Below are 230,686 nucleotides of genomic sequence, written 5' to 3'. Positions count from 1 at the left end.
CGGCATGGAACAGGACATGGACCGCATACGGGTCAGCAGGGTCGTAACGCAGACTGGCACGCACCGGCAAGGCGGTGGCGTCAGGTGCGACGAGCCTTAGCGACGTCTCGACCTCTACGGTCGTCGGTCGGATGACACTCATGGACGTTCTCCCCCCGGCACCGCTGCGGAACGCGCGTGTCCCGCTTTTCCCATACTCAGGTGCTACTCCTGGCTACGCTCCGCCATACGCTGACTTCACCCAGTGGTGGGAAGGGGGACGGAAAGGCCGCGTGAATGTGAGCATTCATGTAGGATTTCCGGTTCTGCCCAGTGCGTGATCCCGCCCGGTATCGGGTGGCTCAGTCGTCGACTTACTCCGGTAACGTCCAGTCGGCCGTTGCAGTGACGGGCCCGAGCGACACTGGGGGGTGAAATGGTGACGAAGCAATCCTCAGTGGATCCGGCGGCGGCGCCCGGCCCGCCGAACGTCGCGGTCCGAGCAGCCGAAAAGCGGGGGTACGGAGTGCCGATGGAGCAGCCCGAACGGGCCGGTCGGCCGGCGTCCGACGCCGGTCGTCCAGGTGGTGGTGGCGCCGGTCGTGGTGGCGACGCCGCCGTTGGTCGTGGCGGCGGCGCCGGTGTTGGTGGCGGCGGCGCCGGTGTTGGTGGCGGCGGCACCGGCGTTGGTGGCGGCGGCGACGCCGACGCCGGCCGTGGTGGCGGAACCGCCGTGCAGGAGCGGCCGCGCCGGCCCCGCTGGCGTGAGCGGATCTCGCTGACCCTCGACCTCATCCGCGCCAACCCCACCGGCCGGATCGCACTCAAGATCTTCATCGCGATCGCCGGAGCCCTGGTGGTGACCATCGGCATCGCCCTCATCCCGCTTCCCGGGCCCGGCTGGCTGCTGGTGATCGCCGGCCTGGGCATCTGGGCCGTCGAATACCACTGGGCGCGCCGGCTGCTCGGCTTTACCCGCCGCCACGTCCACGGATGGACACGCTGGGTAACCAGGCAGTCGCTGCTGGTACGAATCGTGCTCGGCTCCGTCGGCCTGGTCTTCGTGGCCACGGTGGTCTGGCTGTCCCTCAAGTACAGCCTCGGCATCGACGTGGTGGCCGAGGCGATGCACTACCTCGCGACGCACTGACCCCGGATTTCCGGTCCGGTTCCACGATCGGGTAGAGTCAGTGGCGCTGAGGGCGATTAGCTCAGTGGGAGAGCGCTTCGTTCACACCGAAGAGGTCGCTGGTTCGATACCAGCATCGCCCACTCTCAGTCATCGCAGGTCAAAGGCCACTTCCCGAGTTCGGGAGGTGGCCTTTCTGCTGTCGTGCAGCAGCTAAGTACAGCAACGGCGTGATTGGCCTAGTGAATCGCCAAGGCGTTTGAGGGCGTCTCTGGTCGCTTTGTTGGATACCTGGGTATAGATCTCCATCGTCACGGCGAAGCGGGCGTGCCTCAGCACCTGCATGGCGACTCTGCGGTGGACGTCGAGGTCAGCGGGCGCAGTCCGGCGTAGGCGTTCGGTTGGCCGTCAAGGCTGCCTTGACGGTGGTCGGCCGTCGTGGCGCCGCTGGCGGTGTCGGTGGTCATGGGCCTGCCGAGGTGCCAGCAGGCGTCGATGAGGCGTCACGTCGATTCCAAGCCAGCGTCGCCCTAGCTTTTCGGCGGCGTCGACAGTGGTCCCGCAGCCAAACCCGTGGCGTTCCTACTCGCCGACCTCGGCGTGACCAAGAGCCACTCGCGGCCGCACACCAGCAACGACAACCCGTACGGCGAAGCGCACTTCAAGACACTGGAGTACCGGCCCGGCTTCCCCGACCGCTTCGACAACATCGAACAGGCCCGAACCCCCTGCTGGTCGACACGGTGCAGGGTTCGAGGGGCCCGATCTACGCTTCGGCCGTCAGTCCGAGGTCCGGATCTGCTCCAGGCGCGTCAGAGGCTCCCGGCGGAACTCCATGAGCTCCCGCAGCGCGTCCTTCTCCGCCGTGGTGATCACGACGTCCTCCTTCAACAGGGCGCCGACGAGCGTCGGGATCGCCAGGTCCCAGGCCCCGGCGCCTCCGGCGGTCAGGACGATCGGCCGGTACTCCGGGCTGATCCTGGGTGCGAGCTGGTCGGTGATCCGGCGGCTGCGCCGGTAGAAATCGATGACTTCCATGGGTCTCCCGTGGGTTCGGTGGCTAGGCCAGCGGGTTGGTGGTGACGCCCTCGCCGCTGACGGGGTAGCCGCCGGCGATGCTGCCGTCCTTGTCCAGGATAACGACGCAGGTGATGCCGTCGCGGGTGCCGGTGACGAGCCAACCGTCGCCGTCGAGACGTGCCTTAGGGCGGCTGTCGGGGTTGGCGGCGATGCTCTTGAACCAGCCCTCGACCTGTTCCTTGGTGGTGCCGGGCGGGAAGCGCGTCTTGCCGGGCTCGGTGGACGAGGGCTTGTGGTCGCCACTGCCCATGCCGTCGCCGTCCCAGATCTTGTCCATCGCCCCGTCGCCCATCTGACCGAAGCGGTCCATGTCGTACTTGGCGTCGGTGAACTCGGGGTCGTCCCAGGGGTTGGTCCTCTTGGGCGCCTCCGGCTCGGATGTGTCGGCGCCCTTCGGGCGGCCCTCCTCGGCGCGCTTGATGCCGTGCTGCTGGGCTGGTCCCACGCGCTTGGGCATCATTGCGGGGTTGAACTTGGGACGCTTGGGGCCATCGCCGCCACCGCCGTGCGGTGGGGTGGGGCCTGGGGGGCGCTTGTGGAGACCCGCCACAGCGAACAGGACCACCAGGACGGCGGTGGTCCGCAGAGCCGCCATGAGTTGTCGCATCGAGGGCCGCCTAGACGTCGAGGAGTGCGCGGAGGGCGGAGAGGCTGGCGATCAGGCCCATCAGCCAGCCGAAGATGCGGCCGGTCCAGCGGACGACGGCGACCGCGAGCTGGGAGGCGACAAGCGGTGTGGCGAAGCCGAGAGAGAAGACCACCTCGGCCAGCCACACCACGACCTTGGCGATGCAGTCGGCGATGAAGGCGCGCACGACCTCCCGCACTATCTGCACCACGGTTCCCGCGCCACGGGTCGCGGCACCCATGCCGGCGGCCGTGCCCGCGAAGATCCCGGCGACGTCGATGTTGATGGTGAGGATGTCGCGGTAGGCGGCGGCGGCGGCGCCCTGCCATCCGTCGAGGTCGCCGACCAGCCGCGCCTTGAGGTCCTCGGCGATGGAGAACAGCTCACTGGCCATGTTGTCCCAGGTCATGGCGTGCGTCTCGATGGTCTCGGGATCACCGGCGAGCCAGTCGAGTGCCTGCTTCAGTGGCTCGACCTGCTCGATGGCCCACTCGATGCCCATCGACAGGAGCGTGCTGAACGGGTCGATGGCGATGGCCGCCCCGTCGAGAGCGGCGCCCAAGCCCGCGATTGAGCCGTCGATCCAGCTGCCGGAGTCGATGGCGTTCTTGATGCCCATGTAGTCGTCGGCAAGCGGCAGGCCGGTCCAGCCGTCGCGGTGCGCGGCGCTGGTCGAAGGGATGTCGGAGGTCGTGGCGACCAGTGGGTTGCTCATGAGAGGACGCCGGGCCGGCTCAGGTCGCGGAGTGGAAGGAGTTGAAGCCGTCGGTGGTCGACTCCTCGGTCCGCTCGTAGGCGTCGGCGGTTTTCTTGATTCCTGCGGCGAGCAGCGCGATGTTCTCGGCGAGCATGTCCACGCCCTTGTCCTGGTCCCGGTGGCGTCCCTCCAGGATGGGCGGTAAGAACTGGCAGAGCTGCCCGTACGCATCGTCGGCCTGGAAGATGGTGCCGCTCGCGGCCTTGACGGCGGCGAAGCGGTCGTGAATGGCCAACATGGCCGTGGCGTGCGCGCGCAGGGCCTCGACGTCGACCTCGAATCCCCCGTGCATCAGTAACGCCCCTCTTCGTCCTCGGTGTCGGCGGTCCGGAATCCGGCCAGCAGGGCCCGGCCGGTCGCCGAGTCGGCGCCGACCGTCTCCCGCACGACCTCGGCGGCGGCCTCGGCGAGCTTGACCCGCGCGTTGCGATAGGCGCCCATGATCGCCTGCTGCGTCTGCTCCAGACTCACGCGCTGCACACGCGCGGAGAGCCGGACGTCGGCCATCGCCCCCGTGGAGTCGACGGTGACCTCGACGATCCCGTGGGCGTCGCTGGCCGTGACCCGCAGCGCGCGCAAGCCGGCAGCGGCGGCCTGCGTGTCGGCGGCCCGGCGCGAGGCATTGGCCTGCCATGCCTCAAGGCGTTCCCGCGCATCCTCGGCGTCCAACAGCGGATTACCCATCGCGCCTCCGTTTCGGTTGCCGAGCAGGGGATTCAGGGGCGCCAGTGTAGCCGCGGCCCGCCACACCAAGATTGCCGAGCGAATGCGGCGTGATCGGGTCAATCTGGATCTCGGCGACGAGGCGCCTAGATGGTTCGGGGGGCACGTCACTGTCGGTAGTTGTTCCCGCCGGCCTGAGGGAGGCCGTGATGCCGCTGGGTTCTGGCTCGGTCGGTTACGGGGTGGCGTAGCGACTTGCAGCGCTGGTTCGCCGTCGGGACGTAGGCTCCCGGCGTGACCGTGTACGACATCGCCGAGCGGCTGCCTTCCATCGACGTGTTGCGCGAGCGCTGCAAAGCCCTGGCGATGCTCGATGCGGTCGTCGGGGGCGACTACTACTCCTACGACCGCGAATGGGGCGAGGACGAGGCGGCGTCGATGCGTAACGGCAGCGGCGAGGAGTACGACATCGTCTTCACCGCCGACGGCGTATTCGTCCGGGGTATCTACCACGAGTCGTCGATGTTCAACTACACCGACGGTCGGCTGTGGCCGGGCCTCCTCGACGGAATGCCTGAGCAGTTCCAGACGCAGGTACACGAGCCTGCGTTCTGCCGGCAGGACGGCACCCTTGACGCCACCTTCGTCCTCTGGCGGCGCACCAACGACGAGCGGTGGCATGCCGGCAACCACATCGACTTCTCACCTGCCGACGACGATGAGGTCGATCCAGACGGCTCATGGCTGCTCGACATCCTCTGCGACGACATCGTCTCGGAGTACATCGAGCACGCCAAGGATGTCTACGAAATCGACTTGGATCGCGCTGTGGTTGAACACGTCGTTGCGCTCCGTCCACTGACCGACGCAGCCGCCAGCGCGCTCAACCCGGAAGTTGAACTGGCCGACCTGCGCGGGAAGGCAAAGGAGTACGGCTACCCGACCACGGCGGCGTAGGCCCCCGGGTCAACCCGCACGAACCTGCCGCAATTGCGGTCCTGTCACCGTAGGTGAGGGCTGCGGCCTGCTCGGAGGCCGCGCATGACCACGCACGGCCCGGTGCTGCCGATCTGGAGTTGCCGCGGCTGCGATGCGCCCTGGCCCTGCCGCACACGGCAGCGCGAGCTACGCGCCGAGTTCGACGACGCTCCGATCTCCCTGGCTCTCTACCTAGGTGCCCAACTGGTGCGGGCCTCCGAGGACCTGACCTGGGTGCCGGCGGGTGCGCTGCACAGACGCTTCCTCGGCTGGCTGCGGTGAGCATCCTGCGGCGTGGCGACGAGAAGTTCCACTACAACGACGGCTCGCACAAGTGGATCCCACCGGACCCGGACTACGACCAGGAGGTCTGGGACGAGCAGGTCCGCCAGCACAAGCACGGCCACCTCAGGAACGAGCGCCCAAAGGTCCGCATCCAGCGCCTGATTTGAGGCCAAGCAGTACAGCAGCGAAGTACAGCAACTGTCCCAGCCCAACCGAGCCGATACGCGCGTCAGCAGACTGCCTGACCTCGCATCAAGCCCGACCCGACCGGCTTGCCGGTCAGCGGCGGGTGACGACTAGGCGAGGAGTTGTCCGCCTGTGCTGTTACCTTGCCGGCCGTGAATGATCAGCTGACGTGGATCGACCGGATCATCGACGTGACCGGGTGGCGCCATGAGCCTGAGGGCGGTGCCGGCTGGGAGCAGGTGGAGGCCGAGCTCGGCGTCACGCTGCCTAGCGACTTCAAGGAGTTGTGCCGGCGGTTCGTGCCAGGCCTGTTCATGGGTGTCGTTGACCTATTGCGACCGAACGACGATCACGATTCGACTTCGCTGCTCGGGTGGTGGAACTCCAGCCGGCGTTGGATGAGCGAGGACGACGATCCCGCCGCGCACCTGTACGCCCCGCACGGCCTGTACGGGCCCGAGAAGGGATCCGGGCTGATCGAATGGGGTCACGACTCGTCCGGGGGTCAGTACTTCTGGCTGGCGGACCGCTCGGTGGAGTCTGATCGGTGGCCCGTGATCGCTCGGCACGACCCACCCCACCCGTGGCACCGGTTCGACATGTCCGTGACGGAGTTCGTCTACCGCATGCTCGCGGACCCGGAGCTGGAGTCGTTTTCGATGGTCACTCCGACGTGGCGGCCGTTCTATCTGCCGTACTGGCAACCATTTCCCGGTACACCTGAGGAGTGGGAGGCTCTCGGCGACCCGAACCGCGAGAACTGAACCAGTACCAGTCTCTGCCCATGTGGGTCACATGCCGAGCGAGTCGCCGAGGCGCTTGAGGGCTTCGGACGTCGCCTTTGATGAGACCTGCGGTTAGATCTCCATCGTCACGGAGAAGCGGGCGTGCCTCAGCACCTGCATGGCGACTCTGGGATGGACGTCGCTGCGGCAACATTCGCTTCTGACCGGTGAGCGAGCGGCGATCGAATTCCTCCTGGTGGCCGACGAAATTAGGGCACCGCAACTCGCTTGACTGGTGCGGTCCGCCCGCGATTGGGTGGCGCCGTGAGCAAACTGTGGACCGCCCCCGGGGGCGACCCCAGGACCTTCGGTCAGCCCGTCGGCGAAAAGGCGACCTACCGGGAGTACCTCGGCAACTACCGTCTGACCATAGAGATGAAGTGCGACGGGCTGGACGCCGAGCAGCTCGGCCGACGCTCGGTACCGCCCAGCACCCTGAGCTTGCTCGGCCTGGTCCGCCATTTGGCTCAGATGGAGAACCAATGGTTCCAGCGTGTGCTGCAAGGGCGGACCGGCGCACCGGGCCTTTACAAGCACGAGGACGACAGGGATTGGGACTTCGGGGGCGCGGTCCCCGACCCGGCGGTGGTGAAGGACGCCTTCGCAACCTGGAAGGCCGAGATCGCCAAGGCGGACGAATGGCTCGACGCCCTTGAGGAGGCCGACCTGGGCCGCGAGGTGCCGGTCGACGGTCGCAGCCACTCCATGCGCGACGTGCTTGTCCACGTGATCGAGGAGTATGCGCGGCACGCTGGCCACGCCGACCTCCTGCGTGAGTGCATCGACGGGCGAACCGGCCTCTGACCCACCGGGGCGGTGGGTCAGCATGCGCGCTAGCCACGCTTCAGTCATCTCCGTATTCGTCCACGTCCAGCTCGGCCCCGGTCTGGTGAAGGAACTCCAGGGCTCGGCGATCGAGGTGCCAGCCGAGTCGTCGATGCTGGTCGCCATCTTCGTCATTGAAGTAGCGCACCACCTGGAGTGTCGAGGTGAGGCCCTCCCCCTCCGACTCGTCGATCACTCTCACGAGGGCCGCGATCCGATCAGCGATAGGCTCAAGGCGGTCGAGGATGCGGTCGACCTGCTCATCGACCGTCAAGCCGCTGTCACGACACACAACCCTCCACGAGTGGACAGCCGGCACCGGAGGGCTCTCCCTCTTGCTTCCCTTGACGCTGCTCTCGTCTGGCTCCATGCCTAACCGCGCCGCCATCTCGCGTGCAGGGAGATGATCCGAACGCAACAAGAAGTACACATACTGATGTATCCGCATGGCCCGATCATGGCAGCGCACCAGCGCAACGAACCAGCTTCACCCCCGCGATGCACCTAGGAGGAATGGTGCCGAACGCGTTGGACTTTCTGGCGGGCCCGACCTGCCTCCTACTTGGCGTGGTGTTCGCGCTGCAAGCAGTTCGGCGCTTGCGGGCAGAAAGACGGCAGGGCCAGCGGCCGCCTCGCAGAGAGCTTCTCAGTGGACGCGAGTTGCTATGGGACGGTCTCGCGGTCGCCCTGCTTGGGACCGCCAACCTGCTCGGTAGGCCGTGGACTCTTATGGCCATTCCAGCCGTGGTCGTGCTCGCGGTGCTCGGGGTGCGCATCTTCTTGCGCTTGATCCGGGAACATCGGTCATAGCGCTCGAAGCGGCGTTCGCCCACGGCCGGGACTCTACATCGGCGCACGTGGCGACTGCAGTCGGCGCAACCGAGCAGTGGGCGCCGGGGACTGTCAGAATCGTGTCGACGGAACCGGTGCGCGGACGCGGGGAGAAGCATGAGCGACTTCAACGACAAGATCATCGCGGAGTTTCGCGACAACGGTGGGCAGGTCGGCGGTCAGTTCGCTGGTGCCCCGCTGCTGCTGTTGCACACGGTCGGTGCCAAGAGCGGCCAGCCTCGCGTCAACCCGATGATGTACCAGAAGGTGGACGGCGGCTATGCCGTGTTCGCGTCCAAGGGCGGGGCGCCCACCAACCCCGACTGGTACTACAACCTGCTCGCTAACCCGAAGGTCCAAGCGGAGATCGGTACGGACAAGGTCGAGTTGGTCGCGAGAGTTGCCGTCGGTGACGAGCGGGAACGGATCTGGAGCCCGTTGAAGGCCGCGTATCCAGGCTTCGCCGACTACGAGCGGAAGACCACCCGCCAGATCCCAGTCGTCGTACTGGAACCCGCGCCGTAGGCAGAGACGGTACGACCCCGGTTCAGATCTGACACGTGGATCCGTCGGCGGGGCGCGCCCCGCCGACGGATCTCACCCGGAGACGGCGCCTACGGTTTGCGGGCGAGGAGCCCGACGAAGGTGTGATAGGTGTCGGTCTGCACCCCAGCCGGTGCGTCCGGCTCTGGACGCCACTCGGCCAGCGGCACCAGCCCCGGCTCCAGCACCGTCAGCCCGTCGGCGAACGAGAGGATCTCCTCGTCCGTACGCCAGCGGCCGGTGCCCAACGATTCGTTGAAGATCCGCTCGACCTCGCGGGCCTTGCGGGAGCCCTCCGGGTCTCGCTCGCCCGGGTCGCGGAAGTGCGAAATCGCCACGTAGCTGCCGGAGGGCAGTGCGTCGATCAACGCGGCCGCCACCGCCTTCGGGTCCTCGTCGTCACCGAGGTGGTGCAGGATCGCGAAGAGCAGCAAACCGATCGGCCGGTCGAAGTCGAGGAACCGGCGTACGTCCGGGTGGTTGAGGATCTCCTGCGGCTCGCGGATGTCCGCCTGGATCACCGTCGCGGTGCCCTCCGCGGCGAGCAGGGCCCGCCCGTGCGACAGCACTATTGGGTCATTGTCCACATAGACCACCTGAGCTTTTGGGTTCTGCTCGGTGGCGACCTCGTGCACGTTGCCCTGGGTGGGCAGCCCCGATCCGATGTCGAGGAACTGGTCGATGCCGGCCTCGCTGACGAGGAAGCGAATCACTCGACGCAGAAAGGCCCGGTTGGCCTGGCCAGCCGCCGGCCCGTCCGGTGTGATCCGCAGGGCGTGCTCGGCGACCTTTCGGTCGGCCTCGAAGTTGTCCTTGCCGCCCAGGAAGAAGTCATAGACCCGGGCCACGCTGGGAATGTTGGGGTCGATACCGGGGGGTGCCGCCTTGTCGCGGGTCACAGGCGTCTCCATTCGATGGGGATTGGCGCAGGTCGAGGTCTGCGGCGGTGCCGGCGTTCCGGCGAGTGTAGCGATCGGGAGGGTTGAACTTTGTCCCGCTGGTATCGCTCCCAGTGAATCGTCGCCTCACCAGCACACATGTGTTGATCGACGGCCTCGCCGGACATCCCGACCTGCATCGACCGGTACGGCAGTGCCTTGAAATGCAGTGATCAATCCGGATCCCACTGCGCCGAGATGGCTACGTCCTGGCTGGGTGCCTGCTCGGGCGACGGCTCGACGCTGTGACGGATGGCCGACACTGGCAGCAGTGACGGCGTGGTCCGGAGGCGGAAAGCCTGCTACCCGTCTGAATGTCCTTCGAGTACGCCATGCCAATCTGCCCGCACGGCCGCGGCAATCGGCTCGGAGCCTCGGGCTGCGTCTCGACAAGGACGGGCCAGCCCTTGTGCTGACGCTGCGGCCTATGCCACGGCAACCTACTGTCATGACAACCAGCGGCGGGGAGCGGTCCCGTGGTTGCGTAGCGGCGGAATAGCCGCTGAACCACACTCCATTCGTAGGTGGTTGCATGTGGACACTGAACGTAACGTGAAGGGGTGAGGATGTCGGAACTGGTGTTGGTTGTCGAACCTGAGCGACCGATCGGCGGCGAGCGACTGGACGCCCTTACTCAGGGTCTCGGTGACGACCTGCGGATGGTGCCCCGGGTACAGGTCACGTCGGTCGCTGCTGCGGGCGTGGGGCAGGGGAGCAAGTCTGCGCAGGCATGGGAGCTCGGCATGCTGGCAGTGGGCGGTTTCTTTTCGGCCACCACTATGCGGGCCATCGCCCAGATCGCCATCGCCTACGCCGAGCGGACCGCGGCACGGTCCATCCGCATCCGCTGCGGCGACACCGAGGTGGTCGTCACCGGTAGCACCCGGACCGACGATCCCACGCTCGTCGCCGGGTTGGCGCGGCTAATCGAGGCGTCCAGTCCGCCCGGGCCGGCCCTCCCGTCGTCCTCAGGGGACTCACCGGCCACCCCGCCTGTGACTCCCCGGCCACGTTCTGGCGGCACGGGGGCGTGAGCGGTGGGACAGCGACTGGCCCTGCTCATCGCCAACGACCGCTACATCGACGAATCGCTGGCTGACCTCTACGCTCCGCGTGAGGAGGCCCGTGACCTGCAGAGCCTGCTCGCCAACAAGGACATTGGGGCGTTCGACCAGACAGTTCTGCTGGAGAACGAGTCGAAGAGCTCGGTAGAGCGCACCATGGAGACGATCCTGCGCGGTGCCGGCCCGGATGACCTGATCCTGCTCTACTTTTCCGGCCACGGGATCCGCCAGGGCCCCAAAGGTCGGTTTTACCTGGCCGTTGCAAACACCGAGGCCCGGCACCTGTCGTCGACGGCGATCTCGGCGTCGTTCGTCCACGAGCTGCTCGACGAGTCACCGGCGGCGAGCTCGATCATTCTGCTGGACTGCTGCTACAGCGGCGCGTTCGAGCGGTCCAAGTCGCCGGCGGAGCTCAACCTGGACGGGGAGCTGAAGGCCGGCGACGGTCGGTACGTCATCACCGCCACCAACTCGGTAGAGCGGGCCGGTGACGGTCAGCCGGCAACTGCGGCCACGCCGCGGCAGCGGTCCGCTTTCACTGACACGGTCATTCAGGGCCTGAGCACCGGGGCGGCAGATCTGACCGGGCGAGGCTGGATTACGCCGGAGGACCTGTGGCGGTACGTGCAGAGCGAGTTGCCGAAGCGCACCACAGAGCAGTCGCCGTGCCAGTTCGGTCGGGCGAGCCGTGAGGTGCACATCGCGCTGTCCCGGGAGACGCACCACCGGCCCCGTGGGCAACGGGATCAGCGAGACCCCCGGCTGGGTGACCTGCTCGGTCCGTTGGAGACCGCGGACGACGTGAGGCTGTGCGCGGTCAAATGGCGGCAGCAGGGCCTACTCAAGGTGCCGGTCGGCCGCAGTAAGCGCATCGATCGGCCCTCCGGCGAAGTGGTATCGCTGGATCTGGCGTCCTCGGACGGGCACCTTCTCATCATTGGAGGGGCCGGGATGGGCAAGACGACCCTGATGCGCACGATCATCGGTGGTCTCGCGCTCACTCACTCCACCGACGAGGTGGTGTTTCACTACTTGGAATCGGGTGGAAACTGGTTGTGGCCGATGCGGCGGCTGCCGCACGTGCAGACGGTTTTGGGCGACGACGAGGTCGAAGAGCTGGAGAAGCTGCTGACCCGGCTCGAGGACGACGTGCTGCGGCGCAAGCGGCTGTTCCGGGACCACGAGCTGGAGTCACCGGCCAGTTTGCGCTCGCGGCGGCGCATGCTGCCGGACGGGCCGTATCCGGACGTGTTTCTGGTGGTGGACCGCTGGATGGACTTCGCCCCGCTGCTGGACGACTTCACCAGCCGGGTCGTCGAGCTGGCGAACCGGGGATTGGGCTACGGCTTCCACCTCGCTGTGCTCAACCGGAGCTGGCGGCGGATCCCCGACGAGCTGACCGAGCTACCCCATCTGCGGATTGAGACCAGGCTGCTGCGGCCTGCGGACTCCATGGTTGATCCGGACCTTGCGGCTCGGCTGCCGCTGTCTGCGCCTGGCTGGGCGATCCAGGGCCGGCGGATGTTCCAGATTGCGTTGCCGGAGTTGTCGTTGAGCGACGTCGACTCCGATCCCGAGTCTGAGTTCGGCGAGATGGTGCCCGACGGGGCGACCGCGATGATCTCGAGGATCGCGGGGGCGTACGGCTTGCCGACGCCGCATTCGAGGGCCGGTGCCGCGCATCTGGCCGGCGCGACCAGGGATGTTGCGTTGGAGGTACTCGGCTTCGCCGATCACCAGGCGCTGATGAACTTCGCGGGGACCGCGACGCCGCTGGGCGTCGATCACCTGCGGGTACCCATCGGGTTCGAGTTGAGTGGCCAGCCAGTCCTGCTCGATTTGAAGGAGGCGGCCCGGGGTGGCGTGGGCCCACACGGTCTGGTCATCGGTGCCACCGGTTCGGGCAAGAGCGAGCTGCTGCGTACGGTGATTGCCGCGCTCGCGGCGCGGCATTCGTCCGAGGAGTTGAACTTCGTCCTAGTGGACTTCAAGGGTGGGGCGACGTTCGCGTCGTTGGACGCATTGCCGCACACCAGTGCTGTGATCACGAACCTGTCGGAAGAGTTGCCGCTGGTTGACAGGATGCGTGACGCGTTGGCCGGTGAGGTGAACCGGCGGCAGGAGGTGCTGCGGGCGGCGGGGCACTTCGCGTCGCGGTACGACTACGAGCAGGCACGGGCGGCGGGTCAGCCGTTGGAGCCGATGCCGAGCCTGTTGATCATTTGTGACGAGTTCTCGGAATTGTTGGCGGCGAAGCCGGACTTCATCGACCTGTTCGTGATGATCGGCCGGTTGGGCCGGTCGCTGGGAATGCACCTGCTGCTGGCTTCGCAGCGGCTGGAGGAGGGCAAGCTGCGGGGGCTCGACACGCACCTGTCGTACCGGATAGGTCTGCGGACCTTCTCGCAGGTGGAGAGCCGGATCGTGCTTGGCGTTCCGTATGCGTACGACCTGCCCAACGCGCCGGGGCACGGTTACCTGAAGGTCGGCAGCTCGGCGATGACCCGGTTCGAGGCTGCCCACGTGTCCCGACGGCCCGTGCAAGACGACGCTGTGTCGGACGCCCGGGGGGACGCGTGGGCCGGCGGTACGATCCTGGATGTCCTGGTGGACCGGCTCAAGGGTCGGGGCCGGCCGGCGCATCAGGTGTGGTTGCCGCCGTTGGCCGATCCGCCGGGTCTGGGTGAGCTGTTCGGTCCGCTGGCGGTGGATCCGACCTATGGGTTGTGCACTGCCTCCTGGCCTGGGCGTGGGCGACTGACAGTGCCGGTCGGTGTGGTGGACCGCCCCTACGAGCAGCGCCGGGACCCGATGATGGTCGAGCTGGCCGGCGCGGGCGGCAACGTGGTGATCGTCGGTCGGTCGTTGAGTGGCAAGAGCACGATGTTGCGTACGTTGCTGGCTTCGCTGGCGCTGACGCACACGCCGCGGGAGGTGCAGTTCTTCTGTCTTGACTTCGGCGGGGGCGCGCTGCGCAGTATGGAGCGGTTGCCGCACGTGGCGGGGGTGGCGGGTCGGCGCGACGTTGAGGCGGTTCGTCGGACGGTGGCCGAGGTGGTGGCGGTGCTGGACGAGCGGGAGGCTCGTTTCGCCCAGCATGGCATCGATTCGGTGGCGAGTTATCGCCGTCGCCGTGCCGCCGGTGAGTTCGCCGATGATCCGTTCGGCGACGTGTTCCTGGTGGTGGACGGGTGGAACACCCTGCGTCAGGAGTACGAGGAGCTGGAGCAGACCATCACCACGTTGGCCAACCGGGGCCTCGGCTTCGGTGTGCATGTGGTGCTCACCGCCGTTCGGTGGGCGGAGATCCGGATCAACATGCGGGATCTGCTCGGCACCAAGTTGGAGCTGCGCCTCGGTGACGCGTCGGAGTCCGAGATCGATCGTCGGGCGGCGAACAACGTGCCGGAGAAGTCGCCCGGTCGTGGCCTGACCCGGGACAAGCTGCATTTCCTCACCGCCATCTCGCGGATCGACGGCCATCGTGACATCGACGATCTGGGCGAGGCCTCGTTGTCCCTGGCCGGGCACGTGGCGGCGAACTGGCCGGGTCGTCCGGCGCCGAAGGTGCGGTTGCTGCCGCGCCTGCTGACCGTCAGCGAACTAGCCCAGGTCGTCGACCAGTCGGCGTCGGAGGCGGATCGGTCGGCGGTGCCGGGTCTTCCGATCGGTGTCAACGAGTCGGCACTCGCGCCGGTCTACCTGGATCTGGCCAACGAGCCGCACCTGACGGTCTTCGGCGACGCGGAGTGCGGCAAGACCAACCTGCTGCGCCTGATCGCCCGGGGGATCACCGAGCGGTACACGCCGGCGCAGGCCCGGCTGGTGATCGCTGACTACCGGCGTGGCCTGCTGGGCGCGGTGGAGGGTGACCACCTGCTCGACTACGCCCCGTCGAACCAGGCGTTCGCTCAGGGGCTCGCGTCGATCCGCAGCGCGCTGTCCAACCGTCTGCCCGGCCCGGACGTGACCACCGCCCAGCTGCGTGATCGGAGCTGGTGGAAGGGTCCGGACCTGTACATCCTGGTGGACGACTACGACCTGGTGGCCTCGGGCGGCAGCAACCCGCTGAGCGCCCTGCACGAGCTGTTACCGCAGGCCCGCGACATCGGTCTGCACCTGATCGTCACGCGCCGCGTCGGTGGTGTGTCCAGGGCGCTCTACGAGCCGGTGCTGCAACGGCTTCGCGAGTTGGACTCGCCGGGCCTGCTGATGTCCGGAAACCGGGAGGAGGGCGCGGTCTTCGGCACGCTGCGGCCGAGCCCGCAACCGCCCGGTCGGGGCACCCTGGTTCGCCGCCGCGATGGCCAGCAGCTGATTCAGACCGCCTTGGTCGACCTTGGGTGATTCGCCCCTACCCAGCCGACCACGGAGCCGGCGGCGACAGGACGGCCATTTCCTCGGTCACTCTCCGCTGCGCCGCCGCTGCTTCTGCCAACGCCCCGGCGATCTGGGCCGTCAGCCGTTGCGCGACGGCACGCACTGCCAACGGCATAGGACCCGAGCCGGACGGCCGTTCGACTTCGCCCTCTGGCGTTACTACGAGCCGCACAAGCCGCGCCTCGTCGGTCACTCGCAGAACCAGCTCACGCGCCTGGGCCAGCTCGTGGCTGCGGTTGGCCAGCAGTGCGGCGATTGCCGTGCACGCATCCTGCGCCTCGTTGAGTCGATGGGTCAGACGACGCAACAGCTCATCGACTTGATCCCGGTTGCGTCCGGCGCGCCAGTGCCCGTCGAGAAGCCGGTGCAGCCGGCCCAGCTCGGCAGCGCTGTCCCGCGCCGTGCGAGCTAGCTGCACCCACCACTCGCTGGGGTCCGGACCGGACCCGGACGGATCGGCCACTAGCCGCTTGTACGACACAGGTTCTTCCGTCATACGTCACCCTGTTGGACGAATCGTGCTGCCAACTCCTCGTCAGCCGCCGCTGCCGAGCGGGCGAGCTCCCGGAGGAGCCCTTCGACCTCATGAAGCTCAGTGCCGATTCGAGGCAACTCATCGATCCAGGACATCAGCGCCTCCTCGCCGGGAGGAGCTTCGACCGAGAGTAACCGCTGAGCCAGGTCACCGATGCCGCGCGCGACTTGAAGGAGACCATCCGGGTCCAAGTCCAGCGAGCTGTCGTCCACGAACTGAATCACCTCCGGGCAACGCCGGCCGCGCCATCCGGCCACCGTAGCGCATTCTCGCGGTCGTAGCGTGACGCCAGCTACCACCGGGTCCTGACTGCGAGCCGGTCGCGATGTCTGTCCACAAGTTCGACGGTGACCGGCTTCCACCATGACTCATTGCTCAACATGGTCGACAACATCCGAAACACCGCTCTCCAAGGACAATGCACTTGCTCGGGTCCTTGTCGTGAGCAGACTCCAGCCCGAGGCCGTCAGGAGCAGTTCTTGCCCTTGTTGATGCAGGTGGCGATGCGGTGCATCGTCTGGGCGGAGTTGACGTTGACGAAGTCGTTGTGGTCGGAGAAGGGGTTGTGGTTCTCCTCGGGGAAGGAGTCGAGGGCATACTGGCCTTTGACCTGCACGTCGCGGGCGATGTCGTAAGCCACGGTGATCCGCAGTTGCGGGATCGCCCGGAAGCCCTGTGGGCAGGCGCCGGTGGCCCTGTCGGCGAAAGCGACGTGGTTGCGGTGGTTGTCGCTGTCGATGTTCCTGCCGTCCCAGCAGCCGGGGAAGTCGTGGACGCGCTGCACCTGGCTGCCGGCGGGGCAGATCGGGTACTTGTCGGAGAGCCGGTCGGTGAAGCCCGAGCAGGTCCAGGTGGCACGGGCGTTGGCCGGACCACGGCTGGTGGGCTTGGCGTCGCCGGTGAGGGCCCGGAGGAACTTCGGCATCGGCACCACATTGCTGACGGGGTTGCCGCGGTACTCGATCAGCACCTGCGCCGGGCGGACGATGCCGCCGGTGTTGCCGGGCAGCTCAAGATTGGGCCCCTGCGGGTCGGGTAGCGCGGCGGCGGTGGTGGGCGCGCTGCCCGGTGTCGCCGGGGTGGTCGGGGCCTGGTCCAGCGTGCAGGCGGCGAGCGCTTCGAGACCCTGCGGACGGGAGGCCTGCCGCCCGATCGCGGTGGCGATCCGGTCGAGCGCGGCGACCCGCTTGGCGCGCAGCGGTCCGAGGATGGCGTTGTCGACGAAGGCCGGGCCGCCCTGGCCACGGCTGGTGACCAGGCGTTCGTTGGCCTCGGAGACCTGCCGGTCGAGGTCGTCGAGGTTGCGGTTCACCTCGGCGAGCGCTCGATCGGGTACGCCGCGCAACCGGTCCCGCACGGCGGGGCACTGGATGCGCGGATTCGCGGCCTGGGCCGCCTTGACGCTCGCCCGGTGGGCGCTGCCAGGCATCCGGGCGTGCATGTCGTCGTAGCTGACGTCACAGTCCACAAGCGAGACCAGGCCGGGCTGGTTACCGCCGGCCTTAGTGATCGTGGTGCTGATCCGCTTGATCATCGCGGCACGTCGGGCTCGCAGCGAGTCGATGACCTCCCGGTTGAAGGCGGCGTCGATGCGGCCCCGGCTGGCGGTCATCCGCTGGTTCGCTGCGGCCTCCTGGCGGTCCAGCTCCGCCAACAGGCGGTCGACGGTGGCGCGGGCCCCGGTGGGGACGGCCCGCAGCCGTTTGTCGACCGACGGGCAGACGACCATCGGCTGGGTCTGGGCGAGGGCCTGCTGGACCTGCTTGCCGCTGCGGACAGTTTTGTCGATCCGCACCACCGGCCAGAAGTAGGACGACCTGTCACCGTTGCGGCAGGTGGTGCCGGAGGCGTCCAGATCAGCGTCGGAGGAGTTCGCGGTGATGGCCAGGTTGCCGACGAAGTCGTGGACGTGTTCGGCGCCGTTGCGGATACCGGGCTGGGCCACCGGATTGTCCGGGCTGAACTTGCCGTTGCCGTTCGTGCCGCAGTCGACGGTGAACCGGCCGGTCGACGCACCGGCGGCCGGCCTCGGGTTCCGCACGTTCGGCGGCACATTCTCGATCGACACGAACTGGTCCAGGCTCGTGGCGGCATCCGCGGTGCCCTTACCGCCACCGGAGACGAAGGTGGCGGTGAGCGCGCCGGTGGCCGCCAGCACCAGTGCGGCCATGGCGAGCCGGGCCGGCCGGGTCTGGACCAGTGCGGTCCCGTTCTTTCTGCGGGTCATCGGAATCTCCTCAAGGCCGGAAAACGGCTCCGGTGATGTGCTGTCTCCCCTCGGTACGGGCCGGCGCACGGTCAACGGTCAACGGTCAACGGGCACGTCATGGTTCGGTAAGAAGTCAGGCATGAGCCGCGCCGCTCACTGGCCGAGGCGTGAGACACGTTGGCGATCATCGATCTCCTGCTGCATCGTCGACGTATGACAGGCGTTCGCTCGTCCTCGCTGTTCCGCCGTCTGCGGCCGGGTCTGCTGGCCGCCGTCGTGGTGTCGACGGCGGTGCTCGGCACCGCTCTGAGCGCCGCACCGGCGGCCGACGCCGGCACCGCTGCGCCCGCCGCGTACCCGGGGGTCGCCCCGGCGCCCGCTGGGGCCGCGGTGTCCGTCGCAGCGGCGGCCGGGACCGCCCCGCCAACGCCGACCACGCCGTCCAGTACGCCGAGCACCTCGCCCGTCCCGCCGAGCGCGCCCACCAACCTGACCGCCAGCGAGGTCCGGAGCGCGTCGGTAACCCTCACCTGGACGGCCGCCACGTCCGGCTGCTGCGCCATCACCGGGTACGACATCACGTACTACCAGGAGTTCGGCGACATCGTCTTCAGTGCCAGCGTCGGGGCCGTCACCAGCACCACGATCACCGGCCACCTTGGGTCGGGCCAGCAGTACACGTTCCGATTGATCGCCCGGGACAGCCTCGGGCAACGCTCGAACTGGTCGAACGCGCTGACAGTGGTCACACCGGTGACGGACACCGGCCCGGACACCACCCCGCCGAGCGCGCCACAGAATCTGACCGTCGGCGAGGTGACCGCCTCGACCGGCACGTTGTCCTGGTCGCCGTCGACGGACGACGTCGGCGTGCTCGGGTACAACGTCTACCAGTTCGACGGCTGGTTCACCTCGGTCCTGGTCGCCACCGTGCCGGGTACGACGTACACGGCGGACCTACCTGCGTCGACGCCGCTGCGGAACCAGTACTACGTGCGTGCCCGGGATGCGGTGGGCAACGTGTCGATCGCGTCAAACACTGTCACTCTGCCGACGAGGACCTCCACGCCGACGCCCCCGCCGCCCTCGACCTGCCGGGTGACCTACCGGAACCAGTCCGAGTGGCAGGGCGGTTTCGTGGCCACTGCGACGGTCCACAACGCCGGGGCGGCACCGATCGACGGCTGGGCCGTCACCTTCAGCTTCCCGGGAGACCAGCAGGTCACCTCGGGGTGGAACGCCACGATCGGCCAGACCGGGACCACAGTGACCGCTCGTAACGTCGACTGGAACCGCGTCCTCGCGCCGAACGGATCCGCGACCTTCGGTGTCCAGGGGCGGTGGGGCGTCAGCGACGCGCCGCCGACCGGCTTCTCGCTGAACGGTGCCCCCTGCACGGCGGGCTGAAGGAGCCTCGTGAACACACATTCGGCCACACCCCACCAACGCCGCGCCAGGGCCCTGATTGGGGCTGCCGCGGCTGGCCTCCTCGCCGTCGCCACCACGCTCGCCGGCGCGCCCGATCCCGTCTCCGCCGCGAACGCGCTCACCATGCGGGGAGCCGACGTCTCCTCGTTGCAGCGCAGCCTGGATCTCGGTGCCAGGTACTACGACGCCGGCGGGGTCGCCCGCGACCCGCTGGACATCTTGAAGTCCGTCGGCGTCAACTACGTCCGACTACGCGTCTGGAACAACCCGATCAGCGGCTACAACAACAAGAGCGCGGTGTTGGGTCAGGCGAGGGCGGCCAGGGCGAAGGGCCTCAAGGTGCTCATCGACTTCCACTACTCCGACACCTGGGCCGACCCTGGCAAGCAGTACAAGCCGGCCGCCTGGGCCGGCCACAGCCTGAGCCAACTGCGTACCGACGTCTACACCTTCACCTACGACGTCTGCTCCAGCCTTCGCGGGCAGGGCACCCCACCGGACAGTGTGCAGATCGGCAACGAGATCAACGTCGGGATGCTGTGGAACGAGGGCAAGGTCGTCAACAACGACTTCGCCCCGCTGGCCGGTCTGCTGAAGCAGGGCTACAACGCGACCAAGGCGTGCGGCAGCGGCATCCCGGTGATGATCCATACCGCCAACGCCGACAGCAACGCCAACGCCCGATGGTTCTACGACGGCATCCGCGCCCAGGGTGTGCAGTGGGACATCACCGCCCAGTCGTACTACTGCATGTGGCACGGCAGCTTGGCGAACCTCTACAACAACATCGTCGACCTGCGCGGGCGCTACGGCAAACCGGTGGTGATCGTGGAGACCGCGTACCCCTTCACCCGGAACAACGCCGACAGCGAGCCGAACGCCATCGGCGACGCGACCTGTGACGGCATCAGCGCGACCTGGGCCGGGCAGGCCCAGGAGTTCGACTGGGTGCAGAACACCGCCCGTAACGCGGGCGCCATCGGCGTCTTCTACTGGGAACCGACCTGGTACGCCGTCCGCGGCAACGGCTGGGACCCGGCCGACATCAACGACACCGGAAATCAGTGGGACAACATGGCCGTCTTCGACTGGTCCGGGCGGGTGAACCCGGGCGTGCGGTGGGCGCCCTGACGCCTTCTGCGTGCTACAGCAGCTGACCGCGACAACGCTCAGCAAGCGGCTGACGTCCAGACGAGGGGGTGTCCGCCCGTGCTGTTACCTTGCCGGCCGTGAATGATCAGCAGACGTGGATCGACCGAATCATCGAGGTGACCGGATGGTGCCACGATCCTGAGGGTGATGCCGGCTGGGAGCAGGTGGAGGGCGAGCTGGGGGTCGTGCTGCCGTCGGACTTCAAAGAGCTGTGCCGGCGGTTCGTGCCGGGGGCGTTCTGCGCGTACCTGGACCTTCTCCGGGCGACCGACGACCACGCGCAGCCGTTGCTTCGGACCTGGGCATCTTGTCGCCAGTGGGCAGCCGGGCAAGAGTCCGCGCAGCTGTGGGCCCCCTACGACCTGTACGAGCCCGACAGGGGGCCGGGGCTGATCCAGTGGGGCAGCGATCAGACCGAAGGGGAGTACTACTGGCTGGCGGACCGCGCAGTGGAGCCCGATCGGTGGCCTGTGGTCGCGCGGTGGGACGGCATCGAACCGTGGCACCAACTCGACATGTCGACGGCCGAGTTCGTCTACCGGGTGATCGCAGATCCCGCGTTCAAACCCTTCACGGTGGCCGACCCACCGCGGCGGCCCTTCTATCTGCCGCACTGGGGGCCGTTTCCGACGAGCGCCGAGGACTGGAACGCTCTCACCGACCCGAATCGCGGAAGCTGAACCACGTTCTGGGAGGGCTGTTGGTCAAGGACACTCGGCTGGACGTCGAGGTCGGCGAGAAGCGTTTCAGGGGTCCAACGGGGCGTCGTGGACGGCGATCGTCGCCACGATCGGGCGGCGGGCGAGGATCAGCAGGTGCGCGGCTGCCAGCTCACCTTCGTCACGAACATGGGCACATACAGGTCCCCGCCGCCGGGGCGAGCGCAGATCGCGCCGGAAAGCTGCGTCCCGAGGTAGTTGTAGGACCAGGTGATCTCGGCGTTGCGGGAGGTGCGGTTGTAGAAGTTGAAGGCCGGGACGTTGCCGGACCACTCGGTAGTGGTCACCAGAGACGGAGTCGCGGTCGGACCCTCTGCCGGGTGATCCCAGTTGGGCCAGATGCAGAACGTGCCCTGCGGACAGTTCCCGGGTAGCCAGGCTTCGTTTGATGCTTGGGAGCTTGCCGCCGAGGCGGCGGGCGCGGTGGCCAGCACGCCGGCGACGGACGCGGCGAGGGCGAGGGATTTCAGCAGCACAGTTCACCTACTTAAATAGACATCCATGGATGGATGTCAAAAGGCTACCGGTGGAAATTTGAAGGGTCAAGCACTTGGGGTGGGGTGCGGCAGACGCTACGGCGGTGAGTGAGCCCTCCTCGACAGCCAACTGCCGATGCTCGACCTGGTCGACATGCTGGCCCGGGAGTATGAAGCGATGGACCCCGGCGACGAGCGTTTCGCTGGTCTCCCGGTGAGGCTGGTCGAGACGCGCGAGGTGCGTCTCCTGCTGGGTGACAAGGGGTACGCCCGGAAGCCGGTCGGAACGGACGGTTGCCGTGGGTTTGGTTCGTCGCTCTCTGGCTATTTCGATCGAGCTGACGCGATCCACGGATGCCCGGGGACGATGGCGCTGTCCAGCGTCCGTGGGTCGATACTCCAATGACCAGCGAGCGTCAGCACGGTTTCCTCGTCTGGCCACGGCGAAGTCTCGTCATCGTCGTCCCACGGTTCGTCCTCGTCGGAGACGGTCCCGACTCCGAGCGCCTGCTCCTCCAGCGTGCGTTCGCCGACGTCGAACAGCACCTCGCCGCGCTCGCCGAGGTAGCCGAATGCTCGCTCCACCACGCCGCCCCGGGCACGCCCCCACCCGTGGTATTCCACGACGCGATGAGTACCGAAGTACTGCACCTCACCGAGCAGCTGGCTGAGCGCCGCCAGCCAAGCGGCGAATCGGTCGTCTTCGGGTGCGGGAACGTCTCTCGAAGCGGCGAGCGTCCACCGGTCAAGCGGCGGCGTTAGCAGCCACTGGCCTTGGCCGTCATACGCAGCGGTGATCGCATCACGCCAGTTGGCGGGAGTGGGACGGCTGAGGTTCAGCGCGGCCGCGACGGCATCGGCGTCCCGGTCACGTATGGCGAGCCACTCAAGCTTGTACCCGAAGCCGAGCGCGGCATCGGGAGCCATCAGCGGTTGAGGTAGGCGGTCAGGCCGCCGAGTTCCTCGCTGGCGATGAACACCGACCGCACGTTGAGGATGGCCTCCTCGACGTGGTCAGGGCAGCCCCACGCCGCGTCGCCCCACGAATCGGCGATCTTGACCTCGGCCGGCGCGGTGCATCCGGCGGCGCCGCCGAGCTGGCAGTACTCGGGGTGCGGCGTGGCGGCCTGGGCGGCCGCAGCGGCACGCATCTGGGTGGCGAGTTCCGCGGCGGCGGCGGCGCGCTGCTCAGCCTCGGCGCGCAGTTCCCGCTCCACGCCCAGCACCTTGGCCAGTTCGTCATTGGCCGACTTGGCGCGTGCCTCGGCGGCGAGTTTCGCCTCCTCGATGTGGTGGCGTTCGATGGCCAGGGCTGCGGTGCCGGCGAAGAGGCGGGTGAGGGCGAGGTCGGTGTCCTGCGGGATGCGCGGGGTGCGGTGATACATCGCGAAGGTGCCCAACAGGCCGCCGTCGCGAGCCAGGATCGGCGTGGACCAGCAGGCCGCCAGTCCAGCCTGGTCGGCCAGGTCCCGGAAGTCGTCCCAGAACGGATCGGTGGCGATGTCGGTGACGATGACTGGTTCCCGCCGGTGGGCGGCGGTGCCGCACGAGCCGACACCTTCGCCGGTCGCGATGCCGTCGATGGCCTGGTTGTAGAAGTCGGGCAGGCTCGGCGCGGCGCCGTGGCGCAGGTGCCGGGCGTCGGGATCGGCGAGCAGGACGGAGACGAGCACCTCCTGCGGTGCGAGGTTCTCGATACAGCGGGCCATCCCGTCGAGCACCTCGGCCAGGGGTGCCTGACGGGCGATCTGCTCCAGCAGGGCACGGTGTTTGGCCATCAGCCGTTGGGCATGCTTGACCTGCGTGGTCTCCACGCCGAGCACACGGATCCCGGTCACGTTGCCGTCGGCGTCCCGACGCGGCTCGTAGGTGAAGTCGAAGAATGCCTCCCGCGCCTGCGGGCCGCTGCCCAGCACGACCCGGACGTCACGGCCGGTGTGGGGCTCACCCGTGCGGAAGACCTGGTCCAGGAGCGCGATGAATCCCTGACCGGCCAGTTCGGGCATCAGCTCGGCGATCGCCACCCCGACCCTGGCACGCCCTTCGCCGATGGTGGCGAAGAACGCCGGGTTCGCCGTCTCCACCAGGTGCGATGGCCCCGCCAGAGACGCGAAGACGGCGATGGACTGCCCGAACAACGCCCGCAGGTCCTCCTCCGCTGCTTGCTCGGCCACCGCCGAACCCGCAGCAGCAGTAGACCGTTGGCCTGGTACTGCGGTCATGGTGTGGGCTCGCCTCTCGTCTGCGGATACGGGCAACGACCGACGGTGCCACCCGTCGGTGCGGGTGGCCGCGGCGCGGCGGGAGTTGGTTGAGGCCACCGCCGGTGCAGCGTACCCATGTGCCCGACATTCAGGTCCTACCCACCAACCAGGCACCGCAACCCGACGCCCTAACGGTTATGAGCGCCAACGATCCCAGTCCGGCCAGCGGTGTTCGTCAGCCCAGCTGATGGGTGTGTTCTGTCGGGGCGGGCTGCGGTTGCTGTTGCCAGGGATCACCGGAGGCACCGGCGGCGAGGTGCTTTTCGTAGCTGGCCACTTTGACGTTGATGAGGTCGAGGCAGTCGTGCAGCTGCGTGAGCTGATCGGTGATGTAGCGCTGGTGTTCGCGGAGCAACTTGAGCCGCTCGGCTTCGTTGCCGCTGCCCTCGCGAACGAGCTGGGCCAGGCGGCTGATCGTGGTGAGTGGCATCCCGGAGGCACGGAACTTCACGCAGTTCGCCAGCCACTCGACGTCCCAGGCGCTGTAGACGCGCCTGCCGGACCCGTCGCGCCGCACCTCGCTGGCTAACAAGCCCTCACGCTCGTAGAGCCGTAGCGTGTGCACGCTCAACCCGGTGCGCTGCGCCACCTGCCCGATGCTCAGGCCGCCGTCCGCCATGGCGTCGACGGTAGTCATTGACCTAGACCTCGGTCTAGCACCTAGCGTCCGCGGCATGACCAGCGACACGACCCACACCAGGTTCGGTGCCCACAGTACGGCCGGAGACGTCCTCGCCGGGATCGACCTCACCGGAAAGACCGCCCTCGTCACGGGCGGCTACTCCGGCCTCGGTCTCGCCACGACCCGCGCGCTCACCCGAGCTGGGGCTCGGGTGGTCGTCCCAGCTTTCCGGCCGGACGCAGCCCAGCAGGCACTCGCCGAAGTACCCGGGGTCGAGGTCGACCAGCTCGATCTCGCCGACCCTGCCTCCGTCCGCGCCTTCGCCGTACGGTTCCTCCGCAGCCATCCCGCCCTCGACATCCTGATCGCGAGCGCCGGCATCATGGCCTGCCCGGAAACCCGAGTTGGACCCGGCTGGGAAGGGCACTTCGCGACCAACCACCTCGGCCACTACGCGCTGACGAACCTGCTGTGGCCCGCGCTCACCGCCCCCGACACGGCTCGTGTCGTCTCGGTGGCCTCCGGTCGCAACCCGACGTGGCGTATCCGATGGGACGACGTGCAGTTCGAGCGCGGGTACGACAAGTGGGAGGCATACACCAAGTCGAAGCTCGCGAACATCCTGTTCGCCCGCCACCTCGACCTGCTCGGCAGGCCGCACCGCGTCCGCGCCTTCTCCGTCAACCCCGGCTGGATCCTCACTCCCCTGCAACGGCACCTCGCAGTCGAGGAGATGGTCGCCGCCGGCTGGATCGACGCCGACGGCACTCCCGCGCCGGGCCTGTTCAAGACCGTCGAGCAAGGCTCAGCGACCCAGGTCTGGGCCGCCACGTCACCCCACCTCGACGCGAACGGCGGCGACTACTGCGTGGACTGCCACATCACCGACGACAGCCCGCTGGACAGCAGCGAGGCAGCCCGCCTCTGGGCGCTGTCGGCGGAGCTGACCGGCCTCGATCTCATCGGGCGAGCCTGAACGGTGTCGCGGCCACCAACCTCAACCCTGAAGCGCCGCAGTCAGCAGTTCGCCCCCGCCTGAGCCAGACGCGGCCCCGCCGCACCATGAATCGCGGTGCTGCGGGTTTCGGAAGTCAGATCAGGGCTGCGGCGAGGGCGCGGAACGCGTCGGCGGGGAACGTCGTGTCGTCGCCGCCGTTGAGCACCTGGATCGCCACCTCGTCCGCGCCGGCCTGGTAGTGCCTCTCCAACCCGGCCACCACCTTCTCGACGCTGCCCCACGGGATCAGGGCGTCGACGAGGCGGTCACTGCCGCCGCCGGCGAAGTCCTCGTCGGTCCAGCCGAATCGCCGCAGGTTGTTGGTGTAGTTCGGCAGTGCGAGGTACCCGCTCGTGTACTGGCGGGCGGTGGCGCGCGCGGTGGTGGCATCTGCGTCGAGGACCACCGCGACCTCGGGGGCGAGCAGCCGGTCGGGTCCGATTGCCGCCCGGGCTTCGGCAGTGTGCTCGGCAGGGACGAAGTACGGGTGCGCCCCGGTTGAGCGGTCGCGGGAGAGTTCGAGCATCCGCGGGCCCAGTGCCGCCAGGATGCGCCGCTCGGGTGGAAGCCCGGCCGCGTCGAGGCCGTCGAGGTACTGCACCATTCGTGAGTACGGCTTGCGATAGTCGGTGCCGCCGCTTTCCACCACCACCGCGTGGCTGGCGCCGAGACCGAGCAGGAACCGGCCGGGATGGGTCTGCTCCGCGTCGTCGGCGAACGCCGCCGCCTCGGGTGGCGACGAGTGCCAGATGCTCAGGATTCCGGTCGCGACCCCGATGCGCGTGGTCCCGTCCAGGATCTCCCGGAAGCGGGGGGCGACGTTCTCGCCGAAACCACCGGAGAACCAGATTCGTGAGTAGCCCAGGTCCTCCAATTCTGTCGCGGCGTCGATGGCCGCGCCCTGACTCTCGCTAGCAAGGAAGAATGGTTGCCATACGCTGACGAGTCGTTGTGCCATACCGCAACCCTACGACCGATCGGCCGCTGACCGCGTCAGCTTGCGCTCCCCAAGCCCGACGTGAACAAGCCGCCGGCAGAGTCGGTGGTGCCAGAACCGAACCGATCCACGGTAGCCTCGCGGCGTGGTTTCAACCTGGTCGATGACTCTGCGGCTCAGCCTGATGTGGATATCGACTGTGCTCCTGCTTGTGCTGTTTGCGCACGGACTGCGTGTCGAGTACCTGCCGATCGAGGCGCTCACCGGCAGCGTCTGGGCGGCGCTCCTCGGCACGGGGGCAATCCTGTCGAGCAGGTTGGCCAGGTGGGGGCACGGCAAGAGTGCCATTGTGCTGCTGTGCGTGGCGGCCCTGGTTGCCTGCGATGTGGCGGTCGTCGTCGATAGTGCGTTGATCTACGACGTGGCCGGTTATTGGACGCTCAACGGTGGTGTCGGCCTGCCGTACTCATACGCGCCGTTGTGGTATCCGGCCTCGCTGCTGCCGTGGTTCGATGTCTTCGGCATCGACCAGACGGCCATCACAGCGGGCGATGTCGAGTGGCAGGCGGAGCACGTCGCTCCTGTGGCCGTGGTGTTGACCATCGCGTCGGCCCTCTTCATCGCCGTCGTGGCGAGGGCGCTGTTCGGGGGTTGGCAGGCCAGCCCGCAGCGTCGGCTGGTACGCACCGATCCCTAATTCAGGGCGTCAGGCCGGCCTGGATCGCCAGGATGGCGGCCCGTACGCGATCGCGGCTGCCGGTCTTGGCCAGCACGTTGGTCACGTGGGTCTTGACGGTGCTCATGGACAGGTAGAGACGTTCGGCGATCTCGTTGTTGTTGAGTCCGGCGCCGATCAGGGCGAGCACGTCGGTCTCCCGAGCGGTCAGCTGGTAGGCCGCCAACTCCACGCGGGTGGCCGGGCCGGTCGCACGGACCCGGTCGAGTACGGCGCCGGTGACCTCGGCGGAGAGGACCGCCTCGCCGGCCGCGACGGTGCGCACCGCGGCGATCAGGTCACGGGCGCTGGAACGCTTGAGCAGGAACCCGCGCGCGCCGGCGGCGATGGCGTCCAGGACGTAGGCGTCGTCGTCGAAGGTGGTGACGACGATGACGGCCGGGGCGTGCGGGATCGTGGCCAGCTCGCGGGTGGCTTGCAGGCCGTCGAGCACCGGCATGCGGATGTCGACGAGGGCGACGTCGATGCGGGAGTCTCGACGTACGGCGTCGAGGAACTGCCGGCCGTCCGCCGCCTCGGCCGCGACCTGGATGTCGGGTTGGGACCGCAGGATCAGGCTGAAGCCGTCCCGGACCAGCTCCTGGTCGTCGGCGATCGCGACGCGGATCACGTGTTCACCACCGGCAGGTTGACCTGCACCACGGTGCCGCCGCCGGGGCGCTGGCCCAGCTCCCAGCTGCCGCCGCGCGCGGAAACGCGTTCCCCGATGCCGAGCAGGCCCGAGCCGCTCGTGGGTACGCGGGGCGGCCCGATGCCGTCGTCGCTGATCCGCAGGCGGACGTGGTCGCCGACGCGGACCAGTTCGACCCAGGCCGACGTGGCTTTCGCGTGGCGGGCGATGTTGGTGAGGGCCTCCTGGGCGATGCGGTAGGCGGTCAATACTCCGATCTCGTCCAGGCCCGGCTCGGGGTCCAGCTGGACCCGCACCGTCACGCCCTGCTGGCGCAGCGGCTGGGCGAGCAGCTCGTCGATGTCGGACAGGCGCGGCGGCGCGCTCACCGCGATCGACGCGTCCGGATCGCGCAGGTGTACGACGAGCGTGTCCAGCTCGCTCAGTGCGGTGCGGCCACTGCCCGCGATCGCCCGCAGGGCCGCCCCCGGGTCGTCACTGAGCTGGCCCGCCTCGGCCTGCACCACCATCGCGGTGACGTGGTGGCCGACCACGTCATGCAGCTCGCGGGCCAGGTTGGTGCGCTGTTCGAGCCAGGCGGCCTGGCCGCGCAGGTCGTCTGTCTCCCGGGTCAGGGCGTGGCCGCGTGACCACGATCGCAACAGGATCGCCAGGAGATAGCCGGCCGTCACGAAGAAGAATGGCTGCTCGTACAGACCTCGCCCGTTGTACAGCGCGGTGGTGAGGGCGCCGGCCGCGCCGACCAAGCCACCCACCCACCCCAGCCACGGGTGTCGGGCCGGGTCCTCGCAGACCGAGACGAACACCAGGCCGGCGGCCGCAAGGCCCAACTGCACCGACTCGCCGGTGCTCACGATCACCACGAACCCAGCGCAGACCGCGAAGACCAGGGTTCGGTAGCGGGGGCGCAGCGCCGTGGCCCCGAGGCCGACCGGCAGCACCAGCCACGCCCAGCCCGACGGCACGGACACGCCGTCCTCGACGGTGGTGACCACCGCGGCGATGATCAGAACCACCGCAGCGTACGCGAGCCGTCGCACTCGCTCGGGGTCGCGCAACCGTTCGCGGATTCCAGTCATCACCCGCACAGTCTCCGCGACCAGCCGGAAGACCGGCCAGTACCCAGGTACCGGATCGGCCGGCACCCCGGTACCGCCCTCGGAACCAGATCGGCACCCCGGCACGTTCCGCGAAAACGCCAGCCGGACGACTCTGCAGAGGTGACTCTCGTCGACTCCCGCGCCGCCATCACCGTCGGCCCGCTTCGTACGGTTCCCAACTACATCACCGCCGTTCGCACGGTAGCCGCTGTCACCGTCGGTATCGTGGCCCTCGTCTCCGGGTCGGTGGCATTGATGGCGGTATCGTACGGTATCTACTGGATCGGCGACGTGCTCGACGGCTGGGCCGCCCGCCGGCTCGGACAGGAGACCCGGGCCGGGGCCGTCTTCGACATCGTGAGCGACCGCGCGTGCACCGCCGTACTCTGCGTGGGCCTGGTCTCCCTCGTGCCGGACGTCGCGGTCGTGGCTCTGGTCTTCCTGCTCTCGTTCCTGGTGCTGGACACCATGCTGTCGCTGGCGTTCCTGTGCTGGCCGGTGCTGAGCCCCAACTACTTCCACCTGATCGACCGGCGGGTGTGGGCGTTGAACTGGTCGCCAGCGGCCAAGGTCGCCAACACCGCCGGCGTCATCGGCGCCATCGCGTTCGGGCAGTACCTGCTCGCGCTGGCCGTCGCCGTCGCCGTCGTCGCGGTCAAGCTGTGGTCGGTCGCAGCGGTGGTCCGGCTGCTCGAACGGGACGGACGGGCATGAGCAGCCTCGCCGAGGCCGTGGTGGCGCTCGGCTACGGTGTCGCCTCGGCGCTCGTCCCGATCGTCAACGCCGAGGCCTACGCCGTGGTCGCCGGGCAACGCGGCGGCCACGCTCTCGTCGCCGTGGTCGCCCTGGCGCTCGGGCAGACCGTCGGCAAGCTGCTGTTGTTCGAGTCGGCGCGTCGCGGGTCGGGGCGACTGGCCCACAAGGTCGCGAAGCGGGGAAAGTCAGGTCGGGCGGCGGCTCGGGCCGCCCGGTGGACCGAACCGATCCGGCGCTGGCTCTCCCGCCGCCGCACCGCCCTACCGACAGTGCTGGCCTCGGCCGCGGTCGGGGTTCCACCGCTGGCCGTCGTGAGCCTCGCCGCCGGCACCGGGGGCCTTCGACGCTGGGAGTTCGCCGTCGCGTGCCTTTCCGGGCGGGTGATCCGTTTCGCAGTGCTCGTCCTGCCAGCGCTGCTGGCCTGACCCCGGCGTCAGAGGAGCCGACCGTCGTGGGCGAGCAGGGCGATCTGGGTGCGGTTGTCGAGATCCAGCTTGGTCAGGATGTGCGAGACGTGGGCCTTCACCGTCGTCACGCTCATCAGCAGCTCGCTGGCGATCTCGGCATTGGAGCGACCCTGCGCGATGGCCAGCACCACGTCGCGTTCCCGGTGTGTGAGCACTGCCAGCCGCTCGTGCGCCTGCTCGTAGGACTCGGCCCCCGACGCGACCCGCTGCATGAGGCGGCGCGTCACGCCCGGAGACAGCATCGGGTTGCCGGCCGCCACCGCTCGGACCGCCTGACTGATCTGCTCGGGCGGGGTGTCCTTGAGCAGGAAGCCGCTCGCGCCGGCTCGGAGGGCTCGCACCACGTGCTCGTCGGTGTCGAACGTGGTGAGCACGATGATCTCGGGTGGCCGGTGGCGGCGGCGCAGGCGCTCGGTGGCGGTGATGCCGTTGACGCCGGGCATCCTGATGTCCATCAGCACCACGTCGGGCAGGTGCCGGTCCACCGCCGTGATCGCCGCGGCGCCGTCGGCGGCCTCGCCCACCACGACGATCCCGTCGGCGCCGTCGAGCATCAGCGTGAGCATTCCCCGGACGAGGGGATCGTCGTCGACGATGACGACCCGGATCGGACCCGTCACGTCGGCCACGGCAGCCACGCGGTGAGGTGGAACCGGCCCGCGGCGTCGACGTGGTGGGCGACCCGACCGCCGGTGAGCGCAGCTCGTTCGGCGAGGCCGATCAGGCCGGTACCGGCGCTGTCGGCGGCACCGCTGTCGGGCGTGGTCGGGTTGCTCACCGCGATGCTCAGGCCGGAGCCGGGCGCGCCGCCGAGCACCAGCCGGACCGGTTGGCCGGCGGCGTGCTTGCGGGCGTTGGTCAGCGCCTCCTGCGCGATCCGGTACGCGGTGCGGCCGACCGTCGGGGGGATCTCGACCGGCGGGCCGAGCGGGTCGTCGACCTCGATCTGCTGCCCGGCGGCCCGCGCCTCGTCGACCAGGCGCGGCAGGTCGGCGAGGGTCTGCCCGGGTGGTGTGTCGGTCGGCGACTCGGTGTCGTCGCTGCGTAGCAGGGTGATGACCTCGCGCAGCTCGTCGAGGGCGTGGTGTGCGCTGGCCCGGATCACCCCGGCCGCGGCGCTGAGCCGCTCGGGCGGCGCGTCCGGCCGGTACTCCATCGCGCCGGCGGCCGCCGCCAGCAGGGAGAGCCGATGGGCCAGCACGTCGTGCATCTCCCGCGCGATCCGGCTGCGCTCCGCCGCCCGCGCCTCGCCGACCCGTCGTTCCTGCTCCTGCTCGGCGCGCCGGGCCCGGTCCCGCAGTGCCGCCAGCAGGGCGTTGCGGGCCTGCGCCCAGGTGCCCCAGCCGAGCAGGGCAGCGTAGGCGATCGTCATCAGCACCAACCGCCACCCGTACGGCAGGCTGGGCACCGGCCGCCAGAGCGCCTGCACCGCCTCGCCCGCCACGCCGACCGCCGCCACCGCCGCCGCCTGCCGAAACGGCCGGTTGCGGGCGATGAACAGCACCGCGAAGCTGGCCACCGGCGTGGCCACCGGAGACAGCGCGACGAGCAGGCCGGCCAGCACGCCACCGATCAACGGTCGGCGGAGGACCACCGGAACGAGGGCCAGGGCGGCCACCGCCAGCGCGACGTCGACGCCGACCAGGCCGGCGGAGCTGGACCGGGTGGCGGACCACAGCATGGTCGCGACGAGGACGCCGACCGCCACGGTCGTCACGACCACCGGGACGGAACGCCACGCCCGCGGCGGCTTGACCTCGCACGTCGCCGCATCCACACCGCGCACGCTACTGGGCTGGCGGCGGGCCGGACCACCTCCTTTGGTAGTACCCCCAGCCGCCAGCGGACGTACCCGCTGCGGCTTCTGGACCGACGCGTCCGACCCGGCCCGGTCCACAGACTCAGACCATGACGAACAACCTTCTCCTGGGACGGGCCGCTGTGGCGGCCGGCGCGATCGTGGTGGCGGTGGTCGAGTTCGCGCTTCTGCACTCGGCGGCCGGTGTCGACCTGGCGGTCAGGTCCGCTAACTCGACCCGGCAGATCACGGTGACCGCGGTCATCGTGGCCGCAGCGGTCGCGGCACTGGCCGGCTGGGCGCTGATCGCGGTGCTGGAACGCCGCACCAACCGCTCTCGCGTCTGGTGGACCTCGATCGCGGGCGCCGTCCTGCTGCTGTCGCTCGTGGTCGGGCCACCGAGTGGCGTCGGCGGGGGAGCGAAGGCCACCCTCGTTCTGCTGCACCTGAGCGTCGGCGTCATCCTCATCCTCGGCCTGCCCCGGCCTCGTCCGAAAGGGGCGAACCGATGACCACGCTGACCGTACGCAAACAGGACGGGGCCTTCGTCCTCGACTCCGGGGCGCGCGCCTCGCTGCGTACCGGCTGGACCTGGCGGTGCGGCGAGATCCGCACCAGCACCGGCCGCTGGACTGTCGCACCGACCGACCGCCGACGCATCGGGTTCGCCTCCCAGGGCGAGCACGGCGTGCCGGTACGGCTCGACCCGCGCCGGTCGCACGTGCCGGGGCCCGGCGGGACGGCCCGCTGGGCGCCCGGTCGCTGCGGCGGTGAGCTGGTACGCGACGGGCACCGCCTCGCGGTACGCCTCCCCGGCCGACGCGGCGGGCCGATCCGCGTCGACGTCACCGGCGAGTGGGCCGAGCTGGAGCTGGTGGTGCTCACCGCCTGTTTCGCGCTGATGAGTCAGCGGCGGCGACGCACCCTGATCGTGATGGCGGTCGTCAGCGCGGGGAGTGGGTGACCGCCCGCCGCCAGGTGGTCCCGCGTCGCTCTAACTCCTCGGCGTCACGCCGGCGCGTACCGGAAGATTTTCCGACCGCAGGCGAGTCGGACCGGCGCGTAGCCGGGGGACTGGTTGGTGGAGGGGCGACGACGTGGCCGCGACGCGTGTCCACGGCGAGCAGCGTGAGGGCGGCCAGCGTCAGCAGCCCGCCGGCGAGCGCCAGCGGGCGTGCCCCCGAGGTGGGCAGGAGGGCGCCGCCGAGCAGTGATCCACCGGCGATGCCGGCGTTGAAGGCGGTGCTGACCCCGGCCGACGCGATGTCGGTGCTGCCCGGGGCCAGTTGCAGCATCCGGTTCTGCACGGCGGAGCCGAACGCCGCGTACGCGAGGCCGATCCCGGCGAGAAGCGCGACCACGCCCGGCTTGAGCGCGCCGAGCGCGTAGAGCCCGAGCAGCGAGGCCGTGCCGATGGCCAGCGGCGTCAGCAGCGAAGCGATCGGTCGGCTGTCCAGGGTCCGGGCCGCGACCAGGGTGCCGACGACGCCTGCCGCGCCGGAGACGAACAGCAGCGGCGCCAGCACCGCGTCGGCGAAGCCGCTGACGTCGAGCAGGAACGGTGTCACGTAGGTCTGCAGCGTCATGAAGCCGCCGATGCCGAGGGCGGTGGCGATCAGCAGGACGGCGAAGCGCCGGCCGTCCGGTGCGGTGCCCCGGGCGGCGCCGCCGGCGGCCGGGGGATAGGAGGGGAGAAGGAGCAGCACCGCGGCGGCGATCGCCACACCGATCCCGGCCAGCACCGCGAACGCCGCGCGCCAGCCGGCTTGCTGCCCGAGCCAGGTGCCGAGGGGTACGCCGAGCACCGGGGCGAGCGTCGCCCCGGTCGCGAACAGCGCCACCGCCCGACCGCGCACCGCGACCGGGAACGGCCCGATCACTGTCGCCGTGGCGACGGACCAGAACAGCGCCTGGGCGAGGGCGGTCACCAGGCGGGAGCCGGCCAGCACGGCGTACGTCGGCGCGAGCGCGGCGGCGGCGTTCGCGGCGGCGAACAGGAGCATCGTGACGCCGAGCAGGTGCCGGCGGGGGACGCGCTGAGTCAGTCGGGTCAGCGGCACGGACGCCAGCACCACCACCACGGCGTACCCACTGACCAGCAGACCCACCTGTGAGCGGGACCGGTCCAGATCGGGTGCCATGCGGGTCAGCAGACCGACGGGCAGCAGCTCGGTCGTGATGAACGCGAACGCGGCGAGGGAGAGCGTGACCAGCACGGCCCTGGCCCTTCGCGGCGACACCTCCGGTGCCATGGCCCACCCCCCATTCCAGTGGGTCACCGTAATCGAGGGCCCGACCCCCGCTCCGCGCGCGGGTCTCTGCTGCCGTCGAACCGGTCGGCTGGCCGGGCCGGTCGCGGCGGTCGGCGACCGGCCCTGTGGTCAGGATCGCGTGCGGAACGGGGCCAGGACGGCGCGGATCTGATCGGCCGCACCCCAGTCGTCGTCGAACTGGGCCAGCACGGCGAGGTGTTGTCGCAGCTGGATGACCGGCATTCGGGCCTCCCAGCCGGCGTCGAGCGAGGTCAGCTCGGCGTAGACCTCGAACATCCGTCGCGCCTCCGGCGGGGGCGAGGTGGACCACACGTGCGCGAGGTCGACCTCGGCCCACACGTACGACACGGCCGGGTCGATCAGCGCCGGCTCTCCGTCCGCGGTGGCCAGGACGTTCTGTGCCCACAGGTCGCCGTGCGTCAGACACGCCGGACGCTCCGGCAGCAGGTCGGGCAGGCGGTCGCAGAGCCGTTCCAGCGCCGAACGGTCCTGGGCGTCGAGCGCCGCCTCGACGCGGGGCTCGTCGAGCCAACGCAGCAGCCGGTGCTCTGCGAAGAAGGCGAAGCCGTCGTCGTTCCACGTGTTGACCTGGCGGCGACGGCCCAGCCAGTTGTCGTGGTGCCAGCCGAAACGGGGATGGGTCGTATTCAGGTGCAGGCGGGCGAGCAGGTGTGCGAACTGTTCCCAGAAGGCCTCGCTGCGCGGCCTCTCGCTCAACACCGACAACACCAGGACGTCCCGATCCGCCAGGATCACCTCGGGTGTTGCCACACCGCCCAGCTCGCGCAGGGCGGCCAGCCCTTCGGCCTCGGCGGCGAAGACGTCGCCGGCCGGCGGGTCGGCGAATGCCTTGACGAACACCGGCGGGGCATCCCGGCGGCTGGCGATGCCCGCGAGAGCCGCGAGCCCGCCGGTCACCGGCTGCACCGCGACGACGTCGCGCATACCGGCCAGGTGCAGACGCTCCAGCAGGGTCACGGGGGGACACTCCTCAGGTCCGGCGTACGGGGTCGTCCGATCCTATGTGGCTAGTCACGATGCGCCCTGGCGGTAGCGGGGGTGTTGGACACTGCGGGGCATGGGTCACGTGTCGGTGGATCAGCAGCAGCTGGAGCGGACCGTCCGGGAGTTCGGCGCTCGGTGGACCAGAGACGCCGCCGACATCGAGGCCTACCTGGCCGCACAGGTCTCCGACGCCAGCCATCGTGAGGTCGTCGGCCCGCTGCGTGCCGCCAGTGGAGCCAGTGGTGTTGTCCGGGTGGGCGGTCGGGAGGTCGCAGCCTGGGGCGACCCGGACGTCCCGGAGATGGCGTTCAGCGTCACCAAGTCGGTCGTGTCGGTGGTGGCCGGCCTGGCCTTCGACGACGGGCTGTTGGTGCCGGACCAGCCGGTGCACCAGGTCGTCGACGTTCCCGAGTTCCGGGGGCCGCACAACGAGCAGATCACCTGGCGTCATCTGCTGCAGCAGTCGAGCCAGTGGGAGGGCGAGCTGTGGGGCAAGCCGACGAGCGTCGACGCGCAGAGTTTCCGCGAGCGGACCGAGGTGCACGGCACACCCCCGGGCCAGGGGTGGGCGTACAACGACGTGCGGATGAACCTGCTCGCGTATGCCCTGACGCTGCTGTTTCGCAGATCGTTGCCGGAGGTGCTGCGGGAGCGGGTCATGGACCCGCTGGGTGCCTCCGACCGGTGGTCGTGGCACGGGTACCGGACGAGCGTCGTCGACCTCGACGGACGCCCGGTCGAGGTGGTCTCCGGTGGCGCGCACTGGGGCGGGGGCCTGATCGTCCCGGCCCGGGACCTGGCCCTGATCGGGCAGCTCTTGCTGGACCGGGGAACCCATGCCGGGACCCGGCTGCTCAGCGCCGAGTGGGTCGACCAGTCCTGGGCTCCGTGCCCGGTCAAACGGGAGTACGGCTATCTGTGGTGGCTGAACGATGAGCAGGTGCCGTGGCCCGGAGCCCCGGCGACCGGCCGCAGCGCCCGGGGCAACGGCGGACGACACCTGCTGTGGGTCGACCCGGCCCGGGAACTCGTCCTCGCCTCCCACTGGACCGAAGAACCGCTCGATCTGATCCGGGAGGCCTCTCGTACCGTCACGAGCCCCACCGGTTGACGGGTCTTGATCCACCGGTGGGCGCGGTCGAGAATCGACGTCGTGGATTTGCCTCAGGACTGGGTTTCGCTGCTGGGCGAGCTCGACCGGCAGGTGTCGTCCGGGCTGCGCTCACCGGACACGGCGGCGTTGCCCGAGCTGATGAGCAGCTATGACGTGCCGGGAGTCAGCATCTCCGTCGGCCACGTGAGCGGGCCGGTGTGGGCGGCAGGGTTTGGCGTCATGGCGGCCGGGACGTCGAGTCCGGTGACCGCGAGCACCGCCTTCGCGGCCTGTTCGATCAGTAAGCATGTCGCGGCGTTCGGCGCACTGCGACTGGTCCAGGCCGGTGTCCTGGACCTCGACGCCGACATCGGCGAGTACCTCACCACGTGGCACCTGCCCGGCCGTGACGACCAGCAGGGAATCACGGTACGACAGCTGCTGGCGCACACCGCCGGGCTGTCCGACACCTGGTACCGCGGCTACGCCGCAGATCGCGCCCCGTCGCTGTTGCAGGTCCTGGAAGGCGGCGGCGCGACGACGACCGCACCGGTTCGGCCGACCCTGTTGCCGGGTAGCCGCTTCCGGTATTCGGGCAGCCACTACTCGGTGCTCCAGCAGCTGATGGTGGACGCGACCGGAACCCCGTTCGAGGACCTCCTGCGTACTCTGGTGCTGGAACCGCTGGCTATGGCCGACAGCAGCTTCGACCAGCAGTTTCCGCACCAGCGACCGGATCAGGTGGCGCATGGTCACCACGGCGGCGGCACCAGGATTCCTGGCGGCTGGCGAACGCAACCGGAGCTGGCCGCGGCCGGGCTGTGGAGCACCCCGACCGACCTGCTCCGGCTCGACCTCGAAATCGCCCGAGCCGTCTCGGGAGGTTCGAAGCTGCTCGACCGGGACCTGGCCACCCAGATGTGGACGCCGCAGATTTCTGGCGGCACCTACGGCCTCGGTACCGAACTCGACGACCGCGCCGAGCGTCGGCGTTTCGGACACACCGGGTTGAACGTCGGCTATACCTGCTTCTCCTACGTGTGGCCGGAGAGCGGCACCGCGGTCGCGGCGATGACCAACTCCGAGGATGGCTGGGAGCTGCTGGTCAGCATCCGCGCCGCAGCAGACCGTCGCTACGCCACCACCAGAATCACCGCCGCGCCGCCTGCCGATGTCACGGGCCGCTACGTGCTGCGGGACGACTACCCGATCGACATCGCGCTCGCCGACGGCCAGCTGACCTTCGCCGCCGCGACCCAGCAACCGGTTGTCCTCCTGATGGACCCGGACGGTCACTACCGACACCCGGACCTCGATCTGGAGATCCGGTTCGTCCGGACCGACGACCAGCCGTACGTCCTCGAACTGCGCCAGGAAGGGGTCACGCAGACCGCGAGGCCAGCAACCCAGCAACCGGAGTAGCCAAGTCTGTCAGGGCCGGTTGTGGACGAACCAGGCGTCACCGGCCGGTAGGGCGACGGCGACCTCCCATCGGCTCAGTTCGAGGTTCGGAGCGAGCGCCTTGAGCTGACCGGCGGCATCCCACGCCTCGTCGCCCGGCGTCGGGCGACGACCCACCTGAAACTGGAGCATGGTGCCCCACGATGCGACCAGGCGGGCGTCCCACCGGTGTCGCCACTGCTCCAGCACCTCGCCGAGCCTCTGCTGATCCTCCAAGTCGAGGGCACCGTAGAAGTCCACCCAGTACGCCGAGCCGCGGACGTCGTTGGTGGGCAGCAACATGAGCAGAACGCTGTCCGGCGTATACCAGTAGTCGGTCTGCGTCACGAGCCGCACGTTGCCGAGCACCTGGGCGTGCAGGTCGGCGTCGGCGAGCAGCCGGTCGTACAGCACCCGCTCCAGCACCGGCAGTGGTGCCGGCAGCACCACATCCGGCACCAGGTCGTTCAGGTCGACGCGGGTCGTGCCACGCGTGTAGAACTCGATCTCGTCCTCGTCGACCTGTTGGTCCTCGCTGTAGTGGCGGTAGGTCAGCCAGGGTTCGGAAGACGCCGCCGCCTCGACGAACGTGCGCAGCTCCGACTCCGACGGACCCTGTTCGGGCTCGGACCGGATCGTCAGTGCGTCGTCGAAGTCGTCGGTGACCATGACGGGCCGGCGTCCGATGACCGGCACCAGCGCCTCGGCGGCCTGCCAGACCTCGTGCAGACGGTCGGGGTCGACGTCGGCGACGAGGATGGTGCCCGACGGGCCGTGCCCGATCGGCAGGCCGGCCAGTGGTGTGCCCAGGAAAGCCGCTTCGATCTGGTTCAGGTCGTCTCGCACGTCCGCAGCTTTCCCGCTCACCCGAAGTGGTCGGCCAGCTTCGTCAGCTTGCTGACGTACGCCGGCCAGTCGTAGTCGTCGGGGATGTTGCTGTTGTTCCGCCCGAGGCCGACCGTCGTGTCGTGTTGTTCGCGCATGATGTCGGCGTGCCCGGCGTGCCGGGCGAGATCGCAGGCCACGTGGATGATGATCCGCTGCAGCGTCACGTCCTGCCGACCTGGCAGCCACCACGGCACCTGCCCCGGAGCGTCGAGCGGTAGCTGGTCGATCGTCTGGTCGGCGAACGCGCCGACCCGGCGATACAGGTCGATCAGCCCGTCCTTCGTCTCGTCCTCACGGGCGTACCAGTCTGCCTGCGGGTCCTCGTCGAATGCCGTCAGGGGGACCAGCTCGTCGGGCGTCGGGAATTCGCGACCGAAGGTGGGCCCGAAGTAGCCGGCTTCGACATTGAGGCAATGCTTGACCAAGCCCAGCAGGTTGTTGCCAGTCGCCGTGCGGGGCAGCCGGACCTCCCGTTCGCTGAGCCCGTCGAGTTTCCAGATGAGGTCTTCGCGGTTCCCCCGGAGGTAGTCGTGCAGCGCGGCCTTCGCATCGCTCAGATCAGACATGCGCGCCAGTCTTCCCTATCCGCCGGGCCCTCGGCGGGCCGGTGCCGGGCATCAGACTGCCGCGCCCGGATGCCCTGCGGCTTGTCAGGTGGGGCGGGGCAAGGCGCCTTCCGGGGCGGGTGGAGGCACTATCGTTCTGGCGTGCACATCCGTTTTGACGTCCCCGCCGATCCCGCCTACCCGAGCCGGGTGGCCGCCGCGCTCGGCAACGTCCGGCTACGCAGATTCGGCTACATCGGAGCGGTTCTGACGGCGGTCGGGGTCATCGGTCTCGTTGTCTCGCGGGGGGTCGGGTGGGGCGAGCGGAGTTCGCCGCTGTGGACCGCGCTGGTCGTGGCCGGCGTGCTGTCGATGCTGTACCGGCCGTGGGTGCTGGCGCGCGCCCGACGCCGTTCCGGTAGCTACGCCGTCGACGGCGCCTACGACATCACCGAAGACAACATCATGATGCGCAGCGGCTCGGAGTCCGGCGGCATCGCCTGGGACGGGGTCGCCCAGGTGCGGGACGCCGGAGATTTCTGGGTCGTGTACGTCGGCCGAATGCCGGCGACCGTGATCCCCCGCTGGCTGATGTCCGCCGAGGATGCCGAGACGTTGCGCGCCCACATGACCGAACGAGGGCTGCTGCCCAGTCGCTGAACTCGGCTGCCGCAGGCCGTCGGGGGATCGGACTACCGCCTCCGAGTCGGTCGCGAGGGGGCACCGAGGAGCACCTCGTACTGGCAGAGAGCATCGTTGGTGCCGGTGTGCCGGAAGCCGGCCCTTTCGAGGGTCCGCCGGGAGGCGACGTTGTCGCCGGTGGTCTCGGCGACGACGCAGGACAGTCCGTGTGCGGTCGCGAGGTCGAGCAGGGCGGCGAGCGCCTCCGCCGCGTAGCCGTTTCCCCGGGCTGACGGGGCGAGGCCGTAACCGACCTCGATGCGTCCGTTCTCCGGCCGACCCTTGAAACCGATTCCACCGATGGCCTTTCCGTCGGCGGTGCGGGTGATCCGGTAGTGCCCGAGCGGACGTCGATCGCCGTAGGCGGCGGTGGCGGCGAGAAAGCCCCGCACGCCGAGGACGTCGCCGTCGAAAGGGAAGTCCTCGGCCCAGTCGTCCCCGGCCCCGGCACGCCGCCCGACGATGCGTTCACCCTCTGCGGTGTCGATGGGGTGCAGGCGCAGTCGCGGCGTACGAAGTTCGGTCACGGGCAACAGAGAAGCAGCCCTCAGAAAACAGCACAAGCCGATTTACGCGCCGGCACAGGCCCGCTTCGCGGAATCGAACCTCCGTGTCCGCATCCCCGCCCCTGATCGTCTGCGGCTACCTATCCTCGACTGGGATGCACCAAGCCGAGTAATGGCCGTCGGCCCGACGGCTCACAGGAGGCCGTCATGAGCACCAAGGATCGACCTCAGGGGATCAGCCCCACAGCGGTGGAGTCAGCACCAGGGCTGTGGCGGATCGATCTGCAACGGCACGACCTGAGCATCCCCGGGCGAGAGGTCATTCAGACTCGGGTGGAGTTCACTCCGGATTCGCCACCGTTCAAGCATTTTCACCCCGGCGAGGAAATCATCTGCGTTCTGCAGGGAACGCTCGAATATCGGCTGGAGGGGCAGCCGCCCATGGTGTGCAATCCCGGCGACGCGCTCACCGTCCCATACGGTGTGCACCACCAGGCCCGCAACGTTGGCGACGGCATCGCTGTCGAACTGGCCACGTACGTCGTCGAGAAGGGGAAACCACTCCTCATCAAGGTGGAGTGAGATCTCCACGGCCGGCCGTTGATCACCGCCGACGGGGCTGAAGCGGCGGCCGGGTCCACGCCGCACCGTTTACGCGATTGGCGCCTCGGGCAGAAGGCACACCATGACGAATGAACGGGTCAGGTCTGTCGGTGGCTACACCATGCGGATTCTCGGCGTCGTCTTCATCGTCGGCGGGGCGTTCCTGCTCAAGCGCTCGGGCGCAGCGGGCCAGCGCGTCACCCCTACCGTCTAGCGCCAGGACCAGGGGTACGGAAACAGCGGCGGCGGCACGAACCCTAAAGTGAACGGATGTCAGTCAAGCAGGTGCAAGTGACTTTCGACTGCGCCGAGCCTGTGCGCGTCGGTCGTTTCTGGTGTGAGATGTTGGGGTACGTCCCGCCGCCACCCCCGGAGGGGTGCGCCACCTGGGACGACGTCAGTTCCGAGCAGGGTTCGTGGTTCGCGTGCAGTGACCCTACGGGGGTGGGTCCGCGGCTGTACTTCCAGCGGGTGCCCGAGGGCAAGGTCGTCAAGAACCGGGTACACCTCGACGTGCGGGTCGGCACCGGGCTCGTGGGCGAAGAGCGGCTGGCCGCCCTTGAGGCCGAATGCGCGCGGCTGGTCCCGCTCGGCGCTGTACGCGGGCAGTTGTTGCTCGCCGACGGCGAGAACGAGTCGTGCCTCAACATGCAGGACGTCGAGGGCAACGAGTTCTGTCTCGACTAGTGCTGCCTGCCGCGCGTCTCCTGAGTGCGGCCGAGGCTGATGGGGGCCGGGCGAGCGTCGCCCGGCCCCCATCATTCGAGCTCGCTCAGCCCAGGTACTTCTCCCACGGGCCGGTGATGGCCAGGGTGAGGCCCGGGTCCTGCATGTTGACGAAGAGCACCTTGCCGTCCGCGCTGAAGGTCGGCCCGCAGAACTCCGAGTCGTTGAGCTGGTTGCGGGCGATCGCGTAGGTGGGCCCGCCCGGGATCGTGCTGAGCACGTGCGAGGCGCCCGAGCCGTCCTCGGCGAGCACGAGGCTTCCCCACGGGGTGACGGTCACGTTGTCCGGGCCGTCGAAGGTGAGGTCGGTGTACTTGACCGGCGCACCCTCCTCGGAGGCGGTCTGGTGCGGGAAGTACGTCACCAGCTGGATGGTCTGGTTCCGGTAGTTGTAGAACCAGACCATTCCGTCGTGCGGCGCCGCGTCCGCCGGCAGGTCACCCTCGTCCCAGGCGTACGAGTTGACCACGTACACGCCCTCGTCGGTGGCCCACACGCCCTCGAACTTGCGTCCGCGGGTGACCTGGCCGTCGGCGAACTGCTCGCGTACCGACCTGGTGCGCGCGTCGCGGTCCGGCACCTCGATCCAGCGGACCGGGAAGGGGCGGCCCAGCTGGGCGGAGGTCAGGTAGGCGACGTCCGGCAGCACCGAACCGTCATCCATGATGATCTGCATCGCGGCGAGGACGCCGGCGTTCGGTGCGAGGCGGGTGAGCACGCCCGGGCCCAGCTTGACGCCGTGTGGCGCCGTCCAGCGGTAGAAGAGGCCGTTGGGCTCGTCGGCGTCCTCCGAGAGGTAGATCCGGGTGCGGTCCTTGTCGACGGCCAGGGCCTCGTGGGAGTAGCGGCCCAGGCACTTGATCGGCTTCGGGTCGGCGCTGCCGTCGGCCCACACCTCGAAGACGTAGCCGTGGTCCTTCTGGTAGACGCCGGACCGGTCGCCCTCTTCCCACTTGTCGCCGGCCCGGTCCTCGGTCTCCTCGCAGGTGAGCCAGGTGCCCCAGGGGGTCGGTCCGCCGGCGCAGTTGGAGATAGTGCCGGAGAGCGCCACGAACTCACCCAGGTTGCGGCCCGAGAGGTCGGTCTTGATCACGGTGCAACCGCCGGCGTCAACGGCGCCCGCGTCGTAGACCGTTCCCTTGACGTGCGGCACGCCGAACTCGGCGCCCGGGTCGATCTCGTGGTTCTGGATCAGGGTGTACCGGCCGTGGCCGGCGTCGTAGACGGCCATGCCGTCGTGGTCCGACGGGGTGGTGCCCTGGCCGCGGTCGAGCCGGGTGACGCCGGTCCGGGTGATCACGGTGTAGCTGAAGCCCTTGGGCAGGGCCAGGATTCCCTTGGGGTCGTCCACGAGCGGCGGGAAGGGCACGTTACCGGGCTTCACCGGCGGGTGCGGCCGGGCCGGGCTGGCCTGGGCCAGGGACGGCAGGCCGCCCGCGACGGCAAGGCCGACGCCGGCGGCGGCGCCACTGGCGAGGAAGGTACGACGAGAGGAAGGCACGTGGATCAACTCCTGGTCAAGACGTAGTGCGACGACTGGCAGCCAACTCCTTCGGGCGGACAGCGACACGTCACCCGTGGGAGCGGGCGGTGACATCGGAGTGAAGAGTCAGGGTCGCGCACGCGTCGCCGAGCCGGTCGGCTTGACCTTGACGCTGCGTCAACCCTCCATGCTGCCGCCATGAGCAATTCGCACCCAACAGCTCAGGCCGAGCAACCCGCGATCCGCATGCACGGCCTGGAGAAGTCGTTCAAGCAGCTGAAGGTGCTGCGCGGCGTCGACATCGACGTCGCGCGGGGCAGCATCTTCGCCCTGCTCGGCTCCAACGGTGCCGGCAAGACCACGGTGGTGAGGATCCTGGCCACGCTCCTCAGGGCCGACGGCGGGACGGCCCGGGTCGCCGGCTTCGACGTGGCGACCCAGGCCGCCGACGTACGGCAGTCGATCAGTCTCACCGGGCAGTTCGCGGCGGTCGACGAGATCCTCACCGGGCGGGAGAATCTGGTCCTGGTCGCCCGGCTGCGGCACCTCAGGGAGCCTGGTGCGATCGCGGACGACCTGCTGAGGCGCTTCTCCCTGACCGAGGCGGGCGCTCGGAGGGTGCGGACGTACTCCGGCGGCATGCGTCGCCGTCTCGACATCGCGATGAGCCTGATCGGGGACCCGCCGGTCATCTTCCTCGACGAGCCGACGACCGGGCTGGACCCGGAGGCGCGCATCGAGGTGTGGCAGGCGATCAGGGAACTCGCCCGTGGCGGCACGACGGTGCTGCTCACCACCCAGTACCTCGACGAGGCCGAACAACTCGCCGACCGGATCGCGATCCTCCATGAGGGACGGATCATCGTGAACGGCACCCTCGACGAGCTCAAGCAGCTCCTGCCACCCGCCGAGATCGAGTACGTCGAGAAGCAGCCAACCCTCGAGGACGTCTTCCTCACCCTCGTTGGCGCCAAGACCGAGAAGGAACAACGATGAACAAGCATTTCCTCGGCGACACCACAGTTCTGCTGGGACGCTCACTGCGCCACATCGCCCGCAGCCCGGACACCATCATCACGACCGCCGTCATGCCGATCGCCTTCATGCTGCTGTTCGTCTACGTCTTCGGCGGCGCGATCGAGACCGGCTCCGACTCGTACGTGAACTATCTGCTCCCCGGCATCCTGCTCATCACGATCGCCTCGGGCATCTCGTACACCGCCTTCCGGCTCTTCCTGGACATGCAGGGCGGCATCTTCGAACGGTTCCAGTCCATGCCGATCGCACGATCCTCGGTGCTCTGGGCGCACGTGCTGACCTCGCTGGTCGCCAACCTGGTCTCGTTGGTCGTCGTCGTCCTCGTCGCCCTGCTCATGGGCTTCCGCACCGGCACGAGCGTGCTGGGGTGGCTCGCCGTCGCTGCCATCCTGGTGCTGTTCACCCTGGCGCTGACCTGGATCGCCATCATCCCCGGCCTCACCGCTCAGTCCGTGGACGGCGCGAGCGCCTTCTCGTACCCCCTGGTCTTCCTGCCGTTCGTCAGCTCGGCTTTCGTGCCCACCGCGTCGATGCCCGGCCCGGTGCGCGCCTTCGCCGAACACCAGCCGGTGACCGCCATCGTCAACGCGATCCGAGACCTCTTCGCGCAGGAGCCGGTCGGATCGGGCATCTGGACCGCCCTCGCCTGGTGCGTCGGCATCCTCGTGGTGGCCTACCTCTTCGCCAACCTGACCTACCGCCGCAAGATCTCCTGAGCTGGATTCGAGTGGGGCCGAGCGACGTGAGGGGCAGGATCAGGGCATGCTGACGATCAGCCAACTCGCGGCGTACGCCGGCGTCACCGTGCGGGCGGTGCGGCACTACCACCAGATCGGCCTGCTGCCGGAGCCTGAGCGGGACGCCTCGGGCTACCGGCGGTACAGCGCGGGGGCGGTGGTGTCTCTCGTCAGGATCCGGATTCTCGCCAACGCCGGCGTGCCGCTGTCCCAGATCGGTCAGATGCTGGAGGCCGACGCGTCGACCTTCGCGGCAGCGGTCGAGGAGATTGACAGGCAACTGGGCGACGAGATCGCACGACTGGAGGCCAGCCGGAGGCAGATCGCGCAACTCGCCGCCGGGGATCGGCTGGCGCTCGCACCAGAGGTGATCACCTACCTCGATCGGCTCCGGGACATCGGCGTCTCCGAGCGGGTGGTGGCGGGTGAGCGGGATAGCTGGATCCTGATGTCGGCTCGCTGGCCCGATCGCGTCCGCGAATGGATGCCCGGCAAGACCGCGCAGCTCGACGACCCGCAGCTCATTCGGCTCTACCGGATCCTGTCGGAGATCTTCGAGAGCGACACCGGCGACGACGCGCGTCTGGTGGAGGCCGCCGACATTCTGGCCAGCCTCGCCGAGCAGGCATACCGCTCTGGCGAGATCGACCTCGGTGAGGTGGCGCAGGACGATCTACCGTTCGACCTGCTGGACGCGCTGGCCGTCGAGGCGGACCCGCGGGTGCAGCGACTACTGAATTTGATGCGCGAGCGTGGCTGGGATGGTCTGGCCCGGCTGGAGCGGCTGGCAGAGCCACCCACCTGATCGACTGTCAGCTCTGTTGGTAGTTGACCGCGGCGCTCAGCGTCCCGCTGCCGGGGCCGGCTGAGGTCGGCGATCCGCGGAGGTGTCGGGTGTGTCGCGCCACCAGTGGCGGGACGCCAGCGCCGCCAGCCCGGCGCCGACGGCGTTGAGCAGGACGTCGTCCACCGACGACACCCGGTCCAGCCGCAGGACGTACTGCGCGGTCTCGACCAGGACCGAGCAGCCGGCCGCGAGGACCAGAATCCGCGGCACCGATGCCAGCGCCGGGAACCGCAGCGGGGCGAAGAACCCCAAGGCCGCGAAGACCAGCAGGTTGCCGACGACCTGGACCGTCGCCGTCAGCGGCCCTCCGTCAGAGAAGATCGTGAGCAGGTCACGCAGCGGCACCACTGTCACCCGACCGGAGACGGCGCCGGCCTGGTCACCCGGCAACATGATCATCCACACCCACGGCACGGTGCCGTAGACGATGCCGACGTCGGCCAGCGACGTCCGCCACGCCGACGTGGTGCCGGCGGCACGTCGGCGGCGTGCCAGGGCCCATACCGCCAGCGCGGCCAGCGGCAGGACGACCACCGTGATGAGGACGACGCCGTTGAACGTACCGAGCCAGCCGTGCCAACCCTTGACCATGCGACCCCCGCTGTTCGCCGAGCCCCGAAACCTACAGGGCCGGGGTCGCGGGCGATCGCCCGTTCGTGACACCCGCACCCACTCGCTCGCCGGGCGGCCACCGGAGCGGGCGCTCGGGGCGATCGTGCTGATCGCCGCCCCGTTCATCGGTGCTGGCGGCTGGGCCGGTGACCGCCGGTCATCCAGGTCAGGGCGGATGCGGTTTTGAGCGGTATACCTCAGAGGCATAATTATGCCTCTGAGGTATACCGCTCCTTGGCGGATCGACAGGGCGGGCCAGCCGAGCGCACGGTGCAGGCTGCCAGGCAACTCACTGTCGTGCCGCGCCCGGCGGCGCTGCGGGGGGCGGTACGACGGACCGATCGGGCGGTGGGTCAACTGCGGGTGGACCACCGCTGGTTGGTGCCACCGTTGCAGGCCCAGAGGATGAGCTTGGTGCCGTTGGCGGTGGCGGCGCCGTTGGCGTCGAGGCAGAGCCCGGACTGGACGCCGGTGATGGTGCCGTTGGAGTTGAGGTTCCACTGTTGGTTGGTGCCGCCGTGGCAGTCCCAGATGATGGCCTGGGTGCCGTTGGTGGCGCCCTGGCCGGAGGCGTCGAGGCACTTGTTGCCGTACACCTGGAGTTGTTTGCCGGCCGTGTAGGTCCAGCGCTGCGCGGTGTTGCCGGTGCAGTCCCAGAGTTGGACCTGGGTGCCGTTGGTGGTGCTGCCGTTCGGTACGTCGATGCAGCGGCTGGACTGGGCACCCACGACCTGGACGTTCTGTTGCGGGTTGCCGCCGCCGGCCGGCGCGTAGGCGGCGGCGTTGATGTTGGCCTGGACGGCGTTCTCGGTGGCCGCCGTCGGGTAGCCGGACGTCAACACACCCTCGAAGAAGGTGCCGCGACCGGTGATGCTGTTGTCACCGCCGATGCCGAGCAGGATGGCGCCTTCCTTCTTCATCGGGTGGTAGCCGTTGGGGCGTGGCCCGTCGAAGTAGGTCGTCAGGCTGCCCGACTGGGCGTTGCCGCCCCGGATCGCCCAGTGGTTCGGTTCGCCCTTGACCATGGCGGTGACGAAGCGGTGGTTGATCGACGCGATGTTGTTGTAGCCCGCGTTGACTCCGGAGAACAGCCCCCACTCCAGATCGGCCATGATCCAGGGGCCGGCTCCCGCCCCGTAGCCCCACTGCTTGTTGGCGCCGAAGTAGACGGTCTCCATGATGGCGCGTTCGTCGGCGAGGTTGTTGGTCTGCGCGTTGCCGTAGTCGAAGCAGCACCACTGGTTGTAGTGCGTGCCGTCGACGACCGCGTAGATGCCCTCGGGCTGGTCGCCGGTCGCGACACCGTTGGTGTTGTTGTTGCGGTAGCCGGTGCCGGGGGCGATGTAGACGCCGTACGCCTTCTGGCCGCCGACGGTGACCGGTGCCGCCTTCGCGTCGGCGAGGTTGTCGAATCCGCCGGGAGCGGGGCCGACGAAGTAGCCGGGGGGCGCCTGGGTGAGGCGGTTGTTGCGGCCGGACTGGTCGTAGATGATCGTGATGACGCAGTTGGTGTTCGCGCAGAACGTGTCCTGGGTGGCGGCGTTGGCGTAGCCGCCCTCGCTGAGCACACCGACGTCGCGGGTGGTGTTGTCCGACGATCGTCGGACCTGGTAGAGCGGGCCGTTGTACGCGCCGTACAGCGCGCGGGTGGTGCTGTGGGCAGCCACGCACGGCGTGCCGCCGGAGGCGTAGATGTCACACGGACCCGTGCCGGCGGCGTGGGCGACGCCCGGCGCGTCCGAGACCACATAGGCGCCAGCGCCGACGACGAGGACGAACAGGGTCCCGGCGGCGGCCGTCAGGCGACCCAGTTTTCTCTTCACGTTCATCGGATCCTTTCGGTGCGATGGTGGGGGCGGGGAATTGACGTCACACGTCATACCTGTGACATTAATGGTCGTCCATCTATTGGCGCTAGTTGGAACGCGTTGGTCATCGATCGATGAGCCTGAGGACGGATATGCTGGTCGGCGGAGCAAGGTGCGTCCCCGTGTCGGGGCAAAAATCGATTCGAGGGCGATTGATGAACATCGGGGAAATCGCTCGCCGGGCGGGGGTGTCCCGCAGCACCGTCTCCTACGTGCTCAGCGGAAAACGCAGCGTGTCGGAGGCGACCCGGCAACGGATCCAGTCGGTCATCGACGAGTTGGACTACCGGCCGAACGCCAGCGCCCGTGCTCTCAAGGAGGGGCGTACCCGCACCCTCGGGCTGGTCATCCCGCCCGCGAGCCAGCGGTTGACCGACATGCAGCTGGGCTTCGTCGCCAGCGTCGTCGAGGCCGCCGCCCGCCACGACCTCGACGTGCTGCTGTCCCCCTCCGGTGGCGACCATGACCGGTCGTTCGAGCGGATCGTCACCGGGCGTCGGGTGGACGGCGTGGTCCTCATGGAGATCCGGTTGGCGGACGACCGGGTGACCCGGCTGACCAAGGCCGGGCTGCCGTTCGTCACCATCGGCCGGACCGCCGAGCCGCACGGGATGAGCTGGATCGACATCGACTACGCCGGGCTGATCGCCCGGTGCGTGCAGCACCTGGCCGACCTGGGGCACCGGCACGTGGCACTCGTGAACCGGTCCGCCGAGTTGGTGGCCGCCGGGTACGGCCCCAGCCATCGCGCGCTGACCGGCTTTCGTGCGGCGGCGGCGGAACGGGGGTTGACCGGCGTGGAGGTCTGCAGCGGCGACGACACCGCCTCCGGCGAGGCGTGTATGGAGCAGCTGCTCGCGACGCACCCGGAGGTCACGGCGGTGGCCACCATCAACGAGGCCGCACTGCCCGGAATGCAGCGCGCGTTGACCGGCGCCGGGCTGTCAGTGCCACGCGACTTCTCCGTCACCGGAGTCGCCGCGCAGCACTGGGCGGAGGATTTCCGCCCGCCGCTGACCGCCGCCGACGTGCCGATGGTCGAGATGGGCGCCGAGGCGGTGTCGCTGCTTCTGGAGATCATCGCGGCTCCCGGCGCCGTGCCACGACACCGCCTGTACAGCCCGCCCATCTCGTTGCGTTCCAGCACCGGCCCGGTCCGGGGCCGCTGATCCGACAGGACTACCCGCCCCAGACCCGCCGTTCCTCCTGGGCGGCGGCGAGGATGAGGTAGCTGCTGGCGGTCCAGGTGTAGGCGCGGTCCCGCAGCCCGGTGCCGGTCTCGGCGTCGAAGTTCTCCGCGAAGCCGGACTTCTCGCACAGCGCGAGGAACCGCCGACTGATGTCGTCGGCGATCCTGGTCTGCCCGGCCCGGCGGAGGCCGTCCTCGACCAGGACGGTGGAGGGCGCCCAGATCGGGCCACGCCAGTAGCCGTCGGCGAGGTAGTGGGCCGAGTCCGTCGGCTCGGTGGCCAGCCCGTGCGTGGTCAGGTGGCTTTCGACGCCGCGCGCCAGCGCGGCGGCGACCGGGGCCGGCAGGTCGGCCCCGAGCGCGACGGGCATCAGGTCGAGCAGGCTGCGGCTGGCTCGCCGGTGCCCGGTGTGGGGGTCCCGGGCGCAGAAGCGTTCACCGTCCCACAGGTCGCGCAGCATGGCCCGATGGATCCGGTCGGCCTCCCGGAACCAGCGGGTGGCGGGCTCACCCAGCTCGGTGGCGAGGTCGGCGAGGCAGCGAAGCTGCGAGACCAGGAACGCGGCGAGGTCAGCCGTCTCGAGGACCCGGTTCTCGTCGAAGGTGGTGGCGTTGTCCCAGCCGCTGTCGTTGCCGTGCTGGTAGTGCGGCAGGTCGTGGCCGGGGGCGCGTCGCGCGTCGAGCCAGAACCCGGTCCAGCGGGTGAGCCGGTCGTACGTCTGCGCCAGCGCCGCCCGATCCGGCGGCTGGGGAAGGCGTCGGCGCAGGTGCCGGAGGGCCCATCCGTGGATGGGGGGCTTGACGTAGTTGTGCAGCACCTCGGAGTGGGTGACCGAGTCGGGGAGGGCGCCGGCCTCGTCCTGGTGGTCGAAGGGCAACTGGAACTGGTGCCAGGCCAGCTCCGGCTCGCCGGCCGCCAGGGCGATCGCGTTGAAGCAGTGGTCCCAGCTCCATACCTTGTCCATCCAGTGCTTGGACATCAGGACGGCCGGCCGGGTGACGAAGCCCGCCGGGGCGACAGTGGCCGACCACAGGACGTAGGCGGCCAGCTCGGCGGCCGGGGTCTCCGGGCCGCGCCAGGGCGCGATCGCGTCGACGAACGCGGTGAACTCCGCGAACCGGTCGCGGCACAACTGCTCGAAGGTGACGGCTCCGACGTACGGGCGGCGGGCGGTGGCGTACTCCTCGATCGCGATCTCCCAGGGCTGGTCGCCGCGAAGGTCCAGGGACCGGTCGGCGGTGCCGAGCGCCTGCGCGCCGTCGGTCCGCAGCAGGGCGCCGGAGAGCACCGTGATCCGGTAGCGGCGACCGGTCTCGTACGAGGTGAACACGTGTGATCCGTCGACCGGATCGGCGTACAGGTAGGTCCCGCTGAACGGGGTGAGGGTGTGCGCGGCCGCTGCCACCCGCAGGCCGAGCCGGTGGCCTCGGATCCGCAGGGTGTCCGGCCCGTCGTAGACGGCCTCGATCCGGTCGGCTCCGTTGCGCCAGGTCAGCAGCGCGGGCGTGGCGACGACTGTGGTGCCGGCAACGGTGGGGGTGAGCCGCAGTACGGGGTGCAGCCCGGTCTGGTGGGAGACCAGGTGCAGATCGTCGGCGTACGTCTTCTCGGCTACCACCGGGGAGATGTTGAACCAGGATCCGCGGTAGCTGAAGGGGATGTCCTGGATTCCGAACTCCGGACCGGACGGGGCGGCGGTCATGGGTGGCGGGTGCCTTTCTGTGGTGCGGGTGGTCAGTCCTCGACCGCCGCGGATGGTCAGTCCTTGACGGCGCCGGCGGTCACGCCCATCGAGACGTACCGCTGGGCCAGGATCAGCAGCACGGCGGCGGGGATCGAGGCGACGACGGCGGTGGCCATGATGGCGTTCCACTGCTGGTTGTTGTTGCCGATGTAGTGGTAGATGCCGAGGGTGATCGGCTGGTGGTCGCCGCCGCCGGCCAGGGTCGAGGCGAAGATGAAGTCCGACCAGGACCACAGGAACGCGAAGAGCGACACCGTGACGATCGAGTTGCGGCTGACCGGCAGCACGACCGACCAGAAGGTCCGCAGCCGACCGGCGCCGTCGACCACGGCGGCCTGGAGCAGCTCGTCGGGGATGCCGGACATGAACGCCGTGAAGATCAGGACAGCGAACGGCACCGCGAGCGTCGTGTCGGCCAGGATCAGGCCGGGCAGCGTGTTGAGGACGCCGAGGGTGAGGTAGATGGCGTAGAAGCCCATCGCCATGATGATCCCCGGGATCATCTGCGCGATCAGCAGCAGGAAACTCAGCGCCGGCCCGCCGGGTGGCCGGAGCTTCGCCAGCGCGTAACCGGCGGGCGCGGCAAGCGCCACGGTCAGCGCCACAGTGCCGAGGCCGACCAGGAAGCTGGTGCCGAGGTACGGCAGTTGCTGGTCGAGCACCGCCCGGTAGCCGTCCAGGGTGCCGTTGGTGGGGAAGAGGTGCGGGGGACTGGCCCGCATGTCCTGGTCCCGGGTGAAGGACACATTGATCATCCAGTAGACGGGGAAGAGCATCAGCCCGGTCAGCACCAGGCCGACGCCGGTCTTCCACCAGGCCCGAGGCGTCGAGGTGGTCATCGCAGCTGCTGCCTCCGCTCGATCCGGATGTAGACGAGGCCGGCGATCAGAGCCAGCACGATGAGCAGGTTCCCGATGGCCGCGCCCGGGCCGAACTCGGGCAGCAGGTTGCCGAAGCCGAGCCGGTACGACCAGGTGGCGAGCGTTGCCGAGGAGCCGGTCGGGCCGCCCTTCGTCATGATCCAGATGATGTCGAAGACCTTCAGCGTGTAGATCAGCCCCAGCAGCAGCGTGATCAGGGAGACGGGACGCAGCAACGGGAAGGTGATTCCCCAGAACCGTTGCCACCCCGTCGCGCCGTCGAGCGCGGACGCCTCGTACATCTCGGTCGGGATCGCCTGTAGGCCGCTGTAGAGCACCACCAGGTTGAACGGGATGCCGATCCAGACGTTCGCGATGATCACCGAGGTGAGTGACCAGCCCGGCGAGGTGAGCCAGTTGACCGGGTCGATCCCGACGACGCCGAGCGCCGCGTTGACCAGCCCCGAATCGCTGTTGAGCAGCCACGACCAGGTCGACGCCGAGACGATCAGTGGCAGCAGCCACGGTACGAGGATCAGCGCCCGCAGCGTGCGCGACAGCGGGAAGTGCTGGTGGAAGAAGAGGGCCAGGGCCATGCCGATGGTGAACTGGAAGGTGAGCGAGGCCGCGGTGAAGACCAGTGTGTGCGTCAGCGTCGGCCCGAACGCCGGGTCGGTCAGGACCGTCCGGTAGTTGTCGAGGCCGGCGAAGGGCGCCCCGCCCTGCACGAACGAGCGGACGGTGTACTCGCGCAGACTCAACTCGACGTTGCGGTAGAGCGGGTAGGCGTAGAAGGCAGCCAGGTAGATGGTCACGGGTGCCAGGAAGCCCCACGCCCACCATCGGCTGGGCCGGCGGGCACGGGACGGGGGAGGCCCGGGTGGAGCGGCGCTCGCCGCCCCACCCTGGTCCCGTACGGCGGTGGAGGTCTCTGTCGTGGAGGGCATGGTGTCGGTTCGGATCGCTTACCTGGTCGAGGCGGCGGTCTGCGCGGCGGCCAGTGCCTCCTGTGGCGACTTTCCGCCGCTGAGGGCCGACTGCACAGCGGTCCACAGCGCTTCGGAGATCTTCGGGTACTTCGTGCCGAGGTTGTCACCGGTGCGACCCTTGGCTGCCCGGACCGCCTCCACCCAGACCTTGAGCTTGGGGTCCGCGGTGGCCTGTCGCTCCTGTACGGCGGCGACGGGCGCGACGTAGGAGAGGGTGGTGTCCGTGGTGAGGAGGTTGTCGGCGTTGGTCAGGCAGGTGACGAGCTTCTGCGACGTCTCGTACCGGCCGGTCTTCTTCTGCACCGGAATGGAGACGAACTCACCGCCGGTGGGCGCCGGGGCCGGGCCGCCCGCGCTGGCCGGGATCGCGATCGTCCCGTACGAGAAGCCGAGCTTCTCCGCGTTGGCCAGTTGCCAGGTGCCGTTCTCGGCGAACGCGTAGTCGCCGGTGGCGAACTCCTGCCAGCTCGTGGTCTGGGTGTTGTTGATGACGGAGTTCGGGGCGTGGCCCTGCTTGAGCCAGTCGGTCCAGAGGGTCAGCGCGGACACCGCCTGCGGCGAGTCCAGACTGGTCAGTTGGGCGCCCGATCCCCAGAACCAGGGCAGGAACTGGAAGCTGCCCTCCTCGGTGCCGATCGCGGAGAAGGTGATGCCCTTCTTCCCCTTGGCCTTGACTTTGGTCAGTGCCGCGGTCAGTGAGGTCCAGTCCTTGACGGCGGCGGGATCGACGCCGGCGGCGGTGAGCAGATCCTTGTTGTAGTAGAGGGCGAGGGTGTTCGCCCCGATCGGCACCCCGTAGGTCTTGCCGTCGCTCTGGCCGGCGCCGAGCAGGTTCTTCTCCATGGCCGAGACGTCCAGCTTGTTGTCGTCGGTGGTGGTGAGCGCGCCGGCTTCGGCCAGAGTGGAGATGACCGGGTTGTCCACGATCAGCACGTCCGGTGAGTTTCCCTGTTGGGCGGCGAGCAGCGCCTTGTTGGTCAGGTCGGTGGTGTCGTAGCCGGTCCGCTCGACAGTCACCCCCGCGGAGGTGCCGCACTTCTTGAGCAGCGCTACCCATTCGGAGTCGTCGGCGAACTGCGGATACGGGTCCCAGACGAGGTACGCGCCACCGTCGGCGCCACTGTCGGCGGACGACGAGCAGGCGCTGCCGGTCACTGCGGCGAGAGCTATCACGGCGACGGCGGCCAGGCGCCGCCGACGACTGAGTCCGGTCATGTGGTGCCTCACTTCAAATCGATCGTCAGGTGGGGTGTGTCGGTTGATCGTCGCGGGTTGGACCAGTCCAACTATGAGGCGAATCGATTCGACGAATCGGTTCGCCCGAAGATAGGTCTGGCCATACCCGGGGGTCAAGGGTCAGTTGGCCGCGCCGGGAGGTTCGCTGGGCAACATGGGCGTCACCGCGCCGTCATTTCATTGACATGGTTCAGTTCCCGGTCCTACGATCCGTGCGAATCGATTCGCAAGTGCTGCCCTCCGGAGAGCGTCCCCCGCGCCCCACCAAGGAGCCGCCCGTGAAAACCCCGTCCCGCAGCAGGTCAGGACGAGCCCGCGTGTTCGTGGCCCGACTCGTCGTCGGCCTGCTCGCCGCCGCTGCCGCCGTCACCGTCGTCCCGTCCCCCGCCCAGGCCGCCGACGAGTCGATCAGCGTCAACTTCGCCACCACCAACGGTGCGCCGACCTACCGCGCCTCCGGCTGGATCTACGGCATGACCGAGAACGCCAGCGGCCCGGCCGACCACTTCTACCGGGACGTCAAGTTCCAGTACATGCGCGCCGGCGGCGCGCAGCTCCCGGGCAGTGGCTGGGTCGGCGGAACCTACGACCGCCGCTGGAGCTCCACACTCGCCCAGGCGCGTCGCACCACGACCCTCGGCGGGAAGTTCATCATCCTGCCGCACGACCTCTGGGGTGCCGACGGCGCCGGAATCTCCCGCTTCCCCGGTGACAACGGAAACTGGACCGACTACGACAACTTCCTGACCCGCCTGATCAGCGACGTCCGGGCGTCCGGGCTGTCGGTGCAGTGGGACATCTGGAACGAGCCCAACATCACCATCTTCTGGAACCGGCCGATCTCCCAGTACCTCGAACTGTGGCGGCGGACCTACCAGCGCATCCGGACGGAGTTCCCCAGCCAGCTCATCGTCGGGCCGAGCTGCGCCTGCGTACCGTCGACGAACCACGCCTTCTGGAACCAGTACCTGGACTTCGTCCGCTCGACCAACACGGTTCCGGACATCATCAGCTGGCACTCGCTGCCCGGTGACCCGGTCGCGAACGTCGCCGCCGCCAACGCCACCCTCGACCCGCGCGGCATCGCCCACCCGCGTCCGTACCAGATCAACGAGTACGGCGCGCCCGACGAGCAGAACCCGGCCGACGGCGCCTGGTACATCGCGCGCCTGGAGCGGGCCCGGGCCGACGGCCTGCGGGCGAACTGGGCCAGCGGCGGCAGCCTGCACAACGACCTCGGCAACCTGTTGATCCGTAACTCGGCCGGACAGCACCAACCCAAGGGGGAGTGGTGGAACTACCGCTACTACGCCTCCCAGGTCGGGGAGATCGTCGCGGTGACCCCGAGTCAGTCGTACGACGCGTACGCCACGAAGGCGGCCGGGGTGGCGAAGGTGCTCATCGGCGCTGGTCGTACCACCGGGAACCTGACCGTCAACCTGCAACGCCTGGACACCACCAGCGGCATCGTGCAGAACAACCAGGTCCGGGTCCTCACCCAACGCATCCCGCACAACGGTGGCGGCGCGGTGGCGGGGCCGGTCACGGTCTCGAACAGCGTGGTCGGGGTGTCCAACAACAACGCCACGGTGACAGTGCCGTACACCAACCAGAACGACACGTACACCGTCACGCTGCTGCCCCCCTCGGACGGTGGCTTCCAGTCGGTGGCGGTGGCCCAACACTCCCAGCAGTGCCTGAACAACGCCGGCCTGAGCACCGCCGACGGCAACGTCCAACAGCAGAACTACTGCGACGGCGGTGACCAGCAGCTCTGGAACTTCCGCCCGGTCGCCGGCGTGGCCAACACCTACACGGTGGTCAACCAGCAGAGCGGCAAGTGCCTCGACGTCAGCGGCGTCTCCACCGCCGATGGCGCGGCCGTGCACCAGTGGACCTGCCTGAACAGCCTCAACCAGCAGTTCACGCTGCGCAAGGTGACCTACTCGGGCAACGACTCGCACGACTACCAGCTCGTCGCCCGGCACAGTGGCAAGTGCGTCGATGTCAACGCGGTCTCCACGGCGGCCGGTGCGCTGGTGCACCAGTGGACCTGCCGGGCGGTCAACCAGGGCAGCCCGTTGAACCAGACGTGGCGGCTCCTGGGGCGGTAGGCCTCTCGGGGGAGGTGGTGCGCTGGCGGTCCGCCCAACGGCCAGCGCACCACCCCGCCACCGCATTCATTGACATGAATTAAACAAAGGTCATACGATTCGCTGCGAATCGATTCGCCATCGCCACCACCCCCGTGGCGCGTCGACACCCCCACCGCGCTTCCACGACTCCGAGGAGCCACCTCGTGCGAACCCCGTCCCCCACCGGGCCAGGAAAAGCCCGTGAACTCATCCCGAGACGTCATCGCGCCCGACGTCTGACCGCCCTGGCAGCCGCGCTGGTCGGAGTGCTCGTCGGCATCGGCGCCGCCCCCGGTGCCCCGTCGCCGATCGCCGAGGCCGCCGCCCCGATGGCCGCCGTCGCCATCGTGCCGGGGCAGAGCACAGCGATCGTCGGTACGCCGTCCGGCCGCTGCCTCGAAGTGCCCAACTCCAGCACCACGAACGGCACCCAGACACAGCTCTGGGACTGCAACGGCAGCGCCGGCCAGACCTGGACGTGGACGTCCACCAAGCAAATCCAGGCGTACGGCAACAAGTGCCTGGACGCCTCCGGCCGTGGCACCGCCAACGGCACCCAGGTGATCATCTGGGACTGCAACGGCCAGAACAACCAACAGTGGAACGTCAACAGCAACGGCACCATCACCGGCGTGCAGTCCGGGCTGTGCCTCGACGCCAACGCCGCGGCCACCGCGAACGGCACCAAGATCATCCTCTGGGCCTGTAACGGCGGGGCCAACCAGCAGTGGGCCTCGCCGACCACCACCCCGCCGCCGACCAACCCGCCGACCGGCGCGCGTCCGTGCGACATCTACGCCTCCGGCGGCACCCCGTGCATCGCGGCGCACAGCACCACGCGGGCGCTCTACGAGGCGTACGCCGGCAACCTCTACCAGGTTCGACGCTCGTCGGACAACACGACCCGCAACATCGGGCTCACCGGAACCGGCGGCACCGCCAACGCGGCGACCCAGGACTCGTTCTGCTCCGGCACGACCTGCGTGATCACTGTCGTCTTCGACCAGTCCGGGCGCGGCAACGACCTCTGGTACCAGGGTTCGAGCGTCGTGCCGGGCTCCCCGCAGAGCAGGCCGGCGACAGCGACCACGGAGTCGCTGACAGTGGGCGGCGCGAAGGCGTACTCGCTCTACATCAACCCCGGTAACAGCTACTGGCGCGACGGACACCTCACCGGTGTGCCGACCGGCGCGGCACCCGAGGGCATGTACATGGTGACCAGCGGGACCCACGTCAACAGCGGCTGCTGCTTCGACTACGGCAACAGCGAGACGACCAGGAAGGCCGACGCCGCCGGGGCGATGGACGCCATCAACTTCAGCAAGCAGTGCTGGTTCGGCGGCTGCTCCGGCAGCGGACCCTGGGTGCAGGCCGACCTCGAATGGGGTCTCTTCCCGGGCGGCAGCAGCTCCTGGAACCCGAACCAACGCGCGTTCACCAGCAAGTTCGTCACCGCGACGCTGAAGAACAACGGCACGACCCGGTTCGCCATCAAGGGCAGCGACGCGCAGGCCGGCAGCCTCTACACGCTGTACGACGGCTCGCTCCCGCCGGGATACAGCCCGATGAAGAAGCAGGGCGCGATCATCCTGGGCAGTGGCGGTGACTGCTGCAAGCCCGACGGCGGCGCGAACCTGAGCGCCGGCACCTTCTACGAGGGGGCGATGGTCGCCGGCTATCCGTCCGACGCGACCGAGAACGCCGTGCAGGCCAGCGTGGTGACCGCCGGTTACCGCTGATCCTGGCGCCGTCCGAACGAGTCGTGCGCCGGTCACCACCTCGGGGTGACCGGCGCACGCTCGCGGGCACGTCGACCCGGTTTCAGGCGACCGTGCAGGACGCGCCGTTGAGGGTGAACGAGGACGGTCGGGCGTTGTTACCGGTGTGGGTGGCCTGGAAGCCGAAGCTCACCGAGCCGTTGGCGGGGATGCCGCCGTTGTAGGCGACGTTGCGGGCCGTCACCTGCCCCGAGCTTGGCGAGTAGGTGGCGTTCCAGCCCGAGGTGATGGTCTGCCCACCGGGCAGGGCGAAGACCAGGGACCAGCCGTTGACGGCGCTGGTGCCGGTGTTCGTGACGGTGATGTTCTCGGTCAGCCCGGTGTTCCAGGCGTTGACGTCGACCGTCACCCGGCAGGCGCCGGACGCCGGCGGCGGGGTGGTCGGCGGCGGCGTGGTGGGGGGTGGTGTGGTCGGCGGCGGCGTGGTCGGGGGCGGCGTCGTGGGGTCGGTCAGCCCGAAGAACGCGATGGCGGACGCGGCCATGCCGCCGGAGGGCAGGCTGTGTCCTGCCCCCTGGATGCTGTACGCCTCGACCTGGACGGTGCCGCCGCTGTCGGCGTACCGGCGCCGGTTCCAGTTGGCCTGGGGTGTGTCGGTGGAGGTGGGTGTCTGGCTCAGCCCGAACACGTTGGTCCACTGCTCGATCGCCTCCTGCAACAGCGAGTACGGCACGAGCGTGTCGTTGGTGCCGTGCCACAGCTGCACGCGCGGGCGGGGCCCGGAGTGGCCGGGGTACGCCTGGCGGACCGCGTCGCCCCACTGCTGCGGGGTCCGGTTCATGTTTCCGCCGGTGCACTGGCTGCTGGTGGGCGGGAAGTCCGCCGCGTTGGCGAAGCAGTTGAACGGCACGCCCATGAACGCGGCGCCGGCCTTGAACAAGTCGGGATAGAGGGCGAGCATGTGGTTGGTCATCATGCCGCCGGACGAACTGCCGGTGGCGTAGACCCGCTCCGGATCGGCCGCGTACTGCTGCTGCACGTACCGGACCATCGAGACGATCGACACCGGGTCGCTGCCGCCGCCACGTCGCTTCGCGGCGTCCGACCAGACGTCGAAGCAGTTGCCGAACCCGGCCTGCTGGGTGGCGGACGGGTAGATCACGATGTACCCGTAGCGGTCGGCGAGGCTGGCGAACTCGCTCCCGGAGTAGAAGCCGGGGCCGGACCCGCCGCATCCGTGCATTGCCACCACGACCGCCGGCCGGGTCGGGCGGTTGTCCGGCACGTACACGTGCATGCGCATCCGGCCCGGGTTGTCACCGAAGCTGGTCACCTCGGTCAGTGACGCCGCGTACGCGGGCCCGACCGTGGGGGCCACCAGGCCGGCCGCCACCAGTGACGCGGCCAGGACGAGTAGCAGTTTCCTTCTGATTCTCAACGGACGACTCCTTCGATTTCCTGTGCAGGCTGGATTGACCGTGCGATCCCGTCGCGGTGTGCCCGACTCCCGCGGTGATCGCACGATGCCCGCTACCTGTGGCTCGCCCAGCCCGGCTTCGAATGGCGTCGCGTGGCAGTTAGTGTTCCCTCCGGGCGAGGAAGTGTCAATCGAGGAGGGTCGATTTATAGGTCGTCCGTCTACAGTCGTCTTGCCGTCCCCGAGGAGCGCGGAGCGCCTGTGGCAAGCCCTTTCGACATCGACGAGATCTATCCGGACGACGGAGACCAGCCACTCCGGCTGCCCCGCCGGCAGGTCGGCAACTCGCCCCAGGGTGTCGCGGTGACGCTGTTGGCGGACTACACGCTGCGGACCCGGGTCGCCCTCCCGTCGGCGGCCATCGTCGCGCTGCTCGGGGAGACCGGCGTGACGACGGCCGGAGCGCGGACCGCGATCAGTCGGTTGGCCCGCCGTGGCGTGTTGGAGGGCAGCCGACTGGGGCGGCGCAGCTCATACCGGCTCAGCCGCGCCGCCGCCGCCAACCTCTCCGCCGGCGGGCAGTGGATTCTCGCCTCCACCACCTCGACGGCGCGGTGGGACGGGTGTTGGACGATCGTCGCCTTCTCGCTGCCGCAGGATCGCAGTACGCAGCGCCGGGCCCTGCGGGCGCAACTCCGGTGGCTCGGTTACGCGCCGCTGTACGACGGTTTGTGGATCTCGCCGCAGGAGCTGACATTCGCGGCTCGGGCCGAACTCGACCGGCTCACCCTCGGGGCCGTGACGGTGTTTCGCGGGCGGCAGAGCGCGCTCGCCTCGGCCATTCACCGCGCGCCGATCGAGGCCTGGGACATCGAGGCGATCGGTCGGAGCTACGACGGGTTCCTCCGGCGGTGGACGCCGCTGTTGCCCGGAGTGCGGTCCGGGCAGATCGACGGCGCCGCTGCGGTGCGGGCCCGTACCGAGGTGATGGACACCTTCCGGCGTTTTCCCGTCCTCGATCCGCAGTTGCCCGTGGAGCTGCTTCCACGGGACTGGCTCAGGCGCCCGGCACGGGAGTTGTTCGCGGCCGTCTACGACGGCCTCGCCGCACCCGCCGAGCGACACGTCCGAGCGGTCGTCGAGCGGTTCGCCGACGCCGCGCAGCCCGGCATCGCGGCCCACACCACCGCCGACCTGGTCGCCGGAGTGCGCGCCGACGTGGACCCGGCGCAGCCGTCTGCTAGTGGCTCGGCCACCGGGTGCTCGTGAACGGCTGGGAGTCTCGGCCGCGACTGTGAGCGATAACAGCGTTGCCGTCCGGCGTGGCCTGAGCAGTGCGGTGGTACGACTCGCCCGCTGGTCGCGCGGCGGCTGAGCACTGTTGCTCTGGGCGTTTGGTACCGGGCGAAACGCGGCGTTCCGGGAGATCGGCGTGAACGGCCCGTTACGTCTTGACGAACGGCATGTTATCGCTCACTCTCGATATAGAGGAGGATCGTTCCCGTGGCTCACCGGGCGAGCCGCACGGGTCGTACCTCCGATCACGACGTCCGCAAGGGCATGCGGCCGTCACCTCGGGACCGGCAGTTGCCGGCGACAGCCCTCTCGGACCGCGCGTGCTGATGCCGGGTGGCCAGGAAGACCGTCGCGATCGGTCGCCCCGAGTGAAGTGGCACATCACCACCACCGATGCAACCACTGAAAAGGAACGCCATGAAACCCATGAGAACGATGCTGGCGGCTGCGACAATCGCGGTCGCCCTCACCACCGGTATGACGGTGGCGCTGACTCCCGCATCCGGTGCCGGCACGACCCTGAAGGCGGCCGCCGCCGAGAAGGGTCGCTACTTCGGTGCCGCCGTCGCGACCGGCAAGCTCTCCACCGGCGCGTACACGACGATTCTGAACCGTGAGTTCAACAGTGTCGTGGCCGAGAACGAGATGAAGTGGGCATCCAACGAGCCGTCGCAGGGCCAGTTCAACCACTCCGGTGGTGATCGTCTGGTCAGCCATGCGCAGGCCAACGGGATGAGCGTGCGGGGTCATACCCTGCTGTGGCACGCACAGCAGCCGGGTTGGGCGCAGGGCATGTCCGGCACCGCGTTGCGGAACGCGGCGATCAACCACGTCACGCAGGTCGCCACGCACTACCGGGGCAAGATCTATGCCTGGGACGTGGTGAACGAGGCGTTCGCCGATGGCGGCGGTGGTGGGCGTCGGGACTCGAACCTCCAGCGCACCGGTAACGACTGGATCGAGGCGGCGTTCCGGGCGGCGCGGGCCGCGGATCCGGGTGCGAAGTTGTGTTACAACGACTACAACACCGACGGGATCAACGCGAAGTCGACGGGGATCTACAACATGGTGCGGGACTTCAAGTCCCGTGGCGTGCCGATCGACTGCGTGGGCTTCCAGTCGCACCTGGGCACCTCGCTGGCCGGTGACTACCAGGCCAACCTGCAGCGGTTCGCCGATCTCGGTGTGGATGTGCAGATCACCGAGCTGGACGTGATGACCGGCGGCAACCAGGCCAACATCTACGGCGCCGTCACCCGCGCCTGCCTGGCCGTCTCGCGCTGCACCGGCATCACCACCTGGGGTGTGCGGGACTGCGACTCGTGGCGCGGGTCCGACAACGCCCTGCTGTTCGACTGCAACGGCAACAAGAAGGCCGCGTACACCGCCGTCCTGGACGCCCTCAACGGCGGCTCGACCCCGCCCACCACGCCCCCGCCGGGCTCCGGGGTGGACACCAGCGCCTGGTACGTCTTGCTGAACCGCAACAGCGGCAAGGCGCTGGACGTGTACGCCTCGGCCACCAGCGACGGGGCGCGAATCAGCCAGTGGTCGCGCAACAACGGCGTCAACCAGCAGTGGCAGTTCGTCGACTCCGGGGGTGGCTACTACCGGGTGAAGTCCCGCAACTCCAGCAAGGTGCTCGACGTCAGCGGATTCTCCACGGCCGACGGCGGCGCGATCGTGCAGTGGTCAGACCTCAACGGCACGAACCAGCAGTTCCGACTCGCGAATTCGGCCGACGGCTACGTACGCCTGATCAACCGCAACAGCAACAAGGCCGTCGAGGTGCAGGGCGCGTCCACCGCCGACGGTGGAAACGTCGTCCAGTACGCCGACTGGGGCGGCAACAACCAGCAGTGGCAACTGGTCCGAATCGGCTGACGACCGCCGCCATCGAGTGCGGGAGCGGGAGCTGCCGGCCGCTCGGGATCCGGCCGGCGCCCGCCCAGGCGAGGTGTGACCAGTGGCGGCCCGCCCCATCCAGGGGTGGGCCGCCGGGCCGCCACGTCACGGCTGGCTGCGATCGCGCGAATCGATACCAATCGTTTGACGTGTGACGTCTCACCCGCTAATTTTCACCCCGCGGGCCACCCGGCCACCGGGAGTCAGGACGTCGTACCGCGCGGTTCGGCGCGGCCTGCCACGAAGCCCGGATCGTGGCAACGCCATCGACGTACGCCGTTGGCCGCGGGTTGCCCGCACACAACACCCCAGACGTGCTGACCCCACCACCAGGACGCCGGCACGCACGCCAGGGCACGCGCGGGCGCTCCCGCTCGTGGGTGACCCCGATCGAAGGAGTGGACCATGAAAGCCCTCGGTGAGGCTCGTCCCGCCTCTCGACAAAGATCTCGCTGGCGGTCAGGGTTGGCCGCGGCGGCGGCCGCGGTCATGGCAGCCAGCGCAGTCGTCGCGGTCAACGCGGCGCCCGCGGCGGCAGCGACAGTGGACACCAACGCCTCCTATGTGCTGGTGAACCGCAACAGCGGCAAGGCGCTGGACCTGTACGCCTCGGCCACCAACGACGGCGCACGGATCAGCCAGTGGACGCGCAACAACGGCGTCAACCAGCAGTGGCAGTTCGTCGACTCCGGGGGTGGCTACTACCGGATCAAGTCGCGGCACTCGGGCAAGGTGCTCGACGTCAGCGGCTTCTCCACCGCCGACGGCGGCGCGATCGTGCAGTGGTCAGACCTCAACGGGACGAACCAGCAGTTCCGGCTGGCCGACTCGGACGGTGGCTACGTTCGGCTGATCAACCGCAACAGCAACAAGGCCGTCGAGGTGCAGGGCGCGTCCACCGCCGACGGCGGGAACGTCGTGCAGTACGCCGACTGGGGTGGCACCAACCAGCAGTGGCAGCTCGTCCGCGTCGACGGCGGGACCGACCCCACGACGCCACCCCCTACGGGTGGCAGCGGGTGCGGCAAGGCGCCGACGCTGGCCAGCGGCACGCACACCATCCAGAGCAACGGCAAGAGCCGGACCTTCATCCTGCGGGTGCCCGCCAACTACAACAACAGCAACCCCTACCGGCTGATCTTCGCCTTCCACTGGCGGGGCGGCACCATGCAGGAGATCTCCTCCGGCGGCACCAGCGGGACCCCGTGGTCCTACTACGGCCAGCAGGAGCAGTCGAACAACAGCGCGATCCTGGTCGCGCCGCAGGGGTTCGGCAACGGCTGGGGCAACTCCGGCGGTGAGGACATCGTCTTCGTCGACGACATGATCAGCCGGATCGAGAGCAGCCTCTGCGTCAACCCGAGGCAGCGGTTCGCGCTCGGCTTCAGCTGGGGTGGCGGCATGAGCTACGCCGTCGCCTGCGCGCGGGCCAACGTCTTCCGCGCCGTCGCCGTCATCTCCGGTGGGCAGATCAGCGGCTGCAGTGGCGGTACGCAGCCCATCGCGTACTTCGGGCTGCACGGCATCTCGGACAATGTCCTGGGCATCTCGGGTGGCCGGGCGTTGCGCGACACGTTCGTCCGGAACAACGGCTGCACCGCGCAGAGCCCGCGCGAGCCGGCGGCCGGCAGCCGCACGCACGTCACGACCACGTACTCGGGTTGCCGGTCCGGTTACCCGGTGCAGTGGGCAGCGTACGACAACGGCCACATGCCGGGCCCGGTGGACGGCACCTACGCCGAGAGCGGCATCACCACCTGGACCAAGGGTGAGATCTGGAGGTTCTTCGCCCAGTTCTCGTGACTCTTGTCGGCCTCAGCTGGCGGCGCCTGCTCCCGTACCTCGGGGCGGGCGCCGTCCGTTGCCCGTGACCCTCAGCGTTCGAGGCGGACCGGGCTCCCCGAGCCACTGCGACGGACCAGCCAGGCCTCGGTGATGTGGGTGAACATCGCCTCGGCGGCGCCGTTGGGGTCGTGGGCCGCGATGCGTTCGTAGATGCGTCGGTGCCCCTGGTTGGACGCCACGCACAGCGCCCGTTCGGTCCGGCCCATGTACCGGGCGGTGTTGATGACCTGGCTCTCCAGCGCGCGTACGACGCCACGGGCGATCCGGTTCCCGGATGCCTGCATGATCGTGTCGTGGAAGGCCCGGTCGTGGTCGTGGTAGGTGACGTGGTCGTCGACGAGCTCGTCCATCCGGTCGACCATGGCCCGCAGGCGATCGACGGTCTCGCTGTCGGCGAGGCGGGCGGCGACGTTCGCCATGTCGGACTCCAAAACCCGCCGGGTGACGACCAGGTCGTCGAGGATGGCGAGGCTGTCGTCCACCGCGATGGTGGCCGCGAGGACGAGTTCGTCGAGCATGTCCCAGTGTGAGGGTGGGGTGACCATGGTGCCGGCGCCCTGACGGACCTGCACCAGCCCCTTCTCCTGAAGGATCTTCACTGCTTCCCGGACGACGGTCCGGCTCACGCCGAAGGTCTCGCAGAGGATCGGCTCGGGAGGCAGGGACGTCCCGGACGGGTGTACGCCGCGGACGATGCGCTCCACCAGTTCGGCGGTGACCGCCCTGGCGAGGTTGGTCGGCCGACGCACCCACGCCGGGGTCGCCGGACTGTTCAGGGCTGTCTCCTGCGGTGGCGTCATGTCCCCCTCCGAATGGCTCGCCGTGGCACGACGTCTGGGTCAGTGTACGGCCGACTGTTGACGTCACACGTCATACGAGTTACCTTCCGGTCAACATTTGGCTCGCGGGACACCCGCCGGCCACCCCCCATATAGAGGTGACAATCGATGAGACAGCGCGCAATATGGTCGGCCGTCCTCGTTGTGGGCCTGGCCCTGGCCGGTTGTGGAAGTGCTAGCGATTCGGGCAAGTCAACCAGCTCGGACGGCAAGTTGGTCGTGTGGGACTGGAAGTCCGGCGAGCCGTTCGCCAAATCCTATCTGGACAAGGCCAAGGCCGACTTCAAGAAGAAGCACGCCGACGTCGAGGTCGAGTTCGTCGCGCAGCCCTTCGACCAGTACTACACCCTGCTCGGTGCGGCGATCCAGTCCGGCAAGGGCCCGGACGTCATGCTGTTCAACGGTGGCGGCCAGATCCGCGACCGGGTGGACGCGCTGGTGCCCATCGACGACTACGTGGCCGAGGACAGGCAGCGGTTGGCCGGCTGGGAGGCGTTCGCCAAGGACGGCAAGACCTACGCCGCCCCGGTGACGCTCCAGGGCTACCCCATCTACTACAACAAGGAAATCTACCGGAAGGCGAACCTCGACCCGGCGAGCCCGGCCACCACGTGGGACAAGTTCGTCGCCGACTGCGCCGCCATCGCCAAGGCCGGCTCCAAGTGCTTCGCCCTCGGTAACAAGGAGGGCGTCGGCATCCAGTTCTGGCTCTCCAGCCTGGGCTCGACCACCCTCACCGCAGCGGAGTACGACGCCTGGATCGCCGGCAAGCGCGACTGGAACTCGCCCAACGTCAAGCGGATCTTCCAGACCTGGAAGGAGGCCGGCGACAGGAAGATGAACAGCGACGGGGCCAACTCGACCGCCATGTTCAACGACTCCTTCGCGCTCTTCCAGTCCGGCAAGGCCGCCCACGTCATGGGTCTGATGTCGGACGTGGGGCACTGGCAGGACTTCAACGAGTTCCTCACCCCGGAGAAGCTCGGCGTCATGAAGGCCCCGGTCGTCACCGCCGGCACCACCCCGAGCCTCCCGTACGACGGTGGCATCGGGTACGCGGTCGCCAAGTGGACGAAGGACCCGAAGGTGGCCGCCGACCTGGTGCGCTCCCTGAGCTCGGCCGACGCGTTGAAGGCCTTCTACGCCGACGCCGGCGCGATCGCCGCCGACACCACCATCGACGTGTCGCAGGCCGGGCCGGCCGTCGCCACGATCGTCGGCGAGCTGAAGAGTGGCAAGCCCGCTCTGCACGTGGCGCTCTCCTCGAAGACGCTGGACCTGATGGGGCGCCTCTCCCAGCAGCTGCTCAGCGGGTCGATCACCGTCGACGAGGTGGTGAAGCAGTTGGCCGCTTCCGACCAGGCGGGCTGACCTCGTGCCGATGGGAAACACGCAACCGTCGGTCCGTCCGGCTTCGGCCGGACGGGCCGGCGGGGCGGCGGTCACCCCCGCCGCGCATCGGCATGGCACACGACCCCGTCGCACCCGTGGCGGCCTGGGGGCCGAGCGCTACGCCCCCTACATCCTGGTCCTTCCGGCCGTCCTGATCATCGTGCTGCTGCGGCTCTACCCGCTGCTGCTGGGCGTCAACTTCTCCTTCACCGGTGACGGCGCGCAGAACGGGACCGCTGTCGGGTTCGGCAACTACCGCGAGCTGTTCGGAGATCCGCTGTTCCGGACCGCGCTGAGCAACGTCGGGCTGCTGGTGCTGCTGCTACCGGTGGCGGTGGCGATCCCCGGTCTGCTCGCGACGTTCATCTACCTCCGGGTGCCGGGCCACCGCTTCTACCGCAGCGTCTACTTCTTTCCGGCGGTGCTCTCGCCGGTCATCGTCGGTGCGATCTTCAACCTGTTGCTCGCCTTCGACGGCCCCCTCAACGCCGTGCTCGGGTCGTTCGGTGTCGGTCCGGTGGACTGGCTCGGGGACCCGGACATCGCGATGTTCATGGTGGCGGGCGTGCACATCTGGGCCACCTTCGGAATGGCGCTGGTGGTGTTCCTCGCCGGCTTCGCCACGCTGGACGCCGCGCTCCTGGACGCCGCCCGGGTGGACGGGGCGACGCTGCGCCAGGTCGTCTGGCACGTGATCATCCCGGCCCTCTCGCGCACCATCCAGTTCGTCTTCGTGACCACGATGATCGGGATGCTGACCTCGATGTTCGGGCTGCTCTTCGTGATGACCAGCGGCGGACCGGAGGGGTCGACGTACCTGCCGGAGTTCTACATCTGGAAGCAGCAGGGTCAAATGAACCGTCCGGCTCTCGCGTCGGCGGCCTCGACGATCCTCTTCATGATCATGCTCGTCGTGGGGCTGTTGCAGATCAAGCTGCTCGAACGATCCGGAAAGGAGGACTGATGTCTCGCCTCCGCCTGGGACGGTGGTTGGTCGCCATCCCCATGTCGCTGCTCGCACTGGCGACGATCTACCCCCTGCTGTTCACCGCCAACGTCGCGATGAAGACCCGGCGTGACTACATCCTCGACCGGTTCGGTCTGACCGACGCCCTGCGCTTCGAGAACATCAGCACGGCGTGGAACAGCGTCGGCATGGGCCGCTACTTCATCAACTCGCTGTTCGTGGTGACGGTGTCGGTGCTCCTGCTGCTGCTGTTCGGGTCGATGGCCGGCTTCGCCCTGAGCCAACTGCGGTTCCGCGGCTCGTCGGCGTTGTTCCTGGGTTGCCTCGCGGGGCTCTTCATCCCGTTCCAGGTGATCATGGTGCCGCTCGCACGGATCATGGCGGACACCGCGCTCATCGACACGTACCCGGGCCTGATCCTGGTCTACGTGGCCCAGTTCCTGCCCTTCACGGTCTTTCTCATGACGAGCTACTACAAGGGCATTCCGCCGGAGATCGTCGACGCCGCGCGGATCGACGGCAGCACCGTGTACGGCGTGTACCGCCGGATCATGCTGCCGCTGGGCACCCCGGCGCTGCTGTCGGTCGGCATCCTCAACGCCCTGTTCTGCTGGAACGACGTCCTCATGGCGCTGGTGATGATGCCCTCGGCCGATCACCGGACGCTCATGATCGGGGTGACCTCGCTGCGCGGGCAGTACTCCGACAACATCCCCACCTTCGCCTCCGGGGTGCTGATCGCCGCCATACCCGTCCTGTTGGTCTACCTGTTCCTCCAGCGCCAAATTGCCGACGGCGTAGCCGCCGGTTCCACGAAGGGTTGACATGCGGATCACGGGATATCGGACGCTCTCCACGGTCCAGGAATGGGGCCGACCAGTCGGCGACGCCAACGGTGTGTTCGCCGACGGGGTGGTGCCGGTCTCGATCGTCATCGTCGACACCGACGAGGGCATCTCGGGAGTCGGCCTCGGGCCGCACGTCGAGATCGAGCGGATCTTCCCAGCCATCGACGGTGAAGACCCCCGGGCCGTGACGTCCCTGTACGACCGCATGTTGCGGCACACCTTCAAGGCGGGCCACGCTGGGCCGGTGTTCGGCACCATCGGCGCTCTGGACACCGCGCTCTGGGACATCAAGGCGCAGGCCGCCGGCGAACCGCTGTGGCGACTGCTGGGCGGACGGGACCGGCGGGTGACCGCCTACGCGTCCGGGTTGGACATCGGGCTCACCGACGACGAACTCGTCGCGGAGTACGAGGTCTACGCGAGCCACGGCCTGCGAGCGGCCAAGCTCAAGGGCGGCCTCGACATCGAGCGCGATCGGCACCGCCTGAGCCTGGTCAAGGATGTCCTGACCGAGGCCGGGCACGGTCGGCGGCCGGGTCTGATGCTCGACGTCAACGAGGCGTGGACCCGCAAGCAGGCGGTCCGGCATGTCTGCGAACTGGAACGCACCCTGGACCTCATCTGGATCGAGGAGCCGGTCCGGCGCTGGGACGCCGAGGGTCTCGCCGCGGTCAGCCGAGGCGTGTCCGCGTCGGTCGCCACCGGTGAGAACCTCACCGGGCTCGAACAGTACCGTCCGCTGATCGCCGCCGGCGCTGTCGACATCGTCCAGATGGCGGCCGTCTGGGGGGTCACCCACTTCCTGCGGGCGTCCGCCCTGGCCCACGCCCACGACCTGCCGGTCAGCCCGATCGGCAACAGCCCGGTCGGGCTGCTGCACGCTGCGACCTCGGTGCCGAACCACCTGACGAGCGAGTTGCAGGACCTGCACACACCCGTCGGTGTCTCCATCGATCTGCACGTCGAGGATGGCGCCTTCATCCTCGGCGATGCACCAGGGCTCGGGGTCCGGGTGGACGAGGAGCGGATCCGGGCGGTCAACCGCCGCCCGCAGGCGCAGACGGCCGACAGCCCCAACGTCCGGCCGGAGCGGGCCGGACGACGGCTGCTGGCCGGGGTCGACGGGGTGATCCCCACCGGCCAGGTGCCTGTCGTGTCGCTGAACTCCCGCAACGAGGTGGCGCCGACCGTACGGCACTGAGCTGACCACCAACAAGGAAAGGCGTGGGTGCATCGCGACGGCGATGCACCCACGACCATGCCCGGTCGGCACGACCGACGTACCGACCGTCGAGACGGAGGAACGATGAAGGCAGTGGTCTACCGGGGAGCGCGAGACCTCGGAATCGAGAACCGCGACCCGGAGCCACCGGGTCCCGGCCAGGTACGGATCGAGGTGGCGTACACCGGCATCTGCGGTACGGATCTGCACATCTACCACGGGGACATGGATGCCCGGGTTGGCGATTCCGCGATCATCGGGCACGAGATGTCCGGCCGGATCGCGGCCGTCGGCGAGGGTGTGACCGGCTGGAACATCGGTCAGGCCGTCACCGTGATGCCGACCCGGCCCTGCGGACGCTGCGCCGCCTGCCGGCGGGGCAACTCCCACGTCTGCCACGCGATGAACTTCCTCGGCATCGACTCACCAGGTGCCATGCAGTCCTCCTGGACGGTGCCGGTGGAGCTGGTTCTGCCGCTTCCGGAGGAGTTGCCGCTCGACCACGCGGCGCTCGTCGAGCCGGTGGCGGTCGCCGTGCACGACGTACGCCGGGGGAACGTGACCGCCGACGACCAGGTGGTAGTGGTCGGTGGTGGGCCGGTCGGCGTCCTCATCGCCACCGTCGCGCGGGGCCGTGGCGCGCGGGTGCTCCTCGTCGAGCCGGACCCGTTCCGACGCGAGGTGGCGGAGGGGATCGGGATCGAGGCCGTCGACCCGCGAGCGAGCGACGTCGTGGCGCTGGTCAACGACCGTACCGATGGCGCTGGCGCCGACATCGCCTTCGAGGTGTCCGGCTCCCCGGCCGGCGTCACCACGGCGGTCGACGTCCTCACCACCCGCGGGCGGCTGGTCATGGTGGCGATCCATCCTCAGCCCCGCGAGGTCAACCTGCACCGGTTCTTCTGGCGTGAGCTGGAACTCCTGGGTGCGCGGCTGTATCAGCGCGACGACATGGTGGAGGCGATCCGGTTGGTCGCCTCGGGTGCTATCCCGGCACGGCAGCTGATCTCCCGGGTCGAGCCGGTCGAGGCGGCCGGCGCGGCCTTCGAGGCACTGGAGGGTGGCGGCGTCATGAAGGTGCTGCTCGATGTGCGGGAGGGTAACCAGTGACGGCGTTGTTCGACCTGTCCGGCCAGACCGCCGTCGTGACCGGTGCGCGGCGCGGTATCGGCCTCGCCATGGCCGAGGCCCTGGCCCTCGCCGGCGCCGACATCGTGGGGGTCTCCGCCCAGCTCGAAGCGGAGGGCAGCGAGGTCGAACGCCGGGTGCGCGCCACCGGCCGCCGGTTCACCGCGCTGCGTGCGGATCTCGGCGACCGGGCGGCCGTGCACCGGTTGGCCAGCGACATAATCGCTCTCGGGCCGGTCGACATCCTGGTGAACAACGGCGGCACGATCGCCCGGACCCCGGCCGCGGAGCACCCGGACGAGATGTGGGACCACGTGATCGAGGTGAACCTCAGCAGCCAGTTCATCCTCAGCCGGGAGATCGGCCGGACGATGGTCGAGCGCGGCCGAGGGAAGATCATTTTCACAGCGTCGCTGTTGAGTTTCCAGGGCGGCATCACCGTCCCCGGTTACGCGGCGTCGAAGTCGGGCGTGGCCGGTCTCACCAAGGCGTTGGCGAACGAGTGGGCGGCCCGCGGGGTCAACGTCAACGCCATCGCGCCCGGCTACATCGCCACCGACAACACCCAGGCGCTCCGCGAGGACCCCGATCGCAACCAGGCGATCCTCGGCCGGATCCCGGCCGGGCGGTGGGGCCGGGCCGACGATCTCGGCGGCGCCACGGTGTTCCTGGCGTCGACCGCGTCGGACTACGTCAACGGCGTCGTGCTGCCCGTCGACGGCGGCTGGCTGGGCCGATGACTGGCGCACAGGAGCCGGGGCGCACCGGGATCGTCGACGCGCACCACCACCTCTGGGTCCGCGCCCGGCACCCGCAGCCGTGGATCGACCCGGTGACCATGGCGGCCATCGACGCCGACTTCGAACCCGCCGATCTCGCGCCGCTGGCCCGGGCGGCCGGGGTCACCACGACAGTGGTGGTGCAGTCCATCGCCTCCGACACGGAGACCGTCGACCTGCTGGGCGTGGCGGCCGAGGACACAGTGGTCCGTGGGGTCGTCGGTTGGGTGGACCTGACCGCCGACGACGTTGCGGAGCGCCTCGACGGTCTGCGGGCCGCCCGAGGCGGGGAACGCCTCGTCGGCATCCGCCACCTCGTGCAGTCCGAGAGCGACCCGGCGTACCTGGACCGTCCCGACGTCCGTCGCGGGATCGCGGCGGTGGGCGCCGCCGGCCTCGTCTTCGACCTGCTGGTACGCCAACACCAGCTCCCCATGGCCGCGCGTCTCACGCGCGACCTGCCCGAGGTGAGCTTCGTCCTCGACCACCTGGGCAAGCCCGCGCTCGGTAGTCCGGAGATGGCCGAGTGGAGCCGGGACCTGCGGTCGTTGGCGGCCTCGCCCAACACGACGGCGAAGCTCTCCGGGCTGGTGACGGAGGTGCCGCTCCCGCACTGGACGCCGGCTGACCTTCGACAGGCCGTCGACGACGCCCTCGACGCGTTCGGGCCGGACCGGCTGATGTTCGGCTCGGACTGGCCCGTCTGTCTGCTCGCCAGTTCGTACCAGCGGTGGGTCGACACCCTGGCGGAACTGCTGGAGGGCCAGGACGGGACCGGCCGGGCGTCGGTCTGGGGCGGGACGGCACGCCGGATCTACGGGCTGGAGACCTCATGATGTCGCGCGCACTACCGCGCCGCCCGCAGCTACGGCTCACCGAGCTGGGCTTCGGCGCGGCCCAGGGGGGCAACCTCTACCGGACGACGACGGACGAGGAGTTCGCCTCGGCTGTCGACGCCGCGTGGGAGGCGGGCGTCCGGTACTTCGACACCGCGCCGCACTACGGTCTGGGGTTGTCCGAGCGCCGCCTCGGCGCCGCGCTGCGCCAACGCCCGCGCGACGAGTACGTGGTGTCGACGAAGGTCGGGCGACTCCTGGTGCCGTCGCCCCAGGACGCGCACCTGCGGGACTCCGACGGGTTCGATGTGCCGGCGACCCACCGGCGGGTGTGGGACTTCAGCCGCGACGGCGTGCTCCGCTCCATCGAGGCCAGCCTGGACCGGACCGGGCTGGACCGGATCGACATCGTCTACCTGCACGACCCGGACGACCACTGGGAGCAGGCCGCGCACGAGGCCGTACCCGCCCTGATCGACCTGCGGGACCAGGGCGTCGTGGGTGCCATCGGCGCCGGCATGAACCAGTCGGCGATGCTGGCACGGTTCGTCCGGGAGACCGATGTCGACGTGATGATGTGCGCAGGGCGGTACACCCTGCTCGAACAGGGTGCGGCCGCCGACCTGCTGCCGGCCGCCGAGAACCGGGGGGTGGGCGTGGTCATCGCGGGCGTCTACAACTCGGGGCTGCTTTCGCGGGACCGGCCGCCGGCCGATGCCGTCTACAACTACCAGCAGGCCCCGGCGGCGCTGATCGAGCGGGCGCGGCGGATCGCCACTGTCTGCGAGACGTACGGGGTGACCCTGCCGCAGGCGGCCCTCGCCTTCGTCCGCCGGCACCCGGCCGTGGTGTCGACGGTGGTCGGCGTCCGCAACGAGGCGCAGGCGGTCGAGACGGTGCGACGGTCCGGGATCGTCGTGCCGGAGGAGTTGTGGGACGACCTGGCGGCGGCCGGGCTGCTCGCCGCGCCGCCCGGCCGGCCTGCCTGACCGACGACGACGTCCCGGCCGGGACCGGCTCCGTTACTCGGACACCGGTCCCGACCGGGACGTCACCTGTTACCGGGACAGCCGCGGGGTCACACCGCGGTGAACCGCCACTGCTGGTTGGCGGCGCTGTGGCAGGTCCACTGCAACAGTCGGGCGCCGTCGGTGGTGGCGGCACCGTTGACGTCCACGCAGAGGCCGCTCAGCACACTCTTCACCGTGTACACGCCGGAGGTTCCCGTCGCGGTGGCGGTGAACTTCTGCTGGTTGCCGTTGTTGCAGGTGGCCTGCTGGAGGAAGGCACCCGCCGCGGTCGAACTGCCGACCACCTCGACGCACTTGCCGCTGTGCACCGCCTTGAGGTAGAGCGCGCCGTTACCGGCGTCGACTGCCTGCCACCTCTGGTTGTTGGCACCGGTGTTCGCCCACTGGGTGATCTGGGCGCCGTCGGCGGTGGAGACACCGCTGACGTCCATCAGCTTGTTGCTGTGCTGCGCCGTGACCGTGTAGGTCTTCCCCGCCAGGCCACCGCCGTTACCACTGCCGGGTGTCCCGACGCCGTTGCCGCCGAAGGTGTGCGAGTCCAGATCGAACGAGTTGTTGCTGTTCTTGAACACCATGTAGAGCGTCTGTGTCCCGCTGGAGGCGGCGACGTTCACCGGAGTCGTGGACTGGTAGTTGTCCCAGCCGCCCGTACTGGGCACCGTGGTGGTGGCCAGCAGGGTGCCGGTCGGCGAGCCGGCGCGCAGCTCGATCGAACCGCCACCGGAGGGCGACGACACCCGGTAGCTGACCGTCGAGATGCCCGACAGGCTCATCGGGTTGAACGCGATCCAGTCGTTGGTGGAGATGTCACCGACGCGCTTGGTGCTCTCCGCCGCCGCCTGGTCGACGACCCGGATGCCGGACTGGCTGCTGAAGTACTCGGACTGCTTGTGCTTCGGTTGCAGGATCGCCTGCGCGGTGCCGGTGAGCGGGGACCCGCCCCCCGAGCCGCCGTTGTCGGTGTACCGCGCGTTCAGCACGTAGAACAGGTTGGCGCCATCGGGGTGCCCACCGAGCAGGTCGGTGGAGATGGTGCCCGAGCAGCCCGGGTACTCCGTGGTCTCGTGCGCGTGGTCGTCGTGGCCCAGCGCCGGGTTGAGGATGACCTTCGAACAGTCGACGGTGCCGCCGTCCGGATCGGTCACGGTGATCTGGTACGACACCTTGTCGCCGAAGGTCAGCATGCCTCCGTTGCCCGGTGTGGTGATGGTGACCACCGGGGCGCTGTTGCCGACGGTGATCGGGACGTTGGCGAAGCCCGTCTTACCGGTGCTGTCGGTGACCTTCAACTGGGCCGTGTAGTTGCCGTTGGAGGTGTACGTCTTCGACGGGTTGGCCGCCGTCGAGGTGGTGCCGTCGCCGAACGTCCACAGGTAGCTCAGCGTGTTGCCGTCCGGGTCGGACGTGCCCGCGCTGCTGAACTGGACGGTCAGCGGCGAGGAGCCGCTGGTGGGTGTGCCGGTGGCCTTGACGATCGGTGACCGGCCGCCCTGGATGTAGTCGATCCGGTAGAGCCCGGAGTCGCTGTTGCCGCCACCGAAGTTGGTGCCCCACTCCAGCAGGTAGAGCGAGCCGTCCTTGCCGAACTCCATGTCCATCGGCTTGTTGAACCCACCGCTGGGCAGGAACGGGTTGGTGCGGGTCACCGCCGTGGAGGAGTCGAAGTGCACCTCCTTGATGTAGTTGCGCGACCACTCGTAGAAGAAGTGCACCCCGTCGTAGTAGGGCGGGAACTTCGTCGCGGACGGGTTCGACGCGTCGTACCGGTAGACCGGGCCGCCCATCGGCGCGGAGCCGCCGGAGCCCAGCTCCGGGAAGGTCGTCGAGGCGGGGTAGCCATACCAGATGTTCGGCATGACGACCGGCTTCAGGCTGGTCAGGCCGGTGTTGTTCGGTGAGTTGTTGACCGGCGCGGAGCAGTTGAACTTCGCGCCGACGACGCCGGTGTCGGGGTTGTACGGCGCGTAGGGCTGGTTGTTGCCGTGGCAGAACGGCCAGCCGTAGTTGCCGGGCGTCTTGATCACGTTGAGCTCGACCAGGCCCTCCGGGCCCCGGTTGGTGGTGGGCGGGTTGCGGTCCGGCCCGTAGTCGGCCAGGTAGACCCAGCCGGTGGCCGCGTCGATCGAGAAACGGAACGGGTTGCGGAAGCCCATGGCGTAGATTTCCGGCTTGGTCTGCGCCGTGCCCTGGGGGTAGAGGTTGCCGCTCGGAATGGTGTAGCTGCCGCTGGCTCCGGGACGGATGCGCAGCAGCTTGCCGCGCAGGTCGTTGGTGTTGCCCGCGGTCCGGGCGGCGTCCAGGTTGGACTTGCCCGAGCGCCAGTCCAGCGGGGCGTAGCCCTGCCAGTTGGGGTCGAGGTTCGGCGGCGTGTCATCGCCGGTGCCGATGTAGAGGTTGCCGTCCGGCCCGAACTCGATGTAACCGCCGGTGTGGCCGGGCTCCGGGAAGGTCCGGTCCCGGTACGCCGGGATGTCGATGATCGTCACGCCGCTGGACGTGTTCAGCGTGTCGCCGCTCATCGTGAAGCGGGAGACCCGGTTGACGTCGGTCGAGCTGCTCGCCGGCGAGTGGTACAGGTACACGTACCCGTTGGTGGCGAAGTTGGGGTCCAGCGCCATGCCGGTGAGGCCGTCCTCACCGCCGGTGTAGACGCTCAGCGTGCCGGCGGTCACCGTGCTGTTGGTGGAGGGCTTGAAGATCTTCAGCTGCCCGCCGCGCTGGGCGTAGAACACGCGTCCGTCCGGGGCCACCGCCATCGCCATCGGGTCGACGGTGTTGTCGTCCAGGGTGCGCTTCTCGAAGTTGCCCCAGACGGTGCCGCCGCAGTCGCCGGCAGCGTTCCCGGCGGCCCACTTGATGCCACCGAGGACGTGGTTCTGGAAGTTCGTCTCGCTGTAGGAGGCGATCGCGTGGCCCATCGCGGTGGCCCACACCCGCCCGCCGCCGGTGTCGCGACACCAGGAGATCGGGTGGTCCGGGCCCATCGCCCGGGATCCCGGGTTGTAGGTGCGCTCGTCGGCGGTCACCAGGACGTGCACCTTGCCGCGCGGGTTGGTGTCGAAGTTGTACCACTCCTCGCTGCGGTTCCACCGATCCGGCAGAGAGGCCGTCGACGGGTGCTTCTTGTCGGCGACGATCGCGGTGCCGGGCAGCACGCCGGGGGAGTGCTCGGGCATGTGGGCGCCGCCGTTGATGGTCTGGTCCCACCACGGGTACTCGGACTCGATGCCCATGTCGGTGGCGTTGTGGATGGCGACGATGCCCTTGCCGCTGGCGAGGTAGCCCTCCACCGCTTGGCGCTGCGCCGCCGAGGTCCAGACCATGCCGGAGGTCTGGAGCATGACGATCACGTCGAAGGTCGCCAGGTTGGCGGCGGTGAAGACGCTCGAGTCCTCGGTCGCCACCATCTCGAAGTTGTTCGCCGCGGCCTGCTGCTGGAGCATGGAGATCCCGGCGGGGATCGAGTCGTGCCGGTAGCCGGTGGTCTTGCTGAACACCAGGGCGCGGAAGGCCGGGGCGGCCGACGCGGGTGGAGCGAGTCCGAGCGCCAGCAACAGGCCGGCGATCACTGAGATGAGCAATGTGTTACGACGCATGCCGTCTCCTAGTTGGGCGGGCGTAGGGATTGCGACCACGGGTCCCACGACGTGTCAGGTTGACCTGGACACGTGAGGGACACGGGCGCGCTGGTCTGTCCTCATGCCGTTCGCCGCAACGGCAGTCAGACCTGCGGGACGTCACACAGCGTGATGGTGGCAGTGGTTCTCGTCCCGTGGTCCACGAGGTCAGGATGAGCTAGAGATCGAAGACTGTCAATGCACGAAGTAACGTCCGACGTCCTGCCCGGTGGACGGCGGTCGCGCTCGGCCCCCTTGATGCGGCACCGCCTGCCGATCGCAGCCCAGCCTGGCAGTCGGGCTTGATCGAGGATTGCGGACCCGCATCCAAACATCTATCTTCATACGTGTGATGTTTCGCCGGTGTCAAGGAAATGTTTGCACCGCAAGAACGTAAGTCCTCGTTGTTGGCACGAAAGCTTGTTGTTCAGCGCCTAGAAGCCGCCGTAGTGTGGCATTTAATCATGTCGATGACTACTGTCTGTGAGGGCTTTCGGGATGTCAGATCCGCCGCCGACGCCGCTTCTCACCCTTCGGGGCATCGGCAAGTCCTTCCTCGGAGTCCGCGTCCTCGACGGTGTCGACCTCGATGTCGCGCCGGGCGAGGTGCACGCCGTGGTCGGTGAGAACGGTGCCGGGAAGTCGACCCTCATGAAGATCGTCTCGGGCGGGTACGCCCCGGACGGGGGCACTGTCGAGTTCGCCGGTGCGACGCGCACGTTCCGTGGTCCGCGCGACGCGCAGCGGGCCGGCATCGGCATCATCCACCAGGAGTTCAACCTGCTCCCCGAGCGCACCGTCGCGGAGAACGTCTACCTGGGGCACGAGCCGGTCCGACGCGGGCTCGTCGATCGTCGGGGAATGCTCGACCGCACCACGCGGCTGCTCGCCTCGATCGGTGAGACCACGTTGCCGGCCGACGCCCGGGTGGGGCAGCTGGGCGTCGCGCAGCAGCAGGTCGTCGAGATCGCCAAGGCGCTCGCCCTGGACGCGCGGCTGCTCATCATGGACGAGCCGACCGCCGCCCTGGCCGACCACGAGGTCGAGTTGCTCTACGGGCTGGTGCGCCGACTCCAGGAGCGGGGCATCGGGCTGCTGTACGTCTCGCACCGGCTCGCCGAGGTCTTCGACCTGTCCGGTCGGATCACAGTGCTCAAGGACGGCCGGCGGGTCACCACGGTGGACACCGCGGACACCACCGCCGACCAGCTGGTGCGGCACATGGTCGGCCGGGAACTGTCCAGCTACTACCCGGACCGGGCCGCCCCCGAGGACCGGGGCCCGGTGCGGCTCAACCTTCGCGACGCGGGAAACCGGAAGCTGCGGGACGTCAACCTCCAGTTGCGCGCCGGCGAGGTGCTCGGCATCGGCGGCCTCCAGGGCTCCGGGCGCTCGGCGCTGGCCCGCGCGATCTTCGGGGTGTCGCCGTTCACGACCGGCGACGTCACGCTCGACGACCGGCCGGTCCGACTGCGCTCACCCCGCACCGCCATGCGGGCCGGCATCGCCTACGTCACCGAGGACCGCAAGGGCGAGGGGATCGTCCCTCGGCAGTCGGTGCTGGACAACGCGCTGCTCGCCAGCCGGGCCGTCTTCGCCGCCCGGTCCGGCCGGGCCGCGAGGACCGCCCGGGTACGCGAGCTGCTGGCCGCCGTGGAGATCCGCGGCGCCGGCGACGACCAGGAGATCCGCTTTCTGTCCGGCGGTAACCAGCAGAAGGTCGTGCTGGCCCGATGGCTCGCGCTCAATCCGCGGATCCTGCTCTTCGACGAGCCGACCCGGGGCATCGACGTGGGTGCGAAGTCAGCCATTCACGACCTCGTCCGCCGACTCGCCCGTGATGGCGCGGCCGTGCTGATGATCTCGTCCGATCTACCGGAGCTGCTGGGGATGAGTGACCGGATCGTCGTCATGCGGGACGGCCACGTCGCGGGCGAGCTGCCCGCCGGCGCGACCGAGGAGGAGGTCGTCGCGTTGGCGGTCGGCGCCGTGCGGGAGCCGGTCCAGTGAGCGCGAGGAGTGAGCCGGGTTTGCGAGCCCCGCAGTCGCGAACCGAGGTGACCCAGTGAGCGCGAGGAGTGAGCCGGGTTTGCGAGCCCCGCAGTCGCGAACCGAGGTGACCCGGTGAGCGCTCTGTCGCTGTTGCCGGCCCGGCGTTCCGTACCGGGCGTGTTCGTGGCCCTGACCCTGACCCTGACGATCGGCTGGCTGGTCGTCCTGCTCGACGGTGGTCAGCTCTTCAACCAGTCCACGACTGTGAGTCTGCTGCATGTCGCCGCCGGCCTCGGGCTGGTCGCGGTGGGCCAGACCCTGGTCATCCTGGGAGGGTCGCTCGACCTCTCGGTGGCGTACGTGATCAGCCTGAGCACCCTCGTCGCGGCCGAGACGATGAACGGCAGCGACGGCGCGGTGCTGCCGGCGATCGGCCTGGTGCTCGTCGTCAGCGCCGGCGTCGGGCTGCTCAACGGGCTCCTCGTCACCAGGTTCCGGGTCAACGCGTTCATCGCGACCCTCGGCGTCGGGCTGCTGCTCAAGGGTTACCTCGACAACGGCTACGACGGCCCGGCCGGCACCACCGCACCCTCGCTGGTGCAGGCGCTCGGCTACCAGCGCGTCGGTCCGGTGCCGGTGTCGTTCCTGCTGCTGATAGCTGTCACCGCGGCGGCCTGGTTCGCGCTCTCGCGGACCCGCTTCGGCCACCACCTGGTCGCCGTCGGCGGGGATCCGGAGGTGGCCCGGCTCTCCGGCGTCCGCAACGACCGGGTCCTCGTCACCGCTCACGTGCTGTGCTCGATGTGCGCGGGGCTCGCCGGCATCTACCTCGCCAGTCGGCTCGGCTCGGGCGCTCCGCGCGTCGGCACCGAGGGCCTCTACGACCTGGAGTCGATCGCCGCTGTGGTGATCGGCGGTACCGCCCTCGCCGGTGGGCGCGGCGGCGTCATCGGCACGGTCGGCGGGGTGCTGCTGCTGGCCAGCATCGACGCCATCTTCAACCAGCTCGAGGTCGATGCCTTCTTCAAGCAGGTGATCCGGGGCGTCATCATCATCGCCGCGGTCGCCGTCTACGCCCGCCGGGCCATGCGAAAGGCGGCCTAGCCATGCAGACCGTCCAGCCCCGTTCCCTGCCGCTGCGTCTGCCGCGGGTGCGTCCCGGTGGTGTCCTGCCGATCCTCGCGATCCTCGCAGTGCTGTTGGTACTCGTCGGCATCCGGCAGCCCGACTTCCTGGCCCCGCAGTCGCTGATGTCCTTCCTCGGTCGTTCGGCGCCGATCATCCTGCTCGCCGCCGGCCAGTACTTCGTGATCGTGTCCGGCGAGTTCGACCTCTCGGTCGGTTCCCTGGTCACCGCTCAGGTGGTGGTCGCCGCCCGGCTGATCGACAGCGACCCGGCGCGTACCTGGCCGGTGGTGCTGCTCCTGCTCGCCTTCGGCGCACTGGTCGGGCTGGTCAACGGCCTGATCACGACACGCCTGCGGGTGCCGTCGTTCATCACCACCCTCGGCATGTTCCTGATCCTCGTCGGCGCGGTCTACCTCTGGTCCGACGGCGCCCCGAAGGGTGGGCTCTCCGAGGAGTTCCGGCGGTTCGGCCGGCGAGCCTTCGAGGACGTGCCGGTGCTGGGCCGCGTGCCGTACGCGCTGCTGGTCCTGGTCGTCCTGGCGGTGGCGGCCGTGCTGCTGATGCGCTCCGACTTCGGCCGGACGCTGGTCGCCGTCGGCGACAACCCGCGCACCGCCGAGCTGAGCGGCGTACGCGTGTGGCGTACCCGGACCTTCGCCTTCATCCTCAGCGGGCTCGCGGCGGCGGTGGCGGCCATTCTCCTGGGCGGCTACAGCGGCGTGTCGTTCCAGGCCGGCGCCGGCCTGGAGTTCGGTGCGATCACCGCTGTCGTCCTCGGTGGGGTGGCGCTCGGCGGAGGGCGCGGCGCGGTCGTCGGGGCCATGCTCGGCGCGCTGACCCTCGAACTGCTGTTCGCCCTCATGAATTTCTACGGCGTCTCCGGCGCCCTCAGGTCGACCGTCCAGGGCGGGATCATCCTGCTCGCCGTGGCGGTCTCGGCAACGCGTTCTTCGTCGAGATAAAGGGGAAACCATAGTGCGACGTTCCATGGCGGCGATTGCCGCCGTAACCCTGCTGTCCCTCGCCGCCTGTGCCACCGACGAGCCGGCCGCGAGCCCGTCGGGAAGTGCATCCGCCGCCACTGGCTCCGGCACCGGGGACCAGTCGAAGTTCTTCGTGCAGGCCGACTACGACGCCGAGTTGGCGTTGCTCGACGCGGCACCGACAGGCCCGGCCGACAAGCCGTGGGAGCAGGTGCTCAACCCGACGATGGTCGACACCGCCAAGTTCAAGAAGAACGGCCCACACAAGATCTGCTTCTCGAACGCGGCCCTGAACAACCCCTGGCGGCAGGTCGGTTTCAAGACCATGCAGGCCGAGGTCGAGGCGCAGAAGAGCCGCATCAAGGAGTTCGTGCACGTCGACGCCGAGGGTAAGGACCAGAAGCAGATCGCTGACATCAACGATCTGCTCGGCAAGGGCTGCGACGCGCTCATCGTCTCGCCGAACACCACCGCCACGCTCACCCCGGCCGTCGAGGCGGCCTGCAAGGCCGGGCTGCCGGTCGTCGTCTTCGACCGTGGCGTCAACACGAAGTGCCCGGTGACGTTCATCAACCCCATCGGCGGTTACGGGTTCGGCCACGTCGGGGCCGAGTTCGTCAGCCAGAAGATGAAGCCCGGCGGCAAGGTCCTCGCCCTGCGGATCCTGCCCGGCGTCGACGTCCTGGAGACCCGCTGGTCGGCGGCGAAGGTGGCGTTCGACAAGGCGAAGGTCGACGTCGTCGGTGTCGAATTCACCGATGGCGATCCGGCCAAGACCAAGAAGATCGTCGACGACTACATCCAGCGGTACGGCACAATCGACGGGGTCTGGATGGACGCCGGAGCGGTGGCCGTCGCGGCGGTCGAGGCGTTCCAGGACGCGGGCAAGCCCGTTCCGCCGATGAACGGTGAGGACCAGCTCGACTTCCTGAAGATCTGGAAGGACAAGAAGCTCACCGCGATCGCGCCGACCTATCCGACCTACCAGTGGCGTACGCCCATCATCGCGGCGCTGCGGATCCTCGACGGCCAGCAGGTGTCCAACCCGTGGAAGCTGCCGCAGCCGACCGTCACCCAGGACAACCTGGACCAGTACCTCGACGCGGGCATGCCGCCGCTGCACTACGCGATGTGCGGCTGCACCGACCTGCCCGGTTACCCGCAGCGCTGGAAGTAGGGCCCGATGTACGCCATCGGCGTCAACCCCTGGGTCTGGGCCTCGCCAGTCGACGACAAGGCCCTGGCCGAGCTGATCCCGCGGATCGCCGCGTTCGGCTTCGACGCGGTCGAGTTGCCGATCGAGCAGCCCGGCGACTGGGATCCGATCCGTACCCGGGACCTGTTGGCGGCGCACGGCCTCGTCGCCGCCGGCGTCTGCGCGGTCACCCCGCCGGGGCGGGAACTGGTCGACGCCGCGCCAGCGGTCGTCGAGTCGACGGTGGCGTACCTTCTGGGCTGCGTGGCGAGCGCGGCGGCCGTCGGCGCTGGATGCGTCGGCGGTCCCGCGTACGCCTCGGTCGGCCGCACCTGGCGGATGTCGGCAGCGGCTCGCGCGGCCTGCTACGCGGATTTCCGGCGGGCCCTGGCGCCGGTGGCCGAGCAGGCCGGCGAGGTGGGCGTGAGCATCGGTGTCGAGGCGTTGAACCGCTATGAGACGAGCGTCGTCAACACGATCGAGCAGACGGTCGAGTTGATCGACGGGCTACCGCCGAACGTCGGCATCATGATCGATACCTACCACATGAACATCGAGGAGGCCGACCCCTACGCGGCCCTCGCGGTCGCCGGCCGGCACATCAAGCACGTCCAGGTCAGCGGCACCAACCGGGGCGCTCCCGGTGCCGACCACTTCGACTGGCCCCGCTTCTTCACCGTCCTGCGGGACACCGGCTATCAGGGCGCGATCTGCATCGAGTCGTTCACGGCGGAGAACGAGGCCATCGCCACCGCCGCGGCGATCTGGCGTCCACTGGCCCCCTCGCAGGACCGTCTCGCCACGGACGGCCTGCGCTATCTCCGGGAGATCCTCGGATGACCGTCCCGACCCGCCACCCCCGCGCTGGTCGAGGCCGCTCCGCCACCCCCACCCCGTTCTCACGTCAGGAGCACCATCCCGTGTCCTCGTCCCTTTCGCCGCTGCGCCGACTGCTGGCCGGCGCCGCCGCGACAGCGGTGACCGCCCTGGTAGCGGTAACCGCCTCGGCGTCTCCGGCCCTCGCGGCCACCACCACCCTCTACGCGTCGCCCTCCGGCACCGGCACCGCGTGTTCCGCCAGCCAACCGTGTTCGCTGACCGCCGCCCAGACCGCGGTGCGGGCGATCAACAGTGCGATGTCCGGTGACATCGTCGTGGAGTTGGCCAACGGCGCGTACCGGCTCTCGTCGCCGCTGCGGTTCACCGCGGCCGACTCGGGCAACAACGGCTATCAGGTGATCTGGCGGGCGGCCTCCGGCGCACGTCCGACGATCACCGGCGCCCGGGCGGTCACCGGCTGGTCGCTCGTCGACTCCGGGAAGAACATCTGGCGGGCCAACGTCGGCGCTGGGCTCGACTCCCGTCAGCTCTACGTCAACGGGGCCGTGGCCACCCGGGCACGCACCGCCGTGAACCGCTCCGACTTCACCTTCACCACGTCCGGCATGCGGTTCACCAACGGCGCGCTCAGCTACCTCAACAACCTCGGCAACCAGAACCGGGTCGAGGTGGAGAGCGTCGGCTCGTTCACCGACCGGTACTCGCCGGTGCAGAGCATCAGCGGAAACTTCCTGACGATGCAGCAGCCCGCATGGAACAACAACACCTTCGGGTTCGACACCCTCTCCAGCCCGCACCGCGCCGGCCCCTTCTACCTGACCAACGCGTACGAGTTCTTGGACTCGGCGGGGGAGTGGTACCTCAATCCCAGCAACGGCCAGCTCAACTACATCCCGCTCAGCGGACAGAACATGAGCTCGGTCAGCGTGGAGCTGCCGCAGTTGCAGTCCCTGGTGAACGTCGGCGGCACCTACGACGCGCCCGCGCACCACATCTCGTTCAGCGGCATCACCTTCACCGGCACCAGCTGGCTCGGCCCGAGCAGCAGCAACGGTTTCGCCGACCAGCAGACCGGCGCCCACATCACCGGCACCTGGTCCCGTCCGTCCGACGCGCTGACCTCCTGCCAGGCCGGCTGCCCCCAGTTCGAGGCCACCCGGCCGAACTGGAACCAGATGCCCGCCGCCGTGCAGGTCTCCGCGGCCAACACCATCACCTTCAGCGACTCCCAGTTCGTCAACCTCGGGCAGACCGCGATCGGCATCGGCAACGACGCCAACGCCCACGCCAGCGGTGTCGGCCTGGGGGCCAACAACATCACCGTCACCCGCTCCGAGATCGCCCGTAACTCCGCCGGTGGCGTCGTGGTCGGCGGCGTGCGCGCCGACGCCCACCATCCCAGCGACCAGCGGATGGTCAACCGCAACGTCACCATCAGCAACAACAAGGTGCACGATCTCGGTCTGGAGTACCGGGGTGTGGTCTCGATCCTGACCACCTACGTGAACACCTCGCTGGTCTCGCACAACGAGGTCTACAACATGCCGTACACCGGCCTGTCGGTCGGCTACGGCTGGGGCGCCAACGACGCCGGCGGCAGCCAGCACTACGCCAACCGTGGCCTGTACAACTACCAGCCGCGCTACTCCACGGCGACCACCGCGGCCAACAACCAGGTCATCGGCAACTACGTGCACGACGTCATGCAGCAGATGACCGACGGCGGGTGCATCTACTCGCTGTCGGCGAACCCGGGCGGGTTGATCGCCGAGAACTACTGTCTGCGGACCAACGGTTGGTTCGGGCTCTACTTCGACGAGGGCTCCCGCTACTACACCGCCCGCAACAACGTGTTCTCCTCCACCGGCACCTGGGCCACCGCCAACTACTGGTACGCGGAGAACATGGGCAACTTCACCGTCACCAACAACTGGTCGACGAACAACTCCACGAACGTGACCAACGGCGACCGCGGCAACGTCGTCAACGGCAACGTCACGGTCAGCAACGGCAACTGGCCGTCGGGCGCGCAGACCGTGATCAACACGGCCGGCGTGCAGAGCGGTGGCAGCACCAACCCGACGAACGTGCAGATCGTGGGTGCCCAGTCGGGCCGCTGTGCCGAGATCGGTAACTCCAGCACGACCAACGGCACGCAGGCCCAGATCTGGGACTGCATCAGCAACGTCGCCAACCAGCGGTGGACCCACACTGCGAGCCGGCAGCTCATGGTCTACGGCACCAAGTGCCTGGACGCCTCCGGCCAGGGCACCGTCAACGGCACGAAGGTGGTGATCTGGGACTGCAACGGTGGTGTCAACCAGCAGTGGAACATCAACTCCAACGGCACGATCACGGGAGTGCAGTCGGGTCTCTGCCTGGACGCCAACGGCGCCGCGACGGCGAACGGCACGAAGCTGATCCTCTGGTCCTGCAGCGGCGGCACCAACCAGCAGTGGCAGCTGCGCAGCTGATCCAGTAGCTGGACACCGACAGGTCGGGGCCGGGGCGGGACGCCTCGGCCCGGACCTGTCCGGTTACGGGGCTTCGACCACTGTCAGCCCGGTCGCGGCCTGGTAGCGGACCGGGATGGGATCGGTGAGTTCCCCGACGAACGTCTCGTCGACGTGGTCGAGGAAGCCGATGAGGGACCAGTCGTCGGCGGGTCCGGGGACCAGCCGGGGCGCGTACAGGTGCGGGTGGGTGAACGGTTGGGCGGAAGCAATGTCCCACGGCCCGAGGGTGGTCTCGCCGGTCGCCACCCAGATCCGGTGGTCGTCGCGCCGAGCGCTGCCGGTGGCCTCGGTGGAGAAGAGCAGCAGCGGCTGGCCGTCGACGACCGCGACCTGGGGCACCTCCAGGTGACCGAAGCCGGCCGGAGTCGACAGCGGCGGCGCGACGGTCCAGGTGACGAGGTCGGTTGAGGTGGCGTGGCCGACGACGCCACGGGTGCCCGCCGGACCGGTGTTGGCGCGGGCGGTGATGAGCATGTGCCAACCCTCGCCGTCGGGGTCGGGGAACACCCACGGGTCGCGCCACGCCTGCTCGTACCACAGCTCCTTGTCCAGCAGCTCGTACCAGGTGGGGTCGGCCTGGACGATCGGTTCGGTGCCGTGCCGGTGCCAGGTCATGAGGTCGTCGGAGACGGCCAGTCCGATGCGTTGGACGAGCCCGTCCTCCGCACGACCGACCCCGGTGTAGAACAGGTACCACCGTCCGTCCGGCCCGCGGACCGTGCAGCCCGTCCAGGTCGCCAGGTCGTCCCAGCTCGGCGCGTCGGCGGGGACCACGGCGTCGGCGACCAGGCGCCACGAGCGCAGGTCCGCCGAGACGGCGTGGCCGATGGTGGCCCGGCGGTGGCGGCGGTGCGGGTCGTGCAGGGCGCGGGACGCGCGCAGGAAGAACACGTGCCAGAGGCCGTTGTCGTCCCGCGCGTACCAGCTGTCCCACACCCAGTGGTCGGGTAGACGAAGCATGGTCGGAAACCTAGCACTAAACCGTTTTAGCGCCGGTCAACGTCAAACCGTCGGCACGGATGGAGGGTCGGTGGTCAGCCGGCCGGAGGCGCGAGGGACCGGCGTCGGCGCAGCGGCATCGGAACGAGCGAGGGTTCGGCGGCGCCCCCGTCCAGGAGCAGCTCGACCGCTCGTCGCCCCATCTGCTCGTGTGGCAGCGCCGTGGTGGCCAGGCTCGGACGCAACCAGGCCGCGATCGGGTCGTCGTCGAACGAGATCACCGAGATGTCCTCCGGGACGGTCAGCCCCGCCTCGCCGAGTGCCTGGTAGGCCCCGAAGGCCAGCCGGTCGTTCATGCAGATGATCGCGCTGGGTCGCTTCGGCTTGCCCAGCAGGCTACGCATGGCGGCGTACCCGTGCTCGGGCAACCACTCGGTGCAGAAACACTCGGCCAGGAGGCCGACCTCTGCCTCGTCCAGCGTCTGCCGGATGCCGTGCAGGCGGGCGCGGGCGGCGAGCGAGACCTCCGGGTCGTCCTCCTTGAGTCGGTTGCGGCCGATGAGCGCTATCGCGTCGCGGTGGCCAAGCTCCAGCAGGGCGGTGGCGACGGAGCGGCCGGCTCCCTCGTCGTCGGGGACCACGCTGGGCAGGCCGTCGGGGCTGGTGGCGTTGAGCAGCACCACCGGGCCCCCGAGGATGGCCGGGGGCACAGTCAGCCGTCGGGTCGCCATCGCCGCGTAGATCACTCCGTCGACCTGCCGGTCCAGGACGGCCTCGATGGCGTACTGCTCGAAGGTGGCGTCGCCCTGCGTCTCGGTGATGAGCAGGACGTGGTCCCGTTCGCGGGCCGCGTCGAGGGCGCCGCGGATGAGGTCGCCGGCGAACCGGGTGGTGGCCACGATGTCGGAGACGAACGCGATGGTGGCCGTCTTGCGGGTGCGCAGGCTGCGCGCGGCGAGGTTGGGCCGGTAGCCGAGCTCCTCGGCGGCGGCGAACACCCGCTGGTGCGCCTCGGCCGAGAGTCGGGTGCCCTCCCTGCCGTTGAGCACCATCGACGCGGCGGTCTTGGACAGCCCGGCTCTCCGCGCGACGTCGGCGAGTGTTGCTCTGTTGCGGCCCATCAGTCCTCCGAATCAGGCGCGGCGCCACAGGCGCCGCTCCCGCCCATCATGATGCGTCGTCGTCCGGGATCGAGCGCCGGTCACGTCGGCGTGGTGTGAACCCGACGTTTCCGCACCGTTGCCAAGTTGTCCTTGACAGCTCCCCGTGCCGCGCGCATGCTCTGCTAAATCAGTTTAGCGACCACTTCTGGTGCATCCAGAGGCGCCTTCGGTGGCCGTGCCGGGTTCTTTTCTGCTGACGGTACGGGTGCTGCGCCCGGGCGACAGGTCACGGCGTACGTGTCGTGGCGGCCGCACGGTCGCGGTGGTCCCGGTGGAGCCGTCGCGCGGCCATGGGTCGCGGGACGCGTGGAGATGTCAAGGAGTCATGAAATGGCAGAATTGCTGACAAAGTTCCCGCGACGGAGAACGGTGCTCCTCGCGTCGCTGCTGGCGGTCGGGATGACCGCGACGGCCTGCAGCGCGCCGGGCGAGGACCGGTCATCGACGCAGAAGTCCGATGCCGCCGTCAAGACGGAGCTGGGCACCGACCCGATCACCCTCGACATGTACGCGGAGACCGGCTTCCCGCTGGCCAAGGCGTTGGCCGACGAGTTCTCCAAGCAGCACTCGAACGTCAAGTTCAACATCCGCGAGGACCAGTTCACTGTGATCGTGGAGAACGCGCCCCGCGTGATGGCCTCGGACAACTCGCCCGACATCATCCGGCTCCCGACCATGGTCGACCTGGTCAAGGACGACCTGCTCAAGAACCTCGACCCGTACTTCACCGCGTACGGCTGGGACAAGTTCCCCGCCTCGCAGCTCATGCAGCTGCGCGTCGGCGAGAACACCCGGGGCACCGGCTCGCTGTACGGGATGGGGCTCGGCTACAGCGTCACCGGCGTCTTCTACAACAAGAAGCTGGCCAGCCAGATCGGCATGACCCAGCCGCCGGCCACCGTCGCTGAGTTCGAGGAGCTGCTGGCCAAGGCGAAGACCGGCGGGGTCCAGCCGATCATGCAGTTCAACAAGAACACCGCGGGCATCAACTTCCCGCACCAGGCGCTACAGAACCAGTTCGGCGACCCGACCCAGGTCGCCGACTGGATCTTCCAGAAGCCGGGGGCCACGTTCGACACCCCGGCCGCCCTGAAGGCCACCCAGACCATTCAGAAGTGGGCCCAGGCCGGCTACTTCACCAAGGACGCCAACGCCCTGGACTACGCGGGCATGGTGGGGGAGTTCCAGAAGGGCAACGGCCTGTTCATGTTCAACGGCGACTGGGAGTCGGCCAACCTCGACAAGTCGATGCCCGGCAATGTGGGCTTCTTCCTCTTCCCCACCGAGTCTCCCGGTGGAAAGCACGTGGCGATGTCCGCCCCCAACACCTTCGGCGTCTCCGCCAAGGCCAAGAACCCGGACGCCGCCGCGTACTTCCTGAACTGGGTGCACACCAACGCCAAGGCCCGCGAGATCTCGGTGACCGTCGGCGGCTCCAGCCCCGGCGGCCCGAGTGACCTGCCGGTGCCGAGCGCCGCCCCGAACACGGTGCTGGCCGAGACCCTGAAGGCGTCGCAGCAGCTCGGCGCGGAGAACGGCGCCGTGGACTTCACCGCGAACGCGACCGGCGGCATCTTCGCCGCCGCGATCACGCCGGAGATGCAGAAGCTGATCGCCGGCCAGCAGACGCCCGAGGGGTACGTGAAGGCGGTCCAGGCCGAGTATCAGAAGGAACTGTCCCGATGACGTCTGCCCTCGGCAGCGCACCAACCGGGCATGACGATCGTCGCGCCCGCCCCACCCCCACGCGGGCCCACCGATTCCGGTGGGCCCGCGCGGCCGGGACCGGCTGGTTGTACGTCCTGCCCGCCCTGGTGATGTACGCGGTGTTCGTCCTGCGCCCGCTCGTCCTGACGCTCCAGTACTCGCTCTACGACTGGAACGGCATCGGGGTGGCCCGCTGGGTGGGCCTGGACAACTACCTCACCGTCTTCACCGACAGCGACCTGCTGAAAATCATCGGCAACGCGATGGTCCTGATCGTCTTCTTCAGCTTCATCCCCGTCGCGCTGGGGCTGTTGGTGGCGAGCATGGTTCGCCGGATCACCACCGGCGCGTTCGGCACCGTCGTCCGGACCATCCTGTTCCTCCCGCAGGTCATCCCCCTGGTGGCGGCGGGCATCGCGTGGAGCTGGCTGCTCTCGTCGAACGGTCTGGTCAACCAGGCGCTGCGCGCGGTCGGGCTGGGTGGCGTCGCCCGCGCCTGGCTCGGCGACTTCGACACGGCGCTGCCAGCCGTCGGCGTCATCGGGGCCTGGGTGCTGCTCGGCCTCTGCACGATCCTTTTGGTCACCGGCATGAGCAAGATCGATCCGGCGCTGTACGAGGCCGCCCGCCTCGACGGTGCCGGTCCGGTCCGCGAGTTCCTCGCCGTGACCCTGCCCAGCCTGCGCCAGGAGATCGGCGTCTGCCTCACCGTGACGATCATCGCGGCGTTGGCGAGCTTCGACATCGTCTACATCTCCACCAGCGGCGGCCCCGGCCTCCAGACCACAGTGCCGGGCCTGGAGATCTACCGGCTGGCCTTCTCGCAGCGGCAGGTCGGGCTCGCCTCGGCGCTCGCCGTCGTACTCATGCTGCTCGTGCTGGCGTGTGTGCTGCCGATCCAGCGCCTGAGCCGAGGGGAGAAGCAGTGAATTTGAGTCGACGCGAACAGCTGACCGGCCGGGTCTTCCTGATCGCCCTGATCGTCGTCACCCTGCTGCCGTTCGTGAGCATGCTCTCGGCGGCGTTGCAGCCCCGGGGCACAGTGCCCAGCGGGCTCGACTGGCCGTCCGACCCGCAGTGGGGCAACTTCGCCGACGCCTTCACCGCCGCGAACATGGGCGCCCTGCTCCGCTCCAGCCTGCTCATCGTGGCCGGTGTCGTACCGGTGTCGGTGCTCATCGCGACCATGGCCGGCTTCGGGCTCGGTCAGCTGCGGGTGCCCGGTGGCCGACTCGTCTTCGGTCTCTTCCTGCTGGGTCTGACCCTGCCGTTCGAGGCCGTGGTCACGCCGCTCTACTACCAGATGCAGGACCTCGGCCTGCTCAACACCCGCTGGGCCATCATCCTGCCGCTGATCGGGCTGTACATGCCGTTCGCGGTGTTCTGGATGCGGGCACACTTCACCAACGTGCCGGTCGAGTTGTCCGAGGCGGCCCGGGTGGACGGCAGCAGCACGTGGCAGTTGTTCTGGCGGGTCCAGGTGCCGCTCGCCCGGCCGGCGATCGCCTCGCTGACGATCCTGATGTTCCTCTGGACGTGGAACCAGTTCCTGCTCGCCATCGTCCTCGTGGACGACGCCACCAAACGCACCATGGCCGGGGCGCTCGGAGCGTTCCAGGGCCAGTGGGGCACCGACCTGGTGCTGCTGTGTGCCGGGTCGCTGCTGATCCTCACCCCGACCCTCATCGTGTTCCTGATCTTCCAGCGACAGTTCATCAAGGCCCTGATCCAAGGGTCAGTGAAGGGGTAGGCAGTGGTCACACAGCCGCAGATCCACGGCGACGTCGACGATCGCTTCGGGCGCGTCGCCGACGTCTTCCGCGACAACTTCACCTCCCGGGGAGAGGTCGGTGCCGCGGTCACCGTCTACGTGCGGGGCCGCAAGGTCGTCGACCTGTACGGCGGGGTGGCCGACACCCGTACCGGGCGGCCCTGGAGCGCGCACACGCCGGTCGTCGTCTTCTCCTGCACCAAGGGGATCCTGGCGATCTGCGCCTACCTGCTGGCCCAACAGGGCCGGCTCGACCTCGACGCTCCCGTGACGCGCTACTGGCCGGAGTTCGGACAACACGGCAAGGCGGACATCCCGGTGCGCTGGCTGCTCACGCACCAGGCAGGTCTGCCCGCGGTGGACCGCTCCCTGACCCTCGACGAGGTGCTGGCGTGGGATCCGGTCATCAAGGCGATCGAGGCGCAGGCCCCGCTGTGGAAGCCGGGTACGGCGCACGGCTACCACTCGATGACCTACGGCTGGCTGGTCGGAGAGGTGATCCACCGCATCACCGGCCAACTGCCCGGCGCGTTCTTCGCCGACACCGTCGCGGGCCCGCTCGGCCTGCACACCTGGCTGGGGCTCCCGGCCGTCGAGAGCGACACCGTCGCCTGGGGCCTGGCACCGCCCCCGGACCCTGACCCGTTCGTGGACCCGGTAGCCGAACGGGGCATCACCATGGGGGGCGCTTTCGCCTTTCCCGCCGACGCCGACGGCCTGGTCAGCTTCAACGACGACGCCATCCGGGCCGCCGGTGTTCCCGGCGCGGGCGCGGTGAGCACCGCCGAGGGCCTCGCGCGCCTCTACGCCGCCTGTGTGTCGGAACTCCACCGTGGACCGCTGCTCACGGCGGCGTCGGTGGACGACGCGGTAGTGGTCCGCTCGCGTGGTCAGCAGCGGCACGGCCCACCGGACACCGGGCAGCGCTGGGGCACCGGCTTCCTGCTGCACTCACCACCGGCCCGGCCCCTGCTGGGTGAGCGCAGCTTCGGCCACGACGGCGCGGGCGGCAACCTGGCCTTCGCCGACGCCGAGCATCAGGTGGGATTCGGCTACGTGGTCAACCAGATGCGCGGAATGGGCGACGAGCGCGCCAATCTGCTCACCGCCGCCGTCCGCGCCTGCCTCAACGACTGAGGCGACCGGGCCTAGTGCGACCCCGGTGATCATGAAGTTATTGCCTTCGATGACGGCGTGTTGGCGCAACATCATGATCGCCGGGGTCCGACCTGGGAACGGTCTGTCCACTGTGGATGGCCGTCGGTGTTACGGGGATAGTTCGGGCACGTTTCATTGATAGTCTTGACAGGCGTTGTTAGCGATAACACGATGGCCTTCACGCCGCTCTCGCGTTTGGAGCTCGCCTTGGTCGTGCCGGTCCGCTCGCGTGTCCTGAACATCGCCCGCGCATCCGCTGTGAACAGCCTGAACGCCGCCGCTCGCCACGCCGCCAGCACGTTGACCAGACTGGCGTCCACAGTGCTCACGGATCGTCTCCGTTCACTGTGTGCGCTCGCATCGGCGGCCGTTCTCGTCGGTGCGGGCCTGGTGGCCACCCCCGCCGCCGCGCACGCCGCCGACGAATGGTCACCCCGATCGTCGTACACCTCGACCGACACCGGCGCCGGCACCTACTCCGTGCCGCTGCTCAACGCCGACGTGCCGGACATCAGCGTCGAGCGGGTGCCGGCCGCCGACAACGACGAGGGCCGCGACCTCTACTACATGATCAGCACGACCATGCACCTGAGCCCGGGTGCGCCAATCATGAAGTCGTACGACCTCGTCAACTGGGAGATCGTCAACTACGTCTTCGACCGGGCGAGCATCGGCGACTCCTTCTCCCTGCGCAACGGCCAGAACTCGTACGGCCAGGGCCAGTGGGCGTCGTCGCTGCGCTACCACGACGGCACGTTCTACGCCGTCTTCAACACCAACAACCTCAGCGGGGCGTACCTCTACCGCACCAACGACATCGAGAACGGCCCGTGGCAGCGCACCGCCCTCGGCCGTGGCCTGCACGACCCGTCGCTCTTCTTCGACGTCGACGGCACGCCGTACATCTTCTACGGCTCCGGCGGCACCAGCGCCGTACGCCTCAACGCCGACCTGACCGCCATCGCGCAGGACTACCCGAACATCTTCACCGCCAACAACTACGCCGGGCAGCCGTTCATCGGTGGTCTGTTCGAGGGCGCGCAGGTCTATCACATCGACGGCTGGTACTACGCCGTCATCATCACCTGGCCGTCCGGGCAGGGACGCCAGGTGGTGATGTTCCGGTCGAAGGACCTGCTCGGGCGCTACACCTCGGCCGGCGGGGTCAACACCTACGAGGCGCGCGGAGTGCTCAACTCCAACGGCTTCGCGCAGGGCAGCCTGGTGCCGATCAGCCAGGCGGGCGGCGGGACCGACTGGCACGGCATGTTCTTCCGGGACACGTTCCCGATCGGCCGGATCCCGGCGCTCATCCCCGCCACCTGGCAGAACGGGTGGCCGACCTTCGGCACCAACGGGGTCGTGCCGGTCAACGGCCTCTTCGACAAGCCGATCCGGCTCAGCCCGGCCGAGGAGCTGTTCGAGCGGCAGAAGAGCATCGTCGCCTCGGACGACTTCGCCAACGACGCGCCGCACAAGGCGTACCAGGACGAGCAGTGGACGGTCCCCGCACCGCTCGATCCGGCGGAGATCGCCCCCAACGGCTCACGGCTGGACCTGGCGTGGGAGTGGAACCACGCCCCGGACAACCGCTACTGGTCACTGACCGACCGCGACGGCTGGCTGCGGTTGACGGCCGGCACTGTGGTCACCGGCCAGTACGTCTACACGAAGCTGTCCAACCGGGCCGAGCTGGCGTGGTTCGAGGAGGCACGCAACACGCTCTCGCAGCGGACGTTCGGGCCACGACAGTCGGTCCAGACCCGGATGGACGTCTCCGGGATGAAGAACGGCGACGTCGCGGGCCTGGCCGCCTACAACCGCGGATTCTCGTACGTGGCGGTCAAGCGCGTCGGTGACGTCAACACCCTCGGCGTGGTGAACCGGTCGCAGCCGTTCGCTGTCGACCTCGACCAGTCGACGCTGGAGAACTTCGTCGCCGGCACGACGGTGTCGCTGGGCGACGCGACCGAGGTGCACGTGAAGGCGGACCTCGACTTCTCCGCGCCGGTCGGCCAGCTCTGGACGACGTTCTACTACAGCCTGGACGGGGCCCAGTGGACCCGGCTGGGCAACCGCGTGGGCCCGCAGGCGCTCGACGGCAGCCTCGCCCACTTCATGGGTCACCGGGTGGGTCTGTTCAACTACGCGACCCAGGAGACCGGCGGCCACGTCGACTTCGACGACTACCTGCTCAGCGACGTGCTGACCGCGCAGGCCCGGCCACTGGACACCACCGCCCTCGACGCGGCCATCGCCCACGCGCAGACACTCGACCCGCGGCACTACCCGGCCGACGCCTGGGCCACGACGCGGTCCGCGCTCGCGGCGGCGACGTCGGCACGGGCCGGCCAGCTCGGCACGCAGAACCAGATCGACGCACCGGAGCGGGCACTCAGCTACCAGTTGGCCCGACTCGGAGTGCTGGCGGCGCTGCCCGTGACGGCCACCGCCCAGGTGCGCTGCCTGAGCGGCAAGGCGTACCTGGCGGTGCAGGTGCGCAACGACTCGGACGAGCCCGTCGAGATCACCGTCGAGACCCCGTACGGGAACCGGTCGTTCGCCGCCGTCGCGCCGGGGGCGAACGTCTACCAGTCGTTCAACACCCGCGCGTCGTCGGTGGCGGCCGGCTCGGCGACGGTCCGGGCCACCGGGGTGGTCGCCGGCCGGGACGTGACCACCGTCCACGCCACCCAGCACCCCGCCAGCGCCTGCGGCGGATAGCCCCACCACGAGCCCTCGGCCCGCCGACCAGCACCACCGGCGACCGGCCCGGCGGCACGGAACAGCGGACCTGTCCCGTGCCGCCGGCCACTGTCGGACCGGTGGCGGCAGTCGACCCCTGATGTCCGGACCACCACGGAAGCGCACCCACCGATCCCCCGTACACCGATGACCGCACGTCAGAGATGAAGGAGGATGTCTCGTGGAACAACGAATGCGACCGGCGACCCGAGGACGGGTCGCAGCGCTCGCGACAGTCGGTCTGATGCTGGCCACGGGTTTCGTCGCCCCGGCGGCGCCGGTCCAGGCCGCCGACACGAACCTCGTCGTCAACGGCGGGTTCGAGGACGGCCTGGCCAACTGGTTCGTCAACAACGGAAACGCCTCCGACGGCGCCCAGTTGTCGGCCACGTCGGACGCCCACTCCGGCGCGAACGCGGCGCTCGTGACCAGCCGGACGACCACCGGGTCCGGCCCGATGCAGGACCTCAGCGGCAAGGTGCAGGCCGGCCAGGCCTACACCCTCACGGCCCGCATCAAGTACGAGAACGAGAGCGGACCGGCGACGAAGCAGTTCTTCGCCACCATGCACTACGGCGGTGGCACCTACACCAACCTCGTCAGCGTGACGGCGACGAAGGGCCAGTGGGCACAGTTCAACGGAACGTTCACGATCCCGACGACGCAGAGCGTGTCGACGGCCCGCCTGTTCTTCGAGACCCCCTGGACGAGCACGCCGTCCACCGACCCGGCTCTGCACCTGATGGACTTCAAGCTCGACGACGTGTCAGTGGTCGGCGCCGCGCCGCCCGCGCCCGCGTCGAAGACCATCGAGGTGGTCGGCAAGCTGCCCGGGGAGCACAACCCGTTGATCGGGCACAAGTTCGGGGCTGACGGTTTCGGCCTCGTGCACGACGGCCGGGTCTACATGTACATGACCAACGACACCCAGGGCTACGCCCCGAACCCCACCACGGGCGTCTCGCCGGGGATCAACTACGGCGACATCAACCAGATCACGGTGATCTCCTCGGAGGACCTCGTGAACTGGACGGACCACGGTGAGATCCAGGTCGCCGGCCCCAACGGGGTGGCCCCGTTCACCGCCAACTCGTGGGCTCCGGGCATCACCAAGAAGGTGGTGAACGGAGTGGAGAAGTTCTTCCTCTACTACGCCAACGGCGGTGGCTCCAGCAATGTGATCACCGGTGCGTCGCCGCTCGGCCCGTGGACCAGCGAGCGCACGAGCACGCTGATCGACGGCCGTACCCCCGGCGCCGAGGCCGTCGCGTGGAAGTTCGACCCGGCCCCGTTCGTCGACGACGACGGCCAGCCGTACCTCTACTTCGGTGGCGGTCCCGCGTCGACGAGCATGCCGCCGGCCGAACGCTTCAACAACCCGAAGAACATCCGGTCGATCGAACTCGGCGACGACATGGTCTCCACCGAGGGAACGGCCGCGGTGGTCGACGCCCCGGTCGCCTTCGAGGCCGGCCACGTCTTCAAGCGCCAGGGCAAGTACTACTTCTCGTACTCCTCGCACTTCGGCGGGAACGACTTCGGTGGCAACCAGCAGCCGCTCCCCGGTTACCCCGGGGGTGGCCAGATCGGTTACATGATCTCCGACGGGCCGATGTCGTGGCCGAAGGAGACCTACGCCGGGGTGCTCTTCCCGAACCAGTCGCAGTTCTTCGGGGCCGGCACCGGTGGCAACAACCACCAGTCGGTGTTCGAGTTCGGGGGCAGGTACTACTTCACGTACCACGCCCCGACGCTGAACAAGCGCATCAACGGCAACACCACCCAGGGGTACCGCAGCCCGCACATCCAGCAACTGACCTTCAACCCGGACGGCACCATCCAGCAGGTCGTCGGCACCTACGCCGGCGTGGACCAGGTCCGCGACTTCGACCCGTACCGCGTCTTCGAGGCCGAGACCTTCGGCTGGAGCAAGGGCGTCGCGACCACGACTGTCGACGGCAGTTCCGCCCAGTTCGGTGGCGCGGCATCCAACCTCGTGGTGCGCGACATCGACAACGGGGACTGGACGGCGCTGTCCTCGGTGAACTTCGGGGACAACGGCGCGCAGAGCCTGACGGCGCGGGTGCGTGCGCTCGCCGCCGGCGGGCAGATCCAGGTCCGGTTGGACGACGTCAACGGTCCCGTCGTCGGCACGGTCGCTGTCGACACCCCGGTCGGACAGTGGGCCGAGGTGACCGCCGAACTTGACGGCGTCAGCGGCGTGCACGACGTCTACTTCACCTACACCGGCCCGGCCGGCGTCGACCTCTTCGAGATCGACAACTGGGCCTTCGCGGCGGACAGCCTCGACCTGCCCGTCACGCTCACCGCGTCCACGCGGTGCGTGGGCGGCAAGGCGTACGTGGCGGTGCAGGCGCGCAACGACCACGACGCGCCGGTGGGCATCACCCTCGAGACGCCGTACGGCGAGCGGTCCTTCGCGGCCGTCGCGCCGGGCGCGAACGCCTACCAGTCCTTCAACACCCGTGCCGTGTCGGTGCCGGCGGGTTCGGCGACGGCCCGGGTGACCGGGGCGATCGACGGCCACGACGTGACGACCGTCCGCACCGTGCAACACCCCGCCGGCACCTGCGGCGGATAACCCCTCATGGCGGAGAACGGAGATCACATGAACACATACAAACGGCGGCGGACACTCGCGGTCGGCGTCGTCGGCGCTGTGCTGACCGGAGCGGCGGTGCTGCCGTCGCCCGCACTGGCCGAGCCCGGTGACGACGCCAGCGTGCGGGTCACTGTCGACATCGACGAGATCAGGGAACCGGGCGTGCTCGCCCTGTCGATCGCCGGCGACGCCGTCGCGCTCTCCGAGGACGGCTCGACGCTGCTGGTACGCCAGTTCGTCGGCACGCTGCCGACGGTGACTGTCACCGACACCCGCGTCGCCGACGAGGTGCCCGACGGCGCCAACTGGGCGGTGCTCGGCAGCGCGACCGACTTCGCCGGCGCAGCCGGCCAGGCGCCGATCACCGCCGACCACTTCGGCTGGAAGCCGCGCCTGCTCGACGGCGGGGAGACCGGCCTGGTCACCGAGGGCGAGGAGGTGGTGACCAGCCTGGACGAGCCGACTCAGCCGGGCAACAATGTCGGCCTCGTCGACCAGGAGCTGTTGGTCTCGGCCTTCGACTCCGAGGCCGTCGCCAGCGACTCGTACTCGGTCAACGCCGACCTGTACCTGCGGACCCCCGCGGAGGTCGCCGCCGGCGCGTACAGCTCCACACTCACGCTCTCACTGTTCGAGTAGTGGCCTGGGCGGGGGCCCGGATCGGGCCCCCGCCCAGCCCCGTGCCGAAGGGCCGATTCATGACCGTCACCCCGCTGCGCCGGGCGCTCGTCGTCCTCGCCGTCGCGTCCCTCGCGGTTGCGGCCGCGCCGACCGCGGCCGCGGCGGAACCGGACCCGAAGGCCCTGACCTGGACGGTCCAACCGGCCACCGCGACCGGGCCGGACCAACGCCGATGGATCAACGCCAGCCTGGATCCGGGGCAGGTGGTGACCGAGCACCTGGCGGTACGGAACTTCAGCCGCACCGCGGTCGCCTTCTCCCTGAAGGCCGCCGACGGTTACCTCACCGACAAGGGCCGCTTCAACATGCTGTCGTCCGACCGTCCCTCGGTCGACGGCGGCACCTGGATCGACGTGCAGGAGAAGGTCACCGTCGGCCCCAACGAGACACGGGTGGTGCCGTTCACGATCACGGTGCCCCAGGGCGCCACGCCGGGTGACCACCCGGCCGGCATCGCCGCGACCGTCACCAGCACCGGCGGCACGGTCAACGTCGAGAGCCGCATCGGCTTCCGAGTGATGCTGCGGGTGAACGGCTCCGCGCAGGCCGCCCTGGCCGTCGGGGGCCTCGACGTGACGTACTCCCCGTCGTGGAACCCCTTCGCCGGTGGCACGGTGCGGGTCCGCTACACCGTCGAGAACGACGGCAACGTCTGGGCCAGCGGAACGAGTCGGGTGGCGTTGTCCGACCTCCTGGGCCGGACCAGCCACGACGCCACCAGCGCCGTCGAGGAGTTGCTGCCCGGCGGCGCTCGGACGGTGGAGACCCGGGCCGACGGCGTCTGGGCCCTGGGGCGCCTCCGCACGACCGTCAGCACCTCGCCGACGCTGCTCGGCGACGGCCAGGCCGGGGCCGACCTCCGACCGGCCTCGGCCACCGTCACCACCTGGGTCGTACCGTGGGCGCAGCTCGCACTGCTGGGTCTGCTCGCCGGCCTGCTCCTGGGGCTGCGGGCGGCGGCCCGGCACCGGCGGCGTCGGCTGGCCGGGCTGCTGGCCCGCGCGAGGCAGGAGGGCCGGCAGGAGGGTCAGGAGTCGGTGCTCGTCGGGGGCGCGCCCGCTGCTGCCGAGCCCGACGCGGGCGACGCCGGCCGGTAACCCGTCTGCGCGAGGAATCGCGCTGCCGGATCGCGGCGAGGCGTCGCCCGGTCCGCGGCCTCAGGGCTTGGACCGGCCCAGCAGCCAGCGCAGGATGCTGGCGTCCTCGTAGGTCGGCCCGAACGCCGCGTGGTAGTCCGGCAACGAGAACGCGGCGTCGGCGTACTCGGTGTAGCGCACCAGGTCGGCAGCCTGCTCCGGCGTCTTGCCCCGGGCGGCGTACGCCTGCCGCAGCACCGCAGTGGAGTTACGCGCGCCCGAGACGTTGAGCAGGTGGTCGTGCTCGCCGTGGGTGATCCACACCGGCACCTCGGCCGCCGCGATGGCGGTCGCCTGGGTGGCGTTGACCGGGAAACCACCGGTCACCAACCCGCCGGCGAACAGGTCCGGACGCTTGGCGAACGCCTCCCAGAGCAGCTGGGAGCCGTACGACACGGTGGTCGCGTACACCCGACGGGTGTCCACCGCGAACTGGCCGACGAACTGGTCGAGCAGCTTGACCAGCAGGTCCGCCTCGGCGGCCCCACCGACCCGCTGGTGCTGGGGCGCCAGGACGATGACGTCCTCGGCGGTGCCGGTCCACCGCGGTTGGAGCCACGCGGTCGCCGGGATGTCGGCGGCGAGTTGGACGCCGAGGTTGTCACCGTCCCAGCCCATCCCGTGACCGGGCAGGACGACCATCAGCGGGTACTTGCGGCCCGGCTGGTAGTTCTTCGGCAGGTGGTAGTGGTACGGCAGCACCATTCCGCCACTCAGGAACGAGCCGTAGGTGAACTCGTCGACCAGTTGGTTGACCGGCTTCTCGGTGACCGGTCGGGACTCGCGCGGGGTGGCCCGGGCGAGCACCGGCCCCTTGCCGGCCCCGCGGCCGGGCTGGCCGTGCACGTCCTTGCGCTGCACGACCCGGGTCGGCAGCTCGGGGTTGACCTTCACCGTGCAGAGGAAGGTCGGGCACTTGGAGACGATGACCGTCGAGCCGCCGGTGTCGGCGGGGTCGAGTTCGACGATGACGTACCTGCCCGGCGTCGATCGGTGGTCGGCACGGGTGCCCGGTGTCCCGTTGGTGTAGGTGTGGGTGACGGTCCGGTCGGCGAGCTTCGGCAGGTCCTCGATGGGGTTGAAGCGGAAGTTGTAGATGGTGTCGGTCACCGAGAACGTGGCGGTGTCGAGGGTGCGGGGGTTGACCGCGGCCCCGTACTCGATCGCCACCGCCGAGACCTTCTGGCCGTACGTGTAGACGGTGGTGATCGGGGTGATGCTGCGGATTCCGTCCGTGGCGCCCCGGCTGCCGCTCGCGCTGCCGTACGCCGTGCCGGATGCGCCGGCCAGGACGAGGGTGGCAGCGATCGGGATCAGTCCTTGTCGCAGTCTCATGCGGGTCCTTTCTCGGGGGTGGTGCGCTCAGTCAGCGATCCCGCCCGGGGACCAGGAGTGGGACGGGGCGGAGTGAGTCGGTCGCTAAACTGATTTAGCAGAGCATCGATGGCGGGCCCAACGGTGTCAATACCGAGCGCGCAACAAGCCGGGAACCCGCCCCGCCGGCGGGCCGGACCACGCTGGCCCGCGCGCCCGACCCCTCCCGCGAGCACTGCAACAAACCTGCAAGCGCCAGCTATTGCCTTCAGGGAAACCGCTTTCCTACGATTGCGTTGCATCGATGTTTCATTTAACGGTCGGGCGAGCGGTGTTGCCGGGCACACCCCGTTCGCGCGACACATCCCCGCTTCTACCAGGGCGTGAGAGACCTCGATGAAATCCTCGCGATTGACTGTCGCCAATTCTGAATGATGTTCGTCGGCAGGTGCGGTCGCGATGTCCGTCGGGGCGAAGCCTGGAACGAGACGAATGCGAAGGTGAGGCGACATGAGACGACCAGTCGTGTTGCGACGTCAGGCGGTATTGGCCGCGGCGGCTGCGGCGGGCGTGGTGATCGCGGCCGGGGTGGTGCTGCCGACCCCGCAGGCGTCGGCGGCGGTCGGTAACGCCACCGGCTACGCCACCCAGAACGGCGGGACCACCGGCGGCGCGGGCGGGCAGACGGTGCGGGCCAGCACGGGCACGGCGATCCACGCGGCACTGTGCGGACGGACCAGCAGCAGCACCCCGATCACCATCGAGGTGACCGGGACCATCAACCACGGCAACACCAGCAAGGTGTCCGGGTCGAGCTGCAACACCGCCGCGGGCGTGATCGAGCTCAAGCAGATCAGCAACGTCACCATCATCGGGGTCGGTGGCGGCGCCGTCTTCGACCAGCTCGGCATCCACATCCGCGACTCGAGCAACATCATCATCCAGAACGTGACAGTGCGGAACGTCAAGAAGTCGGGCTCGCCCACCTCCAACGGTGGGGACGCCATCGGCATGGAGAGCACGGTCCGCAACGTCTGGGTCGATCACGTCACCCTGGAAGCCTCGGGCGGGGAGTCCGAGGGGTACGACGGCCTCTTCGACATGAAGGACAACACCCAGTACGTGACGCTGTCCTACAGCATCCTGCGCAACTCCGGTCGCGGCGGTCTCGTCGGGTCCAGCGAGAGCGACCTGTCGAACGGCTTCATCACGTACCACCACAACCTCTACGAGAACATCGACTCCCGCACGCCGCTGCTACGCGGCGGCGTTGCCCACATCTACAACAACCACTACGTGAGCCTGCATGAATCCGGGATCAACTCCCGGGCAGGGGCCAGGGCCAAAGTGGAGAACAACTACTTCCGTGACTCCAAGGACGTCCTGGGCACCTTCTACACCAACGAGCGCGGCTACTGGCAGGTCGCCGGCAACGTCTTCGACAACGTGACCTGGTCCAGCGCCGGCAGCGAGAACTACCCCGCCGGCCCCAACCCGACCTCCAACACCACTGTCAGCATCCCGTACCCGTACAGCCTCGACGGGGCGAGCTGCGTGCCGGACATCGTCCGTCAGACGGTCGGTGCCAACACGGGTCTGAAGGTGTCCAACGGCAGTTGCTCGCCGCAGACCCCGCCGCCCACCACCCCGCCGCCCACGACGCCTCCGCCGACCACGCCTCCGCCCACGACGCCTCCGCCCACCGGCGGGACCAACCTCAGCCTGGGCGCCGGCGCCGACGGCTCCAGCAAGGCCAGCGGGACCAGCTACGGCAACGTGCGCGACGGCAACCTGAGCACCTACTGGTCGCCGGCCGGGTCGACCGGCACGATCTCGATCAAGTGGGGCTCCGCGACCCAGGTGTCCCGGGTGGTGATCCGCGAGCCGTCCGGCACCCAGGGCTCCATCGGGTCCTGGCAGCTGATCAACAACGACAACGGAGCCGTCCTGGCCTCCGGTAGCGGGGCCGGTTCGATCACCTTCTCGACCGCCGCGATGAGCAAGATCAACTTCAAGATCAACAGCTCCAGCGGTACGCCACGGGTCGGTGAGTTCGAGACGTACGCCAGCTAGACGAGTGTCGCGCTGCTGATCACCGTCGGCACCTTCGTCGGGGCGGATGCGGTTCTAAGCGGTATACCTCAGAGGCATATTTATACCTCTGAGGTATACCGCTCATCGGCGGATCCACCTGGGCGGGCCAGCCGAGCGGGCCCGTCACGATTCCGTGGACGGCAGGGTGTCCATGAAGGAGCTGACCGAGAAGACCGCTCGCCCGGGCCCGGCGGGGCCGTACCCGGGCGGGCTGGACAGGCCGTGGGCGTCCATGGTCGCCCGATAGGCCTCCAGCAGGCGGACGTGGTATTCGAGCGGCGCGCCCTGCGGGTTCGTCCGGCCCAGCGGTGTGGTGGGCTCCGGGCACCAGGTGGTGAACCGGGGCGTGATCCCCCGCGACATGAAGTAGTCAAGCCCCTCGGTGGTGGAGGCGATCGCCTCGTCGACGCTCGTGAAGCCGTGCGGGGCGGCCATCTCGACGCCCGCCACGAAGTTCGGGATCACGTTGCGCGGGCCGAAAACCTCGGCGGAGTCGAGGATGCGCCGGTGCCACTCCTCCCGGCCGACGTACCGCTCCTTGCCCGGGCAGTACAACTCGAACAGCCGCTTGTCCCACACCTCGTAGTTGGGGTGGTAGATGCGGATTCCGTAGTCGTGGAACCGCTGCACATCGGCTCGGGGCAGCGCCTGGGCCACGACCTTGCCGATCCACCGTCCGGGAAACCGTTCCTCGATCGCCTGCGCGTACTGGCCGTAGAAGTCGGCCTCGGCCAGCCCGTTGACCTGCGAGGTGATGCTGCCACCGGTCAGCGTGTACGCCTGCGACGCGCGGTCGACGTCGTGCCGGTTGATGATCTCCAGGGCCTCGAGGACCTCGTCGACGGGCTTGACCCCGGTGTAGGGCCGGCCGGCCTGCTTGTGCTGCCGCCAGTTGTGGTTGATGTCGCAGTACTGGCACTCCTCCTTGGCGCCGAAGTACTGGCAGACCCGGAACGCGGTGAGGTAGATGAGGTAACCCCACTGGATCGTCGGGGCGACCTCCATCACCGACTTGCCGTTGGCGAGCGTGTGGCGGTAATACGCCGGCATGGGGGGCAGCCCGACATCGGCGATCGGCCGCCCGTCCAGGAACAGGCGCAGTCGACCGTCGCTGTCGGTGCCGACGCGGTACGGCGAGCTGGGGTTGGTGCGGACCGAAACGACGGTACGACGCAGCCCGTACGGACCCCCGGTGAGCACGATCTCCTCCGGTGGCCGGCGCAGCGCCGCCGTCCCCAACTCCGGCAGCGTCCGGTGATCGAAGGAGAAGATGAAGTACGACTTCGGCTTGACGTCGCCGTGCTCGTTGTCGGTCAGTGCCGCGTCGTCGAAGGCGAGCCCGCCCCGCAGCAGATCCTCCTTGAGGACCGCCTCCCGCGGCACGTGTGGAAAACGGCCCATCAACTCTTCGACGAGGTCGGTGCGCGACGTCATGCGGTTCCTCCCGAACGCGGTACGCCGAACCGGGTGCCACCCGGTGCCGGCTGATCAGCCCTGCTTGGTCTCCCAGAAGATCTTCGAGATCTCCTCGATCTTGCCGAGGAGCTGCTCGGCGACCGCCGGGTCCGCGGCGCCCTTCGCGCCGCCGGCACCTGCCAGCTTGGTCGCCTCGTTGAAAAGGCCGTGCAGCTGGGGGTACTTCTCGAAGTGCGGCTGCTTGAAGTAGTCGGTCCACAGGACCCAGAGGTGGTGCTTCACCAGCTCGGCCCGCTGCTCCTTGATGAGCAGCGCGCGGGTGCGAAACTCCGGGTCGTCGCTGGCCTGGTACTTCTCGGAGATCGCCTTGATCGACTCGGCCTCGATGCGGGCCTGCGCGGGGTCGTAGACGCCGCAGGGGAGGTCGCAGTGCGCGCTCGCGACGGTATGCGGGCGGAGAAGGCGGGACAGGAACATCGGAATCCCTTCGACGGTGGTCGTTCAGCTGACGTACGTCCGGGCGCGGCGGCCCCGACGTGATCATTTAGGGACGCTAGAACCTCAACCGCACTTCATGTCAAGGCCGACTCGATCGCGAGCCCTGTTTCCGGATGAGCGTCAGGAGGGCGGCGTGCGTCCGCTCGTCCGCTGCCGCGACGAGACCGTCCCCACCAGCGTGCAGCGGCTGGCCGTCGAGCCCGGTGACCACGCAGCCGGCTGCCTGGCAGAGCGCGATTCCGGCCGCGAAGTGGACGCTGTTGCGCAGGTCCTGGCGGTCCGTCACATAGGCGGCGCGGCGACCGGCGGCGACCCAGGCCACGGCGAGGCTGGTGGAGACCACCCGGGGCCGGAACTGTTCGAGGAAGCCCTCGTCGGCGAGCATGCGGGCGGCCAGGAAGACGTCCCGGTTGGGGAAGGGTGGGTCGAGGTTGAGGTCGACCAGCGTCGACTCGGCCGACGGGAACAGTCGCTCGTCCGTCCCCGCACTCCGGACGTACGCGGCGGTGCCGTCGGTCCAGAACACCTCATCGGCGAACGGGTCCGCCGAGGCCGCCACTGTGACGTCCGACCCGGTGCGCAGGGCGACGTTGACCGAGGCCAGCATGGTCCGCGCGGCAAAGTTCAACGTGCCGCACAGCGGATCGACCAGCCAGGTGCGTCCGTTGTCGCCCGTACCCGTGCGCCCGCTCTCCTCGGCCACCACGGCGTCGTCCGGACGCGCCGTGCGTAGGACGTCAAGGATGGCCTGCTCGGCCGCGACGTCGGCGGCGGTGGCGAAGTCGCCGCCGGTCTTCATGACGCGCGTCAGTGTGGAGCCGTACCGGGAGCGGACAACTGCGGCTCCAGCTTCCGCCGCCTCGACAACCAGCGCATGGTCTGTGATCGACATGCACGAACCATAGGAGCTGTGGGCGACGTCGATGAGGGCACGTACCGGGGCGTGGGCGCCGGGCGGGTCAGTCCGACAGTTCGATGATCGGTGGTTGACTGACAACCACCGTCATGATCATGGGAGCGTCGCCGTCGCACTGGTTGACCGAGACCGCGATCCACCGACCCTCGGCCACCGTCGGCCCCCAGACCGCCAGGTCGCCGTAACAGTCCAGGTCGCAGAGCGACTGGAACAGCGCCGGCATGGGTTCACCGGCCTGATCCCGAAACAGCGGCACCCGCATGGAGACCTTGCGGTGCGCGCCCCACCTCTGGTCCAACTCCGCTACGACCAGGGCAAGGTTCGCCTCGGCGGCATCCTCGGCCTCGTTCCATTCGGGACCGTACACACCCGTCAGGGCTTCGCTCTCCCAGAGCGGGACGATCCGAAAGCCCTCGCCGCGGGTGCCCGTCCACTCACCGGTGACCGGGTCCCCCTCGCTGACCGGCACGCCGCCCGTGGGCAGGTCCGCGGCGAGCAACGACTCGATGTCGGACACCGTCCGACCGGTGTCGAACACCTCACCGGCCCGGCCGGTCATCGGTGGACTCGTCGTACCGCCGGCGGCCCATACCGCATCGTCCGCACCACCTGTCTCCGTCGGCTCCGGCCCTCGATCATCGCACCGGGAGTGAGCCAACGAGGGGGCGGGCGTCGGTCAGGAGACCGCCGTCCGCACCAGCTCGGTGATCTTCTTCTCCACGGCCGGGCTCCACTGCTGCAACGCGTACGCCACCGGCCAGAGGTCCCCGTCGTCAAGGTTGGCCGGGTCCTGGAAGCCCAGTGTCGAGTACCGGTAGTTGAACTTGCCGGAGTCCTGGAAGAAGACGATGATCTTGCCGTCCTCGTTCGCGTAGGCGGGCATCCCGTACCAGGTCTTCGGCGTCAGGCCCGGGGCGGCGGCGCTCACCGTCACGTGCACCCGCTCGGCGAGCGCGCGGTCCTCCGGCTCCATCTGCGCGATCCGGTCGAGGACCGCCTGCAGTCCGTCCGCCTTCTTGGCGCCCTTCTTGCCCTCGGCGCGCAGCTCGTTGGCGCGCTCCTTCATCGCGGCCCGCTCCTCGGGGCTGAAGCCGTCGGACACGGTAGTGGTCTTCGCGGACATTCTCGGGCTCCCTCTTGTCGTCCAGGTCGGCGTGCTGCCGTTCACCTGGGGAAAGGCTAGGCCGCTCGGACTCTCTCGGGCTTCTCGATTCCTGATCGGTTCGAAGCCGGACAGCAGGTGGCGGTCCCCGCGCCCGTGATTTGCTGGTCAGCGTGATCGGTGGCTAGGTTGTCGACCGGAGCAGAACGACCGGTCTAGGGAGTCCCGTCATGAACATCACCGCCGATCGGATGGCGGCGGCGTACTTCGACGCCTTCGAGGCGCTGTGCGGGGTGACTCCGAAGGGCGGGTACGCCGAGCGGGGCACCGCCCGCGCGGGGGTGACGCAGGCCGGTGTCGCGACGCTCAACGCGGCGTACGACAGGTCCACGGAGCCCGACCTCGGGTCGCTCGACGAGATGGCGATCCAGGTCGGCCGGCAGGCCGCGCACTGGTCGATCATCGTGAGGGGCGAGGCGGACGACCAGGTCGCTGACCTCGCGGCCCGGCACGGCCTCCTCGAACGCGCCGAGCTGCCCCTGCTGGCCTGCGCGGCGGACGACCTCACCTTCCGCGCCGGCTCGGCGGAGCGCCCCTCGGTGCGTCAGGTCGGCGCCGCCGAGAACGACCTCTACACCGACGCCCTCACCCGGAGCTTCGAGGTTCCCGAGGGCCTCTTCGGATCGCTGATGGGTGGTGCGGTGCTCGACGCCGACCCCATCACCGGCTACCTGGCCGAGGAGTCCGGCCGGCCCGTCGGCACCGGGCTCGGGATGCGGACCTCCGGGGTGGTCGGCGTGTTCAACATCGCCGTCGTTCCGTCCGCCCGGGGTCGTGGCCTGGGCCGGGTGATCACCGAGACGGTTCTGCGGGACGGCATCGCGGCCGGCGCGGACGCCGCCTACCTGCACACCAGCGTGATGGGTCGGCCACTCTACGAGTCGATGGGCTTCACGCTCGTGGAGACCTGGACCATGTTCCACGCGCGGTGACGGACGATTTCGACCGGGCGGTGTCAGTGATGGGGGAGAAGGCCATGACCTTCAGTGAGAGCGTGCGCTCGGCGTTTCGCCGAGGCGAGACCGACGCCGTGGTGCGGATGAGCGAGGCCGAGATCGAGCGGGCCCAGGCGGCCGGTGACCTGGCTGGCGAGGTGGAGGCCCGGTACAGCCTCGCCCGGGTCGCCATTCGCGGCGGTGACCTGCCGGCGGGAGAGGCACGAGCCCGGGAGGCTCTCGCGGTGGCGCTGCGCTCCGGCGACCGGGCCCTGGAGGAACGACCGAGGCACGTGCTGGCCGGCGTGGCGAGGATGTCCGGTGACCTGCTCCGCGCTCGGGACCTGTACCGGGAGAGCATCGCGCTCAACGAGGCGCTCGGCCAACCCAAGACTGTCAACTCCGAATTCCACAACCTCGCGTTCTGCGAGTTGGGGCTGGGCAACCTGGACGTGGCCCGAACGCTGTTCGCCGAGAACCGCGAGCGGGTGTTCCACAACGGTTGGGCCGACTTCGTGCCGTACGTCTGCGTCGCCGGCGCCGCGCTCGCGACCGCCGAGGGGGACCACTCCCGCGCGGCCAGGATGATCGGTGTCGCCGATGCCGCGTTCGCGGCACTCGGCCAGGTGCCGGACCCGGACGACGCGGCGGACCTCGCCAGGATGCGCGCCGCCGCGACCGAGGCGCTGGGCCCGAGCGACTTCGACGAGCAGTACGCCGTGGGCCAGCACCTCGAACCGCGGACGGCGTTCGACGCCTAGGCCGCGTCGGGCGAGGTCGCGGCTCGGGCAGCGGTGATGATCCGTCCCCGCTCCGACTCCGGGAAGCGGTCGAGCATGGCGCGTACCTCGTCGGCGCTCACGTTGGCGCCGAACAACTCGCTGCCCGGTTCGAGTCGTACCCCCTCGGCCAACGGCCCGGCGACGACCGGATCGAAGCCGAGCGCGTCCACCAGGGCCGCGACCTCGGTGAGGTCGGCGTTGTTGTCGCCGGCGATCGCGATGGCCTTGCGGCCGGTCGCCCCCGCCGGCCGGGCCTCGTCCTCCAGGTCGTGATAGCCCATGTGGTTGAACGCCTTCACGACGCGTGAGCCGGACAGGAACGCCTGGACGGTCTCGCTCGACGAGGTACGCGGGTTGGTGAGGTCGTCGCGGATACCGTCGATCTCCCACCAGTAGTTCATGGCATCGACGACCAGCTTGCCGCGCAACGCCTCGACGGGAACGCTGCGGTACTTGCCCAGGGGCAGGGCGAGGATGACGACGTCGGCGTCGGCCGCCGCGTCGACCGCCGTGGTGGCCTCGGCCCCGGGGGCGAGGACCTCGACGGTGAGGGCGATCTTCGCCGGGTCGCCGGAGCCGGCCACCCGTACCCGGTAGCCGGCGGCGACGGCGAGACGGGCGAGCACCGTGCCCACCTTGCCGGCCCCGAGGATGCCGAGGGTCGCCGGCCGGCTCCGGTCGTTGTCGTTCATGTCGTCCTCTCGCTTGGAAGTGCTGATCAGGCCAGCAGTTCGCGGACCATGGGGATCACCTTCGAGCCGTAGAGTTCCACGGCGCGCATCCGGGCGCTGGCCGGTTGCGCTCCGGCCGAGTAGATGAGGTCGAACCGGCCGACGCCGAGGCTGCGGATCGCACGGGCCATCCGGCGGGCCACCGTTTCGGGTGAACCGATGTAGAGGGAGCCGTTCTCCACCTCGGAGTCGAACTCCTGACGGCGGATCGGGGGCCAACCCCGCAGTTTGCCGATCCGGTCTCGCATGATCCGGTAGTGCGGCCAGTAGATCTCCTTGGCCTGCTCGTCGGTGTCGGCGATGAAGCCCGGCGAGTGCATGCCGACCGGGTGCGCGGTCGTACCGAGCTGATCGGCCGCCCGGCGGTACAGGTCGATGTAGGGCGCGAAGCGCTCGGGGGCGCCGCCGATGATGGCGAGCATGAGTGGCAGCCCGTACTGGGCGGTGCGGACGACCGACTGCGGCGAGCCGCCCACACCGACCCAGGTGTCCAGGTGACCCGATTCGGTTTTCGGGAACACGTCGGCGTTCTCCAGCGGAGCGCGCAGGGTGCCGCTCCAGGTGACCGGCTTCTCGTCCAGCAACTTGACGAACAGTTCGATCTTCTCCTCGAACAGCGTGTCGTAGTCGCGCAGGTCGTAGCCGAAGAGCGGGAACGACTCCGTGAACGAGCCACGACCGAGGATGACCTCGGCGCGGCCGTTCGACAGCGCGTCCACTGTGGCGAAGCGCTGGAACACCCGTACCGGGTCGTCCGAACTCAGCACGGTCACGCCGGAGGCCAACCGGATCCGCGAGGTGCGGGTGGCGATTCCGGCCAGCACCGTCTCCGGCGTGGAGACCGAGTACTCCGGCCGGTGGTGCTCGCCCAGGGCGATGACGTCGACCCCGAGTTGGTCGGCGAGCACGGCCTCGTCGACGACCTGCCGGATCGCCGCCGCGTGGGAGACGAGCTTGCCGGCGTCGTCCTGCGGTACGTCGCCGAAGGTGTCCAGGCCGAACAGCAGATCAGACATGGTTGGGCTCCTTAGCCAGCAGCTCCCGGACCCGCGGCGCGACCTCACTGCCCAGCAGTTGGATGGTGCGCGCGCGTGCCTCGCGGGGCAGGTGCATGATGTCGTACTTCAGGTCGAAGCGGCTCAGTCGCAGGTCGCGAGCGACAGTGGCGATCTTCTGCGCCACCGTCTCGGGCGAACCGACGAAGAGCGCCCCGTGGTCGATCTCGGCCTCGTAGCGCGCACGGTCCGGCTTGTAGAAGCCGCGTTCGGCGGCCAGGGCCGCCACGACCGGCTGCCAGTATCGCCACCACGTCTCCACCGCCTCCTCGTCGGTGTCTGCGACAAGACCGAGTGAGTGCTGCCCGATTGGCTGCAGGGTATGCCCGAATTGTTCGAGCGCCCTGGTGTAGAGGTCGACGTGGCCGGCGAAGCGCTGGGGGCGCCCGCCGATGATCGCGAGCATGAGCGGAAGTCCGTGCCGGGCGGCGCGGATGACCGAATTTGGGCTTCCTCCGACACCGATCCAGGTCGGGATGCCGCCCGGCTGCATCCGTGGGTGCAGCCGCTGCGCTGTCAGTGCGGTTCGTACCGTGCCGGACCAGGTGACCGGTTCGTCCTGCTGAAGCCGCAGGAAGAGGTCGAGCTTCTCCTCGAACAACCGCTCGTAGTCGGCCAGGTCGTAACCGAACAGCGGAAACGACTCGGTAGCGGAGGCGCGGCCGAGGACAATCTGGGCACGGCCGTTGGAGACGGCGTCGAGGGTGGAGAACTCGTGGTAGAGCCGTACCGGGTCGTTGGTGCTGAGCACGGTGACCGAGGTGCCGAGGCGAATTCGCTCGGTTGCCGTCGCGGCCGCGGCCAGCAGCACGGGTGTGGCCGAGTCGTTGTGGCCCTCGCGGTAGTGCTCACCGACGCTGAACACGTCGAGTCCAGTCGACTCGGCAAGCCGTGCCTCGTCCACGAGTAGCCGTACGGTCTCGGCGTCGCTCAGAACCCGGTCGCCGTCGGTGGCCACCTCCCCGAACGAGTTGAGCCCCAGCTCGAAGTCTGCAGCTGCCATCGTCTCCTCCTCGGTGCAATCCGCCGGCGACCCGCGGGAGCGGACCTACCGGTTGACGTGTCAATGATGCTAACTTGGCGATTGACACGTCAATTCCCGGGAGAGTGAGATGACGGAGGCCACACCCGGCCGGCGGGGCGGACGCCAGCTCCCGACCGCCGACGAGCTGCGAATCTGGCGGGACTTCATCGAGACGACGGCAGCGCTCGGCTCCCGGCTCGAGTCCCGACTCCAGGGCGACTCCTCGCTCTCGACCGGGGACTACTCAGTGCTCCTGGCCCTCAGCGAGGCGGAGGGCCAGGCGATGCGCTCGTCCGCACTCGCCTCGCACATCGGGTGGGAGCGGAGCCGGCTCTCCCACCACCTCGGGCGGATGGAGCGGCGCGGCCTGATCCGCCGCCAGGAGTGCGCCACGGTTCCCCGCGGGGCGGAGGTGCTGCTCACGACGGCCGGCGCCGAGGCGTTCAGGGGCGCTACCTTTCCCCACCTGCGCGCCATCCGGGAGCTCTTCGTCGACGCCCTCACGCCGGAGCAGATCGTCGCGGCGGGCGAGATCGCCACGGCGCTGAAAGCGCGCCTCGACGATCTGCGCACGCAGTGACGCACCGGGACGCCGTCCCGGCAATATCGCATCCATAACGGCGAGTGCTCGAGTGATTGCCGAGAGCTATGTTCGGGTGTTCCAATCCTCCAGAAAGCCGCCACCCCGCCAGCCCGGCAGGGAATGGCGACGGCTGCGCCGTCCGGAGGTACGTCCATGAGCGAGACCGCCACCGCAGAGGCCCACCGCTTCAATCCCGGCAAGCCTCACCCTGGGCGCACGGAGTCGGTGCTGCCGGAGCTGCGGGAGATGTGGTGGGAGACGGGGTTCCGGGCGCGCGCGGAGGCCGGCGTCCTGGCCGTCTTCGCGGAGCTGCCCAGGCTCGTCTGGACAGCCGTCGGCATCAGCTGGCGCGCGGATCGGCTCCGTACCGGTGTGGTGGCCGCGGCCACGGTCGGCGCGGGGGTGATGGCCGCCTTCGGCCTGTTGGCCACGCAGCGGGTGTTGGTGGAACTGTTCGCCGGCGGACCGACCGCGGACAAGGTGCGGGCGGCGCTGCCCGCGCTGGCAGTGCTGGCGGCAACGGTCGCGCTCCGCGCCGGGATGGGCATCGCCACCGGGTACGCGCAGAACGGGTTGACGCCTCGGGTGAGTCGTGAGGTGGAGCGGGGCCTGTTCGAGGTGTCCACAGCGGTCCGGTTGGAGGCGTTCGACGCCGACGCGTTCGCCGATGACATGGAACGCGCCTCGCGAGGCACCGAGTCGACTATCGGGCTGGTGCAGGCGTCGATGAACCTGCTCGCCGGGCTGGCCGGGCTGCTCGCCGTGGCGGCCGCCGTCATCGTCATCCATCCGCTGCTGCTGCTGGCGCTGCTGGTCGCGACGGTGCCCAACGCGTGGGCGTCGCTGCGGGCCGGGCATCTGCGCTACCAGACGTACACCGCCGGATCGGTGCGTCGACGTCGACTGTGGCTGCTGCACAAGTTGATGGCCGAACGTGCCTCGGCCCCGGAGTTGCGCACCTACGGGCTGCGCCGGTTCCTGCTCGACCAGTACGACCGGGTGATGCAGGTGGAGACCGACATCCAGCTCGCCCTCGCCCGGCGGGTCACCACGACCACCACTGTCGGAGCCGTCGTCGGCGGTCTCGCGACCGGCACCGTCTACGCCCTGCTCGGCTTGCTGCTCCTCGACGGGCAGATCCCGCTCGCCGCCGCGGCGACCTGCGTCATCGCGGTGCAGTCCGCGCAGCGGTCCCTGGCCATCGCCACCTTTCAGGTCGACCACGTCTACACCGAGGGGCAGCACTTCGGCGACTACACCGGGTTCATGACCCGCGCCGACGCCTACCTACCGACCAGCACCGGGCCAATTGCCGCGGCCGATCCTGAGCGGTTGCGGGAGTTGACCGTCAACGAGGTGAGCCTGCGCTACCCCGATCGGGACGACTCCGCCGTCGACGGCGTGACGTTGACGATCACCGCCGGGCAGACCGTCGCGTTCGTCGGGGAGAACGGCTCGGGCAAGACGACCCTCGCCGCGATGATCGCCGGTCTTCGCGCCCCCAGCGAGGGCAGTATCGAGTGGAACGGCCGCCCGTTGTCGGACTGGAACGTCGACGGGCTGCGCGCCCGGATCGCGGTGGTGACGCAGGAATACCACAAGTGGCCGTTCACCGCGGCCACGAACATCGCCATCGGCGACGTCGACAGCGAGGCCCGGCAGGATCGCATCGAGGCCGCCGCCGGCCGCGCCGTCGCCCACGACATGATCAACGAACTTCCGCACGGGTACGAGACGCTGCTCGACCGGACCTTCGCGCGAGGCCAGGACCTCTCCGGTGGGCAGTGGCAGCGCATCACGGCGGCTCGCGGGTTCCTGCGCGACGCCGAACTGCTGATCATGGATGAGCCGTCCTCCGCGCTCGACCCCCGCGCCGAGGACGCCCTGTTCCAGACCATCCGGGACCGGAAAGGTCGTGCCACCACGATCCTCATCACGCACCGGCTCGCCAACGTCCGGCACGCCGACCGGATCTTCGTCCTGCACCACGGCCGGCTCGTCGAGGCCGGCACACACGCCGACCTCGTCGCCACCGGCGGCCGGTACTCCGAACTGTTCGCCCTCCAGGCCGCCGGCTACGACGCGAACCTGGCCGAGGGCCACCGGCACACCTGAACCGTCCAGTCGGACCTTCTGCCGCTGGATCGCGGGAGGCTAGGCTTCGGCCCATGGCAGGGTGGCGGGGCCGGACGGCGGACGTGGCCCTGGTGCCCGCCGTGGGTCTGGTCGCCGTCACGGGCCTGGTGGTGCAGTCGCGTGGCATCGACACCGCCGCCGAATGGGCGGCGCTGCTGACGGTGCTGCTCTCCACCGGCGCGCTGTACGTCCGCCGCCGCCACCCGGTGCCGGTGGGCGTCGTGGCGCTGGTTGCCATCGGCGCGTACGGAGCGTTGCTGCACCGGCCCGGCCCGATCATGTTGGTGTTCGTCGTGGCGCTCTACACCGTCGTCGACGAGGGATATCTCGCGGTCGCCATCGGGCTCGGCCTCGCCTCGGTGATCGCCTTCGCCGTGGCGGACAGCTACAACCGGTCCCCGAACACCATGAACGGGGCGACGCTGCTGCACGCCGGTTGGCTCGTCGCGGTGATCGTCGGCGTGACCCGCAACCGCCGCGCCTACCTCGCCGAGGCGCAGGCCCGAGCGGTCGTCGCCGAGCAGCGGATGGAGGAGGAGGCCCGGCGACGGGCCACCGAGGAGCGGCTGCGCATTGCCCGGGAGTTGCACGACGTGCTCGGCCACCACCTGTCGTTGATCAACGTGCAGGCCAGCGCCGCGTTGCACCGACCCGACCCGGTCCGGTCCGAGCAGGCCCTCACCGCGATCAAACAGACCAGCAAGGAGACGTTGAGTGAGTTGCGCGCGACCCTGGGCGCACTGCGGCAGGCCCCGACGGTCGTGCCCGCACCCGGTCTGAACCGCCTCGGTGATCTGATCAGGACGGCCGCCGGGCCGGAGTTGAAGATCCGCACCGAGCTGGCCGAGACACGGTCGCTACCGCCGGAGGTCGATCTGGCGGTGTATCGGATCGTCCAGGAGGCGCTCACCAACGTGGCGCGTCACGCGCGTGCCACCACCGCTGTGGTCCGGGTCCGGCCCGATCACGACGACGTGCTCGTGGAGGTCGAGGACGACGGCACCGGCCAGCCGGATTCGCCGGGCAGCGGAATCCTCGGAATGCGGGAGCGGGCACGGGCACTCGGCGGTTCGTTGACCACTGGCGCGCAGCCGGACGGGGGCTTCCGGGTCAGCGCCCGTCTGCCGATGCGAGCCGACCCGGCGCCGGTGGGGGAGCAGATGTGATCCGGCTGCTTCTCGTCGACGACCAGACCCTCGTACGCGCCGGTTTCCGGTCCATTCTCGACGGTGAGGACGGTCTCGAGGTGGTCGGCGAGGCTGCCGACGGATTCGAGGCGGTGCGACTGGCCCGGCAACTGCGACCCGATGTCGTCCTCATGGACATCCGGATGCCCGGGCTCGACGGACTGGCCGCCACTGGTGAGATCGTCGCGAACTCCGATGCTCGCGTCATCATTCTGACCACGTTCGACCTGGACGATTACGTCTACGGCGCGCTGCGGGCCGGTGCCAGTGGCTTCCTGGTCAAGGACACCGAGCCAGCGGAGTTGATCCACGGAGTGCGGGTGGTGGCCCGGGGTGACGCGCTGATCGCGCCGTCGATCACCCGGCGGTTGATCGCCGAGTTCGCGGCCCGGGCCAAGCATCCCGACCCCGGGCCGCGACTGAGCGTGCTCACTGAGCGGGAGCGTGAAGTGCTGACGCTGGTCGCCGCCGGCCTCTCCAACGACGAGATCGCGGCGCGGTTGGTGCTGAGCCCGGCGACCGCCAAGACACATGTCAGCCGGATCATGACCAAGGCCCATGCCCGGGACCGAGCCCAGTTGGTGATCCTCGCCTACGAGTCCGGTCTGACCGTGCCTGGTTGGCTCGCTCGCTCCTGAGCACCACCATCGGCTGGTCGGCCGAAACGATCATGGGCGGTACGAGATCGGCCAGGCGATTTCACGCCGGAACCGGTCACTGTCAGCCCGCCAGGCGGCCGGTGCGGCGCGCGCGAAGCAGGGCCAGCCCGCCGAGCACCACGCCGGCCAGTCCGACAATCAGCGCCACGTAGGCCCCGCCTCGCCCGTTGCCCGTGCCGATGCCACTGTCGGAGGTGGCCACCACCAGCCCACCCAGCGCCATGCCGATCAGCCCTGCCGCCAGGGCCAGGACGGCTCCGAGGCTTCCCGAGCCGGTACCGAGCCGACTGTCGGGGCGCGCCAGGGCCAGTCCTCCGATGATGGTGCCGAACAGCCCCAGCAGGACGGCCGCACTGGCACCGAAACGCCCTGAACTCATGGAGAGAGCAGTGGCAACGGTCGGCTGGGCCGAGACGTGCGCGGCTGCCGGTGCGGCTAGCTCGATCCCTGCGAGCGGGGCGGCTACGGCGGCGGCGAGCAGGTGACGGACAGACATTGTGGATCCCCTCGGTCGCGTGACGGGTACGCGTGGCAGCCTAGGAAGCAAACCGCTGGTGAGTCGTCATGCCGGAGTTGCCGATGGGCCTACCACCCGGGATGTACGCGCGCGGGACGTCGTACCGCCGCAGTTGTCTTCCGACCCTGGCAGCGCCTCATGGCGTCGGGGAGCCGCCACCCGATCTGGGCTCCAGCACCACCACTGTGGTCTCTGACGATCGCCGCGCGGCGTGGGCGTCGAAGTTCTTGTCGGCCTCGCGCCAGCGGGGCCACAGCCGCGACCGCTCGTCGTCGGTGGCGGCCCGGCCGCGGACCAGCCGCCGCCCGTCGGCCAGATCGACCGACGCGTCCGGGTGCGCCTGGAGGTTGAGCCACCAGGCGGGGGCGCCCTCACCCCAGCCGTTCATCGCCACGCCAACCAGGTTTGGACCATCCTCGAAGTACGCGATGATGACGCTGCGCTGCTCACCGGTGCGGCGACCGGTCGTGGTCAGCAGCAGCGTGCCCCACCGGTGCTCGCGGGGTCGCCACAGCCCGACCCGGCTGCCGGTGACCCGGTACAGGCCCCGATGCACCGACCAGGCCAGCCGGATGAACCACCGCGGCGGAAGCCACGGTGCCTTCGTTCCCTGACCGTCCGACATGGCGAACCTCCCGTAGCGACGAGCGATGATGGGTTTGCATCACCTGTGACGTGCGGCGTACGCCGCGAAGTGATCGGCCCAGCGGCGGGTGACGACCTCGGCGGGCTCGAGCCACTGGGTTGGCTGGGCGGGCAGTGGTAAGCCAACCGATTCCAGGAAGCACTCGACCGGGATCATCGAACGGGTTCGCGACGGCAGCCGGCTGAGCTCGTCTCGTAGTCGCTCCAGGCGGTCGCGGTCGCCGACGATCAGTGCCGTGCAGGATTCGGCAAGTCCGTAGCGGTACCCGATATCGCCCATCGACGCCTCGTCCAGGGTTCGTAGCCGGTCGATGGCCAGCACGATGTCCGTCGGGGCCGAGCGCCCCAGCAGGACCGTGGTCAGCAGCGCCGAGCGGGTCGCTACCAGGTGGCCGGACAGGTCGGCCTGCTCGGCGAAGTCGCGCAACTCGTCGACGCTCACATCGCCGCGGAAGAACGCCCGCCGCATCAGCAGTGTGCCGACCTCTTCCAGATACTCCCGCTGGCGGCCGGCGCCGCGAAGCTTTGCCATCTTGTCGGGGACCTCGGCGAAGTAGCGCTCCGGCCGACCATGGGCGTACTCCGCCAGCCTCGTGATGAAGCTCTGCACCGGGAGCCCCTGCGCGGCCTGGTCGGCGTCTGTGAAACGCCGCGCCAGGCTCAGGACCTGTGGACGCTGCCCCAGGTGCAGTGGCGCGGGCTTACATGCGACCAGCTCGTCGAAGACGGCGAGCGCCTCGTCCCAACGCTGGCGCAGCCGCAGGGTGTAGCCCAGATGCCGGCCCGCGGCGGTCCAGAGCGGGTGATCAGAGTCGAAGATCTCGCGGAGCAGACCGAGTCGCTCGTCCACGGGCGTCTCGATGGACTTGGCCGCGATGAAGTTCAGGACCAGGCGACCGTACTCGGTGCGGCTCGCCGCCGGCACCCGGGACCGCAGGCCCTGCACCGAAGGACTGAACACGATCGCACGTGACAACCAGTCCGCGTAGTTCTCGCTCGGAGCTGGCTCCAGCGTCGTGCTCTGCTCGCACACCAGCACGACGGCGACACCGATCAGGTCCAGGACCTCGCGATTGTCCTCACGATCCTTGGCATCGTCATGCAGACGTCGGACTGCCGCGGCGGCCCGGACGGCAGCCAGCTCCCAGTCGCGCTCGGCCCAGCCGCCGGAGATCTGGTGGTCGGACCGGCGGATCGCCTCCCGGACGGCGTCGTGTATCCGGTACGGGAAGCGGTCGCCGTGGTGGTGGTCGATCATCGGACGCCGAACGGCCCGCTCGGCGCACCCGTGGTCGACGTCCGCCGCGGCCGCCATCAGATGCGTGTCGAAGACCCGGAACAGGCACGCGGCCCGGATGGCCCGTTGCTCGTCGGCCGGAACGTCGTCGAGGATGCGCATCACCAGCGAACCGAGGGAACCCGTGACGTCCTGGGTCTTCACCTGGCGTCCGACCCCGGCATCCTTGATCGAGATGGCGACCTGCCGGGCCAGTTCCAGATACTGCGGCAGCCCCGCCGACGATCGGACCAGGTCCTCGACAACCTCGTCGCTCATCGGCAGGTCGAGTTGGGTCCGTCCGCGCAGGATCAGCGCCCGGGTGTCCGACGGGGAGAGGTTGCCCACGAGATGCTGCCGGGGATTGTCCGGGGCACCCGGCACGAGCCCTGGCCAGGTCCACCACCCGCGGTGCGGAAGGTCGACGCGGCTGTCGTCGTACCAGTCCAGCAGATCGCGCCCGGTCAGTACGAACAACACGTTCGGCATGCAGTGGATCAGCCGGTTGAGGTGTCCCTCCGAGACCCGTCGCGGGTCCAGGGCGAGCCGCTCGGTCGTGTCGACGAACACCGCCACCATTGGCGACGGAACGATCTGGGCCAGCTCCCACGACAGAGCCGCGGCGAGCTCGCAGGCCAGGGCCGGTCGAGGCTCGGTGGGGCTCGGCTCGTCGGCGCAACGGAGCAGGAAATCCTCGAAGCCCGCGAACCCGTCGACGGCGAGCCGCAGATCACGTCGGCGCCGGAGTTCGCCGACCACCTTCCGGACACCACGCACCCCGAGCGAGGCGGCCGTGCCACCGGCAAGGTCCGCCAGCGAGCCGAGGTCCTTGAGCACCTCGCCCACCGTCTCCGCCACCGAGTTCTCCAGCTCGTCCCGCCCCCGGAAGCGTGGCAGCGGCTCACCGGGACGTAGGGCCGACCAGTAGGCCGTGAACGCCAGGTCGAAGACCGGCCAACGGCGACGGATGCCGGCCGCACCGGCCCGCAACGCGAGCAGTGCGGCCGGAAGGTCCATGCGACCGGCAGAGCCGTGCAGGTCGATGCGGGCCGTCGTGTCGACGTTGGTGGCCGGAGGCGGCCCCCAGCCGTTGACGAGCGGAAGGTCGTGACGGACCCAGGCCTCCAACCGTTCGGAGAGAGCGGTCTTGCCGATGCCACCCAGGCCGTAGAAGGTCAGCACGTTGTGGCGGGCGACCCCGACCTCGTCGTCACTGTCGAGCAGCTGGCGAAAACGGGTAACTGTCGACTTGAACGCCTGGGACTCGGTCTCCCGGTCGGTGAACAGCTCGCCGGCATGCGGTGGGCCGTCGCGGTGCTCGCCGCTGCCCGGGGGAGAAACCTTCATCAGCCGCCACATCCAGGTCGTCAACTTCACTGTGGACCGAGATCCCCTAGTCTCCGGGCGCGAGCGCGGCCCGGGTCCAGGTGTCCATGATCCGACGGAGAACAGGACCGGTCGGTGGAAGCCGTTGTGGCGGCGACCTCGGGGTTACCGCTGCCAGGTGTCGATGACGCGTACGCCGTCGCGGACGACCCGGTCCAGGATGGCGGGGTTGCCGCTGGTGCCCTCCCACCCCTGGTCGTCGAAGACCGTCACCGCGCTGTCGACACGGGCCACCGCGATCTGGCTGGACGCGGTCTCGCCGGTGCGTTCGCCGTTCAGGCTCGTCTCGGGCCAGGTCCGGGTCAGCAGCAACGCCTCGTCGCCGACCCCGGGCAGTGCGTGACTCTTGACGGTGACGCGGTTTCCGGACTGGTCGTACGAGGGGCACGCCTGCACGGCCGTGCGGAGACGGCTCAGGTAACCCGAGGCGCCGTCGCCGTCGAAGGTGAAGATGGTCTGGTGGATCATCCCCTGCGGCACGTTGCTGGAGGGCTCGCCGGCCTTCTGGTAGGTGACGGTCATCGCGGCGCTCGCGGTTACCTGCCGGCCGCCGGTACCGAACTCGTTGCCGCACAGCTTCGGCAGGGCCTCCTCGACGGGCGTCGTCCGTCGCGGAGACTTCCGCAGCTCGGCGGGCAACTCGACGAAGGCGGAGGTCGGGATGGTCACCGGGGTGCTCGCGCTCGGCGATGGCGGGTCTGTCGGGGGTGCTGACGCCGACGCGGTGGCCGGTGCGGTGGTCGCCGGGGCTGAGCCGGGCGGATCCTCGGTGGTGGTGCAGGCAGCAGCCAGTGCGACGGTGCCGAGCAGCGCGAGCGCGCGTCGCGTACGGGCCATCGGCAGTGGTGTGTATCGGCTCATCATCACCCCTCGTCTGTCCCGAGGCAGTTCCCTGCCCGGTGTCGACCGAAACGACCACCGACCTGGCCGCGCTGCGGCAGCGCGTCGGCGAGCTGGGCGCTACCCGGCTGCTGTACGTCGTCGGCCTACCGCAGCGGCAGCACTTCGCGATGGTGTTCGCCGTCGCTGAGGCGGCCGGCTGGCTCTGCCCGCCGGCCCGGGTCGAGCACCTCGGCTTCGGGTCCATCCTCGGCACCGACAGGCGGATGCTGCGCAGCCGGGCCGGTGAGTCGGTGAAGCTGGTCGGACTGTTGGAGGAGGCGGTCGCCCGTGCCACCGACCTGGCCCGGAGCAGGAACCCGGATCTGGACGTCGGGACCGCCGACGAGATCGGCCGCGCGGTGGGCATCGGTGCCATCAAGTACGCCGACCTGTCCGTCGACCGGACCAAGGACTACGTCCTGGACTGGGAGCGGATGTTGGCGCTGGACGGCAACACCGCGCCCTGCCTCCAGTACGCGTACGCCCGGATCCGGTCCGTGCTGCGGCGGGCCGGAACCGCTGTGCGGCCGGAAGCGCCCATCGTGGTGGCGCAGCCGGCGGAGCGGGCGCTCGCGGTCGAGCTGCTCGGCTCCGCCGGGGTGGTCGGCGAGTTGGAGGGGAGTCTCGAGTTCATCAGCTCGCCGGTTACCTGCACCGACTCGCGACCGCGTTCAACGCGTTCTACGAGCGCTGCCCGGTGTTGCGTGCCACCGATGAGCTGCGGGAGAGCCGCCTGCTGCTGGCCGAGCTGACCGCCCGGACCCTGCGGCAGGGGCTGCACCTGCTCGGCATCCGCACGCTGGAGCGGATGTGACGAGCCGGCCCTCCGGCCCGGTCAGCGGGCCCTCTTCGTCGCCCGCTTCCGGGGCGGCGTCAACAGGTCGGCGATCTGCGCGATCGCGGCGGGCACCAGGCGGTAGTACGCCCAGACCCCGCGCTTGTCGCGTTCAAGGAGGCCGGCCTCGGTGAGGATCCGAAGGTGATGACTCACCGTCGGCTGGGAGAGATTGAGCGCCGCGGTGAGGTCACTCACTGACGCCTCACCTTCCGGCGCGGACTGGATCAGGCTGAGCAACCGGAGTCGCGCCGGATCGGCGAAGGCCTTCAGCACCCCCGCTAGCCGCTCGGCATCGGCCCGCTTGATGGGATCGCCGGTGAGCGGCGAGATCGCAGGCATGGCAGTTTTCGCAGTTCCCACGCCTGCCATAGTGACACCAACACCATCAATAAACCGGCAGATCCGGCACCAGCCCTCCGATGGCGTCCGGATGGCGCAACGGAACCACCGAACGTGAGTCGAACGTCGACGTCCGTGGCGGCACACGGGCCGTGTGGAGCTTCGGGAAGCTCCACACGGCCCTGGGCGTCAGCGGCGGGGTTTGGGTGCGATGCGGGGCAGGACGTACGGCGGCCCTGCGAAGATCAGGTCGGACTTCAACTCCTGGTACGCCCGCTTGGGCTGGTAGTTCTCGTCGTAGATGGTGGCCAGGCCCTCCGGCGGGTCGTCGAACCAGCCCGGCACCCACGAATGTTTGTCACTGAAACCCCAGACGGTGTACGACAGGCAGCTCCGCACGGCGAGGCACGCCTTCATCAGCACGCTGAAGTTCGCGGCCGACGCCTGTAGCCGGGGGTTGATCTCCTCCGAGTTACCGGCCTGGACGCCCTCCGTCAGCTGGCTGCGGACGTCGACCTCGGTGAACGCGGTAGCGACGCCGAGCCCGCTGAACTTCTTCAGCGCGGCGGTCACCTGGAGGGTGTCGAAGTTGCCGTACTGGGTGCCCAGGTGCCCCTGGGAGCCGACACCGTCGATCGGGACGCCCTGGGCCCGCAGGCTCTTGGTCATGTCGTACACGAACTGGGTCTTGTCGTCCGCCGGGTTGCCCGAGCCGAACGCCTCGATGTTGTAGTCGTTGTAGAACAGCAGGGCCCTGGGGTCGGCGGCCCGCGCCCAGCGGAACGCGTCGGCGATGTAGCCGGGCCCGAGGTTCTGCGCCCAGAAGCCCTTGTAGTGCAGGGTCGACGGGGTGTCCCACGGGTCGCTGACCGCCTCGTTGACCACGTCCCACTGCCAGATCTTGCCCTTGTAGCGGTTCACGACGGTGGTGATGTGGTTGCGCAGCAGCTCGCGCAACTCCTGCTTGCTGATGGAGCCGTCGGCGACGCCGCTGGTCAACCAGGCCGGCAGCTGGTTGTGCCAGACCAGCACGTGGCCGCGCACGCTCTGCCGGTTGCGCTTGGCGAAGTCGACGAACTGGTCGGCCGGCCCCCAGTTGTAGGCGCCGCGGGTCGGCTCCAGGCTCTCCCACTTCATCACGTTCTCGGCGGTGACCGAGGCGAACTCTGAGGAGACCAGCTTGCGGTACTGCGGGTCGCTGGCGTCGTTGAGGGCATCCATGCTGACCGCGGTGCCGACGTGCAGGCCGTGGCGCAGGCCGAGGGTGCCGAGGCTCTGCGTCGTGGGGTCGTACGGGCGACTCGCGGTCGCCGGCACCGTGTTCAGCGTGGCGATGGTCGCGACGGCGACCAGGCCGACGGTCGACCACTGTCTTAACTTCATGGGCCTTCCCTTCCAGACGATCAATAGACAAATGTCGATCTAGGAGGTGAGGGTTCGGTGTTGACGGACGGGGAAGCCGATTGGGTCGGGTGACGCCGGTAGTTCCGGCCGGAAACCGGAAACTTGCTCGAAACGTTAAGCCGATCTATGTCTGGGCGTCAACGCTGAAAACTTCCGGAAATTCATCGCATGACCTGCCCAGCGCTGAGTGGCCAGCGTTCGAAACTTTCGGTGGCCGGCGACCGGTGCGGCGCCATGTTCGTGCGGTGGGCCATCGCGGCGCACGCCACCAGGCATCGTCAACCCGGTGGTCGACGATGCCTGGTGGCGCTACGGAAGAGTTGTCAGCGCAGGCCGGCGAAGAGGTCGTCCTCGGGGGTCGGCACGCCGGTCCGGTCCCGGACCCGCAGGAAGGTTTCCACGCCCATCAGCTCGGTGAACCGCTCCTCGCCCAGTTGCAGGAAGAAGATGTTCTCCGTCTGACTGGCGTGGGTGGCCAGCGCGCCGAACTTCTGCGCGCCGTACTTGCTGGTGTCGACCCAGGTGGTGATCTCGTCGTCGGGCAGACCGAGCTGCGGCTCCGTCGCGTCCGGCTCGGCCCACTCGACGCCGAGGTCCTTCATGATCCGGCCGAACTCCGCGAAGGCCGTCCGCGGCACCGTGGTCCAGTAGACCTTCGCCGGGACGTCCGTCTGCTCGACGGCGGCCATGGTGATCCGATGGGCCTGGATGTGGTCCGGGTGGCCGTAGAAACCGTTCTCGTCGTACGTGACGATCACGTCCGGCTGGTACCGCCGAATCAGCTCCGCGAGCCGGTCCGCCGCCTCCGACACCGGTGTCGTCCAGAACGCGCCGGGCAGGTCGTTGGTGGGCCAGCCCATCATCCCGGAGTCGGCGTAGCCGAGCGTCTCCAGGTGGGTGACGTTCAGCGTGGCGCAGCTGGCCTCCAGCTCGGCCTGACGCATCGCCACCACGGCGGCCGGGTCGTGCCCCTCCTCGCCCGGCTTGACCCCACCCGGGCCGTCCCCACATCGCCCGTCGGTGCAGGTAACCAGCACTGTGGTGACCCCCTCGGCGGCATAGCGGGCAAGGACGCCGCCGGTGCTCGTCGCCTCGTCGTCGGGGTGGGCGTGCACCGCCATCAGGGTCAGAGGTCGCTCAGCCATGCCATCACCCTACGGTCACCCGGCTACTCGCCCACGACCTCCACCGGGAAGGTCCGCGGGAGCGGGCATCCTACCCAGTTCGGCATCCGTCGAGCGGTCCTTGTGTGAACGGCGCTCAGACTCCGGGCAGGTCGCTAGATTCGGGCACATCCGAGCAGGTCCGGACGCGGGGAGAAGTCGATGGCAAGGGCCACTGGCGGGTTCACTGACCTGCGGCAGGTCGACGCCGGAGTCCTGAACGTCGGATACGTGGACGCCGGGCCGCCCGACGGAGACGCGGTGATCCTCCTACACGGATGGCCCTACGACATTCACAGCTTCGCCGACGTCGTGCCGCTGCTCACCGCCGCCGGTCAGCGGGTCGTCGTCCCGTACCTGCGGGGCTACGGCACGACCCGGTTCCTGTCCGACGACACCATGCGAAACGGTGAACCGGCCGCCATGGGGCTCGACCTCATCGCCCTGATGGACGCCCTGAACATCGACACCGCCAAGCTCGCCGGGTTCGACTGGGGCGCACGGACCGCCGATGTCGTCGCCGCGCTGTGGCCCGAACGCTGCCGGGGTCTGGTCTCGGTGAGCGGCTACCTGATCGACGGGCAAAAGTCGGGCACGGTCCCGTTGCCGCCGAAGGCGGAGTTCGCGTGGTGGTACCAGTACTACTTCGCCACCGAGCGCGGTCGGGAAGGGTACGACAAGAACCGGCGCGACTTCGCCAAGCTGATCTGGCACACCGCGTCCCCCAGGTGGACGTTCGACGACGCGACGTTCGACCGCAGCGCGGCGGCGTTCGACAACCCCGACCACGTCGACATCGTCATCCACAACTACCGCTGGCGGCTGGCCCTCGCCGACGGCGAGCCGCAGTACGAGGAGATCGAGGAGCGCCTGGCCGCGAAGCCGAAGATCACGGTGCCCAGTATCTCGCTGGAGGGCGATGCCAACGGTGCGCCGCACCTGGAGCCCACCGTCTACGGCAAGCAGTTCGCCGGCCCGTACGAGCACCGGACCGTCGGGGGCGGTGTCGGGCACAACCTGCCGCAGGAGGCGCCGCAGGCATTCGCGGACGCGGTGCTGAAGGTCTGAGTCGCTAGCCTCCCGGTCGCCGGGGTGTCGGGCGTTCCACCCGCACCGGATCGCCGCGGACCAGCTCGTCGTGGATGCGCCACCGGGCGGTGGTGACGGCACGCCGCGCCGCCTCGTCGCCCTGCTCGATGCGTCGGCGCAGCAGGTCCAGGGCGATCCGGCGGTTGAGGCTGAACTGCCGCTCCTCGTCCACCACGACCACCAGGCCCGAGGGGCGGTGCGTTGCGCGTACCGCCGTGCTGGCCTTGTTCCGGTGCTGACCACCCGGCCCGCCGGTGCGGCAGGCGACGATGTCGACGTCCGCCTCGCGAAACGTCGTCGGCGGAGCGTCGCGTTCGGGCGGCTGGGCGGTGACGTACCAGTTCTTCCGGCCCGTGCCCGACCGGTACGGGCTCGGGGCCTGCCAGCACAGCGTCCCGGTCCACGAGGCCGCGAACGCCTCGGCGTCGACGCCGGAGATCCGGATCAGGACCGACCGGTAGGTGCCGGCGCGGTCACCGGGAATCGCCTCGACCTGCTGGATCGTCAGACCTCGGCGGACGCCCTCGCCCCGCAGACGGTGCAGCAGTTGACTCAGTGCCCAGGCGCACTCCTGCGGCCCACGCCCGGCCGACATCAGCAGGAACGTGGTCACGAGCGGCCTCGCCGGCCGCGGTGGCCCCGCCGCTCCGAGCGTGCGGCGGACCCGAGGTCGGGTGTCTTGTAGGTGACCACTGGCGTCGTGCTGACCACCGGTGTGGCCAGCCGGTGCTCGACCAGGTCGGCGATCACCTGCTCGATGCGCTTGTACGCCGTGGGCGCCTCCTCGAAGAGCAGCTGCCGGTCACCGCACACCACCAGCGAACCCACCGGGGTACGGCGTAGCTCTTCGACCGTGTGCTTGGCCCGGCCCCGCCGCAGGGCGTCGGCGCGCGACATCTTGCGGCCGGCGCCGTGTGCCACCGAATGGTTGGCCTCCGGTCCGGCGTGCGCGGCCACCAGGTAGGACGCCGTTCCCCGGGTACCGGCGATCAGAACATCGCGCCCGTCACCCGGCGCCGCTCCCTTGCGGTGCAGGTAGATTCCGTCCCGGACCTCGACCAGGTTGTGGCACTGGTCGACGATCGGCGTGGTGGGCTCGGCCCCCAACGCGTGCGCCACCCGGGCGGCCAGCACCCGGCGGTTGAGCGAACCCCAGCGTACGGCGTCGTCGTGCATGCCCAGGTAGGCGGCGGGGTCGGGTGCCGCCCCGGCGCCGTGGACCTCGGTGTGCGCCCGCAGGATCCGCTCGCCCAGACCACGGGAACCGCTGTGCACGATCAGCACGAGATCGCCCGCGTCGAGCCCGAGCCGGCCTGCGTGTCGTACGTCGAAGACGGTGTCGACGCGGGCCAGCTCCACGAAGTGGTTACCGCGGCCCACCGTTCCGAGGCCGTCCAGGTGACCGGCCGGAACGTCACCGTCGACGGTGGCCCAGGCGGGGTCGTCGGCGTCGCGCACCGGGTCGAGGGCCTGGTCGAGGTCGGGGAACCGGGCGGCGAGCCGTTCCGGTACGGCCCGCTTGAGCTTGATCGGAAACACGGCGATGCCGCAGCCGATGTCGGAGCCCACCAGAAACGGGTACAGCACTGTCGACGCCATGGCCGCGCCGATGGGCGCGCCCTTGCCGGGATGCAGGTCCGGCATCGCGGCGACGTGCCGCATGCCGTCCAGGGCGGCGACCTGTTGGCACTGTGCGAGCGCGTCGGACTCGATCCAGCTCGCGGGAGACGCGAACACCGTGACGGTGGCCGGGGCGGACGGGGGCAGGGGCTCCCGAGGGAGGTGGTGCTGGGACAAGGAGGCTCATCTCTGACTGCGAACGTGAAAGCGGACGGCGTCACGGCCCCCGGGAGGCGTCACCGGTGGCGCGGAGCACTGGGTGGAGTCCGTCAGTACGTCATGGACGTCACTCTGGCCGAGGCACGCCAGGCACGACAACTGATTTTCCTTCACGACGTACGCTGCCGCGATGAGCGCACCGCGTCGCATCCTGGTCTACGGGGTGTACGGCTCCGGCAAGTCCACCCTCGCGGCGCGTTTGGCCGAACACCTCGGACTGCCCTGGTATCCGGTGGACGATCTGCTCTGGCAACCGGGCTGGGTCGAGGTGCCGGTCAACCAGCAACGCAGCCGGATCGAGGAGATCTGCCGACGGGACCGCTGGATCATCGACGGGGCGTACCACGGCTGGCGGGACGTCCCGATGGCCCGCGCCGACCTGGTCGTCGGCCTGGACTATCCACGGTGGCGTTCGTTCGGGCGGTTGCTCCGCCGCACCGTCCGCCGGGTGGTCACCGGCGAGGTGATCTGCAACGGCAACCGTGAGTCGCTGAGCAGTGTGCTGTCCCCGGACTCGATCCTCGTGTGGCACGTCACCGCGTTCGGCCGGGCCCGACGGCGGATGCGGGCCTGGCAGGCCGACCCGTCCGCGCCGCCAGTGGTGTTACTGCGCTCCCCGGCGGAGCTGGACGTCTGGATGGCCGGGTTGCCCCGCCGCTGAGGCCACGCGAGGCGCGGACAGCCGCCGAACTGACCTGGGGTTGATCAGGTCGGCCTGACCGCGCGGCCGAGGACACAGGGGGAGGAGGGGCTGTTGCTGGTGGCCGGGAAACGGAACCTGCGCAGTTCCTCCACCTCGAAGCCGGCCGCGCCGATGGCGGCGACGGTGTCGCGGTTGGTGTGGCAGCCGGCGAACAGCTTCGGCCACAGTGTGGCGTCGAGGAGTCGTTGGGCGCGGTGCAGACCGGTGGCCTCCTCGGCGGCCACGTGCTCGAAGAACCGCACCTGGCCTCCGGGGCGCAGCACCCGGCTTATCTCGGCCAATGCGCTCGCCTGATCGGGCACGGTGCACAGCACCAACGCGACCACCGCCGCGTCGAACTCGCCGTCCCCGGCGGGCAGCGCCTCGGCCAGACCGTCGACGACAGTGACCGGAACCGGTGCGGCAGACGCGGCGCGCTCGGCAGCGGCACGCAGACGCCGCTCCGGTTCGACAGCGAGAACCTGGGTCACCCCCGGCGGGTAGTGGGCGAACATCCGCCCGTTGCCCGCGCCGATCTCGATCACCCGGCCGGAGAGGCCGGCGACCAGGTCCCGCCGGAACGCCGCAGTGCCGGCGCGGTCCATTGCGACGCTGAGCCGCTCGTAGACCCGAGCGAACACCGGGTGGGACACCGTGGCCACGTCGACCTCCTGATCTCCGTCGAACTGTTCTCCGGCGATTGTCCTGCATCCGTGCACGCTTTCCGTCTTACTGGTTGGCAGCACGATTCAAACCAGTGCAGACAGGACGTGGTTCGACCATGAAGATCGTCGTCATCGGAGGCAGCGGCCTCATTGGTTCCAAGCTCGTGGACCGCCTCGGTTCTCAGGGCCACGAGGCGGTGCCGGCATCGCCGAAAACCGGCGTGAACACCCTGACCGGCGAGGGTGTGGCCGATGCGCTCACCGACGCCGAGGTCGTCGTCGACGTGTCGAACTCGCCGTCGTTCGAGGACGCCGCCGTACTGGAGTTCTTCGAGACCTCGACCCGGACGCTCCTCGCCGCCGCGTCGGACGCCGGGGTGAACCACTACGTGGCGCTCTCCATCGTGGGGTGCGACCGGATCCCGGACAGCGGATACATGCGCGCGAAGGTCGCCCAGGAGAAGCTCATCGTCGCGTCCGGACTCCCGTACTCGGTGGTGCACGCCACCCAGTTCTTCGAGTTCCTCCAGGGCATCATCGACACCGCCACGGACGGCGACACCGTGCACCTCGCGCCGGTACTCATTCAGCCCATGGCCGCGGACGACGTCGCGGCCGCGGTCGCCGAGGTCGCGCTCGGCGCGCCGACGAACTCCGTGGTCGAGGTGGCCGGGCCGGAGCAGTTCCGCCTCGACGAACTGGGCCGGTCCCTCCTCGCCGACCAACAGGACCCTCGTTCGGTGGTGGCCGACCCCGACGCCCGCTACTTCGGCGCGAAGCTGGGCGAACGCTCGCTCGTCCCGGCCGATGGCGCCCGCCTCGCCGGCACCGCCCTGGACGACTGGCGTGCACGGGCGGGCCGGGGACGCTGAGCCGGCCCGCTACCTCGGCGTCCCGGGCGTATCTGCCCGCCCACCGAGGCGCTGCACCAACTCCTGTACCGCCTCGGTGAACGGCTCGTCGGACTCGCCCGGCCAGTGCCCGTGGATGGGTGGGGCGACGCTGTCCCCGGGGGGTGTCACCACGTCACGGGGATCACGCTGTCGACGATCCACAGCGGCGGCCGGGTCACCGGCGGTGGCCGGCGCAGGTGCGGGACGCGGTGAGAAGATCCAGCCACCGATGGGGTCGGTGTCGCGCCACAGGTTCACCCAACGCCAACCCACCCGCCGGCCGATCTCGTGCAGTGCCGCGTCGTCGACGTACGCGGGGAAGAGCCGTGCGTAGAGGCGGCGCAGCGGGGATCCGTGGGTGAGCAGGGCGACCCGGTCGCCGACCTGCGGCGGCAGTTGAAGCACCGTGGCGGCGAGCAGAACCGAGCCGTGGCTGTGCCCGGTGAGCAGCACCGCGTCGCCGCGCTCGACCAGATAGGTGATCCGGCGGGCCAACTCCGGCACGGCCCGCTCGGAGTAGCAGGGCGGTGCGAACGGGTGGGCGGCCCGGGGCCAGAAGGTGCCGAGATCCCAGAGGACACCGATGTGCCGCCGGTACGGTTCGGTCCGGTACGCGAAGATGCCGCCGATGATCAGACCGAGGATGATCGCCGCGATCACCCAGCTACCGAACGCGATCGTGAACGTGATCGCGCCCGCCGGCAATCCGATGTTCCGCTCGATGACGTCGCCCGGGACCTGCCCGAGCAGGCCGATGGTGGTGGTGGCCGTGCCGAGTCCGGCGAGGCAACCGTAGAGCACGGCCAGCGGCACCAGCTTCTCGGTGAATCGAGCCCGGGCTATCGCGTCTCGGACCTGCCGCAGTCGGGGCCCTGCCTCGGCCGGCGGGTCCGGGAAGTCGCGCGCGACGATCGCCGCGGCGGCCCGCCGTCGACCGCGACGGGAGATCACTATGACGAGGCCGGCGACGATCGCGGTGAAAAGCACCGCGCGGAAGAAGCCGTAGATCGCCCAGGTGTAGGCGCGGGGTGGGCCGGAGGCGATGCCCGCTCCGGTGGACACGCCGCGGTCCAGGAAGTCCGCCACCCGGTAGACCAGTTCGGCGGAGTACGCCACCGCCATGCTGATCCCGATGGCGGCGACAACGAGAGCGCCGAGCCCGAACAGCGGGGTGGCGCCGTGTTCCCGGCGCCGGTGCCAGAGCAGCACCACGCCCAGCGCGGTCAGCAGCGTCGTCTGAGCCACGAACAGACCAGTCAGCGTCGAGTCGTAGCCGGGGAGTTCCCGCTCCTGAGGCCAGGTTTGCGAACTGGTCAGCACGAGCGCCACGACGACCACGGTCAGGCTGATGGCGGCGGTCCGGAGGGTGCGGGTGACCCGGTCGAGCCGTTTGTCGCCGGGGGCCCGGTCCATCAGCGGCGGTGTGCAGAGCAGTCCCACGCAGCCCGTCAGGATCACCCCCGTGATCGCCGTCAGCGCGATCGTGACCGGCGAGGCGTCACTGGCGCCCCGGGCCAGGAGCAGGACGAGGTCCAGCGCCGCGAAGGCCGCCGCGACGTGGATGGCGCGCAACCGGCCCACCAGTGGTTCGGCGTCCCACTGGCCGACCGTGCCGAGCCGAGACGCGGAGGTGCCCTGCTCGGGTGCCCGGAACGCCTCGAAGGTCCGCCCCGGACGGCAGCTGACCCGCCAGATCAGACCGACCGCGGCGGCCGGGACCAGCGCGAGCACCGCCAGCCGCAGTCCGATCGGGCGTCCACCCAACCAGGACAACCAACTGCGTCCCGCCAGGCAGTCCGGCGAGGCCAGGCACTTCCAACCGACGAGGTCCAGGGCGACCCCGGCGATGGCGAGCACGTACAACACGGTGAGCGTGAGCGCCAGCAACCGGCACAGGGACTTGACCGTCGCCTCGGAACGTGGGTTCGCCGGGCGCATCCAGATCGCGACGTTCACCAGCATGAAGGGGAGCAGGAAGACCACCGCCAGGGTGCGGGCCACGGTCCCGGAGGGCAGGTCACCCCAGCGGTACGCCTCAAGCGTCACCCCGTGCGCGCCGGCGCTGTCCGGGTACCGCGGGCGCGGCCGGTAGAACCCGCCACTGCGGTCGCCGGCGACCTGCCCGGTCTGTTGCAGGTCCAGCACCTGTGCGGCGCTCGCGCCGGAGACTCCGTGCACCCGCAGCTCCACGACGTCACCGGAGTCGTCCGGCCCGCTCAACCGCGCTGATCCATCCGACGTCCCCCCGAGGCGTCTCGCAGCCCTTGTCCCGCGACCCAGCCCGACGTCACGCGCCCGGGCCGCCCGACCGCGGTGACGGCAGAGCCGGGTCTACCCGATCCGGACGCCCTCAATCTCGGCCGGCCGGGCGCTACCGCCCAGGCGGGCCCGACCGGCGGCCACCGGCCGAGCCATGCCGGCGAGGATTGATCCGGTCGTGGCGGGGTAGGTGCCGCCATGGTCGCTGCCGGTCGGCGCGGAGCGGACGCGGGCCCGTCGACCGTCGCCCGGTGGTGGGACCGCTTGGTGGCCGCGTTGCGCGACCGGGTCCGTCGGGTACGAACCATCGGCGGCCTGGCCCTACAGGCCGGCCTGGCAGCGGCGCTGTCCTGGCTGGTGGCGCATTCGCTGCTGCAGGTGTCGCAGCCGGTCTTCGCGCCGATCTCCGCCGTCTCGACGCTCGCCGCGTCAGTCGGCCAGCGGTTGCGTCGCACCGTCGAGCTGATCATCGGCGTCACCGTCGGAGTGCTGATCGGCGACCTGCTCCTCCTGGTGATCGGCACCGGGTGGTGGCAGCTCGCCCTGATCGTCGTGCTGGCGATCGTCGTCGCGCTCTTCCTCGTGGGTAGCGCGGCGGTGGTGATCCAGGCGGGGGCGACGGCGGTGCTCATCGCCACGCTCAGCCCGGCCGTCCGGGATCTGGAGATCCCCCGGTTCGTGGACGCGCTCGTCGGGGGAGGGGTGGCGCTGCTGGTCACCGCCGTGTTGCTGCCGCTGAACCCGCTGCGGGTGCTCAACCGGGCCGCGCGACCGGCGTTGGATCTCCTCGCGACCCAGCTTGACGCCACCGCCGAGGCGCTGGCCGAGCGGGATGCCGCTCTGGCCCGTACCGCCCGGGGTGAGCTGCGGCAGAGCGCGGGCCGGTTGAAGGCGTTCGTCGAGGCGACCCAGGGCGCCCGGGAGGCGAGCACCCTGTCACCGGTGTACTGGCATCAACGGCACGGGCCGGTGGGCCGCTACGCGCAGGCGGCGGAGCCGATCGACCGGGCGATGCGCAACAGCGGCACCCTGATCCGACGATCGGTGACGCTCATCGAGGACGGCGAGCCGGTGCCGAAGTCGCTGCCGACGGCGGTGGCCGACCTCGCCGACGCGGTCCGCCTCCTCAAGCGGCAGTTCGCCGCCGGCGCCGAGCCGAACCGGGCCCGGGAGCAGGCGCTGCGGGCGGTCCGGACCGCCGGGCACGCCTATCGGGACGGCGTTGGCTTCTCCGGTGCGGTGGTGGTGGCACAGGTCCGGACGACAGTCAGTGACCTCCTGGTCGCCTCCGGCCTGAACCAGGAGGACGCGAATCACCTGGTCAGGAGGATTTTCGGCGACCTCTGAGAGCCAGGTGATCCCGGCTGAGCCAAGCGACGGCATCTTTCTGAGCCATCTCTGTTGCACTGTGAGCCAAAGTGGTGCCATGATGGTGCCATGGAGCTGAGGTCATACGTCGAGAACCTGCGTAACGAGTTCGCCGTGGCCGCGGAGGGCGTGGACCCGGAGGCCCGGGCGTTGGCCGAACGACTCTTCGCGCAGTTGGAGGCGGCCACCCGTCTCACGCTGCTCGAAGCGCTGTCCGACGCGGCCGACGAGATCACCCGTGACCTCGCGCCGGGTTCGGTGCACGTTCGGTTGCGCGGGCGCGAGCCCGACTTCGTGGTGACGCCGGCCAGCCCGCCGGTCGAGGTGGCGAGCGAGCCCAGTGGCCCGCCACCGCTGTCGGTGCCGGTGTCCGTGCCCGACGGTGACGAGGGCGGCACCTCGCGGATCAACCTGCGGCTCCCCGACCACCTGAAGGCCAGCGTCGAGGACGCCGCCGGCCGCGCTGGGCTCTCGGTCAACGCCTGGCTGGTGCGCGCCGTCGCCGGTGCCATCGGGGCGGGCGATACGCAGCGTCGTCCACCGCGCCGGGTGGAGCCGACCTCCGGCCAGCACTTCACCGGCTGGGCCCGCTAACTTCCCGTACCCCTTCCACCACCACGCCGCTGACCAGCGGCGACCTCCGCCGACCACAGTTCGGGAGACCACCATGCCTGTTTTCGAGACGCCAGAACCGATTTCCGTCCAGATCGAGCTGCCGATCGGCGATGCCTGGATCGCCGCGAGCGACCGCACCGACACGGTGGTGACGGTGCGGCCCCGCGACCCGTCGAGCAAGGCCGACGTGAGCGCCGCCGAGCAGAGCACCGTCGAGTTCACCGCCGGGCGACTGGTGATCCGCGTACCGAAGAGCTGGCGCCGCTACGGGTTCGGCCCCGGGCCGTCGGTCGACGTCCAGATTGAGGTGCCGACCGGGTCACGGGTGTACGCCGAGGCGGCGTGGGCGGCATTCCGCTGCGAGGGTCGGCTCGGCGAGTGTCGGATCAAGACCGGCAGCGGCATCCGTCTTGACGAGACCGGGCCGTTGGAGATCGACAGCAGCCACGGCGAGGTCGCTGTCGAGCGTGTGCTGGGCTCCGCCCGGGTGAAGGCCTCGTCCGGCAAGGTGCGCATCGGCGCGGTCGACGGCACCGCCGAGATCAAGAACTCGTCCGGCGACTGCTGGATCGGCCACAGCGGTGGCGACGTCCGGATCAACACCGCCTACGGCGACATCACAGTGGACGCCTCGCAGGCCTCGGTGACGGCGCGCACCGCCTACGGCAACCTGCGGCTCGGCGCGGTCACTCGCGGCGCGATCGACGCACAGACCTCCTTCGGCGCGATCGAGGTCGGCATCCGTCGCGGGACCGCCGCCTGGCTCGACGTCAGTTCCAAGCACGGCCGCGTGCACAACGCGCTGGAGTCGACCGACAGCCCGGCGCAGACCGACGAGACGGTCGAGGTCCGGGCGAACACCTCCTACGGCGACATCATGATCCGCCGCGCCTGACCCCACCGCCCCGCCGACCACAAATGAGGAGACCATGACCAGCTCCATGAACCCCGCGATCGTCGCCACCGACCTGCGCAAGTCCTACGGCGACAAGGTCGTGCTGAACGGCATCGACCTGATGATCACCGAGGGCACCATCTTCGCGTTGCTCGGTCCGAACGGCGCCGGCAAGACCACCACCGTGCAGATCCTCTCCACCCTGATCGACGCCGACGGCGGTAACGCCCGCGTCTTCGGCCACGACCTGACCCGGGAACCCGACGCGGTACGCGCGCTGATCGGCGTCACCGGCCAGTTCTCCGCCGTCGACAACCTGCTCACCGGTCGGGAGAACCTGATCCTGATGGCCGACCTGTGCCACCTGGACAGGGCCGCCGGTCGGCGGCGGATCGCCGACCTGCTCGACCAGTTCGACCTGACCGAGGCGGCGGGCAAACCGGTGTCGACGTACTCCGGTGGCATGCGCCGACGCCTCGACCTCGCGATGACCCTGGTCGGCGAGCCCCGGGTCATCTTCCTCGACGAGCCGACCACCGGCCTCGACCCACGCAGCCGCCGGGCCATGTGGCACATCATCCGCGCGCTCGCCGCCGAGGGCGTGACCATCCTGCTCACCACGCAGTACCTGGAGGAGGCCGACCAGCTCGCCGACCGGGTGGCGTTCCTCGACCACGGCCGACTGATCGCCGAGGGCACGCCGCGCGAGCTCAAGCGGCTCATCCCGGGCGGCCACGTCGTGTTGCAGTTCGCCGACCAGGAGGGGCTCGACTCGGCGGCCCGGACGTTCGGCGCCGCCACCCGGGACGACGCGGCGCTCACCCTCCAGGTGCCGAGTGACGGCGGGGTCGGGTCGCTGCGATCCCTGCTCGACCAGCTCGACCGCGCCTCGATCAGCGTGGCGGGGCTCTCCGTCCACACCCCCGACCTCGACGACGTCTTCCTCACCCTCACCGGTCAGCCCGACACGCGGGCCAGCCGACCCGACCACGAAAGGGCTCCCGCGCGATGAGCACCCTCTCCCTCGCCGTCCGCGACTCGAGCACCATGCTGCGGCGAAACCTGCTGCACATGCGGCGGTACCCGTCGATGACGTTCCTGCTCATCGGCATCCCGATCATCATCCTGCTGCTCTTCGTCTACGTCTTCGGCGGCACGCTCGGCGCCGGTCTCGGCCCGTCCGGCGACCGCTCCCAGTACGCCAACTACGTCACCCCCGGCATCCTGCTCATCACTGTGGTCAGCGCCGCGCAGGGCACCGCCATCTCGGTCGCGATGGACATGACCGAGGGGATCATCGCCCGGTTCCGCACGATGTCGATCTTCCGACCGTCGGTCCTCACGGGTCACGTACTGGGCAGCCTGGTGCAGACCATGCTCAGCCTCGCGGCCGTCACCGTCGTGGCGCTGCTGGTCGGGTTCCGGCCCACGGCCAACCCGGTCGAATGGCTCGCCGCGATCGGCGTACTCGCCATGATCACCTTTGCGCTCACCTGGCTGTCCGTCGCCCTCGGCCTGGTCAGTGACAGCGTCGAGACGGCCAGCAACCTGCCCATGCCGCTGATCCTCCTGCCGTTCCTCGGCAGCGGGTTCGTCCCCACCGACTCCATGCCGACCGCCGTGCGGTGGTTCGCGGACTACCAGCCCTTCACGCCCGTCATGGAGACCCTTCGCGGCCTGCTGCTGGGTACCGGGATCGGCGCCAACGGGATCATCGCGATCGTCTGGTGCGCCGTCATCACCGTGGGTTGCTTCCTCTGGGCCAAGGCCCTGTACAACCGCAATCGGACGGCCTGATCCGTCCGGCGCGCTCGGTCCCGCCAACGCAACGGAGAGCCGGCGGCTCGGCCCACAGGGGTCGGGCCGCCGGCTCGTGGCGTAGTACGACCGGTAGGTCGACTGCGCGAGTGCGTGATCGGGCGGTGGGTCGGCGCGCGAGCGCGAAGTGCGACCGGCGGGTCGGCGGCCGGGGCGCGTGATCGGGCGGCGGACCGCCGGCGCGAGTGCGTGATCGACTCGGCTTTCGTGAATTCGGCCGATCACGCCGCCGCGGACCCCGCGACTTCAAGAAGCGCGAGTGGATCTTGCTTTCCGGGGCTGCCCGACGCGCCGTTGGGCGCGGGCGCCGACCGGAGGACGCGGGCACACCAAGACGTTGAATGTTATCGATAACACAGGCATGCCGTCCGGCTTTGCGGTGCGTCGGTCGCCCTCTGGAGCGCTCAGCCATGAGCCCGCATGGTCGTCGATGGCTGTCGGGCGGATCCGGGCACGTGACCGCGACGCCCTGGGAATGTTATCGCTGCCATCACTGGCGGGGGGAGAAGTGGTCGCTATCGGACGGCAACGCCGCGGTGTGCGGCGCACTGGACCTGTCGCGCCGCCTGTCGACGGGTCTCCGGGTGGCACTCGTACCGGACGCGGGCCCCATTCGTCGGATGGCTGTCGCACTTGAGGGTGGAATCTTGGGGTTTGCGCCGGTCCGCTATCTACCCTCCCGAGTCGGTCCGCCTTCCGCGTTCCGTTACGGAGCTGTTGCGGGTAGATGTCTTGACGAGCCTGGATGTGAGCGTTAACACTATCCCCGTTAACGGTGGAGGTGAACATGAACCGTGTGGACGGAGCTGACGACCGCTACGTCGTCGGTGTCGACTACGGCACCCTGTCCGGGCGAGCTCTGGTGGTCCGTGTCGGCGATGGTGCCGAGTTGGGGACCGCGGTGCACGAGTACGGCGATGGCGTGATCAGCACGGCGCTTCCGGGGGGTCGAACGCTGCCCCCGGACTGGGCCCTGCAGAACCCACAGGACTACCGCGACGTTCTGCGGTACGCCGTTCCGGCGGCGGTGTCCGCCGCGGGGGTGGACCCGGCGGCGGTGGTCGGCATCGGCATCGACTTCACCGCCTGCACCGTGCTGCCGACGCTCGCCGACGGCACCCCGCTGTGCGAGACGCCCGAGCTGCGCGACCGACCGCACGCCTGGGTCAAGCTGTGGAAGCACCACGCCGCGCAGCCGCACGCCGACCGGATCAACGCGCTGGCCCATGAGCGGGCCGAGCCGTGGATCGGCCGGTATGGCGGCAAGATCTCCGCTGAGTGGCAGTACGCCAAGGGTCTGCAGATCCTGGAGGAGGACCCGGAGGTCTACGACCGGGCCGAGCGCTTCATCGAGGCGGCCGACTGGATCGTCTGGCAGCTCTGCGGCACCGAGACCCGTAACGTCTGCACGGCCGGCTACAAGGGCATCCTGCAGGACGGTCACTACCCCTCCGAGGGCTTCCTGACCGCGCTCAACCCCAACTTCGGGGACTTCGTGGCCAAGCTGGACGGTCCGTTGCTGCCCCTCGGCGCCCGGGCCGGCGCGCTCACCGCCCAGGCCGCCGCCTGGACCGGCCTGCCGGAGGGGATCGCGGTGGCCGTCGGCAACGTCGACGCGCACGTCACCGCGGCGTCCGCGCAGGCGGTGCAGCCCGGCCGGCTGGTCGCCATCATGGGCACCTCGACCTGCCACGTCGTCAACGGCGCGGAGGTCGCCGAGGTGGCCGGCATGTGCGGTGTGGTGGACGGTGGCATCAGCCCCGGCGCGTGGGGTTACGAGGCCGGGCAGAGCGGTGTCGGCGACATCTTCGGCTGGTTCGTCGACCACGCCGCCCCGGCGGGCGTCGACTCGCACGAGCGCCTCACCGAACTGGCCGCGAGTCAGCCCGTCGGCGGGCACGGCCTGATCGCCCTGGACTGGTGGAACGGCAACCGTTCCCTGCTGGTCAACCACGACCTCAGCGGGATGATCGTCGGCATGACCCTGGCCACCCGGCCGGCGGACATCTACCGGGCCCTGCTGGAGTCCACCGCGTACGGCACCCGGATGATCATCGAGGCGTTCGTCGACGCCGGAGTCCCGGTGAACGACCTGGTGATCGCCGGTGGTCTGACCAACAACGCGCTGCTGATGCAGATCTACGCCGACGTGACCAGGCGACCGCTGAACATCATCGCCTCGGCGCAGGGGCCGGCGCTGGGCTCGGCGATCCACGCCGCCGTCGCCGCCGGTGAGTTCCCCTCGATCCACGAGGCGTCGCAGGCGATGGGTCGGGTGCACGAGGCCGTCTACCGCCCGGACCCCGAGCGGGCCCGCGCCTACGACGCCCTCTACGCCGAGTACCGGGCACTGCACGACCACTTCGGACGTGGCGGCAACGACGTCATGCTCCGTCTGCGGGCGATCCGCAACGCGGCGGTCGAGACCGCCGCGACCACCCACGAGGCCCCGCTGGAGGTGGTGGCGTGAACGCCGAGGTGACCCGACAGATCGCCGAGCTGCGTGAGACCGTCGCCCGCCTGCACGCCGAGTTGACCCGGTACAACCTGGTCGCCTGGACGTCCGGCAACGTCTCCGCGCGGGTCCCCGGCCAGGACCTGATGGTGATCAAGCCGAGTGGGGTGAGCTACGACGACCTCACCGCGGCCACGATGGTGGTGTGCGACCTCGACGGCGTTCTCGTCGAGGGCGACTTCGCCCCGTCCAGCGACACCGCCGCCCACGCCTACGTCTACCGGGCCATGCCCGAGGTCGGCGGCGTCGTGCACACGCACAGCTCGTACGCGACCGCCTGGGCCGCGTGCGGGGAGTCGATCCCCTGCCACCTCACCGCCCAGGCAGACGAGTTCGGTGGGGAGATCCCGATCGGCCCGTTCGCGCTGATCGGCGGTGACGACATCGGCAAGGGCATCGTCGCCACGCTCGCCGGGCACCGCTCGCCCGCGGTGCTGATGCGGAACCACGGCGTGTTCACCATCGGCCGCGACGCCCGCGCGGCGGTCAAGGCGGCGGTCATGTGCGAGGACGTGGCCCGTACCGCGCACCTCGCCCACACCCTTGGGCAGCCGGTCACGATGGCCCAGGCAGACATTGATGCTCTTTATGACCGTTACCAGAACGTCTACGGTCAACAACCAGTCGCACCGGCGGGTTCCTGACCCCTGCACCGATCATCCGGGACCCGTCGGTCTGCACCACGACGCACCAGCACGCACCACCCGCGTACGCCGCTTCTTCGCACCTCGGCGGTTGGCGCGGTTACCCACCACATCCAGCCAAGGAGATTCGATGGGAAAGATGCGAACGCAGTCCGCTCCGTGGCGCGCTGCCGCGGTCCTCGCCAGCGTGCTGCTGGTCGGCGGCGTGGCGGCCTGCGGCAATAGCGACACCGGCGGCGGCGGCACCAAGGACGACGGCAAGATCACGATGGGCTTCTCCCAGGTCGGTGCGGAGAGCGGGTGGCGTACCGCGAACACCATCTCGATCAAGGAGGCCGCCACGGCCGCCGGAATCGAGCTGAAGTTCGACGACGCTCAGCAGAAGCAGGAAAACCAGATCAAGGCGATCCGCAACTACATCCAGCAGAAGGTCGACGTGATCGCCTTCTCGCCGGTGGTGGAGTCCGGGTGGGACACCGTGCTCAAGGAGGCCAAGGACGCCGGCATCCCGGTCATCCTGACCGACCGCTCGGTGGACTCGGCCGACAAGTCGCTGTACAAGACCTTCCTCGGCTCGGACTTTGTCAAGGAGGGCAAGCTCGCCGGTGAGTGGCTGGTCGAGCAGAAGAAGACCGCCTCGGGTCCGGTGAACATCGTCGAGCTGCAGGGCAGCACGGGCGCGGCGCCGGCGAACGACCGCAAGAAGGGCTTCGCCGAGGCGATCGCCGCCAACCCGAACCTGAAGGTCATCGCGTCGCAGACGGGCGACTTCACCCGGGCCGGCGGTAAGCAGGTCATGGAGCAGTTCCTCAAGGCCAACCCGAAGATCGACGTGCTGTTCGCGCACAACGACGACATGGGTCTGGGCGCGCTCGAGGCGATCACCGCCGCGGGCAAGGTGCCGGGCAAGGACATCACCATCATCACGATCGACGCCGTCAAGGACGGCATGCAGGCTCTCGCCGACGGGAAGTTCAACTTCATCGCGGAGTGCAGCCCGCTGCTCGGCCCGCAGCTGATGGACCTGGCCAAGAAGGTCAAGGCCGGCCAGGAGGTGCCGCCTCGGATCGAGACCGAGGAGACCACCTTCACGACCGAGCAGGCCAAGGAAGCTCTGCCCAACCGTAAGTACTGATCGACGACGGGGTCGCCGCGCTCGCGTGGCGGCCCCGCCGCGTCGCTTTCCTACCCGAAACGGACCGGGCTCGGCCCGCGACGACCTCCGAACCGCGCCCGCCCGAGCGGCCCCCCAGGGGACGACCGGGCGGGCGCGGCGGGAGCGTAGCGGCCCTTCCGTGTCGACAACCCAGAAGAGGTCTGATGGGATGACGGATAGCCGTCCGGTCCTGACGATGACCGGGATCAGCAAGTCCTTCCCCGGGGTGCGCGCACTCCACGACGTCAACTTCCGGCTCTTCCCCGGCGAGGTGCACGCCCTGATGGGCGAGAACGGCGCCGGCAAGTCCACCCTCATCAAGGTGCTCACCGGCGTCTACGACACCGACGCCGGCGCGACCACCCTCGACGGTGAGCCCGTGTCGTTCACCGGGCCGATGCAGGCGACCGCCGCCGGTGTGAGCACCGTTTTCCAGGAAGTCAACCTCTGCACCAACCTCTCGGTGGCGGAGAACATCTTCATCGGCCGTGAGCCTCGGGTCTTCGGCGCCGTCCGCTGGGGTGAGGTTCGGCGCCGCGCCCGGGCCCTGCTGGCCCGCCTCGACCTCGACCTCGACGTCAGCGCGCCTCTCGGCTCGTACTCGCTCGCGATCCAGCAGATGGTCGCCATCGCCCGCGCGATCGACATCAAGGCCCGGGTGCTGATCCTGGACGAACCGACGTCCAGCCTCGACGCAAGCGAGGTGGCACAGCTGTTCCGCATCATGCGGCAACTGCGCGACGAGGGCATCGCGATCCTGTTCGTGACCCACTTCCTCGACCAGGTCTACGAGATCTCCGACCGGATCACCGTGCTGCGCAACGGCGGGCTCGTCGGCGAGTACCTCACCACCGAGCTGCCCCAGCTCTCCCTGGTCGAGAAGATGATCGGCAAGGAGCTCGACGTCCTGGAGGGCATCGAGGAGCACTCCCGGCGGGACCTGGCCACGCTGGAGGAGGGCACCCCCCTGGTGGCGGTGTCGGGCTTCGGTCGGGCGGGTGCGGTCGAGCCGTTCAGCCTCACCATCCACGCCGGCGAGGTGGTGGGCCTGGCCGGCCTGCTGGGCTCGGGGCGTACCGAGGTCGCGCGGTTGCTGTTCGGGGCCGATCGGACCGACGGCGGTCAGGTGGCGATCGACGGCGCGGCGAGCAGCCTGCGCACCCCCGCGCAGGCCATCGACCACGGCGTGGGCTTCTGTTCGGAGAACCGCCGGGCCGAGGGGATCGTCGCGGACCTGTCGGTCCGCGAGAACATGATCCTTGCCATGCAGGCGGCACGCGGCTGGCTGCGGCCCATTCCGCGTCGCCGCCAGGACGAGCTGGTCGACAAGTACGTCAAGGCCCTCAACATCCGGCCCGCCGACCCGGAGGTGCCGGTCCGCAACCTCTCCGGCGGCAACCAGCAGAAGGTGCTGCTGGCCCGGTGGCTGATCACCGAGCCGCGACTGCTGATCCTCGACGAGCCGACCCGGGGCATCGACATCGGCGCGAAGACCGAGATCCAGAGGCTCGTGACGCAGCTGTCCGACGGGGGCATGGCGGTGCTGTTCATCTCCGCCGAGCTGGAGGAGGTGCTGCGCCTCAGTCACAAGGTGGCGGTCATGCGGGACCGGCAGATGGTCGCGCAGCTCGCCAACGACGAGAGCCTGGACGCCGACCGCATCATGCAGACCATCGCCAGCGGATCCCACCGGGAGGAGGCAGACCGATGAACGACACCATGAGCCGCTATCGGACGATGACCGGTCACCGGCTGTTCTGGCCCGCCGCCGTGCTGTTCGTCATGCTCGCCGCGAACACGATCTACCGGCCCGGGTTCCTGTCCATCGAGCTCAAGGACGGGCACCTGTACGGCACGCCGATCGACATCCTGCGGCTGAGCGCACCGCTGATCCTCGTCGCGTTGGGCATGACGCTGGTCATCTCCACCGGCGGCATCGACCTGTCGGTGGGTTCGCTCTGCGCGATCAGCGGCGCGATCGCCTGCATGTACATCAGCAAGCAACCCGACCAGAACAGCGTTGGCGTGGTGGTGACCGCCCTCGCGATGGCGCTGGGTGTCTCGCTCGTGCTCGGCGCCTGGAACGGGGTGCTGGTGGCCGTGATCGGTATCCAACCGATCATCGCCACCCTGATCCTGATGGTCGCCGGCCGGGGTCTCGCCCAGCTGATCACCGAGGGCCAGATCATCACCATCAACTCCGAGCCGTACCGGGCGATCGGCCTGGGCCACGCGTTGACCCTGCCGCTGGCCATCTTCATCGCGCTCGCCGCGGCCCTGCTGGTCGCCGCGTTCACCCGTCGCACCGCACTCGGCATGATCATTGAGTCGGTGGGCGGCAACGCCATGGCCAGCCGGCTCGCCGGCATCCGGTCCGGCCGGGTCATCTTCCTGGTGTACGTGATCAGCGCCGCCTGTGCGGCGGTCGCCGGTTTCATGATGACGGCAAACGTCTCCAGCGCCGACGGCAACGCCGCCGGCCTCTGGGTCGAGCTGGACGCGATCCTCGCGGTCGTCATCGGCGGTACGTCGCTCGCGGGTGGCCGGTTCTTCCTCAGCGGCACGATCATCGGCGCACTGATCATTCAGACCCTGACCACCACGGTGTACGCCATGGACATCTCACCGCAGACCTCGCTGCTGTTCAAGGCGGTCGTCGTCATCGCCGTCTGCCTCATCCAGGCGCCGGCCTTCCGGGCCCGGTTCAGCCGACGTAGGCGCAACGCCCCGCCGCCCGCCACCATCGCCGACAAGCCGAAGGAGCAGGTGCCGGCATGACCACTGGAACGCTTACCGCCGGTCGTACCCGGTTCCGGCTGCCGAGGAAGCAGATACCGGTCCTGGCGACGCTCGCCCTGCTGCTGGTGATGTACGGCATCGGCGTCTCGCAGTACACGGCGTTCTCCAACGTCCAGGTCATCTTCAACGTCTTCATCGACAACGGCTTCCTGCTCGTCGTCGCGGTGGGCATGACCTTCGTGATCCTCACCGGTGGCATCGACCTGTCGGTCGGTTCGGTGGTCGCCATGACGGCGATGGTGTCGGCCGCGCTGCTGCAGGACGGCATGCCGGCGGCGCTGGTGCTGGTCATCGCCCTGCTGATCGGGCCGACGCTCGGCCTGTTGATGGGCTGCGTCATCCACTTCTTCGAGATCCAGCCGTTCATCGTCACGCTCGCCGGGATGTTCTTCGCCCGGGGCATGTGCACCTTCATCTCCGGCGCGTCGATCCCGATCACCGACGGGTTCTGGACCTCGATGTCGCAGGAGCGGATCGGTAACCCCCAGGGCAACTTCGTGTCGATCAGCGTGCTGATCGCCTTCGTGGTGGTCGTCATCGCCGCGTACACGCTGGCCTACACCCGGCTGGGGCGCAACGTGTACGCCATCGGCGGCAACCCGCAGTCGGCGCTGCTGATGGGCCTGCCGGTGGGCCGGACCCGGATCGCCGTTTACACGATCAGTGGTCTGTGCTCGGCCATCGGCGGGATCCTGCTGTCCTTCTACACCCTCTCCGGCGCGCCGCTGATCGGCGTGGGGATGGAGCTGGACGTCATCGCCGCCGTCGTCATCGGTGGCACGGTGCTCACCGGCGGCGCTGGTTACGTCTTCGGCACGGTGCTCGGCGTGCTGGTCCTCGGCGTGATCCAGACCCTCATCACCTTCGACGGGAGCCTCAACTCCTGGTGGACCAAGATCGTGATTGGCGGTCTGCTCTTCGCGTTCATCCTCCTCCAGCGCCTCATCGGAATCCGTTACAAGTGACCGCCCCTCTCGCGGAAGGCAACTCCATGGCACCACACACCGAACCCGAGATCTGGTTCCTCACCGGCAGCCAAGGCATGTACGGCGAGGAGACGCTCCGCCAGGTGGCCGAGCAGTCTCGCCAGATCGCGGCCGCACTCGACGACTCGCCGCAGATTCCCGCCCGCGTGGTCTGGAAGCCCGTCCTGACCAACAGCGGTGAGATCCTGCAGGTCTGCCGGGACGCCGCCGCTCAGGGTGCCGTCGGGGTCATCGCCTGGATGCACACGTTCTCACCGGCCAAGATGTGGATCTCCGGTCTGGACGCGTTGCAGACACCGCTGCTGCACCTGCACACCCAGGCCAACGTTCTGCTGCCGTGGAACGACATCGACATGGACTTCATGAACCTGAACCAGGCCGCCCACGGCGACCGCGAGTTCGGGTACATCCAGACGCGTCTCGGTGTGGCCCGTAAGACCGTGGCCGGGCACGTCAGCGACCCGCGGGTGACCACTCGGATCGGGGCCTGGGCCCGCGCCTCGCTGGGCTGGTCGGCGATGCGGTCGCTGCGCCTGGCCCGCTTCGGTGACAACATGCGCGACGTCGCGGTGACCGAGGGCGACAAGGTCGAGGCCGAGCTGCGGTTCGGGGTTTCGGTCAACACCTACGGCGTCAACGACCTGGTCGAGGTGGTCGGCGAGGTCACCGACGCGCAGGTGGACGACCTGGTCAAGGAGTACGAGGACACCTACCACATCGTCGGCGAGCTGCTGCCGGGCGGGGAGCAGCACGACTCACTGCGGTACGCCGCGCGCGTGGAGTTGGGCATGCGCGCCTTCCTGGACGCGGGCGGGTTCCGGGCCTTCACGACGAACTTCGAGGACCTCGGTGGGCTGCGTCAGCTGCCGGGCATCGCCGTGCAGCGGCTGATGGCGGACGGCTACGGCTTCGGCGGTGAGGGCGACTGGAAGACCTCGGTCCTGGTCCGCACCCTCAAGGCGATGTCGGTGGGCGTGAGCGGCGGCACGTCGTTCATGGAGGACTACACCTACGACCTCACCCCGGGCAACGAGTTGGTGCTCGGCGCCCACATGCTGGAGGTCTGCCCGACGATTGCCTCCGACGTGCCCAACGTGGAGATCCATCCGCTGAGCATCGGTGGCCGGGAGGACCCGGTCCGGCTGGTGTTCGACGCCGCGCCCGGTCCGGCCGTGGTGCTCGGGCTGTCCGACATGGGGGAGCGTTTCCGGCTGGTGGCCAACGAGATCGACGTGGTGGCTCCGCCGCAGCCGCTGCGCCGGTTGCCGGTTGCCCGTGCCGTCTGGCGTCCGCGCCCCGACCTGCCGGTCTCGGCCGAGGCGTGGATCACCGCGGGCGCTCCGCACCACACAGTGCTGTCGCAGGCGGTGGGCGTGGAGGAGCTGCAGGACCTGGCGGAGATGAGCCGCACCGAGCTGGTCGTCATCGACGCCGCCACGGAGCCTCGCCGCTTCGCCGACGAGCTGCGCTGGAACCAGGCGTACTACCGGCTGGCCCGCGGCTTCTGATTCGCGCGGTCTGATCGTACGAAGAACGGGTGGTCCACCCCTGCCTGCGGGCGGGGGTGGGCCACCCGTTCGCGTGTGCGCCAGCGGAGGCCACGAGGCGGTTGTGTTACGCCTTGACTAACAGCATGTTATCGCTCACAGTCTATAACCAAGATGGTCGATGTCGTTGGCTGGTCCGGCCGCGCGCGCGTCCTACCCCCGCGGTTTCGGCACCTCGTCACCGCAACGGTCGGACGATCGGTGTTAGCGATCACATGGCCGGGCGTGGTCAGCTCGGTGCCCCGCCCGGTGCCGCGGACGCCGACCCAGACCGCACGGTTCGCGTCAGCAGAGGAGGATCATGCTTTCCATCGGTCGGGTTCCCCGGGGTGCGCCGCGACGGCGCGGGTGGCTGTCGAGACTCGCCGTCGCCGCGATGGTGCTGGTGGTCGGTGGCGCGGCTGCGGCCGTCGCCTCGTCGCCCGCGTCAGCGGCCACCGTCGACACCAGCGCCTGGTACGTGTTGGTGAACCGCAACAGTGGCAAGGCCGTGGACGTGTACAACCTGGCCACGACCGACGGTGCGCGGATCACCCAGTGGACGCGTAACAACGGCAACCAGCAGCAGTGGCAGTTCGTGGACTCCGGAGGCGGCTACTACCGACTCAAGTCGAGGTTGTCGGGCAAGGTGCTGGACGTCTCCGGCCGCTCGACCGCCAACGGCGCCAGCGTCGTGCAGTGGACCGACAACAACGGCACCAACCAGCAGTTCCGGCTGGCCGACTCCGACGGTGGGTACGTCCGGTTGATCAACCGCAACAGCAACAAGGCGATGGAGGTGCAGGGCGCCTCGACCGCCGACGGTGGCAACATCGTGCAGTACGACGACTGGAACGGCACCAACCAGCAGTGGCAGCTCGTCCGCGTCGACGGCGGGACCGACCCCACGACGCCACCCCCGTCGAACGGCACGTACTCGAACCCGGTGGTCTGGCAGGACTTCGCCGACGTCGACATCATCCGGGTGGACAACGCCTACTACATGTCGGCGTCCACCATGCACTACTCGCCTGGCGCGCCGGTCCTGCGCTCGTACGACCTGGTGAACTGGGAGTTCGCCGGTCACTCCGTACCCCGACTCGACTTCGGGTCGAAGTACGACATGAGCGGCGGTAACGCCTACGTTGACGGCATCTGGGCGTCGACGCTGAACTACCGGCCGAGCAACCGGACGTACTACTGGGCCGGGTGCATCGACTTCGCGCAGACCCACATCTACACCGCGTCCGCCGTCGACGGGGCCTGGAGCAAGCACACCACCATCCCCAACTGCTACTACGACGCGGGGATGCTGGTCGACGACAACGACACCATGTACGTGGCGTACGGCAACGGCACGATCAGCGTGGCGCAGCTGTCCGCGGACGGGAAGTCGCAGGTCCGTGCCCAGCAGGTGTACCAGACGCCGTCGAGCATCGGGACGCTGGAAGGCGCCCGCTTCTACAAGCGCAACGGCGCCTACTACATCTGGCTCACCCGCCCGGCCAACGGCCAGTACGTGCTGAAGTCGACGAACGGCCCGTTCGGCCCGTACGAGCAGCGCCAGGTGCTGCTCAACCTGCCCGGCCCGATCTCCGGTGGCGGTGTCCCGCACCAGGGTGGGCTGGTGCAGACCCAGAACGGGGACTGGTACTACATGTCCTTCGTCGACGCGTACCCCGGTGGCCGGATGCCGGCCATGGCTCCGATCACCTGGACCGGCGACGGCTGGCCGGTGCTGCAGACGGTCAACGGCACCTGGGGCAGCTCGTACCCGAAGCCGAACCTGCCCGCGCCGCCCCGGGCGGTCAAGCCGCTCACCGGCACCGACACGTTCGCCGGCACCACGCTCGGCCCGCAGTGGGAGTGGAACCACAACCCGGACAACAGCAAGTGGTCGGTCAACAACGGGCTGAACCTGCAGACCGCCACCGTCACCGGCGACCTGTACAAGGCGCGCAACACGCTGACCCACCGCATCCAGGGCCCCACCTCGACAGCGACGATCGAGTTGGACTACTCCACCATGCGCGACGGTGATCGCACCGGCCTGGCGGTGCTGCGCAACTCGTCGGCGTGGATCGGAGTCCGACGCGACAACGGGACCACCCGACTGGTCATGCAGAACGGCCTGACGATGGACGGCAGTTGGAACACCACAAGCACCGGCAGTGAGGTGGCGAGCACCGCTGTCTCCGGTGGCCGGATCTGGTTGCGCGCCAACGCCGACATCAGACCCGGCTCCGGCCGACAGGCCCGGTTCTCGTACAGCACGGACGGGGTCAACTTCACCTCGTTCGGCAACACCCTGACACTGGCGAACAACTGGCAGTTCTTCATGGGCTACCGATTCGCCATCTTCAACCACGCGACGCAGGCGCTCGGTGGCGCGGTCACCGTGCGGCGCTTCGACCTGACCACCCCGTGACACCGGTCACACGACGATCGCTCTGACCGGTGGCGCTGGCGACGCAGCCCTGGCGGCATGTGAAGTCCGCGCCACCGCGTCAGGTCCTCGCCGGCCTGTTCCACGCTCTGTCCAGGAGCGAGGGCAGGCCGGCGTACCACATCAGGACCGTGTCCCGTACCTGTTGGTCGGGGACTCCGGACGGGCACCGCGTTGTACGGCCTCGGCGCGTCGAGCGGTCCCCACACAGGCGTTCCGTGTTCGGGGCCGTTGCTGGCGTAGACTGTCGGCGATCCAGCGCTGGTCACCTGGGATTCAGCACCGGCGTGGTGACTGAGCGAGGGGGACCGGGCCGGGCCGCTCCAGTCGACGTCGACGGGCCGCGGGCCGGAGATGTAGCGGGGGGAGTGAAATGGCCGTCCACGGTCCCGCGATGACGGACGTTGCTCGTCTCGCCGGTGTCTCCCATCAGACGGTGTCGCGGGTGCTCAACGGGCACCCCAACGTCCGTGAGCAGACCCGGCTTCGGGTACGCGCGGCGATCGCCGAACTCGGCTACCGCCCCAACGGCGCGGCACGCGCCCTGGTGACCGGTCGATCACAGGTCATCGGTGTGGTAGCGCAGAACACGACGCTCTACGGTCCGGCGTCGCTGCTGGCCGCCCTGGAGCAGACCGCCGCCGAAGAGGGCTTCGCGGTCAGCGTCGGCAGCGTGCGTAACCTGGACCACCGCTCCATCTCGGCGGCCGTCGAGCGGCACCTGTCGCACCGGGTGGCCGGCATCGTGGTCATCGCCCCGGTCGAGTCGGCCGGTGAGGCGCTGGAGCGCCTGCCCAAGGATGTCCCGCTGGTCACGGTCGACGGTGACCCGAGCCGGCCGGTGCCGCTGGTGACTGTCGACCAGGTGGCGGGCGCCCGGGCGGCGACGCAACATCTGCTCGACGCCGGGCACCGTACTGTCTGGCACGTCTCCGGGCCGACCGACTGGTTCGACAGCGTGGGTCGGATCGACGGCTGGCGGCAGGCGCTGCTGGCCGCCGGGCTGGATCCGCCGCCGCCGATGCCGGGGGACTGGTCCGCCGCGTCGGGTTACCGGTGCGGGCAGATGTTGGCGCGGATGCCGGAGGTCACCGCCGTCTTCACCGCCAACGACCATCTCGCGCTGGGCGTGCTGCGGGCGCTGCACGAGTTCGGTCGACGGGTGCCGCACGAGATCAGCGTGGTCGGCTTCGACGACGTACCGGAGGCGGCGTACTTCATTCCGCCGCTGACCACCGTCCGACCGGACTTCGACGCGGTGGCGCGAGCGAGCCTGCAGATGCTGCTGTCCCAGATCGAGTCGGGCACCGGTGGGGCGCTGCGGCAGACCATCGCCCCCGCTCTGGTCGTCCGCGAGAGCGTCGCCCCACCTCGTCGCTGATGGTCGCACCAACCGGCGGTCGCCCCCGGTGTGGTGCGGAGAGTGGTCTCGCCGCCGTTCCCCGCCCAGCGGTGCACGCGCGTGTGGGCCCGCGCCAGCGCGCGCCAATTTTCGGCTTCCTCGTTCGATAAGACGCGACTCGATGGGTTGCAGAGTGTGACCAATCGATGCCAAGCGATACGACGCGGTGAAGGTATTGAACCTCGTGAAATGTCGCCGTAATATGATGGGCGTCTCTGTTAACGCTAACAAAAATTGGCACCCAACTATCGGCGTACCGACCAGAGATCGTAATCACGGGCGGGCGTCACCGACAAGGAGGCTCGATGAACCGCAATACCCGAGGTCGTCGCTGGGGGAGCGTACTGGCGGCCGGAATTCTGCTCGCCGGTGGCCTGGTCGGCCTTCGCGCCCCGACGGCGCAGGCGCTGGACAACGGCGTGGCGCGCACTCCCCCCATGGGTTGGAATTCGTGGAACTCGTTCGGCTGCAACATCAACGAGGCGCTGATCCGGCAGACGGCAGATGCGATCGTCAGCAGCGGCATGCGGGACCTGGGCTACAACTACGTCGTGGTCGACGACTGCTGGTTCAACCCCAACCGGGACAGCTCCGGCAACATCCAGGGCGACCCCGGCCGGTTCCCCAGCGGGATGAAGGCGCTCGGCGACTACCTGCACGCCCGGAACCTGAAGTTCGGCCTCTACCAGGTGCCTGTCGACAAGACCTGCGCGCAGTACTTCGGCGCCTACCCCGGCGCGACCGGCAGCCGTGGCCACGAGGTGCAGGACGCGCGCCAGTTCGCCGCCTGGGGTGTCGACTTCCTCAAGTACGACTGGTGCTCGCCGGAGGGCAGCATCAACGACCAGGTGACCACCTTCGCCAAGATGCGTGACGCGCTGGCCGCCACCGGCCGGCCGATCGTCTACAGCATCAACTCCAACAGCATCCACGCCAAGACCGGCCCGCAGCGCAACTGGGGCGACGTGGCGAACATGTGGCGAACCACCGAGGACATCACCAACGCGTGGGACACCGGCCAGAGCAACGGCTACCCGATGGGCATCCAGAACATCATCAACGTCACCGTTCCGCTGGCGTCCTATGCGAGGCCGGGCGGGTTCAACGACCCCGACATGATGGAGGTCGGCCGGGGCGGCATGAACGACACGGAGATGCGCAGCCACTTCGCGATGTGGGCGATCATGGCGTCTCCGCTCATCGCCGGCAACGACGTGCGGAACATGAACGCTGCGACGCAGACGATCCTCAAGAACGCCAACCTGATCGCGATCAACCAGGACTCGCTCGGGTTGCAGGGAACGCAGGTGTCGTTCGACGGCACGCGTCGGGTGCTGGCCAAGCGGCTCGCCAACGGTGACGTGGCCGTCGCCCTGTTCAACCAGGGCGGCTCGACGACGACGATCTCGACCACGGCCGCGGCCATCGGCAAGTCCGGCTCGTCGTTCACACTGGTGGACGCGTGGACCGGCGGCACCAGTTCCAGCAGCGGGACCATCAGCGCCAGCGTCCCCGCGCACGGCACTGTGGTGTACCGGGTCAGCGGTGGCGGGACGACTCCTCCGACGACGCCGCCGCCGACCACGTCGAGCGCGTACGCCAGCGCCGCCTCCGGCCGCTGCCTCGACGTGCCGAACAGCAACACGACCAACGGCACGCAGCCGGTCATCTGGGACTGCAACGGCGCCGCCAACCAGCGCTGGACCAGGAGCGGCCAGACTCTGCAGGCCCTCGGCAAGTGCCTGGACGCGCCGTCGAACGCCGCGGCCGGCGCCAAGGTGCAGATCTGGGACTGCAACGGCGGGACCAACCAGCAGTGGGCGGTCAACGCCAACGGCACGATCAGCAACACGCAGTCGGGGCTCTGCCTGGACGTGAACGCCAACGCCACTGCCAACGGCACCACGGTGATCCTCTGGACGTGCACCGGAGCGGCGAACCAGCGGTGGTCGCAGCGGTAGCCGATCGGGACCGCCGACGGCCGAGGTCGCGGCGACCCACCTGATCCGGCCGATGCTGGTGCCCGCGGACGACAGACGTCGTCCGCGGGCATCGGTCTGTAGAGTGCTGCGGACGACCACGCTGAGTCGCCGCGTCCTGCCCTTCCGGCGGATCGGCCACATGGCTACGCTCGCCTGGATGCTCCGTTACGAGACCGTGACACCGGTATTTCGGATCTGGTGTTGACGCAATCTATGTGAGCGCTAACACTACCCGAAAGATGACAGTTGGCCCCGGCAGTCGGCGGGGGAGTCCAGAGAGGAGAAGCCCGTGGGCAGGAAATTCCTGGTTGCTCTCGGCGGCGCCGCACTGGCGCTGAGTTTGGCGGCGTGCAGCGGCGGGGGTGCGGGCAGCGGTGAGAAGTCCGGCGACGAGAAGCCCAGCGATCTGACCATCGGTGTGTCGATGCCGACGCAGACCTCGGAGCGGTGGATCGCCGACGGCAACGCGGTGAAGTCGAAGCTTGAGGCCAAGGGCTACAAGGTCGACCTCCAGTACGCCGGCGACGACATCCCCACGCAGTCGCAGCAGGTCGACCAGATGATCACCCAGGGTGCCGATGTTCTGGTCCTCGCGGCGATCGACGGCACCGCGCTCAGCAGCCAGCTGCAGGCCGCCGCGGCCGCGAAGATCCCGGTCATCTCCTACGACCGGCTGATCCGTGGCAGCAAGGACGTCGACTTCTACGTCAGCTTCGACAACTACAAGGTTGGCGTCGCCCAGGGCACCGCGCTGCTCGTCGGTCTCGGCCTGCTGAACAAGGACGGCTCGAAGGGCACGGCCAAGGGGCCGCTGAACGTCGAGCTCTTCGCCGGGTCGCTGGATGACAACAACACCCAGTACTTCTTCGGCGGCGCGATGGACACGCTGAAGCCGTTCATCGACAACGGCACGCTGGTCGTCAAGTCCAAGCAGACCACCCCCGAGCAGGTAGCCATCCTGCGGTGGCAGCAGGAGACCGCGCAGAAGCGGATGGAGAACCTGCTCACCTCCAGCTACAACGACGGCTCGAAGGTCGACGGCGTGCTCTCGCCGTACGACGGCATCTCCCGCGGCATCATCACCGCCCTGCAGAACGCCGGCTACGGCAAGGGCGCGAAGAAGCTCCCGGTGGTGACCGGCCAGGACGCGGAGATCGCCTCGATCAAGCTGATCAACGACGGCGTGCAGAGCTCCACGGTCTTCAAGGACACCCGGCTGCTGGCCGAGCAGGCCGTGAACGCGGCCGAGGCGTTCCTGCAGAAGAAGCAGCCGCAGGCCAACGACACCAAGACGTACAACAACGGCGTCAAGGTCGTCCCGGCGTACCTGCTGCCGATCGCGACCGTCTACAAGGACGACATCAAGGCGACGCTGATCGACTCCGGCTACTGGACCGCGGACGAGGTCGCCGCCGGTCAGGCCAAGAAGTAAGCCACTCGTCGGGCCCGGCGGTCACCCGCCGGGCCCGACGCCTGGGCGCGTACCACGTCCAGACCTGACGGAGGACAGTGACAATGGACGACACCATCCTCGAGATGCGTCGCATCACCAAGACCTTCCCCGGCGTGACCGCGCTGGAGGACGTCACCCTCGCAGTGCGCCGCGGGGAGATCCACGCCATCTGTGGTGAGAACGGCGCCGGCAAGTCCACCCTGATGAAGGTGCTGTCCGGCGTCTACCCGTCCGGCTCGTACGACGGCGAGATCCTCTTCGACGGCAAGCCGATGCAGTTCCGTGGCATCCGCGACAGCGAGGCCAACGGCATCGTCATCATCCACCAGGAGCTCGCCCTGGTGCCGTACCTGTCGATCGCGGAGAACATCTTCCTCGGCAACGAGCGGCGCGGCCGCAGCGGGCTCATCGACTGGAACTTCGCCAACGCCGAAGCGGCGAAGCTGCTCGCGTCCGTCGGGCTGCACGAGAACCCGGTCACCCCGGTCATCCAGCTCGGCGTCGGCAAGCAGCAGCTCGTGGAGATCGCCAAGGCGCTGTCGAAGAAGGTGCGCCTGCTCATCCTGGACGAGCCGACGGCCGCGCTCAACGACATCGACTCGGCGCACCTGCTCGACCTGTTGCGGGCCCTCAAGGAGCAGGGCATCACCTGCATCATGATCTCGCACAAGCTCAACGAGATCACCGCCATCGCCGACTCGACCACCGTCATCCGCGACGGGCGCGCCGTGGAGACCCTCGACATGCGGTCGGACGAGGTGACCCAGCAGCGGATCATCCGGGGCATGGTCGGGCGCGACCTGGACAGCTTCTACCCCGACCGCGAGTCGTCCCCCGGTGATGAGGTCCTGCGCATTGAGGACTGGACGGTGCGTCACCCGGTCCAGGACCGGATGGTCGTCGAGGGCGTCGGCCTGTCCGTACGCGCCGGCGAGGTCGTCGGCATCGCGGGCCTCATGGGGGCCGGGCGGACCGAGCTGGCCATGAGCGTGTTCGGTCGGTCCTACGGGCGCGACATCCGGGGCCGACTCTTCGTTCACGGGCGGGAGGTGCAGGCACGCACCGTCGCCGAGGCGATCGACAACGGCATCGCCTACGTCACCGAGGACCGCAAACGCTACGGCCTCAACCTCATCGACGACGTGCGGCGCAACGTGTCCGCCGCCGCGTTGGACCGGCTGTCCCGCCTGGGCTGGGTGAACGGCAACGAGGAGATCAAGGTTGCCGAGGCGAGCCGCAAGGAGATGAACATCCGGACGCCGAGCGTCATGGCGGTGGTCGGCAAGCTCTCCGGCGGCAACCAGCAGAAGGTCGTCCTGTCGAAGTGGCTGTTCACCGACCCGGACGTGCTGATCCTCGACGAGCCCACCCGTGGCATCGACGTCGGCGCCAAGTACGAGATCTACACGATCATCAACCGGCTGGTGGCCGCCGGTAAGGCGGTGATCGTCATCTCCTCCGAGCTGCCGGAGCTGCTCGGAATGTGCGACCGCATCTACACCCTCGCCGCCGGCCGGATCACCGGCGAGATGCCGGTGGCCGAGGCGACTCAGGAGAGCCTCATGGAGCTGATGACCAAGGACAAGGAGCTCGTCGGATGACCAGCATCAAGACCCCTTCGACGGAGCACCCCACGCCCCCGGACAGCCCGCCCGCCGCCGCCCTGCACAGCGGGACGAGCGACCTGCGGGCGCTGGTGTTGAACAACCTGCGGCAGAGCGGGATCTACGTCGCCCTGGTCGTCATCGTCGCGCTCTTCGCGGTCCTGACCGACGGGGTGCTGCTGAGCCCCGGCAACATCACCAACATCGTCCTCCAGTACTCGTACATCCTGGTCCTCGCGATCGGGATGGTCATCCTGATCATCGGCGGGCACATCGACCTGTCGGTCGGATCGGTCGTCGCACTCACCGGCGCGGTCTCCGCCGTCCTGGTGATCCAGCAGGGCCACCCCTGGTGGATCGGCGTCGTGGCCGCGCTGGTCGTCGGTGTCGCGGTCGGGGCGTGGCACGGGTTCTGGGTGGCGTACGCCGGCATTCCGGCCTTCATCGTGACCCTGGCCGGCATGCTGCTGTTCCGGGGTCTGACCCTGCGGGTGCTCGACAACATCTCGCTGTCGCCGTTCCCGTCCGAGTACCAGCAGGTCGCGGCGGGCTTCCTCAACGGCCTGCTCGGTGGGCAGGGCTTCGACGCCTTCACGCTGCTGATCGGTGCCATCGCCGTGGCCGGCTACGCGGTCAGCGGCTTCCGCACCCGCGTGGCGCGGATCCGCTACCAGCAGCCCGTCGAGTCGTTCCCGCTCTTCGTCGCCCGGGTCGTGCTGGTCGGCGCGGTCCTCATGTACTTCGCCTGGCAGCTGGCGCACGCCCGAGGGCTGCCGATCGTGCTGATCATCCTGGCGGTCCTGGTGCTGGTCTACGGCCTGCTCACCCGGCGTACCGTCTTCGGTCGCCAGGTCTACGCGATCGGCGGCAACCTGTCGGCGGCGGCGCTGTCCGGGGTGAAGGTCCGCACCGTCAACTTCTGGATGTTCGTCAACATGGGCTTCCTGGCGGCGGTGGCCGGCGTCATCTACTCGTCGCGGTCGAACGGCGCCCAGCCCGCCGCCGGCAACATGTTCGAGCTGGACGCGATCGCCGCGGCCTTCATCGGCGGCGCGGCGGTCACCGGTGGCGTGGGCACCGTGGTGGGCGCGATGGTCGGTGGTCTGATCATGGCGGTGATGAGCAACGGCATGCAGTTGATGGGCATCGACCAGTCGACCCAGTCGGTGGTCAAGGGTCTCGTCCTGCTCGTCGCGGTCGCCTTCGACGTCTACAACAAGCGTCGCGCCGGCACGGCCCGCTGACGCTCGGCCGGTACGCACGTGCCCCCTGCCCGCCTCGCGGACAGGGGGCACGCGTTTGTCAGTGGCAGGTGCTGGTGCCGCTGTCGGTGTAGGTCTGGCCGGCCACCGGCACGAACTGCCAGTCGTAGCTGTTGGAGTGCAGGGTGAACTTCAGTACGCCCCACGCCGAGCTGTTACGCGCCTCGCTGTTGGGCTGGATGGTGCCGAAGCCGTAGTGGCCGGCGCCGCCCATCCCGGCGACGAAGCTGCGCAGACCCCGGCTGGAGTCGGCGCCACCGGCCGGGTTCATCGGGGCGAACCGCTCGTACACGTGGTTGTGTCCCCACACCACGACGTCGGCGTTGTAGTCGTAGAGGGCCTGGTACAGCGGACGCGTCGACGTCGACGGCGCGTGGTTGGAGCTGGACGTGAACAGCGGGTGGTGCCAGTACGCGATAGTGCACGGCCTGCTGCTGGCGGCCAGGTCCGCGCGCAGCCACTGCTCCTGCGTCGAGCCGGCCGACATGCTGATGTTCGAGTTCAGCGACACGACGTGCCAGTTGCCGAGGTCGTACGAGTAGTACCCGCGCCCGCTCGGGCCGGCGGACGTACCGAAGTAGTTGTAGTAGCCGGTCGCGCCCGACGTGTTGTAGTCGTGGTTGCCCGGCGACGGGCGGGTGCGGGACTTGTGCCGACCCCAGGTGGGCTCGTAGTAGCTGTTGAACTGCGACGCCGTCCCGCTGTCGTAGACGTTGTCGCCGGTGGTGAAGACCGTCCCAGGGATGCTGTCCAGCAGCGTCGCGGTGGCGCTGTCGCCGGAGCCCGAGTCGGCGATGTCGCCGGCACCGACGAACACCGGGTCGCCCGACGGGGGTGGCGTGGTGGTCCCGGTGGTGACCACCAGTTGCGGAGCGTCCGCGCCACTCTCGCGGGTGTCGTAGTAGGCGCCGTCACCGCTTGTCGAGGTGGCGCCGAAGCTGTACGTGCCGTTGCCGGTGACCGCGGCCGTGACGTCGACCTCGTACCAGGTGTTGCCGCTGACCGCGCCGATCGTGCCGAGCGTGGCCCCGTCGATGGTCGGCTGGTTGTTCCAGGTGGTGCCGGTCTCCGACCAGGTCGTGTTGGACATCCGGCGGAACGTGCCACCGGCGTCGCTGCCGCTGTTGCCGCTGATCGTGCGCAGTCGCAACTTGGCGCCGGTCACCGTGCCGCTGACACCGCTCACTGTGAAGCGCAGGAACGAGCGTCGCACTGGCGAGTTGTCGACCACCACCTGCGTGGACGTGCCGTAGTTGGTGGCGGCCGCGTCGCTCTGGACGTAGGTGTCGGCGACCGGCGTGAAGGTCACGCTCGCCGCCGACGCCGCGCCAGCGCCGGTCACGACGACGGCGGCGGTCGCGGCGACGATCACCGTGACCACCCCCAGCGTCACCGACGGACGGGGGAATCGAATGTCCATCCAGGACTCCTTACCTCGTGGGAAGAGCGCAAGGAATGTAGGAAGGTCGATGAGCCGGCGGGCGACGGGCGGATGAACAGCGCGTCCCGGCAGGCGAACACCTCGCTGTTGGGAACTCGTTCATCCGACCCTCGTCCGGACGCCACTCGCGGTCCGTTGTGCCTCCTCCACTGAGTACGGACGATGGCTGCCCGTCGGCCGCTGATCAGAGGAGATGCTCGTGTACCTGTCGACCGTCTCCCGACCGGTCGCCGACCAACCCGGATCGGGGCCGCGGCGCCGCCGGTTCGCAATGGTCAGCGGCAACGTCGTCGCGCTCGGCACTGTCAGTCTGATCACCGACGTGTCGGCCGAGATGGTGGCCGCGGTCCTGCCGCTCTATCTGGTGCTGGGCCTTCACCTCAGCCCGGTGGCCTTCGGTGTGCTGGACGGCGTCCACACCGGCGCCACCGCGCTGCTGCGGGTCGTCGGTGGTTTTGCCGCCGACCGGTTCCGGCGGCGCAAGCTGATCGCCGGCGTCGGGTACGCGCTCTCGGCGGTCGCGAAGCTCGGCCTGCTGCTCGCCGGTCGGTCGATCCCGGCGATCGGCGCCGTCATCGCCGTCGACCGGATCGGCAAGGGGGTGCGGAGCGCGCCGCGCGACGCGCTGATCACGCTCTCCACGCCACCCGAGGCGCTGGGTCGGGCGTTCGGGGTGCACCGGGCGATGGACAGCGTCGGCGCGTTCCTCGGGCCACTCGCCGCGTTCGCGGTCCTGTTGGTCGTCGGGCAGTCGTACGACGCGGTCTTCGTCACCAGCTTCTGCATCGCGGCCCTGGCCGTCGTGGTGCTCGTGCTCTTCGTTCGGGAGCAGCCGGACGGCGAGGCGGCGGACGGCGAGGCGGCGGACGAAATCAACGGCCCGAAGGTCTCCGTCCGCGAGGCGTTCGGGCTGCTGCGCGGCGGACCGGCCCGGCGGCTGGTGCTGGCCGCCGCGATGCTCGGGCTGGCCACCATCGGCGACGGCTTCGTCTACCTGCTGCTGCAACGCCGGATGGACCTCGGCCTGCGCTGGTTCCCGCTGCTCGCGGTGGGAACCAGCCTGGCGTACCTGCTGCTCGCCGCTCCGCTCGGCGTACTCGCCGACCGGATCGGTCGCCTGCCCGTGGTGATCGGCGGTTACACCGCCCTCGGTGCGACGTACCTGCTGCTGGCCGGTCCGGTCGACGGTTGGCCGCTGATCGCCCTGGCGCTGACGCTGTACGGCGCCTTCTACGCGGCCACCGACGGCGTGCTCATCGCGCTCGCCGGTCCGGTGCTGCCGGCGCGTCTGCGGACCACCGGAATCGCGTTGGTGCAGACCGGGCAGGCCCTCGCGTACCTCGTCTCCTCCGTGCTGTTCGGTCTGGCCTGGCAGGCGTGGGGGCCGGAGAACGCGATCCGCGCGGCGGCCGTGGCCGTCGCCGGCGTCCTGGTCGGCACGCTGCTCCTGCTGGCCTCCCCGTCCCGACTCACCACCCGGAAGGTGCCCCGATGACCGCGATGTCGACCCGAGCGAAGCTCGGCGTGGTGGTCGCCTCGGCCGTGCTGTTGGGCACCGTGGCAGCCGGCTACGCGGCCACGGCCGCGCAGGCTCCCCGGACGCCGCCACCCGCTGGCGGCGCGCAGGCGGTCACCCTGACGTCCGGGCCGCGCCTGCTGGCTATCACCGACCGGCACGTCTCCACCGTCGCCGCGACCGACCCCGCCGGGCCGCGCACAGTCGCCGGCCTGGAATGCCTCCGGGTGTACGCGGCGGCCGGCACCGGGGTCTGCCTGAAGCCGGAGACGGCGTGGTCGTACCAGGTTGTCGTGCTCGACGCGGCGCTACGCCAGACCCGAGCGGTCAGTGTGCCGGGGCTGCCGAACCGGGCCCGGGTCTCGGCCTCCGGCCGGATGGTCTCCTGGACGACGTTCGTCGGTGGCGACTCGTACACCTCCAGTGGCTTCTCCACGCGCACCGGGATCCTCGACACCCGTACCGGCGCCACTGTGGCCTCGCTCGAAGAGTTCGCGATCACCCGGGACGGCCGGGGCTACCGCAACGCGGACGTCAACTACTGGGGCGTCACCTTCACCGCCGACGACAACCGCTTCTACGCCACGATGGCGACCGGGGGTGAGAGGTACCTCGTCCGGGGTGACCTCGCGGCCCGTACGGTCGAGACGCTGAAGGAGAACGTCGAGTGCCCGTCGCTGTCACCGGACGGCACCCGGCTCGCGTTCAAGGAGGCGGTCGACGCCGACCCGGCGAAGGGCTGGCGGCTGTCGGTCCTGGACCTGGCGAGCACGCGGGTCACCGCGACCGCCGAGGTCCGCAGCGTCGATGACCAGGCCGCGTGGCTGGACAACGGAAAGCTGGCCTACACGCTGCGCCGGGACGACGGCCAGCCCGACGTCTGGAGCGTCCCGGCGGACGGGTCCGGCACGCCGACGCTGGTGATTCCCGGCGCCGAGTCGCCGTCGCCGCTCACCTGACGGTCCGGCCCCCGGTCCCGGCGGTCCGGACACCTGAACGCCTTGGCGTGGACAGCATTCCGTCATGTCCGATTCCGCCCCGCAGCCATCGCCGTTCATCGACGTTCCCGAGGCTGTTGACCATGACAAGGCTGAGCCGTCGCATCTTCGTCCTCAGTGGACTCGTTACCGCCGGAGTCGCTGTGACACCCCGCCAGGGTGCCCGCGCCGCGGTGCCGTACCCCTTCAAACTCGGTGTGGCGTCCGGTGACCCGGCGCCCGACAGTGTGGTCCTCTGGACCCGGCTGGCACCCTCCCCGCTCAACGCCGACGGGCAGGGCGGCATGACCAACGCCGACGTGACAGTGGAGTGGCAGGTGTCCACCACCGACCGGTTCACCTCGCTGGTCGCCTCCGGCTCGGTGGTCGCCCGGTACGCCGACGCGCACTCCGTGCACGCCATCGCGGGCGGGCTCGCCGCCGACTCCGACTACTACTACCGGTTCCGGGCCCAGGGCCAGATCTCGCCGGTCGGGCGGACCCGGACCGCCCCGGCGCCCAGCGCCTTCGGCCGCGACCTGGTGATGGCCTTCGCCTCCTGCGCCCACTACGAGGCCGGCTACTACACCGCGTACCGGCGGATGGCCGAGGACAACCCCGGCCTGATCCTGCACCTCGGCGACTACATCTACGAGGGCGGCGCCGGCACCTCCGCGGTGCGGCCGCACGTCGGCGCCGAGATCGTGTCGCTGGCCGACTACCGCCGCCGGTACGCGCTGTACAAGTCCGACCCCGACCTGCAGGCGGCCCACGCGGCGGCACCCTGGCTGGTGGTGCCGGACGACCACGAGGTGGAGAACAACTACGCCAACATGGTCCGCAACGACAGCAGCCCGACGCTGACCGCAGCCCAGTGGACCGCCCGGCGCACCGCCGCGTACCGGGCCTACTACGAGAACATGCCGCTGCGACCCGCGTCCGCCGCCAACGGCAACAGCATCCCGCTGTACCGACGGGTCCGGTGGGGGCAGCTCGCCACCTTCCACATGCTCGACACCCGGCAGTTCCGCGACGACCAGGCCTGCGGGGACGGCTGGAAGGTCTGCGCCGACGCGGACCTGGCCTCCCGGTCGCTGACCGGCGCCACCCAGGAGGCGTGGCTGCTCGACGGGCTGGCCCAGCGCTACGGCACCTGGGACATCCTCGGCCAGCAGGTCTTCTTCGCCCAGCAGCTCGACGCGAACGGGGCGGCGAGCATGGACGCGTGGGACGGCTACCGGGCCTCCCGCAGCCGCATCCAGACCGGCTGGCAGCAACGTGGGGTGCGCAACCCGCTGGTGCTCACCGGCGACGTGCACCGCTCGTGGGCCAACGATCTCAAGGCCGACTACGCCAATCCCTCCTCGGCCACCATCGGCACCAAGCTGGTCTGCACCTCGATCAGTTCCACCGGCAACGGCAGCGGCAGCACCACGGTCCCGAACGCGGCGGCCAACCCGCACCTGAAGTTCTACTCGGACCGGCGCGGCTACGTCCGTACCACCATCAGCCGCAGCCAGGTCCGCGCCGACTTCCGCGCGGTGAACACAGTGACCGAGCATGGCGCGGCGGCGTCCACAGTGCGTTCGTTCGTCATCCTCGACGGCCAGCCCGGCCTGCAGCCCGGGTAAGGGAGAGAGCCACCATGACCGCGATCACCGCACTGCTCACCGCGTTCCTGCTGGTCCCGAACGTGGTTCCCGGCCCGACCACGATGACCGCCGAGGCGGTCACCTGGACCACCGCGAACAGCGTCGCCACCGGCGACCAGGACCTGCCCTCCATCGCCATGAACCGCAACGGCCACGTCGCAGTGGTCTGGGAGGACGACCGGGACGGCACCGCCCCGCAGGACGACACCCACAGCGAGGTCTACCTGCGGCTGTTCCGCGACGGCACCCCCGCGTACGAGCTGAAGCTCTCCACCGGGGGGACCAGCGGAGCCGCCTGGCGACACCTCAGCCCCGACGTGGGGCTCGACGACCGGGGCAACGCCGTGGTGGTCTGGGCGGCCGACGGCGACGGCAACGGCGTCTACAACATCCAGTACCGGGTGGTGTCACCCGCCGGCGCGGTGCTCGGCTCGGGGCAGGCCAACGCCAGCGACGCCGGGCAGCAGATCTGGCCGAAGGTCTCGGTCGACCCGGACGGCGTGCCCACCAACGCCGCCGCCGTCGGCTTCACAGTGGTCTGGGAGGACGTGCAGGGAACCGCTCCCGCCACCGTCAAGGCCGCCGGCTTCACAGCGGCCACCACCAAGGCGTACGAGGTGACGGCCTCACAGACGACGGGCACGCACCACCGTCCCGACGTGGCGGTGTCCGCCTCCGGTGAGGCGCTGGTGGTCTGGGACGAGGACGCCGACGCGAACGGCTCGTACAACATCGGGCTGACCCGGCTGGCCCGGTCCAACGGCGCGGTGGCGCTGTCGCGGCGGACGGCCAACGCCCAGAGCGGCGGGCAGCAGCAGCGTGCCTCGGTCGCGGCGAACTTCGCCGGCGACTTCACCGTCGGATGGGAATCCGACCACACCGGCACCCGGGGTGTCTGGGCCCGATCGTTCACCGCGACGGGTACGGCCCGGCACGACGAGGTTCCGGTCTCCACCGGCACCGGTGCCATCGCTCCCGGGGTCGGCATCGACGACCAGGACAACGTCGTGGTGGGCTGGACGGTCTCCGGCGCCAACCCGGACGTCTGGGCGCGCGGCCTCAACCCGGACGGCACGTCCACCGGCCGGCTGGCGGCCCAGGCGCTGAGTCAGACCACGACGGGTCGCCAGGAGCACTTCGCGGTCGCCGCGTCGCCCTGGGGCGAGGTGAGCGTCTGCTACACCGACGACAACGACGGCAACTCCTTTGACCAGCTGCTCCTCGGCCTGGGGACGACGAACTCCACCTGGCTGATGTCCGCCGACGAGCTGCGCCGACTGAAGGCGCGGGCCACCACGGCACGCTGACGGATCCGAGCGTCGGCGAGTGAAATCGGACGATGTAGGAAACCTTCGCTGAGCGCGTTGACTTCGACGGTTTACTACACAACAATCAGCTTCAATATCTACGCCGATCTCTTGAACCTGGCAGTCGTCGCTGCTCAGGCCCGCCAGCACTGCACCCCTCAGCGGCCACGGGCTCTGCATCAAGCCGGCCCGAGACCCCAATCGAAAGTGAGGGCACGATGAGAAACGGTCGACGATTCGCCGGCGGGGGCGCCGCGGCCCTGTTGATGGTCACGAGCCTGATCGGGGCCACCCCCGGCGCCGCCTCCGCGGCCGTGACCCCCACGCTCACCGCTGCGGTGACCGCCAAACTGCTCGGCACCGCCGAGCTGTCCGCCGCCGATGCGCGACCGGAGACCCGGATCACCGTCAGCCGCACCAGCGGCCGGTGGGCGTTCGGCACCGCCGTCGCGCTCGCGCCCCGACAGGAGGACGCCCACCCGACCGGATCGATCTTCATCGCCCGGTCCGAGCCCGCCGGGTGGCGGATCGCCTTCGACGGCGAGGCCGCCTTCGGTGCGCTGGCCGCCGAGTCGCCCCTGGTGACAAGTCAGGAGGAGAGCGTCCTCACCACCACCCCCACCCCGATGTACGCGGGCGGGGACTACCGGACCGGAATGGCCCTGCCGTTCGGTGTGGGCCAGACGTGGACGCTCACCAGCGGCCCGCACGGCTGGGGTGGGACCGAGTCCCCGTACAGCTCGGTCGACCTGGCCGGTGGTGACCAGGTGGTCCGCGCCACCCGCGCCGGAGCGGCGTACACGATGTGTCAGGGGTGGATCCGGGTCATTCACGACCGGGGCTACTCGACCGACTACTACCACCTGTGGAACAGCATCTCCGTCAACGGCGCCAGCGTCGGCCAGGGTGCCGTCCTGGGCAACACCGGCACGGACGTCACCTGTGGCGGAGCCGCCTACGGCCGACACGTCCACTTCGGACTTCGGCAGAACAGCGCGTACGTGCCGATCGCCGGCCACGACATCGGCAAGTGGGTACTGGCCAACGGCGCCGCCGCGTACCAGGGCGGGGCGCGGCACGGGTCGGCCTGGGCCGGTGCCGGCGGTGGCCTGTACAACTACGGCGCGCTCGGCTTCAACCAGGGGGTGGTCGACGCGAACGGTGGCGGGGTGCTCACCCGACGTGCCGGGCCGGGGACCGGCTACGGCTCGCTGGGCTCGGTGGCCGACGGCGCCACTGTCACCATCTCCTGCTCCGCCAACGGCACCTCCCACACCGGCCGGTACGGCACCACGGCGCTCTGGAACCGGTTGAGCGACGGCAGTTGGGTGTCCGACGCCTACCTGTCGACCGGTGTGAACGGCCCGATCAACGGCTGGTGCTGACGAGGTTCATCCCTGGGGGTTGGCGGCCCACCGGCCGCCAACCCCCGGTAACCGCAAGGAGGGCTCATGTCCGTTCGCACCTTCCACGGAGGCCGGCTCCTGCTCGCCCTGACCACCGCCCTGGCCGGAGTCGTCGCGGTCGTGTCACCGGCTGTCGCCGACCCCGGCGGTACGCCGCCGCCGGCCGCCCCGCTGGCCGTCGCGTTCGACACCGCCGCCGCGCGGTACGACGTGCCACGCGACCTGCTGGTGGCGCTGGGGTACGCCGAGTCGCGGCTGGACATGCACGCCCGCACACCAAGCGCGGCAGGCGGTCACGGGCTGATGCACCTGGCGAGCACCCCCGGCGTGCGCACCCTGGACGAGGCTGCCGCGCTCACCCGGCTCAGTCCGGCCGCGCTGCGGACCGAACCCGCGGCGAACGTGCTCGGGGCGGCGGCCGTGCTGCGCTCGTACGCCGATCAGGCCGGCCTCACCGCCGCGACGCGCGACGACGTGAACGGTTGGTACGGAGCGGTCGCCCGGTACGGCGGCGCCACCGAGGCGTCGGTCGCGCGGCTCTACGCCGACACCGTCTACGACCTGCTGCGGACCGGGTTCACCGGGCGCGGCGAGGCGGTGGCCGGGCGACCGGTCGCGCCCCGGCGGGGTGGCCTGGAGCGGGCCACCGTGCTCGGCGGGATCGGCACCCTGAGTACCGACTACGGGCCGGCCGCGTGGGCGCCGGCCAGCACGAGCAACTACACGGTGGCCAGTCGACCGGGCAGCCACCCGGTCACCCGCATCGTCATCCACATGACGCAGGGCTCGTACGCCGGCGCTGTCAGCTGGTTCCAGAACCCGGCCGCGCAGGCCAGCGCGCACTACACCTTCCGCTCCTCCGACGGGGCCGTCACCCAGTCGGTGCGGGAGAAGGACATCGCCTGGCACGCCGGCAACTGGACCTACAACACCGAGTCGATCGGCATCGAGCACGAGGGGTTCGTCGACAACCCCGCCTGGTTCACCGACGCGATGTACCGCGCCTCGGCCGCGCTCACCCGCAACCTCGCCACGAAGTACGGCATACCCAGGGACCGGGCGCACATCATCGCCCACCGTGAGGTGCCCGGTGCCACCCACACCGACCCGGGCCCGAACTGGAACTGGACCTACTACATGCAGTTGGTGAACGGGATCACCGGCATTGGCTCCGGCACGGTCAACACCGAGGCGTCCAGCCTCAACGTGCGCTCCGGCCCCGGCGCCAGCTATCCGGTCGTCGGGTCGGTCGCCGACGGCGCCACCGTCGCCGTCTACTGCCAGGCCGTCGGCAGCACGGTCACCGGCCCGTACGGCACGACTGCCGTGTGGAACCGGATCGGCACCAACCGCTACGTCTCGGACGCCTTCGTGCTGACCGGCTACGACGGGTACATCCCGAACGTGCCGCGCTGCTGAGGGCGCGGTACGACCACGACCGCTCAGGCGGCCGCCGACGAGCCGAAGAGCAGGTCCAGCTGGGCGTCCAGCGCGCCCAGCGCCTGCTCGGCGGTGTACTGCCCGCCCAGCAGGTAGACGCCCAACCCCTCCATCAACGCGAGCAGGCCGGCCCCCTCGGCGGTGTCTCCGCTGGGCAGGACGCTGGCGATGAAGCTGGTCAGCTGCATGGTGTCGGCACGCAGGCCGGTCGCGGACGCCGGTCGTACCGCGGTGTAGGCGAGGAATGCCAGTGCCACCCGCCCGTCGTCACGGGTGCGGTCGTCGAGCGGCAACAGCGCCGCGATCATTGTGCGCAGCAGCAGCCGGGGGGCGGGGTTCTCGCCCAGCCGCGCCAGGGCCTCGGTGACCCGGGCCTGGCCACGCTCGCGGACCACCGCCATCGCGAACGCCATCATCTCGTCCTTGGTCCGGAAGTAGTGCTGGACCATCCCGGCGGACACGCCGGCCGCGGCAGCCACGTGTCGGAGGCTGACGGCCTCCAGGCCCTGATCCGCGGCGACCCGCATCAGCGCGTCCGCGATGAGGGTGCGTCGCTCCTGGTGATCGACCTTCTTGGGCATGGCCTCGATCGTTTCACAGTGGGTGGCCCGGAGACTCCGCCAGCGCGGCGCGGTCACCGGCTGACGGTCTGGTTCACCGGAGTGCCCCGCGCGCTGCGCAGCAGGCCGTCCGGGTCGTCGGCGTACAGTCGCAGCTCGTTGACCGGCGTGGACCCGGCCTTCGGCAGGTCGAAGGTCAGTGGCCGACGCAGCAGGACGTCGATGCTGGTCTGGCTGCCGACCGAGATGGACACCACCCGGCGGTCGCCCTCCTGCTCGACCTGCACCGATCTGCTCGACGGCAGCGATCGGTAGCGCTTGCGCAGCGCCTCGACGTCCGTCCACGGGATCCAGATGTCGACGCCCCAGCTGAGCCGCACCCGCAGGCCCCGGTCGCCCACGACGTGGGGGTGGATCGTCATGCTGGCGAACAGGCCGATCATCCAGAGCAGACCCCAGATGCCGAGGCCCAGCACGATCCAGCGGGCGGGCCGCCACGGCACCACGTGGGTGACCACCACGTCGAAGATCGGGATCTCCACGACCGACAGGCCGATGAAGATGCCCAGGATCGGCTTGACCACGCCGAGGTAGCCGAACGGCTCGTCGCCGGGCCCCAGCGGCAGTGGACGACGCCGCGCCCACACGTACAGGCTGCGCCACGTCGCGGCCTCGGCCTCGGCCGCCCGACGCAGCAGCGGGCCCACTCGCGCCCTGGTCGGTGTCTTCGTGTCGGTCATTGTCGTCCTTCATGCTCGGGGGCCGACGGTTCGTGCAGCGTGACGGTTCCGGCGCTGCCGTCCACTGTGACGAGCTGCCCGGTGGTGATGGTCCGGGTGGCGTCCGGCACGCAGATGACGGCGGGAATGCCGTACTCACGGGCCACCGTCGGGCCGTGCGCCATGATCGCGCCGGTCTCGGTGACCAGCGCCGCCGCGGTGAGGAACAGCGGGGTCCAGCCAGGGTCCGTGGTCGCGGCCACCAGGACTTCGCCGGGCTCGACGTGGGCGGTGCCCGGGTCGTGCACCACCCGGGCGGGGCCGGTCACCCGGCCCGCCGACGCACCCACTCCGGCGAGCGTCCCGTCGCCCGTCGATGCCGCCGGCAGGACGGTCTCCACATCCGTACCGTCGGAGAGCAGTGCCACCGGGACCGTCCGACGCCGCAGCTCCCGGCGGTGCACGGCCCGTCGGGCGGTGACGGTGCCGCGCAGATCAACACCCTGGTGTACGACTGTGTGTACCTCGTCGAGGGTCAGGAACATGATGTCGTCGGGCTGGTCCAGCGACCCGCGGGCGTGCAGATCGGCGCCGATGAGCAGCAGTTGGCGACGGGTCTCGCGCAGCGGGTACAGCCCGGCGAACTTGCCGGCCTCACGCAGGCCGGCCAACGACCGCGCCCGGCGCAACAGGAAACCGGCGATCCTGCCCCGGACCGGCCGTCGGCGGCGAGCTCGGGTGACCAGTTCCTCCAGCGTTGTCTCGGCCGCCGAGGCGGCCCGCTGAAAGCGCTGGTCGGGACCCTGTTGCGGGTCGGTGACCCGCAGGTAGTTGGCGACCGCGGCGAAGACCGGCGTGGGGTCCTCCGCCCAGCGCGGCACCCCGAGGTCGACTTCGGCGACGCCCCGGTGCCCGTAGACGTCCAGGAAGGCCGCCATGCCGATGTCGGGCAGCGTCCCGCGCAGGTGGCGTGCGGCCAACTCGGCCGGCGGGGTGTCGAGGAGGAGTTGGCGGTGCTCGCCCACGCCCTGGGCGAGCCGCCACAGGGCCAGGTCCATCTCGATGGTGACGTTGTGCGGCATGCCGCCGAGCACGGTGTGGATCTCGTCCGGGCCGGCGACGCCCTTGAGCAGCGCGGTCGGCAGGGCGGCGGCGAGCATCCCGGCGACGATCGGCCACATGATCGCGTCGGCGCTGTCATCGGCGGCGTCGTCGTCCTGCGCCTGCACGAAGCGCAGCCGGTCCGCGGTGGTACGCAGGTCGGCGGGGGCGGCCGAACGTACCCGCAGCTGCTCGATCGCCTCGAACATCCGGGTCCGCGTCGCCTCGGGACGGGCCAGCGCCCGCAGGATCCCCACCACCGCGCGGCGGGCCGTCCGCAGCGAAGTGGCCCCCGGTGCCCCACCGCGCCGGGCGCCGCCGCTGGTCGGGGCGAACCGGGGATCGGCCAGCACGTGCTGCATCACCGCCTGGGCGCGCGGCCCGAAGTCGACAGCCAAAAGCTTCACCAGTCTCTTGCGGGACGACCGGTCGCGCGCGAGGTCGGTCAGATCGCCGTAGAGGCGGCCGCCGATGTCGACGATCTCGACCCGCACCCCGAGCGCGGCGAGCATCGCGGCGATCTGCGTCCGCAGGGTCGACATGCCCATCGGGGTCACCGGTTGCAGCATGCCCTGGACGTGCCCGAACTCCAGGTAGACGCGGGGGAGGGGCTTCTCGCTGAGCGGCGGGGCGGGGAACAGGCTGGTGATCGGCCGGGACTGGAGGAGCCACAGGACGTCGTCAGCGTCGATGGCCCACTCGACATCCTGCGGGCAGCCGAAGTGGGCCTGCAACCGCTCGCCGGTGGCGCGGAGGCGGGCCAGCTGCGTGGACGTCAGGCATCCGGCCTCGGTGCGCGTGACGTCGTCGAGGATGTAGTGGTCGACGGCTGCCGCGCCGTCCACCACTGTCGTGCCGAGGCCGGCAGCGGCGTCGACGGCCATCTCGTCGCGGCGCCCGGTCAGCGGGTTCGCGGTGAACAGCACTCCGGCCACCGTGGGTGCAACCATGCGCTGCACGACGACGGCCATCCGCACCGTTTGGTGATCGATGCCCCGGGCGTCGCGGTAGGCGGTCGCGCGGTCGCCGTGCAGCGATGCCCAGCATTTCTCGATGGCGGCGATCAGATCGGCGGTGCCGGTGACGTCGAGGACGGTGTCCTGCTGCCCGGCGAAGCTCGCGTCCGGCAGGTCCTCGGCTGTGGCGCTGGAGCGCACCGCCACCGGGCCCGCGCCGAGCCGCTGGTACGCGGCGACGACCTCGGCCGTGGGGACGACGCCGAGCCGGTGTGCCTCGGTGGTCACGCAGAAACCGTCGGGGACCCGCTCGCCGTGCCGGATCAGCTCGCCCAGCCCGGCCGCCTTGCCGCCGACCAGGGCGGCCATCTCGGCGGTCACCTCGGACAACACGATCACGTGCATGGCAGCCCACTCTCGTTGCAATACAACTGCATTGCATCTGACGATATCCCCTTTGCGATGCGACTGCAATGTCACCGCTGCGGGTGCGCCACCTCGGGATCGGAACGTTGCCGGGATCTGCCATGCTCGGACCGGTGACGACCGGCCGCCCGACCAGAGCCCGTTCCCACCGCCACCCTCGAAGCCGCGCCATCCGGGTCCTCCTCGCGCTCGTCGCGGCGGCGGCCGTTCTGGGTGTCGCGGTGGTCGCGGTGCCGATGCTGCGACCGGCTGGGCCGCGCCCGCTCTTCCAGATGCCGGTGACCTGCGGCGAGACGTGGCAGCTCAGCACCTACCCCGGTCACGACGACTACGACGTCGATTTCTTCCCGACCGAGGGCGAGACGTGGGGGCGGCCGGTGCTCGCCTCGTACGCCGGCACGGTCACCGTGGCGGGCATCAACGGCTCGTTGGGTGGTCGGAACCCGGAGAACCCGGATGGCCCACGGGGGCGCGGTGGCGGCTACTGGGTGAAGATCGACCACGGCGGCAAGTGGGAGACGCAGTACCTGCACATGCTCGAACCGCCACTGGTGACGGTCGGTCAGAAGGTGGCCCAGGGTGACCAGATCGGGCGGCTCGGCAGCACCGGCAACTCCGGAGCCCCGCACCTGCACTACGAGCAGCGCCGCGGCTGGGAGAAGGTCGAGACCCACTTCGACGGCACGCCGTCGGGCATCACCACCGACGAACGCGAACAGATCCTGCGGCGGGTGAGCAACAACTGCCCGGCCGTCTCCTGAGGACCGCAGTTTGCCCGGCGCGGCTCGGGGGCACTGATTCGGGGGACAGCGCAGACGCAGGGGAGGAGCCGGTCATGGCCAAGGGTGACGTCGACACGTACCACGAGGACGGGCAGTGGAAGAACAAGCCGGAGGGCCAGGAGCGGGCCAGCAGTACGCATGACGTGAAGGCCGACGCGCAGGCCCAGGGCCGCGAGATGGCGGCCGACCGCGGCGTCGAGCACGTGATCAAGAAGCAGGACGGCACGATCGGGGAGAAGAACACCTACCCCCGCAGCCGTGACCCCCGGGACATCGAGGGCTGACAGCTTCCAGTCTCAGCGGAACCGGCCTCCTCGGCGTGATCGAGGGGGCCGGTCCGCTTTTGCACGGTCGAGTATCGCGCCGGCTTTGTGACCGTACGAGAAATATGGGCGTTTTGGGGGGATATAGTCCAGATCGGGACTGGAGTGAACGCTGGGAGTGGGCATGTCGTTTCGGGGCCGGCGTCGGCCGATCAGGAGCGCAGCGCTGGTGGCGGCCGTGATTGCAGGGGCTTTCGCGGTCGCGCCGCTCCCCGCGTGGGCGGCCGGGTCCGTGCTGTTCGACCAGCCCTTCCACAACAACACCCCGGACGGTGTCGGCGCGGTGACGGTGCCCGGCGTGCCAGCCGCGACCGCGACCAACGTCGCCTGCCTGAGCGCCGCGGGCAACTCGACCATCAGCCCGCTGCTGAGCTGCCCGACGGCAACCGATCCGCAGGGCTCGGGCAAGCTGCGCCTCACCCCGGCCGTCGCGAACCGGCAGGGCGGCGTGTTCGGTGCGGTGAGCGTGCCCACCTCCCAGGGACTGCACGTCACCTTCAACACCTATCAGTACGGCGGCATCAGCACCGGAGCGGACGGCCTGGCGTTCGCGCTGGCCGCTGTCGACCCCGCCAACCCGCGGTCCCCGTCGGTGATCGGCCAGTCGGGCGGATCGCTGGGCTACTCGGCGGCGTTCAACGGCGGCTCGGTGGGACTGTCCAATGGTTACCTGGGCATCGGCCTGGACGTCTTCGGCAACTTCAGCAACAGCCTCTACCAGGGCACTGGTTGTACGAATCCGCCCTACATCTCGACCACGAACACGCGGGTCCCCGGCCAGGTGGTGATCCGTGGGCCGGGCCGCAACGGAGGCGGCTACTGCGCGATCAACAGCACCGCCACCAGTACGTCGTCGGCCGCGCTGCCGTTGCGGGCCACCACCCGCGCCGCGTCCGTGGTGCCGGTGGAAGTCGTCATCAACACCACCTCGTCCCCATTCAGCACCGACACCGGCATCACCACCCCGGCAGGTCAGTACCGGGTCAGGTTCACCCCGGTCGGCGGGGCAGCACGCACGTTGGCGGGCGCGCTCCCGGTGGTGTCGCCGAGCCTGTACCCGTCACCGACCTGGTTGAACGCCAACGGCTACCCACGGCAACTCGCGTTCGGCTGGGTGGGCTCGACCGGCTCGGTCACCGACTTCCACGAGATCGACAACGCCCGTGCGGTCAGCTTCAACCCGGTGCCGGACCTGAACGTGTCGCAGACCAGCGCTGTCGGGGCCACCCCCCAGCCCGGTGATCCGGTCACCTACTCGATCACCGCCGGGGTCGATGCCGGGGCCACCGAGACAGCACCGATCTCGGTCACCCAGACCGTGCCCACCGGTGTCGTGCCGCGCGGTGCGTTCGGCTCCGGCTGGGTGTGTGCCGCCCCGTCCGGGCAGACCATCACCTGTACGAACAGCAACGGCCCGTTCGCCGGAGGAACGTCCCTGCCGCCGATCACGGTCGTGGCGACCGTCACCGGCACCGGGGTGACGCCGGCGCTGATCCAGACAGCGACGGTGGCGACCTCGTCGTCGATCGACGCGAACCCGGGTTACACCAGCTTCACCACGCCCGTCGCGCCAGCCACCGCACCGAGCGGCGTCACCGTCACGCCGGCGGAGAGCTCGATCTCCGGGGGCATCGCGGTCACCGTCGGCGGCAGCAATCTCACCGGCGCGACCGCGATCACCATCGGTACGGCCGCCGAGCAGCAGGCCGGTACCTCGGTGGTGCTGTTGCCGTGCAGCTCCGGCCCGGCGGCCGGCTGCTTCACAGTGAACCCGAACGGCACGCTCGGCATCTCGGCCATGCCCGCCCGGTCCAGCCCGGCGACGGTCACGGTCAGCGTCGTCACCCGAGGCTCCACGGGATCGGCGAACTACATCTACGCGTCCGCGCCGGGCACCCCGGCCACACCCACCGCCACCGCGGGCGTCACCAGCGCCACAGTGAGCTGGACCGCGCCGGTGAACAACGGCAGCCCGATCGCCGGCTACCTGATCACCCCGATCCGGGACGGCGTCACCCAACCGATCCTCACCTTCGACGCCTCTACCACCAGCCGCACCCTGACCGGGCTGACCGCGGGCTCGTCGTACGCCTTCCGGGTGGCGGCGGTGAACGCCTACGGCACCGGCGCGGCCAGCCCATCCTCAGCGGCGGTGGTCCCGTACACAGTGCCGGAGGCGCCGGCGAACGCCTCGGCCACCGCGGGGACCAACGCCGCCACGGTGAGCTGGACGGCCCCGGCCAACGGGGGGTCGCCGATCACCGGTTACACAGTGACGCCCTACCTCGGTGCCACGGCGCAGACCCCTCAGGTCTTCATCGGGACCGCCACGACCCAGGTCGTCACCGGGCTGACGGCCGGCGCGACGTACACCTTCCGGGTGGCCGCGACGAACGCCGCCGGGACCGGCCCACAGTCGGCCCCCTCCGGGCCAGTGACGGTCAACGCGTCGCCGACGCTGACCTTCCCACCGCCCCCGCCCGGCAAGGCGTACGACCCGTACCAGTACCAGCTGACGGTGACCGGCGGCACGGGTCCGTTCACCTGGTCGGTCAGCGCCGGGAGCCTGCCCGCCGGGCTGACCCTCGATCCGGTGACCGGCCTGCTCTCCGGCACGCCCACAGTGTCCGGGACGTTCCCGTTCACCGTCCGGGTGACGGACTCGTTCGACCAGTCCGCGACCCGACCGGTCGACCTGGTCATCACCCCGCTCGGTGGGCTCTCCATCAGCGTTCCGGCGATCTCGGCGCTCGGCACCGTCACCTCGGGCACGACCGGCGTCTCGGGCCAACTCGGACCGGTGACCGTCACCGACGACCGCGGGCCGTTCTCCGGTAACTGGGTCAGCGTCGTCACCAGCACCAACTTCACCACGGGTTCCGGCTCGGGTGGCGAGACCATCCCCAACAGCAACATCACGTACGCCTCCGGGCCTGCCCTTGGCAGCACCGGGGTCGGATCCTTCGTCCCGCAGCCCGGAGCGGTGTTGAACACCCCGCGTACGGCCGCCGGGTGGTCCGGCCAGACGGGAGGCCCGAACTCCGCCACCTGGAACCCGACACTGTTGGTGACCCTTCCGTCCGGGGTGGTGGTCGGCGACTACGTGGCGGTCGTGACGCACTCCGTCATCTAGACGAGTAAGTCCCAACTCTGGGGCCTGCGGAACCTCCTGCATGCGCGTTGGCGGCTCGGCATGCCGATGTGCTGTTGAGCGGTATACCTCAGAGTCATATTCATACCTCTGAGGTATACCGCTCAATACCGCATCCGCCCCGACGGTGGCGACTGACGGTCACCGCCGACCGGCGACTGCGCCCACAGCCCGGCGGACGAGATACCAGCCACCGAGGGTGACCAGCACCAGCAGCGCGATGCCGCTCAGCGTGTACACCAGCCAACTCGGCCCGCCGGACGCCGTGACCGTCATCGGCGCCGCGACGGGCAGGACGATCTTCCCGGTCGCGGTGCGCTCCACGGTGCCGCTGGCGAGCTTCGCGTGCACGTCCCAGGCCCCGGCGGGCAGGGCCTGGTCGACCTCGATCCGAACCTGACCGCTCTGGCCGGGCAGGATCGTCACGCCGTTCGTCACCTTGAACGGGCCGGCCTGGACCGCCGCCTTGGTCAGCGACAGGGTGCCGGTCATGTCCAGTGCGCGTTCGCCGGTGTTGGTGACCTTCGCGGTGACCACGGGGAACTCACCGGTGCCGGGCTCCGCGGCAAGCCCCTCGATCCGGAAGTCCGTGGGCGGCTCACCGCCCGGGCCGACGTCGAGGTAGACCCGGATGCCGACCCGGTGGATCTGGGTGACGTTGCCGGTGCGCCCTGTCGCGCTGGTGACCTGAGCCCAGATCGCGGCGTACCGCTCGCCCTTCGACGCCTTCCTCGGCACGGCGACCTCGACCTCGACAGGTCGTCGCTCGCCCGGGTCCAGCTCCATCGTGGCGGTCTTCAGCCGGATCCACCCGCTCAGTTCGTTGCCCGTACGCCCCTCGGGCACGGTGAAGGCGTTGTTCTCGACCGAAGCGGCACCGGAATAGAATTCGATCTTCTGCGTCTCGCCCGAGGTGTTCTGCACCTCGACCCGGCGGTCGATCGTTGCCCCGGGCTTCAGGTGGTCCACGATGTAGACCTGGGCGCGGGGGTCCTGCACGCGGCTGGCCGGGATGTCCAGCATCCGGATGCTGATCGCGGCTTCCTCGGCCGGGTCCTGTCGCAGCTCCCGCACGGCAACGGCTGGTGCCGCCGAAACCCCGAGCGCCACGAGGGCGACCGAGGCCAGCAGCACCAGCCGGCCGAGCGGCTCAGAACACCGAATGTGTCACCGTCCCCGTGTAGGCACCCTGGACGGTGCCGTCGGGCACGTTCACCACCAGAGTGGGGTTCCAGGTGGCGAAGTTGTTGCCGGTGCCGCCGGTGTGGCTCATCGCCGTCTGGGGAACGTTGATGATCACCTGCTGGGCGGAGGTCGGCTGACCGGGTGTGAAGGTGCCGCCACCGGCGGTCGCCGTGGCAGGACCGGACCAGTACAGGACGTTGAGGTTGGGGATCGTCTCCCCCGAGCTGCCGCCGCCGGTGACGAAGTCGGTGGAGATGACGTTGGCGGTCCAGTTGGGGGTGAGCGACCCGCGCTGGTCCAGCACGGTGACCGGGCCGAGCAGACCTGAGATGGTCGTGCCCTCCACGCCGCTGCCGATGTTCGCCGTCGCCGGCACCGTGATCGACAGACCACCGGCGGCGTTGACGGTGAGGGTCACGATCGTGTCGCCCGTCGTGTCCGCTGAGGCCGGTCCGGCGAGCGCGACGACGGCGGCTACGCCTGCCAAGCCCGCGAGAATCTTTCTACGCATCGAGTCTCCTTCTCTCCTAAAGAACCCTTAGAGCACTTAAGAGACTAACTACGCAAAACGCCCAGAACGGATGGAATGGCACGAGCGTCACCCTGTGGTCGTGCGCGATCCCGGATGGTCGGGACCACCGCTCGTGGCCGTCGCGGAGGGCGCGCACGGCAAGGGCTCGGCTCCGTGTCGGCAGCCGAGCCCGGCGAGAGTTTCAGGCCGCGACCACGTACGGGAACGTGGCGGAACGGGCGGCCTTGGTGACCTCCGAGGTGAGGCCCGCCGTGGTCCCGGTGTTGAGGACCAGGGAGAACATCACCTCGGGCACGTTGTCGGCCAGGGTGCGCCCGTTGCGGACCGCGAAGCCGAAGTTCGCGGCCGTGCCGACCTTGTACGAGAGCAGGTTGGGGTAGAGCTGCCGGGCGACGCTCCAGCCGTACGCCTGCGGGTCCGGTGCGGTGCCGTTCGCCTTGACCACCCCGGCGACCGCGTTCGCGATCTCCTCCCCGCCCTCGGTGAGGTCGTTGCTGGGGTGCCGAAAGTTGGCGGGGTCGGAGAAGTCGGTGTCGTGGGGCCAGAAGATCGGCCACATCATGGGGTAGCCGGCGCGGTTGATCTGGCGCCATCCGCCGGCGTCGGTGGCCAGCATGGTGCGACACCACACGCCGATCTCGGTGCCGTCGCGCAGCAGTGGCTCGTCGTGGGAGACCTCGAGGACGATCGACTCGACTGTGGTGCCGGCGAAGCTGTTCTTGGCCTGGTCGGCCCGCCACGCCGAGCGGTCCACAGGCGAACCGTTCTTGACCGCGCCGTTGATGGTGGCGAGTTCGTCGAGGTCAATGAAGAAGGGGTCGGTGATCCGGCCGGCCCAGATCCGGACGTTGCCGCCGGTCGTCACCTCGCCGGTTCGCCCCTCGGCGATGGGGGTGCCCATCGCGGCGTCGTCACGGGCGTCCGCTCCGGTGAGTTCGTACAACTGGAGGGCCTGCCGGGCGTCGCCGTCCAGCTCGCCGAAGGCGAACCGGTAGGTCAGGTCCTCCACCTCGGCGCCGTTGATGTGAATCTTGATCTCGTAACGCGCCTCGGCGTGGAAGCCGCGCTTGATGTCGGCCTTGGTCACCGAGCTGTTGACGTCCATGACGAACACCGTGGCGCGGTCGCCGTTGAAGACGTACAGGTCGTCGATGTACAGCTGGCCGCCCTGGGCGGCCAGGGGCGTATCGAGGTGGTGCGACATGAGCTCACTCCCGGAACTGCCGGATTCTGGACTAATCCGAACATAGTGGGCATAAGCCTGACCTCCCCGCCCATCGAGTTAATCCGGTTCCAGGAGGTGGGCGGGGCTCCAACGGCGTGGGCCGCCCGAGTTCTCCTCGGACGGCCCACGCCTTCGCGCTCGGGTGATCAGATCAGATGCGAGACCACTTCTGGTTGGCGGCGCCGAGGCAGTCCCACAGGTGCAGCTTGCCGCCGTTGTTGGGGTTGGCCTCCCGTACGTCCACGCACTTGTTGGCGTTGAGGTTGACCAGGTCGCCGGAGGCGTTGAGGGTGAAGCGTTGCGCGGTGTTGCCGTTGCAACTGACCAGGTTGACCTCGGTGCCGTTGGCGGTGCCAGCCCAGGCCGGGTCCATGCATTTGCCCATCGCGCGGAGGGTCCCGTCGGAGGCGAAGGTCCAGCTCTGGGCCGCCGTGGTGTTGCAGTCCCAGATCTGGAGTTTGGCGCCCTCGACCGGGTTGGCGCCGGGGATGTCGATGCAGCGACCGCTCTGCGCACCCCGGATCCGGTTGGTGCCGGGAGTCGGGTCGCCCCCGCCGCCCGAGGTGTAGCTGGACACCCGGACGTAGTCGACGAGCATCTGCTGCGGGAACTGGGTCGAGCCGTCCGGGTAACCGGGCCAGTTACCACCGACCGCCACGTTGAGGATCATGAAGAAGGGGTGGTCGAACACCCAGCGGTTGCCGCCGAGCCGAGCGGGATCGACCCGGTGGTACTGCACCCCGTCGACGTACCAGGTGATGACGTTCGGCTCCCAGTCCACCCGGTAGGTGTGGAAGGTGTCGGCGAGCGGCGCGCCAAGGGTGCGGCTGCCCGTGATGCCGCCGCCGCCGGAGTAGCCGGGCCCGTGCACCGTGCCGTAGACGGTGTTGGGCTCCCGACCGATGTTCTCCATGACGTCGATCTCGCCGGCGTCGGGCCACCCGCCGCCGGTGCCGAGCATCCAGAAGGCCGGCCAGATGCCCTGACCACGCGGGATCTTGATCCGGGCCTCGAACCGCCCGTACGTCTGGGTGAAGGTGGCCGCCGTCAGCAACCGCGCCGACGTGTACTCGCAGCGCCCGTAGTGGCACTGGTAGTTGGCGGGATTGTCCCGGCGGGCGGTGATGACCAGGTTGCCCTGGCCGTCGTGGACGGCGTTGCTGGTGCTGTTCGTGTAGTACTGCCGCTCGTTGTTGCCCCAGCCGCCACCGCCGATGTCGAACCGCCACTTGTTCTGGTCGACGGGCGTGCCGGCGGGGGAGTTGAACTCGTCCTGCCAGCTGATGGGGCCGATGGCGGCCTCGGCCCGGTCGGGGTGCGCCGGGACGACGAGCGCCGTCGCGGTCGCGACGAGGGCGGCCGCCAGGAGTACGAGGGGGCGGAAGCGGAGGCTGGGCCGGGCTGTGAACACGGGAGGCTCCTCAGCTTGGGGGTGGTGGAGGCGGTTTACCAGGATAGAGAGCGCTCTCTAAAGCGAAGCATGTCGATATCGTGTCTTTCTGTCAAGAGTGTTTCCAATATCACGACCGTCCGTTACCGCCCGATGCTGAGCAGTGAGCGCGGAGCGCCGACGCCGGTCGTCGCCGTCGCATTGCTCGATGCCTCCGAGATGGACGACGCCGACCCATCGAAAGAGTTCGGCGCGGTCGAGCGTTACTCGATAGCGGTCGAATCGACCCTTCCTATTGCCGTGGGACGTCCACGCGGGACAGGATGACGAGGCGTGCCGGAAACTTTCCCGTAACCTGCGCGCTGCTGGTCTCTGTCACAAGGAAGTGGGAGTCAGTCATGAGCGAGGCGTCGACGGCGCTGGGTGTGCGCCTCTACCCGGATCTGGTCGAGCGGGGTGGCCTGGCCCCCGCGCTGATCGAAACTGCTGCCCGCCACGGGCTCGACGTCGGCCGGGTGACCGCGCCGGAGCAGGGGCGGGCCCGGTTCACCTGCGCCGAGCTGCACTCCGACGAGGGCGTGGTCTGCGTGGGGCTGGGGTCGCAGGCCCGGTACTTCATGATTGACCTGCGCGTCTCGGGAGAGGTTCTTGCCCGCGGTGACGTCATGGACCTGGTGCAGGTCGCCCAGGTGGCCGCAGCCTGGCGGGCCGGCCTGACGTTCGCCGAGCTGACCGCCCGGTTCCCGTTCATGGAGGAGATCAAGCACCGCCCGGCGCCGGTGGCCCAGGTCAGCTAGTCGGGCAGGTCAGCAGCGCAGCCGAGGTGGCAGAGGTGACTCCGCACCGGCACTCCGGTTGAGGTAGGTCGACTGGACGAAGTCGACGAGGCGCTCCGCGTCGGTCGCAATCGAGGCCAGGCCGAACGAGACGCGGACCGCGCCGCCCGTCGGTAGCCCCAGCGCGGCAAGGTACTGGTCGATCGTGTCGACGCCCGCCAACAGCCGCTGCCGCATCGACGTCCGGCTCATCCCGAACGCGCCCTCGGCCGCGCCCGGGTTGCAGAAACAGCCGGTACGCAGGGAGAGCCCGGCCGTTGCCGCCTCCCGCGCCACGAGCCGTTCGTCGACCAGCGTGCCGTCCGGGTGGCGGAGGTTGAAGGTCACCGTGCCACCGCGCCCCGCACCCGTCGTCGGCCCGTACACCTGGACCAGCGGCCCGCCGGTGTCGTGCCGCAGGGTGGCCAGCCGCTCCAGCAGCCACTCGGTGAGCAGGCCGACCCGGGAGTGGACGAGGTCCACGCCGACCGAGTCGAGCCAGCGCAACCCGAACTCCACGTCCGGAATGCTCAGGAAGTTGAGCGTGCCGTCCTCGAACGCCGACTCGTCGTCCATCGGCCGGTGCCAGTCGCCCTGCACGCTCACCGCGCGGATCGTGCCGCCGGCGAACCACGGCCGACGCAACCGGACCAGCGCCGAACGGCGAGCCAGCAGCGCGCCGACCCCGGTGGGGTAGCCGAAGAGCTTGTACCAGCTCAGGCAGACGAAATCCGGCCGGACGACGCTGAGGTCCAGCCGGTTCGTCGGCGCGAAGGCGGCCGCGTCGAGCAGCACGTCGTAGCCGCGCTGGTGGGCCAGCTCCACCCAGCGCAGCGGGTGCTGCACCCCGGAGAAGTTGCTCTGCGCCGGAAAGGCGAACAGCCCGCGCCGACCGGGCCGACCCCACCGACGGGCCAGGCTGCCTCGGCCAGCGTCCAGCGCCGCGACCAGGTCCGACTCGGCGACCCGCAGCTCCGGCCCGTTCAGCGGCAGATAGCGTACGGACGCGCGAGCCGACCGCGCGTACTCGCGGATGCCGTTGACCGAGTTGTGGTTGTCCCAGGTGAGCACGAGCGGCGCGGACCGGCCGAAGTCGTACGCCTCACCGACCAGCCGGCAGGCGCCGCTGGCGTTCGGGGTGAAGATGACCGCGTACTCGTCCGGGTCGGCGCGGAAGAAGCCGAGCACCGCGCGTCGCGCCGACTCCACCAGTGAGCCCGCCGCCACGCTCGTGGGGTTCTCCGAGTGGGGGTTGCTGTACAGGCCGGCGAGCAACCGGTCGTGGTGGGCGCGAACCTGCGCCTGGGCGGCCACCCCGGCTCCGGCGTAGTCGAGGTACACCTGCCCGTCGGTGTCCAGGTGTCGGTACTCGGTGGCGCGCAGCTCGTCGATCCGGCCGGTGGCGGCGTATCCCGGCAGCGCCGCGGGGGAGGCGTGCGGCGTCGGGTCAGGACGCACGACGGGGATCCCGTCGGAGCAGGACCGCCCAGGCCGCGCCCAGGAAGAGCAGCACGAAACCGCCGAGCACCAGCCAGTCGACCCACACCGGCCGGGAGAAGCTGTCGCCGTACGTGGCCAGCAGCGGCGGGCCGAGCGGAGAGCCTCCGTCGCGCCAGAGCCGCTCCACCCCGGCGGTGTGCCCCAGGCCCTCGAACGCCCACCGGTTCGACATCGCGTAGCTGAGACACTGACCGCCGACCGCCATGGCCGGCACCGGCAGGATCGCGCCGACGAACAGCACCTGTGGGAAGCAGAGCATCGGCAGCATGAGCGTCGCCTGGGCCGCGTCGGACACGGCCGCCGAGCAGAGCAGACCGAGGGCGAGCGCCGCCGCCGAGGAGAGCAGCAGGGTCGCGTACAGGGCCGCGAAGTCGGCGCCGCCGACCGGCGGCAGCCGGTCCATGCCGCGCAGCACCCCGAGCAGGGCCAGGTCCACCAGGGCGAGCAGCGGCAGCAGCACCGCGACCTTCGCCAACAGGTACGGGATCAGCCGGACACCGGCGAGCCGCTCCCGGCGCAGGATCGGCAGCTCGGTGCAGATCTGGAGGAGCCCGTAGGTCAGCCCGAAGAAGAAGCCGCCGAACGCGATCCAGAACAGGATCATCACGGTCACCGTCGGGCTGGGTCTGGTCGGCTCGAACGCCCCCGGCCGGAACAGCAGCGCGAACATGCCGAGCACCATCAGCGGCGAGCCGAGCAGGATCGCCAGGGTCAGCCGGTTGCGGGCGACGATCTCCGTGTTGCGCGCGGTGAGGACCGCCCACTGACGCAGCCGGCCGACGCGCCGGGCCGGCGTCGCGGCGACGTCGGCGTCGTCGGTGGTTCGGGGCGGCTGTTCGGCAGGGCGCTGCTCGGCGAAGCGATCGGGCCACTCGGCGGGTTGCGTCACTTCGTCGAGCCGGAGGTGGACCTCGACCAGGGACCGCAGGCCGAAGAAATCCCGGGCGGCGGCCGGGGTGCCGGTGAACGCCAGCCGGCCCTGACGGGTCAGCACGACGACCCGGTCGCAATGGTCCACGTCGGTGATCTGGTGAGTGGTCAGCACGACGGTGGCACCTGTGTCGGCGAGCGCGCGAAGCACCCGGAGCAGCTCCACGGCGATCGCCGGGTCCAATCCGGAGGTGGGCTCGTCCAGGAAGAACACGCCGGGTCGGGTGAGCAGCTCGACGGCGATGCTGGCGCGCTTGCGTTCACCGCCGCTGAGCAGGCCGACCGGCGTGGCGGCCCGGTCGGTGAGTCGCAGCTCGGCGAGCACCTCCGCGACCCGGTCACTGATCTCGGCCGGCCCGGTGCTGGAGGGCAGGCGTAGTCGGGCGGCGTACCGCAGCGTGCGGGCCAGGGGCAGCTCGCGGTGGATGATGTCGTCCTGCGGAACGACACCGATGGTGCCGGCAGCGGCACTGCCGTCGTACGTCACGGTGCCCGCCGCCGGTCGCTGTACCCCGGCGAGGATCTCCAGCAGGGTGGTCTTACCGGCGCCGCTGGCGCCGATGATCGCGACCAGCTCGCCCGGCGCGATGCTCAGGGAGATGTCGGTCAGAATCTGGCGACCGCTCCGGACGCTCTGGCCCAGCCCCTGAGCGGCGATGCCGACACCGGCACGCGGGGGAGACGTGGTCTGCTCGGTCGTCATGTCGAGTGCTCGATCCGGTCGGGGAGTGGTCCGCCTGAATATCGTGCCTCGCCGATGCTACTGAGCGGCCGCGCAGTGCGCCCAGAGTGGACGGTCAGCGACCGTCGTCCGTTCAGCCGGTGGTGGTCCGCGCCTGCGCCGGCACCTGGAGGAGATCAAGGCAGTTGCGCCACAGCGTCTCCAGCTGGGTCGGATCGTTGAGCAACTTCGCGAGCAGGACCCGCCCCTCGATCTGGGCGACGATCGATCGGGCGGCCTCCCGGCTGTCGACCGCCGGGCCCGCCAGGCCGCGCTCCTTCGCCTCGACGACGACCTGCTCGATGAGGCTGATCTGCTCCTCGAAGATCTCCTGGAGCCGACCGCGGATCTCCTCGGCCTGGTTGCTGAGTTCGAGGGCGAGGTTGCCGAACAGGCAGCCCGCGACCACGCCGGCCTTCTGCTGGCCGACGCGCTGGACCTCCTCGGTGGCCTCGAACAGGTCCCGGAGCCGCTGTAGCGGGTCGCGCTCGCTGCCGAGCAACTGCTCCCACTGGCGGCGCTGGGTGACCCAGTGCTCGTCGATGACGGCGCGGGCGAGCGCCTGCTTCGACTCGAAGAAGTAGTAGAAGCTGCCCTTCGGTACACCCGCCGCCGCACAGATCTCGGCCACGCCGAGCGCCGTGTAGCCGCGCTGCTCGATCAGCGTGGCGGCCGCGTCGAGGATCTTGTTCTTCGCGTCACTGGTCCGGCCCATTCCTCGACGATACACGACCGGTCGGCTAGCTTTTAGTAGACCAGTCGTCTAGTGAAGGTGGTTCCCTCATGAACAGCAGTCAGAGCCAGAAAGCCGTCGTGATCACCGGCGCCTCCCAGGGCATCGGCGCCGACCTCGTGGCCGCCTACCGCAAGCTCGGGTACGGCGTCGTGGCGACCTCGCGCTCGATCGGCGCGTCCGACGACCCGGAGATCGTCACGGTCCAGGGCGACATCGCCGAGGCCGACACCGCCGAGCGGGTGGTGCGTGCCGCACTGGACCGCTTCGGGCGGATCGACACCCTGGTGAACAATGCCGGCGTCTTCGTCGCCAAGCCGTTCACCGACTACACCGACGAGGAGTTCGACCTGGTCACCGGGGTCAACCTCGCCGGGTTCTTCCACCTCACCCGACGTGTCCTGCCGCACCTGCTGGCCGGGGGCTCGGGGCACATCGTCAGCATCACGACCAGCTTCGTCGACCAGCCCAGTTCGCACGTTCCGTCGGTGCTCGCGTCCCTGACCAAGGGCGGACTCAGCTCCGCCACCAAGTCCCTGGCCATCGAGTACGCGGCTCGCGGCGTACGGGTCAACGCCGTCGCTCCCGGCATCATCAAGACCCCGATGCACCCGGTCGAGACGCACCAGACGCTCGCGGGCCTGCACCCGGTCGGCCGGATGGGTGAGACCAGCGACGTCGTCGACGCCGTCCTCTACCTCGAGTCCGCCCCGTTCGTCACCGGCGAGATCCTGCACGTCGACGGCGGCCAGAACGCCGGTCACTGATCCCGCGACACCGAGCAGGCCGCAGACTCACACCGATGTGGCGCGCAGGGTTCGCACCGCCGGTGCGGATCCTGTCCGGCGGCGGCCGGTGAGACAGCCCGCACGGGGGTACGCCTCGTGCGTCGGTGAATCACCGGTCGCCGCCAACGAGCCCGACCGGGTGCGTCCGATGGGCTGACGTGGTCAGGTGCCTCGGCTGGGCCGTCGGTGCCTCGGCCGGCTCGGCTAGGCCGCCGGTTGTGCGGCGAAGAACTGCCGCAGCGCGTCGGCGGCCACCGTTGGTGCCGTCATGGTCACGAAGTGCGACTGACCCGGCCAGACGACGTAGCGGACCGCTGGAATCGTCCTCGCCAGCGCGTTCATCGTGCTGGGCATCGGCTCCCAGGTGTCCGCGCCAGCCAGCAGGAGAGTCGGCACGGCGATCGAGGACCACCGGGTGATGTCGGTGCTGTCCTGCGCGAGCGCCTCCAGATCGTGCAGCCAGCCGACCGCCGAGCGGCGCGCCTCGACCGGGTCGGGCACCCGATCGCCCACGCCGGCGGCCATCGCGGCGACGATCTCGGCCGGAACCCGCGTCACGTCGTTCAGGGCTGCCGCCATCGCGGCGGCGTCGTCGCGCTCGAAGGCGGCACGGTACCGGTCGAGCAGCGGCACGACCTGCGCCCCGGCCGCGTAGAGCGGCGGCTCGAAGATGGCCAGGGAGCGTACGTCGCGCGGATCAGCCAAGGTGGTGTGCAGCGCCGCTGTCGCTCCGTAGGACGCGCCGACGAGATGGACCGGTCGGCCCGAGGATCGCCGGGCCGCCTCGATGACGGCGCGCAGATCGGCGGTCTCGTCCCGGAAGGACTTGGTGCCGGCCGGGACGTCACTGGGACCGTATCCGCGTCGGGCCGGCAGCCATACCTCGTGGTCCTGGGTCAGGTGCTCCGCGACAGTGGCCCAGGAGTGCAGCCCGCCACCCGAGCCGTGCACCAGGACGACGGGGTCTCCGACGCCCAGTCGTCGTACCACCAGGTGGGTTCCGTCGGCCGACTCGACCGACTGATCGTGGCTGCTCACTGCTGCTCCTGTTTCTGGGTCGGCCAGTTGCTCAACGTGGTGTGCACCGCGTCGAGGATCGATTGCCACGACGCGTCGACAGCACGGGGATGCCCGAAACCGTCGACCGTTTCGAGGCTCACGAAGCCGTGGAAGGTGCTGCGGACGAATCGGATGGCGTCGGTCAGGGCCGGCTCGTCGAGCCCGTACCCGCGCAACATCGCGTAGCTCAGCTCGATCATGCGTAGGTGCCCGGCCGACCGGGTGCCGACCTCGGGCGGCAGTTGAAGCTGGGTCGCCGCGTACTGCCCCGGATGGGTGACGGCGAACGCGCGCCAGGCGTCGGCGAACCCGACCAGGGCCTGGCGACCGGCGCGCCCCGCCACCGCGATCGCGAGTGCGTCGGCGAACGTGGCCGCCGCCCGGACCGCGACGTGCTCGATCAACGCGTCCCGGCTGCGGACGTGCACGTACAGGGCCGCGTCCGAGACCCCGAAGTGCCGGGCGACGGCTGCGACGGTCAACCGGGACAGGCCGACCGAATCCGCCAGCTCGGCCGCGGCGGCCGAGACGCGCGCGCTGGTCAGACCCTGCCGTGGCATACCGAACCTTTGCTTCGCTAGGAAATAACTTAGGGGCCCTAAGATAGCATCGTCGTCGGCTGCCGGGTCGGGCAGGCATGAACTGCCCAGTCGGGGGAAGACCGGCCGTTCCACAGCCGAACAGGAGCGCCGGGATGAGAGCCGTCGTCTACACCGACGTCCGGACGGTCGCGGTGCGGGAGGTGCCCGACGCGACGCTGGAGGCGGAGACCGACGCGCTCGTGCGGATCACCTCCACCGCCCTGTGCGGCACCGACCTGCACATGTACGACGGGCGCACCAGCGCCGAGCCCGGCCTGGTGCTCGGGCACGAACCGTTGGGTGTGGTGCAGGAGGTGGGCGCCGCGGTGCAGACCATCCGGGCGGGGGCCCGGGTGGTGATCCCCACGCACCTGTTCTGCGGGACGTGTGTGATGTGTGCCCGCGGGCTCTCGGCGGCCTGCCTGCGGGCCCGGGCCGAGGGGCCGGGCGCGGCGTACGGGTACGCCGGGATGGGTCCGTACCGGGGAGCGCAGGCCGACCTGCTGCGGGTGCCGTGGGCCGACGCCAACTGCGTACCCCTGCCCGGCGAGCCGGGGGACGCGTACGAGGACGACTTCGTGCTGCTGGCCGACGCGTTCGTCACCGGGTGGCACGCCGCCACCACCCTCGCCGAGGTCGGGCCCGGTGACACCGTGGCGGTGTTCGGCGCCGGCACCATCGGCCTGCTGGGCGCCTATGCGGCGCTGCTCCGAGGCGCTCGGGTCGTGTACTCCGTTGACGGGGTCGACGCCCGACTCGACAAGGCCGGCGAGATCGGCGCCGTGCCGATCGACTTCCGCCGGGGCGATCCGGTCGAGCAGATCCGGGCCGACCGGGCCCGGGGAGGGTTGCCGCTCGGCGAGGAGAAACTGGGCGGGGTCGACAAGGTCATCGACGCGGTCGGGTTCCAGGCCCGCGACCGGGAGCACCCCGACCGGGAGCGTCCGAACCAGGTCATTGCCGACGCGGCCCGGCTGGTCAACGCCGCCGGCGCGATCGCGGTCGCCGGGGTGTACCCGGACCGGGATCCCCACCCCGGTCCGGGCGCGGACGGCCACGAGAACCTGGTCGCACCGTGGGGAGCGTTGTTCAGCAAGGGCGTGGCGGTCCGGTTCGGTCGCACCCACGACCGCCGCTACACCGTCCTGCTGCGGGACCTGGTCGTCGCGGGCCGGGCGCGGCCCAGCGTGATCGTCACCCACCACGGCACCCTGGCCGACGCCCCCGAGCTGTATCGCCACTTCGACCGGCGGGAGCACGGGGTGATCAAGGCGGTGCTGCACCCGAGCTGACCGGCCGACGCCTCCGGCCTGCGGGTCGCGGTGTGGTGTCACGAACTGCGCATAAGGGACGTCAGGGCTCTGGCCCGTCGTCCAGTGCAGGATGGTGACCATCGATGCGTGCGGTCGGTAGAGGCGTGGGTCACATCAAGCCGCCAGAGGCCTGCGCTGCGCCTCGCATGCGGCGCTGAGCTGGTGCCCGATTCCCATCATTCGATGGCGTGACGTGTGCGCTGCGTTACCGGATGCACCGTCCCTGAGGCATCTTTCCTGGTGGGAAAGCTGCGGGAACGGCCGGGGTCGATTGGCGCGTTGTCGCAGGTAGGCGTGGGTGCTGCGGTCAGGCCTGGGGTACCGGGAGGGGCTGTCGTTGCCGCTGTGGCGGGCGAACACTGTGCGACATCTATATTACCGGATTGTTACTTTTTCAACAGTCCCTCGCCTTGCGGATGGCCCTCCGGCCGCAATACGTTGCCGTCAACAACAAAACCAAGTGAAGGTTCAACCTTCCGGAGGCAACCGATGACGTTGGCGAGGTGGTACGAGCGATGAGCGACGTGCCCATCCTCCTTGAGATGCGCTCCATCACCAAGGAGTTTCCCGGAGTCAAGGCCCTCTCCGACGTCAACCTGGTGGTTCGCGCCGGCGAGATCCATGCCATTTGCGGCGAGAACGGCGCGGGCAAGTCCACCCTGATGAAGGTGCTCAGCGGGGTGTACCCCCACGGCACCTACGACGGCAAGATCATCTACCAGGGGTCGGAGAGCAAGTTCTCCGACATCCGGGCCAGTGAGAACGCCGGAATCGTGATCATCCACCAGGAGCTCGCGCTCATTCCAGGGATGTCGATCGCCGAGAACATCTTCCTCGGCAACGAACCGCGCAAGCGGGGCGCGATCGACTGGAAGGCCGCGAACCGGATGGCGCTGGACCTGATGGCACGGGTCGGTCTGGAAGAGGACCCGGACACCCTGATCAAGGACATCGGGGTCGGCAAGCAGCAGCTCGTGGAGATCGCCAAGGCGTTCGCCAAGGACGTGAAGCTGCTGATCCTCGACGAGCCCACCGCGGCGCTGAACGAGGCCGACTCCAAGCACCTGCTGGACCTGCTGCGCGGGTTCCGCTCCCGCGGCATCACCTCGATCATGATCTCGCACAAGCTGAACGAGATCGAGGCGATCGCCGACCAGATCACCATCCTGCGCGACGGCCGGACCGTGGAGACCCTCGACGTCAAGGCGGACGGGGTCGACGAGGACCGGATCGTGCGGGGCATGGTCGGCCGCGAGCTGAGCAGCCGGTTCCCGGACCACACGCCGAAGATCGGTGAGGTCTTCTTCGAGGTCCGCGACTGGAACGTCCGGCACCCGATCTCCGCCGAGCGGCAGGTCTGCAAGAACGAGAGCTTCGTGGTGCGCCGCGGCGAGATCGTCGGCTTCGCCGGTCTCATGGGCGCGGGCCGCACGGAACTCGCGATGAGTGTCTTCGGCCGCTCCTACGGGGTGTACGAGTCGGGCACGATCATCAAGGACGGCAAGGAGATCGTCCTGAAGTCGGTGGCGGATGCCATCGACAACGGGCTCGCGTACGTCAGCGAGGACCGCAAGGCGATCGGCCTCAACCTGCTCGACGACATCAAGACGTCGACGGTGGCCGCCAAGCTGTCCAAGATCTCGCACCACGGCGTCCTGAACGAGGTCGAGGAGTACCAGGCGGCTGAGGCGTACCGCAAGGAGCTGCGGACCAAGGCCCCGACGGTCGACGAGAGCGTCTCCAAGCTCTCCGGCGGCAATCAGCAGAAGGTCGTCCTGGCCAAGTGGATGTTCACCGACCCGGACCTGCTGATCCTCGACGAGCCGACCCGCGGCATCGACGTGGGTGCCAAGTACGAGATCTACGGCATCATCCAGCGGCTCGCCGACCAGGGGAAGGGCGTCATCGTCATCTCCTCGGAGCTGCCTGAGCTGATCGGGCTCTGCGACCGCATCTACACCGTGTTCGAAGGCGCCATCACGGGCGAGATCGCCCGGGCGGACGCCACCCCGGAAACCCTCATGAAGCAGATGACCTCGACGAAGAAGATGGCCACACGATGAGCCGATTGAAGGACCTTCAGAAGAACCTGTTCGGAGGCACCACCTCCAACGCTCGCCAGTTCGGAATGATCTTCACTCTGGTGGCGATCGTCGTCCTGTTCCAGATCCTGACCGACGGCCTCACCCTGCGGTCGGACAACCTGATCGCGCTGTTCCAGCAGAACTCGTACATTCTGATTCTGGCCATCGGCATGCTCATGGTGATCGTGGCCGGGCACATCGACCTCTCGGTCGGCTCGGTCGCCGCCTTCGCCGGCATCCTGGTCGCCAAGTCGATGACCGAGTGGGACCTGCCCTGGCCCGCTGCCATCGTGTTCGGCCTCGCCATCGGCGCGGTGATCGGCGCCTGGCAGGGCTTCTGGGTGGCCTACATCGGGGTGCCGGCGTTCATCGTCACCCTGGCGGGCATGCTGCTCTTCCGGGGCGGCAACCAGTTCATCGGTAACGCGAGCACCGTCCCGGTGCCGGAGGGCTTCCGGGAGATCGGCTCCGGCTTCCTGCCCGAGTTCGGTCCGAACACCGGCTACAACAACGCCACGCTGCTGCTCGGCCTGGCCGCGGCGTTGGCTGTGGTGTGGCGCGAGATCCAGGCCCGCAAGACCCGACGGGCGATGGACGCCGACCCGGCGCCCATGTGGATCTCCATCCTGCGGATGGCCATCATGGTCGGCGTGATCGCCTTCGCGGCGCTGCGCTTCGCCAGCGGTCGCGTCGGCACCAGCTTCCCGATCTCCGGCATCATCCTGCTGGTCCTGGTCATCGCGTACTCCTTCTACACCCGCAACACGGCCGGTGGCCGGCACATCTACGCGGTGGGCGGCAACTCCCGGGCGGCCGAGCTGTCCGGTGTGAAGCTCAAGCGGGTCAACTTCTTCGTCATGATGAACATGTCCGTCCTGGCCGCGCTGGCCGGCATGATCTTCGTGGCCCGTTCCGCGGCCTCCGGACCGCAGGACGGCAACGGCTGGGAGCTGGACGCCATCGCCGCGGTCTTCATCGGTGGCGCGGCCGTCGCCGGCGGTATCGGCACCATCAGCGGATCCATCGTCGGTGGTCTCGTCATGGCCGTGCTCAACAACGGCCTCCAGCTCATGGGTGTCGGCACCGACCGCGTCCAGATCATCAAGGGTCTGGTCCTGTTGCTGGCCGTCGCGATCGACGTCTACAACAAGAGCCAGGGGCGCTTCTCCATCATCGGGAGCCTGATGCGGCCCTTCCGCCGCGAGGACTCCGCCTCACCGCCGGACGCGGAGCGCGAGCCCGCCAAGGCAGCGGTGTCCGGCTGACGGCCACCGACCTCTCTACCCGCCTCACCATCTAGAAAGGCAAGTCCTCACCATGCGTAAATTCTTCGGCACGTCGGTGGTGGCCATCAGCGCCGCCGCCATGCTGGCCCTCGCCGGCTGCGGTTCCGGCCGCGACGGCGACAGCGGCTCCGGCGGCGAGGCCGCCAAGGGCTTCCCGGCGAACTCGCTGATCGGCGTGGCCCTGCCGGCCAAGACCTCGGAGAACTGGGTCCTCGCCGGTGACCTGTTCAGCAACGGCCTCAAGGAGGCCGGCTTCCAGGGTGACGTGCAGTACGCCGGCGCGTCGACCACTGTCGCCGACCAGCAGGCTCAGATCACCGCGATGGTCACCAAGGGCGCCAAGGTCATCGTCATCGGCGCGACCGACGCCGCGCAGCTGTCGACCCAGGTCGCGGCGGCCCACACGGCCGGCGTGAAGGTCATCGCCTACGACCGGCTCATCACGAACACCCCGGACCTCGACTACTACGTCGCCTTCGACAACTTCAAGGTCGGCCAGCTCCAGGGCCAGGCCCTGCTGGACGGCATGAAGGCCAAGAAGCCGAACGGCCCGTACAACATCGAGCTGTTCTCCGGCTCGCCGGACGACAACAACGCCGGTGTCTTCTTCAACGGCGCGATGGACGTGCTCAAGCCGGAGATCGACAAGGGCAACGTGGTTGTCGCCTCGGGTCAGAAGGACGTCAAGCAGACCGCCATCCAGGGCTGGAAGGCCGAGGGTGCGCAGGCCCGCATGGACCAGCTGCTGACCTCGACCTACGGCAACAAGGAGCTGGACGGCGTCCTCTCCCCGAACGACACGCTGGCCCGCGCCATCCTGACCTCGGTCAAGGGTGCTGGCAAGCCGACCCCGGTCGTCACCGGTCAGGACTCCGAGGTTGAGTCGGTCAAGTCGATCGTCAAGGGCGAGCAGTACATGACGATCAACAAGGACACCCGCAACCTGGTGAAGGAGACCATCAACATGGTCAAGGCTCTCCAGGCCGGCGACAAGCCGCAGGTGAACGACACCAAGTCCTACAACAACGGCAGCAAGGTCGTCGACACGTACCTGCTCCCGCCGGTCGCCGTCACCAAGGCGAACGCGGCTGAGGCGTACGCCAACGACCCGAAGCTCGCGCCGCTCACCAAGTAATCACCGCACGGTAGGTAGTAACGCCGATGGGTCCCGGGTCTCCTCTACCGGGACCCATCGTCGTCCCTGCACCCCCGCACCAACCGGCCTCGACCCGGAAGGAGGTCTGACCGTGGCGATACCAGTACGGGCCAGGCCAGCCGGCGTCGGCCGCAACGCCGAGTCCCCGCTGCCGTCGGTTCCCGGCGCCAGCCAGGAGGAGATCCGGCGGCAGAACCTCGGCGCTGTGCTGCGCTACGTCCACCTGCACGGACCGACGTCCCGCGCCGAGCTGACCAGCCGGCTCGGCCTCAACCGAAGCACCATCGGCGCCCTCGCGGCCGACCTGGTCGCCAGCGGCCTGGTCACCGAGGAGGCTCCGACCACCGCCCGCCGCGCCGGCCGCCCCTCGCTGGTCGTCAGCCCTCGCTCCGACCGGGTCTACGCCCACGCGTTGAGCATCGACGCGGACCGGCTGCGTGCCGCCCGGGTCGGCCTCGGCGGGCAGATCCTCGATCTACGGGAGATCCCCCGACCCAGTGGCATGTCGGCGATCGAAGCCGTCGGGCCCCTCGCCGACCTGGTCCGCGACATGGAACGGTCGGTGGCCGGCGACGCGCTGCTGGTCGGCGGCGCCGCCGCGGTAACCGACACCACCCGCGACCCGGACGGCAGGCTCCGGATCGCCAGCATCGACGAGACGCTCGGCGCCGCGCTGGAGGCGGAGTTCAGCTCCGGCCCCGGTTTCGTGGCCGGTGACCTGGCCGACATCGCCGGCCTGGCCGAGCATGTCCGGGGCGTCGCGGTCGGCATCGACGACGTCATCTACCTGCACGGCGACCTGGGGATCAGCGCCGGCATCATCGTCGGTGGCCGACTGGTGATCGGCCACCGGGGTCACAGCGGCAAGGTCGGTCACATGGTCGTCAACCCCAACGGCCTGCCCTGCGGCTGCGGGTCACGCGGTTGCTGGGAAACCGAGATCTCCGAAGCCGCGCTGTTGCGGCACGCCGGCCGTGACCCGAGCGACCGCGCGGCGGTGGCCGAGGTGCTGCGCGCGGCGGCGGACGGCGACCCGACCGCCCGCGCGGCGGTCGAGCAGGTGGCGGACTGGCTCGGCTTCGGCGTGGCGAACCTGGTCAACGTGGTCAACCCGGACGCCGTGGTGTTCGGTGGCTCGCTGCGCGACATCTTCACCGCCGGCGCGGACGTGGTCCGGGACCGGCTCGACACCATGCCACTGCCCGCCTCCCGCGAGCACCTGCGGTTGCGCGCGGCGGCGCTCGGCCGCGACGCCGTCCTGATCGGCGCCGCCGAGTTGGCGTTCGACAAGCTCCTGGCCGACCCGTTGAACGTCGGCGTCGCGGGCCAGGTCGGGACCGCCGAGCCCGCGTAGCCGCGGCTCCCCGCCGGTGCCGCCCGGCTTCCGGAAGTGATCTGACGTCGGCGTGACGGTTGCCGCTGGCGCCACCCTGCCCCCACTCGGTCCGGCTTTTCATGAAGCTTCTCGTACGCCTTATCGTACGCTGTACGGTAGTGCGGGCAGACAGTTTCAGGAGGGAGCGCTCTGATGACAAGAGCCGACGCGATAGTGGCGCAAGGGCTGCGCAAGCGGTATCGGGACCGGTACGCGCTGGACGGGTTCGACCTGCGGGTGCCTCGGGGAACCGTGTGCGGCCTGCTCGGCCCGAACGGGGCCGGCAAGACCACCTCGGTACGGATCCTCTCCACCCTGCTCCGACTCGACGAGGGTCGTGCCGAGGTGGCCGGCTTCGACGTGACCCGCCAACCCGACCAGGTGCGCTACCGCATCGGGCTGGTGGGGCAGCATCCCGCGCTCGACGAGGCGCTGAGCGGCCGGCAGAATCTGGTGCTCTTCGGCCGGTTGTTCCACCTGGGTCGCCGCCGGGCCCACCAACGGGCGGTCGAGCTGCTGGAACGCTTCGGTCTCGCCGACGCCGCCGAGCAGCCGGTCAGCACGTACTCCGGCGGCATGCGCCGACGGCTCGACCTGGCGGCCGGCATGATCCTGGCCCCTGCGGTCCTCTTCCTCGACGAGCCCACCACCGGGCTGGATCCGCGCGGTCGCAACGAGGTGTGGGAGTCGGTCCGCGAGTTGGTACGCACCGGCGCCACAGTGCTGCTCACCACCCAGCAACTGGACGAGGCCGACCAACTCGCCGACCGGATCTCGGTGGTCGAGGCCGGCCGGGTGATCGCCGAGGGAACTCCGGACGACCTCAAGACCCGGCTCGGCGGCGATCGGATCGAGGTGGTCGTCGCGGAGCCGACCGACCTTGCCGCCGCGGTCACCCAGATCCGCCGGGCGGCCGACGACGAACCGACGGTCGACGTGGACCGGCGGATGGTGAGCGTCCGGGTCGGTCACCAGGCCGGTGCGCTCGTCGACGTGTTGCGGGCGCTCGACGCCGTGAACGTCCCGGTGGCGGACGTCGCGCTGCGCCGCCCAACCCTGGACGACGTGTTCCTGCACCTCACCGGGCACCGGGCGGCGACCGCCGAGGTGGCGGCATGAGCGCGGTGAGCATGCCGGCCCCGCCGGTGGATCTGACGCCCGGCCGGCCCGCCCTCCTGGCCGACAGCGGCACGCTGATCTGGCGCGGCCTGGCCCGGTGGCGACGCGATCCTGGCGCGCTGATCGCCTCGCTCGGCTTCAACACCCTGATCGTGCTGATGTTCGCCTACCTGTTCGGTGGCGCCTTGCAGGTGCCCGGCGGTGGCAGCTACCGAGAGTTCCTGATGCCCGGCATGTTCGTGATGACCATGGTCTTCGGCATCAGCCTCACCACTGTCGCCGTTGCCGAGGACCTGGAGCGCGGGGTGACCGACCGGCTCCGATCGATGCCCGTCTCACCGCTGGCGCCGCTGGCAGCCCGGGCGGTGGCCGACATGCTGTTCGCGGCGGTCACCCTCGGGGTCCTGCTGCTGACCGGTCTCGCAATCGGGTGGCGGGCACACGGTGGGGGCGGTGCCACGATGGCGGCGGTGGGACTGATCCTGCTACTGCGCTTCGCCCTGATCTGGGTCGGCATCTTCCTCGGGTTGGTCGCCCGTGGGCAGACCGCCGTGGTGGCCGTGCAGACCCTGGAGTTTCCGCTCGGCTTCCTCTCCAACGCGTTCGTCGCACCGTCCACCATGCCTGCCTGGCTCGGGGCGGTGGCCGCGTGGAACCCGCTGTCGGCGACCGTCGGCGCCACCCGTGAGCTGTTCGGCAACCCTGGTTGGGGCGGCGACTCCTGGGCGGCGCAGCACTACCCGTTGCTGGCCGTGCTCTGGCCGCTCGTCCTGGTCGCGGTCTTCCTGCCCCTCTCGGTCGCCCGGTACCGACGGCTGGCCGGCTGAGCCCGCGCGGACGCGGGGTTCGACTCTCTGGGCCCGATCGGTGTCGGTGGTCGTCGTTAGGCTCACCGACGTGGGTGTGCACCGACTCGATCGGGCCCAGGCGCGGCGGATCGCCATCCGGGCCCAGCTGCTGGCCGCTCCGCGTCCGACCGACCTGCTGACAGTGGTCCGCCAGTTGACCCTGGTGCAGATCGACCCGACCGCCGCCGTCGCGCCCAGCGCCGACCTCGTCTGCTGGAGCCGGCTCGGCTCGTCGTACCAGCCCGCGCACATGCGCGAGGCCCTCGAACGGGACCGGACGCTGTTCGAGCACCAGGCGATGGTGCGACCGATGGACGACCTGGGCCTCTTCCTCGCGGCGATGGCGGCGTCGCCCGGTCATGAGCGCCACCGCGAGTGGCTGCGCGTCAACGACTCGTTCCGGCGAGACGTCCTCGACCTGCTCGGCCGTTCCGGTCCGCTGCTTTCCCGCGACATCCCGGACACGAGCGCCGTGCCCTGGCCGTCGTCGGGCTGGACCAACAACCGCAACGTCACCCAGATGCTGGAGTTCCTGGTCCTGCGCGGCGAGGTCGCGATCGCCGGCCGCCAGGGCCGACAGCGGCTCTGGGACGTGGCCGAGCGGGTCTACCCGGCCGATGTGCCCGTCATCGAGCTGGAGCAGGCGCGCCGACTTCGCAACGAGCGACGGCTGCGGGCGCTGGGCATCGCTCGGGAGAAGGCGGTGGTCGTGCCCGGCGAGCCGGCCGAGGTCGGTGACGCCGGCGAGCCAGCGATCATCGAGGGCGTCGCGGGGGAGTGGCGGGTGGACCCGGCCGCGCTCGGTCAGCCCTTCACCGGGCGTACGGCGCTGTTGTCGCCGTTCGACCGGCTGGTGCACGATCGGGTCCGCCTCGCCGACCTCTTCCAGTACGAGTACGTGCTGGAGATGTACAAGCCCAAGGCGAGTCGGCGGTGGGGCTACTTCGCGCTGCCGATCCTGCACGGCGATCAGCTGGTCGGAAAGGTGGACGCCACGGCCGAGCGCCGGCGCGGCACGCTCACCGTGCACGCCGTCCACGAAGACGTGCCCTTCACTCCCGAGGTGACCCGGGCCGTGCACGAGGAGCTGCACGACCTGGCGTCCTGGCTGTCGTTGACCGTCGAGGGCCTGCGCTGACGGGTGATCGCCGGGGCCCCCGCTCCCCGACGAGCACCCGTCGCCCAGCTAGGCGATCCGGCGGATCCGGCGCACCGCCAGGTAGAGCAGGAGCACGGCGAGGGCGACGAAGATGCCCGTCTCGATGCCCTGGAACAGCCAGAACCGGTCCGCCGGCTGGTAGAGCTGCCAGTTGTACGCGCCCGGTTCGAGGCCCAACTCGGCGCCGCAGACCCGACCGTCCGGCCCCTTCCCGCCTGGCGGGCACTGGATCCGGGTGTCCTCCGCGACCATGGTCCCGTCCGGGTTTCGGACACCCTGGGTGAGAATCCAGTCCCCCCGGCTGATCTCCGGTGACCCTTCCCCCGCGATCGGGAAGGTCTGGGTGCGGGCCGGCTGGTAGTGCGGTCGGGCCAGGATCTCCACCGCCGCCCGTACGCCGATGAACCCAGCGAGGGTGATGCCCATGGCGGGCAGCATCCGCTTCCAGACGGTGCCGGCGAAGACGCCCAGCGCCACGGCGAAGAGGGTGTAGCCGATCGGCGCGATGCCCTGCAGATCGAAGACGATCATGCCGAGCCGGCCCTCGTACGCGGCCTGGGTGAGCGGGTCGACCCACCAGGACATGCCCAGCCCGTAGGCCGCTGCGAGGATCACGACGGCCGCGCCCACCAGCCCGAACTTCACGAGGGCCCAGCGGGTCCGGCCGACGCCCTGGGTCCAGACGAACCGGTGCGTGCCGTGCTCCACCTCGCGGGCGACCAGTGGTGCACCCCAGAACAGGCCGACCAGCGCCGGCAGGGTGATCAGCAGTACGGCCACCAGGTTGAGGCTGCCGTACTGGCTGCCGAAGCGCTGGAAGCCCGCTTCGCAGGTCTCGCGGGTCGTTTGCGCCACGTCGGCACGGGCAAGCTGGCTCACGCAGTCCGTCAGCCCGAGGTCGCTGAAGGTGTTCCGCATCGACAGGCCGATCGGGACCAGCAGAGCGGCCAGTGCCACGAACCCCAGCACCGTGTAGAACGCCTGCTTGCGATGTTGCCGCCAGGTCAACCAGATCATGCTGCTACCCCCCACTCGCTGTGACTGGTCTGCGTGGTGCCGTCCGCCAGGTAGGCCAGCACGACGTCCTCCAGGCTGACCTCGCGGACCGTCCAGGCCGGATCGGTGACCGGCCCGTCGGTGCGGACGAGCAACGTGGACTGCCGGTCGGTGTGGCTGGCCCGGATCACTGCGGCGACGCCCCCGATAGCGCCGCCGTCGTGCCGCGGCCCGACGAGCTGCCGGTGCCCGGCGACCAGGTCGTCGACCGCGCCGGTGAGCTGCACCTGGGAGGCGTTCAGCACGATCAGGTAGTCACAGACGCGTTCCAGGTCGGCCAGCAGGTGCGAGGAGAGCAGAACGGTGGTGCCCGACTCCGCGACGCTGCCCATCAACGACTGGAGGAACTCCCGTCGAGCCAGGGGGTCGAGGCTGGCGACCGGTTCGTCGAGCAGCAGCAACCGCGGCTGCTTGGCCAGTGCCAGAGCAAGCGCGACCTGGGCCCGTTGACCGCCGGAGAGCTTGCCGACCGCCTTGTCCGGTGGAATGCCGAGCTGCGCCAGCCGCTGGCGGGCCAACGTCGCGTCCCACCGCTTGTTCAGCTTGCCGCCGGCGATGACCAACTCGGACGCCGTGAAATCCCGGTACAGCGGGGTGTCCTGGGCGACGAACCCGATGTCGGCCAAGCCCTCCGTGTCGCCGTACGGGGACCGACCGAACACCCGGACCGCGCCGGCGTCGGGCTTGAGCAGCCCGACGGCCAGGTGCAACAGCGTGCTCTTGCCCGCGCCGTTCGGCCCGACCAGCGCGGCGATCCGGCCGGCCGGCAGATGCAGCGAGCAGTCCCGCAACGCCCAGGTGCTGCCGTACCGCTTGCCGAGCCGGTCTGCTTCCAAGACCATGTCCATCCCTTGTCCTCTCGTTCCGTTCACGCGGGCTCCTTCTGGGGGGCGTCGTCGGCGAGGGTGGCGCGCAGCGTCGTCTCCACCAGGGCGATGACGTCCTCAGCCGTGAGACCGGCCGCTTGCGCCCGGTGCAGCCAGGCGACCAGGTCGCCGCGCAGCTCGGCCTGGTTGGGCAGGGACGCGCCGGCCAGGGTGCGCTGGACGAACGTGCCCACCCCGGGTCGGCCACCGACCAGACCCTCGATCTCCAACTCCCGGTACGCCTTCAGCACCGTGTTCGGGTTGATCGCCAGGGATTGCGCGACGTCCCGGACCTTCGGCAACTGGTCGCCCGGTGTCAGCAGGCCAACCCGCAGCGCCTGTTTCACCTGCTGCACGAGCTGCATGTAGGTGTTCACCTTCGACCGGCTGTCCAGTACGAACTCGATCACTCCCGATGATCCTTCCTGTTGTCCTACGACAGTAGGACTAATAGACAGCTTCATCGGTGACCCATCGGCTGTCAAGCTCGGCGCGGCACGTTCTGTCCGAGCGCGGCGCGTCTCGTCCGGCGCGCCGCTTGCTGGCCGGCGGGCGCATCGGGACGGGCCCGGCGGTGGTGACCCTGGTGGCACCGGCAGGCCACCGGTTGGCACCCAGGGGTCAGCCCGCGGGGAAGGGACCGGCAGCGATCCGCGTGGACGGGGAGGTGTTCGGTGGTCACCAACGAACTGACGACGTCGAGGGCGACTCCACTACAGGCCGCTCGCGCCCGGGGTCGCGTACGTGGGCGGTTGATCCTGCTCGGCCCGGCGTTCGTCGCCGCCGTCGCGTACGTCGACCCCGGCAACTTCGCCACCAACTCCGCCGCCGGCGCCCGCTACGGCTATCTGCTGGTCTGGGTCGTGGTGGTGGCCAACCTGATGGCGATGCTGGTGCAGACGCTCACCGCGAAGCTGGGTCTGGCCACCGGGCGCAGCCTGCCCGAGCTGTGCCGGGAACGCCTACCCCGGCCGGTGAACCGGGTGATGTGGGTGCAGGCCGAGTTGGTCGCCATGGCCACCGACCTGGCCGAGGTGATCGGTGGCGCGGTCGCCCTGTACCTGCTCTTCGGCATCCCCCTGCTGCCCGGCGGCATCATCATCGGCACGGCCGCGTTCGCCGTGCTCGCCCTGCGCTCGCGCGGGTACCGCGCCTTCGAGGTTGTCATCGCCGTCCTGCTCGGGGTGATCGTGCTGGCCTTCGCCGCCAACCTGCTCGCCTCCGGCTCCGATCCCGGCGCTGCCATGGCCGGCATGGTGCCGCGTCTACAGGGCACGGACAGCGTGCTGTTGGCCGCCGGCATCCTCGGCGCGACCGTCATGCCGCACGTCATCTACGTGCACTCCGCGCTCACCCGCGACCGCATTCCCGCCGCCGACGACACCGAGCGTCGGATCCTGTTCCGTGGCCAGCGCACCGACGTGCTGCTGGCCCTGAGCGCGGCCGGCGCGGTCAACCTCGCCATGCTGCTGATCGCCGCGGCCAGCTTCCGGGGCGGCGGCCCGGGCGGCGCGGACAGCCTGGAGGGGGTGCACGCCGGGCTCGGCCAGACCATCGGGACCGCCGCCGCGTTCGGGTTCGCCGTCGCCCTGCTGGTCTCCGGGCTCGCCTCCACGAGCGTCGGCACCTACGCCGGCGAGGTGATCATGCAGGGCTTCCTGCGTCGGCGGGTACCGCTGCTGCTGCGTCGGCTGGTCACCCTGCTGCCCGCGCTGGCCGTGCTCGCCATCGGCCTCGACCCGACCCGGGCGCTCGTGCTGTCCCAGGTCATCCTCAGCTTCGGCATCCCGTTCGCGCTGATCCCGGTGGTCGCCTTCACCCGCCGACGCGACCTGATGGGCAACCTGGTCAACCATCCGCTCACCACCGCCGCCGCGTCTCTGGTGGCCGTGCTGGTGGTCGCGCTGAACGCGTTCCTCCTCTGGCAGGTCGTCGCCGGCTGAGCCGGCTGGTCGGCGTCGCCGGCTGAGCCGGCTGGTCGGCGTCGCCGGCTGAACCGGCTGGTCGGCGTCGCCGGCTGAGCCGGGCAGGCTGCCTGGGTCCGGACACTCTCACGAGCGTTATACCTGTGAGTCATAAAAATGACTCACAGGTATAACCCGTTGAGGACCACGTCGAGCCGGACCCGTGTGATAGCCGGATCCGTGTAGTGGCCGGACCCGTGTGGGTAACCGGGCCCGGGTGGGTCAACGGGCCAAGTGTGGGCGGTCGGGCCTTGGTGTGGGCGGTCGGGCCTTGTGTGGGCGGTCGGGCCTTGTCTGGGCGGTCGGGCCGTGTGGGTGACCGGACGCGCGTGGGTGCGCCGGGCCCTGGGCGGCCGGGCCCTTTCTGAGGGCAGCCCAGCCTTGACGGCCGGAGCCGGCTTGGCGGCCGGAGCCGGCTTCGGCCAGGCCAGCTTGGGGCGGGTGTGGTCAGGTGCGACGCCCCTCGTCTCGGGTCGGGATCTCCTGACGCTGTTCGAGGGCGTCCGCCGGGTTGGCGTCGGCCGGCAGCGACGTCACCTCCTCGAGCGTGCCCGCCGGGAAGGCGCCCTGCTCGGCCAGGTCGGCCTCGGCGGCCTCCGGGTCCACGTCACCCGAGACCCGGTCCGGGGGCCCGACGTCGAACGCGTCCTGCCGTTGTTCCAGGGCATCCGCCTCCGGTGGCGGGAACGTGCCACCCTGTTCGTCCCGGTACGTGCTCATCGGAGCCTCCCACCCGGCGGGTGTCGACATGCCGCCGGGCCGCTGCCTACCCGCCGGCGCCGCACTCACGCCGCCACGCTGGCCAAGATCTGGGCAGTTCCCGGGATGGTGCTGCCTCCGCGGCGGCGGAAGCAGCACATTCCCGGTAGTTGCGCGGATCTTGAGGGCTGATCGTCATGCCGCCGGCGGCATGAGGCGGCGGCAGTGGCCCCCGGTCGGCTTCCGCACCGTGGTGGGTTCCCCCAGGTCGACCGGCGTCGGGTCGCCCGAGCAGGCCAACGCGCCCACCTCGCCGCCGGCGAGGATGGGCGCCGATGCGGTACCGGCCAGTGCCAACGGCCCGGCGACCCGGGCCGCCACCATCGTGACGTGGTCGGTGGTGCCGGTCAGCGACACGGCGCCGCGTACCTCGGTGTTCAGCACCTCGACGACCGCGGCGCGGGATGCCGTCAGGTTCCCGGCGATCGATGAGCCCTGGGCGACCAGGGCGGCGCCGGGCGCGACGGTGACCGGGCCGGTCACGGTGGCCGCGCGCAGGCAGGTGACGCCGGCGGTGACGGTCAGCGGGCCGGCGTGTCGGCCGGTGACCACTGTGGTGCAGGCCGGTGGCGGCGGGATCAGCGTGGCCATGAACGCGCGGGCCGGTCCGATGTTGCCGACGGCGTCGATGCCCCGGTACTCGATGCGGTGCCGGCCGTACCCGGGAGACCGCTCAGCGAACGGGGACACGGACAGGCCGCCCGAGCCGAGGTTGCCGTAGACCAGGCCGTCCACGTCGGTGCCGGTGGCGCTGAACAGGAACGGCGACCGGGCATCGGTGGGCCAGCCGTAGTAGTTGTGCCACCCGTCGCCGTCGAGCCGGAACTCCGAGGTGACCTGGCCGGTGCCGTCGTCGGTGCCGGTCAACCCCATGGTGAACGGGCCGTTGTACACGTACTCGGTGGGTCGGCCGGGCCGGGTGACGGTGAGCAGCGGCTCGGAGAGGGCGTACGCCACGTCGGGCCGCGTCGCGTCGACCGTCCAGGTGCGGGTCACCGCCCTCCCGGCGCCCGGCTCGTCTACCCGGGCGGTCAGCCGGTGGGTACCCCGCGACAGGCGCAGCGCGCCCAGGTCCACGTCCCGGTCGGTGCCGGTGTCGGCCACCGGCCTGCCGTCGAGCGTCCAGCGCACGCGTGGCGCCCGATCGGTGGGCTGGCTGGTCCGCACGTACACCACGTCGTGCGCGCCGACCGGCCGGTCGGTCGCGGTGGACGCGGTGATCGCCAGCGGCGACTCCACCACCGGGGTACGCACCGCCGTGTCCACGGTCCAGGCGCGGGTCTGGGTCAGCGCCGGTGAGCTGCGGACCGCCGGGTCGCGGACGAACTCCGTCGGGTCGGTCACCGTGACGGTCACCGTGTGCCGGCCGGGAGAGAGCCGTAGTTTCCGCAGGTCCAGATGGCGGGCATTGCCGGTACGCGGCACCGCCCTGCCGTCCACCGACCACGTCACGGTCAGCGCGTGGCTCACCGGGTGCAGGGTGTCCACCCAGAGCAGCCGGTCCGCGCCGACCGCCTGATCGGTGGCCGTGCCGCCCTGCACGATGCCGACCCGGGCGGCGATCCGTTCGGTCATCCGCTCCCGGCCGACCTGGTCGAAGTAGAAGCCCAGCGACTTCATCATCGAGTGCCGGCTCGGTCGCCACACCCCACGCTGGAGGTACAGGCCGCCCTCATAGCGGCCGATCGTTCCGCCCGCCTCGCTCGGCTCACCCAGCCAGCGCCACCACTTGGTGCGGGTGTCGCGCATCTGCCGCTCGGTCAGCACGGTGTGGTGCACCGAGTCCGGCTCCGGCCCGCTGTAGGTGTCGCCCGGCACCCCACGGCCGTAGTAGTCGTACTCGTCCTGCAAGCCACCGAGCGAGTGCCCCAGCTCGTGCGGGCTGATCAGCGCGGAAAGCGCGTTGCCGCCGGAGGCGGTGGCGTTGCTGCCGCCGGCCCCACCGTAGGTGCCGCTGTTGGCCAGCGCGACCAGTTGCCGGTTGCCGGGGTTGGTGCCGACGGCCAGGTCGGCGTACGCGTTCGCGGCGGTGCCGTCGACAGTGAGCAGACGTTGCACGCTCGCCGGGTTGCAACCACCCCAGAAGCCCATGCCCAGCGCGGTGTCGCGTCGCGGCGCGGACAGGCCGGGGTCGCAGTCCACCCCGGACTCCGCCGAGATGATCTCCACGGCGTAGACGTTGAAGTAGCTGCGGTAGGACTTGAACGGCTCGATCGTCCACAGGGTGTTGAGGTGCCGGTCCACGTGCGCTCGGAAGGTGGGTAGGTCGGCCTCGGTGTAACCGTCGCCCAGCAGCACCAGGTTGAACCGCGTCGCCGGGTCACCGGTGACCTGGACCGGCACCACGCTGGTGCCGGCCACCGGGACGGCGGCCGGCGTGGCGGCGGCCGGTGTGCCGACCGTCAGCCCCGCCGCGACGAACGCCGCGACACACAACCCCACTTTGATCCGCACCCTGCGCCCCTTCCATGGCCGGTCGGCCTGGCGGTGCCGGGCGGCGGGCCCGGCGGGGGCGCCGTCGTCCGGGCCTGCCGTGACCGTGGACATCTCGGACCGTACCGGTCTGCGCACCGACAGGTAACCCTCGGCGGTCCTCGGTGGACGTCGAAGCCGGTCAGATGGAGGAGGTGCAGCTCTGGACGTGCAACGGCACCGCCGCGCAGCGCTGGTCCGTCCGCTGACAGATGCCCAGGGCCGGTCGCCGTGCACCCGACGGGGCCGGCCCTGGGCGGGCCACGACCGTTCCGCCGGGGGTCAGTCGGCCGTCGCCTCGGGCATGGTGTTCCGGCGGGTTCCGGCGGCCAGCCCCAGCGCCAGCAGCACGCACACCGCGCCGACCAGGAAGAGCAGCGAGGCGGCCGGCTGGCCCAGCCACTCCCAGTACGGGTGCCAGGCCGGGTGTGGCTCGCCGAGGTGGTGGTGCAGCAGCTGCGGTGCGGCCAGCAACACCGGCAGCCACCACAGCACCGTGGCCACACCGATCAGGCCGTTCACAGTGCCGCGGCTACGGCGTCCCTCGGTGCGTCGGCTGACCCAGCCGAAGACCAGCCAACCGGCCACCGCGCCCAGCACCGTGCCGAGCACTCCGGCGGGGACCACCAGGGGCGGTGGCGCGCGGTGCAGCTCGACCGAGAGGTAGCTGGCGTCGACGGCTGTCTGCGAGGAGATCGAGGCGTTCAGGATGGTGTCGCCACGTCGGGCAGTCAGCGCGGTGTCGGTGACCGCCTGCGGGGTGGCGCACATCTTGTCCGCACAGCTGACGCGATCGGACACCTGTTGGTCGTACACCCGCCAGCCGCCACCGGTCAGGCGCTCCCGGGCCGCCGTGACGATCTGTGCGACGGGCGCCGGCGGCGCGCCGAGGGCGAAGGCGCCGGTGGCGCCCTCCTGATATTCGCCACCGTCACCGAACACCAGGGTCTTGGCGGTCCCCAGGCGCAGCGCGTGCCCGTAGACGACGAAGAGCGCCGGCGGGGTGTCGATCTCGCCGAGGTCGTGACCGGGAAAGACCTCGGTGAGGATGGCGGCGGCCTCGGCCCGGTCGGGTTGCGGTCGGGACGTCTCCCAGGCGGCGCGGCTGGCCAGCGCGCCGGTGAAGAGGCCGCAGACGAGCGCGGCGAGCGGCACCCACGCGGCGGCGGCGCCACGGGCCGGGCGGCCGAGGCGGCGCAGCAGCCGCCGTCCGAACCGGGTGGCCGGCGCGGTGTCGCTCACGGACATGGCCACCCTCCGACTTGAAAATCAGGCGGAGCGACACTACATCGGCCAGGGGTTCCGGCGCGTCCCCCCGATGACCGTCGACGGTGGCCGCGATCCGCCAGGATGGGCGGGTGGCCGGTCACGGCCGCGACGAGGAGGATGGGCGATGCGGGTACGTGGACGGTTGACCTGGGGGCGGCGCGCTCGTGCGGGCGCGGTCCTGACCGCGCTGCTCGCGGGTGTGCTGCCGCCGGCCGTGGCGCTGGCGCCGGGCGCTGCCACGGCGGGCGCGGCGGCGGGGACGCCGGTCTGCCAGGTGCGCGACGACCGGCTGCGCGAGATCTCCGGGATGGTCGCCACCGACGACGGGTACGTGGTGATCAACGATGGGGCCGACGATGAGGCCCGCCGCCGGATCTTCTTCCTCGACCAGCGCTGCGCGGTGGCGCGCACCGTCTCCTTCCCGTCCCGGCCCCGCGACACCGAGGACCTGGCCATCGGCCGGGACGGCACCGTCTGGGTCGCCGACATCGGTGACAACGACCGCTCCCGGCCGACGGTCGGCGTGTGGCGGCTGGCGCCGGGGGCGAAGCAGCCGGTGCTGCACCGGATGAGCTACCCGGACCGTCCGCACGACGCGGAGGCGCTGCTGCTCGACGCGTCCGGTCGGCCGCTGATCGTCACCAAGGGCGGCAGTGGCACGGTCTTCCTGTACGCGCCGGCCACCGCGCTGCGATCGGACGCGACGACGCCGCTGACCGCACTCGGCCAGGTGGCAGTGCCGGCGACCACGACCAGCAACCCGTTCTCGTTTCTGGGGCGCGGCGTGATCACCGGCGCGGCGAGCGCGCCGGACGGACGGCGGGTGGTGCTGCGCAGCTACGCCGACGCCTTCGAGTACGACGTGCCCGACGGCGACGTGGTCCGCGCGTTGACCACCGGCACCCCGCGGATCACCCCGCTGCCGGACGAGCCCCAGGGCGAGTCGATCACCTACAGCCGGGACGGCCGGTCGTTACTCACCGTATCCGAGTCCGCCGGTCAACCAGCCGGCACCCGCTCGACGATCCTGCGTTACCCGGCCACCGCCAGCACGGCCACCGCTGCGCCCTCCACGGAGTCCGTCGACCCGGTGTCGCCCACGGCGGTCCGTCCGGCCGCCGGAGAGGTCGGCGGAGAGGATGGGCAAACCTGGCCGCTGGCCCTCGGCGCGGGAACACTGCTGGTCCTGCTCGGGTTGGGCGGCGCGCTCTGGTGGAGGCACACCTCGCGCCGGTGAGCGGGGCGGGCCTGCGGCAGGATGGGGGGATGTCCGTCCTGTCCACGTTGCGCCAGCCGATCATCGCCGCCCCGATGGCTGGTGGCCCGTCCACGCCCGCGCTGGTGGCCGCCGTGTCCGCCGCGGGTGGGCTGGGCTTCCTCGCCGCCGGGATGATCGACACCGGTCGGCTGGTCGCCGACGTCGCCGAGGTCCGCGCGCGTACCGATCGGCCGTTCGGTGTGAACCTCTTCCTGCCCGACCCCGGCGGCGTCGACGACGCCGCCATCCGGGCGTACGCCGAACGGCTCGCCCCGCAGGCCGCGCAGCGAGGCGTGAGCCTGGGCGAGCCGGTGGGCGGCGACGACGCGTACCCGGAGAAACTGGCCGCGCTGCTCGCGGACCCGGTCCCGGTCGTGTCCTTCGTGTTCGGGCTGCCCGACCGGGCGGCGGTGACCGCCCTGCGCGAGCGGGGCACCGAGGTGTGGGCCACCGTCACCCGCCCGGACGCCGCGACCGCCGCCGCCGACCTGGGTGTGGACGCGGTGGTGGTGCAGGGCACCGAGGCCGGTGGGCATCGCGGCGGCCTGCCGGACGACGACGACTACGGGTTGCTGCCGCTGCTCCGGCTGACCGCCTCCCGCTGTGGCCGGCCGTTGGTTGCCGCGGGTGGCCTCGTCGACGGCCCCTCGGTGGCCGCCGTGCTCGCTGCCGGCGCTGCCGCCGCGCAACTCGGCACTGCCTTCCTGCGCTGCCCGGAGGCGGGCAGTTCGCCGATGCACCGGGCGGCGGTGGCCAGTGCCGCGCCGACCGCGTTGACCCGGGCGTACACCGGTAAGCGGGCCCGTGGCGTGGCCAACGACTTCCTGCGCCAGCACGACGCGGTGGCACCGAGCGGTTACCCGCAGGTGCTGCACCTGACGCGTCCGCTGCTCGCCGATGCCCGGCGCGACGCGGACGCATCGGTGGCCAACCTGTGGGCCGGGCAGGCGCACCCGTTGGCCCGGGACGTGCCGGCGGCGCAGGTGGTCGCCGAGGTGAGCGCCGAGGCCCGGGCCGCGCTGGCCACAGTGGTCGAGCGCTCCAGCCGCTGGGGCTGACCAGGACGCCGGCAACCAGCTCGGGCGGGCCGGAAGAGGCCGGTCGGGCAACCCGTTAGAGTCTCGCCGTGATCGAGATCGGTGCGCAGGTCGACCTGTCCCACCCGGCTGAGCGGGTCTGGCGCGCTCTGACCGATCGGGAGTTGCTCGGCCGGTGGTTCGCCGAGGCCGAGACTGTCGAGGGCGTAGCGGACCGGATGCTGCTGCACACCTCCGGTCTGCCCGGCTTCGAGGCCAACGTCGAGGTCGAGGTGACCGAGCGGCAGGAGCCGGACCTCCTCGTGCTGGCCTGCGACGAGGCCGGCCGGCTCAGCGAGCTGACCTGCACGGTCACGACCACGAAGCAGGGCTGCCGACTGGAGCTACGGGAGGTCAGCACGCACGGCGCGTGGTCCGCCGAGCAGCACGAGCCGCGCGAGCAACAGCTCCGGCAGGCGCTGACGGTACGGCTGCCGGCCATCCTCGACTGGCTCGCCTTCCAGCAGGTCGACCTGAGTCGGGCCGACGGTGGGATGACCGCGGAACTGCCGCTGATCGGCGTACGCGGCAGGGCCGACCGCAACCCCCGTCGGCGTCGCACGCTGGTCGCCGTGGTCGCCGGGGCCGTGCTGGTGGCGGGAACGGCGGCATGGGTGACGTTACCGCCCGACCCGAAGCCGGCCGCCGCGCCCGCACCGACCGCGACCGCGTCGCCTACCGTGACGGCCGGCACAGTTACCGTCGCCCCCACGGCGACCCCCTCGGCGCGCCCCTCCCGGACCACCGCGTCGGCGACCACCTCGCCGAGCCGGACCCCGTCGGCGAAGCCCTCGCGGACACCCGCGTCGGCTGCGCCACCTCCACCTCCACCACCGGCGCCCGTCACGGCCCGATACGAGACCGACTCCGACCGGCTGTTCGGCTACACCGGCGAGATCGTGGTCCGCAATCCCGGCGGCGCACCGGTGGCGGACTGGGCCGTGGTGGTCACCCTCGCCGAAGGCACCACAGTCGACGACGTCGACGGCGCGAACTGGCGACAGGACAAACAGGTGATCACCTTCACCGGAGCCGCCTTGGCGGCCGGGGGATCCCAGACGATCAGCTTCGACGTCCGCGACAGCCGGCCGAAGGCCCGGGAGCCGGAGAGCTGCACGATCGGCGGGCAACAGTGCGCGGGCCTCTGACTAGGCTGCCGTCATGGCACTGCTGCACAGGGCGACCCTGCACCCCACGAAGCTGGACCTGCTGACGGCCTGGCTCCCCGACCGACAGTGGTTCGCCGGACCGGCCGGCGTCGAGATGGTGATCCGGGGCGCCTACCGCTTCGACGACCCGGCCGGCGAGGTCGGCATCGAGACGATGCTGGTCGGTGCCGCGGACGGGCCGGTCCACCATGTCCCGCTCACCTACCGCGCCGCGCCCCTCGACGGTGCGGACGCCTGGCTGGTCGGCACCACCGAGCACTCGGTGCTCGGCCGGCGCTGGGTGTACGACGGCTGCGTCGACCCGGTGTACGCCGCCGCGCTCGCCCACGCCATCCTCACGGGCAGCGGCCAGGCGGAGCAGTACTTCGAGGTCGACGGCCGGCGCGAGCTGCGTGAGCCGACCATGACGGTCGTCGTCGACGGAGCCGGGGACGCCAACGTGACACCGGTCGGCGTCGTGCGTCGGGTGGTCGATGGGGACAGCACGCTCATCGACACCGACACTGCCGAGCTGGTCGTCGTCCGCCGTCCCGGCGCTGTCGACAGCGCCGGGGCCACCCTGCTCGGCAGATGGAACGGGCAACCGACGAGCGTGCCGCTGGCGTACGTGCGGGCGCGCTGACGTCCCGGTCGCCCGACCCGCTCGTCGCGGTCGACGGGAGGACCGGACGGCCGTACGGTCGGGACGTGGTCACCGTCGCCGATGTGCGGGCTCTCGCCCGAACGCTGCCGCGCAGTAGCGAGCACCTGATCCGGGACCGGGTGAAGTTCCGGGTTGGGTCGATGGTCTACGTCGCCTTCTCGCGGGACGAGGCGACGATGGGCTTCGCGTTCCCGAAGCAGGAGCGGGCCGGTCTGGTCGCCACCGACCCGGAGCTGTTCTTCCTGCCGGGAGAGGCCGACCTGCGCTTCCACTGGATGTGCTGCCACGCCGCGCGACTGGACCACGATCACATGACCGAGTTGGTCACCGAGGCGTGGCGGATGGTGGTGCCGAAGTTCCTGGCGCGGCAGCGGCTGGGCAGTTGACAGACGGTGGGCGGCCCGACTTGCCGGGCCGCCCACCGCTGTCACCACTGCGCCGGGGGCGGGGGCGGCGACATGGGCGGCCGGTCGTCGCAGGTGATGGTGTTGGGCAGCAGCCACGGCGCGAGCCACCCGCCGTCGTTACCGCCGAGGTCGGTCAGTGTGAACTCCGAACCGGCCGGGGTGAAGTGGAACGATCCGCAGTTGTTGACGCCGACCGCGCCGACGTTGCGGGCGTCCACGTTGGCGAACGAGGCGGACCCGGCCGCGCGGGCGCTGACCACCGAGGTGCCCGTGCCGTCGACCCGGACGTCCCGGAACCGCGCATCGGAGATCGAGTAGAGATCCTTAACCGGCCAGTCGCTGACCAGCATGATCGCGTTGTACGTGTTGTCCAGGTACGCGTCGCCGGTCACCTCGATGGGCGCCTCGATGCTGCGATCCAGGGCGAAGACCCAGATCGCGCCCAGTCCGATGTTCCAGTTCAGCTCGTACGTGCCGGCGCGGGCGGTGGTGTTGTTGGTGAACCGCAGGTGCCCGGTGAACGGCTCCGCGCCGAAGCGGGCCCCGGCGTGCAGGCCGCTGCCCTCGCGTACCGGGTCGGCGACCAGGTTGTGCGAGACCGTGGTGTCGGTGCCGCCGTAGATGGCGATGCCGTTGGCCAGGGTCGGTGACTGCACGGTGTTGTGGTCGAACGTGTTCCGTGCGTTGGCCGTCTTCTCCGACCACATCGCCAGGCCGTCGTCGCCGGTGTTGCGGACGAAGTTGTGCGACACGAGGGAGTCGGTCACGCCGGTGTGGAAGTTGAGCGCGTCGGCGATCTGGTCGACGATGATGTTGTTGGTGACCCGGACGTTGCGCATCGGGCCGTCGAACCACAGGCCCGCCTTGGTGTGGTGCAGGTAGAGCCCGTCGATGGTGGAGTCGCTCATCGCCCCACCGATCGCGTTGACCTGGTCGGTGTCGATGCGCTCCCGCACGTCGCCCTCGATGGCGAAGCCGGAGAGGTGCACGTTACGGCTGCCGCCGTCGGCGGCGTCGCGCCCGTAGAACCCGACTCCGGTGTGCACCGACCCGTCCGGCGCGGGCGTTGGCAGGGCGACCTCGCGGCCCTTGATGGTCGTGTACCAGTTGCCGGCGCCCTCGATGGTCACGTCGTCGACGATGATGTGCCGGTTGACCTGGTAGGTGCCCGGCGGGATGTACACCTTGAGGTGGGCGCGCCGAGCGAACGCGATGGCCCGGTCCAGCGCGTCGGCGGAATCCCGCCGGCCGGTGGGGTCGGCGCCGAACGCGAGCACGTTCGCGGCGAGCAGTCGGACGTGCGGCGGCGCTACCAACTCGGAGTCGAGCAGGTCGATGACAGTCCAGGCGGCGGCGCTACCGGGCGGCGCGGTGAGCCGGACCTTGTCGCCGGCCCGGTAGGTACGTCCGAGCAGCAGCCGCTGCTCGTCGTAGAAGTGGGTGGGCCGGAACGGCTTGTCGATGCTCGGGTACGGCGTAGTGGCCGACGGCACGCACTGGCACTCGGTGATCCACCAGTCCGGGTGCAGCAGCCCGGCCTGCGGGTCGTTGGTGAACGGGTACTGGTTGTAGAGCCACGAGTACTGCGACGTGAGCGTCATGGTGCGCAGGTGCTTGCCGTTGACGGCGACCCGCAGCGGCGCGGTGATCCCACCACCCTGCGGCGCGTCCGGGATGCTGTACCGCACGGTGATCCCGTTCGCCGCGCTGGGCAGGACGAACTCCACGTACTCCCCGGGGGTGAGCCGGACCGCGCGGCGGCCGGAAGCCTCCGCGGGCAACGTGTAGGCGGCCCGGTCGGGCCCGATGATCTCGCCGTTGGTGCGGGCGTTCTCCGCTTCCTGCTCGAGAAAGTCGACGTCCGCGCCGCGTCCGGCGACCAGCGCCGGGTCGAGGGCGGCCCGGGTGACCACCGGCTGCGCGTCGGCGGACGCGGGTGGACTGGCGGCGGCCGCGGTGGGCCCGGCGACCAGCACGGCGAGACCGGCCGCGAGCGCGACGGCGGTGCCGCTGGGCCGGCCGGGGCGTCCCCGCGCCGGCGTGAGGCTGCGAAACATCGGTGACCCTCCTGGGTGGGTGGTGGTGGAGGTCCGCCCGGCGTTCCCCCGACGCCCGACATTGATCGTCATGATGCAGCACCGGACAGGGCACTGCAAGACGCCTATCGAACAACGAAAATAAACGACTTTCAGGCCGCAAGAAATGGACGGTCGTCGAGTTGAGGTGTCGCGCGTCGCCCGCCCCGACCAGCTCACGCCCGGCGTAGGCTGATCCGCGTGGATCAAGAAGACCGGATTGCCCTCTTCCTCGACTACGAGAACCTCGCGTTGGGCGCGCGCGACCATCGCGGCGGCGCGGCCTTCGACTTCCGGCCCATCGCCGACGCGCTGGCCGAACGAGGTCGGGTGGTGGTCCGCCGGGCGTACGCCGACTGGTCCTACTTCGACGAGGACCGCCGCATGCTCACCCGCTCCCACGTCGAGCTGATCGAGATTCCACAGCGGATGGGCGCGTCCCGTAAGAACGCCGCGGACATCAAGATGGCAGTCGACGCGATCGAGTTGGCGTTCGAACGCGACTACATCTCCACCTTCGTGATCTGTAGTGGTGACAGCGACTTCACCCCGCTGGTGCACAAGCTGCGCGAGCTGAACAAGCGGGTCATCGGCGTCGGGGTCGAGGGGTCCACCTCGGGGCTGCTTCCCCCGGCGTGCGACGAGTTCCTGTACTACGACCGCTTGGAGGGCGTGGACATCCCGCCGGCCCGTGGCCGGCGCGCTCGTCCCACCACCCGGCAGGCCGGCGCGGAGCAACGCCCACCCGAGCCGGAGCGGGAGCACGAGCCGGAGGTGGACCGTCGGCCGGCGGGGGAGGAGCCCGGCCGCGACGTGGACGCCCTCGCCGTGCTCGTCGCCCAGTCGGTCGCCGGGTTGCAGGGCAGTGCCAACGGTGAGGTCACCGCCTCCCGGCTCAAGCGCACCCTGCTGCGCAAGGACCCCACCTTCAGCGAGTCCGACTACGGCTTCCGTACCTTCGGCGAACTGCTGCGCCACCTCGCCGAGCGCAACGTGATCGAGCTGGGCGAGGGGCCGGCGAAGGGTGACCCCGAGGTCTCGCTGCCCGAGCACGGCGACCGCGAGGTGGCGTTCGGCCTACTCCGGGGCGTCGTGGCGGACCTTGGTAGTGGCGGGAACCCGGTGGCGTTGTCCGGGTTGAAGAACCAGGTACGCCGGGCCCGCCCCGACTTCAGCGAAAAGAAGCTCGGCTACCGCAGCTTCCTGCAGTTCTGCAAGGCCGCCGCCACCGCAGGCGTACTGGACCTGCGCTGGAGCCCCGAAGCCGACGACTACCTCCTGACAACCCAAACCTGACCCCCAACCCTTCTCGTGTTGATCAAGAGGTTTGCGTCACCGGGAACGCGATTCGTGACGCGAACCTCTTGATCAACATCGGCTGGGGGTTGGAGTTGCGGGGAGGGTGCAGAGTGGGGCGGGGTTCCTGATTCGCAAGTCAGGAGCGGGAGAACCGCCCGTTATGGTTTCGAACCGTCAACGGTTGGCCCGAAATGCGCCTGGATTGTCGCCCTTGCCCCGGTCCGGGCATACCTGCGCCGTACCCTCGGCGCGGGAATTGCTATACGGTCGGCGAATGAAGGTGGAGGAGCACTGGTGGAACGGAGACACGACCCCGCGCGGGCGCCGGGACGTGTACATCCGTACTGACGGGCAGGGTTGGGAGGTCCGCGCCCAGATCGGTGGGGCGTCGGGTCGTGAGCGGGTGCAGCAGTGCCCAAGCCGGGCCTCGGCGGCCATCCTCGCCGACGCCTGGCGCGGCACCCACCCATCCTGGCGCGAGCTAAAGCAGCGCTGATCCGGCACCGGGCCGGGTCGGCAACGCTCCCGGGCTCCAGCCCGGCGCGCCCGCCGACCGGCCCGGCGCTCGGTACGTTGGTCCGCCGAAAGCGCTCAGCGGTACAGCCGCCGACTACCTCCAACGCACAGGTCACCGCCCTCTGAAGCATGACGGAAGCAACGTCTGCCAGAGGCGCCAATGCCGAATCCAGTCGCCGGCAGTCGTCGCGTGCTTGGCACTCGACGCAGCCGCCAGCTCGCCACGGCCTCTCAAGAGCCCGACTCCAGTGCGTACCCAGCACCCGTTCGGCCGTATCTGACCAAGGGATCGTGGCTCCCTCCGTGTCTCCGCCCTCAGGTCGGGTACACGTGGGTCTGCCTGTCGCGCCGGATGGAGGTCCCCATGTCGCACGGTCCCGACGAGGAGAACCCCAGGATCGACGATGAGGCCCGGGAGGCCGAGCGTCGGCTCGCCAACCTGCCCAAGACGTCGGACGACGCGCTCACCGACGACGACGCCCGCGCGCCGGACGACGCTCGCTCCGAGAAGAACGCCGACTGAGGCTACCGAAACCATGATCCACTCGGTTTCCGTGAAATTGCGGTGTTGGAGGCGGTCCAACCCCCCGCTTTCACGGAAACCGAGTCGATCAAAGTGCTGGCCAACCATGCCGCTGCCATCGGGGCCTGTCCGGCCGGACGCCGGACAGGCCCCGATGGCGGGGGTCAGCGCTTCAGCGTGAAGGTGAAGTCCCCGGAGAGCTTGCCGCTCAACCGGAACGCCGAAACGATCTTCCCCTCCGCGATCAGTCGGTCGACCTCGCCCCGCGACACACCGCAACCCTCTGCGATCAGTCGGGTCGGCCGGACCGGGATCCGTGCCGCGTTGCGGACCGCGACGTCGATCACGTCGAGGTCCAGGTGATCAGATCCACCGGTGTCGAGACGCCAGGCGTCGGTCCAGTCCAGGGCGAATCGGTTTTGGTGCTGGACGGCCGGATCCTGAAGCAGTTCAGCGGTCAGGCCGGGGTCGTTGGCATGGAGCCGGTCCAGCAGTTCGGGTGGGATGGAGCGCACCGTCATCCGTTCCAGGACGGTGAGCTTGGCCGTCTCCCCGCAGGCGGTGCAGAGCGCGAGCAGCCAGACGTCGAGGAGCTTGTGGTTGGCGTTGACACGGAACTTGCCGCTCGCCCGGAGGCGTTGGGACGCGCACGCGTGGCAACGGCGGCGAACGATGGGCAGGCAGGTGGGCACGACGGCCCAATTTTTGAGCACAGAAGTACACCGGTCTCAGTGAGAAGTCCGCAGCAAAAAGGAGCGCGGCGCAACTGCGCGACGCGCGACAGATCAGCTCTCGGGAGGTCTCACAGGGTGTACAACGGCACGTCCTTGCCTAGACGACCTGGTTGCGCAGCACGGTAACGGCGCACGGCGGCGCCGCTCCACTGGTTTTCGCGTACGCGTCAGGAGCCCGGGTGGCGGGAGGTGTCGAGCGGTCGGGGGTCCGCCCCGGTCAGGTGGTCGGGACCGGCAGGACCACGCCCTCGGCCGCCGACCGGTGGGCCAGCTCGATCAACTCGACAGTGTGGACGGAGTCCCGGGGGTCCACCGGCATCGGCGTGCCGTCGCGCAGCGCAGCGGCCACCTGGGCGTAGAAGCTCTGGTACGCGCCGGGTTCGGTCGGCACCGGCCGCAGGTCACCGTCGACGCCGAGCAGGCCGTAGCGGTCCGACGGGACCTCGCCCCAGCCCGGCTGGTCCGGTCGGCCACCGTCGTGCAGCGCCGCCTCCTGCACGTCCAGCCCGTAGCTGGTGTAGCCGGCCCGATCGCCCAACACCCGCAGGCGTGGCCCGAGTTGAGCGGTCACCGCACCCATCCACAGGTGCGAGTGGACCCCGTTGGCGTGGGTCAACGCCACGAAGGCGTCGTCGTCGACGGCCGCCCCCGCGCGGCGACGGTCCACCTCCGCGTAGACCCGGTCGACACTGCCGAACAGCTGCACCGCCTGGTCGACGAGGTGGGCGCCGAGGTCGAAGAGGGCGCCGCCGGCCTCCTCCGGACCGGCGAGCTCCCGCCAGCCCGGCTTGATCGTCGGACGGAACCGCTCGAACCGGGACTCGAAGCGCAGCACCTGCCCCAACTCGCCCTGCTCGACCAGGCGGCGGACGGTCAGGAAGTCGCCGTCCCAGCGCCGGTTCTGAAAGACAGTCAGCGGCACCCCACGCTCGGTCGCCTCGTCGATCAGCACGCGGCCCTCCGCGGCGGTCGGGGAGAGGGGCTTGTCGACGACGACCGGCAGGCCGGCGGCGAGTGCCGCGCGCGCCATCGGCACGTGCTGCCGGTTCGGCGTCGCCACCACGACCAGGTCCAGGGCGTCCGGGGTACGCCACAGCTCGTCGGCGTCGTCGACCAGGCGGGCGTCCGGGAAGTGCTGTCGGGCCTGCTCGCGTCGCTGCGGATCACGGGTCACGATGGCGTCGAGCCGCAGCCCGGGGGTCGCGGCGATCAGCGGGGCGTGGAACACCCGGCCCGCCAGCCCGTACCCCAGCAGACCAACCCGCAGCGCCTTCGCCATGCCGTGCCCCCGTCTCCCTGGTCCGCGCCCTGACCTGGCGTCGGTACCGCTGAGAAGAATCTACGCCGGGGGCGGTCGGGCCCGATCCCGGCCCGGCGCCGGTCAGGTCACCGGGTCGGCGCGCAGGTACGTGAGGACGGCGAGCACCCGACGGTTGGTGTCGTCGCTGGGTGGCAGGTCGAGCTTGAGCAGGATGTTGCCGACGTGCTTGCCGACCGCCGCCTCGCTGACGTGCAGCCGGCCGGCGATCGACGCGTTGGACCGCCCCTCGGCGAGCAGCGCCAACACCTCGCGTTCCCGGGCGGACAGTGCGGCGAGCGGGTCGCGGGGGCGGTGCAGAAGTTGTCGGACCACGTCCGGGTCGATGGCGGTGCCGCCCTCGGCGACCCGGCGCAGCGTGTCGACGAACTCGGTGACCTCGGCGACCCGGTCCTTGAGCAGGTAGCCGACGCGTTGGCCGTCGCCGCTGTCCAGCAGCGCCGCCGCGTACCCGGTCTGCACGTACTGGCTGAGCACCACGACCGGGAGGTCAGGTCGCTCGGTGCGCAGCGTGACGGCCGCGCGCAGCCCGTCGTCGCGGCGGCCCGGCGGCATCCGGATGTCGGTCAGCACCAGGTCCGGTTGGTGGTCGCGGGCCGCCGCCAGCAGGTCCGGTGCGGAGCCGACGGCCGCGCAGACCGTGAAGTCGAAGCGGGTCAGCAGCGCGACCAGACCCTCCCGCAGCAGCACCTCGTCCTCGGCGAGCACCACCCGGGTCACCGACGACATGGCAGCTCCACCCGGACCACTGTAGGCCCGCCGGGCGGGCTGGACAGCAGCAGCCGGCCGTCCACGGCGGCGACACGGTCGGCGAGCCCGGTCAGGCCGGTGCCCCGGGCCGGGTCGGCGCCGCCGTGACCGTCGTCGGTCACCTCGACGACGAGGTCACCGCCTGCGCGGGTGAGGCGTACGTCGGCGCGGGTCGCCTGGGCGTGCCGGGCCACGTTGCCCAGCGCCTCGGAGACCACGAAGTAGGCGGTGGTCTCCACGATCTCCGGCAGTTCGTCGTGCAGGTCGGCGTGCACGGCGACCGGGATGGTGGCGGCGTCGGCCAGCTCGCGTACGGCGCCGGCCAGGCCGAGGTCGGTGAGGCTCTGCGGGCGGATGCCGTGCACCAACTGCCGCAGCATCACCATCAGGCCCCGGGCCTGGTCGTGCGCCACGGCGAGTGGTCGGGAGGCGGGGGAGTCCTCGGGTACGTCCAGCCGGGCCAGCCCCAGCTGGAGGGTGAGGCTGGTGAGCCGGGGCTGTGCGCCGTCGTGCAGGTCGCGCTCGATGCGGCGGCGTTCGGCCTCGTACGCGCCGACCAGTCGGGTGCGGGAGCGGGTGACCTCGCGCAGCGCCGCCGCGTCCACCGGGTGGGCCAGCAACCACCGGGCCACGGCTGCCTGGACGGCGGCGAGCAGACCGATGGCGTACCAGAGCACCGGGATCAGCAGCACCCCGACGATCGCGTACGGAATGGCTTCGCCGGTGCTGTCGATCGGCTGCCAGATCACCACCGGCTGGTTGGCGTCGCCGGCCAGCCAGGGGCTGGAGATCATTCCGAGGTCGAGCAGTACCAGCACCAGGAACACCCAGTACGCGACCGGCGTGAACCCGCCCAGCCAGAACAGGTACGCCACCTCCCGCCAGGTCGCGGCGCTGCGGTAGCGGGCGACCAGGCCCGGCCACGGCGACGAGGCCAGCGGACGACCGTCGACGAGCCCGACCCGCCACCGCTCGACGACGGCCACCGGGAAGCTCACGAGCGGGGCCAACGCCAACAGGGTGAGGCTGCCGGTCGCCAGGAACAGCATCAGCGCGATGCTCGGCGGTCGGCCGTGCTGTCGGAGCCCGTTGGCGGCGGCCAGCAGGGGGGCGCCGATGACGAGCAGCCCGACGCCGAGCACGCCGGCGATCGGCACGGTGGTCACCAGGTAGGCCAGCGCGCGCCAGGGCCACGCGGAGATCAGCCAGCGGCGGCGGCGTAGCGCCTCGGCCAGGTGCGAACTGTGTTCCGTGGTCATGCAGCAGACGCTAATCGGGAGCGAATGGGTGCCCCAGCCGTCCAGATCCACTCTTCGGGGTATGCCCAGCACTACCGGCGAACGGGTGTGCGGGGTCCGGAAACGGGAAGAACGCGCCGTCGCGCGGCCCGCGTGACCTGTGCCGGCGACGGCTGGAGAGACATGGGTGCCAGAACCTTCGTGGTGGTCGGCGGGACCAGCGGTCTCGGCCTCGCGGTGGCCCGACTGCTCGTCGACGAGCATCAGGTAGTGGTGTTCGGCGACGAGCAGGCCGAGGTCGCCGCCGTGACCGACGAGCTGGGTTGCGACGGCGCGGTCTGCGACGTCTCCTCCTACGAGCAGGTCCGCGACGGGCTCGCCGAGGTGGTCGAGCGCTACGGCACCATCGACGGGGTGGCGGCCTGCGCCTCGATGTGGGCGGGCGGCGACCTGGGGGACCTGTCGGTGGAACACATCCGCCGGGCCGTGGAGGTCAACGTTCTGGGCATCACGTACCTGCTGCGGGAGGCGGTGCGGCACCTGCACCGACAGGGCCACGGCAACGTCGTCTACATCGGCGCGCTGGCGCTGGCGGCGCCCCGGCCCGGCATCCCCGTCTACCGGGCCACCAAGAGCTACGGCAACAGCCTGGTCGATTCGCTGGCCGAGGCCCAGCACAGCAACCGGGTCAAGGTGATGCAGCTGCATCCCGGGCCGATGCCGACGCGGCTACAGGAACGGGTGGGTGCCGAGTTCCTGGACAAGGTGTACGCCATGCCCGAACAGGTCGCCACCGAGGTCGTCCGGTTGCTGCTGCTCGAACCCGACGACCTCTACGTCTCGGGTGAGCGCGTGTTGCGCGCGGACGGGCGGTGGTGACGGCCGCAGCCGGACCCGCCGACCGTCCGGCCTCGGCCTGGGCACCGCTGCGTACGGCGGTCTACCGCAACCTGTGGCTGGCCCTGCTCGCCGCCAACATCGGCACCTGGATGCAGACCGTCGGCGCGCAGTGGCTGCTGATCAACCACTCCAACGCCTCCACCCTTGTCGCGTTGGTGCAGACCGCCAGTCTGCTGCCGGTCCTGCTGCTGGCGTTGCCCGCCGGGGTGCTGGCCGACAGCTTCGACCGCCGGCACCTGTTGATCGCCGTGCAGCTGTTCCTGGTGGCGGTGGCGGTGGCGTTGACCCTGCTCACCCTGGCCGGCCGGATGCCGCCGGCGCTGCTGCTGACCCTCACCTTCGCGTTCGGGGTCGGACAGGCGCTGACCCTGCCGGCCTGGGCGGCGGTGATTCCGGAGCTTGTGCCGCAGGACCAACTGCGGTCGGCGTCCGCGCTCGGTTCGATAAGCGTGAACGTCGCGAGGGCGCTCGGGCCCGCGGTGGCCGGCGTGCTGATCGCCCGTACCGGCGTCGCCCCGGTCTTCGGCATCAACGCGGTCGCATTCGCGATCTTCGCGTACGCGCTGTGGCGCTGGCGGCCCGGTAACGCCCGCGCGGTCGACGTGCCCGAGCGGTTCACCGCCGCGCTGCGGGCCGGTAGCCGCTACGTACGCCACTCGCCGACCGTCCGCCGGCTGTTGCGCCGGGCGCTGGTCTTCGTGGTCCCGGCCAGCGCGCTCTGGGCGCTGCTGCCGTTGGTGGCGAGTCGGCGGCTGGGGCTGGGCTCCGGCGGGTACGGGGTGCTGCTGGCCGCCCTCGGCGTGGGCGCCATCGCGGGTGGCGTGCTGCTGGCCGTGATCCGCACGCGACTGTCGGCGAACCAGTTGCTGCTGATCGCCGGGGCGCTGTTCACAGTGGCGCTGACAGTGGTCGGCACCGTGCGGGCGGTGCCGCTGGTACTGCTCGCCCTGCTGCCCGCCGGGATGGCCTGGGTGACGGTGCTGGCCAACGTCAACGCCGAGATGCAGCTCTTCCTGCCCAGCTGGGTACGAGCCCGGGGCCTGGCCGTCTACCAGGTGTGCTTCGCCGGTGGGCAGGCGGTCGGCGCGCTGCTCTGGGGGTTGGTGGCCGACATGGCCGGGCTGGTCCTCGCGTACCTGGCGGCGGCGGCGCTGATGCTGGTCGGCACCGTGACGAGTCGGATCTGGCCGCTGCCGGACCTGCGGTCGGTGGACCGGGAACCGGCGGCCTACTGGCCGCAGCTGCACCTGGCGCACGAGCCGGACCCGGGGGTGGGGCCGGTGCTGGTGACGGTGCAGTACACCGTCCGGCCGGAGCGGACCCAACGGTTCCTGGCGGCGATGGACCTGGTGCGTGGCGCGCGGCAGCGGACCGGCGCGATGCGCTGGGGGCTGTTCCGCCCGGCCGAGACGGCGGACCGGTTCGTCGAGGTGTATCTGGTGCCGTCCTGGGACGAGCACCTGCGCCAGCACGGTGGCCGGTTGACCGGTGAGGACCGCGCGGCCGAGCAACGGGCCCGGGAGCTGACCGACGGGGAGCCGGAGGTCCGACACCTGGTGCCCGCCGCCGCCGGTCCGACGCTGTCCGACGACCGCGAGGCGCTCTGACGGCGTACGGGGCGAGCGAGAGCAGGCCGGCGCGGTCGTACGGCGTACGGCCTCGTTGTTAGGATGGCCGCACCATGGCGAGTGAGCGCAAGGCGACCGCGGACCCGGCCCGCAGCCTGGCCCTTCTCTGGCGCACCCGCGAGCCGACCAGCCGCAGCGCCGGTCCAGCGCTCAGCGTCGACCGGATCGTCCGGGTCGCGATGGACATCGCCGACGCCGAGGGGCTCGACGCGCTGACCATGCGCCGGGTCGGTGAGGCGCTGGGGGTCGGCACGATGTCGGTCTACACCTACGTGCCGGGCAAGGCCGAACTCGTCGCCGTCATGATCGACACTGCGTACGGCGAGATGCCGCGCCCTGTCGTCGAGGGCGACTGGCGGACCAGGCTGGAACGGATCGCCCGCGACAATCTGGCGCTCTACCAACGGCATCCGTGGATGCTGCGGGCCGAGACGACCCGACCGGTGCTCGGTCCGCACCTGATGGCCAAGTACGACTACGAGCTCGGCGCGATCGTCGACATCGGGCTCACCGACGTCGAGGTCGACGCGGTGCTCACCCTCGTGCTGGGTCACGTGAAGAGCGCCGCCCGGGCCGCCTCCGAGGTGGTCGACCTGGAGCGCGAGACCGGCATGACCGACGGTCAGTGGTGGCAGTCGCACGCGCCCTGGCTGGAGACCTTCCTGAAGCCCGGCGCCTACCCGACCGCGTCCCGGGTCGGCACCGCCGCCGGCCAGCAGCACGGCGCCGCGTACGGCCCGGAGTACGCGTTCGAGTTCGGTCTGCAACGCGTCCTCGACGGGATCTCGGTGGTGGTCGCCGAGCGGGCGGCCAACCGATAGCGGGCCCGCTTCGGGGACGGCGACGCTAGCGCGGTGCCGCCCGTCGAGCCAGCCGGGCCAGCGAGCGCGCCGACGGGCTGCCCGGCTCGGCGTGATAGACGACCAGCGACTGGGTGGTGCCGCTGATCGCGAGCTTCTCGTAGCGCAGCGCCAACTCGCCCAGCTCCGGGTGCTGGAACACCCGCACCCCGCCGCCCGCGCGGGCCGTGACGTCGTGACGGGCCCACAAACGCCGAAACCGCTCGCTGCCGGCCGTCAGCTCCTCCACCAGCTCGATGAGGCGGGGGTCGTCCACCTCGGGGCCGACCTGTGCGCGCAGGCCGGCCACCGCGTTGGCCGCGACCCCCGTCAGAGCCGGGTAGAGCGCCGGCACGCTCTGGTCGAGGAAGACCGCGCGCAGCAGGTTCACCCCAGCGGTGAAGATCGGCGCCAGCGCGGTCGCGGCGGGGTTGGCGAAGAGCACGTCCAGGTGTCGACCGTGCACGAAGGCCGGCGTCTCGGCCCACGAACCGACCAACTGCCGGATGCCCACCGGCACCCGCTCCGAGGGTCGCGCCGTCCGCCGGGCCGGCACCGGCCGGGCCAGGCCGTGCAGGTGCGCCGCGGCGTCCGCGTCCAGCCTCAGCGCGCGGGCCAGCGCCTCGACCACCTGCGTCGACGGGTGCCGGTCACGCCCCTGCTCCAACCGCAGGTAGTAGTCGGCGCTGATGCCGGCGAGCAGGGCCGCCTCCTCGCGCCGCAGGCCGGGCACCCGCCGACGGCCGTGCGCGGGCAGGCCGACGTCACCCGGCCCGATCAGCTCGCGCCGGGCACGCAGGTATTCGCCCAGCGGGCCGGCCGTGCTCACCCGCCCATCGTAGGAGCCGCCACCGACCGCCCAGCCTGGTCCTGCCACTACCAGGAAAAGCAGGGAACCGGCTAACGCCTGCCACCGGGGTGACAGTGTCGGAGTAAGGGTGATCGAGAGACGGGACAGCAATGACAGAGCGCATCACGACCCCCTTCGGTTTCGCCTCGACCGCCGACGAGGTCATCGCCGGGGTGGACCTGAGCGGCAAGCGGGCCATCATCACCGGCGGCGCCGCCGGTATCGGCATCGAGACGGCCCGTTCGCTCGCCGCTGCCGGCGCCGAGGTCGTGCTCGGGGTCCGCCGGGTCGCGGCGGGTGAGCAGGCCGCCGCCGACATCGCGGCCAGCATCGGCGCGGAGCGGGTCACCGTCCGCGCGCTGGACCTGGCCGACCAGACCTCGGTACGCCAGTTCGTCGCCGGCTGGGACCAGCCGCTGCACATCCTCGTCAACAACGCGGGCATCATGGCGCTGCCCGAGCTGGAGCGCACCGCCGAGGGCTGGGAGATGCAGTTCGCCACCAACTTCATGGGGCACTTCGCGTTGACCGTCGGCCTGCACAACGCCCTCGCCGCAGCCGACGGTGCCCGGGTGGTGTCGGTCAGCTCCAGCGGCAACCTCTTCTCCCCGGTGATCTTCGATGACCTGCACTTCGCGTTCCGGCCCTACGACCCGCTGCTGGCCTACGGTCAGTCCAAGAGCGCCGAGGCCCTGCTCGCCGTGGAAGCCACCCGCCGCTGGGCCGACGAGGGGATCTACTCCAACGCGCTGAACCCGGGCGCGATCGCCACCGGGTTGCAGAAGCACACCGGTGGGCTCAAGTCGCCCAAGGAGATGCACAAGACCCCGCAACAGGGTGCGGCGACCTCGGTGCTGCTCGCGGCCTCCCCGTTGCTGGACGGCATTGGCGGCCGCTACTTCGAGGACTGCGCCGAGGCCCCGGTCGTCACCGATCGGCCCGCCGACTACAGCGGCGTGGCCGCGTACGCGGTCGACCCGGGCAACGCCGAGCGGCTCTGGGCCGTGGCATCCGACCTGATCTCCTAGCGCGGCGTCACCGGCTGCCGCCGACCACGACGGCCCGGCTCGGCGGAACCGACCCGGGCCCGGCGGTCCGGGTGGTACGACTGGGGCGGCGGTGGCAGCTGCGGGCCGGGGAAGGATGGCGATGGCGGGCGGGCTTCCGGGACGGCTGCTGCTCCGGCGGGAGAACCCGGGCAAGGCGTCGTTCCTGGAACTCTTCTTCGACCTGGCGTTCATCTTCGCGCTGACCCGGTTGTCCCGGGCGCTGCTCGACGACCCCAGCTTCAACGGTGGTTTCCAGACGCTGCTGATGCTGGCGGCGCTCTGGTGGGTGTGGTTCGTGACCGCCTGGTCGGCGGACTGGTTCGACCCCCGGGCTCCGCTGATCGTCACCCTGCTGCTCTGGACGATGTTCGGCGGCCTGCTGATGGCCGCGGCCGTACCCACCGTGTTCGACGGACACGCCATGGTGTTCGCCGTCGCCTACGTGGCCATCCACCTGGGTCGGGCGGCGATCCTGATCCCCGCCCTGCGGGGGCACCCGCTACAGGTGCGGAGCCTGCGGGTTGCGGTCTGGTTCGCGATCTCCGGTGTGCTCTGGGTGGTCGGGGCGGCCGTCACCCCGGCCCGGGAGGTGCTCTGGGCGCTCGCCCTCGTCATGGAGTACTCCCTGGCGCGGCTGCGCTGGCCGTTCCCGTGGCTCGGACGCAGCACCTGGCCGGAACTTCAGGTGAACGGAACACACCTCTCCGAGCGGTACCAACAGATCTTCATCATCGCCCTGGGTGAGCTGATCCTGATCGCCGGCGTCACCTACAGCGGGTCCGGCCTGGACCGGGACAGCACTGTGGCCTTCGCCCTGGCGTTCGTGACGGCGGTGGCCCTCGCCCGGCTCTACCTGGTGCCCGCCGGCAGCCGGCTGGGCGCGAGAATCGAGGCGGAGGGCCCGCCCGGCAGCAAGTTGACGCTGATGGCGGGCTACCTGCACCTCGTCATGATCGCTGGTGTGCTGGCCACCTCGGTGGCCATGGAGATGACGATCGACCATCCGGGAGAATACGAAACGGGGCAGACGACAGTGGGCGTCATCGGCCCCGCGTTGTTCCTGAGCGCCCGGATCCTGCTCGCGGCGGTGGTCGACGGCAGCTGGCCCTGGGCGCGTCTGGTCGGTGTGCCGGCGATCATCGTGGGCGGGCTGGCGACAGTGCGGTCTCCGCAACTGGTCAACAGCGCCGTCGTCGCCGGGGTACTGCTGCTGATCGTCCTGTTCGACGCGATGCCGGCACTGCGGCGGTCCGTGCACGAGCCCGGGGAGAGCGACGCACCCCACAAGCGGCGACACGGATAGCGCCCCGATGCCTGAGGGAAGACAGCGGCACGGCGACCAACCGCGACGACACGACGTGGTGGAGTTGCGGGTGCACGGCGTGTCCGGGGCGGACCCGACGGTCATCCTCGACCAGCCGCAGGTCCGGCAGGTCGCCGGCGACGGCAGCGGGGGCTTCCACCGTGCCACCCGGTCGGACGACATCGGCCCGGACGAGCTGACGCTGGAGGCGTACCGCTGGGGTGACCTGCCCTCGGGCACCGTCGGACGGACCCTCGCCATGGTCTTCCTGCTGCCGTTCATGCTCGCCAACGTGGCCGTGTGGATGCGCCCCACCGGCCGCCGCCGCGCCGTCGCGGTCAGCGTGCTGTGTCGGCTCCTCGCGCTCAACCTGACAGTGCTGTACGTGGTGTCCATCGCCGGAGTGGCCCTCGACCTGCTCGCCTGGCGGTGTCTCGGTGCGGCCCGCTGCCGCCCGCCCTTCGACACCATGGCCGGGCTCGACGGTCGGAACGTCGGGCAGCGGCTGGCCGTGCTGGCGCTCCTGCCGATCGCCGCCATAGCGGTCCTGCGCCTCCTCGGAACCCGTCGGTCCGGCCCGGCCGACAACCCACTGTGGGCCGTGGAGCCGCTGGTGCACCGGTTGCGCGCGATCCACGTGGCCGCCGCGCTCGCCGTACTCAATGTCGTGCTGCTCACGGCCCGTCGCGCCAGCGGCGCGACGTTCTCCACGACGCTGCTGCTGGCGCTCAGCGCGGCGGTGTTGCTGGCCTGCGTCGGTCTGCTCGCCGCTCCGGGGATGATCGACCGGGCGGCGACCGCCCGAACGGCGACCTGGACCGCCCGCACGGCGGGCACGGTGTCTGCCGTCCTGAGCGTGGCGACCCTCGTCACCGTGGCGAGCGACCGGCGCGACTGGTCGTCGGCGGCCGAACTTCCCGGCTACGGCGGGATCGCCGGCGCGGCTCTGTTGGGCCAGATGACGTCGCTGGTGCTGCTCAGCGTGGTGGTGCTGTGGCAGCGCGGTCGGGTGGGCGGCCGGTCCGCGCTGCCGGGTGGCCTGGGCGCGGCGGTCCTCGCCGCCCTCGCGGTCGGCCTGGCTGGCGCGCTCTCCGCCGGCCTCGTCTACCAGATGGGGGATTTGCTCGGCGGCTACCGCGGTGATGGTGGGCCACCGTTGCCGTACCGCTGGACGCTGCTGGCCTTCTTCCTGCACGTGGTCGCGGCGGTGCTGCTGTGCGGCGCGTTGACCGTCGTGTCGCGGCGGCGCCGGCTGCGTGCGGCTGCGGCGATCACCGCTCGTGACTTCCCGGTCGTGCCAGCGGAGGCGGTCGGCAGGTTACGGCTGACGACGAAGACCATCGCCCGGGCGCGGTTCACCGAGTGGTTGGGTCCGCTGGCCGCCACGTACGCGGCGCTCGCGGTGGTCGGACTGGCCACGAGTCTGGTGGGGCGTAGCGGGCGCGAACCGGAGGACCTGACCCGGCAACTGCTCGGGCTGCCGGCCGGAGCCGTCCAGATGGGGCTCAGCGGGGGTAGCTACCTTGTCGCCGCGTTGCTGCTCACGCTGGTGACCGGTGGCGTGTTCGCCTATCGGACCGCGTGGTTTCGCCGACACGTCGGCATCCTGTGGGACCTGGGCACCTTCTGGCCCCGGGCCGCGCACCCGTTCGCCCCGCCGAGCTACGCCGACCGCGCGGTGCCGGAACTGGCCGACCGGATCAGCCAACTGGCCGAGCGGCACGTCGGGGTTCTGCTCTGTGGGCACAGCCACGGGTCCGCGCTGCTCGCTCTCGCGGTGCTGCGGCTGCCCCCGCGCGTACGTCGACGGGTCGCGCTGCTCACCTACGGGTCACCGCTGGACCGCCTGTACGCCCGGCTCTTTCCGGCCTACCTCAACGAGGAGGTGCTGCGTGACGTGGGGGAGCGGGTCGAGTGGCGGTGGCTCAACCTCTGGCGGGACACCGACCCGGTCGGCGGCTGGGTCTTCGCCGCACACCGCCCCGGCGATCCATCACCGGACCCGACCGATCCGGCGGGCCAGGTCGACCGGCGGTTGCGGGACCCACCGGACCTGCTGCCGGCGCCGGGGGAGCGGTCAGCGCCGCCGCTGCGGGGGCACCATCCGGGCGAGACCGACCCCGAGTTCCGGGCGGCGGTGCGCGAACTCGCCGAACGCCTCCGCGGTGCCGGCTGAGCCGGCCGATCGTGGGGCGGGCGGTGCGGGGACACCACCGCGGTCAACGGTCCATCTCGGGAATCCGGTCCGACTCTGCCACCGTCGCTCGGACCTTGCGCAGCGTGGCGTCGGGGGCACGGATCGCGGCGCGCCAGCGGTCCAGCGTCCGGGTGAGCACCCGGACCACGAACTGCAACTGGTTGACCTGTTCGCGGAGCGTGCCCAGCTCGGACCGGGCGCTGAACGCCTCGCCCTCCAACTGGGTGATCCGCGTCTGCAACGGCTGCACGAGCGTGAGGGCGGCCTCGGTGAGCGTGTCGGCGGCATCGGCCTTGAACTTGCCCCGCTGCACCACGACGGTGGCGATAGCGGCGAGGCCGGTGCCTCCGCCGAGGATGCCGAGCACGCTGAGCGTCACCTGCACCCAGTGCGGTGCAGCCGGTGCGGGTGCGGTGATCACGTAACACCTGCCTGCAACTGTTCGTAGGTCACAAATTCGCACGCTCGGGCCAGGCGACGAAGGTCGATGGCGATCTGCGCGGCCCGCCAGAGCGACCCGACCGTCACCGCCATCACGAACGACGCCGCGACGATGGAAGATCGGCCCGACATGACCAGCACGGCTACCGCGTACATGCCGGTGATCGTGCCGAGCACCAGCACCGACGCGAGTTCGAGGCCGAGCCCGGTGGAGAGCCGGCCGGGCCACAGGATGCCCAGTAGTCCACCGACGCCCACCGCGATCAGACCCAGTTCCCAGGCGACCTGGATGGGCCCCGGCATCGACGTCTGAACGGACGTCGGCCGGACATCGAGGGTCATCATCAGAATGCCGCAGAGCGGTGCCGCGGCCAGCACAGCGATCTCGTACGGCTGGTGGCGGGATCGGATTCGTAGGGTTCCCACGGCAACTCCTTGGTCGAGGACCGGCGTCCGGCAGCGCCCGGTGGACCAGTGCCGTTCGGTGGGTCGCGACGGCGAGCCGCGGTCCGTGCGGCGGAGCCCAGTGGTGCGTTGCCTGTGGACGGTCGTTGGGCGAGAAGATGGAGCGACTCGACGTCGTTGGCTGCCGGTATCTGCCTGTGTATCACCGATGACGGGTTGCCGTCCACCTCGTGCAACGTCGCGTTACCGCAGGTCAAGGCCCATTACTGGCTGGTTTGTGGGCTGTGGGACGGGTGCGGCGCGACGACCCGGCCACACAGCCACCCGGTGACAAGGAGTGTCGGATATCTTGCCCAGGGTGACAGTGGTGGCCGGGTCGCCGATCGATCAACGGGCGAGCAGGGCGCGCAGCGCCCGGAGCACCTCGGCCGGGGCCTCCTCCGCCATGAAGTGTCCGCAGGTGACCGTCTGGTGGTCCAGGTCGGGTGCCCAGGCCCGCCACACCGCCGCCGCGTCGTAGCCCAGCGCCGCGCCCCAGTCCTGCTGGAGCACAGTCACCGGCATCCGCAGTTGGTTGCCGGCCGCCCGGTCAGCGGCGTCGTGGGCCACGTCGATCCCGGCGGACGCCCGATAGTCGGCGACGATCGAGGGAACGGCGTCGCGGGACGCGCGCAGGTACGCGGCCCGCACCTCCGCCGGCAGGGCCTCCGGATCACGGGTCCAGACGTCCAGGAAGTGACCGAAGAAGGCGTCCGGGCTGCCGGCGATCAGCTCCTCGGGCAGGCCGGGCGGCTGCGCCATCAGGTAGAGGTGAAACGCCACCGCGGCGCTGGCGCCGTGCAGCACGTCCCACATGTCCAGGGTGGGTAGCACGTCGAGCAGGGCCAGCTGACTGACCGCCGCCGGATGGTCGAGGCCGGCGCGGAACGCGACCAGGGCGCCCCGGTCGTGCCCGGCCAACGCGAACCGATCGTGACCGAGCGCGCCGGCCAGCGCCACGATGTCGGCGGCCATGGTGCGCTTGGCGTACCCGGTGCCGTCGGTGTCGAGGGGCTTGTCGCTGTCGCCGTAGCCGCGCAGGTCGGGGCAGATGACCGTGTGGTCGGCGGCCAGATCGGCGGCGACGTGCCGCCACATGAGGTGGGTCTGCGGAAAGCCGTGCAACAGCACGATCGCCGGCCCGGAACCGCCCACGGCGGCGTTGAGCGTCACCCCGTCGGCGACGGTGACGCGTCGGTAGTCGAATCCGTTGATCTTCGGGTCCACGGGGGAACCTTCCTGGTGAGCAGTGCCGGCGAGGGCGGAGGCCCGTCGCCGTCGTACCTCACCGAGCCTGTCCGGCGGTGATCAGCAGCCGGTCAGCGTCGGATCAGTGCCGGCCGGGCCACGGGCCTAGATTGGTGCCATGACCAGGCAGCTGACGGCGCCCGTCGCGGTGACCTTCGGCGTACTCGGGCCGGTGATCGCCGCGACCGAGCGCGGCCCGGTCCCCCTGCGGGGGCACCGGCAGCGCCTGGTGCTCGGCCGGCTGTTGATCGCCCACGGTCGGGTGGTGCCGGTGGATCGTCTCGTCGACGACCTGTGGGAGGTCGCACCGGACGGCGCGGTGGGCGCGATCCGGACCTTCGTCGCCGACCTGCGCCGGGCCCTGGAGCCCGACAGACCACCCCGGCAGCCGCCCCGGATCCTGGTCACCGAGCCGCCCGGGTACGCGCTGAAGGCCGCCCCGGACGCTGTCGACGCCGGACAGTTCGAGGCGGCCGTCGCCGAGGCGGGCCGGCTGCTGGCGGCCGGGCGTCCCGCGCCGGCCCTGACCGCGCTGGAGTCGGCGCTCGGGCTCTGGCGCGGGCCCGCGTACGCCGACTGCGCCAACGAGTCCTGGGCCTTCGCGGAGATCAACCGGCTGGACGAGCTGCGGATGCTCGCCGTCGAGCGGCGGGCAGAGGCGCTCCTGGCGGTGGGCCGACCGGACGAGGCGGCCGCGGACCTACCGGCACACCTGGCCAGCCATCCGCTGCGCGAGGACGCCTGGCGACTGCTCGCGACGGCCCGGTACCGCGCCGGCCGGCAGGGCGACGCGCTGGCCGCGCTGCGGGAAGCCCGCCACGTCCTGGTGACCGAGCTGGGCGTGGACCCGGGGCCCGAGCTGCGACGGCTGGAAGCCGACATCCTGGCCCAGGCGCCGCACCTCGCCCCGGCCGTCGACCGGGCCGTCACCACCGGCCTCGGGGAACCCGTTCGACAAGTCCAGGCGGAGCAGCGCCCGTTCGTGGGCCGCGACGCGGAGCTGGAACTGCTGCGGCGCGCCGCCGAGGCCGCGTCCCGCCGCCGCCAGCCCACGCTCGCCCTGCTCAGCGGCGACCCGGGCGCCGGCAAGACGGCACTGGCCGAGGCCCTGACCCGGCGACTGGCCGCCGAGGGCTGGACCACGGCGTGGGGACGCAGCCCGGAGTACGAGGGCGCTCCGCCAGCGTGGCCGTGGACCCAGATCACCGACGCGCTCGCCGGGCCGGCCGCCCCCGTCGTCGCCCCCGCCGCCGCCGACTCGGAAGACGGCTCGGCTGACGGCTCGGCTGACCCCGCCACCGTGCGGTTCCGTCGACACCGCGCGGTGGCCTCGCTGATCTCGGCGGTCGCCGACCGGGAGCCGGTCCTGCTGGTCCTCGACGACCTGCACCGCGCCGACGGTGACACCCTGGACCTGCTGACCGCACTGCTCACCGGCCCGCAGCCGGCCGGCGGGCCGGTGCTGATCCTCGGCACCTACCGGGCCACCGAGATCAGCCCGGAGCTGACCGCCACCCTGGCCCGCGCCGCCGGGCTGGAGCCGGTCCGGGAGTATCTTGCCGGGCTGCCCGCGTCGGCGACCGGCGAGCTGGCCGGCGCCATCGTCGGGTCGGAACTGGACCAGTCCACCGCCCGGTCGATCCATCAGCGCAGCGGCGGTAACCCGTTCTTCGTCCGCGAACTGGCCCAGCTGTACGCGAGCACGGGGCAGGCGGGGTTGGCCGCCGTACCGCCTGGGGTACGCGACGTGATCCGGCACCGGTTGGCGCAGCTGCCGACCTCGACCCGTACCGTGCTGCGGCAGGCGGCCGTGCTCGGCCGGGACCTCGACCCGGACGTGCTGGGCGTGTTGGCCGGTGACCCGACGACAGCGCTGGACGCCGTGGACCGCGCCCTGGCAGCCGGGTTCCTCACCGAACGGGAGTCCGACGGGCGGCTGCGCTTCACCCACATCCTGGTCCGCGACACGCTCTACGCCGACCTGTCCGCGCCGCGCCGCGCCGCCTGGCACGCGGCCGTCGCCGAGGTGCTGCGACAGCGGGAACCCGTCGAGCCGGCTGCCCTCGCGTACCACCTGCTGCGCGCCGGCGGGCCGGTCCACGCCGCCGAGGCGTCGACGTACGCCCGGGTGGCGGCCGAGCGGGCCGAACGGGGCGGCAACCCCCACGAGGCGGCCCGCCTGTGGGGCCAGGCGATCGACGCGTA

At 69.9% G+C, this 230,686-nt stretch carries 203 protein-coding genes, 1 tRNA gene and 4 pseudogenes (1 of these 208 cut by a window edge); 122 read left to right on the top strand and 86 right to left on the bottom strand.

The genetic code is table 11. The features are described from left to right. Positions 1-142 carry the 5' portion of an SsgA family sporulation/cell division regulator gene (locus GUI43_RS06435; protein ID WP_007457244.1) on the bottom strand. The gene continues 290 nt to the left of window position 1, outside the view, so the window shows 142 of its 432 coding nt (coding positions 1-142); its start codon is at positions 140-142; its stop codon lies off the left edge, out of view. 369 nt (positions 143-511) lie between these two features. On the opposite strand from GUI43_RS06435, the gene GUI43_RS06425 reads away from it, so the two are divergent. From GUI43_RS06425 to GUI43_RS06415, 3 genes and pseudogenes are all read left to right on the top strand, one after another. Next, positions 512-1,129, top strand: a complete 618-nt coding sequence (locus GUI43_RS06425; protein ID WP_346265193.1) for a TIGR02611 family protein — start codon at positions 512-514, stop codon at positions 1,127-1,129. 50 nt (positions 1,130-1,179) lie between these two features. Then, a tRNA-Val gene (locus GUI43_RS06420) sits at positions 1,180-1,251 on the top strand. 421 nt (positions 1,252-1,672) lie between these two features. Next, positions 1,673-1,840, top strand: a pseudogene (locus tag GUI43_RS06415) (IS3-like element IS1141 family transposase); the annotation flags it as partial. A gap of 48 nt (positions 1,841-1,888) precedes the next feature. On the opposite strand, the gene GUI43_RS33440 reads toward GUI43_RS06415, so the two are convergent. From GUI43_RS33440 to GUI43_RS06395, 5 genes are read right to left on the bottom strand one after another with little or no spacing between them, the layout of a single operon-like run. Next, positions 1,889-2,146 (bottom strand): hypothetical protein, encoded by a 258-nt coding sequence (locus GUI43_RS33440; protein ID WP_146754740.1) that lies wholly within the window; start codon positions 2,144-2,146, stop codon positions 1,889-1,891. Between the two features lie 22 nt (positions 2,147-2,168). Further along, positions 2,169-2,795, bottom strand: a complete 627-nt coding sequence (locus tag GUI43_RS06410) for an EndoU domain-containing protein (protein WP_112601589.1) — start codon at positions 2,793-2,795, stop codon at positions 2,169-2,171. 10 nt (positions 2,796-2,805) lie between these two features. Then, positions 2,806-3,531, bottom strand: a complete 726-nt coding sequence (locus tag GUI43_RS06405) for a WXG100 family type VII secretion target (RefSeq protein WP_112698296.1) — start codon at positions 3,529-3,531, stop codon at positions 2,806-2,808. 19 nt (positions 3,532-3,550) lie between these two features. Continuing rightward, the gene (locus GUI43_RS06400; protein ID WP_112585136.1) at positions 3,551-3,865 is read right to left on the bottom strand and encodes a type VII secretion target; all 315 of its coding nucleotides are present in this window, start codon (positions 3,863-3,865) and stop codon (positions 3,551-3,553) included. Then, positions 3,865-4,257, bottom strand: a complete 393-nt coding sequence (locus GUI43_RS06395) for a YbaB/EbfC family nucleoid-associated protein (protein WP_112601591.1) — start codon at positions 4,255-4,257, stop codon at positions 3,865-3,867. The genes GUI43_RS06400 and GUI43_RS06395 overlap by 1 nt, the downstream gene beginning before the upstream one ends. A gap of 273 nt (positions 4,258-4,530) precedes the next feature. Between GUI43_RS06395 and GUI43_RS06390 the strand changes: the two genes are divergently transcribed. From GUI43_RS06390 to GUI43_RS06380, 4 genes are all read left to right on the top strand, one after another. After that, entirely contained in the window at positions 4,531-5,193 is a 663-nt protein-coding gene (locus GUI43_RS06390) for a hypothetical protein (RefSeq protein WP_112698295.1), read from the top strand. Between the two features lie 84 nt (positions 5,194-5,277). Further along, complete coding sequence (locus GUI43_RS06385) at positions 5,278-5,496, top strand: hypothetical protein (RefSeq protein WP_112585142.1); 219 nt, start codon at positions 5,278-5,280, stop codon at positions 5,494-5,496. Continuing rightward, on the top strand, positions 5,493-5,666 hold the full coding sequence (locus GUI43_RS33750) for a hypothetical protein (protein ID WP_167457711.1): 174 nt from the start codon (positions 5,493-5,495) through the stop codon (positions 5,664-5,666). Before GUI43_RS06385 ends, GUI43_RS33750 begins: the two co-directional genes overlap by 4 nt. Positions 5,667-5,837: 171 nt before the next feature. Beyond that, positions 5,838-6,449 (top strand): hypothetical protein, encoded by a 612-nt coding sequence (locus GUI43_RS06380; protein ID WP_146765867.1) that lies wholly within the window; start codon positions 5,838-5,840, stop codon positions 6,447-6,449. 27 nt (positions 6,450-6,476) lie between these two features. On the opposite strand, the pseudogene GUI43_RS35015 reads toward GUI43_RS06380, so the two are convergent. Beyond that, positions 6,477-6,611: pseudogene (locus tag GUI43_RS35015) on the bottom strand (site-specific integrase); the annotation flags it as partial. A 123-nt stretch (positions 6,612-6,734) separates the two neighbouring features. Between GUI43_RS35015 and GUI43_RS06370 the strand changes: the two are divergent. Next, positions 6,735-7,274, top strand: a complete 540-nt coding sequence (locus GUI43_RS06370; protein WP_112585146.1) for a DinB family protein — start codon at positions 6,735-6,737, stop codon at positions 7,272-7,274. 40 nt (positions 7,275-7,314) lie between these two features. On the opposite strand, the gene GUI43_RS06365 is transcribed toward GUI43_RS06370, so the two are convergent. Continuing rightward, entirely contained in the window at positions 7,315-7,743 is a 429-nt protein-coding gene (locus GUI43_RS06365) for a DUF4279 domain-containing protein (RefSeq protein ID WP_112698293.1), read from the bottom strand. A gap of 500 nt (positions 7,744-8,243) precedes the next feature. Between GUI43_RS06365 and GUI43_RS06355 the strand changes: the two genes are divergently transcribed. Then, entirely contained in the window at positions 8,244-8,651 is a 408-nt protein-coding gene (locus GUI43_RS06355) for a nitroreductase family deazaflavin-dependent oxidoreductase (RefSeq protein WP_112585152.1), read from the top strand. Between the two features lie 89 nt (positions 8,652-8,740). On the opposite strand, the gene GUI43_RS06350 is transcribed toward GUI43_RS06355, so the two are convergent. Beyond that, positions 8,741-9,568 (bottom strand): SAM-dependent methyltransferase, encoded by an 828-nt coding sequence (locus GUI43_RS06350; RefSeq protein ID WP_112585154.1) that lies wholly within the window; start codon positions 9,566-9,568, stop codon positions 8,741-8,743. A 605-nt stretch (positions 9,569-10,173) separates the two neighbouring features. Between GUI43_RS06350 and GUI43_RS06340 the strand changes: the two genes are divergently transcribed. Together GUI43_RS06340 and eccCb are read left to right on the top strand one after the other, a co-directional pair. After that, a complete protein-coding gene (locus GUI43_RS06340; protein ID WP_146754741.1) occupies positions 10,174-10,641 on the top strand; it encodes a hypothetical protein in 468 nt (155 codons plus the stop codon). Between the two features lie 3 nt (positions 10,642-10,644). Then, positions 10,645-15,018 carry a type VII secretion protein EccCb gene (gene eccCb / locus GUI43_RS06335; protein ID WP_112698291.1) on the top strand — a complete coding sequence of 1,458 codons (4,374 nt, stop codon included), beginning with the start codon at positions 10,645-10,647 and terminating at the stop codon, positions 15,016-15,018. 7 nt (positions 15,019-15,025) lie between these two features. On the opposite strand, the gene GUI43_RS33435 is transcribed toward eccCb, so the two are convergent. The 3 genes from GUI43_RS33435 to GUI43_RS06320 all read right to left on the bottom strand — a co-directional run bounded on the left by GUI43_RS33435 (position 15,026) and on the right by GUI43_RS06320 (position 17,813). Continuing rightward, on the bottom strand, positions 15,026-15,547 hold the full coding sequence (locus tag GUI43_RS33435) for a hypothetical protein (RefSeq protein ID WP_146763033.1): 522 nt from the start codon (positions 15,545-15,547) through the stop codon (positions 15,026-15,028). Beyond that, the gene (locus tag GUI43_RS06325) at positions 15,544-15,798 is read right to left on the bottom strand and encodes a hypothetical protein (protein WP_146754712.1); all 255 of its coding nucleotides are present in this window, start codon (positions 15,796-15,798) and stop codon (positions 15,544-15,546) included. Before GUI43_RS06325 ends, GUI43_RS33435 begins: the two co-directional genes overlap by 4 nt. A gap of 254 nt (positions 15,799-16,052) precedes the next feature. Further along, positions 16,053-17,813 carry a DUF1996 domain-containing protein gene (locus GUI43_RS06320; RefSeq protein WP_112698290.1) on the bottom strand — a complete coding sequence of 587 codons (1,761 nt, stop codon included), beginning with the start codon at positions 17,811-17,813 and terminating at the stop codon, positions 16,053-16,055. Positions 17,814-18,008: 195 nt separating this feature from the next. Here GUI43_RS06320 and GUI43_RS06315 point away from each other — a divergent pair, with 195 nt between their 5' ends. The 3 genes from GUI43_RS06315 to GUI43_RS06305 all read left to right on the top strand — a co-directional run bounded on the left by GUI43_RS06315 (position 18,009) and on the right by GUI43_RS06305 (position 21,055). After that, positions 18,009-19,202 carry a cellulose binding domain-containing protein gene (locus GUI43_RS06315; RefSeq protein ID WP_112698289.1) on the top strand — a complete coding sequence of 398 codons (1,194 nt, stop codon included), beginning with the start codon at positions 18,009-18,011 and terminating at the stop codon, positions 19,200-19,202. A gap of 9 nt (positions 19,203-19,211) precedes the next feature. Continuing rightward, positions 19,212-20,354, top strand: a complete 1,143-nt coding sequence (locus GUI43_RS06310; RefSeq protein WP_112698288.1) for a glycoside hydrolase family 53 protein — start codon at positions 19,212-19,214, stop codon at positions 20,352-20,354. A gap of 98 nt (positions 20,355-20,452) precedes the next feature. After that, entirely contained in the window at positions 20,453-21,055 is a 603-nt protein-coding gene (locus GUI43_RS06305; protein WP_112698287.1) for a hypothetical protein, read from the top strand. A 128-nt stretch (positions 21,056-21,183) separates the two neighbouring features. Here GUI43_RS06305 and GUI43_RS06300 read toward each other — a convergent pair whose 3' ends face one another. The 4 genes from GUI43_RS06300 to GUI43_RS06285 form a co-directional block, all read right to left on the bottom strand. Further along, on the bottom strand, positions 21,184-21,570 hold the full coding sequence (locus GUI43_RS06300) for a hypothetical protein (protein WP_112585172.1): 387 nt from the start codon (positions 21,568-21,570) through the stop codon (positions 21,184-21,186). Between the two features lie 324 nt (positions 21,571-21,894). Continuing rightward, positions 21,895-22,497 (bottom strand): hypothetical protein, encoded by a 603-nt coding sequence (locus tag GUI43_RS06295; protein WP_112601604.1) that lies wholly within the window; start codon positions 22,495-22,497, stop codon positions 21,895-21,897. Next, the gene (locus GUI43_RS06290; protein ID WP_249037667.1) at positions 22,497-23,744 is read right to left on the bottom strand and encodes a GAF domain-containing protein; all 1,248 of its coding nucleotides are present in this window, start codon (positions 23,742-23,744) and stop codon (positions 22,497-22,499) included. Before GUI43_RS06290 ends, GUI43_RS06295 begins: the two co-directional genes overlap by 1 nt. Before the next feature lie 265 nt (positions 23,745-24,009). Continuing rightward, a complete protein-coding gene (locus GUI43_RS06285; RefSeq protein WP_244220555.1) occupies positions 24,010-24,471 on the bottom strand; it encodes a MerR family transcriptional regulator in 462 nt (153 codons plus the stop codon). 37 nt (positions 24,472-24,508) lie between these two features. Here GUI43_RS06285 and GUI43_RS06280 point away from each other — a divergent pair, with 37 nt between their 5' ends. Next, on the top strand, positions 24,509-25,432 hold the full coding sequence (locus GUI43_RS06280; protein WP_112698285.1) for an SDR family NAD(P)-dependent oxidoreductase: 924 nt from the start codon (positions 24,509-24,511) through the stop codon (positions 25,430-25,432). Positions 25,433-25,547: 115 nt separating this feature from the next. Here the strand turns inward: GUI43_RS06280 and GUI43_RS06275 are convergent, their stop codons facing one another. Beyond that, positions 25,548-26,411, bottom strand: a complete 864-nt coding sequence (locus tag GUI43_RS06275) for a TIGR03620 family F420-dependent LLM class oxidoreductase (protein WP_112698284.1) — start codon at positions 26,409-26,411, stop codon at positions 25,548-25,550. A gap of 124 nt (positions 26,412-26,535) precedes the next feature. Here GUI43_RS06275 and GUI43_RS06270 point away from each other — a divergent pair, with 124 nt between their 5' ends. Next, positions 26,536-27,087: a hypothetical protein gene (locus tag GUI43_RS06270; RefSeq protein WP_112698283.1), complete on the top strand. Its 552-nt coding sequence runs from the start codon at positions 26,536-26,538 to the stop codon at positions 27,085-27,087. Between the two features lies 1 nt (position 27,088). On the opposite strand, the gene GUI43_RS06265 is transcribed toward GUI43_RS06270, so the two are convergent. Together GUI43_RS06265 and GUI43_RS06260 are read right to left on the bottom strand one after the other, a co-directional pair. Beyond that, positions 27,089-27,736: a response regulator transcription factor gene (locus GUI43_RS06265; protein ID WP_112585182.1), complete on the bottom strand. Its 648-nt coding sequence runs from the start codon at positions 27,734-27,736 to the stop codon at positions 27,089-27,091. Then, positions 27,733-28,836 carry a sensor histidine kinase gene (locus tag GUI43_RS06260; RefSeq protein ID WP_146765866.1) on the bottom strand — a complete coding sequence of 368 codons (1,104 nt, stop codon included), beginning with the start codon at positions 28,834-28,836 and terminating at the stop codon, positions 27,733-27,735. Before GUI43_RS06260 ends, GUI43_RS06265 begins: the two co-directional genes overlap by 4 nt. Before the next feature lie 141 nt (positions 28,837-28,977). Here GUI43_RS06260 and GUI43_RS06255 point away from each other — a divergent pair, with 141 nt between their 5' ends. Continuing rightward, on the top strand, positions 28,978-29,571 hold the full coding sequence (locus GUI43_RS06255; RefSeq protein WP_112698281.1) for a CDP-alcohol phosphatidyltransferase family protein: 594 nt from the start codon (positions 28,978-28,980) through the stop codon (positions 29,569-29,571). Then, complete coding sequence (locus GUI43_RS06250; protein ID WP_112698280.1) at positions 29,568-30,038, top strand: VTT domain-containing protein; 471 nt, start codon at positions 29,568-29,570, stop codon at positions 30,036-30,038. Before GUI43_RS06255 ends, GUI43_RS06250 begins: the two co-directional genes overlap by 4 nt. A gap of 8 nt (positions 30,039-30,046) precedes the next feature. On the opposite strand, the gene GUI43_RS06245 is transcribed toward GUI43_RS06250, so the two are convergent. Together GUI43_RS06245 and GUI43_RS06240 are read right to left on the bottom strand one after the other, a co-directional pair. Continuing rightward, positions 30,047-30,709 carry a response regulator gene (locus GUI43_RS06245; RefSeq protein ID WP_112698313.1) on the bottom strand — a complete coding sequence of 221 codons (663 nt, stop codon included), beginning with the start codon at positions 30,707-30,709 and terminating at the stop codon, positions 30,047-30,049. Continuing rightward, entirely contained in the window at positions 30,697-31,857 is a 1,161-nt protein-coding gene (locus GUI43_RS06240) for a sensor histidine kinase (protein WP_249037666.1), read from the bottom strand. The genes GUI43_RS06245 and GUI43_RS06240 overlap by 13 nt, the downstream gene beginning before the upstream one ends. A gap of 131 nt (positions 31,858-31,988) precedes the next feature. Here GUI43_RS06240 and GUI43_RS06235 point away from each other — a divergent pair, with 131 nt between their 5' ends. Continuing rightward, positions 31,989-32,390: a DUF6069 family protein gene (locus GUI43_RS06235; RefSeq protein WP_112698279.1), complete on the top strand. Its 402-nt coding sequence runs from the start codon at positions 31,989-31,991 to the stop codon at positions 32,388-32,390. Beyond that, positions 32,387-32,842 carry a hypothetical protein gene (locus GUI43_RS06230; RefSeq protein ID WP_112585190.1) on the top strand — a complete coding sequence of 152 codons (456 nt, stop codon included), beginning with the start codon at positions 32,387-32,389 and terminating at the stop codon, positions 32,840-32,842. The genes GUI43_RS06235 and GUI43_RS06230 overlap by 4 nt, the downstream gene beginning before the upstream one ends. On the opposite strand, the gene GUI43_RS06225 is transcribed toward GUI43_RS06230, so the two are convergent. Together GUI43_RS06225 and GUI43_RS06220 are read right to left on the bottom strand one after the other, a co-directional pair. Then, a complete protein-coding gene (locus tag GUI43_RS06225) occupies positions 32,823-34,130 on the bottom strand; it encodes an MFS transporter (protein WP_249037665.1) in 1,308 nt (435 codons plus the stop codon). The genes GUI43_RS06230 and GUI43_RS06225 overlap by 20 nt on opposite strands. Positions 34,131-34,259: 129 nt before the next feature. Further along, a complete protein-coding gene (locus tag GUI43_RS06220) occupies positions 34,260-35,129 on the bottom strand; it encodes a fructosamine kinase family protein (protein ID WP_244220557.1) in 870 nt (289 codons plus the stop codon). A 100-nt stretch (positions 35,130-35,229) separates the two neighbouring features. On the opposite strand from GUI43_RS06220, the gene GUI43_RS06215 reads away from it, so the two are divergent. Beyond that, positions 35,230-36,267 carry a serine hydrolase domain-containing protein gene (locus GUI43_RS06215; RefSeq protein WP_112698278.1) on the top strand — a complete coding sequence of 346 codons (1,038 nt, stop codon included), beginning with the start codon at positions 35,230-35,232 and terminating at the stop codon, positions 36,265-36,267. A 42-nt stretch (positions 36,268-36,309) separates the two neighbouring features. Continuing rightward, on the top strand, positions 36,310-37,671 hold the full coding sequence (locus GUI43_RS06210; RefSeq protein WP_112698277.1) for a serine hydrolase domain-containing protein: 1,362 nt from the start codon (positions 36,310-36,312) through the stop codon (positions 37,669-37,671). Positions 37,672-37,680: 9 nt separating this feature from the next. On the opposite strand, the gene GUI43_RS06205 is transcribed toward GUI43_RS06210, so the two are convergent. Both GUI43_RS06205 and GUI43_RS06200 read right to left on the bottom strand, forming a co-directional pair. Then, positions 37,681-38,535: a DUF4253 domain-containing protein gene (locus GUI43_RS06205; RefSeq protein ID WP_112698276.1), complete on the bottom strand. Its 855-nt coding sequence runs from the start codon at positions 38,533-38,535 to the stop codon at positions 37,681-37,683. Between the two features lie 17 nt (positions 38,536-38,552). Next, entirely contained in the window at positions 38,553-39,143 is a 591-nt protein-coding gene (locus GUI43_RS06200) for a DinB family protein (RefSeq protein WP_112585198.1), read from the bottom strand. 141 nt (positions 39,144-39,284) lie between these two features. Between GUI43_RS06200 and GUI43_RS06195 the strand changes: the two genes are divergently transcribed. After that, positions 39,285-39,782: a YcxB family protein gene (locus tag GUI43_RS06195; RefSeq protein WP_112585200.1), complete on the top strand. Its 498-nt coding sequence runs from the start codon at positions 39,285-39,287 to the stop codon at positions 39,780-39,782. A gap of 32 nt (positions 39,783-39,814) precedes the next feature. Here GUI43_RS06195 and GUI43_RS06190 read toward each other — a convergent pair whose 3' ends face one another. Continuing rightward, on the bottom strand, positions 39,815-40,330 hold the full coding sequence (locus GUI43_RS06190) for a GNAT family N-acetyltransferase (RefSeq protein ID WP_170158684.1): 516 nt from the start codon (positions 40,328-40,330) through the stop codon (positions 39,815-39,817). A 186-nt stretch (positions 40,331-40,516) separates the two neighbouring features. On the opposite strand from GUI43_RS06190, the gene GUI43_RS06185 reads away from it, so the two are divergent. From GUI43_RS06185 to GUI43_RS06180, 3 genes are all read left to right on the top strand, one after another. Beyond that, positions 40,517-40,891, top strand: a complete 375-nt coding sequence (locus GUI43_RS06185) for a cupin domain-containing protein (protein WP_112698274.1) — start codon at positions 40,517-40,519, stop codon at positions 40,889-40,891. Positions 40,892-40,994: 103 nt separating this feature from the next. After that, positions 40,995-41,126: a hypothetical protein gene (locus GUI43_RS34885; protein WP_258398326.1), complete on the top strand. Its 132-nt coding sequence runs from the start codon at positions 40,995-40,997 to the stop codon at positions 41,124-41,126. A gap of 56 nt (positions 41,127-41,182) precedes the next feature. Further along, on the top strand, positions 41,183-41,599 hold the full coding sequence (locus GUI43_RS06180; RefSeq protein WP_112585208.1) for a VOC family protein: 417 nt from the start codon (positions 41,183-41,185) through the stop codon (positions 41,597-41,599). A gap of 85 nt (positions 41,600-41,684) precedes the next feature. On the opposite strand, the gene GUI43_RS06175 is transcribed toward GUI43_RS06180, so the two are convergent. Continuing rightward, positions 41,685-43,139, bottom strand: coding sequence for an alkaline phosphatase PhoX (locus GUI43_RS06175; RefSeq protein WP_112601620.1), 1,455 nt, complete (start codon positions 43,137-43,139; stop codon positions 41,685-41,687). Positions 43,140-43,319: 180 nt separating this feature from the next. On the opposite strand from GUI43_RS06175, the gene GUI43_RS06170 reads away from it, so the two are divergent. From GUI43_RS06170 to GUI43_RS06160, 3 genes are read left to right on the top strand one after another with little or no spacing between them, the layout of a single operon-like run. Continuing rightward, the gene (locus GUI43_RS06170) at positions 43,320-44,117 is read left to right on the top strand and encodes an ABC transporter ATP-binding protein (protein ID WP_112698273.1); all 798 of its coding nucleotides are present in this window, start codon (positions 43,320-43,322) and stop codon (positions 44,115-44,117) included. Then, positions 44,114-44,875: an ABC transporter permease gene (locus tag GUI43_RS06165; protein WP_112698272.1), complete on the top strand. Its 762-nt coding sequence runs from the start codon at positions 44,114-44,116 to the stop codon at positions 44,873-44,875. The genes GUI43_RS06170 and GUI43_RS06165 overlap by 4 nt, the downstream gene beginning before the upstream one ends. Before the next feature lie 46 nt (positions 44,876-44,921). Next, positions 44,922-45,701 carry a MerR family transcriptional regulator gene (locus GUI43_RS06160; RefSeq protein ID WP_112698271.1) on the top strand — a complete coding sequence of 260 codons (780 nt, stop codon included), beginning with the start codon at positions 44,922-44,924 and terminating at the stop codon, positions 45,699-45,701. Between the two features lie 36 nt (positions 45,702-45,737). On the opposite strand, the gene GUI43_RS06155 is transcribed toward GUI43_RS06160, so the two are convergent. Both GUI43_RS06155 and GUI43_RS06145 read right to left on the bottom strand, forming a co-directional pair. After that, positions 45,738-46,334 (bottom strand): VanZ family protein, encoded by a 597-nt coding sequence (locus GUI43_RS06155; protein ID WP_112698270.1) that lies wholly within the window; start codon positions 46,332-46,334, stop codon positions 45,738-45,740. 374 nt (positions 46,335-46,708) lie between these two features. Then, entirely contained in the window at positions 46,709-48,184 is a 1,476-nt protein-coding gene (locus GUI43_RS06145; protein WP_112698269.1) for an arabinofuranosidase catalytic domain-containing protein, read from the bottom strand. A 194-nt stretch (positions 48,185-48,378) separates the two neighbouring features. Here GUI43_RS06145 and GUI43_RS06140 point away from each other — a divergent pair, with 194 nt between their 5' ends. Further along, positions 48,379-49,392, top strand: a complete 1,014-nt coding sequence (locus GUI43_RS06140; RefSeq protein ID WP_091401000.1) for a LacI family DNA-binding transcriptional regulator — start codon at positions 48,379-48,381, stop codon at positions 49,390-49,392. A gap of 10 nt (positions 49,393-49,402) precedes the next feature. Here GUI43_RS06140 and GUI43_RS06135 read toward each other — a convergent pair whose 3' ends face one another. The 4 genes from GUI43_RS06135 to GUI43_RS06120 all read right to left on the bottom strand — a co-directional run bounded on the left by GUI43_RS06135 (position 49,403) and on the right by GUI43_RS06120 (position 54,221). Next, positions 49,403-51,115: an amylo-alpha-1,6-glucosidase gene (locus GUI43_RS06135; protein WP_112698268.1), complete on the bottom strand. Its 1,713-nt coding sequence runs from the start codon at positions 51,113-51,115 to the stop codon at positions 49,403-49,405. A gap of 56 nt (positions 51,116-51,171) precedes the next feature. Then, positions 51,172-51,996, bottom strand: coding sequence for a carbohydrate ABC transporter permease (locus GUI43_RS06130; protein ID WP_112585225.1), 825 nt, complete (start codon positions 51,994-51,996; stop codon positions 51,172-51,174). Then, on the bottom strand, positions 51,993-52,832 hold the full coding sequence (locus GUI43_RS06125; RefSeq protein ID WP_225854990.1) for a carbohydrate ABC transporter permease: 840 nt from the start codon (positions 52,830-52,832) through the stop codon (positions 51,993-51,995). The genes GUI43_RS06130 and GUI43_RS06125 overlap by 4 nt, the downstream gene beginning before the upstream one ends. Positions 52,833-52,982: 150 nt before the next feature. Then, on the bottom strand, positions 52,983-54,221 hold the full coding sequence (locus tag GUI43_RS06120; protein WP_112585229.1) for a sugar ABC transporter substrate-binding protein: 1,239 nt from the start codon (positions 54,219-54,221) through the stop codon (positions 52,983-52,985). Positions 54,222-54,559: 338 nt separating this feature from the next. On the opposite strand from GUI43_RS06120, the gene GUI43_RS06115 reads away from it, so the two are divergent. After that, the gene (locus GUI43_RS06115) at positions 54,560-56,356 is read left to right on the top strand and encodes an RICIN domain-containing protein (RefSeq protein ID WP_244220591.1); all 1,797 of its coding nucleotides are present in this window, start codon (positions 54,560-54,562) and stop codon (positions 56,354-56,356) included. Positions 56,357-56,541: 185 nt separating this feature from the next. Continuing rightward, positions 56,542-58,116 carry an arabinofuranosidase catalytic domain-containing protein gene (locus GUI43_RS06110; RefSeq protein ID WP_211326651.1) on the top strand — a complete coding sequence of 525 codons (1,575 nt, stop codon included), beginning with the start codon at positions 56,542-56,544 and terminating at the stop codon, positions 58,114-58,116. A gap of 82 nt (positions 58,117-58,198) precedes the next feature. Here the strand turns inward: GUI43_RS06110 and GUI43_RS06105 are convergent, their stop codons facing one another. Further along, complete coding sequence (locus GUI43_RS06105; RefSeq protein WP_112698265.1) at positions 58,199-59,533, bottom strand: extracellular catalytic domain type 1 short-chain-length polyhydroxyalkanoate depolymerase; 1,335 nt, start codon at positions 59,531-59,533, stop codon at positions 58,199-58,201. Positions 59,534-59,773: 240 nt separating this feature from the next. On the opposite strand from GUI43_RS06105, the gene GUI43_RS06100 reads away from it, so the two are divergent. From GUI43_RS06100 to GUI43_RS06090, 3 genes are all read left to right on the top strand, one after another. Further along, positions 59,774-60,781 carry a PaaX family transcriptional regulator gene (locus GUI43_RS06100; protein WP_112698264.1) on the top strand — a complete coding sequence of 336 codons (1,008 nt, stop codon included), beginning with the start codon at positions 59,774-59,776 and terminating at the stop codon, positions 60,779-60,781. A gap of 444 nt (positions 60,782-61,225) precedes the next feature. Beyond that, positions 61,226-62,692 (top strand): endo-1,4-beta-xylanase, encoded by a 1,467-nt coding sequence (locus GUI43_RS06095; protein ID WP_112585239.1) that lies wholly within the window; start codon positions 61,226-61,228, stop codon positions 62,690-62,692. Between the two features lie 426 nt (positions 62,693-63,118). Then, a complete protein-coding gene (locus tag GUI43_RS06090) occupies positions 63,119-64,516 on the top strand; it encodes an RICIN domain-containing protein (protein WP_112698263.1) in 1,398 nt (465 codons plus the stop codon). A 71-nt stretch (positions 64,517-64,587) separates the two neighbouring features. Here GUI43_RS06090 and GUI43_RS06085 read toward each other — a convergent pair whose 3' ends face one another. Then, a complete protein-coding gene (locus GUI43_RS06085; protein ID WP_091401025.1) occupies positions 64,588-65,358 on the bottom strand; it encodes a FadR/GntR family transcriptional regulator in 771 nt (256 codons plus the stop codon). Positions 65,359-65,505: 147 nt separating this feature from the next. Here GUI43_RS06085 and GUI43_RS06080 point away from each other — a divergent pair, with 147 nt between their 5' ends. From GUI43_RS06080 to GUI43_RS06045, 8 genes are all read left to right on the top strand, one after another. Then, complete coding sequence (locus GUI43_RS06080; RefSeq protein WP_112585243.1) at positions 65,506-66,768, top strand: ABC transporter substrate-binding protein; 1,263 nt, start codon at positions 65,506-65,508, stop codon at positions 66,766-66,768. A 10-nt stretch (positions 66,769-66,778) separates the two neighbouring features. Continuing rightward, positions 66,779-67,753, top strand: coding sequence for a carbohydrate ABC transporter permease (locus GUI43_RS06075; RefSeq protein WP_112698262.1), 975 nt, complete (start codon positions 66,779-66,781; stop codon positions 67,751-67,753). Then, positions 67,753-68,580, top strand: a complete 828-nt coding sequence (locus GUI43_RS06070) for a carbohydrate ABC transporter permease (RefSeq protein ID WP_112601630.1) — start codon at positions 67,753-67,755, stop codon at positions 68,578-68,580. Before GUI43_RS06075 ends, GUI43_RS06070 begins: the two co-directional genes overlap by 1 nt. Before the next feature lies 1 nt (position 68,581). Beyond that, positions 68,582-69,805 carry a mandelate racemase/muconate lactonizing enzyme family protein gene (locus GUI43_RS06065; RefSeq protein ID WP_112585247.1) on the top strand — a complete coding sequence of 408 codons (1,224 nt, stop codon included), beginning with the start codon at positions 68,582-68,584 and terminating at the stop codon, positions 69,803-69,805. Between the two features lie 105 nt (positions 69,806-69,910). Next, positions 69,911-70,936 carry a zinc-dependent alcohol dehydrogenase gene (locus GUI43_RS06060; RefSeq protein WP_112698261.1) on the top strand — a complete coding sequence of 342 codons (1,026 nt, stop codon included), beginning with the start codon at positions 69,911-69,913 and terminating at the stop codon, positions 70,934-70,936. Continuing rightward, complete coding sequence (locus GUI43_RS06055; RefSeq protein WP_112585250.1) at positions 70,933-71,694, top strand: SDR family NAD(P)-dependent oxidoreductase; 762 nt, start codon at positions 70,933-70,935, stop codon at positions 71,692-71,694. The genes GUI43_RS06060 and GUI43_RS06055 overlap by 4 nt, the downstream gene beginning before the upstream one ends. Beyond that, complete coding sequence (locus GUI43_RS06050; RefSeq protein ID WP_112698260.1) at positions 71,691-72,569, top strand: amidohydrolase family protein; 879 nt, start codon at positions 71,691-71,693, stop codon at positions 72,567-72,569. The genes GUI43_RS06055 and GUI43_RS06050 overlap by 4 nt, the downstream gene beginning before the upstream one ends. Beyond that, positions 72,566-73,558 carry an aldo/keto reductase gene (locus GUI43_RS06045; RefSeq protein ID WP_112698259.1) on the top strand — a complete coding sequence of 331 codons (993 nt, stop codon included), beginning with the start codon at positions 72,566-72,568 and terminating at the stop codon, positions 73,556-73,558. The genes GUI43_RS06050 and GUI43_RS06045 overlap by 4 nt, the downstream gene beginning before the upstream one ends. Before the next feature lie 89 nt (positions 73,559-73,647). Here the strand turns inward: GUI43_RS06045 and GUI43_RS06040 are convergent, their stop codons facing one another. Next, positions 73,648-77,196, bottom strand: a complete 3,549-nt coding sequence (locus GUI43_RS06040) for a ThuA domain-containing protein (protein ID WP_112698258.1) — start codon at positions 77,194-77,196, stop codon at positions 73,648-73,650. A 519-nt stretch (positions 77,197-77,715) separates the two neighbouring features. Here GUI43_RS06040 and GUI43_RS06035 point away from each other — a divergent pair. The 6 genes from GUI43_RS06035 to GUI43_RS06010 all read left to right on the top strand — a co-directional run bounded on the left by GUI43_RS06035 (position 77,716) and on the right by GUI43_RS06010 (position 85,829). Then, on the top strand, positions 77,716-79,227 hold the full coding sequence (locus GUI43_RS06035) for a sugar ABC transporter ATP-binding protein (RefSeq protein ID WP_112698257.1): 1,512 nt from the start codon (positions 77,716-77,718) through the stop codon (positions 79,225-79,227). 114 nt (positions 79,228-79,341) lie between these two features. Beyond that, positions 79,342-80,313, top strand: a complete 972-nt coding sequence (locus GUI43_RS06030) for an ABC transporter permease (protein WP_112585260.1) — start codon at positions 79,342-79,344, stop codon at positions 80,311-80,313. A gap of 2 nt (positions 80,314-80,315) precedes the next feature. Next, entirely contained in the window at positions 80,316-81,299 is a 984-nt protein-coding gene (locus tag GUI43_RS06025) for an ABC transporter permease (RefSeq protein ID WP_091401048.1), read from the top strand. A gap of 13 nt (positions 81,300-81,312) precedes the next feature. Beyond that, a complete protein-coding gene (locus GUI43_RS06020) occupies positions 81,313-82,497 on the top strand; it encodes a substrate-binding domain-containing protein (protein WP_238689555.1) in 1,185 nt (394 codons plus the stop codon). Positions 82,498-82,503: 6 nt separating this feature from the next. Then, on the top strand, positions 82,504-83,355 hold the full coding sequence (locus GUI43_RS06015) for a sugar phosphate isomerase/epimerase family protein (protein WP_112585266.1): 852 nt from the start codon (positions 82,504-82,506) through the stop codon (positions 83,353-83,355). An 80-nt stretch (positions 83,356-83,435) separates the two neighbouring features. Beyond that, positions 83,436-85,829 (top strand): RICIN domain-containing protein, encoded by a 2,394-nt coding sequence (locus GUI43_RS06010; RefSeq protein ID WP_208646728.1) that lies wholly within the window; start codon positions 83,436-83,438, stop codon positions 85,827-85,829. Between the two features lie 63 nt (positions 85,830-85,892). On the opposite strand, the pseudogene GUI43_RS06005 reads toward GUI43_RS06010, so the two are convergent. Both GUI43_RS06005 and GUI43_RS06000 read right to left on the bottom strand, forming a co-directional pair. Beyond that, positions 85,893-86,849 (bottom strand): annotated as a pseudogene (locus tag GUI43_RS06005) (family 43 glycosylhydrolase); the annotation flags it as partial. A 56-nt stretch (positions 86,850-86,905) separates the two neighbouring features. Then, positions 86,906-87,931, bottom strand: coding sequence for a LacI family DNA-binding transcriptional regulator (locus GUI43_RS06000; protein WP_112698255.1), 1,026 nt, complete (start codon positions 87,929-87,931; stop codon positions 86,906-86,908). Between the two features lie 372 nt (positions 87,932-88,303). Between GUI43_RS06000 and GUI43_RS05995 the strand changes: the two genes are divergently transcribed. The 8 genes from GUI43_RS05995 (at position 88,304) to GUI43_RS05960 (ending at position 99,755) form a co-directional block, all read left to right on the top strand. Next, positions 88,304-89,659: an ABC transporter substrate-binding protein gene (locus tag GUI43_RS05995; RefSeq protein WP_112601638.1), complete on the top strand. Its 1,356-nt coding sequence runs from the start codon at positions 88,304-88,306 to the stop codon at positions 89,657-89,659. After that, positions 89,656-90,609 (top strand): carbohydrate ABC transporter permease, encoded by a 954-nt coding sequence (locus GUI43_RS05990; protein ID WP_192581021.1) that lies wholly within the window; start codon positions 89,656-89,658, stop codon positions 90,607-90,609. The genes GUI43_RS05995 and GUI43_RS05990 overlap by 4 nt, the downstream gene beginning before the upstream one ends. Further along, the gene (locus GUI43_RS05985; RefSeq protein WP_112585274.1) at positions 90,606-91,430 is read left to right on the top strand and encodes a carbohydrate ABC transporter permease; all 825 of its coding nucleotides are present in this window, start codon (positions 90,606-90,608) and stop codon (positions 91,428-91,430) included. Before GUI43_RS05990 ends, GUI43_RS05985 begins: the two co-directional genes overlap by 4 nt. 3 nt (positions 91,431-91,433) lie before the next feature. Next, positions 91,434-92,588: a serine hydrolase domain-containing protein gene (locus GUI43_RS05980; protein ID WP_112698254.1), complete on the top strand. Its 1,155-nt coding sequence runs from the start codon at positions 91,434-91,436 to the stop codon at positions 92,586-92,588. Between the two features lie 279 nt (positions 92,589-92,867). Then, a complete protein-coding gene (locus tag GUI43_RS05975) occupies positions 92,868-95,333 on the top strand; it encodes a glycoside hydrolase family 43 protein (RefSeq protein WP_249037664.1) in 2,466 nt (821 codons plus the stop codon). 202 nt (positions 95,334-95,535) lie between these two features. After that, positions 95,536-97,956 (top strand): family 43 glycosylhydrolase, encoded by a 2,421-nt coding sequence (locus GUI43_RS05970; protein ID WP_112698253.1) that lies wholly within the window; start codon positions 95,536-95,538, stop codon positions 97,954-97,956. 27 nt (positions 97,957-97,983) lie between these two features. Further along, positions 97,984-98,616, top strand: a complete 633-nt coding sequence (locus GUI43_RS05965; protein WP_112601720.1) for a hypothetical protein — start codon at positions 97,984-97,986, stop codon at positions 98,614-98,616. A gap of 59 nt (positions 98,617-98,675) precedes the next feature. Next, a complete protein-coding gene (locus GUI43_RS05960) occupies positions 98,676-99,755 on the top strand; it encodes a hypothetical protein (RefSeq protein WP_112698252.1) in 1,080 nt (359 codons plus the stop codon). A 60-nt stretch (positions 99,756-99,815) separates the two neighbouring features. Here the strand turns inward: GUI43_RS05960 and GUI43_RS05955 are convergent, their stop codons facing one another. Further along, positions 99,816-101,129, bottom strand: a complete 1,314-nt coding sequence (locus GUI43_RS05955) for a hypothetical protein (RefSeq protein ID WP_112585284.1) — start codon at positions 101,127-101,129, stop codon at positions 99,816-99,818. A gap of 489 nt (positions 101,130-101,618) precedes the next feature. Between GUI43_RS05955 and GUI43_RS05950 the strand changes: the two genes are divergently transcribed. Then, on the top strand, positions 101,619-103,181 hold the full coding sequence (locus GUI43_RS05950; RefSeq protein ID WP_112698251.1) for a pectate lyase family protein: 1,563 nt from the start codon (positions 101,619-101,621) through the stop codon (positions 103,179-103,181). 144 nt (positions 103,182-103,325) lie between these two features. On the opposite strand, the gene GUI43_RS05945 is transcribed toward GUI43_RS05950, so the two are convergent. The 5 genes from GUI43_RS05945 to GUI43_RS05925 all read right to left on the bottom strand — a co-directional run bounded on the left by GUI43_RS05945 (position 103,326) and on the right by GUI43_RS05925 (position 107,155). After that, on the bottom strand, positions 103,326-104,636 hold the full coding sequence (locus GUI43_RS05945) for a radical SAM protein (protein ID WP_112698250.1): 1,311 nt from the start codon (positions 104,634-104,636) through the stop codon (positions 103,326-103,328). Positions 104,637-104,690: 54 nt separating this feature from the next. After that, positions 104,691-105,095, bottom strand: coding sequence for a superoxide dismutase, Ni (gene sodN, locus GUI43_RS05940; RefSeq protein ID WP_112698249.1), 405 nt, complete (start codon positions 105,093-105,095; stop codon positions 104,691-104,693). 100 nt (positions 105,096-105,195) lie between these two features. Beyond that, the gene (locus GUI43_RS05935) at positions 105,196-106,008 is read right to left on the bottom strand and encodes an inositol monophosphatase family protein (RefSeq protein WP_112698248.1); all 813 of its coding nucleotides are present in this window, start codon (positions 106,006-106,008) and stop codon (positions 105,196-105,198) included. A 67-nt stretch (positions 106,009-106,075) separates the two neighbouring features. Further along, positions 106,076-106,591 (bottom strand): hypothetical protein, encoded by a 516-nt coding sequence (locus GUI43_RS05930; RefSeq protein ID WP_112698247.1) that lies wholly within the window; start codon positions 106,589-106,591, stop codon positions 106,076-106,078. Between the two features lie 117 nt (positions 106,592-106,708). Continuing rightward, on the bottom strand, positions 106,709-107,155 hold the full coding sequence (locus tag GUI43_RS05925; RefSeq protein WP_112601645.1) for an iron chaperone: 447 nt from the start codon (positions 107,153-107,155) through the stop codon (positions 106,709-106,711). Between the two features lie 209 nt (positions 107,156-107,364). On the opposite strand from GUI43_RS05925, the gene GUI43_RS05920 reads away from it, so the two are divergent. Together GUI43_RS05920 and GUI43_RS05915 are read left to right on the top strand one after the other, a co-directional pair. Then, a complete protein-coding gene (locus GUI43_RS05920; RefSeq protein WP_112585296.1) occupies positions 107,365-108,126 on the top strand; it encodes a GNAT family N-acetyltransferase in 762 nt (253 codons plus the stop codon). A 44-nt stretch (positions 108,127-108,170) separates the two neighbouring features. Next, the gene (locus tag GUI43_RS05915) at positions 108,171-108,890 is read left to right on the top strand and encodes a tetratricopeptide repeat protein (RefSeq protein WP_112698309.1); all 720 of its coding nucleotides are present in this window, start codon (positions 108,171-108,173) and stop codon (positions 108,888-108,890) included. Here the strand turns inward: GUI43_RS05915 and GUI43_RS05910 are convergent. Genes GUI43_RS05910 through GUI43_RS05900 form a run of 3 tightly spaced genes read right to left on the bottom strand, consistent with a single transcriptional unit; the run spans position 108,887 to position 111,700 of the window. Continuing rightward, on the bottom strand, positions 108,887-109,603 hold the full coding sequence (locus GUI43_RS05910) for an NADPH-dependent F420 reductase (RefSeq protein WP_112698246.1): 717 nt from the start codon (positions 109,601-109,603) through the stop codon (positions 108,887-108,889). The genes GUI43_RS05915 and GUI43_RS05910 overlap by 4 nt on opposite strands. 26 nt (positions 109,604-109,629) lie before the next feature. Continuing rightward, a complete protein-coding gene (locus GUI43_RS05905; RefSeq protein WP_091401095.1) occupies positions 109,630-110,658 on the bottom strand; it encodes an LLM class flavin-dependent oxidoreductase in 1,029 nt (342 codons plus the stop codon). Then, positions 110,651-111,700 carry an LLM class flavin-dependent oxidoreductase gene (locus tag GUI43_RS05900; protein WP_112585300.1) on the bottom strand — a complete coding sequence of 350 codons (1,050 nt, stop codon included), beginning with the start codon at positions 111,698-111,700 and terminating at the stop codon, positions 110,651-110,653. Before GUI43_RS05900 ends, GUI43_RS05905 begins: the two co-directional genes overlap by 8 nt. A gap of 109 nt (positions 111,701-111,809) precedes the next feature. Here GUI43_RS05900 and GUI43_RS05895 point away from each other — a divergent pair, with 109 nt between their 5' ends. From GUI43_RS05895 to GUI43_RS05880, 4 genes are all read left to right on the top strand, one after another. After that, on the top strand, positions 111,810-112,301 hold the full coding sequence (locus GUI43_RS05895) for a MarR family winged helix-turn-helix transcriptional regulator (protein ID WP_112585302.1): 492 nt from the start codon (positions 111,810-111,812) through the stop codon (positions 112,299-112,301). 249 nt (positions 112,302-112,550) lie between these two features. Continuing rightward, complete coding sequence (locus GUI43_RS05890; protein WP_112585619.1) at positions 112,551-114,419, top strand: ABC transporter ATP-binding protein; 1,869 nt, start codon at positions 112,551-112,553, stop codon at positions 114,417-114,419. A 53-nt stretch (positions 114,420-114,472) separates the two neighbouring features. Beyond that, entirely contained in the window at positions 114,473-115,606 is a 1,134-nt protein-coding gene (locus GUI43_RS05885; RefSeq protein WP_112698245.1) for a sensor histidine kinase, read from the top strand. After that, complete coding sequence (locus GUI43_RS05880; protein WP_112585306.1) at positions 115,603-116,265, top strand: response regulator; 663 nt, start codon at positions 115,603-115,605, stop codon at positions 116,263-116,265. The genes GUI43_RS05885 and GUI43_RS05880 overlap by 4 nt, the downstream gene beginning before the upstream one ends. A gap of 82 nt (positions 116,266-116,347) precedes the next feature. Here GUI43_RS05880 and GUI43_RS05875 read toward each other — a convergent pair whose 3' ends face one another. The 4 genes from GUI43_RS05875 to GUI43_RS05860 all read right to left on the bottom strand — a co-directional run bounded on the left by GUI43_RS05875 (position 116,348) and on the right by GUI43_RS05860 (position 120,971). Then, positions 116,348-116,782: a DUF6223 family protein gene (locus GUI43_RS05875; protein WP_112698244.1), complete on the bottom strand. Its 435-nt coding sequence runs from the start codon at positions 116,780-116,782 to the stop codon at positions 116,348-116,350. Between the two features lie 157 nt (positions 116,783-116,939). Next, positions 116,940-117,428, bottom strand: coding sequence for a nitroreductase/quinone reductase family protein (locus GUI43_RS05870; protein WP_112601648.1), 489 nt, complete (start codon positions 117,426-117,428; stop codon positions 116,940-116,942). Between the two features lie 39 nt (positions 117,429-117,467). After that, positions 117,468-120,071, bottom strand: a complete 2,604-nt coding sequence (locus GUI43_RS05865; RefSeq protein WP_146765865.1) for a hypothetical protein — start codon at positions 120,069-120,071, stop codon at positions 117,468-117,470. A 144-nt stretch (positions 120,072-120,215) separates the two neighbouring features. Next, positions 120,216-120,971 (bottom strand): hypothetical protein, encoded by a 756-nt coding sequence (locus tag GUI43_RS05860; RefSeq protein WP_249037663.1) that lies wholly within the window; start codon positions 120,969-120,971, stop codon positions 120,216-120,218. Between the two features lie 56 nt (positions 120,972-121,027). Between GUI43_RS05860 and argS the strand changes: the two are divergent. Beyond that, positions 121,028-121,806 (top strand): annotated as a pseudogene (argS, locus tag GUI43_RS05855) (arginine--tRNA ligase domain-containing protein); the annotation flags it as partial. 21 nt (positions 121,807-121,827) lie between these two features. Here argS and GUI43_RS05850 read toward each other — a convergent pair. The 3 genes from GUI43_RS05850 to GUI43_RS05840 all read right to left on the bottom strand — a co-directional run bounded on the left by GUI43_RS05850 (position 121,828) and on the right by GUI43_RS05840 (position 124,718). After that, positions 121,828-122,169 carry an ArsR/SmtB family transcription factor gene (locus GUI43_RS05850; protein WP_112585316.1) on the bottom strand — a complete coding sequence of 114 codons (342 nt, stop codon included), beginning with the start codon at positions 122,167-122,169 and terminating at the stop codon, positions 121,828-121,830. A 189-nt stretch (positions 122,170-122,358) separates the two neighbouring features. Continuing rightward, positions 122,359-123,552, bottom strand: coding sequence for an endo-1,4-beta-xylanase (locus GUI43_RS05845; RefSeq protein ID WP_112698241.1), 1,194 nt, complete (start codon positions 123,550-123,552; stop codon positions 122,359-122,361). 344 nt (positions 123,553-123,896) lie between these two features. Further along, complete coding sequence (locus GUI43_RS05840) at positions 123,897-124,718, bottom strand: PIG-L family deacetylase (protein ID WP_112698240.1); 822 nt, start codon at positions 124,716-124,718, stop codon at positions 123,897-123,899. A 180-nt stretch (positions 124,719-124,898) separates the two neighbouring features. Between GUI43_RS05840 and GUI43_RS05835 the strand changes: the two genes are divergently transcribed. Further along, entirely contained in the window at positions 124,899-125,804 is a 906-nt protein-coding gene (locus GUI43_RS05835; RefSeq protein ID WP_112698239.1) for an alpha/beta fold hydrolase, read from the top strand. Positions 125,805-125,808: 4 nt separating this feature from the next. On the opposite strand, the gene prfH is transcribed toward GUI43_RS05835, so the two are convergent. Both prfH and GUI43_RS05825 read right to left on the bottom strand, forming a co-directional pair. Further along, entirely contained in the window at positions 125,809-126,438 is a 630-nt protein-coding gene (gene prfH / locus GUI43_RS05830; protein WP_181518456.1) for a peptide chain release factor H, read from the bottom strand. After that, positions 126,435-127,622, bottom strand: coding sequence for an RNA ligase RtcB family protein (locus GUI43_RS05825; RefSeq protein ID WP_112585325.1), 1,188 nt, complete (start codon positions 127,620-127,622; stop codon positions 126,435-126,437). Before GUI43_RS05825 ends, prfH begins: the two co-directional genes overlap by 4 nt. Positions 127,623-127,794: 172 nt before the next feature. On the opposite strand from GUI43_RS05825, the gene GUI43_RS05820 reads away from it, so the two are divergent. Further along, a complete protein-coding gene (locus GUI43_RS05820) occupies positions 127,795-128,325 on the top strand; it encodes an AAA family ATPase (protein ID WP_112698238.1) in 531 nt (176 codons plus the stop codon). 44 nt (positions 128,326-128,369) lie between these two features. On the opposite strand, the gene GUI43_RS05815 is transcribed toward GUI43_RS05820, so the two are convergent. Next, positions 128,370-129,008 carry a class I SAM-dependent methyltransferase gene (locus GUI43_RS05815; protein WP_249037662.1) on the bottom strand — a complete coding sequence of 213 codons (639 nt, stop codon included), beginning with the start codon at positions 129,006-129,008 and terminating at the stop codon, positions 128,370-128,372. 119 nt (positions 129,009-129,127) lie between these two features. On the opposite strand from GUI43_RS05815, the gene GUI43_RS05810 reads away from it, so the two are divergent. Further along, positions 129,128-129,883: an SDR family oxidoreductase gene (locus GUI43_RS05810; protein ID WP_112585331.1), complete on the top strand. Its 756-nt coding sequence runs from the start codon at positions 129,128-129,130 to the stop codon at positions 129,881-129,883. Positions 129,884-129,892: 9 nt separating this feature from the next. Here GUI43_RS05810 and GUI43_RS05805 read toward each other — a convergent pair whose 3' ends face one another. Then, a complete protein-coding gene (locus GUI43_RS05805) occupies positions 129,893-132,124 on the bottom strand; it encodes a hypothetical protein (protein WP_112698237.1) in 2,232 nt (743 codons plus the stop codon). Positions 132,125-132,361: 237 nt separating this feature from the next. Between GUI43_RS05805 and GUI43_RS05800 the strand changes: the two genes are divergently transcribed. The 18 genes from GUI43_RS05800 (at position 132,362) to mmsB (GUI43_RS05715) (ending at position 156,616) form a co-directional block, all read left to right on the top strand. Continuing rightward, a complete protein-coding gene (locus GUI43_RS05800) occupies positions 132,362-133,510 on the top strand; it encodes an FUSC family protein (RefSeq protein ID WP_112601656.1) in 1,149 nt (382 codons plus the stop codon). A 90-nt stretch (positions 133,511-133,600) separates the two neighbouring features. Next, positions 133,601-134,125, top strand: coding sequence for a hypothetical protein (locus tag GUI43_RS05795; RefSeq protein WP_112585337.1), 525 nt, complete (start codon positions 133,601-133,603; stop codon positions 134,123-134,125). A 73-nt stretch (positions 134,126-134,198) separates the two neighbouring features. After that, positions 134,199-135,041 (top strand): DUF4097 family beta strand repeat-containing protein, encoded by an 843-nt coding sequence (locus GUI43_RS05790; RefSeq protein WP_112585339.1) that lies wholly within the window; start codon positions 134,199-134,201, stop codon positions 135,039-135,041. 34 nt (positions 135,042-135,075) lie between these two features. Continuing rightward, a complete protein-coding gene (locus GUI43_RS05785; protein ID WP_112698236.1) occupies positions 135,076-136,053 on the top strand; it encodes an ATP-binding cassette domain-containing protein in 978 nt (325 codons plus the stop codon). Continuing rightward, positions 136,050-136,838 carry an ABC transporter permease gene (locus GUI43_RS05780; RefSeq protein ID WP_112698235.1) on the top strand — a complete coding sequence of 263 codons (789 nt, stop codon included), beginning with the start codon at positions 136,050-136,052 and terminating at the stop codon, positions 136,836-136,838. Before GUI43_RS05785 ends, GUI43_RS05780 begins: the two co-directional genes overlap by 4 nt. Before the next feature lie 808 nt (positions 136,839-137,646). Continuing rightward, positions 137,647-139,329 (top strand): ribulokinase, encoded by a 1,683-nt coding sequence (araB, locus tag GUI43_RS05775; protein WP_112698234.1) that lies wholly within the window; start codon positions 137,647-137,649, stop codon positions 139,327-139,329. Beyond that, the gene (locus GUI43_RS05770) at positions 139,326-140,018 is read left to right on the top strand and encodes an L-ribulose-5-phosphate 4-epimerase (RefSeq protein ID WP_211326649.1); all 693 of its coding nucleotides are present in this window, start codon (positions 139,326-139,328) and stop codon (positions 140,016-140,018) included. The genes araB and GUI43_RS05770 overlap by 4 nt, the downstream gene beginning before the upstream one ends. A gap of 130 nt (positions 140,019-140,148) precedes the next feature. Further along, on the top strand, positions 140,149-141,153 hold the full coding sequence (locus tag GUI43_RS05765; RefSeq protein ID WP_373861185.1) for an ABC transporter substrate-binding protein: 1,005 nt from the start codon (positions 140,149-140,151) through the stop codon (positions 141,151-141,153). 190 nt (positions 141,154-141,343) lie between these two features. Next, positions 141,344-142,885, top strand: coding sequence for a sugar ABC transporter ATP-binding protein (locus GUI43_RS05760; RefSeq protein WP_112698233.1), 1,542 nt, complete (start codon positions 141,344-141,346; stop codon positions 142,883-142,885). Further along, on the top strand, positions 142,882-143,952 hold the full coding sequence (locus tag GUI43_RS05755; protein WP_112585347.1) for an ABC transporter permease: 1,071 nt from the start codon (positions 142,882-142,884) through the stop codon (positions 143,950-143,952). The genes GUI43_RS05760 and GUI43_RS05755 overlap by 4 nt, the downstream gene beginning before the upstream one ends. Continuing rightward, positions 143,949-144,938 (top strand): galactofuranose ABC transporter, permease protein YjfF, encoded by a 990-nt coding sequence (yjfF, locus tag GUI43_RS05750; RefSeq protein ID WP_112585349.1) that lies wholly within the window; start codon positions 143,949-143,951, stop codon positions 144,936-144,938. The genes GUI43_RS05755 and yjfF overlap by 4 nt, the downstream gene beginning before the upstream one ends. A 26-nt stretch (positions 144,939-144,964) precedes the next feature. Beyond that, positions 144,965-146,467 (top strand): L-arabinose isomerase, encoded by a 1,503-nt coding sequence (gene araA, locus GUI43_RS05745; protein WP_112698232.1) that lies wholly within the window; start codon positions 144,965-144,967, stop codon positions 146,465-146,467. A gap of 340 nt (positions 146,468-146,807) precedes the next feature. Next, positions 146,808-148,913, top strand: a complete 2,106-nt coding sequence (locus tag GUI43_RS05740) for a family 43 glycosylhydrolase (RefSeq protein WP_112698231.1) — start codon at positions 146,808-146,810, stop codon at positions 148,911-148,913. Between the two features lie 412 nt (positions 148,914-149,325). After that, positions 149,326-150,312, top strand: coding sequence for a LacI family DNA-binding transcriptional regulator (locus GUI43_RS05735; RefSeq protein ID WP_208646727.1), 987 nt, complete (start codon positions 149,326-149,328; stop codon positions 150,310-150,312). A 326-nt stretch (positions 150,313-150,638) separates the two neighbouring features. Further along, positions 150,639-152,294, top strand: coding sequence for a glycoside hydrolase family 27 protein (locus tag GUI43_RS05730; RefSeq protein ID WP_112698230.1), 1,656 nt, complete (start codon positions 150,639-150,641; stop codon positions 152,292-152,294). Positions 152,295-152,604: 310 nt separating this feature from the next. Then, entirely contained in the window at positions 152,605-153,747 is a 1,143-nt protein-coding gene (gene chvE, locus GUI43_RS05725; RefSeq protein WP_112698229.1) for a multiple monosaccharide ABC transporter substrate-binding protein, read from the top strand. An 83-nt stretch (positions 153,748-153,830) separates the two neighbouring features. Then, a complete protein-coding gene (gene mmsA / locus GUI43_RS05720) occupies positions 153,831-155,369 on the top strand; it encodes a multiple monosaccharide ABC transporter ATP-binding protein (protein WP_112585361.1) in 1,539 nt (512 codons plus the stop codon). Then, on the top strand, positions 155,366-156,616 hold the full coding sequence (mmsB, locus tag GUI43_RS05715; RefSeq protein WP_112585363.1) for a multiple monosaccharide ABC transporter permease: 1,251 nt from the start codon (positions 155,366-155,368) through the stop codon (positions 156,614-156,616). The genes mmsA (GUI43_RS05720) and mmsB (GUI43_RS05715) overlap by 4 nt, the downstream gene beginning before the upstream one ends. Before the next feature lie 58 nt (positions 156,617-156,674). Here mmsB (GUI43_RS05715) and GUI43_RS05710 read toward each other — a convergent pair whose 3' ends face one another. Continuing rightward, on the bottom strand, positions 156,675-158,054 hold the full coding sequence (locus tag GUI43_RS05710) for a CBM96 family carbohydrate-binding protein (RefSeq protein WP_112698228.1): 1,380 nt from the start codon (positions 158,052-158,054) through the stop codon (positions 156,675-156,677). Between the two features lie 214 nt (positions 158,055-158,268). On the opposite strand from GUI43_RS05710, the gene GUI43_RS05705 reads away from it, so the two are divergent. The 6 genes from GUI43_RS05705 to GUI43_RS05680 all read left to right on the top strand — a co-directional run bounded on the left by GUI43_RS05705 (position 158,269) and on the right by GUI43_RS05680 (position 166,352). Continuing rightward, entirely contained in the window at positions 158,269-159,570 is a 1,302-nt protein-coding gene (locus GUI43_RS05705) for an MFS transporter (protein WP_112698227.1), read from the top strand. Beyond that, positions 159,567-160,550, top strand: a complete 984-nt coding sequence (locus GUI43_RS05700) for a TolB family protein (protein ID WP_112585369.1) — start codon at positions 159,567-159,569, stop codon at positions 160,548-160,550. The genes GUI43_RS05705 and GUI43_RS05700 overlap by 4 nt, the downstream gene beginning before the upstream one ends. 122 nt (positions 160,551-160,672) lie before the next feature. Next, the gene (locus GUI43_RS05695) at positions 160,673-162,199 is read left to right on the top strand and encodes an alkaline phosphatase D family protein (RefSeq protein WP_112698226.1); all 1,527 of its coding nucleotides are present in this window, start codon (positions 160,673-160,675) and stop codon (positions 162,197-162,199) included. Positions 162,200-162,213: 14 nt separating this feature from the next. After that, positions 162,214-163,527: a hypothetical protein gene (locus GUI43_RS05690; RefSeq protein WP_112698225.1), complete on the top strand. Its 1,314-nt coding sequence runs from the start codon at positions 162,214-162,216 to the stop codon at positions 163,525-163,527. Positions 163,528-163,745: 218 nt separating this feature from the next. Then, positions 163,746-164,912 carry a peptidoglycan DD-metalloendopeptidase family protein gene (locus tag GUI43_RS05685; RefSeq protein WP_249037660.1) on the top strand — a complete coding sequence of 389 codons (1,167 nt, stop codon included), beginning with the start codon at positions 163,746-163,748 and terminating at the stop codon, positions 164,910-164,912. Positions 164,913-164,978: 66 nt separating this feature from the next. Then, the gene (locus GUI43_RS05680; RefSeq protein WP_112698224.1) at positions 164,979-166,352 is read left to right on the top strand and encodes an N-acetylmuramoyl-L-alanine amidase; all 1,374 of its coding nucleotides are present in this window, start codon (positions 164,979-164,981) and stop codon (positions 166,350-166,352) included. Positions 166,353-166,375: 23 nt separating this feature from the next. On the opposite strand, the gene GUI43_RS05675 is transcribed toward GUI43_RS05680, so the two are convergent. Genes GUI43_RS05675 through GUI43_RS05665 form a run of 3 tightly spaced genes read right to left on the bottom strand, consistent with a single transcriptional unit; the run spans position 166,376 to position 170,114 of the window. Further along, entirely contained in the window at positions 166,376-166,954 is a 579-nt protein-coding gene (locus tag GUI43_RS05675) for a TetR/AcrR family transcriptional regulator (RefSeq protein ID WP_112585380.1), read from the bottom strand. 53 nt (positions 166,955-167,007) lie between these two features. Next, positions 167,008-167,673, bottom strand: a complete 666-nt coding sequence (locus GUI43_RS05670; RefSeq protein ID WP_112698223.1) for a hypothetical protein — start codon at positions 167,671-167,673, stop codon at positions 167,008-167,010. Further along, complete coding sequence (locus GUI43_RS05665) at positions 167,670-170,114, bottom strand: PEP/pyruvate-binding domain-containing protein (protein WP_112698222.1); 2,445 nt, start codon at positions 170,112-170,114, stop codon at positions 167,670-167,672. The genes GUI43_RS05670 and GUI43_RS05665 overlap by 4 nt, the downstream gene beginning before the upstream one ends. A gap of 122 nt (positions 170,115-170,236) precedes the next feature. Here GUI43_RS05665 and GUI43_RS05660 point away from each other — a divergent pair, with 122 nt between their 5' ends. From GUI43_RS05660 to GUI43_RS05650, 3 genes are all read left to right on the top strand, one after another. Then, positions 170,237-170,896 (top strand): M23 family metallopeptidase, encoded by a 660-nt coding sequence (locus tag GUI43_RS05660; RefSeq protein ID WP_112698221.1) that lies wholly within the window; start codon positions 170,237-170,239, stop codon positions 170,894-170,896. 74 nt (positions 170,897-170,970) lie between these two features. Further along, on the top strand, positions 170,971-171,201 hold the full coding sequence (locus GUI43_RS05655) for a DUF2188 domain-containing protein (RefSeq protein ID WP_091401205.1): 231 nt from the start codon (positions 170,971-170,973) through the stop codon (positions 171,199-171,201). A gap of 217 nt (positions 171,202-171,418) precedes the next feature. Continuing rightward, complete coding sequence (locus GUI43_RS05650; protein WP_211326648.1) at positions 171,419-174,373, top strand: fibronectin type III domain-containing protein; 2,955 nt, start codon at positions 171,419-171,421, stop codon at positions 174,371-174,373. A 159-nt stretch (positions 174,374-174,532) separates the two neighbouring features. Here GUI43_RS05650 and GUI43_RS05645 read toward each other — a convergent pair whose 3' ends face one another. The 4 genes from GUI43_RS05645 to GUI43_RS05630 form a co-directional block, all read right to left on the bottom strand. Further along, positions 174,533-175,525, bottom strand: coding sequence for a COG1361 family protein (locus GUI43_RS05645; protein ID WP_112698219.1), 993 nt, complete (start codon positions 175,523-175,525; stop codon positions 174,533-174,535). Between the two features lie 16 nt (positions 175,526-175,541). Then, a complete protein-coding gene (locus tag GUI43_RS05640; RefSeq protein WP_112585392.1) occupies positions 175,542-176,087 on the bottom strand; it encodes a hypothetical protein in 546 nt (181 codons plus the stop codon). 202 nt (positions 176,088-176,289) lie between these two features. Then, positions 176,290-177,312: a DUF4331 family protein gene (locus GUI43_RS05635; protein ID WP_112698218.1), complete on the bottom strand. Its 1,023-nt coding sequence runs from the start codon at positions 177,310-177,312 to the stop codon at positions 176,290-176,292. 172 nt (positions 177,313-177,484) lie between these two features. Further along, positions 177,485-178,744, bottom strand: coding sequence for a glycoside hydrolase family 16 protein (locus GUI43_RS05630; protein ID WP_112698217.1), 1,260 nt, complete (start codon positions 178,742-178,744; stop codon positions 177,485-177,487). A 132-nt stretch (positions 178,745-178,876) separates the two neighbouring features. Here GUI43_RS05630 and GUI43_RS33745 point away from each other — a divergent pair, with 132 nt between their 5' ends. Then, a complete protein-coding gene (locus GUI43_RS33745) occupies positions 178,877-179,050 on the top strand; it encodes a hypothetical protein (protein ID WP_170158683.1) in 174 nt (57 codons plus the stop codon). A gap of 71 nt (positions 179,051-179,121) precedes the next feature. Continuing rightward, complete coding sequence (locus GUI43_RS05625) at positions 179,122-179,520, top strand: hypothetical protein (protein ID WP_112585399.1); 399 nt, start codon at positions 179,122-179,124, stop codon at positions 179,518-179,520. 9 nt (positions 179,521-179,529) lie between these two features. Here GUI43_RS05625 and GUI43_RS05620 read toward each other — a convergent pair whose 3' ends face one another. The 3 genes from GUI43_RS05620 to GUI43_RS05610 form a co-directional block, all read right to left on the bottom strand. Beyond that, entirely contained in the window at positions 179,530-180,996 is a 1,467-nt protein-coding gene (locus GUI43_RS05620) for an aminotransferase class V-fold PLP-dependent enzyme (RefSeq protein WP_112698216.1), read from the bottom strand. Then, positions 180,986-182,671, bottom strand: a complete 1,686-nt coding sequence (locus GUI43_RS05615) for an ABC transporter ATP-binding protein/permease (RefSeq protein ID WP_112698215.1) — start codon at positions 182,669-182,671, stop codon at positions 180,986-180,988. Before GUI43_RS05615 ends, GUI43_RS05620 begins: the two co-directional genes overlap by 11 nt. A gap of 112 nt (positions 182,672-182,783) precedes the next feature. Then, positions 182,784-183,404 carry a TetR family transcriptional regulator C-terminal domain-containing protein gene (locus GUI43_RS05610; protein WP_112585405.1) on the bottom strand — a complete coding sequence of 207 codons (621 nt, stop codon included), beginning with the start codon at positions 183,402-183,404 and terminating at the stop codon, positions 182,784-182,786. 68 nt (positions 183,405-183,472) lie between these two features. Between GUI43_RS05610 and GUI43_RS05605 the strand changes: the two genes are divergently transcribed. Next, positions 183,473-184,189 (top strand): SDR family NAD(P)-dependent oxidoreductase, encoded by a 717-nt coding sequence (locus GUI43_RS05605; RefSeq protein ID WP_112698214.1) that lies wholly within the window; start codon positions 183,473-183,475, stop codon positions 184,187-184,189. Positions 184,190-184,414: 225 nt separating this feature from the next. Here GUI43_RS05605 and GUI43_RS05600 read toward each other — a convergent pair whose 3' ends face one another. Continuing rightward, the gene (locus GUI43_RS05600; RefSeq protein WP_170158682.1) at positions 184,415-185,248 is read right to left on the bottom strand and encodes an alpha/beta fold hydrolase; all 834 of its coding nucleotides are present in this window, start codon (positions 185,246-185,248) and stop codon (positions 184,415-184,417) included. After that, positions 185,245-185,829, bottom strand: coding sequence for a TetR/AcrR family transcriptional regulator (locus GUI43_RS05595; protein WP_112585411.1), 585 nt, complete (start codon positions 185,827-185,829; stop codon positions 185,245-185,247). Before GUI43_RS05595 ends, GUI43_RS05600 begins: the two co-directional genes overlap by 4 nt. Positions 185,830-185,963: 134 nt before the next feature. On the opposite strand from GUI43_RS05595, the gene GUI43_RS05590 reads away from it, so the two are divergent. The 8 genes from GUI43_RS05590 (at position 185,964) to GUI43_RS05555 (ending at position 196,169) form a co-directional block, all read left to right on the top strand. Next, positions 185,964-187,142: an alcohol dehydrogenase catalytic domain-containing protein gene (locus GUI43_RS05590; RefSeq protein ID WP_112698212.1), complete on the top strand. Its 1,179-nt coding sequence runs from the start codon at positions 185,964-185,966 to the stop codon at positions 187,140-187,142. A gap of 536 nt (positions 187,143-187,678) precedes the next feature. After that, positions 187,679-189,226, top strand: coding sequence for a multiple monosaccharide ABC transporter ATP-binding protein (gene mmsA / locus GUI43_RS05585; RefSeq protein ID WP_112585415.1), 1,548 nt, complete (start codon positions 187,679-187,681; stop codon positions 189,224-189,226). After that, positions 189,223-190,512, top strand: coding sequence for a multiple monosaccharide ABC transporter permease (gene mmsB, locus GUI43_RS05580; protein ID WP_112698211.1), 1,290 nt, complete (start codon positions 189,223-189,225; stop codon positions 190,510-190,512). The genes mmsA (GUI43_RS05585) and mmsB (GUI43_RS05580) overlap by 4 nt, the downstream gene beginning before the upstream one ends. 52 nt (positions 190,513-190,564) lie before the next feature. Beyond that, positions 190,565-191,668, top strand: a complete 1,104-nt coding sequence (locus GUI43_RS05575; protein ID WP_091401241.1) for a substrate-binding domain-containing protein — start codon at positions 190,565-190,567, stop codon at positions 191,666-191,668. Positions 191,669-191,780: 112 nt separating this feature from the next. Beyond that, the gene (locus tag GUI43_RS05570) at positions 191,781-193,043 is read left to right on the top strand and encodes an ROK family transcriptional regulator (protein WP_112585419.1); all 1,263 of its coding nucleotides are present in this window, start codon (positions 191,781-191,783) and stop codon (positions 193,041-193,043) included. A gap of 174 nt (positions 193,044-193,217) precedes the next feature. Then, the gene (locus GUI43_RS05565) at positions 193,218-194,183 is read left to right on the top strand and encodes an ATP-binding cassette domain-containing protein (RefSeq protein WP_112698210.1); all 966 of its coding nucleotides are present in this window, start codon (positions 193,218-193,220) and stop codon (positions 194,181-194,183) included. Further along, positions 194,180-195,010, top strand: coding sequence for an ABC transporter permease (locus GUI43_RS05560; protein ID WP_112698209.1), 831 nt, complete (start codon positions 194,180-194,182; stop codon positions 195,008-195,010). The genes GUI43_RS05565 and GUI43_RS05560 overlap by 4 nt, the downstream gene beginning before the upstream one ends. Before the next feature lie 70 nt (positions 195,011-195,080). Then, complete coding sequence (locus tag GUI43_RS05555) at positions 195,081-196,169, top strand: DNA glycosylase AlkZ-like family protein (protein WP_112698305.1); 1,089 nt, start codon at positions 195,081-195,083, stop codon at positions 196,167-196,169. 48 nt (positions 196,170-196,217) lie between these two features. Here the strand turns inward: GUI43_RS05555 and GUI43_RS05550 are convergent, their stop codons facing one another. Genes GUI43_RS05550 through GUI43_RS05540 form a run of 3 tightly spaced genes read right to left on the bottom strand, consistent with a single transcriptional unit; the run spans position 196,218 to position 198,522 of the window. Next, positions 196,218-197,207 carry an ABC transporter permease gene (locus GUI43_RS05550; protein ID WP_112698304.1) on the bottom strand — a complete coding sequence of 330 codons (990 nt, stop codon included), beginning with the start codon at positions 197,205-197,207 and terminating at the stop codon, positions 196,218-196,220. Further along, complete coding sequence (locus GUI43_RS05545; protein WP_112585429.1) at positions 197,204-198,094, bottom strand: ABC transporter ATP-binding protein; 891 nt, start codon at positions 198,092-198,094, stop codon at positions 197,204-197,206. The genes GUI43_RS05550 and GUI43_RS05545 overlap by 4 nt, the downstream gene beginning before the upstream one ends. Positions 198,095-198,114: 20 nt before the next feature. After that, complete coding sequence (locus GUI43_RS05540) at positions 198,115-198,522, bottom strand: GntR family transcriptional regulator (RefSeq protein ID WP_112698208.1); 408 nt, start codon at positions 198,520-198,522, stop codon at positions 198,115-198,117. Positions 198,523-198,786: 264 nt separating this feature from the next. Here GUI43_RS05540 and GUI43_RS05535 point away from each other — a divergent pair, with 264 nt between their 5' ends. Beyond that, positions 198,787-200,055 (top strand): Nramp family divalent metal transporter, encoded by a 1,269-nt coding sequence (locus GUI43_RS05535; protein ID WP_112698207.1) that lies wholly within the window; start codon positions 198,787-198,789, stop codon positions 200,053-200,055. Between the two features lie 468 nt (positions 200,056-200,523). Here the strand turns inward: GUI43_RS05535 and GUI43_RS05530 are convergent, their stop codons facing one another. From GUI43_RS05530 to GUI43_RS05520, 3 genes are all read right to left on the bottom strand, one after another. Further along, positions 200,524-200,796 (bottom strand): hypothetical protein, encoded by a 273-nt coding sequence (locus GUI43_RS05530; RefSeq protein WP_112698206.1) that lies wholly within the window; start codon positions 200,794-200,796, stop codon positions 200,524-200,526. Positions 200,797-200,970: 174 nt separating this feature from the next. After that, the gene (locus GUI43_RS05525; protein ID WP_211326647.1) at positions 200,971-203,289 is read right to left on the bottom strand and encodes a M64 family metallopeptidase; all 2,319 of its coding nucleotides are present in this window, start codon (positions 203,287-203,289) and stop codon (positions 200,971-200,973) included. Between the two features lie 300 nt (positions 203,290-203,589). Next, positions 203,590-204,555: a hypothetical protein gene (locus GUI43_RS05520; RefSeq protein WP_112726656.1), complete on the bottom strand. Its 966-nt coding sequence runs from the start codon at positions 204,553-204,555 to the stop codon at positions 203,590-203,592. A gap of 145 nt (positions 204,556-204,700) precedes the next feature. On the opposite strand from GUI43_RS05520, the gene GUI43_RS05515 reads away from it, so the two are divergent. The 5 genes from GUI43_RS05515 (at position 204,701) to GUI43_RS05495 (ending at position 209,108) form a co-directional block, all read left to right on the top strand. Beyond that, a complete protein-coding gene (locus GUI43_RS05515; protein ID WP_249037659.1) occupies positions 204,701-205,813 on the top strand; it encodes an SdiA-regulated/phytase-like domain-containing protein in 1,113 nt (370 codons plus the stop codon). Positions 205,814-205,842: 29 nt separating this feature from the next. Then, positions 205,843-206,892: an NAD(P)H-dependent flavin oxidoreductase gene (locus tag GUI43_RS05510; protein WP_112698204.1), complete on the top strand. Its 1,050-nt coding sequence runs from the start codon at positions 205,843-205,845 to the stop codon at positions 206,890-206,892. Positions 206,893-206,960: 68 nt separating this feature from the next. Next, positions 206,961-208,058, top strand: coding sequence for an SRPBCC domain-containing protein (locus GUI43_RS05505; protein ID WP_112698203.1), 1,098 nt, complete (start codon positions 206,961-206,963; stop codon positions 208,056-208,058). A 13-nt stretch (positions 208,059-208,071) separates the two neighbouring features. Continuing rightward, entirely contained in the window at positions 208,072-208,701 is a 630-nt protein-coding gene (locus GUI43_RS05500; protein ID WP_112698202.1) for a CG0192-related protein, read from the top strand. Continuing rightward, positions 208,650-209,108: an MmcQ/YjbR family DNA-binding protein gene (locus tag GUI43_RS05495; RefSeq protein WP_244220584.1), complete on the top strand. Its 459-nt coding sequence runs from the start codon at positions 208,650-208,652 to the stop codon at positions 209,106-209,108. The genes GUI43_RS05500 and GUI43_RS05495 overlap by 52 nt, the downstream gene beginning before the upstream one ends. Positions 209,109-209,149: 41 nt before the next feature. Here GUI43_RS05495 and GUI43_RS05490 read toward each other — a convergent pair whose 3' ends face one another. After that, complete coding sequence (locus GUI43_RS05490) at positions 209,150-211,186, bottom strand: glycosyl hydrolase family 28-related protein (RefSeq protein ID WP_112698201.1); 2,037 nt, start codon at positions 211,184-211,186, stop codon at positions 209,150-209,152. 219 nt (positions 211,187-211,405) lie between these two features. On the opposite strand from GUI43_RS05490, the gene GUI43_RS05485 reads away from it, so the two are divergent. From GUI43_RS05485 to GUI43_RS33740, 3 genes are all read left to right on the top strand, one after another. Beyond that, positions 211,406-212,500 (top strand): PIN domain-containing protein, encoded by a 1,095-nt coding sequence (locus tag GUI43_RS05485; protein ID WP_112585445.1) that lies wholly within the window; start codon positions 211,406-211,408, stop codon positions 212,498-212,500. 277 nt (positions 212,501-212,777) lie between these two features. Next, positions 212,778-212,999 (top strand): hypothetical protein, encoded by a 222-nt coding sequence (locus GUI43_RS05480; protein ID WP_030335934.1) that lies wholly within the window; start codon positions 212,778-212,780, stop codon positions 212,997-212,999. A 384-nt stretch (positions 213,000-213,383) separates the two neighbouring features. Then, positions 213,384-213,542 (top strand): hypothetical protein, encoded by a 159-nt coding sequence (locus GUI43_RS33740; protein ID WP_167457729.1) that lies wholly within the window; start codon positions 213,384-213,386, stop codon positions 213,540-213,542. Positions 213,543-213,706: 164 nt separating this feature from the next. Here GUI43_RS33740 and GUI43_RS05475 read toward each other — a convergent pair whose 3' ends face one another. The 4 genes from GUI43_RS05475 to GUI43_RS05460 all read right to left on the bottom strand — a co-directional run bounded on the left by GUI43_RS05475 (position 213,707) and on the right by GUI43_RS05460 (position 217,603). After that, complete coding sequence (locus tag GUI43_RS05475; protein ID WP_112698200.1) at positions 213,707-214,255, bottom strand: DUF1062 domain-containing protein; 549 nt, start codon at positions 214,253-214,255, stop codon at positions 213,707-213,709. Between the two features lie 238 nt (positions 214,256-214,493). After that, entirely contained in the window at positions 214,494-215,555 is a 1,062-nt protein-coding gene (locus tag GUI43_RS05470) for a Gfo/Idh/MocA family oxidoreductase (protein WP_112698199.1), read from the bottom strand. 102 nt (positions 215,556-215,657) lie between these two features. Next, a complete protein-coding gene (locus GUI43_RS05465) occupies positions 215,658-216,323 on the bottom strand; it encodes a response regulator transcription factor (protein ID WP_112698198.1) in 666 nt (221 codons plus the stop codon). After that, positions 216,311-217,603, bottom strand: coding sequence for a sensor histidine kinase (locus tag GUI43_RS05460; protein ID WP_112585453.1), 1,293 nt, complete (start codon positions 217,601-217,603; stop codon positions 216,311-216,313). The genes GUI43_RS05465 and GUI43_RS05460 overlap by 13 nt, the downstream gene beginning before the upstream one ends. 162 nt (positions 217,604-217,765) lie before the next feature. Between GUI43_RS05460 and GUI43_RS05455 the strand changes: the two genes are divergently transcribed. From GUI43_RS05455 to GUI43_RS05445, 3 genes are all read left to right on the top strand, one after another. Further along, the gene (locus GUI43_RS05455) at positions 217,766-218,461 is read left to right on the top strand and encodes an SDR family NAD(P)-dependent oxidoreductase (protein WP_170158681.1); all 696 of its coding nucleotides are present in this window, start codon (positions 217,766-217,768) and stop codon (positions 218,459-218,461) included. Continuing rightward, positions 218,455-220,089, top strand: a complete 1,635-nt coding sequence (locus GUI43_RS05450; protein WP_112698196.1) for an MFS transporter — start codon at positions 218,455-218,457, stop codon at positions 220,087-220,089. The genes GUI43_RS05455 and GUI43_RS05450 overlap by 7 nt, the downstream gene beginning before the upstream one ends. 74 nt (positions 220,090-220,163) lie before the next feature. Next, positions 220,164-220,931, top strand: a complete 768-nt coding sequence (locus tag GUI43_RS05445) for a TetR/AcrR family transcriptional regulator (protein ID WP_112585459.1) — start codon at positions 220,164-220,166, stop codon at positions 220,929-220,931. A gap of 25 nt (positions 220,932-220,956) precedes the next feature. Here GUI43_RS05445 and GUI43_RS05440 read toward each other — a convergent pair whose 3' ends face one another. Next, positions 220,957-221,778: a helix-turn-helix transcriptional regulator gene (locus GUI43_RS05440; protein ID WP_112698195.1), complete on the bottom strand. Its 822-nt coding sequence runs from the start codon at positions 221,776-221,778 to the stop codon at positions 220,957-220,959. Between the two features lie 131 nt (positions 221,779-221,909). Here GUI43_RS05440 and GUI43_RS05435 point away from each other — a divergent pair, with 131 nt between their 5' ends. From GUI43_RS05435 to GUI43_RS05425, 3 genes are all read left to right on the top strand, one after another. Next, on the top strand, positions 221,910-222,827 hold the full coding sequence (locus GUI43_RS05435) for an SDR family NAD(P)-dependent oxidoreductase (RefSeq protein WP_112698194.1): 918 nt from the start codon (positions 221,910-221,912) through the stop codon (positions 222,825-222,827). A 121-nt stretch (positions 222,828-222,948) separates the two neighbouring features. Beyond that, on the top strand, positions 222,949-224,151 hold the full coding sequence (locus GUI43_RS05430) for a low temperature requirement protein A (protein WP_167457727.1): 1,203 nt from the start codon (positions 222,949-222,951) through the stop codon (positions 224,149-224,151). Between the two features lie 7 nt (positions 224,152-224,158). After that, complete coding sequence (locus GUI43_RS05425; protein ID WP_112601672.1) at positions 224,159-226,327, top strand: hypothetical protein; 2,169 nt, start codon at positions 224,159-224,161, stop codon at positions 226,325-226,327. 43 nt (positions 226,328-226,370) lie between these two features. On the opposite strand, the gene GUI43_RS05420 is transcribed toward GUI43_RS05425, so the two are convergent. The 3 genes from GUI43_RS05420 to GUI43_RS05410 all read right to left on the bottom strand — a co-directional run bounded on the left by GUI43_RS05420 (position 226,371) and on the right by GUI43_RS05410 (position 228,460). After that, positions 226,371-226,769, bottom strand: coding sequence for a hypothetical protein (locus tag GUI43_RS05420; protein WP_112585469.1), 399 nt, complete (start codon positions 226,767-226,769; stop codon positions 226,371-226,373). After that, positions 226,766-227,215, bottom strand: a complete 450-nt coding sequence (locus GUI43_RS05415) for a hypothetical protein (RefSeq protein ID WP_112585471.1) — start codon at positions 227,213-227,215, stop codon at positions 226,766-226,768. The genes GUI43_RS05420 and GUI43_RS05415 overlap by 4 nt, the downstream gene beginning before the upstream one ends. Before the next feature lie 366 nt (positions 227,216-227,581). Continuing rightward, complete coding sequence (locus GUI43_RS05410) at positions 227,582-228,460, bottom strand: alpha/beta fold hydrolase (protein WP_112698192.1); 879 nt, start codon at positions 228,458-228,460, stop codon at positions 227,582-227,584. A gap of 139 nt (positions 228,461-228,599) precedes the next feature. Between GUI43_RS05410 and GUI43_RS05405 the strand changes: the two genes are divergently transcribed. Continuing rightward, the coding region (locus tag GUI43_RS05405; RefSeq protein WP_146765864.1) for an ATP-binding protein at positions 228,600-230,686 on the top strand (2,087 nt) is incomplete at its 3' end.

The sequence above is a fragment of the Micromonospora noduli genome (genome assembly GCF_003264365.1).
GTDB lineage: Bacteria > Actinomycetota > Actinomycetes > Mycobacteriales > Micromonosporaceae > Micromonospora > Micromonospora noduli.
Note: the sequence above shows the minus strand (reverse complement) of the source record. Positions and strands in the feature narration are given on the sequence as shown.

Coding starts and splice junctions, on each gene's coding strand:
- GUI43_RS06425 (WP_346265193.1), top strand. CDS start 512: ATGGAGCAGCCCGAACGGGCCGGTCGGCCGGCGTCCGACGCCGGTCGT.
- GUI43_RS33440 (WP_146754740.1), bottom strand. CDS start 2,146: ATGGAAGTCATCGATTTCTACCGGCGCAGCCGCCGGATCACCGACCAG.
- GUI43_RS06410 (WP_112601589.1), bottom strand. CDS start 2,795: ATGCGACAACTCATGGCGGCTCTGCGGACCACCGCCGTCCTGGTGGTC.
- GUI43_RS06405 (WP_112698296.1), bottom strand. CDS start 3,531: ATGAGCAACCCACTGGTCGCCACGACCTCCGACATCCCTTCGACCAGC.
- GUI43_RS06400 (WP_112585136.1), bottom strand. CDS start 3,865: ATGCACGGGGGATTCGAGGTCGACGTCGAGGCCCTGCGCGCGCACGCC.
- GUI43_RS06395 (WP_112601591.1), bottom strand. CDS start 4,257: ATGGGTAATCCGCTGTTGGACGCCGAGGATGCGCGGGAACGCCTTGAG.
- GUI43_RS06385 (WP_112585142.1), top strand. CDS start 5,278: ATGACCACGCACGGCCCGGTGCTGCCGATCTGGAGTTGCCGCGGCTGC.
- GUI43_RS06365 (WP_112698293.1), bottom strand. CDS start 7,743: ATGCGGATACATCAGTATGTGTACTTCTTGTTGCGTTCGGATCATCTC.
- GUI43_RS06355 (WP_112585152.1), top strand. CDS start 8,244: ATGAGCGACTTCAACGACAAGATCATCGCGGAGTTTCGCGACAACGGT.
- GUI43_RS06340 (WP_146754741.1), top strand. CDS start 10,174: ATGTCGGAACTGGTGTTGGTTGTCGAACCTGAGCGACCGATCGGCGGC.
- GUI43_RS33435 (WP_146763033.1), bottom strand. CDS start 15,547: ATGACGGAAGAACCTGTGTCGTACAAGCGGCTAGTGGCCGATCCGTCC.
- GUI43_RS06320 (WP_112698290.1), bottom strand. CDS start 17,813: ATGACCCGCAGAAAGAACGGGACCGCACTGGTCCAGACCCGGCCGGCC.
- GUI43_RS06315 (WP_112698289.1), top strand. CDS start 18,009: ATGACAGGCGTTCGCTCGTCCTCGCTGTTCCGCCGTCTGCGGCCGGGT.
- GUI43_RS06295 (WP_112601604.1), bottom strand. CDS start 22,497: ATGGCTCCCGATGCCGCGCTCGGCTTCGGGTACAAGCTTGAGTGGCTC.
- GUI43_RS06285 (WP_244220555.1), bottom strand. CDS start 24,471: ATGACTACCGTCGACGCCATGGCGGACGGCGGCCTGAGCATCGGGCAG.
- GUI43_RS06280 (WP_112698285.1), top strand. CDS start 24,509: ATGACCAGCGACACGACCCACACCAGGTTCGGTGCCCACAGTACGGCC.
- GUI43_RS06275 (WP_112698284.1), bottom strand. CDS start 26,411: ATGGCACAACGACTCGTCAGCGTATGGCAACCATTCTTCCTTGCTAGC.
- GUI43_RS06260 (WP_146765866.1), bottom strand. CDS start 28,836: ATGACTGGAATCCGCGAACGGTTGCGCGACCCCGAGCGAGTGCGACGG.
- GUI43_RS06250 (WP_112698280.1), top strand. CDS start 29,568: ATGAGCAGCCTCGCCGAGGCCGTGGTGGCGCTCGGCTACGGTGTCGCC.
- GUI43_RS06235 (WP_112698279.1), top strand. CDS start 31,989: ATGACGAACAACCTTCTCCTGGGACGGGCCGCTGTGGCGGCCGGCGCG.
- GUI43_RS06230 (WP_112585190.1), top strand. CDS start 32,387: ATGACCACGCTGACCGTACGCAAACAGGACGGGGCCTTCGTCCTCGAC.
- GUI43_RS06225 (WP_249037665.1), bottom strand. CDS start 34,130: ATGGCACCGGAGGTGTCGCCGCGAAGGGCCAGGGCCGTGCTGGTCACG.
- GUI43_RS06215 (WP_112698278.1), top strand. CDS start 35,230: ATGGGTCACGTGTCGGTGGATCAGCAGCAGCTGGAGCGGACCGTCCGG.
- GUI43_RS06200 (WP_112585198.1), bottom strand. CDS start 39,143: ATGTCTGATCTGAGCGATGCGAAGGCCGCGCTGCACGACTACCTCCGG.
- GUI43_RS06185 (WP_112698274.1), top strand. CDS start 40,517: ATGAGCACCAAGGATCGACCTCAGGGGATCAGCCCCACAGCGGTGGAG.
- GUI43_RS34885 (WP_258398326.1), top strand. CDS start 40,995: ATGACGAATGAACGGGTCAGGTCTGTCGGTGGCTACACCATGCGGATT.
- GUI43_RS06180 (WP_112585208.1), top strand. CDS start 41,183: ATGTCAGTCAAGCAGGTGCAAGTGACTTTCGACTGCGCCGAGCCTGTG.
- GUI43_RS06170 (WP_112698273.1), top strand. CDS start 43,320: ATGAGCAATTCGCACCCAACAGCTCAGGCCGAGCAACCCGCGATCCGC.
- GUI43_RS06165 (WP_112698272.1), top strand. CDS start 44,114: ATGAACAAGCATTTCCTCGGCGACACCACAGTTCTGCTGGGACGCTCA.
- GUI43_RS06160 (WP_112698271.1), top strand. CDS start 44,922: ATGCTGACGATCAGCCAACTCGCGGCGTACGCCGGCGTCACCGTGCGG.
- GUI43_RS06155 (WP_112698270.1), bottom strand. CDS start 46,334: ATGGTCAAGGGTTGGCACGGCTGGCTCGGTACGTTCAACGGCGTCGTC.
- GUI43_RS06145 (WP_112698269.1), bottom strand. CDS start 48,184: ATGAACGTGAAGAGAAAACTGGGTCGCCTGACGGCCGCCGCCGGGACC.
- GUI43_RS06140 (WP_091401000.1), top strand. CDS start 48,379: ATGAACATCGGGGAAATCGCTCGCCGGGCGGGGGTGTCCCGCAGCACC.
- GUI43_RS06135 (WP_112698268.1), bottom strand. CDS start 51,115: ATGACCGCCGCCCCGTCCGGTCCGGAGTTCGGAATCCAGGACATCCCC.
- GUI43_RS06130 (WP_112585225.1), bottom strand. CDS start 51,996: ATGACCACCTCGACGCCTCGGGCCTGGTGGAAGACCGGCGTCGGCCTG.
- GUI43_RS06120 (WP_112585229.1), bottom strand. CDS start 54,221: ATGACCGGACTCAGTCGTCGGCGGCGCCTGGCCGCCGTCGCCGTGATA.
- GUI43_RS06095 (WP_112585239.1), top strand. CDS start 61,226: ATGAAACCCATGAGAACGATGCTGGCGGCTGCGACAATCGCGGTCGCC.
- GUI43_RS06090 (WP_112698263.1), top strand. CDS start 63,119: ATGAAAGCCCTCGGTGAGGCTCGTCCCGCCTCTCGACAAAGATCTCGC.
- GUI43_RS06085 (WP_091401025.1), bottom strand. CDS start 65,358: ATGACGCCACCGCAGGAGACAGCCCTGAACAGTCCGGCGACCCCGGCG.
- GUI43_RS06080 (WP_112585243.1), top strand. CDS start 65,506: ATGAGACAGCGCGCAATATGGTCGGCCGTCCTCGTTGTGGGCCTGGCC.
- GUI43_RS06075 (WP_112698262.1), top strand. CDS start 66,779: ATGGGAAACACGCAACCGTCGGTCCGTCCGGCTTCGGCCGGACGGGCC.
- GUI43_RS06070 (WP_112601630.1), top strand. CDS start 67,753: ATGTCTCGCCTCCGCCTGGGACGGTGGTTGGTCGCCATCCCCATGTCG.
- GUI43_RS06065 (WP_112585247.1), top strand. CDS start 68,582: ATGCGGATCACGGGATATCGGACGCTCTCCACGGTCCAGGAATGGGGC.
- GUI43_RS06060 (WP_112698261.1), top strand. CDS start 69,911: ATGAAGGCAGTGGTCTACCGGGGAGCGCGAGACCTCGGAATCGAGAAC.
- GUI43_RS06050 (WP_112698260.1), top strand. CDS start 71,691: ATGACTGGCGCACAGGAGCCGGGGCGCACCGGGATCGTCGACGCGCAC.
- GUI43_RS06045 (WP_112698259.1), top strand. CDS start 72,566: ATGATGTCGCGCGCACTACCGCGCCGCCCGCAGCTACGGCTCACCGAG.
- GUI43_RS06040 (WP_112698258.1), bottom strand. CDS start 77,196: ATGCGTCGTAACACATTGCTCATCTCAGTGATCGCCGGCCTGTTGCTG.
- GUI43_RS06035 (WP_112698257.1), top strand. CDS start 77,716: ATGTCAGATCCGCCGCCGACGCCGCTTCTCACCCTTCGGGGCATCGGC.
- GUI43_RS06025 (WP_091401048.1), top strand. CDS start 80,316: ATGCAGACCGTCCAGCCCCGTTCCCTGCCGCTGCGTCTGCCGCGGGTG.
- GUI43_RS06015 (WP_112585266.1), top strand. CDS start 82,504: ATGTACGCCATCGGCGTCAACCCCTGGGTCTGGGCCTCGCCAGTCGAC.
- GUI43_RS06000 (WP_112698255.1), bottom strand. CDS start 87,931: ATGGGCCGCAACAGAGCAACACTCGCCGACGTCGCGCGGAGAGCCGGG.
- GUI43_RS05995 (WP_112601638.1), top strand. CDS start 88,304: ATGGCAGAATTGCTGACAAAGTTCCCGCGACGGAGAACGGTGCTCCTC.
- GUI43_RS05990 (WP_192581021.1), top strand. CDS start 89,656: ATGACGTCTGCCCTCGGCAGCGCACCAACCGGGCATGACGATCGTCGC.
- GUI43_RS05965 (WP_112601720.1), top strand. CDS start 97,984: ATGAACACATACAAACGGCGGCGGACACTCGCGGTCGGCGTCGTCGGC.
- GUI43_RS05960 (WP_112698252.1), top strand. CDS start 98,676: ATGACCGTCACCCCGCTGCGCCGGGCGCTCGTCGTCCTCGCCGTCGCG.
- GUI43_RS05955 (WP_112585284.1), bottom strand. CDS start 101,129: ATGAGACTGCGACAAGGACTGATCCCGATCGCTGCCACCCTCGTCCTG.
- GUI43_RS05950 (WP_112698251.1), top strand. CDS start 101,619: ATGAGACGACCAGTCGTGTTGCGACGTCAGGCGGTATTGGCCGCGGCG.
- GUI43_RS05945 (WP_112698250.1), bottom strand. CDS start 104,636: ATGACGTCGCGCACCGACCTCGTCGAAGAGTTGATGGGCCGTTTTCCA.
- sodN (WP_112698249.1), bottom strand. CDS start 105,095: ATGTTCCTGTCCCGCCTTCTCCGCCCGCATACCGTCGCGAGCGCGCAC.
- GUI43_RS05935 (WP_112698248.1), bottom strand. CDS start 106,008: ATGTCGATCACAGACCATGCGCTGGTTGTCGAGGCGGCGGAAGCTGGA.
- GUI43_RS05930 (WP_112698247.1), bottom strand. CDS start 106,591: ATGACCGGCCGGGCCGGTGAGGTGTTCGACACCGGTCGGACGGTGTCC.
- GUI43_RS05925 (WP_112601645.1), bottom strand. CDS start 107,155: ATGTCCGCGAAGACCACTACCGTGTCCGACGGCTTCAGCCCCGAGGAG.
- GUI43_RS05920 (WP_112585296.1), top strand. CDS start 107,365: ATGAACATCACCGCCGATCGGATGGCGGCGGCGTACTTCGACGCCTTC.
- GUI43_RS05915 (WP_112698309.1), top strand. CDS start 108,171: ATGACCTTCAGTGAGAGCGTGCGCTCGGCGTTTCGCCGAGGCGAGACC.
- GUI43_RS05910 (WP_112698246.1), bottom strand. CDS start 109,603: ATGAACGACAACGACCGGAGCCGGCCGGCGACCCTCGGCATCCTCGGG.
- GUI43_RS05905 (WP_091401095.1), bottom strand. CDS start 110,658: ATGTCTGATCTGCTGTTCGGCCTGGACACCTTCGGCGACGTACCGCAG.
- GUI43_RS05900 (WP_112585300.1), bottom strand. CDS start 111,700: ATGGCAGCTGCAGACTTCGAGCTGGGGCTCAACTCGTTCGGGGAGGTG.
- GUI43_RS05895 (WP_112585302.1), top strand. CDS start 111,810: ATGACGGAGGCCACACCCGGCCGGCGGGGCGGACGCCAGCTCCCGACC.
- GUI43_RS05890 (WP_112585619.1), top strand. CDS start 112,551: ATGTGGTGGGAGACGGGGTTCCGGGCGCGCGCGGAGGCCGGCGTCCTG.
- GUI43_RS05885 (WP_112698245.1), top strand. CDS start 114,473: ATGGCAGGGTGGCGGGGCCGGACGGCGGACGTGGCCCTGGTGCCCGCC.
- GUI43_RS05875 (WP_112698244.1), bottom strand. CDS start 116,782: ATGTCTGTCCGTCACCTGCTCGCCGCCGCCGTAGCCGCCCCGCTCGCA.
- GUI43_RS05870 (WP_112601648.1), bottom strand. CDS start 117,428: ATGTCGGACGGTCAGGGAACGAAGGCACCGTGGCTTCCGCCGCGGTGG.
- GUI43_RS05865 (WP_146765865.1), bottom strand. CDS start 120,071: ATGAAGGTTTCTCCCCCGGGCAGCGGCGAGCACCGCGACGGCCCACCG.
- GUI43_RS05860 (WP_249037663.1), bottom strand. CDS start 120,971: ATGAGCCGATACACACCACTGCCGATGGCCCGTACGCGACGCGCGCTC.
- GUI43_RS05850 (WP_112585316.1), bottom strand. CDS start 122,169: ATGCCTGCGATCTCGCCGCTCACCGGCGATCCCATCAAGCGGGCCGAT.
- GUI43_RS05845 (WP_112698241.1), bottom strand. CDS start 123,552: ATGAAGTTAAGACAGTGGTCGACCGTCGGCCTGGTCGCCGTCGCGACC.
- GUI43_RS05840 (WP_112698240.1), bottom strand. CDS start 124,718: ATGGCTGAGCGACCTCTGACCCTGATGGCGGTGCACGCCCACCCCGAC.
- GUI43_RS05835 (WP_112698239.1), top strand. CDS start 124,899: ATGGCAAGGGCCACTGGCGGGTTCACTGACCTGCGGCAGGTCGACGCC.
- GUI43_RS05820 (WP_112698238.1), top strand. CDS start 127,795: ATGAGCGCACCGCGTCGCATCCTGGTCTACGGGGTGTACGGCTCCGGC.
- GUI43_RS05810 (WP_112585331.1), top strand. CDS start 129,128: ATGAAGATCGTCGTCATCGGAGGCAGCGGCCTCATTGGTTCCAAGCTC.
- GUI43_RS05800 (WP_112601656.1), top strand. CDS start 132,362: ATGGTCGCTGCCGGTCGGCGCGGAGCGGACGCGGGCCCGTCGACCGTC.
- GUI43_RS05795 (WP_112585337.1), top strand. CDS start 133,601: ATGGAGCTGAGGTCATACGTCGAGAACCTGCGTAACGAGTTCGCCGTG.
- GUI43_RS05790 (WP_112585339.1), top strand. CDS start 134,199: ATGCCTGTTTTCGAGACGCCAGAACCGATTTCCGTCCAGATCGAGCTG.
- GUI43_RS05785 (WP_112698236.1), top strand. CDS start 135,076: ATGACCAGCTCCATGAACCCCGCGATCGTCGCCACCGACCTGCGCAAG.
- GUI43_RS05780 (WP_112698235.1), top strand. CDS start 136,050: ATGAGCACCCTCTCCCTCGCCGTCCGCGACTCGAGCACCATGCTGCGG.
- araB (WP_112698234.1), top strand. CDS start 137,647: ATGAACCGTGTGGACGGAGCTGACGACCGCTACGTCGTCGGTGTCGAC.
- GUI43_RS05765 (WP_373861185.1), top strand. CDS start 140,149: ATGGGAAAGATGCGAACGCAGTCCGCTCCGTGGCGCGCTGCCGCGGTC.
- GUI43_RS05760 (WP_112698233.1), top strand. CDS start 141,344: ATGACGGATAGCCGTCCGGTCCTGACGATGACCGGGATCAGCAAGTCC.
- GUI43_RS05755 (WP_112585347.1), top strand. CDS start 142,882: ATGAACGACACCATGAGCCGCTATCGGACGATGACCGGTCACCGGCTG.
- yjfF (WP_112585349.1), top strand. CDS start 143,949: ATGACCACTGGAACGCTTACCGCCGGTCGTACCCGGTTCCGGCTGCCG.
- araA (WP_112698232.1), top strand. CDS start 144,965: ATGGCACCACACACCGAACCCGAGATCTGGTTCCTCACCGGCAGCCAA.
- GUI43_RS05740 (WP_112698231.1), top strand. CDS start 146,808: ATGCTTTCCATCGGTCGGGTTCCCCGGGGTGCGCCGCGACGGCGCGGG.
- GUI43_RS05735 (WP_208646727.1), top strand. CDS start 149,326: ATGACGGACGTTGCTCGTCTCGCCGGTGTCTCCCATCAGACGGTGTCG.
- GUI43_RS05730 (WP_112698230.1), top strand. CDS start 150,639: ATGAACCGCAATACCCGAGGTCGTCGCTGGGGGAGCGTACTGGCGGCC.
- mmsA (WP_112585361.1), top strand. CDS start 153,831: ATGGACGACACCATCCTCGAGATGCGTCGCATCACCAAGACCTTCCCC.
- mmsB (WP_112585363.1), top strand. CDS start 155,366: ATGACCAGCATCAAGACCCCTTCGACGGAGCACCCCACGCCCCCGGAC.
- GUI43_RS05710 (WP_112698228.1), bottom strand. CDS start 158,054: ATGGACATTCGATTCCCCCGTCCGTCGGTGACGCTGGGGGTGGTCACG.
- GUI43_RS05705 (WP_112698227.1), top strand. CDS start 158,269: ATGCTCGTGTACCTGTCGACCGTCTCCCGACCGGTCGCCGACCAACCC.
- GUI43_RS05700 (WP_112585369.1), top strand. CDS start 159,567: ATGACCGCGATGTCGACCCGAGCGAAGCTCGGCGTGGTGGTCGCCTCG.
- GUI43_RS05695 (WP_112698226.1), top strand. CDS start 160,673: ATGACAAGGCTGAGCCGTCGCATCTTCGTCCTCAGTGGACTCGTTACC.
- GUI43_RS05690 (WP_112698225.1), top strand. CDS start 162,214: ATGACCGCGATCACCGCACTGCTCACCGCGTTCCTGCTGGTCCCGAAC.
- GUI43_RS05685 (WP_249037660.1), top strand. CDS start 163,746: ATGAGAAACGGTCGACGATTCGCCGGCGGGGGCGCCGCGGCCCTGTTG.
- GUI43_RS05680 (WP_112698224.1), top strand. CDS start 164,979: ATGTCCGTTCGCACCTTCCACGGAGGCCGGCTCCTGCTCGCCCTGACC.
- GUI43_RS05675 (WP_112585380.1), bottom strand. CDS start 166,954: ATGCCCAAGAAGGTCGATCACCAGGAGCGACGCACCCTCATCGCGGAC.
- GUI43_RS05670 (WP_112698223.1), bottom strand. CDS start 167,673: ATGACCGACACGAAGACACCGACCAGGGCGCGAGTGGGCCCGCTGCTG.
- GUI43_RS05665 (WP_112698222.1), bottom strand. CDS start 170,114: ATGCACGTGATCGTGTTGTCCGAGGTGACCGCCGAGATGGCCGCCCTG.
- GUI43_RS05660 (WP_112698221.1), top strand. CDS start 170,237: ATGCTCGGACCGGTGACGACCGGCCGCCCGACCAGAGCCCGTTCCCAC.
- GUI43_RS05655 (WP_091401205.1), top strand. CDS start 170,971: ATGGCCAAGGGTGACGTCGACACGTACCACGAGGACGGGCAGTGGAAG.
- GUI43_RS05640 (WP_112585392.1), bottom strand. CDS start 176,087: ATGCGTAGAAAGATTCTCGCGGGCTTGGCAGGCGTAGCCGCCGTCGTC.
- GUI43_RS05635 (WP_112698218.1), bottom strand. CDS start 177,312: ATGTCGCACCACCTCGATACGCCCCTGGCCGCCCAGGGCGGCCAGCTG.
- GUI43_RS33745 (WP_170158683.1), top strand. CDS start 178,877: ATGCTGAGCAGTGAGCGCGGAGCGCCGACGCCGGTCGTCGCCGTCGCA.
- GUI43_RS05625 (WP_112585399.1), top strand. CDS start 179,122: ATGAGCGAGGCGTCGACGGCGCTGGGTGTGCGCCTCTACCCGGATCTG.
- GUI43_RS05615 (WP_112698215.1), bottom strand. CDS start 182,671: ATGACGACCGAGCAGACCACGTCTCCCCCGCGTGCCGGTGTCGGCATC.
- GUI43_RS05610 (WP_112585405.1), bottom strand. CDS start 183,404: ATGGGCCGGACCAGTGACGCGAAGAACAAGATCCTCGACGCGGCCGCC.
- GUI43_RS05605 (WP_112698214.1), top strand. CDS start 183,473: ATGAACAGCAGTCAGAGCCAGAAAGCCGTCGTGATCACCGGCGCCTCC.
- GUI43_RS05595 (WP_112585411.1), bottom strand. CDS start 185,829: ATGCCACGGCAGGGTCTGACCAGCGCGCGCGTCTCGGCCGCCGCGGCC.
- GUI43_RS05590 (WP_112698212.1), top strand. CDS start 185,964: ATGAGAGCCGTCGTCTACACCGACGTCCGGACGGTCGCGGTGCGGGAG.
- mmsA (WP_112585415.1), top strand. CDS start 187,679: ATGAGCGACGTGCCCATCCTCCTTGAGATGCGCTCCATCACCAAGGAG.
- mmsB (WP_112698211.1), top strand. CDS start 189,223: ATGAGCCGATTGAAGGACCTTCAGAAGAACCTGTTCGGAGGCACCACC.
- GUI43_RS05575 (WP_091401241.1), top strand. CDS start 190,565: ATGCGTAAATTCTTCGGCACGTCGGTGGTGGCCATCAGCGCCGCCGCC.
- GUI43_RS05565 (WP_112698210.1), top strand. CDS start 193,218: ATGACAAGAGCCGACGCGATAGTGGCGCAAGGGCTGCGCAAGCGGTAT.
- GUI43_RS05560 (WP_112698209.1), top strand. CDS start 194,180: ATGAGCGCGGTGAGCATGCCGGCCCCGCCGGTGGATCTGACGCCCGGC.
- GUI43_RS05550 (WP_112698304.1), bottom strand. CDS start 197,207: ATGATCTGGTTGACCTGGCGGCAACATCGCAAGCAGGCGTTCTACACG.
- GUI43_RS05545 (WP_112585429.1), bottom strand. CDS start 198,094: ATGGACATGGTCTTGGAAGCAGACCGGCTCGGCAAGCGGTACGGCAGC.
- GUI43_RS05530 (WP_112698206.1), bottom strand. CDS start 200,796: ATGAGCACGTACCGGGACGAACAGGGTGGCACGTTCCCGCCACCGGAG.
- GUI43_RS05520 (WP_112726656.1), bottom strand. CDS start 204,555: ATGTCCGTGAGCGACACCGCGCCGGCCACCCGGTTCGGACGGCGGCTG.
- GUI43_RS05515 (WP_249037659.1), top strand. CDS start 204,701: ATGCGGGTACGTGGACGGTTGACCTGGGGGCGGCGCGCTCGTGCGGGC.
- GUI43_RS05510 (WP_112698204.1), top strand. CDS start 205,843: ATGTCCGTCCTGTCCACGTTGCGCCAGCCGATCATCGCCGCCCCGATG.
- GUI43_RS05500 (WP_112698202.1), top strand. CDS start 208,072: ATGGCACTGCTGCACAGGGCGACCCTGCACCCCACGAAGCTGGACCTG.
- GUI43_RS05495 (WP_244220584.1), top strand. CDS start 208,650: ATGGAACGGGCAACCGACGAGCGTGCCGCTGGCGTACGTGCGGGCGCG.
- GUI43_RS05490 (WP_112698201.1), bottom strand. CDS start 211,186: ATGTTTCGCAGCCTCACGCCGGCGCGGGGACGCCCCGGCCGGCCCAGC.
- GUI43_RS05480 (WP_030335934.1), top strand. CDS start 212,778: ATGAAGGTGGAGGAGCACTGGTGGAACGGAGACACGACCCCGCGCGGG.
- GUI43_RS33740 (WP_167457729.1), top strand. CDS start 213,384: ATGTCGCACGGTCCCGACGAGGAGAACCCCAGGATCGACGATGAGGCC.
- GUI43_RS05470 (WP_112698199.1), bottom strand. CDS start 215,555: ATGGCGAAGGCGCTGCGGGTTGGTCTGCTGGGGTACGGGCTGGCGGGC.
- GUI43_RS05465 (WP_112698198.1), bottom strand. CDS start 216,323: ATGTCGTCGGTGACCCGGGTGGTGCTCGCCGAGGACGAGGTGCTGCTG.
- GUI43_RS05460 (WP_112585453.1), bottom strand. CDS start 217,603: ATGACCACGGAACACAGTTCGCACCTGGCCGAGGCGCTACGCCGCCGC.
- GUI43_RS05455 (WP_170158681.1), top strand. CDS start 217,766: ATGGGTGCCAGAACCTTCGTGGTGGTCGGCGGGACCAGCGGTCTCGGC.
- GUI43_RS05445 (WP_112585459.1), top strand. CDS start 220,164: ATGGCGAGTGAGCGCAAGGCGACCGCGGACCCGGCCCGCAGCCTGGCC.
- GUI43_RS05435 (WP_112698194.1), top strand. CDS start 221,910: ATGACAGAGCGCATCACGACCCCCTTCGGTTTCGCCTCGACCGCCGAC.
- GUI43_RS05430 (WP_167457727.1), top strand. CDS start 222,949: ATGGCGGGCGGGCTTCCGGGACGGCTGCTGCTCCGGCGGGAGAACCCG.
- GUI43_RS05425 (WP_112601672.1), top strand. CDS start 224,159: ATGCCTGAGGGAAGACAGCGGCACGGCGACCAACCGCGACGACACGAC.